Raw genomic sequence first — 230686 nt, forward strand, 5'->3', positions numbered from 1 at the left:
GCTATTCGCAATTATTATCGCTTTATTTGCTATTTATAACGTAGATACTGTTCCAGTCAACTATGTTTTTGGAACAGCTAAATGGCCCCTTATTCTTGTTATCTTGGGCTCTGCACTATTAGGTGCGCTTCTAAGTGGTTCAGTTGCTATTTATCGCTCGTTTGTATTATCTCGAAAAGTGAGGCATTTGGAGAAAGAAATGGAAAAGAAAGATGCTACCATTGGTGTTTTACAAAACGAGGTAGTAGCCTACAAAGAAAAACCAGTAGAATTCTTTGAAGAGCCAGTAACCGTAAAAGATGAAAATTCAACTATTTAAGTGAAAAACCTTTTGACATCCGTCAGAAGGTTTTTTAGTGAGGAGAATTAGTGAACAATACTATAGATTTCCGTTTCAGGTGGACGCTTTTCGCGGGCAAGGACGAGCCTCCTCGTTCGCTACGCTTCTGCGGGGTTTCGACTTTCTCGCTGTGATTTGCACCTCCCATGTTGAGTGAGAAAACTTCAACATTTTGGGTGCACATCACAGAGCGAGCTGAAGATCCAGGACTGAGCCTAGCGAAAATCTTTTTTTCGATGAGCTTGCGCAGGAGCAAGGAAAGCGCCTCGAGCCGTGCCCATGGAAAGCGTCCGCTCGGTGTGGAGATCAACGTTGATCTAATTCTTCTTTGTAATATGCTTTTATGGAATTGATTGTTTACCACTAATTATCAGTTCAGGAATCTTATAATGCTCTTGCAAACTGCTTTTCCGCAACGCTTCTAATGCAAATAAGGTATAATAGATTACAAGGAAGTGAATAAAATGATTCAATCTCAAAAAAAATGGCAAGTTTCAAAGCCTAATATAGAAGTAGTAGAAATGTTAGAAAAAGAACTTTCCATCCCGAGTGTATGTGCGAAAGTATTGGCATCTAGAGGATTTGTGCATGTAGAGGATGCAAAATCTTTTTTACATGTAACAGAAGAACAACTACATAGTCCGTTTTTACTTCCAGGTATGGAAGCACTGGTAGCTCGTGTGAATCAAGCAGTGGATACGGAAGAACGAATAATGGTGTATGGAGATTATGATGCGGATGGTATTACAAGCACAACTATCTTAGTTAAAACACTAGAATCACTTGGTGCTGATGTCATTTATAAGATTCCAAATAGATTTATAGACGGCTACGGTCCAAGTGAACGTCTGTTTCAAGAAGCCTTCGATGAAGGCGTAAAACTAATCGTTACAGTTGATAACGGTATTTCTGGTTTAAAACAAATTGAATTTGCAAAAGGATTAGGTATGGACGTCATTGTGACTGACCACCATGAACCTGGTGAGAGTTTGCCGATGGCTGATATTATTATTCACCCTGGATTAAAAGATACAACCTATCCATTTCCACATTTAGCAGGAGTAGGAGTAGCTTTTAAAGTGGCGCATGCTTTATTAGGCGAAATTCCAAAGGAGTACTTTTATCTAGTTGCAATTGGTACAATAGCAGACCTTGTTTCATTGACAGGAGAAAATCGCTATTTAGTGCAGCAAGGCTTAAAACAAATGCAGCAATCAGACTCAATAGCTATTGAAGCACTAGCAAATGTTAGCGGTGTAGAGCTTCGTTCGATCGATGAAGAAACCGTTGGATTTATGTTCGGTCCTCGTATTAATGCAGTAGGTCGTTTAGGAGAAGCAGCTCCTGGTGTAGATTTGTTTTTAACAGAAAATCCAAACCACGCACTTGCATTAGCTAGTATGCTTAATGAAAAAAATAAAGAACGACAAGCCATCGTCAAGCAAATTACGGATGAGGCAATGGAGCAATTAGAGCAATTTCCACCTCAGGAAGGACCAAGTGTTATTGTAGTAGGGAAAGCCGGCTGGAATCCCGGGGTTTTAGGTATTGTTGCTTCGAAGCTTGTGGAAAAGTTCTATAGACCGGCTATCGTACTAGGATTTGATGAAGAAAAAAATATTGCAAAGGGATCTGCCCGTAGTATTGAAGGATTCCGTATGTATAATGAACTTGCTAAAAACCAAGATATTGTTCCACATTTCGGTGGACATCCTATGGCTGCTGGTATGACGTTACCTTTAGAAAATGTGAATGAGTTTCGTGCGAGGTTAAATGCACAAGCTAAAACAAGCTTGACCGAGGAACAACTTATGCCGATTATAGCAATTGACGTGCCACTTGAAATGGATGAAATATCTACGGAATCCATTGAATCCTTAAAAAAACTAGCTCCATTTGGCATGGACTTTGCAAAACCAGTTTATTGCCTGGAACATGTAGAAGTTTCATCCATCCGCAAAATTGGCTCCGCTCAAAATCATTTGAAAATGGAATTGAAACAGGGAGCAGTTCTATTAGATGCGATAGGATTTGGCAAAGGGCAGCTTGCTGATGAAATTGCTCCAACTACTAAATTATCGTTTATTGGCGATTTACAAATCAATGAATGGAATGGACGTAAAAAACCACAGCTGATGATACAAGATATAAAAACCGATGAATGGCAGCTATTTGATATTAGAGGAATACGCCAAGTGAATCGCTGGAAAGATCTTATTCCAATGGAGGATACTGTATACATCGCATTTAACGAAAATACTATTAGACATTTTAGTTCTACCATAGACAGCAAACTCTATTTGGCGAGCGAATTGTTGGATCAATCTATCCATGCGCAATTTATTGTTTTGTTAGACTTACCAGAAGATGAGCAATCGCTTATTAAGCTCATGCAATATCGTTCGTGGAAACGGATTTATGCACATTTCTATACGAATGAATCCTCTTATTTTGAGGGCTTGCCGACTAGAGATCAATTCAAATGGTATTTTTCTTTCCTTGCTAAAAGAAAGACATTTGCATTGAAACAGAATATTCACCAATTAGCTAAACATACTGGTTGGAGTCAGAATACATTTAATTTCATGTCGAAGGTGTTTTTTGAACTAAATTTTGTTAGAATAGACAATGGGATGTTGGTGCTCAATGATAACCTTGCAAAAAAGGATTTATCTGAGGCGCCTTCATACAAACATCGAGAAAAACAGATGGAACTTGAACAAAAATTATTATACGCGCCGTATGTGGAGCTGAAACAATGGTTTGAAGAGCGAAAAGCAGTACAAACCGTTCCTGAGGAGGAGCAGATATGGATTTAAAGCAATATGTAACAACAGTTGAGGATTGGCCAAAACCTGGCATTAGTTTTAAGGATATTACATCCATTATGGATAATGGAGAGGCATATAAATACGCAACTGACCAAATTGTAGAGTATGCAAAAAAAGTGAATGCTGAAGTAATTGTAGGACCTGAAGCTCGTGGATTTATCACAGGATGTCCAGTTGCTTATGCGCTTGGTGTTGGTTTTGCACCGGTTCGTAAAGAAGGTAAACTTCCTCGTGAGGTAATTCGCGCTGAGTATGGTTTAGAATATGGTAAAGATGTATTAACAATGCATAAAGACGCAGTTAAACCAGGACAACGTGTATTAATCGTTGATGATTTATTAGCGACAGGTGGTACAATAGATGCTACAATTCGATTAGTAGAAGAATTGGGTGGAGTAGTTGTGGGTTGCGCATTCTTAATAGAACTTACGTATTTAGAAGGACGTAACAAATTAGAAAATTACGATATTTGTACTTTGATGCAATATTAATCTCAATACGGCTGAATGTTTGCTGTTAGCAAGCTTATTTAGGGTGGACTTTACAAGTCCCTCTTTTTTTTTATACAATATAGTTTATATACTATTTTAGAAATAAAAAACGAAATCAGGTGAGTTGGCATGGCTAAAGATCAAGTGAAGACGGCAGAAGATGTGTTTGAAACACTCTTTACTTATATGAATGAAGAGCATGTGAACTTTGTTAAGAAAGCTTACGCGCTAGCGGAGCATGCACATAGAGAACAATTCCGAAACTCGGGTGAACCTTATATTCTACATCCTATTCAAGTAGCCGGTATTCTTGCTGATTTACAAATGGATCCAGAAACCGTTGCTGCTGGTTTTTTACATGATGTGGTAGAAGATACAGAATACACTCGTGAAGATATAGTAAAGCAATTTAACGAAGAAGTGGCCCTGTTAGTAGAGGGCGTTACAAAATTAGGCAAGATTAAGTACATGTCTAAAGAAGAACAGCAGGCCGAAAATCATAGGAAAATGTTTATAGCAATGGCGCAAGATATCCGTATAATCCTTATAAAGCTTGCCGATCGATTACATAATATGCGTACTTTGAAGCATTTACCAGAAGAAAAGCAACGTAGAATCTCTAATGAGACATTAGAAATATTTGCACCACTTGCTCATCGACTTGGTATTTCTGCAATCAAATGGGAGCTAGAAGATACTGCGTTACGCTACTTAAATCCTCAGCAATATTATCGAATAGTTAATTTTATGAAGAAAAAACGTACAGAACGCGAATCCTACTTAAATAATGTGATGGAAGATATACGAAAACAATTAAGTGAAATGGAAGTAGAAGCTGATATATCTGGTCGTCCAAAACATATTTATAGTATTTATCGTAAAATGATCGTCCAAAACAAACAATTCAATGAAATCTATGATTTATTGGCAATGAGAATCATCGTAGATAGCATTAAGGATTGTTATGCAGTTTTAGGAGTTATTCATACGCTTTGGAAACCAATGCCAGGACGTTTTAAAGATTATATAGCGATGCCTAAACAAAATTTATATCAATCGTTACATACAACTGTTATAGGTCCAAATGGAGATCCTTTAGAGGTTCAAATCCGTACGGAGGAAATGCATAATATTGCGGAATTTGGTGTAGCTGCTCACTGGGCTTATAAAGAAGGTAAAAAAGTAGAAGCCGATAAAAAAACAATTGATTCGCAGCTAACTTGGTTTAGAGAAATTTTAGAATATCAGCATGAATCTTCGAACGCAGAAGAATTTATGGAATCCTTAAAGTTTGATCTATTCTCAGATATGGTTTATGTTTTCACACCAAAAGGAGACGTCGTAGAACTACCTGCAAGCTCTGTTCCAATAGATTTTGCTTACCGAGTGCATTCAGAAGTTGGAAATAAAACAATCGGTGCAAAAGTTAACGGTAAAATGGTTCCTCTTGATACAAAGCTTAAAACGGGCGACATCATAGAAGTGTTAACATCTAAACAATCATTTGGTCCGAGTAGAGACTGGATTAAAATAGCGCAATCTTCTCAAGCAAAAAATAAGATAAAACAGTTCTTTAAGAAGCAAGTACGTGATGAAAACGTTATTAAAGGAAAAGAACAAATAGAAAAAGAAATTAAATTCCAAGACTTTGATATTAAAGAAGTATTGACAAACGAAAATATAAAAAGAGTTTGTGATAAATACGCATTTACCGGAGAAGAAGACTTATATGCAGCTGTAGGTTTTAATGGTATTACTGCTCAACAAGTTGTGAATCGCTTAGCGGAAAAAATGAGAAAGATTCGAGATCAGGAAGAAGCATTAGAGAAGATAACAACTGAAATGCAAGCTCCTACGGTTAATAAGACAACAGAGTCAGGTGTGATTGTTAAGGGCATTGAGAATATGCTCATTCGCTTATCGCGCTGCTGTAGCCCCGTCCCAGGGGATGAAATAGTCGGATTTATAACAAAAGGGCGTGGAGTTTCAGTCCATCGTGCCGATTGTCCAAATGTTCACAACGATAATACTAATTCTCGGATTATTGAAGTTGAATGGGTAAAATCGGATACAACAATGAAAAAAGAGTATCAAGTGGATATTGAAGTATCAGCATATGATCGTTCTGGCTTGTTAAATGAAGTGTTACAAGTAGTAAATGAATCTAAAACGAATATTGCTGCAGTAACTGGTAAATCAGAAAATGATATAGCGATAATTCATTTAACTATTCTTATTTCAAATACTGCTCATTTAAACAGAATAGCAGATCGTATTAAACAATTACCTGATATATATTCAGTCCAACGTATTATCAATTAATTGCTAGTCAAAGGAGTTTAGCTTTTCATGAAAGTGTTACTGCAACGTTGTAAAAATGCAAGTGTAATAGTGGATGGACAAGTCACTGGTAAAATTGACAGAGGCTATTTATTACTAGTAGGTATTACGTCAACAGATACTGAAAAAGAAATAGATTTTCTTGTAGAGAAAGTGGTTGGTCTACGTTTGTTTGAGGATGATCAAGGCAAAATGAACCATTCAATCGATCACGTGAGTGGCGGTATTTTGTCTGTTTCTCAATTTACTTTATACGCCGATACGAGAAAAGGCAGAAGACCGAGCTTTATCGAGGCAGCTAGACCAGAAATTGCTAAGCCTTTATGGGAGCTTTTCAATGAAAAACTACAGGCGAAAGGCTTGCAAGTAGAAACTGGCGTATTCGGAGCAATGATGGACGTGACTTTTACGAATGACGGTCCAGTTACCATCATGTTAGAAGCATAATTAGAAAAAAGTTGTATAAATTACTCTTATACGGAGTAATTTGTACAACTTTTTTTCAAAAATAAGGACTAATCTAATTGAGCATCAAAATAATTAATAATTCCATTATAAATACCATGTGTAGCTTGTTCACGGTAGTTCTGGGTAGTTACGTTACGTTCTTCAGAAGGATTACTTAAATACCCTAACTCTATTAAAATAGCTTTCTGTCTATTTTCTCGTAAAACTAAATAATCACCTGGTTGTGTCCCTCGATCTTTTAAGGAAACCATTTTACTAAGCCCATTATGGACATACTTAGCGAGCTCTTTTTGATAGCTATGCATATAGTATGTTGTAAAGCCTCTAACCGAACTATTATCGATTGCGTCATAGTGAAGGCTAATGAATGCATCCGCATCGACTTGGTGTCCAATAGATACACGTTTACGAAGGTCTACATATTCATCTGATTCCCTTGTTAAAATCACATTAGCACCAGCTGCTTGTAATTTGGATGAAAGCAATTCCGAAGTGATTAACGTAATATCTTTTTCATCTGTTCCGAGGGCACCGGTTGTCCCACGGTCATTCCCGCCATGTCCTGCATCGATTACAATAGTTAGCCCTTTTAAAGTGCCTTTTTTACGAGGGATATCCTTTTTGTTTTCTGTTTCTACTTTGTTTTTATCTTTCATTGTTTCAATAATATTGGATGTAGTGGATGATGCAGAAACTAGCCAACTTGCAACATATGCAGTTTGATTATTTATTATTACTTTATACCAATCATTTACTTTTTCAGCAACCTGAAAAGTAGTGCCAGCATCAGCCCTAGTGATTACTTCACTATTGGTTGTGCTTTCGGAACGCAGGTTTGTCCCATTATAGAGAATAGTAATAGTGCCGTTTTTTTCTACCGATTTAGTTGTTGCAGGACTCGATAATGTTCCATAAAAACTATACAACCATCCTTTGTCTCCGTTTTCTAGTTCAACTTTCACCCAGTTATGAACGGAGTCTAAAACAGTAAATTGATCACCCTTATAGGCCATTCCTATTTTCTTGGAGGTTAAATCGGCTTTAGATCGAACATTTAGTGCATTGACCGAAACTTCAAATATATTTTCATTTGAAGGCAAGGAGGTATCTTTGTTTTTAGTTTGCTCTGTTACAGTAATATAGGATTGATTGATCCAACCTTTTCGACCTTGAAAGTCAATTTCAATCCAATCAGCTTGAGATCTGTATGCATTCGCAGAATCACCCTCTTGTAATTGACCAATAACTGCGGATGAGGTTGTAGGTTCTGTTCGTACATTTAAACGATTTACTTTTGAAATAATTTGTTTGTTCGTAAACTCAAGAGATTCTTTTGTTGTATACCAACTAGCAACCCATCCAGTGGTATTTCCAAAATTAATTTGAAGCCAATCATTTTCTTTGCCGATTACGTTTAATTTGTCATTTTTTGTAACAGAACCGATCGTATCATATGTAAGACCGGGACCTGATCTTACTTTTAATGAAGTTACATATACGGTAACTTCATTTTCTTTGGCATCTGCTTGTATGTAGGGCATAAGTAAAAATGCAGATAAAAAAATAATGGTCATTTTATGTATTATTTTAGCATTCATTGAATCACCTCTATTCTCATTGTAAATAGTCTAGCGAAAAAATTCTACCTTTTCTTCAAAAGGGTTGACTTATTTGTCTTACGTCATTAAGATAAAGTATAATCAAAAACTAAAACAAACCGATGACCGAAAAAGTAGCTGTCTAAAACGAATGATAAGAGAGGGAAAGACGTGGCTGAAATCTTTCCTACATACGCATTCAGTGAACAACATTCGAGAGGATTTTTGTCGAAAGAGATTTTTCTTTAGTAGGCAGAAACGGAACTGGTCGTTATCCAGAACTGAGAGGGTCTTTATTTAAGACCAACTAGGGTGGAACCGCGGAAGCTTACATAAGCTCTCGTCCCTTGCTATTTTTAGCAAGGGACGAGAGCTTTTTTATATGTCTAGCTTCAGCGCCAAGGCCCTCGAGATCGCTTTTATTTCCTCGGTCGAAAGCTGGAAAGATGCATTCGATTCGGGCTTACAAGCAGTTGTCGGGGCAAAGCTAGCGCATAAGCTTTTCTATTATGCATTCAAGAAAGGGGCAATTGCCATGGATATTAAAGTACCTAGAGGAACACAAGACATTTTGCCAGCAGAAACTGGTAAATGGCAAGCAGTTGAAGAACTAATTAGAGAACAATGTCGTATGTATCAGTACAAAGAAATTAGAACCCCTGTTTTTGAGCATACTGATTTATTTACTAGAAGCGTTGGAGATACGACGGATATTGTTCAAAAAGAAATGTACACATTCCAAGACAGAGGAAATCGTTCACTCACATTGCGACCAGAAGGTACTGCGTCAACTGTAAGAGCGTTTGTTGAACATAAAATGTTCGGTTATCCAGATCAGCCTGTGAAGCTTTACTATATGGGACCAATGTTCCGCTACGAACGTCAACAGGCAGGCAGATACCGTCAATTCGTACAGTTTGGAATTGAAGCAATAGGAAGTGCAGACCCAGCAATTGATGCGGAAGTAATTTCTTTAGCAATGTCAGTCTATCAAAACGCTGGATTGAAAAAGCTGAAACTAGTGATTAATTCCCTTGGGGACTCAGAAAGTAGAGTGGCACATAAAGCTGCTCTAGTTAGTCACTTCGACCCCCATATTGAAGAGTTTTGCTCCGATTGTCAAAATAGATTACAAAAAAATCCACTACGAATATTGGATTGTAAAGTAGATCGTAATAATCCTTTAATGGAAACTGCGCCTTCATTAACTGACTTTTTAAACGAAGAATCGGCAATTTATTTTGAAAAAGTTAAAGAATACTTAACGATTTTAAATATTCCATTTGAGGTAGATCCAAACTTGGTACGTGGCTTGGATTATTACAACCATACTGCATTTGAAATTATGAGTGCAGCTGAAGGCTTTGGAGCAATCACAACGCTAGCTGGTGGTGGAAGATACAACGGTCTAGTAGAAGAACTAGGTGGACCAAATTCTCCTGGGATTGGATTTGCCATGAGTATTGAAAGACTATTGATGGCTATTGAAGCTGAAAACAAAGAATGGTCAGAGAAGTCGACATTAGATGTCTATGTCATAGGGCTAGGTGAAGCTGCTAAGAAAAAAGCGGTCGAACTGACGTATCAACTTAGACAGCAAAAAGTTACAGCAGAGATGGATTATTTAGACCGTAAAATGAAAACACAAATGAAATCAGCCGATCGCTTAAAAGCAAAATATGTAATAGTGATTGGTGATGATGAATTAGAAAAAGAAAGTGCTATGTTGAAGGACTTGGCAACTGGTACTCAAAATTTAGTTCCATTTAGTTCATTAGTAGAACAAATAAAGAATAGTTCAACACAGTTGGAGGCAGAGGAATAATGAGTAGAACGCATACAGGTGGACAATTAAATGAGCAACAAATCGGTGAATCGATCCAGATAATCGGGTGGGTACAAAAACGTAGAGATTTAGGTGGATTAATCTTTGTTGATGTGCGTGATCGTACTGGGCTAGTACAAGTAGTTTTCAATCCTGAAATTTCTGAGTCAGCTATCCAAATTGCAGACAAATTACGCAATGAATACATCATAGAAGTAAAAGGTACTGTTGTTGCCCGTGCAGCAAACCAAGTAAACAAAAATCTTTCATCTGGAGCAATTGAAGTACATGCAAGTGAAGTACGTATTATTAACGAAGCTAAAAACCCTCCTTTTGCGATTGAGAACCAAACGGATGCAGGTGAAGATATTCGTTTAAAATATCGTTATTTAGATTTAAGAAGACCGGTAATGTATGACACATTTAAAATGCGTTCAGATATTACTAAAACGGTAAGACGCTTCTTAGATGATGAAGGATTCTTAGAAGTAGAAACTCCGATTTTGACTAAATCTACTCCAGAAGGAGCACGCGACTATTTAGTACCAAGCCGTGTTCATGATGGAGAATTCTATGCACTTCCTCAATCACCACAATTGTTCAAACAGCTTCTAATGGTTGGTGGATTTGAAAAATACTATCAAATTGCTCGCTGCTTCCGTGATGAGGATTTACGTGCAGATCGCCAACCAGAATTCACTCAAATTGATATGGAGATGAGTTTCCTATCAATGGACGAAATTTTGGAAATGAATGAACGTATGATGAAAAAGATTATGAAGGATGTTAAAGGTGTAGACGTTACCATTCCTTTCAATCGTATGAATTATGATGAAGCGATGAATCGTTTTGGATCAGATAAACCAGATGTTCGTTTTGGACTTGAACTAGTAGATCTTACAGAATTAGTAAAAGATAGTTCATTTAAAGTATTCTCTTCCGCTGTGGAAACAGGTGGGCAAGTAAAAGCTATTAATGTCAAAGGTGCAGCAGCTAATTATTCACGTAAGGATATTGATGCACTTGGAGAATTTGCTGGAGTATACGGGGCAAAAGGACTTGCTTGGTTGAAACTGGACGAAGAAGGTTTGAAGGGTCCAATTGCTAAGTTCTTTGAGGGTGAAGCAGCAACAACCCTTATTCAAGCATTGGAGGCAACAGCGGGAGATTTATTATTATTTGTTGCGGATAAGACTTCTGTTGTGGCAGACGCACTTGGAGCACTACGTTTGAAACTTGGAAAAGAACTTGATTTAATCGATGAATCACGTTTTGAATTCTTATGGGTAGTCAACTGGCCGTTATTTGAATATGATGAAAAAGAAGGACGTTACTACGCAGCTCATCATCCGTTCACAAGACCTTTTGATGAAGATCTTGCATTAATGGATTCTGATCCAAGTAAAGTGCGAGCACAAGCTTATGATTTAGTATTGAATGGTTATGAATTGGGTGGAGGTTCTTTACGTATTTATTCTAGAGACGTTCAAGAAAAAATGTTTGAAGTTCTAGGTTTCTCTGAAGAAGAAGCGAAGGCTCAATTTGGTTTCTTAATGGAAGCTTTTGAATATGGGACACCTCCACACGGGGGAGTTGCATTTGGATTGGATAGATTAGTGATGCTTCTTTCAGGAAGAACTAATCTACGTGATACAATTGCATTCCCGAAAACAGCTAGTGCGAGTGATTTATTAACTTCTGCACCTAGCCCAGTGGCAGAGGCTCAGTTAGATGAGTTAAGCTTGAGTTTGAAATTGAAGACAACAAAATAATTTTAAGAAGGATTCATCGTGTTATTACTGCGATGAATCCTTCTTTTTTAAAATTAAGTTTATAAAATACCCTGTAAGCACTGGGTTCAATATACTTTTTAAAATAAAAAATACTACTGATTTCCGTTACAGGTGGATGCGTCTCGCTGTGATAGCTCATTTAGGGATGCTAGTTGGTTATCATATAGCAAGACGTCTGTCCAAAGCCCTTCGAAAACGATAGAAAAAGGTTTTGACCTTAAAGGACGCTTGCGCATTTCTTATAAACTTATTTAAGAGGATACAAATATAAAATTTATGAAATACATATATTTTCAATAGTACATATTCTTTTATTAAAGAGAGGTAGAAGATACTGATTATTGAGAAGGCGTTATTATTTATTATCATACTTAGATTACTTTCAGGGAGTATAGAGTTATCTGCAGCAATGCTTATGATAAAATTTAACGATTTAGAAAAAGCTTTTTATATCAACTCATTATTAGCGTTAGTTGGCCCAGTCGTGTTAATAATTACAACCGGTATAGGCTTAACTGGCTTGTCTGAAAAAATATCCTTAACAAGAATGGTCTGTTTGTTCGCAGGTATAATCCTTATCATTTATAGTTTAAGATCAAATTGAAAAATATGGACTGGTTAGCGTATAGCTTTCCAGTCCATTCTATTTATACTTTATGATTTTGACCCTCGATTTCATCTACCTTTATAAGTTTCATCGCAAGGAAAAAGAGGGCAATTCCGATTACGCCAGCAAATATATAACTAATATTAAGATAATTTTTCATTACAAGTGACATGATTGGTGGACCAGCTGCCACACCGATAAACCTTGCAGAACTATAAAAAGAAGAAATTGTGCCTCGCTCTTCTTTTTTAATATTTTCAGTAATTAGTGCATCTAATACAGGTAGCAAGGCACCTATGGCAATACCCATCAAACTTGTGACGATTAATAAGAGGATTAATTTTTCTTTTGTAAAACCTATAAATACCACACTAACAGACATGATTATTAAACAAATCATCGTCATTTTTTTCATAGTGGATACATTTCCTTTAATATTTCGACCAGTTATATAAGAAGCGATACAAAGCATAAGAAGTGGAATGGCTAACACAAATCCTTTTTTTATCGCTTTTATATTATGTGTTTTTTCAAGCATTTCGGACAAGAAAAATAACACGGCAAATAATAAAAGCATGACAAAAGCACCATTTATAAATACGGTTAATAGCCATTTGCCTTCTTTTTTAAAGGTTTTTTTAGTGTTACTCATAAAGTCTTTGAATTTTATTGGTTCGTCTTTCTCTTTAGGAACTTTTACAAAGAAAAATATCAATAGGATGGAAATTAAGCTGAAAATTGATATTGAAAAGAAAGGTAAAAACCATAGTACTGCAGCCAAAACCGATCCTAGAATAGGACTTAAAACCTTTCCAAAGGTGTTAGAGGTTTCTATAATTCCCAGACAGGAGCTGGTTTTCTCATCGTCATCCTTATATAAATCCCCGACCAATGGCAATACTATTGGCATTGCACCAGCAGCACCTATTCCTTGAAGGATTCTTCCGATGATAATCCAAATAAAGGGGTCGTCCATTTTCCATGAAGCAAAACCCGCAACAATACCGCCAATTAGTGCCAAAATAAGACTAGGTAAAATGACGACCTTTCTCCCGAAACGATCAGATAGGTATCCTGCCACAGGTATTAGAAAAATAGCTGCAATGGAATAACTAGTAATAATCATACTGGATTGGAAGGAACTAATACCTACCTTTTTTTCTAAAACAGGTAGGATAGGAATCAGCATGGAATTGCCAAGTGTCATGACGAGTGGTATTGAAGCCAAACTTATTACGCACCATATACTTACATTGTCATTTTGATTACTATTTTTTATCATTTGCACACCTCAACTAATGATCTTTAAGGTATGTTTTCCTCTAAGGATTACAATATACGTTCAACTAGTTTTTAAAACAATGCTTTGAATGCTTGCATGCCAAAATAGATCCCGAAACCAATCATACATAAAGATGAAATAAATGAAACGACTTTTAAAACAGGAGTGGATAACAAATTTCGTGAACTACTAGATAAGAAAGCCATAATAAAATCTACAAGTCCAATACCAAGTAATATGGCTAAGCTAATTATAATGGTTTCAATTCCAGATATTTGACCTCCGCCACTTACTAAAATAGAGCCGTAAATGCCTAGCCAAAATAGAATTGTTAACGGATTCAAAAAAGCCATTAGCAAACCGGCAAGCATAGAGTGACGTAATCGAACAATTTTTCGAAATTTAGGATCCATAGAAATATTGTTTAACGTCAGTAAGTTTTCGATTCCAGTATACATAAGCACAAAAAAGCCAAAACACCATAAAAATATTCGCATATATGGAGAATCAATGAATTGACCAACTCCAAAATAAACCAAGAGCATATAAATAATATCTGTAACTATAGCCCCCATCCCAAAAAACCAAGCATGGAAAAAACCATTTTTTATTCCGGTATTTAGAAGTGTCGCTTTAACAGGTCCAATTGGTGCTGCCAAGGAGATTCCTAACAAGAAATATGTACTTAAAGAATTCATTCATGTCCTCCATTTTTCGTTATGATGAATCATATTCATGATGGACTAACCTTACAACTGATGGAGCTAAATATTATTACAGATGACTTAAACCAAATTAATTCTATTTACCTATTATTCAGAATAGTTAGTAAAATGAACGACAAAATGATTGATGTTTCGAGATTGATGTGCTATTATACAAATAACACGAATCCTGATGTGTTCGCAATTTGCCAATCAGTTTTGACCGAACAATTATATCGTTGGGAGTCTAACTTTTATTATGAATGACATGCCCTTAATAGGGACGCCAGGATTAATAAAGAGGACACCCACCTGCAACTTGCGGGTTCAAAACGATACGCTTTATTTGTCGGCACGATTGGGATTCGTATCATTTTTTCAATATCCCTCTAGCAATTTTGCTGGAGGGTTTTTCATGGGATTATATCCTACTAATCTGATTTAAATGGAGTGTTTTTATGTTACATCAATTTTCAAGAAATGAACTTGCAGTAGGTAAAGAGGGTATAGAATTACTAAAAAATACAACAGTGGCTATCTTAGGCGTTGGTGGAGTTGGTTCTTTTGCAGCAGAAGCTTGTGCAAGAAGTGGTGTGGGCAGAATTATATTAGTAGATAAGGATAATGTCGACATTACGAATATAAACCGCCAGTTAGTAGCATACATATCAACGATCGGACGTTCTAAATCAGAAGTAATGAAGGAACGAATTGCCGACATTAATCCTGAATGTGAAGTTATCGATATGCATATGTTTTATACAGAAGAAACGTATGAACAATTTTTTGCGATGAATATTGATTATGTAATTGATGCATCTGACACGATCATTTATAAAATTCACTTGATGAAAGAATGTTTAAAACGTAATATTAAAATTATTTCAAGCATGGGTGCTGCCAATAAAACAGATCCAACTCGCTTTAAGATTGCCGATATTTCAAAAACTCATACAGATCCGATTGCAAGAGTTATACGTGCGAAGCTTCGTAAGGAAGATCATATAACAAAGGGTATTCCGGTTGTATTTTCTGATGAAAGTCCAATTATTGTACGAGAAGATGTAGTTGAAACAGTTGGGAAACCAGAAGCGGCTATTAGAAAAGCAAAAATGCCACCCTCGTCTAATGCATTTGTTCCATCTACAGTCGGTTTAATATGTGCTAGCTGGGTTATAAATGACATTTCAAAAAATATTCATATAAATCGAGTAAAGTAATTGCTTGAAGTTTTTTCCTGATGATTTATACTAATTGTATGTATACAAGGAGGGGAAATACAATGACTGAAACAAATAACCAAGAAGCTCCAAAAAAGAAAATGACGCTTCAAGAAGCAGTTAAGCAAAAGCTTGAAGAAAAAAAGAATCAATCTACAGGTAATAAAAATTCCCTTAACGGTTCTACTGGTAATCAGAAAATGAAAAGCCAACAGACTAAAAAAGTTAGTAATACAAGACGTAAGATGGGTGTTTAATACATCAAAATCCAGTCCCTACAAGGACTGGATTTTTGTTTTTTAAAAGAAAATATAATTGTGTCCCTGGAGCACTGTGATCAAGTTGTTTATTAGAATAAATAATACTACTGATTTCTGTTACAGGTTAGGTACAAAGGCTAAGAGCGCCACATCGTGTGGCAACGCCTTCGTGACCAACATCCTGTTGGCCTTTGCGGGGGGAGCAATGAGCTAGGTGGACGACGGAAAGACAAACGCCATAAGATTGCCGAAAAAACGAAATGCTATTGGTTGTGATGGACGTCACAATCAATAGCATTCCTAAAATCACTCGGGAACCATAAAGCAAAACGTCTGTCCGAAGTCCCTCGAAAACGATAGAAACAGGTTTTGACCTTAAAGAACCGGGCATCTTTTTGCCTGGTTTTTCTCATTGTTTTTCTATTTTAAATTTCTCTAATCGCTTATATATAGCGGCTAATCTTTTTTCTTCACCGGCTTCAATAGGCTGGTAGAAAGTACTTCCTACTAGATTGTCTGGCAAATAGGTTTGATTGACCCAGCCTCCAAAAGTACCGATTTTATGGTCATGCGGATAAATATAACCACCATGCCCTAAATCAGCAGCTCCTGCATAATGTGTATCCTTTAAATGACTTGGAATATCTCCGGTTTTTCCTTGATGAATACTATTAATGGCAGCGTCCAATGCTTGATAAGCTGAATTAGATTTTTCTGATAAACACATAAGTACAATTGCATTTGCTAATGGAATTCTTGCTTCTGGTAATCCTAACCGCTCCGCAGATTGAATAGCTGCTAACACTTGTGGTCCAACAGATGGATTAGCAAGTCCAATATCTTCATAGCTCATCACCAGTAATCGTCTGGATACGGCTACTAAATCTCCATTTTCCAATAAGTGTGCTAAATAATAGAGAGCCGCATCGGTATCACTACCACGGACCGATTTTTGTAACGCTGACAGCAAATTATAAAAGTGAGAGCCTTTTTTATCCCCGAACACACCAACCCGATCTACAAGGCTTTTTAAGGTGGAATCCTCAACAATCGTTACTCCATTTTCTTCAAAACTTGCAAAAATAGTAGATTCTAATAAAGTCAAAGCCTTTCTAGCATCACCGTTTGCAGCATCAGCTATTAGCTTTCGTTGAACATCGGTAATTTGAATATTCATTTGACCAAGACCTTTAATCTTATCTTCTAACGCTCTTTTTAAAAGTAAATCTATGTCATCTGTTGTCAGTCTTTTTAGTTGTTTGATCTCTCCGCAACGTGATCTTATTGCTGGGTTTACATCATGATAGGGATTTTCAGTTGTTGCACCGATTAAAATAATCGAACCATTTTCTACATGGGGAAGCAATGTATCCTGTTGTAGCTTATTGAATCGATGAATTTCGTCTAGGAACAGTATAACTTTTCCGCTAATTCGTGCATCAGCTACTACATCTTCTACATCTTTTTTTCCAGCTTTCGTAGCATTTAATGCAACGAAGGGAAGTTTTGTCGTACCTGCTATGGCAAATGCTAGAGAAGTTTTGCCAACTCCGGGGTCGCCGTATAGAAGCATAGACGGTACATGTCCGTTTTTTATCATTTTATATAATGCGGTATTTTCTCCTATAACATGCTGTTGACCAGCGAGTTCGTCTATAGTTTGAGGTCTCATTCGATATGCTAAAGGTTCGTTTTGCAACATGATCTCTCCTTTTTTTCGTACGTTTGTTCTTTTATTATATAGAAGATTGTCTCAAAAGTCATTTTGAAGTCGATATACCGTGTAATTATGCTATACTAGGGAAAGAATTTTTTTAATCTTATGAGGTGAATTATATTGAAATTTTCAACAAAGGGAAGATACGGTTTAACGATAATGGTGGCTCTAGGCAAGCAGTACGGAGAAGGTCCTATTGCCCTACGACAAATTGCTGGAGAATATAATTTGTCTGAAGCCTATTTAGAACAGATTGTATCACCTCTTAGAAATGCAGGACTAGTGAAGAGTGTAAGGGGAGCATACGGTGGTTATATGCTTTCAAAAATACCCAGTGAAATCACAGCAGGTGATGTAATTCGAGTTTTGGAGGGTCCTATTCAAATCGTCGAGGGAATTGAAGAGGAAGCACCACCACAGCGAGAATTATGGATGCGAATACGAGACGCGGTAAAAAATGTACTGGATACAACTACAATTGAAGACCTTGCAAAATATACTGAAGACGATCCAGGGAACGCTGGATATATGTTTTATATATAAGGAGTTTAAAATGACTAGAATATATTTGGATCATGCAGCCACAACACCGATGGCCGAAGAAGTAATTCAAGTCTATACAGCTGAAATGAAGGAAGAGTTCGGAAATCCATCTAGCATCCATCAAACTGGTAGAAAAGCAAGAAAAAAAGTGGATGATGCTAGAATGATTTTAGCTAAAAGTATTGGAGCCCATGAGACGGAAGTTACCATTACTAGCGGTGGTACGGAGGCAGATAATTATGCTATTTTTGGCACAGCTTATGCTAGACAGAGCGAAGGCAGGCATATAATTACAACGCAAATCGAACATCATGCGGTGCTTCACGCTTGTGAACAGCTTGAAAAAGATGGTTTTGAAGTAACGTACCTACCTGTAGATCAAAAGGGATTAATCAGTGTCGATGACTTGAAAAGTTCGCTAAGAAAAGATACTATTTTAGTTTCTATTATGTTTGCAAATAATGAGGTAGGCGTTGTTCAACCAATCGAGGAAATTGGAGAGCTGTTGAAGGATCATATAGCCTATTTCCATACAGATGCTGTACAAGCATTTGGAAGTTTGACAATAGATGTTCATAAAGCACAAATTGATTTACTAAGTGTTTCCAGTCATAAAATCAATGGACCTAAAGGGATAGGTTTTTTATATCAGCGAAAAGGTATTATGCTTAAGCCCATTTTTTATGGTGGTCAGCAGGAACGAAAAAAACGGGCAGGAACGGAAAATGTACCAGCTATTGTTGCATTTGCAAAGGCAGTCCAATTGAAACAAGCAGCTCTTACGGAAAGTTCTGTAGCTTATAAACAATTAAAACAAACTTTCATATCAGAATTAAAGAGACTTGGGGTCCCTTTTAAAGTGAATGGCTCATATGAAACAGTGCTTCCGCATGTATTGAATATTAGTATTCCGAATACAGACGTGGAGACTTTTCTAGTGCAATTAGATCTAGCTGGTATTGATGCATCTAGTGGTTCTGCTTGTACTGCCGGTTCTATTGATCCTTCTCATGTATTAGTAGCGATGTTTGGAGAGAATACACCAGAGCTGCGAAATTCGGTCCGTTTTAGTTTCGGATTAAATAACACACAGGAGCAAGTGATAGAAGCAGCATATAAAATAAGCAAAATAGTTTTATAGATCAAACTCGCTAAATTTTAACTTCATTTAGTTTGAGTTTGTATGCCCTACAATGAAGTTAAACATTGAAGTGAAATGAGTGAATAGGATGAAAAAGAACGAAGATACAAGAGTAGTAGTAGGAATGTCCGGAGGGGTAGATTCTTCCGTTGCCGCTTATCTACTAAAAGAACAAGGTTATGATGTAATAGGCATTTTCATGAAAAACTGGGATGACACAGATGAATTTGGTATGTGCACTGCCACAGAAGATTATGAAGACGTGATAAAAGTTTGCAACCAAATAGGTATTCCTTATTATGCAGTAAACTTTGAAAAACAGTATTGGGATAAGGTTTTCACTTACTTTTTAGAAGAGTATAAAGCAGGTCGAACTCCTAACCCAGATGTAATGTGTAATAAAGAAATTAAATTTAAAGCCTTTTTAGAGCATGCATTAGCATTAGGTGCAGATTACTTGGCAACTGGTCATTATGCACAAGTTGAAGTTCGCGATGGTCAAACTCGTATGCTCCGTGGCAGAGATAATAATAAAGATCAAACGTATTTCTTGAATCAATTAAATCAAGAACAATTGGAAAAAGTAATGTTCCCAATTGGACATCTGGAAAAGAAAAAAGTGCGTGAAATTGCATTAGAGCAAGGTCTTGCTACAGCGACTAAGAAGGATTCCACTGGAATTTGTTTCATTGGCGAAAGAAATTTTAAGGAATTTTTGAGCCAATACCTACCTGCGCAACAAGGTGCCATGGAAACAATGGATGGAAAAGTGATGGGACAGCATGATGGATTGATGTATTATACAATTGGTCAACGTCATGGTCTAGGAATTGGTGGTTCAGGTGATCCTTGGTTCGTAATAGGGAAAGACTTGGAAAGAAATGTATTACTTGTTGGGCAAAACATTAACAATGATGCATTGTTTTCAACAAGTTTAACGGCTACTGATTTATCTTTTACAACAACATTAGAAAAACCACAATCTTTCAAAGCTACAGCTAAATTCCGTTATCGCCAAGAAGATGTAGGTGTACTCGTGGAATTGATAGATGCTAACCGAGTTCGAGTTATATTTGATGAGCCTGTGCGTGCTATTACACCAGGACAAGCCGTAGTGTTTTACCAAGGTGATGAATGTTTAGGTGGAGCAACCATTGATGAAGTTTTCAAAGATGGCCATAAACTAGATTATGTTGGATAACTGGAGGTAATATTCATGAACTACAATGAATTAGGAATTCAAGCTATACAAGAAGAGAATTACGAAAAAGCAGTAGAATATTTTACAAAAGCAATTGAAGAAAATCCAGAAGAAGCAATCGGTTATATTAATTTTGGGAATCTTTTATCATCGATGAATGAGGATGAACGAGCAGAGAAGTTTTTCCAAAAAGCTATCACATTAGATGAGGATGCAGCAACGGCCTATTACAGTCTTGCAAACTTATACTATAATTCGGAGCGATTTGAGGAAGCAGCTAAGTTATATGAAAAAGCAATCGTAAGTGGTATTGAAGGACCTGACGCTTATTATATGCTTGGGAAGAGTCTTGAAAAAGAAGGGCTAACAAAGCTCTCACTTCCCTATTTACAAAGAGCGTATGAGCTGGCACCTGAAGATATTCAGGTGAAACTATCCTATGGTATCGCTCTTGCTAGTTTAGAGATGTTTGAACAAGCAGAACCTGTTTTTAAAGAAATAGTAGAGATGGATGCAGAAAATGCTGATGCTCACTACAATCTTGGTGTTTTATATGCTGTTACTACCTCTGATACGGAAACTGCATTATCCCATTTAAAAGAAGCTTTTACGCTTCAACCAAATTATGATCAAGCACGCTACGTGTATGACATGATTTCTCTACGCAATTAATGAAACTCTGGAGGCGGTAGTATGACCAACGAAATAAATAATGAAAAACAATTTATTGCAGGTCGTCCTATCGTTTCGATTTTTCATAACCCTCAAAATTTATTTTCTATCTTAAAAGTGAAAATCAAATCCACAAACACTACTTATACAGACAAGGAAATAATAGTTTCAGGCTATTTTCCTCCTCTAGTTTTAGAAGAAGCTTATAAATTCATTGGTTATATCAAAAATCATCCGAAATATGGCATGCAGTTCCAAGTGGAAACGTTCCAAAAAGAGGTGCCCGATACGGAGCAGGGAATCATTCACTATTTGTCGAGTGATATGTTCACGGGGATAGGACGGAAAACAGCAGAGCAAATAGTAAAAAAACTTGGACCCAATGCTATAAATAAAATTCTAGATGACCCGGAAGCACTAGATGTAGTTCCACGTCTTTCGGAAGAAAAAAAACAAACTTTACGTGCGGTGCTAGAGCAAAATCTAGGCTTAGAAAAAGTAATGATTCAATTAAATGAGTGGGGATTTGGTCCTCAAATCGCCATGAAAATCTATCAAGCTTATAGAGAAGAAACGCTCACGGTACTTACTAAAAATCCATACCGCCTTATTGAAGAGGTAGAGGGGGTTGGTTTTGTTCGAGCGGATGAACTTGGCTATAAATTAGGTATTCAAGGAAATCATCCTGATCGGATAAAAGCTGCAATATTTCATCTGCTTCAAACTGCTTCGTTAGGCGAAGGTCATGTATTTTTATATGCAGAGCAATTATTAGAATCTGTTAAACAGTTATTAGAAAATGCACAGCGAGAAGAGATCCCATATGAGGCCATCAGTAAATGCTGCATTGAACTAGCGGAAGAAAATCGGATAGTCGGAGAAGTGAATCGTTTTTATATTCCCTCTTTATACTTTTCAGAAGTAGGAATTGGCTCTAAAATAGAAACGCTACTAGCGGAAAATGATTCCCATCACCAATTTCCTTTAGCTGAGATGAAAAAGCATCTTGGAGGTATTGAAGAACGTCTAGGGGTGCAGTATGCCCCGACACAGATTAATGCGATAGAAACAGCGTTAAACTCAAGTATGACTTTATTAACTGGAGGTCCTGGTACAGGAAAAACAACCGTTGTGCGAGGAATCGTGGAGCTTTACGCAGAACTACATGGACTTTCGTTAGATCCAAAGGAATGGATAAAGGACAACAAACCCTTTCCAGTAGTTTTAGCTGCTCCGACTGGTAGAGCAGCCAAACGCCTTAGTGAATCTACAGATTTGCCTGCAATGACTATTCATAGACTTTTAGGCTTTACAGGTCAAGAGGATGCAGATGTCGAAGGCAAAGAAATAGAAGGTAAACTAATTATCATTGATGAAACCTCTATGTTAGATACATGGTTAGGACATCAACTTTTAAAGGCAATTCCAAAGGATGCCCAAGTTATTTTTGTAGGAGATCAAGATCAACTTCCACCAGTAGGACCAGGACAAGTATTAAAAGATTTGCTTGCCTCCAAACGAATTCCTACAGTGGAACTAAAGGATATTTATCGCCAAGCAGAAGGGTCTTCCATTATTGAACTTGCACATGAAATGAAGCAAGGGATGGTCCCGGTAACTCTATTGGACAAAACAAAGGATCGTTCCTTTATAAAGGCTTCTACTGAGCAAATTCCAAAAGTAGTGGAACAAGTGTTAAAAAGTGCATTATCTAAAGGACATTCCATTCGAGATATGCAAGTACTAGCACCAATGTATCGAGGTCCCGCTGGTATAGATGCCCTTAACAAAATGATTCAAGAAATGGTCAACCCAAATACGGACGGAAAGCGAAAAGAAATGGTTTTCGGTGAAACTATCTATCGTATTGGAGATAAAGTGCTGCAGCTGGTCAATCAACCCGAGAGTCATGTATTTAATGGCGATATGGGGGAAGTCATTAGTATTTTTAGAGCTGCTGAAACAGTTGAGAAAAAAGAAATGTTAATCGTTTCGTTTGATGGCAACGAAGTAACCTACGAAAAAAATGATTTAAATCAACTTACCCTAGCTTACTGTTGTTCCGTTCATAAATCTCAGGGAAGTGAGTTTCAAACGGTTATTATGCCTATAACAAGAAGTTATATGAAGATGTTAAGACGAAATTTACTTTATACAGGAATTACTCGTGCCAAAAACTTTCTTATATTATGTGGAGATCCAGAAGTATTTAAATTCGGAGTGCAAAGAACCGATGACCTTCAACGATTAACTACCTTAAAGGATCGTTTATCGAAGGAAGAAGAATCAGAGCAACTTGAAGACAAAGAAATAATACAAGAATCAGCTGAGGCTCAAACTGATTTGACATGCTTAACTACTGAAAATTTTCATATAATAGACCCTCTAATTGGGATGAATGGAATCACACCGTATCAATTTATGGAGTCAGACAATTGACACTTGCCAATTTGTTTTTTATAATCAATTGCATATAGTAAAATGTTGACGGAGAAAGTACTAATTGTTAGCTGACAAGAGATGAATTCCTTGGCTGAAAGAATTCACTGACCTAACAAATAGGAAAGCTACTCCTGAGTGCAGTTAAAACCTGTCGTTCGGCCGCGTTAAGGCTTCTTGAGAGACACAGTAGATTAATTCTGTGTAACTAGGGTGGTACCGCGAAACAACAGCTTTCGTCCCTTTTATAGGGATGAGGGCTTTTTTTATTTGTTTCGGCTTTGAGTGAAGTAATTCTGTTGATTTCCGTTACAGCCGGACGCTTTCCGCGGGGTGAGCGATGAGCTATCACCGTCGCTAACGCGTCGTTGTGATATCACATCTGTCTCACTCATCCCGCTGGAGTCGCCGTCTTTCACTTCAATCAATAATTAGTGTAGTTATTATTTGTTTAAAAGAGATAACATAATAGGTGAGTGATCAATTAAGTGTTATTTATCAATAGCCATTATCGGGGTGTGAGCCTAAAAGTCGCAAGAGCGTTAAGAATGGTCCCCTAAAGGATTTTGGAGTAACACTAGGAGCGACTCATCCTAGGGAGGCTTTTGCTTAGAGTACAGCAGCTCACATCCATAAAGGAAATTCTATCTTGGATCTCATTTACACAACTAATAATCTATACTCTAAGGAAGACAATCCAAATTATTAAATCATCGACGTCTACACATCACAAATACTAATTATTAGGAGGAACTAAACATGAAACAATTAACAGGTGCTCAAATTAGACAAATGTATTTAGACTTTTTTATGGAAAAAGGGCATGCACAGGAACCATCGGCTCCACTCGTACCTATTAACGATCCATCTTTACTTTGGATTAATAGTGGGGTAGCAACATTAAAAAAATATTTTGACGGACGTGTTGTTCCTGAAAATCCACGTATTACGAATGCACAAAAATCTATTCGTACAAACGATATTGAAAACGTTGGGAAGACTGCGAGACATCATACTTTCTTTGAAATGCTAGGTAACTTTTCTATTGGTGATTATTTTAAAAAAGAAGCTATCCATTATGCATGGGAGTTTCTAACGGATGCTAAGTGGATGTCATTAGAACCAGAGAAATTATCAATTACCATTCATCCTGAGGATATTGAAGCATATAATATTTGGAAAGATGAAATTGGGATTCCTGAAGAAAGACTTATTCGTTTAGAAGGTAACTTCTGGGATATTGGGGAAGGTCCAAGTGGTCCGAACTCGGAAATTTTCTATGATCGTGGAGAAAGCTATGGCAATGACTTAAGTGATTCTGAACTTTATCCAGGTGGAGAAAATGAACGTTATTTAGAAATTTGGAATTTAGTTTTCTCTGAATTCAATCATAATCCAGACAACACATACACACCTTTGCCAAAGCAAAATATTGATACAGGTATGGGATTAGAGCGTATGACAAGTGTTATGCAAGATGTTCCAACGAATTTCGATACAGATTTGTTCATGCCAATCATACGTCAAACAGAACAGATTTCTGGTAAGCCATATCGTGCAAATGATGTGGACGATACAGCTTTTAAAGTAATTGCAGACCATGTTCGTACCGTTGCATTTGCGATTGGAGATGGAGCTTTACCATCCAACGAGGGTAGAGGATATGTTCTTAGAAGATTACTTCGTAGAGCAGTACGCTTTGCAAAACAGTTAGGAATTGAAAAACCATTTTTATATGAGCTTGTACCTGTAGTCGGAGAAATCATGAAAGATTTCTATCCTGAGGTAACAGAAAAACAAGATTTCATCATGCGTGTTATGAAAAATGAAGAAGAAAGATTCCATGAAACACTTCATGATGGTTTAACTATTTTAGAAAAAGTTATCAAAGAGCAGCAAGCAAAAGGTGAGACTTACATCCCAGGAACTACAACATTCACTCTATATGATACGTACGGTTTCCCAATCGAATTAACAGAGGAATATGCAGAGGAAGCAAATATGACCGTGGACCATGAAGGATTCCAATCAGAAATGGAAGCTCAGCGTTCTCGTGCTCGTGCGGCTCGTCAAAACGTAGATTCTATGCAGGTTCAATCTGAGGTATTTAGTAATTTACATGATGAAAGTGAATTTATCGGCTATGAAACAACTGCTGTTTCTACCAAAGTTACGTCCATAGTACGTGATCAAGTTTTAGTTAAAAAAGCTCATGAAGGTGACGAAGTGAAAGTAGTTTTAACTCAAACACCTTTCTACGCTGAAAGTGGAGGGCAAATTGCTGATCACGGTGTAATCGAAAATGATACATTTAGAGGATTTGTAAAAGATGTTCAAAAGGCTCCTAATGGACAAAACCTTCATACAGTTGTCATCGAGTCAGGGGAAATGATTACGGATGCTGAGGTAGTTGCAACTGTCGACAATTCATTACGTGGGCATACGATTAAAAATCACTCAGCTACGCATATTTTACATCAGGCACTAAAGGATGTATTAGGTACACATGTAAACCAAGCTGGATCATATGTTGGTCCCGATCGTTTACGTTTTGACTTCTCTCATTTTGGACAAGTAACAAAAGAAGAGCTAGAACAAATTGAACGTATAGTTAATGAGAAAGTGTGGGATAATATCCCGGTTGTTACTGGCTACCATAATATTGACGAAGCAAAACAAATGGGTGCAATGGCATTATTCGGTGAAAAGTATGGGGATATTGTAAGAGTTGTACAAATGGGAGATTTCTCTTTAGAGCTATGCGGTGGTATTCATGTTCAAAACACTTCTCAAATTGGAATTTTTAAAATCCTTTCAGAAAGTGGAATCGGAGCAGGTACTAGACGTATTGAAGCAGTAACTGGTAAAGGCGCATTCGAAATTATAAAAGAAGAAGAACAAATGTTAAACGAAGCTGCAAATTTACTAAAGGCACAGCCAAAAGATTTAGTGAATAAGGTTACTCAAACACTTCAAGAGCTAAAGAATGTGCAGAGAGACAATGAGTCACTATCTGCTAAAATTGCAAATAGCCAAGCATCTTCTGTTTTGTCATCTGCACAAAAAGTAAATGATGTAACGGTTTTAGCAGTAAAAGTAGATGCGAAGGATAATAACCAATTACGCCAAATGATGGACGATTTAAAGCAAAAGCTTGAAAAAGCTGTCATTGTACTAGGCGCAGTAGATGGGGACAAAGTAATGATTTCAGCAGGAGTGACAAAGGATATTGTTGGCGGGAACTATCATGCTGGTAATATCGTTAAACTAGTAGCAGAGCAGTGTGGAGGCAAAGGTGGAGGTCGTCCAGACTTCGCAATGGCTGGTGCAAAAGATGCAAGCAAACTGGAATCAGCTCTTAGTTCTGTAGTAGAATATATTAAATCTGTTTAAATTATTTCAAAAATAGGATATACTAAGACAATAGATACATTAGTTTTTTCATTAAAAATGGAAAGCGAGGTGCTGATCATGAGCTCATTTGATAAAACGATGAAATTTAATTTCCCTGAAGAATCGATGGAACAAGAAGTAAAGCATGTGATGACACAAGTTCACTCTGCACTAGAAGAGAAGGGGTATAATTCTATCAATCAAATTGTAGGCTACTTATTGTCAGGTGATCCAGCTTATATTCCTCGCCATCAAGATGCACGAAATATGATTCGAAAACTTGAACGAGATGAAATATTAGAGGAACTAGTGAAGTTTTATATTAAAAAAAATAATGAGGCTTAAAGATGCGTATTATGGGGTTAGATGTTGGTTCACGTACCGTAGGAGTGGCAATCAGTGATGCACTTGGTTGGACTGCGCAAGGTATTGAAACGATAAAGATAAATGAAGAAAATTTAGAATTTGGTCTAGAACGAATTGATGAACTTGTGAAAGAGCATGTTGTCACAGAATTTGTTGTAGGATTTCCCAAAAACATGAATAATTCTATTGGTCCACGTGCAGAGGCATCCGAACAATATGCCAAGCTATTAACCGATAAATACCATTTCCCTGTCACATTATGGGATGAACGATTGACAACGATGGCCGCAGAACGTATGTTAATAGATGCGGATGTAAGCCGTAAGAAACGCAAGCAAGTGATTGACAAGATGGCCGCTGTAATGATTTTACAAGGCTATCTGGATAGAAAAAATAGATGAGGTGACTGCAAATGGACCACGGACAAGAAAATATTACAATTGTAGATGAAAATGGAAACGAGCAGCTTTGCAACGTGCTTTTCACATTTGAATCAGATGAATTTGGAAAATCTTATGTACTTTATTATCCAATAGGAGCAGAAGAAGATGAAAATGAAGAAATCGAAATTCATGCATCTTCATTTGTTCCAAATGAAGATGGAGAAGACGGAGAATTACTTCCAGTTGAGTCTGACGCTGAATGGGATATGATCGAAGAAATGTTAAGCACATTTTTAGACGAGCAAGAGGAAGAAGACGAAGAATAAGACTATCTATTTTTAAGGTGGATGAGGGAAGCCTCATTCACCTTTTTCTTTTTATATGTTTTCTTGTATAATGAGATGGAGATAAAGTGTAACTTCATTCAGTGCGGGTTTTTCTTCCCGCACTGAATGTGAGTCGAACCAATCGGACCTTTGCGGGCAGTTTATCCAAAATTTCCTTTCATTGGTTTCCTCGAAATCTTGATGTGGGGATATTACTGTCCGTTAAGGCGGGACAAAAGGGGGAGAACCCGTGGAAAATGAGACAAAAAAAGAGATTATGTTTAATAAAATGAAAAAAAAGAAAAAAGAAGTGAAACTTGTTCGAAAAATTGTCTTAATTATTACCTTTCTTGTCATTGTTATAGGTGGAATAGGTGGTTTAATTGTTTACAATTATGTAGAATCAGCACTGCTTCCATTAGATCCTAACTCGGAAGAGAAGATTACAGTGGATATTCCAATCGGATCAGGACTTGATAATATTTCAAGTAAGCTTGAAGAAAGTGGAATAATAAAAAACGCTAAAATCTTCAAATATTATGCGAAGTTCAACAATGAATCTCAATTTCAGGCCGGAGAATATACGTTAACGAAAGCAATGACGCTTGATGAAATTATTACAAGCTTAAAGACTGGTAAAGTATACAGAGAACCTATTTTCTCTTTAACAATTCCTGAAGGATTAACCCTCGAGCAAATTGGACAAGTTGTGGAAAAGAAAACAAGTCATTCTGCTGATGATTTCTTTACTCTCGTAACTAACCCAGAATTTGTGGATAGAATGATGGTTAAATACCCAAACGTTTTAGGACCGGAAATTAAAGGAGAAAATGTACGTTATTCGTTAGAAGGCTATCTGTTCCCAGCGACTTATCCATTTTTTGAGGATAATCCTTCCATTGAGACAATAGTGGATACTATGCTTTCAAATACAGATAAAGTCGTAACTTCATATGTAGACTTATTACAAGCAGAAGAAAAATCAGTGCATTGGCTATTAACTTTTGCATCCTTGTTAGAGGAAGAGGCAACAGCGCAAACAGATCGTGCGACTATTGCAAGTGTTTTTTATAACCGTATTGAAGAAGGGATGCCCCTTCAAACGGACCCAACTGTTTTATATGCAAAAGGAACTCATAAAGACCGTGTCTTGTTTGAAGACTTAGAGTTTGACAGTCCATATAATACGTATCAAAATACAGGATTACCACCTGGACCAATTGCTAACGCTGGTAAATCCTCCATTGAAGCTGCACTGGATCCAAGTGATACAAAATACTTTTACTTCTTGGCAGATAAGGAAGGTACGAATCACTTTGCAGTGACCTATGATGAACATCTTCGAAATATTGACAAATATTTAAAGTAATTATTGTGCAGGAGACGGAATGGTTGTCGCATTCGGTCTCCTGCTATGTTATTATAAGAGTTGTTTTTTTACATAATTGGGATTACTATTTTATTGACCTAAAGGGGTTTGTTTAGATGAATATTAGTGATGATTTTTTGAAGGATCTAATTAAGCCTAGATCCGCTATTTTTTTGGAAATGGAACAATATGCAAAAGAGAATCATGTGCCAATTATGCAGCTGATGGGTATGGAATCGTTATTGCAGCTTCTTTCTTTGCAAAAACCCCAGGCTATTTTAGAGCTAGGAACTGCAATTGGATACTCTTCTATGCGTATGGCAACTAAACTTCCGCATTCGACCATTGTGACGATCGAAAGAGATGAAACAAAAGCTGAGCTAGCCCAAAATTATATAGAGCGTGCGGACTTAGAACATCGTATTCGAGTAATTGTTGGCGATGCTTTAGAAGTTTCGGCTAACGAGCTTGGAGATAACAAATTTGATGCTATTTTTATTGATGCAGCTAAAGGACAATACAAAAACTTCTTCGAAAAATATGCCCCATTTTTAAATGATGGTGGCGTTATTTATTGTGATAATTTATTGTTAAATGGATTGTCTGAATTACCGATGAGTGAGGTACCTAGAAGAAAAAGAACAATGGTCCGAAACCAGCATCAATTTATGGAGTGGCTGATGAATCATCCAGATTATGACACGGCATTCCTACCTGTTGGAGATGGAATGTTAGTAAGTATTAAGAGGTGAACAACAATATGAACAAAACAGAATTATTAGTAACCCCAGCAAGTATTAGTCATTTAGAAGAACTCATAGCAGTAGGAGCTGATGCCTTTTTAGTAGGGGAACAATTTTTTGGGTTGAGACTCCCAGCAGAATTTACATTGGAACATATCACAGCGGCTAGAAACATTACCTTGAAACATAACAAAAAACTATACGTTGCGGTAAATGCTCTTTTTCATAATGATAAGGTAGACTCATTAGCACCTTATTTAAAGAAACTTCAGGAAATTGGTGTAGATGGAATTGTTTTTGGCGATCCAGCTGTCATTATAGCTAGACGTGAAGCAGAAGTAACTATTCCGTTACACTGGAATACGGAACAAACAGCTACCAATTATTTTACTGCAAATTATTGGGGAAAACGTGGTTCGACCAGAGCTGTTCTTGCTAGAGAACTAAGCTTAGATGAAGTTGTGGAAGTAAAAGAAAATGCAGAAGTTCAAATTGAAGTTCAAGTTCATGGAATGACCTGTATTTTTCAATCAAAGCGTTCTCTACTAGGTAATTATTTCTTGTTCCAAGAGAAAGCAATGGAAGTGGAAAATCGTTCTAAAAATATGAATATGTTTTTACACGATAAAGAGCGCTCCAACAAATATCCAATTTATGAGGATAGCAATGGAACACATATTTTCAGTCCAAACGATATGTGTATGATCGATGAACTAGATGAGCTTTTAGACGCAGGAATTGATAGCTTGAAAATCGATGGAATACTACAGGACCCTTCCTATGTAACGGCTGTTACTGGCTACTATCGTCAAGCTATTGATGCTTATTATGAATCGAGAGCTGCTTACAAAGCTTGCAAAAAAGAATTATTGAACAAGATTGAAGAAATTCAACCACCATTGAGACCATTAGATACTGGGTTTTTCTTTAAAGAAACCGTGTATTAATGGAAGTTTTATAAGAAAGGGTAGGTTTTATTTGCTTAATACGAAATTAGATAAAATAAGTGAGATAATCGATGGAAAACGTGTTATAACGAAAAAACCTGAATTATTAGCGCCTGCTGGAAGTTTAGAAAAGTTGAAAATTGCTGTGCATTACGGTGCTGATGCTGTATTTATAGGAGGACAAGAATTTGGACTCCGTTCCAATGCGGGAAACTTCTCCATCGATGAAATGCGTGATGGAGTAGAATTTGCTAACAAGTATGGCGCTAAAGTATACGTGACAACTAATATATTTGCGCACAATGAAAATATGGATGGATTGGAAGATTATTTGCAAGCAGTCGAATCTACCGGGGTAACTGGAATTATTGTGGCCGATCCATTAATAATTGAGACGTGTAGAACTGTTGCGCCAAAATTAGAGCTTCACTTAAGCACGCAACAATCTTTATCCAATTGGAAAGCTGTTCAATATTGGAAAGAGGAAGGACTTCATCGAGTTGTACTAGCTCGTGAAACTAGTGGAGATGAAATTCAATTGATGAAAGAGAAAGTCGACATCGAAATTGAAACGTTTGTCCACGGCGCAATGTGTATTGCCTACAGTGGTAGATGCACACTTTCTAATCATATGACTGCGCGTGATTCCAATAGGGGCGGTTGCTGCCAATCCTGTCGGTGGGATTATGATTTATATGAACAAAACGATGGCCAAGAACAAGCCTTATTTACAGAAGGTGATGTTCCGTTTGCTATGAGTCCAAAGGATTTAAAATTATTGGAATCGATACCACGTTTAATCGAGTTAGGAATTGATTCATTAAAAGTAGAAGGTCGTATGAAGTCAATTCACTATATCGCTACTGTGGTGAGTGTTTATCGTAAAGTAATTGATACATACTGTGCAGATCCTGAAAACTTTATAATGCAGAAAAGCTGGGTAGAAGAGCTAGAAAAATGTGCAAATCGTGAAACTGATACAGCATTTTTTGAGCATGAGCCTACTTTTGAACAGCAGATGTATGGGGTACATGATAAAAAATTAGGGTTCGATTTTGTCGGACTTGTGTTAGAGTATAACGAAGAGACACAAATAGTGAAACTGCAGCAACGAAACTATTTTAAGCCTGGAGACAAAGTAGAATTCTTTGGTCCAGAAATAGAGAACATCGAGATGGTTATAAATGAGCTTACGGATGAAAAAGGACAGGTCTTAGAAGCAGCAAGACATCCTTTACAAATTGTACAATTTAAATGTCCGACTAAATTATATCCAAATAATATGATGAGAAAAGGGATGAAATAATGGCTAAGAAAACTCCTCTTATCATTGGGATCGCAGGTGGATCGGGATCAGGTAAAACGAGTGTAACAAACGCAATCAGTGAAGTATTTAAGGACCATTCCGTAGTGGTAATTCAACAAGATTTCTATTACAAAGATCAGAGTCATTTGAAATTTGAAGAAAGACTCAATACTAATTATGATCATCCATTAGCATTTGATAATGACCTATTACTTGAACATATTCATAATTTGTTAGACAATAAGTCAATTGAAAAGCCGGTATATGATTATGCACAACATACCCGCTCTTCAGAAACGATCAAAATTGAGCCAAAAGATGTTATTATTTTAGAAGGTATTTTAGTTTTGGAAGATGAGCGACTTCGTAATATGATGAATATCAAATTATTTGTTGATACAGATGCAGATTTACGTATTATTCGTCGTATATTACGTGATATTAACGATAGAGGACGTACAGTTGATTCTGTTGTGGACCAATATCTTCACGTAGTTCGTCCGATGCACAATCAATTCATCGAACCGACTAAAAAGTATGCAGACGTAATCATTCCAGAAGGCGGCCAAAATGAAGTGGCAATAGATTTAATGGTAACAAAAATAAAAACTATTCTTGAAACGGATGTTAATGTATAATATGATGATTGAGATTGACAATAATTTCATGAAATTCATAACATTGTGATTAGATGCATATGAATAATACATGATAAAGTTTTAAGTGTGTATTTAAAGGAGTGTATGGGAGTGTCAATAGAGAAACAATATCCAATGACCGTTGCTGGTAAACAAAAATTACAGGATGAATTAAATCATTTAATAACGGTTAAACGTAAAGAGGTAGTAGAACGTATTAAAATTGCTAGAAGTTTTGGGGATCTTTCCGAGAACTCAGAATATGATTCAGCTAAAGAGGATCAAGCGTTTGTAGAAGGTAGAATTTCAACTCTAGAGTCAATGATTCGCAATGCTGTTATCATCGAAGGAGAAGGAAATAACGACATCGTTTCGCTTGGTAAAACCGTAACGTTTGTGGAAATTCCAGATGGCGATGAAGAAACTTATACAATCGTAGGTTCTGCAGAAGCTGATCCATTAGAAGGCCTTATTTCAAATGATTCTCCAATTGCTAAAGGATTAATAGGCAAGACTACAGGAGATCGCGTGAAAATCCTTACTCCTGGTGGAGAAATGGATGTAGAAATAAAAACGATTTCATAATAAAAGAGGTAAACGAATCCGTTTACCTCTTTTTTTGAGGGATAAAATATTTAAAAAGGTCCAGTGAACCAGGAATTATAGTTCATGAAAGAAAAATAAATAATCCTACTCATTTCCGTTTCAGGTGGGGGACAAAGGCGGTTGGCCCTCGCGGGGGAAGCGAGGAGCTATCATCGTCGCTGTGATAACTCATCTGTCTCACTAATCCCGTAGAAGACGCCACCTTTCAATACAATCATCTGCTCCTAAAAAGGATGTTTGCACTTATTAGGAATAGAATCTTATACCTAGGTCATATCTTAAATAGTTGTGAGAAATTGGTCTACTTAAATGACATCATGACTATCAATCGTACTATTTTTGAGCTTTTTGAAACAAATTCCTATGATTCTCGTCTATTTGTAGTATATTCTCTTATATTAAGGAGGAATTTGCATGCCTGAAAAAAATACGAAATTTGACTCACGCTTAGATCAACGAAATCATAAGAGAAAAAAGAATACTATTCTAAATATACTTATTGGAATAGTAATTCTCCTGATCATCATAGTAACAGTAAATATAGTTACAGATGACAACGAGAAAGAAAGTGCTAATACTTCTAACACAAACAATGAACAAACAGAAGAAAATAGTGAGAATACCTCTAAAGAAGATAAAGAAAAGGAATCCGAAGCTTTAGTTGGTGATAGTACAGATTCCACAGATTCAACTTCCTCAAATGAAGAACCAACTTCTGAAACAGAAACGAATGAAACTACTGATGATAGTGAGACTGACACTGACACTGAATCAGGCACTGTAACAACTGAAACTTCCGACGATCCAAATGTCGAATCAGTTGTAATAGATTCTGGGTGGCAGCCAATAGGAACAGTCCAAACAGGTGATCACGTTTCAAGCTATACGAAAAAAACTGTAGACTGGGATGAAAAAGTGGATGCATTAGCGTATGCTGCCAATTTAGATCCGTCCGATATGTATGTAGTATTTCTCGGTAACGGGGGAAGCCCTCAAAAATCCATAGGAACTGTAACTTCTAAGGATAGAAGCGAAATTTATCGTATATCTCTTGAATGGATTGATGGAGAAGGCTGGAAACCTACAAAAAAAGAGAAACTTAAAGCATTAAAATAAGTTTCTGCACTATTTCATTTATAATTTCAAAAAGAAAAGCTTCTTGACTTAAGAAGCTTTTTTCCTTATTTTAAAAGAAGTGCAATTAGAGAGGGGTTTATTAATTTGAAAATAGCAGTTATAGGTGCAATGGAAGAAGAAGTAGAGCTTCTGAGAAAAGAAATCGAAAACCCAGAAACAAAGAACATAGCAAACAGTGAATTTACAAGTGGATCTTACAAAAATCATGAAGTTATTTTACTGAAAAGTGGAATTGGAAAAGTGAACGCGGCAATGACAACTTCTATATTATTAAGCGAGTTTCAACCTGATTATGTTATAAACACTGGTTCAGCAGGGGGTTATGACCCTAATTTAGAGGTAGGGGCGATTGTAATCTCCGACGAAGTGAGACATCATGATGTCGATGTAACTGCTTTTGGTTATGAAATTGGTCAAGTACCTCAGCTTCCTGCAGCATTTAGATCTGACGAACGTTTGATGAAATTAGCAGAGGAAGCAGTATCGGAAATAGGACAACATCAAGCCGCAACCGGTTTAATTGCAACAGGGGATATCTTTATGCATGAGCCTGCAAAAGTAGAGCAGGTTCGTAGCCATTTCCCACATATGAAGGCTTGTGAAATGGAGGCTGCTGCAGTTGCACAAGTTTGCCATCAATTTGACGTTCCTTTTGTCGTAATTCGTTCACTTTCTGACATCGCAGGTAAAGAATCCTCTGTCAGCTTTGATGAGTTTTTACCTGTTGCCGCTAAGCATTCAACGCAAGTTGTATTGCGTGTTATTGAAAAACTATAAGTTGTCATTAATTTGCCATACTGCGCTGTTTAACGTATATTAATAATTCTCTTACTATATGCTATGATAAAATTATCAAGCGGTTTCAATGTAAGAGGAGGAGAATGAATGTTATTCCTAATGGCTATGTCAGTTTTAGTAACAGCGGTATTATCATTTATCATGATCGCAGAGACAAGTGAAGATTAAATCTAACTAAGCTCTTTTGGTGTTTGATACATCGAAAGAGTTTTTTTCATGTATATAGGATTGATACAGTTTTACTAATGCGCGTTTCTCAATCCGCGATACGTAGCTTCTCGATATTTTTAGTTGCTTCGATATATCTTTTTGCGTCATAGGCTCATGACCAAGCAATCCATATCTTCGGACGATAATTTCGAGCTCTCTTTTTTCTAGCTGGGACAAATGTCGATATAAGCTATTCGTTTCTTCTTCATCTACCAATTGTTCGTCCGTACTTTTATCAATACCTGGAAGCAGGTCTGTAATTTCTAATGAGTGACCATCTTTATCCATCCCGATTGGTTCATGCAGGGAAACGTCTTTTTGTACTTTCTTTAATGATCGTAAATACATTAAAATTTCATTTTCTATACATCTGGCAGCGTATGTCGCTAGTTTCGTTTTCTTCGTGGGAGTATAACTATTGACAGCTTTCATCAGACCAATTGTGCCTATCGAGATATAATCATCCAACAGTTCATGCTTTGGATGAAACTTTTTGACTACATGGGCAACCAATCGCATATTTCGTTCGATAAGTTCATCACGAGCTGATAAATCGCCACCTAAAAATCGATCTATCATGATTTTTTCTTCTTCCGGTGTGAAGGGCTGATGAAATGCCTGGCCTTTCAAATAACCAAGAACGAGCGGAAATTCTACAAAGATGCTTATAAAGGCAGCCATTAGACCGGTAATGAGGTTCACCTCCATCTAGTTGTTAAACCAGTGTATGTCGAAAGCTGCCAAAATATGAAAAAGCGACCGCAAATTCGCAGTCGCTTCACTCGGAAATTAAAGTATTTAGTTATATGTCATTCTCTGACCAGCTCCAACGCTTATCGGGTCTAACATAGGCGTTTATACTTTCCTTAATGTAAATGTGCTGATCATTAATAGTGCTAGAATGATGAATAAAAACATGTAAGAGACAGATGGTACATATTCTATCGCAAAATAGGATAACGTTAAAATCACACCAGCTACAGTAATGGGTAGACCGGTAAAAAAACCATTCGGTTCAGAAATATTAAATCGTGCGAGCCTGAAAGCACCACATGCTATATAAATGACAGTTATGATCATTCCGGTAACAACGAACTCTTGTAATACTAACGAATACATCAGTAATGCAGGAGCTACCCCGAATGAAATAATATCGCTCATGGAATCTAGTTGTTTACCTAATTCGGATTCGAGATGAAATTTTCGAGCTACAATTCCATCAAATCTATCTAATAGGCCAGCTATAAATATAAATAAAACACTGAACGTGTAATTTTCATTCATTGTTGCCATGATGGCTGCACCACCACATGCTAGATTGCCAATGGTGATCATATTTGCTGCATGTGATTTCAATTTTTTTACTGTTTGATACATTGCGTTTTGTAAAAACATTGTAAATCACTCCTTTACAAATAACGTATTTGTTCATTATACTTCGATTAAGTAAAAATTGTAAGTTTAAATTTTTCTAGGGAGCTAAAAAATGAGAGAAAGATTATATCAAACCATGATTGAATTAACCAATGGAAAATGGTCCTCATCACTAATCCGAAGTTTTACCCAATCCAAGGTTAGCAAACGTATTATTCCCTCTTATATTAAGTATTTTAATATATCAACTCACGACATGATACAAAAAATTAACGATTTCCCTACTTTACATGAATTTTTTATTCGTAAGGTTACTGAGGCTAGTCGACCGATTGATGAGAAAGCGGCTAGCATAATTAGCCCTGTCGATGCCACAATAGAAACTTTCGGGGATATTACAGCAGAAGGGCTTTTCTATGTAAAACAAAAAACCTACTCTTTACAGGATATGCTAGGCTCTGATAAAATAGCTTCATTTTATCAAAATGGAAAATATATTGTTTTATATTTAAGTCCAGCCGAATATCACCGAATACATTCTCCTGTAGATGGCAAAGTTTTGAATCAATTTATTCTCGGTGCGAAATCGTATCCAGTGAATAAATGGGGTCTTCAGTTTGGCAAGCAAACGATAAGTGGTAACTACCGAATGCTTACGGAACTAGAAATGCCCAATGAAAAAAGGTGTATACATATAAAAGTAGGAGCAATGTTTGTAAATTCAATCGAACTTACGAATACATCTGCTACATGGAATAAAGGAGAAGAGGTTGGATATTTCTCCTTTGGATCTACCGTCGTTATGCTATTCGAGTCTAATAGCGTGGAGTTCTCTAGTAATGTACAACCTGGCAAATTTGTCCGAATGGGTGAGAATGTAGCAAATATGCTATAATCATAAATAGAAATAGCCTCGAATTGGAGTGTTCGTCTTTGTATTCAAATTTTATACCTAGTGAATTTGTAAGAAGTGTCTATCATATAACACCTGAAATGTTAAAAGACAAAGGGATAAAGGCAATTATTACAGATTTAGATAACACATTAGTTGAATGGGATCGACCAGATGCTACCCCTAAATTAATTGAGTGGTTTGCGAGTATTAAAGCTGCTGGCATTCAAGTAACGATTGTTTCTAATAACAATGAGCTGCGAGTTAAATCATTTGCAGATCCACTTGGAATTCCATTCATATTTAAGGCTCGTAAACCGCTTGGAAAAGCATTTCTTCAGGCATTGAGTATAATGTCGGTGAAACGAGAAGAAGTAGTAGTCATTGGTGACCAGTTACTAACCGATGTGTTTGGCGGAAACAGATTAAAACTTCATACGATTTTAGTTATTCCAGTTGCGAAATCAGATGGATTTGTGACCAAATTTAACCGTATGGTAGAACGAAGAATTTTTAGTTACTTGGACAAAAAAGGACAGGTTACATGGGAGGAAGAAGCGTGACAGAAGCACCAAAATGTATCGGTTGCGGTACAGTAATTCAAACAGAAAAAGTAGGAGAGCCTGGTTATGCACCAGTTTCTTCTTTGGAAAAAGAAGATATAATATGTCAGCGTTGTTTCCGATTGAAGAATTACAATGAATTACAACCAGTTTCATTGACAGATGATGATTTTCTTCGAATTTTAAATAGCTTAGGTACACAAAAAGGGCTAATCGTGAAAATAGTTGATATCTTTGATTTTAATGGTAGTTGGTTACCTGGTTTGCATCGTTTTGTTGGCAACAACCCAATATTGTTAATAGCCAATAAGGCAGATTTATTACCAAAATCAGTGAAAAAAAATAAAGTCATCAATTGGATGAAGCAGGAAGCCAAAAAACTAGGCTTGTCTCCGATAGACGTATTGTTTGTGAGTGCCCATAAAGGAACAGGCATGCCAGAAGCAATGGAAGCCATCGAGCATTATCGAAAAGGCGAAAACGTTTATGTAGTGGGCTGTACAAATGTTGGGAAGTCTACATTTATTAACCGAATTATTAAACAGGCTACTGGAGAGGATGCGATTATTACTACTTCGCATTTCCCTGGCACTACATTAGATATGATTGAAATTCCGTTAGATGACACTAAGTCATTATTTGATACACCTGGTATTATAAATCACCATCAAATGGCCCATTACTTAGATCCATCAGAATTGAAATTTATAACACCTAAAAAAGAGATTAAACCGAAAGTATTCCAACTAAATAGTGAACAAACATTATATTTGGGCGGTTTATCTCGTTTTGACTTTATCAAAGGTGAACGTGCGGCTTTTACATGTCATATAGCTAATGATATTCCAATACACCGCACAAAATTAGAGAATGCGGATAATTTATATAAAGAACATAAAGGAAAATTATTATCTCCACCGAGTGAAGAGTTTGCAGATCTACTACCACCTTTAGTTCGTCATGAATTTAAGATAAAAGATGATAAAACAGATATCGTATTTTCTGGATTAGGGTGGATTACTGTACAACGTGGTGGTGTAATTGTAGCCGCGCATGCCCCTGCGGGTGTAGAAATTTCTATTCGTCCATCATTAATTTAGGAGTGATAGGCTTGAAAAAATGGTTTGCTGTGATTGGAAATCCAATTTCCCATTCCTTATCACCTACTATGCACGAAACATGGTTAAAACAGCTGGATATTAATGCAAGTTATATTCCAATACATGTAGAGCAAAATCAGTTAGAGCAAGCTGTGGAATCTTTAAAGCTCTTAGGATGTAGTGGTTGGAATGTGACTATTCCTTTCAAAGAGGCGATTATTCCATTTCTTGATGATGTGGATGAATCTGCAAAAGGAATTGGGGCAGTAAATACAGTAGTGAAAACAAGGAACAATAAATATGTTGGGTATAATACAGATGGGTTAGGTTTTATTGAATCTCTTGGTCCCATTTTACCTGAGTACAACATATTGCTGATTGGAGCTGGAGGAGCTGCGCGCGGTATAGCTCATGCGTTCAAAAGAAAAGGTTATACACAACTGGCAATAGCAAATAGAACGTTAGAAAAAGCTATGGGATTAGTGGATGAACTTAAGACTGGACAGGCATTGACTTTGGAAGAAGCAGAAAATATGTTGAACAAGTTTGATATCATTGTACAAACGACATCACTTGGCATGAAAAATAACGACGCATCGTTGCCAATTCAATTGAACCGTTTAAAAGAGAATGCAATTGTAGCGGATATCGTATATAATCCTTTAGTTACCCCTTTTTTAGAGGAAGCAAAGAAATACAATGTTCGAACGGTTAATGGTCTGGGAATGCTTGTACATCAAGGAGCATTGGCCTTTTCATATTGGAATGGAGTTAAACCCGATTCTGAGGAGATAATCCAACAATTGATAGAGCAATTAGGAGGAAATTATGTTAACAGGTAAACAAAAAAGATTTTTACGTAGTCAAGCACACAATCTTTCACCGATTTTTCAAGTCGGTAAAGGTGGCGTTAACGATGCTATGATTAAACAAATCGGAGAAGCACTGGAAGTTCGTGAACTAATCAAAATTAGCATTTTACAAAACTGTGAGGACGACAAGCACGAAGTAGCGGAGGCACTTGCAAAAGGAACAAAGTCAGAGCTAGTGCAATTGATTGGTTTAACAGTAGTATTGTACAAACCATCCAAAAATAATAAACGAATTGAGCTCCCAAAAGCGAGTCGCGCATGAGAAAAAAAGTAGGGATTTTAGGCGGTACCTTTAACCCGCCGCATATTGGACATTTGATCATTGCAAATGAAGTACTACACGCATTGAAATTAGATGAAGTACGTTTAATGCCAAATGCTAACCCTCCTCATAAAGAAATTCAAAATAGAGTTACAGCTAGACAACGTCTTACGATGGTGGAATTGTCTATTAAGGACGTTGCCTTGTTGAAACTTGAAACGATTGAAATCGATCAAGGTGGGACATCCTATACTTTTGATACGATGGAGCTTCTAAGATATCGTGAACCGGACAGTGATTTTTATTTTATTATCGGTGGCGATCAGGTAGAGGATTTACCCGAATGGTACCGGATTGATGAACTTATGCAAAATGTGCATTTAGTAGGAGTTCCAAGACCAAATAAATCACTTGAAACTGCATATCCTATAATAACTTTACCTATACCACAGATCGATTTGTCTTCTACTACCATTCGAAATCGAATAGCGAATGGCGAAACTACTCAGTTTCTTATAACCGATGCTGTTCGAGATTTCATTCGAAAGGAGCGTTTGTATGAAACATGAACATTTACTGGAGCAGATGAAAAGTCGAATGCCAGAAAAGCGCTTTGTCCATACAAAAGGTGTAGCAGTGACTGCTATTCAGTTGGCCAAAAAGTATGGAGAAGATGTTGAAAAGGCAGAAATCGCAGCGATTTTACATGATAGTGTGAAGTATGCCGACACGGAATGGTTAAGATCTATTATCCTTTCCGAAAAAATGAATCCATTATTATTGAAATTTAATCAAGAGTTATGGCACGCTCCTGTTGGTAGTTATGTAGCGAAAACAGAGTTTCAAATTACAGATCAGGATATTTTACATGCTATAGAATTTCATACAACTGGTCGAGCTGGCATGTCCAAGTTGGAAAAAATAATTTATGTCTCAGATATGATAGAGCCTGGTCGGAAATTTTCAGGAGTCGATCTTTTACGCGAAAAAGCAAAGGTTGATTTAGAAGATGCAATGACTAGTTGTATAAAACATAGTGTTTCATTTTTAATAGAAAAAAAACAACCGGTATTTCCGGATTCATTTCATTGTTACAATGATATGATACAACAGAGAGGAACAGTGAACGAATGACATCTTCATTAGTAGAAATCGCTTATAAAGCAGCGGACGATAAAAGAGCAGAGGATATCGTAGTATTAAATATGCAAGGAGTATCTTTACTTGCTGACTACTTTTTAATATGCCATGCTAACTCGGATCGCCAGGTTCAAGCAATTGCAAAAGAACTAGAAGAACAAGCCTTTAAGGCAGGATTTAATGTAAAACGTTTAGAAGGTTTTGATGAAGCTAGATGGATTTTAGTTGATATGGGCGACGTTGTAGCTCATGTATTCCATAAGGATGAACGTGCTTATTATAATTTAGAAAGACTTTGGGGAGATGCTCCAATGATTCAAGTTGGGCAAGATGCTTAATGTCTTCTTATGAACAATTTGCTTATATTTATGATTCATTAATGTCCGATATTCCATATAAAAAATATGCGGATTGGGTACAACAGAACGCCCCATTGGATAGACCCAAAAAATTAGTCGATATTGGCTGTGGGACAGGAGTTTTGAGTACCCAATTTGCTAAAGCAGGGTATGAGGTAATTGGTGTAGATTTATCTGATTCTATGCTTACAGTAGCTCAAAATCGAAGCTTTGAAAATGGAACGGATATCACTTTTATATGTCAATCAATGGCTAATCTTGAAGGTGTAGATGAGATAGACATAGCAGTTATTGCTATAGATTCTCTAAATTATTTAGAAACTTTAGAAGAAGTAGAGCAGACATTTAAACGTTTATTTGCAGCCTTAAATCCAAAAGGACAATTGTTTTTTGATGTCCATTCTCTTTATAAAATGAATGTAATTTATCCAAATGGACCTTTTACGTATGAGGATGAGCAAGTTGCTTATCTTTGGCATACGGAGCAAGGGGAAGAAGAGCATTCTATTTATCATGATATAACTTTCTTTGTTCGGGATGAATCTGGTCTTTATGAAAGATTTGAGGAATCCCACTATCAACGTACGTATCCAATAGAAACTTTTTTAAGTCTTCTTGAAAAGGTAGGATTTTCTACGGTGACCGTCCACGATGATATATTTGGAACGCCTACAGAAGAAGTGGATAGATGGTTTATCCACGCTGTAAAATAAGAATAATTCCCCAATAGAGTATTAAATGGGGAATCCTAACAAAATTGATTTCCGCTCTAGGCGGACGCTTTCCGCGGGCACGGCTTCAATCTCCTCGTCACTGCGAAAACATATGCTCCTGCGGTTACTCGTCGCAAAGACATTGGCCAAACAAAGTTTGGTCAATGTCTTTCCTGCGGGGCTTTCAGCTCGCGCTATTCCCGCTGGAGTCGCCGCCTGCCGCTCCAATCAATCAAATCCACTTCGTTTCTGCGAGGTACCGAATATAAATGTTCTTAGTAATTATTAAATTGATTCTAATAGTAAAAATAATAAAGAGAGCCCCTTTGGCTCTTTTTATTTATAAAATAATGTTTACTTAATTACCTATTATATTTTAGAAATTGATAATTCTTTAATTATAGTCTATTTATACATACATGTTGTTAGCTATAGATAGTAGCTCTGTTCAAGTATATTAATTCTGTTTAAAAATAGTTGTTTATTCTAATAATGGTTAATTCTACACCACTTGTTGATTGAAGTGAAAGGCGGCGACTCCAGTGGGATGAGTGAGACAGATGAGATATCACAGCGACGCGTAAGCGACGGTGATAGCTCATCGCTCACCCCACGGAAAGCGTCCGCCTGAAACGGAAATTAGTGGTTGATTATTTATGGACAACTAGATTACCAACTAGATATTAATTTATGTTTATTATTTTTTTACTTTTAAAATACCCCTGTTCAATTAGAGATAAATTTAGTATAGTCTTCATAACTCCATATAATTTACCTCTTATGAAAGAGGCTGATAATTCTGATTCAACTGTTCATCCAGAAATATAAGAAAAAGCTGCTATTCCCAATAGTAGTAATAGGAATAATACTATTTGTCAGTATTCAATCCTTTTTAAAATCGGCACCCCTCAAAGCTGATTCTATTCAACCTATCCCATTAAACGAAAATTTTACAGTAGAAGAAACAATTGAATATGAAGAGGACCTCGTTGTATTTGTAGAAGTCAAAGGCGCTGTCACGAAGCCCGGAGTTTATGAACTTTCCGAAGGGGATCGTGTGTTAAATGCGATTGAAATGGCTGGAGGTTATTTGGTGTCTAGTAATTCTAAGCATATTAATCATGCTGAGCGAGTGAAAGATGAAATGGTTATTTATGTGCCCGAGGAAGGAGAAGTAGTGGAAGAAACACCTTTAGACTCAAATAGCACACAGTCATCTTTAGTAAATATTAACAGTGCTGATGCAACAGCTTTAACTACGTTACCAGGTATTGGCGCAGCTAAAGCAGAGGCAATTATCACACATCGCGAGCAGTCTGGTGCTTTTAAAGAAAAGCAGGATTTGATGAAAGTCAGTGGTATCGGACAAAAAACATTTGAAAAGCTAGAACCATTAATTTCTGTTAAGTAACAAATGGATTATTGAAGTTTCGTGCACAAACTACTACACTTAAAGAAATGTTTATTTTGGGGGTAGTTATATGGAGAGAATAACTTGGGATCAATTTTTCATGGCTCAAAGCCATTTACTTGCACTTAGAAGCACATGTACACGTCTTGCAGTTGGAGCAACGATTGTTCGTGACCGTCGAATTATGGCTGGAGGATATAATGGATCTATCTCAGGTGGTGACCATTGTATTGATCATGGATGCTATGTCGTAGAAAATCATTGTGTGAGAACGATACACGCAGAGATGAATGCACTTTTACAATGTGCAAAATACGGGATTACAGTGAGCGGTGCAGATTTGTATGTAACTCATTTTCCATGTCTCCCATGTACAAAATCCATTATTCAATCCGGGATCAGTCGCCTCTACTATGCTCAAGATTATAAGAATAACGCCTATGCAATTGAATTATTAAATAAGGCAGGGGTCAAAGTTATCCATGTGCAGTTCGATGAAAGAAAGATAGATTTCTTAAGTGATGAAAAAGTTGCATTATATACAGAACTGATTTCAAAGCTAAGAGAAAAAGGAGCGAGTAGCGAAGAATTGGCAACATACGAAACGAAGGTGGCAGAACTATTTGGATTAACAACTTCCATGGAAATCTAATATATATCGCTTTAAGTGCTATAGTAGGGGTCATAGCAGCATATGAATCTAGTCTTATCCTTTTCTTATTGTCCGGAATACTTTTTCTACTTTTATATAAACAACTTCCAATATCGTTTATAGCGATTACTTTATGCCTAGGGATTGTATGTTATTTTTATACGGAGCAGAGAATACCTTCAGCTTCACTAGAGCAAAATTTCACCAAAATTACATGGACAGACACATACCGCATCAATGGAAGTACCCTTCGTGGTTTTGCGATAGCGGAAAATAAGGATAAATGGTATGTCCAGCTAAAATTAGAAAGTGAACAACAGAAGAGAACATTCACCGAACAATCGCTTGCGGGATTGACCATGAATATTCTCTCTGAAGAAATCCCTAATAGACCTAGTTCACATATGTATGCATTCGATATAAATAATTATTTGAAGAGTAATGGTGCTGTCGGTCAACTTCAGATTACTCAATTTGAGTTTGTAGGATTTAAGAAAGGTCTTACAACCTTTATGGCAGGACAGCGCTTTAAAATGATGCAACATATCCAAAATCACTTTCCATTATCCCTGCAAGCAGAAGCAGAGGCGCTTTTAATAGGGAGTAGGGAGCAAATGCCCTCCGAGATGCAAAACGCTTATCAGACGCTCGGAATAACACATTTATTTGCTATTTCTGGGCTTCACGTAGCTTTAATCGTTTGGTTAATCTACGAAACGATGATTCGTTTAGGTGTAAGGAGAGAGACCGCAAACTGGCTGTTGCTTTTAGCGCTACCGTTATATGCCTTGCTCGCTGGAGGGGCACCTTCTGTATGGAGGTCCGTTTCTGTAACAGAGATTGTATTAATCTCCATGTTTTTTCAAAGGAAAATAGCAATGGAAGATGCTTTTTCTCTAAGTATTATTGGATTTATTTTTATAACTCCTTGGATAATATTCCAAATTGGTTTCCAACTCTCTTATTTAGCCGCATTCTCCCTCATTTATTCTTCGATTTTATTGAAATCTAGTACGTCCTATTTGCTCCAATCGTTTATAATTACCGCTGTTTGTCAGCTTATCGTTTTTTCTATTCTTCTCTATCATTTTTATGAGATTTCTATTTCTTCGTTTCTTGCAAATTTAGTTTTTGTCCCGTTATTTTCGTTCGTCATCTTACCTATCAATCTATTATTGTTGCTGCTAACGTTTCTGTTACCTTCGTTGGCAGGAAGTTTGTTAATGTTGTATCAACCAGTTCGAAGCCTACTTGATGTACTCATTTTGACATTAGGGCAATTACCATATCAAATGTGGAATCCGATGAAACCTGAAAGCTGGATTGTCTTACTTGCATATATAAGCGTAGTAATCTTGTTTATTTCAGTAGAAAGAAGAAAGAACTTATTTTCAAGTACTGTTCTTTTCTTATTTGTCATTGGATGCATCCAGATAGCTCCATATACGGATTCCTCTACAAAAATTACGTTTGTAAATGTTGGACAGGGTGATTGTATACTCATCGAAATGCCTTTTAGAAAACAAGTTATTATGATAGATACAGGTGGCTTACTAAGGTTCGATCAGGAAAGTTGGAAACAAGCAAATGAACCTTTTGAAATTGGCAGGCAAGTTGTTTTGCCCTTTTTAAAAGGAAAGGGCATTAACACGATTGATACGCTTGTAATAACGCATGCAGATGCTGACCATATGGAAGGTGCAGAAGAGGTATTAAGAGGCGTAAGAGTAAAGGAAATTCATATTACTCCTGGTTCTGCGGAGAAGGAAGTAATGGAAGATTTGTGGGCAGAAATTGAAAAGCAACATATTCCCGTTTATGAAAAGAAGGCTGGGGATACGATCTTATCGGATTACTTCCATTTTCAATATTTATATCCTATGGATGAAATATATGAAGGAAACAATGATTCACTCGTACTATCAATGACGAATAATGATTTTCATGGTTTATTCATTGGAGACCTAGAAGAACCAGGGGAGTTAGATTTAATAAATCATTATTCACAGGCAATACAACATATCGATTTATTGAAGATAGGTCATCATGGTAGTAAAACTTCTAGTAACGAACAGTTTTTGAGATTAGTTCAGCCAAGAGTAGCAATCATCCAAGCGGGATTTGAAAATCGTTATGGTCATCCTCATCCAGATGTGGTTGAACGTTTAGAAAATTTGGGTATACCGTATCTACAGACTGGGACAGATGGGACAGTAGAAGTGAAGATTAACATAAATGGGGATATGTCTGTTTCCATTCCATAGCTATAAATGAGAAAAGGGTTTTACCTTCACAAGGCAAAACCCTTTTCTAGTTTCATTTTATCGAGATACGAACTCAATAACAGTTGCAATGACAAACATGATTGCAAAAAAACCAAAGGAGACTACAAAACCTACACCAGAGTCGATTGCGTCGTTACGTTTCGACTGGACATTTTGTTCAAACTCATTCATTGTTACCCCTCCTATTTCCACCTAATTATAAAGGATTGCCTATAAAAAATCTATATACAAACTTTTCTTTTTAAAGTTAGGTCTATAATGTCACAATTTGTCCAAGTTTAACAGGCTGTAAAAAATAGGTTAGATAAATAGCCTGTAAATCCCCGATTCGTTCAACAACCATCAGTGGGGAAGAAGAGAATGCCCACTGATGGAAGTTTCACTTTATCCAAGTATTTACGTTATAATGAAATAACTATAATTAGCAAGGAGCACTTAGCATGATTTCAGAAAAGTGGATGCAAATTTCTAAAAATAACATTTCATCTGTGTATTTATTATATGGAAGTGAAGCATATTTTATCGAAGAAACATTAAAAAGAATCAAAAGACAATTAAGTGAGCAAGGGGAATTAGAAGTTATCACGTTTGATCTGGAGGAAAGTAAAGTAGACGAGGTAATCTATGAGGCTGATACTATACCTTTTTTTTCAGATAGGAAACTAGTAATAGCAAAAAATGCTTTCTTTTTAAGGGCAACGGAAAAAGGTAAAGAAAAAATAACTCATGATACGGTGAGTCTAGAAGAGTGGCTTAAATCTCCTTCACCATCTGCAGTTACCGTTTTTATAGCACCTTATGAGAAACTGGATGAACGGAAGAAAATTACAAAGGCCATGAAGCAGGCAGCTAATGTAATTGAATCAGCAAGTTTACAGGTTCACGACCTAAAAGGTTGGGTGTTACATGAGCTTTCTACCCATGGAAAAACGATGTCGGATGAATCTATAGATTGCTTAATCGAACTTGGTGGTACTGATCTTGTCCATCTACAAACAGAGTTAGCTAAAATAGCAACTTTTATTGGTGAAGAGCAAGAAATTGAGATAGAAACGATAAAGAAATTGCTTGTCCGTACACTTGAGCAGGACGTTTTTACATTAGGAAATGCTTATCTTTCTGGGAATAAGAGTGAAGCAATTGAAATTTATCATGATTTATTGAAACGAAAAGAAGACCCTTTGAAATTAAATGCATTAATAGCCACGCAGGTGAGATTAATGGTGCAGGTTAGCCATTTAAAGAAAAAAGGCTACCATGCACAGCAAATTGCCAATCAGCTTAAGGTTCATCCCTATCGAGTAAAGTTATTAATAGATCATCCAATGCTTCACAATGAACAAAAACTGTTGCAAACCTTAAATGATTTAGCGACTGTAGACTTACAGTTAAAAACTCTCAATATTAACCGAGATCGAATTTTAGAGATGTTTTTGTTAAAATAACGAGATTTTGTAGCTGTTTCAATATGCTTGATCATAAGATTTTGAAACAAAAAATAAAGACTGACCGATTAATCGGTCAGTCTTTTATTTATTACGCTTTTTTCATTAATTGAGACTTCTTACGAGAAGCTGCGTTTTTATGAATTAATCCTTTTGAAGCTGCTTTTTCAAGTTGTTGAATAGCAGTTTTAATAAGATCTTTTGCGTTTTCGTCGTTATTAAGAGCAGCAGCATCAGCTTTTCTCACAGCAGTACGCATTGCTGATTTTGCTTGTGCGTTTTGAGTGTTTAATCTCTCATTCGTCTTAACACGTTTAATTGCAGATTTAATGTTTGGCATACCTTTCACCTCCTAATAAGGTCTGAGATGATACATTTCTTTCTAATACAACAAGCATTATTTTAACAAACACAAAAACAAATTGCAATATATAAATGCAAAGAATATTTACTTGACACATCGACCACACTAATTTTGAGGTGATTATATGTGGGGAAGAACTGATTTGTTAGACGAATCGGATGAAATGGTAAAGCATCGTACAGCCGAGGAAAAAAACAAGCTTAATAATTCCGAGGGGATTACATTTGAGGAAAAACGTGCTGGCGCAGTACTGATCACATCCATTGAAGTAAATGAAGAGGGAGAAAAGAAAATAGGAAAGAAAAAAGGTAAGTATATTACATTAACAGATTTGACAGTAAGTCCAGATGATGAGGATAGTTTTAAGGCTTTACAAAAAACGTTTATCGAAAAGCTAAGAGAGATGCATCATGATTTAAATCTATCGAATGAATCAAAAATTTTAATCATTGGGTTAGGTAATGCGACGATAACACCTGACGCCATCGGTCCAAAGGCTATCGAATATTTACAAGGTTCTTCATTGACCGAAAATGCAGAGCGAGTAAAGGTTGTTATGTATGCGCCAGGTGTAACAGGACAAACCGGTTTTGAAACAAGTGATTTTGTTCAAGCGATTAGCAATGCGTATAAACCGGATTTAATCATCGTTTTAGATGCTTTGGCAGCTAGAAATAGTGAACGGCTATGCAAAACAATTCAATTGACTAATACAGGGATACATCCCGGCTCAGGAGTAGGAAACCAGCGAAAAGAAATCTCGGAAGAGGTATATGGAGTGCCCGTAACAGCAATCGGGATTCCAATGGTTGTAGACGGACCAGTACTTTACGCGGACGCAATGGAGCAGGTCATTCATTATATTGCTTCTAAGATTGAAGAAAAAGGTAGCCCTTCTTCCGCATTAGCTGTCACACCAATGGTTTCTAGTAAAAAATCAAACATTGACAAATCTGTACTCCAACCAGTTTTTGGAGAATGGGTTACATGGCCAACAGATGAAAAAAGAAAGTTATTTGAAGAAGTTTTTGTTGGTAAAAACCCATCCTTATTTGTTACTCCAAAAGAAACGGATGCATGGGTTGAGCAATATGCATATATTCTTTCCAACGGGATAGAAAGTTGGATTACAACTAGATAAAGCGTTCTAAAATTGCTGCTCTCTTCATACGATTGTGTGAGGAGAGTGGAAATTATGGCTAAGTCCTTAAAGAATGTTGTTAGCATTTTATTACTTTTATTTTTAGCTCCAATTATTATTGCAACCGTCCAAACGCCTCTTTTCCCGCAACAAATGCAACAAACAGAAACAAAGGAAGTAACTCCAAAGGAAGAAAGCTCGGCTGTAGTTTATGCCGCCCAGTTAGAAACAAAAACAGCGGTCTCTGAAATATTGGAACCCAAAAAAGCATTTGTCTATTTTACCCATTCACAAGAAGCTTATAAACCTATTTTAGCGGCTAAAGGTGAAAAAATTGCTACGTACCATCCAGAAAACAATATTACGTCCTTTCAAGAGCAGATAACTGCTCAGTTTGCATTACATCAATTAGAGGCCGATATTTTGGGACCTGAAAGTACGGGGGATGCGAAGCAGTATCATTCCATACGACCTTTCGTTCAAGAAGCAATTGGTCAAAAAAAATATGATATTATTTTAGATATTCACAGAGATTCCGCAAAAGCAAATGTAACAACGCTTAGAAGTGGTGAAGAAAGTTACGCTAAATTTATTTTTGTTATTGGCCGAGAGCACCCCAACTATAAATGGAATGAACAACTCGCACAAAATCTATCTGACCAATTAAATAAATTAGTACCTGGGATTTCAAGAGGGATATTGCCGAGAGAAGGAAAAGGAGTAGACGGTGTATACAATCAAGACCTTTCCCAAAATTTACTCAATGTAGAACTAGGTGGGATTGAGAATAACGAACAAGAATTGAATCGCTCCATTGCTGTTTTAGCAAAAGCGTTATCCAATATGTTAAATGAAAAAGAACTGCCACTATAAGTAAAGAAAAAAGAGATGAAGCAAATGAGAGATACTTCATCTCTTTTAGTATGAAAATATACTCGTAGATTGTGTTATGTACGGGTCTTTGATAAGATTAAAATCTGGCGAAAAATTATTTATTTTTATTTTTATCAAATAAAATGATTTAGAATGTACATAAAATGTTACAGTAATATTTTTTAAACAATCCTTTATCTGTTATAATGCAAGTAGTTTAATTAGGAGTGAACAAGTATGAATAATGATGAGAGACTGGCACGACAGAAAAAAATACGTAACTTTTCGATTATTGCCCATATTGACCATGGGAAATCGACACTTGCAGACCGTATATTAGAAAAAACACAAACTTTAACTTCACGTGAAATGAAAAATCAACTTCTTGACTCAATGGATCTTGAACGTGAACGCGGTATTACAATTAAATTGAATGCTATTCAATTGACTTATAATGCAAAAGACGGGGAAGAGTACATTTTCCATCTTATTGATACTCCTGGGCATGTCGATTTCACCTATGAGGTGTCTCGAAGCTTAGCAGCATGTGAAGGAGCTATTTTGGTTGTAGATGCAGCACAAGGTATTGAAGCTCAAACACTTGCAAATGTGTATTTAGCTTTGGATAATGACCTAGAAATACTTCCAGTTATCAATAAGATCGATCTTCCAGCAGCTGACCCAGAACGAGTAAGAGGAGAAGTAGAGGAAGTCATCGGTTTGGATGCCTCCGAGGCAGTTTTAGCTTCTGCGAAAGCAGGAATTGGTATCGAAGAAATTCTTGAACAAATAGTAGAAAAAGTACCCGCTCCAACAGGAGATCCAAATGCCCCATTAAAGGCATTAATATTTGACTCCCTATTCGACCCATACCGTGGAGTAATCGTTTATATTCGTATTATGGAAGGTTCAGTTAAACCGGGCGATACGATTAAAATGATGTCTTCGGGTAAAGAATTTGAAGTAGTAGAAACAGGAGTATTTACTCCTAAAACAACACAACGCTCTGAACTAACTGTTGGGGATGTTGGTTTCTTGACAGCGTCTATGAAAAATGTAGGGGATTCAAGTGTCGGTGATACAATTACATTAGCTGAAAACCCTGCAGCAGAACCTTTAGCTGGCTATAGAAAAATGAATCCAATGGTATTTTGTGGATTGTATCCAATCGATAATACAAAATATGTAGATTTACGTGATGCTTTAGAGAAACTACAATTGAATGACTCAGCACTTGAATTTGAACCTGAGACTTCTCAAGCTTTAGGTTTTGGATATCGCTGTGGTTTCTTAGGTCTACTACATATGGAGATTATTCAAGAGCGTATTGAACGTGAATTTAAGATTGACTTAATTACTACCGCGCCTAGTGTTATTTATGATGTGAAGCTTACAAATGGCGAAACGTTAAAAGTGGACAATCCATCTATGATGCCAGATGCACAAAAAGTAGAAACAATTGAAGAGCCATATGTGAAAGCATCTATTATGGTTCCTGAGGATTACGTTGGTTCCGTTATGGAGCTTTGTCAGCGTAAACGTGGGAATTTTATTACAATGGACTTTTTATCAAAAGCTCGAGTAAATATTATTTATGAAATTCCATTATCAGAAATCGTATATGACTTCTTTGATGCATTAAAATCAAGTACAAAAGGTTACGCTTCTTTCGATTATGACTTAATCGGATATAAAGAATCTAAACTAGTAAAAATGGACATTCTACTTAACAGTGAAAAAGTCGATGCACTTAGCTTTATCGTTCACCGCGACTTCTCTTACGAACGTGGTAAGCTAATAGTGGAAAAACTAAAAGCGTTAATACCGAGACAACAATTTGAAGTTCCCGTGCAAGCTGCGATCGGTCAAAAAATTGTTGCAAGGTCCACGATTAAGTCAATCGGTAAAAACGTATTGGCAAAATGTTACGGTGGAGATATTTCTCGTAAGCGTAAACTTCTTGATAAACAAAAAGAAGGTAAAAAACGTATGAAACAAGTAGGTTCTGTGGAAGTCCCACAGGAAGCATTTATGGCTGTTCTTAAGATGGACGAGCCGAATAAATAACAAAACGAAGGGGGAGGCACTAGCAGCCTCCTTTTTCTTTTATAAAGGAAAGTAGGGATAGAAATGGTACGAGGCGTATATATACATATTCCTTTCTGTCATCAAATTTGTAATTACTGTGATTTCAATAAGTTTTTCTTTCACAATCAACCAGTAGATGAATATATCGAGTCACTTGGAAAAGAAATGGCTTTGTGGCAAAGTAATTTAGAAAAAGCAGAGATCGAAACAATATTTATTGGTGGAGGTACACCAACCTCCTTAACTGTAGAACAATTGGATCGATTGTTATGGTTAATTCATCAACATATACCAATGGAACATGTTAGAGAGTTTACATCGGAAGCTAATCCAGACGAACTGACACTCGAAAAAATGCAGAAGATGCGACAGTTTGGTGTAAACCGTTTAAGCATGGGTGTGCAAACCTTCGATCAGGAGCTTTTAAAAGTATTAGGTAGAACGCATTCTAATGATCATGTTTATGAAGTTATTGAATATGCCAAACAAACTAATTTCCCATCAATAAGCATTGATTTGATGTATGGTCTTCCTAACCAAACAATGGCCCAATGGAAAGCATCATTGCAAGAAGCATTCCGCTTAAAAATCCCTCATATATCGGCCTATTCTTTATTAGTAGAACCGAAAACAATTTTTTATAATCTTCTTTCCAAGGGAAAACTATCTCTTCCTGGTGAAGATTTAGAGGCAGAGATGTATAGCTACCTTTTAGAAGAAATGAAAAGTCATGGATATTCTCAATACGAGATCAGTAATTTTGCGTATGAAGGAAAAGAATCGAAGCATAATTTACTGTATTGGAACAATGATGAATATATTGGATTAGGTGCTGGCGCACATGGATATGTGGGTGGTGTAAGATATTCCAATCACGGACCATTGAAAAAATATATGCAAACCATTGATTTAGAGGACAAGCCTCTAATGATGAAAAAAGAAGTTACAGAAGTGGAGAAAATGGAAGAAGAAATGTTTTTAGGGCTAAGAAAGAATGAAGGCGTATCTCTTGAAAAGTTTGAGGAAAGATATAATCTTACGTTTAGAGAAGTGTACGGAAAAGAACTAGATAATTTACTTCAAAAGGAATTATTAGTCCTAGAAAATAATTTTGTGAGGCTGACTACACGTGGAAGGTTTATGGGGAATGAAGTGTTTCAACATTTCCTGAAATAATTAAAGCGAAATCGTTGACAGTTTTCTGTAGATTTGATAAGTTTTATATGAGTATTAGCACTCTCTTTGAACGAGTGCTAACAGAGGTGATAATCATGCTAACAAACAGGCAATTATTAATATTGCAAGTAACGGTAGATGATTTTATCGATACCGCTCTACCAGTTGGATCTCGTCAGCTTTCGAAGAAGGAGGAAGTACCATTTAGTCCTGCTACTATTCGAAACGAAATGGCAGATTTAGAAGAAATGGGCTTTTTAGAAAAAACGCATACTTCGTCTGGTCGCGTGCCTTCGCAAAAAGGCTACCGTTATTATGTCGACAATATGTTAACTCCACAACGAATTTCGCAGAATGAGATTAAACAAATTCGTTCCATTTTTGAGGAAAGAAAGCTGGAGACGGAGCAAATAATTCGTAAATCCGCTGAAATAATATCGGAGCTAACGAATTATACCTCTATTATGTTAGGCTTAGATGTGAGAAAACATCGTGTAAAGCGGTTTTCAATTGTACCTCTCTCCAATGATTCTGCCGTAGCTATAATCGTTACAGACAGTGGTCATGTTGAGAATCGTGTATTTTCTATCCCTGAGAACTTTCAGGCATCTGATATCGAACGTATGGTCAATTTGATCAACGAACGTCTAGTAGGAGTATATTTGCATGAGCTACCTGCAATGCTAGAAGCGGTTACTATGACCGTTTTGCAGCAAAATAACGGTCGTCTAAATAATCTCTTTGGATCGCTTAACAAAGCGTTGAATATAGAGCATGAAGACAAAGTGTATTATGGTGGGAAGCTGCAAATATTAAACCAACCAGAATTTAATGATGTAGAAAAAGCACGAAGTATTATGAATTGGATGGATCATGTAAACCAAATTCCTGGTATATTCCATATGGATAAAAAGGGCATTCAAATTCGGATTGGCTCAGAAAACAATGATCTTGCCATGGAAGGATGTAGTGTTATTACTGCATCTTATGGCATCAGTGAAGAGCAAATGGGTTCCATCGCAATTATTGGTCCAACACGGATGGATTACCGAAGAGTTGTGTCATTATTGGATGTTATGAGTAGTGACTTGTCTAAGGAATTATCAAGAATATTACATGGGCATTATGGATAAGGAGAGTTGCAAACAATGGAAGAGATTAAAGATGAAAACTTAGAAGAGCAAGAAGTAAAAGATAATACCCAAGAAGAGCCTGAACAGATAGAGGAAGCTGTAGAAGAAGTGGATGAACTAACTCTAACTAAACAGCAACTGGACGAAGAGCAAGATAAGCTAATCCGACTTAGAGCTGATTTTGAAAATTATAAACGTCGAGTTCAACTTGATAAAGCTTCGGATTTTAAATACCGTGCTCAATCCGTATTAACGGACATTCTTCCTGTGCTTGATAATTTTGAACGTGCACTTGCAGTGGAAACAACTTCAGAGGAAGCAGCTTCTATTGTTAAGGGAGTAGATATGGTTTATCGCACTTTGCTAGAAGCGGTTAAAAAAGAAGGGTTGGAACAAATCGAAGCTGAAGGTGTTGCATTTGATCCTAACTTCCACCAAGCTGTAATGCAAGAGCAAGATGACTCGAAAGAATCTGGTATAGTGCTTCAAGAGCTTCAAAAAGGGTATAAGTTAAAAGACCGTGTATTAAGACCTTCAATGGTCAAAGTAAATGAATAAATAATAGAATATCTAGTTATATATTAGGAGGAAAACTAAATGTCTAAAATTATTGGTATTGACTTAGGAACAACAAACTCATGTGTATCTGTATTAGAAGGTGGAGAACCAAAAGTAATTCCAAATCCAGAGGGTAACCGTACAACACCATCTGTTGTTGCGTTTAAAAACGGAGAAAAACAAGTAGGGGAAGTTGCAAAACGTCAATCGATTACAAATCCAAATACAATCGCATCAGTTAAACGTTTAATGGGTACTAACGAAAAAGTAACGGCTGAAGGAAAAGAATATACGCCACAAGAAGTGTCTGCAATGATTCTTCAATATTTAAAAGGATTTGCGGAAGAATACTTAGGTGAAAAAGTAACGAAAGCAGTAATCACAGTTCCTGCTTACTTTAATGATGCAGAACGTCAAGCTACGAAAGATGCTGGTCGTATTGCTGGGCTTGAAGTAGAACGTATTATTAACGAACCAACTGCAGCTGCTCTTGCATACGGTTTAGATAAAATGGATCACGATGAAAAAATTCTTGTATACGATCTAGGTGGAGGTACATTTGACGTATCAATTCTTGAGCTTGGAGATGGCGTATTCGAAGTACTTGCAACAGCTGGAGATAACCGTCTTGGTGGGGATGACTTTGACCAAGTATTAATCGATTACTTAGTACAAGAATTCAAAAAAGAAAATGGTATTGACTTATCTAAAGATAAAATGGCTGTTCAACGCCTAAAAGATGCTGCTGAAAAAGCGAAAAAAGATTTGTCTGGTGTAACTTCAACTCAAATCTCACTTCCGTTCATCACTGCAGGAGAAGCAGGACCGCTTCACTTAGAAGTTACAATGACACGTGCGAAATTTGACGATTTAACTGCTCATTTAGTAGAGCGTACTATGGTACCTACTCGTCAAGCGATGAAGGATGCTGGATTATCTGCTTCTCAAATCGATAAAGTAATTCTTGTTGGTGGATCTACTCGTATTCCAGCAGTACAAGATGCGATTAAGAAAGAAACAGGAAAAGAACCACATAAAGGTGTAAACCCTGATGAAGTAGTAGCTATGGGTGCAGCAGTACAAGGTGGAGTTTTAACTGGAGATGTAAAAGACGTTGTACTTCTTGACGTTACACCACTTTCTTTAGGTATTGAAACTATGGGTGGCGTATTTACAAAGCTAATTGAGCGTAATACGACAATCCCTACATCAAAATCACAAACATTCTCCACTGCAGCAGACAACCAACCTGCAGTAGATATTCATGTACTTCAAGGTGAACGCCCAATGTCTGCAGACAACAAAACACTTGGACGTTTCCAACTAGCGGATATTCCGCCAGCACCACGTGGTGTTCCACAAATTGAAGTAACATTTGATATCGATAAAAATGGTATCGTAAATGTTAAAGCGAAAGATCTAGGCACACAAAAAGAACAAAATATTACGATCCAATCGAACTCTTCGCTTTCTGACGAAGAAATCGAACGTATGGTAAAAGAAGCAGAAGCTAATGCAGAAGCGGATAAAGTGCGTAAAGAAGAAGCTGAAGTGAAAAACGAAGCGGATCAATTAGTATTTATGACTGAAAAAACATTAAAAGATTTAGAAGATAAAGTGTCTGAAGAAGAGAAAAAATCTGCTGAAGATGCAAAAGAAGAGTTAAAAGCTGCTTTAGAAGCTGGAAACTTAGAAGACATCAAAACGAAAAAAGATAAATTAAATGAAATTGTACAACAGCTAACAATGAAGTTGTATGAACAAGCACAAGCGGATGCTGCAGCTAATGCAGACCAAGCTGGAGCATCGGATGACGGTGTAGTAGATGCAGAATTTGAAGAAGTAAACGACGATAAAGACAAGTAAGATTGTTGAAGTCTCGGTAAGCAAAAAGTCAAAGACCGGTTCCGGCTTTGGCTTTTCTTACTGAATTGGATGTTTTAATTTTCAAAGTTTTGCTATTAGGATTTTTTACATGGTACAATTATTCCTATGTGCAAGTTAACAGAGCAGGAGAGTGAAAGATGAATAAACGTGATTATTATGAGGTTCTTGGTGTTTCTAAGAGCGCAACTCAAGATGAGATAAAAAAAGCATATCGTAAGCTTTCGAAACAATATCACCCTGACATTAACAAAGAAGCAGGAGCAGAAGATAAATTTAAAGAAATTTCCGAGGCATATGAAGTATTAAGTGATGAGCAAAAACGTTCATCCTATGACCAATTTGGTCATGCAGGTCCTAACCAAGGATTTGGTGGTTTCGGCGGTAGTGCAGATGGATTTGGCTTTGAAGACATCTTTAGCTCATTCTTTGGTGGTGGCGGTTCTAGACGACGTGATCCGAACGCTCCACGAAAAGGAAATGATCTTCAATATTCGATGACTATCGAGTTTGAAGAAGCTGTGTTTGGTAAGGAAAAAGAAATAGAAATATCTAAAGAAGAAAACTGTGAAACTTGTTCGGGTTCAGGTGCAAAACCAGGTACACAACCAGAAAAATGTTCGCACTGTAATGGACATGGTCAAGTAAATGTGACGCAGGATACGCCATTCGGTCGTGTACAAACAAAACGTGCATGTAATCATTGTCAAGGTACAGGAAAAATTATTAAAGATAAATGTGCAACTTGTCATGGTAAAGGAACAGTTAACAAACGCAAAAAAATCAAGGTCACAATACCAGCGGGTGTTGATGATGGTCAACAACTACGGGTTAGTGGTCAAGGAGAACCGGGTGTAAACGGTGGTCCAGCTGGAGATTTATATATTGTGTTCCGTGTCAAAGCAGATCCACGTTTTGAGCGAGATGGCGATGATATCTATTATGAGTTACCTCTAACATATGCTCAAGCAGCTCTTGGAGACGAAATTGAAGTCCCAACAGTACAAGGTAAAGTAAAACTTAAAATTCCAGCAGGAACTCAATCTCAAGCGAATTTCCGCTTAAAAGGAAAAGGGATTAAAAACGTACATGGATATGGAATTGGAGATCAACATGTCATTGTTAAAGTAATTACTCCGAAAAAGTTAACAGAAAAACAAAAACAATTGCTACGTGAATTTGCCGAAATCAGTGGAGATATTCCTGAAGAGCAAGGTAGTTCATTATTTGATAAGATCAAAAAGACATTAAAAGGCGAATAAAGGAGTTGGCGCAAGTGAAATGGTCTGAACTATCCATCCATACTACAAATGAAGCGGTTGAAGCTGTAAGCAATATTTTGCATGAAGCTGGTGCAAGTGGTGTAGTTATCGAAGACTCAGATGAATTAGAAAGAGAACGAGAAGATGTGTTTGGTGAAATTTATAGCTTAAACCCAGATGATTTTCCAGTAGATGGCGTACGCGTAAAAGCTTATTTAGCAGAAACCAGTTTTTTATTAGAAACAGTGGAAGAGATCAAACTTGCTATCAACAATTTAACAAAATTCAATATAGATCTAGGACATAATGTTGTCACAGTCCAACAGGTTGATGAAGAAGATTGGGCAACTGCTTGGAAAAAGTATTATCATCCGGTAAAAATCTCCAATCGCTTTACTATCGTGCCAACTTGGGAAGACTATGAAAGAGTGAATACAGATGAATTGATCATCGAGCTTGATCCTGGAATGGCGTTTGGAACTGGAACACATCCGACAACCGTCATGTGTCTACAAGCTCTTGAAAAAACAGTACAACCCGCTTCGAGTGTTATCGATGTCGGTACTGGTTCTGGAGTGCTCTCTATTGGTGCTGCGAAACTAGGTGCATCTAAAATTCATGCTCTAGATTTAGATGAAGTAGCAGTGAAATCTGCTTTAGAAAATATTGCTTTAAACAAAGTAGACGATATTGTGCAAGTAACACATGGCAATCTACTAGATAATGTGAATGAACAGGCTGACATTGTTATAGCCAATATATTGGCAGAAATAATCATGACTTTTACAAACGATGCATTCTCGATTGTAAAAGACGGTGGATTATTCATCACTTCTGGAATCATTGCAACGAAAAAAGAAGATGTAAGAGAATCATTGCTGCAAGCAGGATTTGAAATCGAAGAAGTTATGATGATGGAAGATTGGGTAACAATCATTTCTAGAAAACCTGTTAAATAAAGGAGATTGTCATGCAACGTTATTTTACAAATGAACCTATAAGTGAAAATAATACTTTGACAATTACCGGAGACGATGCGCATCATATGATTCAAGTGATGCGCATGTCACCAGGTGATCAAGTTTTTGTTGTGGTAAATAATCAAACATATACGATGGAAATTATAGAAGGTAATTCAAAAGCTGTACTTTTATCTAAAAAAGCAACCCATGCCAAAACAAATGAAATGCCTTTTAATATTTCACTTGTTTGCGGACTTCCAAAAGGTGACAAGCTTGAACTGATCACGCAAAAGGCAACAGAACTTGGTATGTACGAATTATTTCCTTTTGCAGCAAAAAGATCTATTGTCAAATGGGATAAATCTAAAAACGATAAAAAAGTTGCTAGGTTACAAAAAATTGCTAAAGAAGCAGCTGAGCAATCTCATCGTTCTCATATTCCAGAAATACATAATCCTATCTCTTTAAAAGAACTTATAGACATATCTAAATCATTCGACGTAAAATATGTTGCGGATGAAGAGGATGCTAAGATTCAGGAAAGACAAAAATTTGCTGATCAATTAAAAAAAGTGTATGATAAACAATCGATATTAATCGTATTTGGTCCTGAAGGTGGACTAGATCGAGCCGAGATAAAGCTATTATTAGAAAATGATTTTCAGACAATTGCGCTAGGACCTAGGATTCTTCGAACTGAAACTGCACCGTTATATGCGCTGTCAGCAATTTCTTATGAATATGAATGAAAGAGGTGTGAGAACTTGTCATCCGTTGCATTCCATACGTTAGGTTGTAAAGTAAATCACTATGAAACAGAAGCTATATGGCAATTATTCAAAGAAAATGGATATAGTCGTACAGAATTTGAAAAACAATCAGATGTATATGTTATAAATACATGTACAGTAACGAATACAGGAGACAAAAAGAGTCGTCAAGTTATTCGTCGTGCTATTCGTCAAAATCCAGATGCTGTTATTTGTGTAACTGGTTGTTACGCACAAACCTCACCTGCAGAAATTATGGCAATACCAGGAGTAGATATCGTAGTTGGTACGCAAGAACGTACTAAAATGTTGGATTATATTCAACAATATAAAACTGAACGTAAACCAATTAATGCCGTGGGCAATATTATGAAAAATCGGGTGTATGAAGAATTAGACGTGCCTTCATTCACTGACAGAACTCGTGCATCCTTGAAAATCCAAGAAGGTTGTAATAATTTTTGTACTTTCTGTATCATTCCGTGGGCACGTGGCCTTATGCGCTCAAGAGATCCAGAAGAGGTTGTTAGGCAGGCTCAGCAATTAGTAGATGCTGGTTATATGGAAATAGTTCTTACGGGTATCCACACAGGTGGGTACGGAGAAGATCTAAAGGATTATAATCTAGCACAATTATTAAGAGATATTGAAAACAACGTTAAGGGACTAAAAAGACTTCGTATAAGCTCGATTGAAGCAAGCCAATTATCAGACGAAGTAATCGATGTTCTAAGGGACTCTAAAATTGTTGTGAGACATCTCCATATTCCGATTCAATCTGGTTCAGATACTGTTTTGAAAAGGATGCGTAGAAAATACACAATGGAGTTTTTTGCGAATCGATTAGACCGTTTAAGAATTGCTTTGCCTGATTTGGCTATTACATCGGATGTTATTGTTGGCTTCCCAGGGGAAACAGAGGAAGAATTTATGGAAACGTACAACTTTATACGTGATCAAAAATTCTCCGAGCTACATGTATTCCCATACTCAAAACGTACGGGAACACCTGCAGCAAGAATGGAAAACCAAGTAGACGAGGATGTAAAGAATGAACGGGTTCATCGATTAATCACATTAAATGATCAGCTAGCAGTTGAGTATGCTTCAAGATTTGAGGGAGAAGTACTTGAGATTATCCCCGAGGAAACTTCTAAACTAGATTCAGCAGCTAAAATGGTGGAAGGCTATACTGATAATTACTTAAAGGTTGTTATCCCTGGATCTGAAGAATTAATAGGAAAGTTAGTCCGCGTGAAAATTACAAAAGCAGGCTATCCATACAACGAAGGACAATTCGTACGGGTGTTAGACGAAATTGAAGAATTAGTATAAAGATTAAAACCGGTGATTAATATCTCACCGGTTTTTTTGTATAAAATAGACATGATTAGAGAAAATAAATGGGAGGTTTTATATTGGAAACATTAACAGCCTTATTACCAGGTTTACTCTTCTTATTTTATTTCGTTCCGGTCATTTTTATTATTTGGTTTATGGTTACACTAGTGAAACAGATGAAGGTTCAAACTAAGTTACTTGAACAAATTCATGAGAAATTAAATAGTTCAGAATGAAATCTTTTTAACTTTAAAGTAAATGAAACTTAATTATTAATTAAAACAAGCAATGCACTTGCGCTTTACCTATCATTATGGGTATTATTAAGAGGTACGTACATCTCGGAAGGAGCATGAAAATGACTGAAAATATTGCAGCATTAATAGATCATACATTACTAAAACAAGACGCTACTAAAAACCAAATCGAAAAACTATGTGAGGAAGCAAAAACGTATACTTTTGCATCTGTGTGTGTAAATCCTACATGGGTTAACCTAAGCGCATCGCTACTAAAAGAAAGTCCAGTGAAGGTTTGTACTGTGATTGGATTCCCTTTAGGAGCAAGTACATCAGCTGTTAAAGCATTTGAAACTACAAATGCGATTGAAAACGGTGCAGATGAAATTGATATGGTATTAAATGTTGGAGCTTTGAAAGACCAAGATTATAACTTAGTACAAAAAGATATCGAAGCGGTAGTAACTGCTGCAAAAGATAAAGCGATTGTAAAAGTTATTTTAGAAACTTGTTTGTTAACAAATGAAGAAATTACTAAGGCTAGTGAATTATCAAAAGCTGCTGGTGCAGACTTTGTAAAAACTTCAACTGGTTTCTCAACAGGTGGAGCGACAGTGGAAGCAGTGAAATTAATGCGTGAAGCGGTTGGACCAAACTTAGGAGTGAAAGCATCTGGAGGAGTTCGAAATCTTGCTGATGTTGAAGCAATGGTAGAAGCTGGAGCTACAAGAATTGGTGCAAGTTCTGGAGTCGAAATTGTAAAAGGGTTGGAAAGTAATTCTAGTTATTAATTTAAGTTAAAATTTATCTTAAAGTATTGACCAAGTCTTTACAATACGGTATAATTTTTTAGTACATAGCACTAGGTTATGTGCTTGACGTGTGTTCGGAGGGAGGGAAAAAGAGATGTCAAAAACTGTCGTTCGTAAAAACGAATCGCTTGAAGATGCTCTTCGCCGCTTCAAACGTACTGTATCTAAAAGTGGTACAATTCAAGAGGTAAGAAAGCGCGAGTTTTATGAAAAACCAAGCGTAAAGCGTAAAAAGAAATCTGAGGCTGCCCGTAAACGTAAATTCTAATAAATTTAAATTTACAATGCTTCGATGCTATGGTTTCTAAAACCTGAGCGGAAACGTAAAAAGAAATCAGAAGCTGCACGTTAACGTAAGTGGTACTTTATCCCAATTATCCCTGCGTTCAAAACACGTACTTTATGATTAACATTTACAATTATGTAAACCGAGAAAATTTATTTTCTCGGTTTATTTTTATTTTATTGAAACTTTTTCATAGCTCCTTCGTAAATAGGAGTATACATATGGTGGAAAGGAGGTTAAGTGGTGAAATTGTCCCGTTATGTGATTTCTCTTTGTTTATTGCTCTTATCATTTGGAATAATGATTCCAGTTTTTACAGCACAATCTTCCGTAGTTTATAAAGTACCTGTTTATAAAGAGGTTGAAAAAGGATTGTATGCTTTTCTAAAACGTTCAATCGATGAAGCAGAAGAGGCTGGAGCAGATGCAATCATTTTTGATATCAATACACCTGGTGGCTTTGTAGATTCTGCAGAAAAAATTGCTAATTTATTGGACTCTACTTCGATTCGTAAAATTTCTTATATAAACTCAGAAGCTTTATCAGCTGGTGCATATCTAGCGCTTCATACAGACGAGATTTATATGTCACCAAGTGGAACAATTGGTGCGGCTGCTGTCATTGAGAGCAGTGGTAATACTGCAGGCGAGAAAGCAAATAGTGCGTGGAAAGCAAAAATGATAAATGCTGCCGAGCTAACCGGGAAAAATCCTATCTACGCGCAAGCGATGGCAGATGATTCTGTAGATTTACCTCAATATAGAGCACCTGTTGGAAAATTATTGACGCTTTCTTCAGCTGAAGCTCTAAAAGTTGGCTACTCGGAAGGAACGGTAACTTCATTTAATAAGTTACTAGAAGTAACTGACTTAGCGGGAGCGAAAGTAGTTGAAACAGAAGAGACCTTTATGGAATCTCTTGCTCGGTTTATTACGAACCCAATCGTCGTACCAATCCTGTTATCGATCGCAAGTTTAGGATTGATCGTTGAGCTTTACTCACCAGGATTTGGTGTTGCTGGTACAATGGGTCTTATCTCGTTAGTTCTATTCTTTTTTGGTCATTTAGTTGCAGGACTTGCTGGTTATGAAACGATAATCATTTTTATAATAGGTATATTACTTATTATTGCAGAGTTCTTCCTGCCCGGAGGAATTAGTGGTATATTAGGGGCGGCGGCTATTATTGTTAGTATAGTATTAGCTGGTGGCGATATTGAGCAAATGATTATCGCTGTTATTATTGCTTTATCAGTAGCTATAGTGGGAATGGTGATTATTATGAAGTTCTTTGGTAAGGGACTAAGAGTATTGAACAAAGTTATTTTGTCGGATGCGACAACTACGGAAAAAGGGTATGTTTCCAATAAAAATCGTGTAGAATTAGTTGGAAAGCTAGCGGTGACAATGACACCACTTAGACCTTCTGGAACTATACGTATTGATAATGAAAGAATTGATGCAGTTTCTGATGGAAGTTTTATCGGGAAAGACAAACAGGTTAAAATTATTAAAGTAGAAGGCTCTCGTATAGTTGTACGAGAAGCAGTAGAAGGGGAGGCAACAGAATGATTACAGGATCAACCATTACTTTAATCGTTGTTATTGTATTGGCATTTATAGTACTATCGGTATTTTTTACATTTTTCCCGATCACGCTATGGATTTCAGCATTAGCAGCAGGAGTAAAAATTAGTATTTTCACATTAGTAGGGATGAGGTTACGTCGAGTTATTCCTTCGCGTATTGTTAATCCATTGATCAAAGCGCATAAAGCTGGACTTGATGTTGCGATCAATCAACTGGAAAGTCATTACTTAGCTGGAGGTAATGTTGACCGAGTTGTAAATGCTTTAATCGCTGCACATCGTGCCAACATTGAGCTAACATTTGAAAGAGCAGCAGCAATCGATCTTGCAGGTCGTGACGTATTAGAAGCTGTTCAAATGTCAGTAAATCCAAAAGTTATTGAAACACCATTTATCGCTGGTGTTGCGATGAACGGTATTGAAGTTAAAGCAAAAGCACGTATTACAGTTCGTGCGAATATTGACCGTTTAGTCGGTGGTGCTGGTGAAGAAACAATCGTTGCCCGTGTTGGTGAAGGAATCATTTCTACGATTGGTTCTAGTGTAAGTCATGAAAGAGTATTAGAAAATCCAGATCTAATCTCTCAAACAGTATTAGCAAAAGGACTAGATTCTGGGACTGCATTCGAAATTCTATCGATTGATATTGCGGATGTTGATATAGGTAAAAACATCGGTGCTGAATTACAAACAGAGCAAGCTGAGGCAGATAAAAAAATTGCACAGGCAAAAGCGGAAGAACGTCGTGCAATGGCTGTAGCATCTGAACAAGAGATGAAAGCAAAAGTAGTAGAGATGCGCTCGAAAGTTGTAGAGGCCGAAGCTGCTGTACCATTAGCAATGGCTGAAGCACTACGTGAAGGTAATATCGGTGTGATGGATTACATGAATTACAATAATATCAAAGCAGATACTGGTATGAGAGATTCTATTAGTAAAGTCGGCGGAGATAAACCTTCTACTGACGAGCTAAAATAATAGCGGAAAGGAGGCGATCTCCTTGGAAGCTTTCATTCCTATAATAATCGCAGCACTTTTTAGTCTTTTCTTTAAAAATAAGAAAGAACCTGACAATAAACGGGTTGAAAAACCTGTAAACAGCACTCCAATGCGCAAAACTGTTTCTGAAAATCCCTTTAAAGAGTTAGGTGATTTTGCCAAGCAGTTTACGAGTGAAAGACAGCAGGAGATGAAAGCTAAGCCTCCTGTCGTGAAGGAAATTGAAGTGCCTGTAAAAGCAAAAAAAATTGAGCGAGAAGTTAAACGTGATCAAGGAGTGGCTAGAGCTCCAGGTAGATTGAGTACTCATCAGGAAAACGCTGCAGAGAGGTTAAAATCTTCTCCAGTAGTTAACAATTTGCTACCTCGTAATGAGGACGAATTAATCAAAGCAATTATTTTCTCTGAAATACTCGCTCCACCAAAATCTAAAAGATAACTCATGAACACCCCTTTACATGCATAAATTCATGTAAAGGGGTGTTTTTTGTGAAGCAATTATTTCCACTCCATGCGAGTATTATGGTAGATAGCTTTGATGATATCATATTGGATTATGAATTCTCGTTAGTGCGTTTAAAAGAAAATAGTATTGTTTGTACGTATGACCAATTTGTTTTAGAAATCCAGGCGGAAAGCTTGCACATAAAATCCATGTCTAGTGATAGGCTTCATCTACATGTGCAAAATCTTCAATTCTTTAATTTAACGAGGAAGGAAAAAACGGTATGAGGCGTCTTATCAAAATACAAGCTCCAATTTCCACAGATCAATTTACACTTTATCAAAATTTAAAGCAGCATAATATCGAAGTATTTCAGCTTCATACAAACGATGACCATATTGTTTTCTCCATTAAAGCGAAGGATTTGAAGGCTTTTCGCAAAGTGAGAAAAAAACTGAAATTGCCTATTAAGTTAGAGGATGAATTAAAAGAAAGTACTATTTCTTTGTACTCTGGATCAGTTTTAGGTGTATTCTATTTTGTTATCATTCCCGTGTTATTTGCACAATTTATATGGACAATCCAAATTGATTCGGATTCACCAGAAAGTAACATCATGCTAACGGAACAATTAAAAGAAATGGGTATTAAAGAAAGAATGATTGTCTCTAGGCTTCCAGCGGAGCAAGAGATACGCCAAAATATATTATTAAAACATAAAGAGTATTCTTGGGTACATTTTTCAAAATCGGGATCTACTTTTACAGTTTCTCCTATGCTTGCGCCTCCTCAAACAGAAAAAGAGCTTGTGGTTGCACCTGCAGTGAATTTAGTAGCAAAGAGAAGTGGAGTAATAACAGATTTTTCTCTAACAAAAGGTGAGAGAGCGGTTGAAAAGAATATTGCTGTAAAAAAAGGAGATACGTTAGTAAAAGGCTTTGTAACACAGGGAAACAAAAGGATTATTACTAGCGCAGAAGGAAAAGTATATGCCAGTTATTGGATTGAACTATCATTTGAGCTTCCAACGCAAGTTGCCGTCACTAATCCGAACTCAAGTGAATTGGTGATACAAAAAAAAGCGGATAACAAACTGTTGTTTTGGAAAGAAATACAATTACCTGCTGTAATTAATAAATATGTTCAGGCTGGTTATGTTCAAAAGAATCATCAAGTTACCTATTCGTTAACAGAAGAATCTATTGAACGTCTCGTACGTCCGCTACTTTTTCAAAAAATTTTGAAAGAATTACCCGCTGGAACACAATTATTAGAAGATAAAGTTTTACAGGTATCAATACAAGATGATAAAGTAAAAGGGAAGATTCTTTTACTAATAAATGAAAATATTGCAATACCACATGTTATACCCCAAGGAGACGAAGCATGAGCGAACATAAACAACTAGACATTAATTTGCAAGATCCAGCCGAAGCTGTTATGCTGCTTGGCATCTCGGATAAAAACATTAAATTAATTGAAGCAGAGCTAAAAGTTCAACTCATTACTAGAGGAGAACAAATACAAATTATTGGTGAAGAAAAAAATGTGGATGAAGCCAGACAGTTGATGACTCAACTATTGGCAGTTATTCGTAAAGGCATTAATATTAATTTGCGCGACGTAACTTCTGCAATTGAAATGAGCTTGAATGGAACCATTGAATATTTCTCTAGTTTATACGATGAAGAGATTGCCCGAAATACAAAGGGGAAAGCGATTCGAGCAAAAACAATTGGACAACGAGAGTATATCCAAGGGATCCGACATTCAGATCTTACTTTTGGTATTGGACCTGCGGGTACTGGAAAAACATATTTAGCAGTAGTGATGGCAACTCAGGCGCTAAAAAATGCACATGTGAAAAAAATCATTTTAACACGTCCTGCAGTCGAAGCAGGCGAGAGTCTAGGTTTCCTACCAGGAGACCTAAAAGAAAAGGTAGACCCTTATTTAAGACCATTATATGATGCACTGCATGATGTATTAGGAACAGAACAGACAGATCGACTTATGGAGAGAGGGACAATCGAAATTGCACCTCTAGCCTATATGCGTGGTCGTACGCTGGACGATGCTTTTGTTATTTTAGATGAAGCTCAGAATACGACAAAAGCACAGATGAAAATGTTTTTAACACGTCTTGGATTCGGTTCTAAAATGGTAATTACAGGAGACAAAACTCAAATAGATTTACCAAAAGGGGCAGAATCCGGTTTAATCGTTACAGAAAAAATATTAAGAAATGTTGCAGGAATACATTTTCAGTATTTAGAGCAAGGTGATGTAGTTCGTCACCCACTTGTAGCTAAAATTATTCAAGCATATGAAGAACAATAATATGGGAAACCAAAAAGAAGCAACGGTCTATATTTAGACGGTTGCTTCTTTGTTAAAGATAAGAAAGTATATAAAAATGTCTCGTACGCGGGGTAAGGAGACTAGAATAAAAAATGCTATGATTTCCGTTTCAGGTGGGGGACAAAGGCTAAGAGCGCCACCTCATGTGGCAACGCCTTCGTGACCAACATCCTGTTGGCCTCCGTGGGTTGAGCGATGAGCTATCACCACAGCACACGCGTCGATGTGATAGCTCATCTGTCTCACTCATCCCACAGGAGTCGCCACCTTTCACTACAATCAATGAATGTGTGGTACTACACAAATAGATTTGGCATAGTTTATCCTTACCATATAAAAATTGGACAAATTTTTATTAAATAATCATCTAATTACCGGTAATATTACGAATTAGGAATGTAGTCCAATGATAAATGGAAAGGACAGACTTTCATTTTAACTGATATTGTTTGAAACTTTACTTATATAACAGAGGTTATGATGGATTGTAGCGCAGGTCGGCGACTCCTGTGGGAACAGCACGAGGGAGAGACTTTAGGCTCGAGCCGTGCCCACGGAAAGCGTCCGGCCTGTGCTACAATCACTGGCATATCTGGGTTTTGTTCTTAAAGGACCGGGCATTTTTATGCTCGGTTTTTGTTATTTGGGAAACATTAGTGAATTGTGAAAAAAATAAGGTATAATGGAATAACTAGTTGGTGGAGGGATGAGAATAAATGAAAAAATTCCTTATAAAGTGGAGAGAATGGAAAAATAATAAGTATCTCCCTTTCATCGTTACTTTTATTACAGCCATATGCTTGTTCTTTTTACTCATCGGAAATGTGAAGGAAAGTAAATATGATTTTGAATTGTTCCAGCTTTCACCTGATACGATAAGAGCAGTTAAAACAATGGAAGACACGGTAAAAACGGAGCAAGAACGTAAAAGAGCGGAGCAGGAAGTTCAAGCCGTCTATCAATTTCAAGACGAAACGGCTGCTAACCAGGCTGCAATAGTAAAATCTATTTTTGATAGTATTTTGCATGTGAAAGAAAATGCAAATCCAGAAGAAGATACTACCGCTACTTTAGTAGAGAAATTGAAAAAAGATATGGAAGAGTTGGCAGAGAACGCTAGTTATGTACCATTAAGCGACGATATGTTAGCTATTTTAATCAACCAAAATAACGTCATTTTAGAAGAAACTAAAACAAAATTATCGAAACTAGTGGCGACAAGCCTGAATGAAGCTATACGAGCGGAAAATATATCAGTTTTCAAAGAAAAAATTGGACAGCAAGTTAATAACAGTTTTGTTTATTCACAGGAGTATAAAAATGTACTCGTTAATATCGCAAAAACTTCTATTATTGCAACAGAGGTAGTAAATGAGAGTTTAACAGAGGAACGTATAGAACAGGCTATAGCAAGTGTGGAGCCGACTCGTATACTTCAAGGACAAATACTCGTTCAAAAGGGTGAAATTATTGATAGAGAAGTCTATCGACAGCTTGAGTTGCTGGGGATGCTTACAAATAAGGCATCCTATAAGCCATACCTTGGATTAGCTGTATTTGTGGGACTTACGATGTGGGTATTATTTGGACAAACAATTAGTAGAAGAGCGGATACTATAAACAATTCCAAGAATTTAATTGTTGTTGCATTTAGTATCATTTTATCGGTATTAATGATGAAGGTAATTCAGTCCGTAGCATATAATTTTGATGTAATTATAGCGTTTTTATTTCCTACAGCGATGGTTGCAATGCTTGTTTATATATTGGTCAATGAACGTGCAGCTTATATTTCTAATTTTGTATCGGCTGCATATGCCGGGATTATTTTTCAAGAAGGTTATACAATAGTATTTCAGATGGAAGCTTCGTTATACATATTATTTGGAGGCGTTGCCGGGATTTTTGCGATGCGACGAATGCAAACAAATTCTCAAATATTACGCTCTAGTTTAATCGTATCTTCTATTAATATTGTGTTTATTATATTTTATTTATTAATGACGAAGGCTTCTTATGAAATTATGGATATATTATTTTATGTTGGAGCAGCTGCTTTCTCAGGGGTGTTGTCAGGAGCGATGACTATTGGGATACTACCTTTTTTCGAATCTTTCTTTGGTATTTTATCTACAATGAGACTCATAGAATTATCGAATCCCAACCACCCTTTGTTGAAAAAAATATTAACTGAGACTCCTGGCACGTATCATCACAGTTTAATGGTGGCCAATTTAGCAGAAGCTGCTTGTGAAGTAATCGGGGCAAATGGGTTATTAGCACGAGTTGGATGTTATTATCATGATGTTGGAAAAACAAACCGTCCTGGATTTTTCATTGAAAACCAAGTAAATGGGTATAATCCACATGATAGCTTGTCTCCAGAAGCGAGCAGAGATATTATTATTGCACATGCAGTGGATGGAGCAAAGATTTTACGGAAACATAAATTACCGAAGGAAATCGTAGATGTAGCGGCACAACATCATGGTACAAGTTTGTTAAAATTCTTTTATGTTAAAGAGAAAGAGACTAATGATAAAGTGAAAGAAGATGACTACCGCTATCCTGGTCCGAAACCACAATCTAAAGAAATTGCAATTATTTCTGTAGCGGATAGTGTTGAAGCAGCTGTTCGTTCGATGAAAGAGCCGACTGCTGATAAAATAAAAAAATTAATACAATCAATCATTAAAGAAAAGTTATTAGATGGACAATTCGATGAATGTGACCTATCTCTAAAGGAAATAAAAAAAATGGAAGATAGTTTTTGTACAACGATGAACGGAACATTCCACTCGCGGATTGAATATCCCAAATAACGGTGTGAGGAGCCAATAATATGCTAGAACTAGATCTAATGGATGAAACAGGTACTCTAACAGAAGAGACTATAGCTCTTGTAAATAAAGTATTGCACTCAGCTGCTGAACAACTATCTGTTAAAGAAGGCAGCGAAGTTAGTGTAACATTTGTGACGAATGATGCTATCCAAGAAATTAACAAAACTTATCGCAACAAAGATGTTCCAACTGATGTCATCTCCTTTGCTATGGAAGAAATGGGAGAAGGGGAAATTGAAATAATGAACGCAGATATACCGACGTTGTTAGGTGATATTATCATTTCTGTACAACGTGCAACGGAACAAGCTGAATCCTATCAACATTCATTTGAACGAGAGTTATGCTTCTTGGCAGTTCATGGTTTTTTACATTTGTTAGGGTATGACCATGGAACGGAAGAGCAAGAAAAAGAGATGTTTGGTTTACAAGAATCGATTCTGCAAGCTTATGGGTTAAAACGAGAAGGCCATGAACATTCTTAAATTTTTTCGGTCGTTTATATACGCAGCTAATGGAATTTATCATGTAGTCAAAAGTGAACAAAATTTTCGTTTTCATATACTTGCAGCAGTAGTTGTTGTTCTAACGGCATGGTTAACAGGATTATCTCAAATAGAGTGGATAATCATTGTTCTATCGATTTTCGGTATGTTCATGGTAGAATTAATAAATGCGTCCATAGAACGCGTCGTCGATTTGGTGACGCCAGAATTACACCCTTTAGCTAAACAAGCAAAAGACTTAGCTGCTGGAGCGTGCTTAATATATGCTATTTGTACGGTAATTGTTGGTTTAATCATATTTATCCCGAAATGGTCGGGTATCATATTATAGAGGTGAATTATTATGAATAAAGAAATGTTATTAAAAGCATCAATCACTGCAAGAGAAACTGCGTATGTTCCATATTCGAAATTCCCAGTAGGAGCAGCACTTTTAACAAAAGATGGAGAAGTAATTCTTGGCTGCAATATTGAAAATGCATCATTCGGGTTAACAAATTGCGCAGAGCGTACGGCAATTTTTAAAGCGGTATCTGAAGGCAAAAAAGAGTTTGCTGCGATTGCTATTTCAGGCGATACAGAAGGTCCCATTTCTCCTTGTGGAGCATGTAGACAAGTAATAGCTGAATTTTGTGATCAAGATATGCCTGTTTATTTAACGAACTTAAAAGGAAATGTATCGGAAACAACCGTTGCAGAATTATTACCTGGAGCCTTTAAAACGGAGGACATGGATTATGCTGCAAAATAATGAGAATTATAAATCAGGATTTATATCGATAATAGGTAGACCGAATGTAGGGAAATCTACATTTTTAAATCGAGTAATTGGGCAAAAAATTGCTATTATGAGCGATAAGCCTCAAACAACGCGGAACAAAGTACAAGGCGTTCTAACTTTAGAAAATAGTCAGATGATCTTCATCGATACGCCAGGGATTCATACTCCAAAGCATAAACTTGGTGACTTTATGCTAAAGGTTGCTAAAAATACTCTTCGAGAAGTAGATGTAATAATGTTCATGGTAAACGCAGTAGAACCACGCGGAAAAATTGATGAGTATATTATGGAAATGCTCGAAAACAACGAAACACCAGTGTTTCTTGTAATTAATAAAATCGACCAGGTTCACCCAGAGAAATTAGTCGATATTATTGAATCATATACAAAAAAATATAACTTCGCGGAAATTCTTCCGATATCTGCTCTGCAGGGCAACAATATTGAGAAGCTTTTGGAAACAATCCAATCGTATTTACCACAGGGACCCCAATATTATCCTGCCGATCAAGTTACAGATCACCCGGAAAGATTTATAATTTCGGAGTTGATTCGGGAAAAGGTACTGCATTTAACAAGGGAAGAAATTCCACATTCGATTGCTGTAGTTATTGATAAAATTAAAAAAGAAGAAGATACAGAAAAAGATATGATTCGTGTTTCTGCAACGATTGTAGTCGAAAGAGATTCCCAAAAAGGAATTGTCATTGGTAAAAAGGGTGCTTTACTGAAAGAAGTGGGAACAAGAGCACGTAAAGATATCGAAATGCTATTAGGCACAAATGTGTATTTAGAGCTTTGGGTAAAGGTCCAAAAGGATTGGCGCAATAAATCTGCACACTTGAAAGATTATGGTTTTAGAGACGACGAGTACTAAGAAAGAAGGGGAGACAATTGCTACAAAAAGTAGAGGGTATTGTCTTACGGGCTTCTTCTTATGGCGAATCCAATAAAATCGTTACCATTTTTTCACGTGAATTAGGAAAAAGAGCAGCGATGGCTCGAGGGGCAAAAAAACCAACGAGCCGATTAGCATCTATCTCTCAGCCTTTTACGTACGGCTATTTTTTGATTCAGCAAGGAAGAGGCATGGGTACTTTGCAGCAAGGTGAAATTATTGACTCGATGAGGTCTATTAGAGAAGATATATTTGCTACTGCTTATGCAAGTTTTATTATGGAATTAGTAGATAAGTTAATCGATGATGAATTGCCGAAGCCACATTTATTTGAAATTTTGCAGCAGGCGTTACATGCGATTTCAGAAGAATATGATCCAGAGGCTATAAGTTTGTTTGTGGAATGGAAGCTCCTGCCCACAGCAGGTATTTATCCTACGCTCCATCAATGTACCAATTGTGGAGCAACTGATGGAGAATTTGCCTTTTCTTTTTCTCAAATAGGTTTTTTATGTCATCGATGTTTTTCAATTGACCCATATATCATAAGACTTTCTCCATCTCAAGTGAAGCTTATTCGAACCTTTTATACAGTTCCTATTGACCAAGTTGGAAAGCTGACACTAAAAAAAGAAACGAAGGGCTTTATCAAAAAAATTGTTCGAACAATTTATAGTGAACAAGTTGGAATACGATTAAAGTCACAAAGCTTTTTAGACCAAATGGAGAAAACCCCCGAGTTTTTTACTCCTAAAACAGAAAATCCAAGTCTCGAAGAAGAATAACTCTTTGGGCTTGGATTTTTTTATTTTTTATATAGAAATGTATCAAAGAATAGTTAGTAATACTATGATTTCCGTTTCACGCGGACGCTTTCCGCGGGCACGGCTTCAATCTCCTCGTCACTTCGTTCCTGCGGGGCTTTCAGCTCGTGCTGTTCCCGCTGGAGTCGCCGCGTTACACTCCAATCAATAAGTGAGTGGATCATACCTTTAAGGTTAAGCAAAATGTCTGTTATAAAAGCTATGATTCCGAAAAGGTGTTTAAAATAATCTATAGAAAATAATACTGTGATTTTCTTATCACGAAGACGCTTTTTGTGGGCACGGCTCGAGCCAGTAGCCTCTGCACTCCCATTGATAGTGTGTAGTCCTTCATTTTAAAGTTAAGCAAAATGTGTGTTAAAAATACAATGATTATCAAAAGTTATTAAAAATGATTATAGCAAAAATAAAACGGTCATTTTTGTCTCAGGCTTTAACGCTATCAATTCAACATTGCGTCTTTTTTGAGACCGATTTCTAAATTGATAGTGGTAAATGAGGTGTGCGCCTTCCAAGCCGCAAGAGCGCGAAGAATGAGACTTCAAACAGGATGAAGGAGCGACAAGCGACCATCCTTGAAGGCTCATGCGTAGCGTGCGGCAAGCGCACATCTGTGTAGATAGCAAACTCAATGAATCCATTTACTTAATTACCCCTAACGTAAAACGCCAGGATGTTGTTCAACGTAATGAACATCATCCTGGCGTTTATAATTGAATGTTTTCTCACTTAAATATGAGTTATGAAACAGCTTCTTTTATTAAAATTGTAATTGCTCTTCTAAAAATGCTTTTACATCAGCAATTGGCATTCTTGTTTGTTCCATGGAATCACGATGACGTACTGTTACTTGGCCATCTGTTTCTGAATCGAAATCATATGTGATACAGAATGGTGTACCGATCTCATCTTGTCGACGGTAGCGTTTACCGATAGATTGAGATTCATCATAATCGACCATGAAGTGCTTGCTTAAATCTGAGAATAAAGCTGTTGCACCTTCAGACAATTTTTTAGAAAGTGGTAAAATTGCTGCTTTTACTGGTGCTAAAGCAGGGTGGAAGCGTAATACGTTACGGATATCGCCGCCTTCTAATTCTTCCTCATCAAATGCTTCACAAAGGAATGCTAATGTTACACGGTCAGCTCCTAAAGATGGTTCGATACAGTATGGTACATAACGTTCGTTTGTAACTGGGTCAATATAATTGAAATCTTCCCCGGAATGCTCCATATGCTGTTTTAAATCAAAATCGGTTCTATCTGCAATACCCCAAAGCTCTCCCCAACCAAATGGGAATTTATATTCGATATCTGTAGTTGCATTGGAGTAATGAGAAAGTTCGTCTTCTGAATGGTCACGTAAACGAATAGAATCCTCCGATACACCTAAGTTTAAAAGCCATTCTTTACAATAATTACGCCAGAATTCAAACCATTCCATATCCTCGCCAGGTTTACAGAAAAATTCAAGTTCCATTTGTTCGAACTCTCTAGTTCGGAATGTGAAGTTACCAGGTGTTATTTCGTTACGGAAACTTTTACCTACCTGTGCAATTCCGAAAGGCATTTTTTTGCGCATAGAACGTTGAACATTTTTGTAGTTTACAAAAATACCTTGGGCAGTTTCAGGGCGTAGGAAAATTTCGTTTGTAGAAGCTTCTGTAACACCTTGGAAGGTTTTGAACATTAAATTGAATTGACGAATTTCAGTGTAATCGAAAGCACCGCATGATGGACAAACAACATTGTGTTCTTTCATGATCTCTTCCATTTTCTCGAATGAAAGACCGTCAATAACCATCTCGATACCTTTTTTATCTAGTGCATCTTCAATAATTTTATCGACACGGTGACGTGACTTACACTTTTTACAATCAATCATAGGATCATTAAAGTTGCCAATATGACCCGACGCTACCCAAGTTTTTGGATTCATCAAAATAGCTGCATCTAAACCTACGTTATATGGTGATTCTTGAACAAACTTTTTCCACCAAGCTTTTTTGATGTTGTTTTTCAATTCCACACCAAGAGGACCATAATCCCATGTATTCGCTAAACCTCCATAAATTTCAGAGCCAGGAAATACAAAACCTCTTTGTTTTGCTAAACTAACTACGTTTTCCATTGTAATTGTCATATAAATCCCTCCAATTAATATAATTCACCCGGAATACAAAAAACTCGTCTCCGGGCAATATCTGCCCGGGGACGAGTTTTTAACCCGCGGTTCCACCCCGATTGATTGTTAAAAAACAATCCTCTTTAAAAGCAAAAGCTCTGAGCTGCCGTTTTCCTACAGTGTGGGCTTTCACTATCCCCACTCGCTTACGGTGTAGTACTTATAATGCTCTTCAACGCTTTATCATATGTTGCTATTGTATCATGAGCCACTTTACTTCGCAATCATCTATAAATTAGTATATAATAATTTAGTACTAAGTATAACACTTTGAGGCGGTGAGTCCAATCGAACTCAACAAACGGCAAAATGAAATTTTGGACATTGTAAAAGGGAATGGTCCTATCACTGGCGAACAAATTGCAGAGCGACTTAATTTAACTAGATCCACTTTACGTCCAGATCTAGCTATTTTAACGATGGCAGGTTTTTTAGATGCTCGTCCACGTGTTGGTTACTTTTATTCTGGCAAAAAAACAAGCCAAGCAATTTCAGATAATATAGCGCAAATGATGGTGAAGGATTTTCAATCAATACCTGCAGTTGTTGATGAAAGTATGACGGTGTATGATGCTATATGCCATATGTTTTTAGAGGATGTAGGGTCATTATTTGTATTAGATAAAAATTCGATGCTTTCAGGAGTTCTTTCAAGAAAAGACTTTTTACGAACAAGTATTGGTAACCAAGACTTGAACAAAATTCCAGTACATATGATTATGACAAGAATGCCTAACATCACGTATTGTTTGAAAGAAGATACACTTTTTGAAGTGGCCAAAAAGTTAATGAATCGTCAAATTGATTCTTTACCAGTTGTAAAAGAAGGAAAAGATGGGTTAGAAGTGATTGGTAGAATTACAAAAACGAATATTACTCGGGCCTTTTTATCATTAGCCGATGACCATGATCTATAGGGAGTGAAACGAGATGAAAATGCTAAACCTGTTTATAGTCTCGGATTCAATAGGAGAAACGGGCGAACTAGTAGCAAAAGCGGCAATAAGTCAGTTTAGACCTGGTCTACAGCATACCAAAATTAAGAGATTTACTCATATTGATTCGTTAGACCATATTAAAGAAATTACTGAGCTCGCTAAAGAGCAAGGGGCAATAATCCTGTATACACTTGTGCAAACTCAAATGCGTCAAGCATTAATAGAGTATTGTAATTTATACAATTTAGAATCTGTTGATTTAATAGGACCGGTTATTAATCTATTTGAAAAAGAGTTAGATGAAAAACCTTTCGAAGAACCTGGTTTAGTAAGGAAGTTAGATGAAGACTACTTTAAAAAAATAGAAGCAATTGAATTTGCGGTAAAATATGACGATGGGCGAGATCCTAGAGGTTTGCTCCAAGCTGATATAGTTCTTATTGGAGTATCTAGAACTTCTAAAACACCTTTGTCACAGTATTTGGCAAATAAAAGATTCAAAGTAGCGAACGTTCCACTTGTTCCAGAAGTAGAACCACCTGAGCAACTATTTCAAGTAGACCCAGCCAAATGTGTTGGGTTAGTCATTACTCCGGATAAACTAAATTCTATTAGAAAAGAAAGACTGAAAGCAATTGGTTTAAACGATGATGCAAGTTATGCTAAAATAGAAAGAATCAATGAGGAAATTCTCCATTTCGAGAAAATTGCTAAGAAAATCGGTTGTATTGTAATTGATGTAACAAACAGAGCTGTTGAAGAGACTGCTAATGTAGTAATTAATCATATTCAACAAAAATAATGTAGAAAAATTTTTTAAGCCGATTCACGATTGTGAAAAGGTTTTTTCTATTGTGTATCGAATAAATAAAGTATAGATTAATAGTTTAAAATGTTTTATAATAGTTATTTGTGGAAAATAAATATTATGAAATTATTTATATGATTTTTTTGTCGATTCTTGCAGGATTTTTCTTTCCTTTCACGAATTATTAAAGTAGAAGTAAAGATGGTGAAAAAGTGTCAGGTCGTATAGAAGAAGAGTTAATCGAACAAGTTAGGAATAACAATGATATTGTCGATGTCATAAGCGAATATGTTCAACTCACTAAAAGAGGCCGAAACTATTTTGGCTTATGTCCTTTTCATGGTGAACAGACACCATCTTTTTCAGTTACACATGAAAAGCAAATTTTTCATTGCTTCGGATGTGGAGCGGGTGGAAATGTAATTACATTTTTAATGGATATTGAAAATCTTTCCTTTCAAGATGCTGTAAGTAGACTTGGTAGTCGAATTGGATTGACTATTGAAGAAAGTTCCTCGGACGATACAGTGACGAGAGAGCCTGTCTCTAAAGAGATCTCTCTGATGAAAAAAGCACATGAATTTGCAAGTGATTACTTTCATCATTTACTGCTTCATACCGAGGAAGGAGAAAATGCCTTACATTACCTGGAGGAAAGAGGGTTTTCGAAAGAGATTATCGAAAAGTACAAAATAGGATGGTCCTTACCGAAATGGGATGCTTTAACTACGTTACTTGAACGTAAAGGTATGAATTTACAAGAAATTGAGAAAACTGGGCTTATTATCCGAAAAGAAAATGAATTAAAGTATTTTGATCGGTTTCGTGGGAGAATAATGTTTCCGGTTTTTGATGAAACAGGACATGTTATTGCTTTTTCCGGTAGAATACTCGAAAAGAATGAGAACGAAGCGAAGTATCTTAATAGCCCAGAATCTCCAATATTCCAAAAAAGCCAGGTGCTCTATAACTTAGACAAAGCAAGATTAGCTATTCGAAAACAACGGAATGTAGTTGTTTTTGAAGGTTTTCTTGATGTAATTGCAGCATCTAAAGCTGGTATTGAGAATGGAATTGCAACAATGGGTACCGCTTTGACGTCTTCTCATATAACGAAACTAAATAGACTTACTTCTCAAGTTACGCTTTGTTTTGATGGTGATCGCGCTGGAATGGAAGCAGCGAAAAAAGCTTCTACGGCTTTACAGGCCAAGCAAATACAAACGGAAATTGCCATTATACCAGATGCAATGGATCCAGATGACTACATTAATAACTACGGCGAAGAAGCATTTAGAACGAAGATTATTGAGAAGCCCCATTCGTATTTATCATTTATGATGATTGTTTCGAAAAGAGACAAAAATTTTAATAATGAAAATGATACTTTACAGTATATCCAAGAGATATTGGAAATACTGAGTGATAGAAGTTCTTCCGTGGAGCGTGATTTATATATTCGTCAGCTCTCACAAGAAACTAATGTATCAGAAGAAGCTATTTACCAGCATTTACGTAAAATTCACGGAAAAAAAGCAAAGCAATCTAAACAGGAATCATCTATACCTCTTCCTAATAAATCGGAAATTCCAAAGATAAAGAAAGCAATATCTGCAGACGAAAGAGCGGAGCGAATTTTACTGTCCCATATGCTTCATAATCCTAGTGTAATTGATATAGCAAGAAGAAACTTGGAAGATCAATGTTTTATCAGAGATGCTTATGAAGTGGTATTTGTTCGTTTAACTGGATTTTACGAAGAGTATCCAGACGGAGATTATCAGCGTTTTTTAGAAGTTTTAAATGATGCAGAGTTAAGAAAAATAGTTATGGAAGCAGCGCTCGCAGAACGTGATCCAGAGCATGAGACAGAGGAAGTCATGGACTGTTTGCGCCATATACGAAAATACCGGATTGAACTACGTATTAAACGTAAGTTACATGAAGCAAAAGAAGCAGAGAAAATGAGTGATATTTCCAAGGCATTGGAGCTGGCTAAAGAAGCGATTCAGTTAAAAAAGTCGTTGGAAACTTTAGAGTAACTATCCGGTAGTAGAAGGAGGAATTCTTATGGCGGACAAGTCTGAACGCACAAAAGAAACAGATATTGAATTATCATTAGAAGAAGCAAAAAAACAATTAATCGAATTAGGTAAAAAAAATGGTGAACTAACGTATCACGATATAGCAGAAAAGCTCGCTATTTTTGAATTAGAATCAGATCAAATTGAAGAATTTATCGATAATCTCGAAGGTAGAAATATTGAACTAAGCCGTAAAGATGGAGACGAAGAGGACTTAGATCGTTTAATGAAAGGGAAAGAAGAGACTTTTGATTTAAACGATTTAAGTGTTCCTCCTGGCGTTAAGATTAATGATCCTGTTCGAATGTACTTAAAAGAAATTGGTCGAGTAGACTTACTTAAGGCTTCAGAAGAGGTTGCTCTTGCTGAGCGTATTGAGCAAGGGGATGAAGAAGCTAGAAAACGTCTAGCAGAAGCAAACCTTCGTTTAGTTGTAAGTATTGCAAAACGTTATGTTGGGCGTGGCATGTTATTTCTAGACCTTATTCAAGAAGGTAACATGGGGCTTATCAAAGCGGTAGAAAAATTTGATCATCGTAAAGGGTTCAAATTTAGTACTTATGCAACTTGGTGGATTCGTCAGGCAATCACTCGTGCAATTGCTGACCAAGCTAGAACGATCCGTATTCCAGTGCATATGGTAGAAACCATAAATAAACTAATTCGTGTTCAACGTCAATTATTGCAAGATTTAGGTCGTGAGCCTTCTCCAGAAGAAATTGGAGAAGAAATGGACTTGCCTGCAGAAAAAGTTCGCGAAATTTTAAAAATTGCGCAAGAACCAGTTTCTTTAGAAACTCCTATTGGGGAAGAGGATGATTCCCATTTAGGTGATTTCATCGAAGATGCAGATGCACAATCTCCTTCTGATCACGCTGCTTATGAGCTTCTTAAAGAACAATTAGAAGATGTCTTAGATACGCTTACAGACAGAGAAGAAAATGTATTACGTTTACGTTTTGGTCTGGATGATGGTCGTACAAGAACGCTTGAAGAGGTAGGGAAAGTATTTGGAGTAACGCGTGAGCGTATTCGTCAAATTGAGGCAAAAGCTTTGCGCAAACTGCGTCACCCTTCTAGAAGTAAACGTCTGAAAGACTTTTTAGAATAGAATGGAAGGCATCCGCTATGGATGTCTTTTTCTATATTCTATGATTCTTACAATACTGGATTTACCAGATGAAAAGAGGACTAGATATGTCGCTGCAGCGTAAGCAAATTATAATGAATGAAATTACATTCTGGAAAAAGAATAAGCTATTACCAGAGCATTATTGCGATTTTCTGCTAGCTTTATATGCACAGGGAGAAAATCAAGCTGATGAGCAAACAGAGAATGCTTCTCATGCACTCTTAGCCAAAAAAAGAAAATATGATTTAATCTTGTATACTATTGTTGGTTTAATAACTGCTGTATTATTAGCGTCGTTGTTTGTAGTGACAACTGCCGTTATTATACCCATTCTTGCTGTTGCCATCGTTATTTTCTCTTTTTTATTCATGGCTGTGAAACTAGTAAAAAATAAATCTATTATGGCACCACTATTGTTTGTATTTTCTGCCTTGTTATTATTAGGATTGTCTTTTAAAGTTTGGGATGTTTATTTTGTCGATTATCCGCTAGTGTTAATCGGGCTGATCTTGGGGAATTGTTTATTATGGCTAATTTCTGGACTACTTATGAAGCTTGTATATTTTAGTATTTCAGGGATATTAGGGCTAATTTTAATTATCGGTTATTTTGTTTTCAATTAAGTTCGTACGATATTACATAACTTTAAAAGCCAACAATTATTTACTTCTGTGACTATTTGTTGGTTTTTGTCTTTAATTGAGTCATCTTTAATGATGAAGAATCTTCTAAATATAAATGTTCTTTGAATTTCAATTATTTTTAGTATAATAGAAATGTAAGCGTTTTTATTTACAAAGGGGATGGAAGAAATGAATTTTGATTTGACACAGGAACATCAAATGATCCGAAAGACAATTCGTGAGTTTTCGGATGAGGTTGTAGCGCCAGGAGCAATAGAGCGTGACAAAACGAAAGCATTTCCAAAAGAAATCTTTAAACAGTTAGCCGACATGGGGATGATGGGCTTACCGTTTGCAGAAGAATATGGCGGAGCAGGGGCAGATACAGTTAGTTTTGCTATAGTGACAGAGGAATTGAGTAGAGCATGCGCTTCTACGGGTATTACCTATTCGGCACATATATCACTAGGTGGTGCTCCACTTAATCTATTTGGTACAGAAGAGCAAAAACAAAAATACTTGGTTCCAGTTTGTACAGGAGAATCACTCGGAGCTTTTGGCTTAACAGAGCCTAACGCAGGATCTGATGCAGGTGGAACACAAACAACTGCAAAAGAAGACGGCGATGATTTTGTGATTAATGGAAACAAAGCCTTTATAACAAACGCAAGCTATGCACAACACCTAGCATTAACAGCTATTACTGATGTCAAAGATGGAAAAAAAGAAATTTCTGCAATAATTGTGCCAACGGATTCAGAAGGCTTCTCTGTTATCGATAATTATGAGAAAATGGGACTGAATGCATCTAACACAACGGAATTAGTATTAGAAAATGTAAGAGTGCCTAAAGAAAACTTGTTAGGTGAGAGAGGGAATGGATTTAAACAATTCCTTGTTACTCTTGATGGTGGTCGAATTGGCATTGGTGCCATGGCAGTAGGAATTGCACAAGCTGCTTTTGAAAGAGCACTTCGTTATTCTAAGGAACGCAAGCAATTTGGTAAATCTCTTTCTGAATTTCAGGTAACTCAATTTAAATTGGCCGATATGGCGATGAAAATTGAGCTTGCTCGCACAATGGTACACAAAGCAGCATGGTTAAAAGATCAAGGTCGTGCATTTGGTAAGGAAGCTTCAATGTGTAAACTATATGCATCCGAAATCGCAATGGAAGTAGCCGATCAGGCAATTCAAATACATGGTGGATACGGCTATATGAAAGAGTATGAGGTAGAACGATATATGCGTGATGCTAAATTACTCGAAATTGGTGAAGGTACTTCTGAAGTACAAAGAATGGTAATTGCTCGACATATAGGTTGTTAATTTGTAGAAATTAATCGAATAATTATGTCTAAATTGTCACAAAGTAAGAAAACTTCTCCCCTAGGACTTTTAGTTTTCTCTAGAATGCAGTACAATATTAATGTTGACTAATTCTATATTAGAAAAGATTGTATTAAAAGGGAGGGTTAACTATGCAAAGAAATCCAATAATTCCATTTATCTTAATTATGGCTTTTGGTATTGGTCTAATTTTCTTCTTGTCTTTAGACGGTGTAGGTAACAAAGAAGAAATCGCTGCAACTGAAGAGCATGCTGAAGGTGGCGGTGAAGAAGCATCAGCTGGAGAATTTGATCCAGAAGCTTTTGCACAAGGAAAATGTATCGGTTGTCATGGTAACAGTTATGAAGGAACTGGAGCTGCTCCTGCATTAGTAGGAACTGCATTATCTGAAGATGAAGTGAAAGACGTTTTAGCAAATGGTAGAGGTGCAATGCCAGCCGGTTTAGTACCAGCTGAAAACATTGACGCTATGGCGGCATGGATTAAATCTTTAGAATAGTATTAAAACAAAAGACCTTAGATTCGGTAAAAGAATCGAGGTCTTTTTTCTTTTTTGCTATAATAGCTATTAGAAGAGGTGTTGAAATAATGAATGCAAAAAAATTATCGGAAAGACTGAGAACAGTCGCTTCCTTTGTAGAAGAAAATACTATTTTAGCGGATATCGGAAGTGATCATGCTTATTTGCCATGTTTTTTAGTGCATGAAGGTGTCATTACAAAAGCAATTGCTGGCGAGGTCGTAAAGGGTCCGTTCGAATCTGCCCAAAAACAAGTGATGAGTGAAGGTCTACAAGAAAATATTGATGTTCGCTTTGGCAACGGATTAGCAGTAATCTCGGAAGAAGACAATGTTCAAACTATTACCATAGCTGGAATGGGTGGTCCACTCATTGCTTCTATATTAGAGACTGGTAAAGAAAAACTCACTAAAGTAGAAACGCTCATTTTACAACCAAATATACATGCAAAAGCTATACGTGAATGGGCAATTCAAGAACACTGGAAGATAGAAAACGAAGTAATTCTAGAGGAACACGATAAAATTTATGAAATTCTTGTGTTAAAAAAAGGCATGATGAGTTTATCGGAAAAAGAGTTATTAGTCGGTCCCGTTTTAGGTGAAGAAAAATCTCCCGTGTTCCAAAAAAAATGGAATACGGAATTGAATGAATGGCAGCGAATTGTAAACGAATTGAACAAATTAGAAGGCACAGAGGTTCAACAAAAGAAAGAGGAGCTTGAAAACAAAATTGCCTTAGTAAAGGAGATTTTATAAAAGATGAAGGAAACAAATGCACAACATATTATTTCCCTTTTCGAACAATGGGCACCTAAATCGTTAGCGGTCGATGGAGATCCAGTAGGTTTACAAGTTGGCACACTAAATAAAAAAGTAACAAAAATTTTAGTAACGTTAGATGTGAATCTGGATACAGTAGAAGAAGCAATTACAAATGGTTGTGAGCTTATCATTGCGCATCATCCACCTATTTTTAGAGGATTAAAAAATATGCGAACAGATTTGCCACAAGGAATACTAATCGAGAAATTGATTAAGCATGATATTGCCGTATATGCTGCACATACGAATTTAGACATTGCAAATGGGGGAGTTAATGATTTGCTTGCTACTGCTCTACATTTAGAAAATATAGAGATTCTAGAGCAAACTTCCTCGGAACAGCTGATGAAGTTAGCAGTATTTACTCCTAAAGAATCCACAATCGCAGTAAGAACTGCTTTAAGCACCGCTGGAGCAGGCAAAATCGGTGATTATGATAGCTGTAGCTTTACTACTAGCGGAGAGGGAAGATTTAAGCCTTTAGAGGACGCAACCCCTTATATTGGACAAGCGAACGAATTATCAATTGTAGAAGAGGATAAAGTGGAAGTAGTTTTTCCTGTTTCTATGAAAAATAAAATATTAAAAGCTTTATTGACAACTCATCCCTATGAAGAGCCTGCTTATGATTTAGTGTCGCTAGAAGCAGAAGTAAATATTAAAGGACTAGGTAGAATTGGTATATTGCCTGAAAAACAATTATTAGGGGATTATGCACAACTAGTAAAGCAACAGTTAAACGTTCCTTTTGTTCGAGTTGTGGGTGATTTGACGAAGGAAGTTCGAAAGGTTGCTGTGCTTGGTGGAGATGGCAATAAATATATACAGATAGCTAAAAGAGCAGGTGCAGATGTGTTTATAACAGGTGATCTCTATTTCCATGTTGCACAGGACGCAGAGGCTATTGGGTTATCGGTTATTGACCCAGGACATCATGTGGAACAGATAATGAAAACCGGTGTTGCGGAGTATATGACAAAGGTTTGTGTGGATAACAAGCTCGAAGTTGAATTCATCCCTTCAAAAATCTCAACCGAACCCTTTCAATTAATTTGATAGTGTAGAGTCAGCCATTAAGGTAGTTGAAACTTTAGTTTAAATATCACTACCATTACTTTTAAGCTATCCCGCCATCTAAAGGATATGCTACGCATTTTTTTGGGCAGTGTCTTTGATGCTAGTAACCGCAGTAGCATATTTTCATAGTGAAAAGGAGATTGAAGCCGTGCACAGGGAAAGTGTGCTCTGGAACGAAAGTCAGAGGTATTATCCTGTACTATTAATATAACAGTATAAAAAAGCTGCTCGAATAGCGAGCAGCTTTTTGTGTTAGTTAACTGTATAAGGTTCAATACGATTTACAGGTTTTGGTATTTTAATTTTAGGCAAAATCTTTTCCGGTGCCGTTTTTTTAGTTGTATCATGCGTTTCAGGATCATTTGGATCATATTTTTCTAAGAATTGAATAACCTCTTTGACAATAGGAGTAGGAGTAGAAGCTCCTGCAGTTACAGCTACATGCGAAATATTGTCCAGCCATTCCAATTTTAAATCAGAGATGTCGCCAATTCGATAAGAAGGAGTTCCAGCTATTTCCTCTGAAACTTGAGTCAGTCTATTAGAATTATTACTCATTGGATCACCAACTACTATTAATAGTTCAGCTTCTCCGGCCTGCTCAGCAACAGCTTCTTGTCGAACCTGAGTAGCTAGACAGATTTCTTTATGAACTTCAACATGTGGGAATTTCTCTTCTAATTTTTTCATGAGATCCACAACGTCCCATTGAGACATTGTTGTTTGATTAGTAACTAGTAATTTATCAGCTGAAATTATTAAATTTTCAACATCTTCTAAGGTTTGAACTAAATGGACCTTGTCAGGAGCTACACCAATCGCACCTTCAGGCTCTGGATGTCCTTTTTTGCCGATATAAATAATCTCATAGCCTTCTGCCGTTTTTTCTCGGATTAGGTCATGTGTAACGGTCACATCTGGACATGTTGCATCTATAGAAACTAATCCCTTCCGTCGAGCTAGTTCTTTCACTTCAGGGGAAACACCGTGTGCAGTGAAGATAACCGTACCTGTATCTACCTTCGATAAAATATCTAAGCGATTTTCTCCGTCTAAAGTAATTATTCCATCCATTTCAAATGCATCAGTTACATGTTTATTGTGAACAATCATTCCTAAAATATATATAGGCCTTGGAAGAGAAGTGTCTAATGCAGCATTTCGAGCAATAACCATTGCATCTACAACACCATAACAATATCCTCTAGGCGAAATTTTTTGTACAATCATTTTTGTAACTCCCTTCAATACGAGCATACTCATATTATAACGGAGCAAATAGATGAATACAAAATATTAAATTGGCGGCTGGAATATTCGTGGGATGGAAGCTCCATTTGTTACAGATGCTGCGGTATTAGCTGCTCTCGCAGCTGTGGATGCAGCACTTACGTTAGCAGCAGTAGCGGCTGTTGTAGCAGCTGGAACAGACTGAAAACCACGATATAATTTCAACAGAGCTGGAACATTTTGTATCATCGGAGCAAATTGTCTAACCATAGGTGTAAGCTGCTGGGCTGTATTTAAGAATTTGTCCGCTGTTTGTAAGTAACTCATTGTTTTACTCGCGGGTGGACCCTGTTGGAAGCCTCCGCCTCCTGTGGGAGCTGATTGAAACTGACTAAAAAAATTTGTCGCTGGTCCTGAAGGTGAAGGAGGCGGAGGACCTTGATTCCCTCCAAAGAATTGGAAGGGATTACTCGGAACATTTTGAGGACTAGGATTGGACATGCCAAAAAAATCATTTCCTCGATTTTGAGCAAATGGATAAAAAGATTGATAGCGCATTTTTTCATCTCCTTTCGAACAGTAAAGACTATTCTATTCTATGCAAATTATACGTTTTATGTACAATCGTGGTACAATAAAGAAATGTGAGGGAGTGACGTAGAATGTCAAAATATACAGATTATAGTTTTCAGCCTTTTTTGCTAGATGCAATTGAAAAATTAGGCTTCCAAGAACCAACGCCAATTCAAAGAGAAATGATTCCACTTGTTTTAAAGGGGAAAAGTGCGATTGGTCAAGCACATACTGGAACAGGAAAAACACATAGTTTTTTGATCCCAATTGTTGAAAAAATAGATGCTAGTAAAAAAGAAGTACAAGCAGTTATTACATCACCAACAAGAGAGCTTGCAACACAAATTTATAATGAGTTGAACAAGCTAGTAGAAGGCACAGAAATTCAGACAAAATTGTTTATTGGTGGAACGGACAAAGCCCGTGCAATTGAAAAACTAAAAACACAACCACAGATTGTTGTTGGAACACCAGGTAGACTTCGTGATCTTGCAGTAGAGCAAGCATTACTTGTTCATACTGCAAATGTTTTAGTCGTCGATGAAGCTGACCTAGCTTTCGATCTTGGTTTTATCAATGAAATTGATCAATTTGCATCTCGTATGCCTGAGAAATTAGAAATGTACGTATTTTCTGCTACCATTCCAGAAAAATTACAGCCTTTCTTAAAAAAATATATGGATTCACCAGTTCATATAAAAATAGGTGAAAAACGTCGAGTTGCAGAAGGTATTGAATTTATCGTAACTCCAGTTCGAAGTAAATCTAGAAAGAAACGTTTACTTGATGTAATGGAAGGTATAAATCCATACTTAGCTATTATATTTGCAAATACGAAGCAGCATGCAGATGAGGTTGCGAACTATTTACAAGGAAACGGTATTAAAGCTGGCGTAGTCCATGGAGATATATCTCCACGTGATCGTAAACGTGTGATGAAGCAAATCCATGATCTTGAGTTTCAATATATTGTTGCAACGGACCTTGCTGCACGTGGGATTGATATTCCAGGTGTCAGCCATGTTATTAACTACGAGATACCAGATGACTTAGAGTTTTTTGTTCATCGTGTCGGAAGAACCGCTCGTGCAGGAATGACCGGTATTGCCATTACTCTTTACGAACCATCAGACGAAGATGCTTTAGTGCGCCTTGAGAAAATGGGGATTCCTCTTGAACATAAAGATGTGATTAATGGAGAATGGTCAGAGCTTAAGGAACGCCACGCAAGAAAAAACCGCACTAAAAATGAAAATGAAATAGATGCAATAGCTAAAGCCCAAGTACGTAAGCCTAAAAAGGTAAAACCAGGCTACAAGCGTAATATGAAATGGGAAATGGATAAAGTTAAGAAAAGAGAGAGACGCATTAAAAACCGTAAGAAATAAGGAGTTGCTATTATGTTATTAGGATCACATGTTTCTATGAGTGGTAAAGAAATGCTACTGAATTCGAGTAAAGAAGCTGCATCATATGGTGCAAATACTTTTATGATTTATACAGGAGCACCACAAAATACTAGAAGAAAACCAATTGAAGAATTGAATATTGAAGCTGGTATTGCACATATGAAAGAAAATGGGATGTCCAATATCGTCGTACATGCTCCTTATATCATCAATCTAGGAAATACGACAAAACCCGAAACTTTTGCTCTTGGTGTTGAGTTTTTACAAAAAGAAATTGAAAGAACCGCACATATTGGTGCCACTCAAATTGTTTTGCATCCAGGAGCCCATGTGGGAGCTGGAGCAGATGCTGGTATTGCAAGAATTGTTGAAGGTTTAAATGAAGTGCTATCAACTGAATTCCCCGTTCAAATTGCTTTAGAAACAATGGCTGGAAAAGGATCGGAATGTGGGCGCACTTTTGATGAACTTGCCAAAATTATTGATGGTGTTGTAAACAATCATCGTTTATCTATTTGCATGGACACTTGTCATATTCACGATGCTGGTTATAATATCGTCGAAGATTTTGATGGGGTCTTAAATGAGTTTGATAAGATAATTGGTATTGATCGTTTAAAAGTACTTCACATCAATGATAGTAAAAATGTTTGTGGAGCAGCAAAAGACCGACATGAAAATATCGGCTTTGGTGAAATTGGATTTGAGGCATTACAATATATCGTGCATCATCCACAATTGATGGAGCTACCGAAAATTTTAGAAACGCCGTTTGTAGGTGTAGATGCTAAATCGAAGGAAGCCCCATACAAATATGAGATAGAAATGCTTCGAACTAAAAAGTTTAACCCGGAAGCAATCGACGCTTTGCGTTAATAAGCAGGGTACTTCATTTGAAAACCTGTTTCAAACGTTTTCAAAGGGCATTGAACTGACGATTTACTATATAATTACCGATTGATTTTTAGGGATATTGGTTATGACACATGTCACAACCAATATCCCTTTTTTCGTTAACCTTTTGGTTTTTGTCCCGCATCAACGGGCAGTAGATAACTGCCCGTAAAAGCCCGAATGGTTCAACTAACAATCAGTGGGGGATGAAGCCCCGCTGATTAAAGTTTCACTTTTTCTATCCGTCGCCCCCCTACAACTCTTAGAAATAGGCTTTCTGGATAACTAGAGTAAAGATACTTTCTTATTCAAAAAAGAGGCTCACAAAGATTATCTTCTTTTATTTAAAAGAAGATGGTGCCTTTTCTTTTATTTCTTTATAAAGGTCCATTGCACGCTGTTCCCCAAGAATTTGGATCAATTTTTGTTGGATGGCTAAGGGTACTCCAAAAACAATCCAGGATAGTGAAATTTCTTTTAATAGAGGATGAACCCCTTTCAATTCTTTGTCTGACAACTGAATATCGAACCCTTTTACAATCGTTTTAAACTCCTTTAATGTACACGTTTGTAGCTGTTGAACAAATTTTTGAATATCCAGAAAAACATCCTTTCAAGCATTTTTTATTTACACAGGTTGGATTTAGGATTATACTATATCTTTGTAAATCGTAATCATTCTTAATTAGAATCGAGGAATTGTAATGGGAACCCCATTGATCAACTTACATAATATTTCATATCAATACGAACAAACTAAAGCGTTAACCGATATCAATTTAACAATTGCAGAAGGGGACTTTCTAGCGATTATTGGACCTAATGGCTCGGGAAAATCAACCTTGTTGAAAATAATCCTTGGATTATTAAAACCGACAAAAGGCGAAGTACTTCTTTTTGGAAAGCCGGTTAATCAGTTTAAAGATAAAGAGCGTATTGGATACGTTTCACAAAAATCCAATTCGTTCAATACTGGTTTTCCTGCTACTGTAAAAGAGGTAGTAAGAAGCGGCTTAGTTAAGAAAACAGGATTATTTCACCGATTTCCTTCAAATGTTGATAAGCAAGTAAAATCAGCTTTAAAGTCTGTAGGGATGGAAGACTACGCTATGAAAAATATCGGTGACCTTTCTGGGGGACAGCAACAGCGCGTCTTTATCGCAAGAGCGTTAATCAGTAATCCGAATGTATTAATCCTAGACGAGCCAACTGTAGGAGTAGATAGTAAAAATGTAAAATCTTTTTATAATATGTTAAGTCACTTAAATCGGGAACATAAAATTACAATCGTCTTAGTAACACATGATGTGGATGCTGTATCCAAGAGTATTAGCCACGTGGCATGTTTAAATCAGCGAATTCATTTTCATGGCTTTAAAAATGATATGGATCAAATGAGTGATGAACAATTAGAGGCTTGGTATGGACATGCTGTTCGTAAAGTCGAACATCAAAGTGAGGTAATATCATGATTGAGTCTATTTTTCACTATGAGTTTTTACAAAATGCCTTTGCTTCTGGCTTAATCATTGGTTTTATCGCTCCACTATTAGGTGTTTTTATCGTTGTGCGTAGGCTTTCTTTAATAGCAGACGCTCTCAGTCATGTTACGTTAGCAGGTATAGCAGGTAGCTTGTACCTAAGCCAGTCCGTAGGAGCATTAGCTTTACTTAACCCTCTATATTTAGGGATTGTAGCATCTGTAACAGGCTCATTGTTTATAGAGAGATTGAGAAGATTATATAAACATTATGAGGAGCTTGCAATACCAATCATCATGTCTGCAGGTCTTGGTTTTGGAGCGATTTTCATCTCGTTGGCAGAAGGGTTTAGCTCTGACTTATTTAGTTATTTATTTGGTTCTGTATCTGCAGTAAGTCGTCAAGATTTATGGATTATTATTGGTATTGCTTTGATTGTAATTATCTTTTTAAGTTTGTTTTTTAAGGAGTTATTTGTTCTTTCATTTGATGAGGAATATGCGAAGGCATCTGGACTTCCAGCCAAATGGATTCATGTATTGTTTATGATTGTGACTGCATTAGTCATTGCGGGATCGATGCGAATTGTTGGAATCTTACTCGTTTCTTCACTCATGACATTGCCAGTTGCCGCTGCTATGCGCATTTCCAAAAGCTTTAAACAAGCAATTATTCTATCTTTATTATTTGGTGAGTTATCGGTAATTGTTGGTTTAGTTAGTGCATTCTATTTAGATTTAGCACCAGGTGGAACAATTGTTGTTACATCGATTATCATTCTACTTCTAACTATTCTGTCTAAAAAGATAGGAAGCAAGGGAGCTGTTTCTCAATGAATATAGAAAAAGCCTGGGATATTCTCAAAAATGAGGGGTTCAAAAAAACAGATAAGCGCGAACAAATACTGAATATTTTTTCAGAAACGGAAAAATATATTACTGCTAAAGATATATTAAATGTGATGAAAAAAGAACATCCAGGGATGAGCTATGATACAATTTATCGAAATTTAAGCACATTCGTGGATTTGGGTATTTTGGAAGAAACGGAGCTAACGGGGGAGAAGCATTTTAGAATGCAATGTGAAGCGGATCATCATCACCATCATTTTATCTGCATGTCCTGTGGTAATATTAAAGAAATTCCTTTCTGTCCAATGGAAGTGTTGCAAAATGCAATACCTGGCTACGAAATAGAAAATCATAAATTTGAAATATACGGCAATTGCCCTTCCTGTCATTAATAAAAAGTAGTGTAGCCCAGTATTCGGGCTACACTACTTTTTTTTGGGGGTATATTGGACTGACGTATATAAAGTATTCTTTCCAGCCAAAATGGATGTTGCTAGGTATCTTATAGAGTTATTTAACTCAATCACTTAATCCTACTGATGTATTTTTATATTCGCTATTCATTAGAGCCTTATACATAAAATCAGCTACATTAGCCCTAGTAATAGTTCTTCCTGTACTTGGTACACCTGTCATAGCCTCTTTATAAATACCAGTAAATACTTTATTGTTCAAGCCCATTGGTCGTACTATTGAATAGGTTAAATTATTATCTTTTATATAATTTACTGCATTGGAATGATCGGTTAAAACATTTCTAAGCATTCTTATCATTATTTTGCCCATCACTCCAGGAATTTCATTTTCAATTCCTGCCGAAGCAACATAGATAATTCGTTGTATATTATTTGCAACCATTTCGTCAACGATATTCTTTGTCATATTTTCTAGCTGATTAGATTTTTTCATGCCAGTTGTAGAGCCTAGACACGAGATTACAGCGTCTTTACCAACGATAGCTGATTTCACAGCTTCTTTATCAAAAGCATCACCTTGAATAATAGCTAAGCGTTCATGTTTCAAATCTAATTTGGAAGGGGACCGCACAAAAGCAGTAACGTTATGTCCATTATCTAATGCTAGTTTAGTAAAATGCTTTCCGACACCACCACTTGCTCCAAATACAATAATATTCATTCTCTAATCCCCTTTTAGTTATTCAGTTGTTTTGCATGTTCTGGATGAATTAACACTTTTTAAATATTAAAACACACAAAAAATAGAATTTAAAAGAAAAATCGAGTATAAAACCTCGGCGATTTTATACTCGATTATCTATTTTAAATATTCTTGTCGAGGAATCAAAATAATTTATTTAATAGACATCGAAAATTCCTTTTCAATCCATTTATTTGCTTCGATCCAATTATTAACTCGTATAACACGATTAGGAGCAGGCATTTGATTATACGGAGTATTAAATAATAATACTGGAATATCAAGTTCCTCACTAATTTCTACTGCATTATCGTGTTTGTCTTCAAAAAATGCATGAACTCCATGTCGGCGTGCAGTTTCAATTTTGTTATGGGTTCCTATCAATTCGATGTGATCGTATAACAGTTCTTGTCGCTTGAACCAATCTAACGTAACATCCATTACATTATCTCCACGAGCAGAAATGAAATACAGCTCGTATTTTTCTTTCCAAGCAGACAAAACAGCATGTGCATCTGGTTGAATAGGAGATGTTGCATAAATGGTCGGTTCTGCTTTCTTAAACCATTCATAGAAATCCTTCTCACTTACTGGAAAAGCCTTTGTTAAATCGTATTCTTTAATATCTTCTAGCTGTAAATTACATTTAAAGGCTTCGTTTATATGTGGAAGCAATGAAGTAGGGGATGTTACTGTCCCGTCTATATCGATACCAAATCGTATATTCGTCAATTGCATCATTCCTTACGCTTGTTGTTTTTCTTGTTCTTGCTTTTCTTCTAGTTCTTTGTTTGCAAAATATTCTGCAGCAAGTTTATCGATTTCCACTTTTAGTTCTTCAACCATTGTTTCTTCCGGTACTTTACGAACGGTTTTGCCTTTCATGAATAACAGACCTTCTCCACGTGCACCGGCGATCCCTATATCAGCTTCCCGAGCTTCTCCGGGACCATTAACTGCACAGCCAAGTACAGCTACTTTAAGAGGTGCTTTAATGTTAGAGATATATTCTTCCACTTCATTTGCGATTTTTATCAAGTCAATTTCTATGCGCCCACAGGTTGGACAAGAGATTAACGTAGCTGCATTAGAAGATAGTCCGAACACTTTTAGTAATTCGCGAGCAACTTTAATTTCTTCAACTGGATCAGCACTTAACGAAACACGCATTGTGTTACCGATTCCCATACTCAACAGAGTTCCTAGTCCAGCTGCACTTTTAATGGAACCAGAGAATAGTGTTCCAGACTCAGTAATTCCTAGGTGAAGAGGGTAGTCGAATGCTTCTGCTGCTTTGCGGTATGCTTCCACAGCCAGAGTTACATCTGAAGCTTTCATAGAAACGATGATGTCATGAAAATCTAAATCTTCAAGAATTTTAATATGATGTAATGCACTTTCTACCATTCCATCAGCAGTTGGGTAGCCGTATTTTTCTAAAATTTTTCTTTCTAACGAACCAGCATTTACCCCAATACGAATTGGAATACCTTTTGCTTTAGCTGCATTGACAACAGCTTCGACTTTTTCTTTCCGTCCAATATTACCTGGATTTATCCGTATTTTATCAGCACCTTGCTCAATTGCAATAAGTGCTAACTTATAGTCAAAGTGAATATCTACTACTAATGGGATGTTAATACGTTTTTTTATTTCACCAATAGAATTGGCCGCTCGTTCATCTGGGCACGCCACACGTACGATTTGACAGCCTGCTTCTTCAAGTCGTAGGATTTCAGCAACTGTTGCTTCTACGTCATGTGTTTTTGTAGTTGTCATACTTTGTATGAAAAGCTCATTACTGCCACCTATTGTTAAGTTTCCAACCCGTACTGGACGAGTTTTGGAACGATGAATTATTCCGCTCATGAAATTCTCTCCTTCTTGAGGCTAAATGCCATCACTATTCATCATTTTATCAGTCTTTCGAATGAAATGACAAGAAAGAACGCTCTACTTTACATTATTTGCATTCTTTTGAAGTTGTATAGGTAGGCAATAAAACCTTTTCTCCTATTTTAAAAGACTGATTAATAAAATGAGGATTAAGGTTATAAAAGTCTGCTAATCTCTCTGTGAATGAAATAGATTCGACGGAAGGATAGAGAGAGAATAAGGATTGTAGGGAATCTCCAGCCACAATTTCTACTGTAATATAATCTAATTTCCTGTCACATTCAACAGGTTGTATAGAGTAAGCAAGTGGGATCGTTCCTTCGATTAAATCTACTTTTACAATATAAAAAGAAATGAGTAATAGAATAGTTGCGACAAATATTTTCATATAAAAACCCCCTTACCGTACTTTATGCAAGTTGAGGGGGAACTATGTATTATCTTTTAACTGGATAGTATTTGGTTGCCAAAGTAATTATTACTAAACTCAATAGATAGATTAGAAGTTGAATATAGTTATTCGAAAACTGCAAAATCGCAAAAATGATGGATAACAGCATTGGAATTGTACTCGCAAAAAGAGCTGTCCTCCAAATATGTCGGAATTCTCCTTTTCTATTTCTAATGCGTAGGATGATACTGCCTATGTATGCAAATATACTTATGCGAACAAAGATAAATAATGTATTCAACACAAATAAGAACAAAAAGGAAAATGGATATAAAAGCCATTGAATTTGAGCAAAGTATTCTAGTAGCCCTTCCATTGTTTGTTGTTGGTCAGAAATTCCATTAAGAAAATAAACAAAAGAAATAATGGACATGATAAATATATAACTAAATATATATTGCATCACTTTACCGATCGGAATAAGTCGAAATGCAGCGATTTTTTTAGGACTAGTAAAGCTAGATTTAAATAGTTGAAATAAACTCAAGTGATGTCACCCTTTCCTCTATATTCTATCATCAAAGATTAATCTAAGACAAAAAGTAGACATTGCTTTGTTAAGAAATTGTAAATAAAGTTTTAACCTCTTTACAATGCCTTCATAATTCATAATAATAGGTGAGTATGTGAAAATTGTCGAAAACGGGAGTTGAGTATAGAGTGGAATTAAATTGGCAGGAAATGCTCTTTCAATTTTTTGGTGGACTGGGTATTTTCTTATTCGCCATTAAATTTATGGGAGACGGTCTTCAAAAAGCTGCGGGAGATAGACTTCGTGACATTTTAGATAAGTACACCACCAACCCTTTTATGGGTGTTTTAGTTGGAATTATCGTAACAGTTCTTATTCAGTCTAGTTCAGGTACAACTGTAATAACGGTTGGTTTAGTTAGTGCGGGATTCATGAAGCTTAGACAGGCTATTGGTGTAATCATGGGGGCTAATATCGGAACAACTATTACTGCCTTTATCATAGGTTTTGATGTGGGAGCATATGCACTGCCGATCATGGCAGCTGGATCATTTCTTTTATTCTTCTTTAAGAAAAATAAAGTTCAAAATTTAGGAGAAGTAATTTTTGGTTTCGGTGGATTATTCCTAGGACTCGAATTAATGAGTGGAGGAATGAAGCCACTTAGAGAATTGACTGCTTTCACTGATATTACTCTTAGTATGAGTGATAGCCCTATTCTTGGCGTCATTGCTGGAACAATTTTCACTCTAATCGTTCAAAGTTCAAGTGCAACTGTTGCAATTCTGCAAGGACTTTATGCGGAAAACTTGCTTTCATTATCAGGCTCTCTTCCGGTTCTATTCGGAGATAATATTGGTACAACTATTACAGCGATACTCGCTTCTTTGGGAGCTTCAGTTGCTGCTAAACGTGCGGCGGCTACACATGTATTATTTAACGTAGTCGGTAGCATAATATTTTTAATTTTGTTGGCACCTTTTACCATGTATATCGAGTGGATATCTGGAGTACTTGATTTGGAAAATAAAATGCAAATTGCATTTGCACATGGATCATTTAATGTAGCGAATACAATCATTCAATTTCCACTTATCGGAGCATGGGCTTTCCTAGTTACTAAACTTATACCAGGAGAAGATGTTTCGATTGAATATAAACCAAAACATTTAGACGTTCACTTTATTGAACAATCGCCTTCAATTGCGATCGGACAAGCGAAAGAGGAAATATTACGCATGGGTGCATTAAGTGTTCAAGGACTAGAAAAGACGTATTTATATTTAAAAACGAATAACAAAAAAGATGCAGAATTAGGTTATCAAATAGAAGATGCTTTAAATAATTTAGATCAAAAAATTACAGATTACCTAGTACAAATCTCTTCACAGTCGCTATCCATGCAAGACTCCAATAGACATAATATGTTAATGGATACAGTTCGAGATGTAGAAAGAATAGGGGACCATTTTGAAAATATCATCGAATTAATCGAGTATAGAGAAACAAATCGTTTAATTTTGACGGAAGATGCCCTAAAAGATGTATCGGAAATGTTTGAGTTGACAATAAAAACTGTTTCGAAAGCGTTGGAAGCATTAGATACGAACAATGTCGAATTAGCGGAAACTGTGTCGGAACAAGAAAATGTGATTGATAAAATGGAACGTCAGTTTAGAAAAAATCATATACTTCGAGTGAATGAAGGCAGATGCTCTGGACAAGCGGGAATTATGTTTGTGGATATTTTAAGCAACTTAGAGCGTATAGGAGATCACGCTTCTAATATTGCGGAAGCGATATTAGGTAAAAGAATATGATAGAAATTATCGGTTGGATATTAGTCGTTTTATGTTTCGTCGTTGCCTTTGTCGGAACGTTCTATCCAATAATCCCATCTGTTGTGTTTATGCTTTTGGGATATGTGGTTTATGGATTATTCTTCTCTTTTAACGAGCTAACATGGCTGTTTTGGATAATTCAAATTTTATTTGTTGTTTTATTGTTTAGTGCAGATATGGCGGCAAATGCTTTTGGGGTCAAAAAATTTGGTGGAACCAAAGCAGGGGTCTGGGGAAGTACTATTGGACTGCTGTTTGGTCCATTTGTAATTCCAGTCGCTGGTATTTTAATTGGTCCGTTTTTAGGGGCAGTAATTGCGGAATTAATCGTTACAAGAAAAGGTGTAAAACAAGCCATTAAATCAGGGGTTGGTTCTTTAATAGGATTCTTAACTTCATCTGTAGTCAAAATTATTGTTTTAATTATTATGCTCATTGTGTTTATATTCTTTGTGTAAGTTCAGTCAAAAGTATGATTAAAATTATTTTAGTTTATTTTAATTGAACGATGCCTCATATTTTGATACGCTAATACATGGAAAAAGAATTTTCTAAAATATTCTTTAGGAGGAAATAATAATGGCATACGAATTACCAGAATTACCTTACGCATACGATGCACTTGAACCACATATCGACAAAGAAACGATGAATATTCATCACACTAAACACCATAACACATACGTGACAAACGTAAATAATGCACTTGCAGATCATTCAGACCTACAAGACAAATCAGTAGAAGAGTTAATCGCTAATTTAGATGCTGTTCCTGAAGCGATTCGCACTGCTGTTCGCAATAATGGTGGCGGACATGCTAACCACTCACTATTTTGGCAAATCCTATCACCAAACGGTGGAGGAAATCCAACAGGTGATTTAGCTGCAGCAATTGATGCAAAATTTGGAAGCTTTGATGCATTCAAAGAAGAGTTCGCTAAAGCAGCTACTACTCGCTTTGGATCTGGTTGGGCTTGGTTATCAGTAGCTAACGGAGAATTAGAAGTTTCTTCTACAGCAAATCAAGATTCACCAATTATGGAAGGTAAAACTCCATTATTAGGGTTAGATGTATGGGAGCATGCATACTACTTAAATTACCAAAACCGTCGTCCTGACTACATCGGTTCTTTCTGGAATGTAGTAAACTGGGATGAAGTATCAAAACGTTACGCTGCTGCAAAATAATTATGTCTTCCCGTTTTTAAGTCCTTCCTTCTGTAACAAAGTTCGTACCTGCTGATATTAAGTTGGTACGTAGAGTAGGAAGAAAAGCAGGAGCAGAATAACAAAATAGCTCGAAATGGAATCAGAGAAGCGTACCGCTGGTACGCCAATCTGGTTCTTTTTTTATGGCCGAAGAAGCTGATGTCACAAGTGTTTGTCGTCTTTCAAGCCTGAGAAAAAAGAGAGAAGAAAAGCCTGGAAAAACGCCTGAGAACCATCACTGTCCCCTTAAACCTTCTTCCTACTACGTTCCAACTTAATTACATTTTAAGCTCGATGAAAAGCCTGGAAAAGAGCCTGAAAGGGGCAAAACTGGGAAGAACTTAATATCGAAATAGAGGTAAGGAAAAAGGGTGAAAAGAGGGGGAAAGGCAGGTGGAGAAGGTATGGTGAGGAAATGGGGTGAGGGAAGAACTTAAAAACAGAAATACATAGTAGAGGTTAAGGTAGTAGGTTTTAGGTGTCCTTATCCATTAAAATCATCAAAATGGAAAAGCGGGAGCTAATATATTACATCATAAACAGAAGAATCGGGATACGTTATTAAAAGAGTACACTTAATTAGTGAAGAGCATGATCAATTGTTTTAGAGAACTACAACAATTATTCATGGTCATTTTTTTATGAATTATTAGGCGGAATTGATTGATTACAAAAAATCAAGAAAGACACTAAATTCAATTAATATGGTAATATTATATTAGAAAATTTAGAAAAAATGAGTTCTTTTACATAAGAATAATTAAAGAAAATAGGATATTTATTCTATTATTATTGAAGATATTTAATGAATGGAGAAAAGATATATGAATTATGAGTTAGAGGGAGGTAATAAAGTAGCAGATAAATTGTATGCTTCGGCGTTTGTATTATGCTTTGCTTCTGCATTAGTAACCAATTACTTATTTTTTACTCCTGTAGATGAAACTGTAGTAAGAAAACTTTTGCATACTTTTGGTGCAGGGTTTATTAAATTTGTTTGGGCAGGTGGCATATTTTATGCAATGATTGGCTATGGAGTTTTTGAGTTAATTAGTAGAATTTTTCAAAGAAGAAAAAGTTTGTCTACTCTGTTGTTATTAAATGCTTTTATGATTTTTGTAGGAGTGTCTTTCAATTATGTTTGGGATTATATTATGACTTTAATTACTGGAGCATAATGGTGAAGATATTATATTACAGTGTCTCTTTTATATTTCGAGAATGCTATAGAATGCATGTAGATATATTCTTCTTTAAATAAAGATTGGAGGTACTTCTGGAGTAGAAAAATATCAGAAATATATTTTGGAGATTGGCGAGACTATAGAGTCTAATAAAATTTACTATGGGTTTTCATTGAAATGTTTCTATTCAAACAAAAGAAGATTTATCGGATGGAGAATCTATTAAATGTCCTGAATATGGAATATCAAATACAGTAGATTTTTGGGATAGTCACAATATGGAGGAGATGGGGGTTAAGTCTAAATGCTTTGGTGAAAAGCATTAATTCATGTGTTTTCTATGTCAGCTTTCTATACAAAGGTAAGGAGAATGTTTAGTGGAACTAACTGAAGAACAGAAAATTGTTATTGAAAAGATTAAAGATAGGAAGATAACCGATATATATTCTTATATTACAGAGATTTATCAACCAGAAGCCTTCAAATATGATGAAGATAAAATTGAAGCGAAAAAGAAAGAAGACTATGAAAAAAACATCGATAAAATTGATCCTTATTTAAGCAAACAGCAAAAAGTCAACATGCAACATGACTTATTACGTGGTAACAGTTTTGCTTATTCGGATTACACTGAAGATGAAATTGAGGAAATGAAGAGAAAAATGAGTAATTATAAAGTTAATTACTCAGATTTTGATAAAAAAATAGTTGTAAAAGGTGAAAATATTAAAATCAACACTCTTAGAGAAGAAGTCTTTTTGATTGAAAATTTATACACCAAAGTTTTAGAGTTCTTAAGCCTTTGGAATTTATTAGAGAAACATCAACTGATTCTATCAATACCAAAAAAGATAACGAAAAATGATGCAAAGATTTTCTTTTCAAAAATTAGTAAAAGTGACTCTTTGTTAGGTAATCAAATTAAAGTAGATGAAGAAATTATTCCATCAAATGTTATAAAATTATCACCGATAGAATTTAATCTGCCTGGGAGTTTTAATGAAAAACATTTTTATAAGAAAAGTGATATTGAGTATGAAAACGTGCAACTTGGAATAGATAAAGAATCTTTAATGGTTGTAGAAAGTCATATTGATAAAAAAATTCTTGTATTACCTAACCTGCTGACTTTTGTTCAAGATAAATATAAAACTTCAGATGAGAAAAAGTATTTTTCTGAAAAAAAGCGAGCTAATTTTGCAATAGGAACATCAATATTAATTGCAATCATATCTTTTGGATTAAGTTACTATTTGGCGGTCGATAGTACAAGGTTTTGGAAAGAAAACGAGCAGAATCGAAAAGAGCAATCTACTATTATGAACAGTAATCTTGAAAATATAAATGATATTTTATTAGAGGCAAATCAAGAACTTGAAGAGATTAGAGATTCTATTCAAAATGGAAATGAAGACTTATATGAAAAAATTAATCAAGTGAACACCAGTATGAATACTATTAAAGAGGATATCGAGGCTATTAGCGAGAGATAAGTTCGAGTTTGATAAAGAGTATTTAATTTTGACTCCCTTACCTTTTACCCTTACTATGTCCCCATAAAAAATAGCGTTCCAGGGAGGGATGATACACGATGAAAAAACAATATTTTAATCTTATGCAGTTCTTCGAGGGTTATGTACGGAATTACCGAAGAATGAATTTATCCCAATTACATAATCGCTCCATGTTCACTAAACGGGAAATAGATTACTTTGCCAATCTTGGAGAGATATTGGGCTTTGATACATTCGTAGAAGATTCTAAGTTTGACAAGACCAAAGGGCGTTCGAGACCAATGGATATGTCTTGGTGGAAGTGGGATGCTCGAATTGATGATGAACATTTCTTATACTTGGCTTTGCATTTAGAAAGAGAAAATGTTTGGAGTAAAGATGTCGATACGATTGAAAAGCTATTTTCTCAAACAGAAGAAGGTTATATTCCTCATAATGTGATAGGGATACAATTCATAGAAACGGCAGATAAAATTGAATTTCTTAACAGCTTAATCATTCAAAAAAATTCTATTCAAAGTTCTAATGTTTTAATGGTTTATCGCTATTATGATACTGAATTTGAATTAGATCGAGTTTGTGCATATTGCTTTACTCCAAAAGGATTAAGCGAGATAAGAACTGCAATCTGTAAGCAAGATGATTCAGGATACTGGTACATGAGCTTTGATGAAGAGTATGCTCCATTTCAAGATAAGGAACTCACTAATTCAGAATTAAAAAGATAAATAGCGTAGATGAAGGGAAACTGAATGCAGGCGATTACGCAACATTATAATTTGATTCTTATGATGGTTTAGAAGCATCTAAGAAGTATAGGAGAGATGATTTCAATTAATAAAAAGACTCCATTTGATCGTACCAGAAGTGACGAACCTTTATTAAAAATCCTGATTCATACAGATTCTATTGCTAAGGATTTAATTAATAAAGACAGAATAATTGTTTCGTTATTACAAATGTCCTATTTCCCTTTTCTCGAAATTCATTTTACCCCAACGCTTAATGCAAAGATTTTAACGGTTATGTCTGATTTTGGTGTTGAGCCATGTAAATATTGTTTTTATGAAGATGCAAGATCACATGTCACACTAAAACATGTAAACTATGAAAGTATTATTAGCTTTCATAATAGTAAAGACAAGCTAATGAGAGAAATAAGTGATAATAGTAAGGTTAAAGTGATAGATTTATTTGCAAGGAATGACGAATTTTATGATTACTTTATCATCGCAAAAGATGATGGATTATATCAATCGAATTCAAAACAGTTAACAGATGTTCCTCCAGAGGAAGCTATTGAATTAATAAGGATACTTTTAGTAAACCTTGGTTATTTCTATGTTGTTCCAAGATTTAAAATTAATGAAGGGTATTATTACTTATATAGGTTTAAGAAAATATTTAGCGAATTTCAACCCGCATGGTCAATTGTAGTGTCTGGACAGGGTTGTGGCATTAGTGATGAAATAATGAATCAATTTGATAGCCTATCACAACGGTTAGAATTCATTTGTAGGGCAACAGATAAGGTAAGTTACTATTCTTTAAAATATGCAAATAATGACACACAAGATAATACTCTTTATCATTTAGGATATTTAATTATGTTAATTACTGGAGCTTTTGATGATTTAGCATGGATATTGACTCAAATTTATGAACTCAAGCTCAGTAAAATGGAAGTAGTTTTAAAAGAACCTGTAAAAAAGACAAGGTTCTATGAACAGCTTCTGGAAAAAAACATAAAGTTACACGACTTTCTTACTTCAGATTACACACAAAACGTAATTAAAATGTTTTATCCTATCAGAGATACTCTACAACACAGACAATTTGTAAAAGGCATGAAATTTAGTAGTAACAGTGGCTATGAAAATAATGTCTTTGCTTTGCCGAAGCATACGGTAGACATATTGAAAAATATAACAGAAGATACAAAGGAATATGGTTTGGTTTTTTCACATCAAGATACGTTTTTGTTTGACTCTCACGTCTTTGTTTCGAAGGTAACAGAAAACTTTGCGTATATTGTTAATAATATACTTGCTTTAATAGATTGGGAACGAATTATTGCTTCATTACCATTGGAAATAGTTGAACAAATAAAAGATTCACACAAAAAATACGAGGAAGGAGTATCAAACTTTTTAGGATTTGGGGAAACACCAATTTACTTTTAGTAAATCGTGCATAAAGGATAGTTGTTATACGAGACTTGGATTATTTGAAAATGGAATTCTGGAACTTGAGTCTGTATATTAAGGATAAATATTAAATAAATTTAGTATTGAAAGGTGATTCATTTGTTTGATGTATTAGAAGTTTTATATGATAAGGGTAAGGAAAATGAGGAACTTGAAAATTCATTAGTAAATTTTTTAGTTCCTCATTTTCAATCTGAACAAAGTGTCAGAGAGTTTATTGCTGATTGTTATCAGTTTCCTACTCATGAAACAAAACGGGCATTACACCAATTATATAGATTTATGGCATTATCTAACGAGTTTGAAACTTTAAAAACTGGTTCTGTTAAGGATGGATTTCAAGTGTTTTTTTGGATTATTGCAATTGAGGCAATGAATAAAGCTACAACACCTCTATTGAAGAAGCAAAAAATCCAAATCGTTAGGGACTTTTTTAAAGATAGCATTAGCAGTGACGATCAGAAGATACTTATAAAAAATGTAATAAAACATACGTCTCCAATTGGAACAACAACAATTGAGATTGTTGCTGATATGTTTAACACAGTTAGAAATATGGTAGCTCATGAAGGGATATACTGGATGTTTACATTTCCTTCTAATTCAGGAGACTCTAACTTGTGTATTATTCCAAAAGAGAAAACATCACAACTTTCTACTTATACTATGGGAGAGGGAAATTTAGAAACGTTTACAATCTCTTTAGCTAAAGAAGAAGTGAGAGATATTATTATAAGAGGTGCTTTGAATTACTTGAAAAAATGGATAGATGACAGAAAGTGATAATTCTTAAAGTAGAAGAGAATCTATTTCACTTATTTGTGTTTCTAATAAAAGGGGTTATTCATATGGCAAGAAAAGTTATTCTGAGCAGAAAGGGATTTGACAAATCATCTGGAGGTAAACCAAGTCCAATACTAAACGGAAACCTAATTTCTCTCCCTATCCCACGTGCAGGAGCAGATGATTTCTATAGTGATTTAGCGATTTCACCAACAGAAAGTTATTTGAATGTTATGCAAGAATTGGGGATAAAGCATCATTATGAAGGACATTTAGATCCTGATATTCGAAAGTCTATTTTACAAAATAGACCTATTGAATGGAGAGGACTTTTTGGACAGAGCGGGCCATCTCAAGGAGTGTTAAATAAAATGAAAGTCGGAGAGGAGATATTTTTTTATTTTTTGGTTGGTTTAAAGAAGCTAAAAAAGTAGATGGTAAATGGAAGTACATACATAATGCTCAAAATATACATGCGATTTATGGCTACTTGGAAGTTGATGGAGTATTTGATATTAAGAAAGGTGAAGTTCTGCCGTCATGGGCAAAGTACCATCAACATTATAGAAATAAGGAAGAATATGAAACAAAGAGAAACGTAATTTATATGGCTACTGAATCCTTTACGACCTCCGCAGACAAATTAGGTTATGGTGTGTTCAATTATAATGAAGACCTTGTACTTACCAAGAAGGGTTCAAATAAGAGATCTTTATGGGAACTTCCTTCTTGTTTTCAGACAGAGAAACAAAATTTTAAATGTGGACTAAGCGAATGGAATGTTAATAAAGATGGATCTGTTGAGGTACAACCATTAGGACAAGTCCAAGAAATATTTGTTAGCGAGAATCCAGAGGTCGTAGCTTGGGCTGAGAGTCTAATCACTAATAGTTCAATTTATCAATAAAAAAATCTGCATTATCACCTAATATTTATAATAAGACGGGCTTGCGTTATGCTTGCCCGCTAAATCAAAATTAGGATACTTTCTTTATAAAATTATACAATAAATTTCCAGGACTTGTTTTTGAATGGTATTCATCATTTTCTGCTTGCCCATCGCTAAAAGAAGGTGTTTCTACGTCTATATCTAAATTAAGATCTATTTCGTAAGAACGGCGTAATACTTGATGAAAAACCGCTTTTTCTAATGTTAATTCTAAACTATTTTTATCAATCCCACGTTCTTTACAAGCATCTTTAAATTTTCTACCTTCATTGTAAAACTCGACATCGCTGGAAACGCAAAAAATACAATATCCTTGTTCGATGACTAATTTTCCCTTCTATGATTACTTCTTTTACTGTCTTAGGAGGAGCTGACTTATTTAAGTACATTACAGATGAAGAGTCTCCCTTTAATAAAGAATGGTATAATTGGCAACTTGGGATGGGAATGGGGAAAATTACAATGGTCTTGATATAAACTAAGGAACGATACATATAAAAAGTGTCTTTAGTAAAAATATCACTTTATCCGACGGTTTGCTTAAATTAGTCCAGCCTACCTTCGGAACTTCAGTTAATTTAACATAAAAAAGTTATACACAGTCTAATCACAACACTTTAATTACTTACGCATTTATTTTATTTCTGCTACGATAAACCCATTATGAGAGGAGGACACGGAATGCCTAAAATATCAGTTTATCTTCCATTAAGCCATTACCTTGAGCAACAAGTTTCTGCAGGGAAAAGTTTAGTGAAGCTATCTTTTAATGAAATTGAAAACCTAATTAAAGGTGAATTACCCCCAACTGCGAGAAATAATAGGAATTGGTGGGCAAATTCTTATAACGAAAAGTCAAGACAGTGCAGTGCTTGGTTAGATTATAATTGGATAAAGGAAGATGTAAAACTTAAAGAGGAATATGTGGTTTTTCGATATAAGACATAGACTTATATCTAATCATAAGAATGAAATTTCAGTTGAATAGTTAGCATTATTGGTGAAAAGGAAAGTTTTCTACATTATCCTTTACGGAATAGAGAGACCCCCTTCTTATTAATGAACGCTTGAAGCATCGTGTAAAGAAGGGTATCTATCATATACAACACGCTAATAACTTCAATAATCGCTTAAAAGGATGGTTGGAACGTTTCCAAGGTTGTGGGAACACATTATACGGTAAAAGAAATTTAAAATTTTGAAACAGCTGTTTAAGGACGGATTTTGATTAAATACCTGTTTTAGATGAACAATAAGCTGAAATAAATTATTTAATTTTGAAGGAGATTTAATATGTGTTATGAAGAAGTCAAGTCTATGAAGTTTTTAATGGACAAGCCACACTATTTTAACGAGCGTGATAAAATTATCAAAAATACAATTTTTAGCTATTTGGAAATAGGGTATGTCCCTCTCGATACTGGAGATGAATTTGAAGGAGAATCATTGATATTAGTTGATGATTGTGTTTATATTGTTTGCCCATGGATTGATGATGAATTCGTGGTTGAGAGTTTTTTTAATAGCATTGCAACGGATTTTAAAATAGATTTAGAAAAAAAGCAATTAGTTAGTAATGCATTATCAGGTCTCAAAGATTATAGACCTATTAACAATAGGACGATTAATGACATACAAGAATATAAAAAAACATACCGTAGAGCAATTTTGGAAAGTGAAATTTTTAAAGAGACTATTATCCATTTACAAAGCAAAAGTAAAGTATCAACTTCAATTGGCTTTATAAATCATAGTGAGGATGATAGTTCTGTACTGCCGTATCAATGCTATGTTTTGTTAATTGATAATGAAGCAATTGTAATAAATATCTTTGTAGATGTTTACATAAATAAACCACATGAACTACAAATTGATAAATATAAGTATTATATTTCAGAGTTAGAAATTAAAAATAATAATATTAAAATTAATTCTTACTCTCTACATAGTAATAAAAACTTTAACATTTCTAATGAACAGATTAGTTTTATAGAATTGCATAATGAAAAACTATTTGAAATTAATAATGAAAATGAAATTCGGAAGGAGAAAAAAATTTTGAAATTAATTCAAAGAAAAGCATTAGAGCTTACGAGTGAAGTTAACGCAAAAGAGTTATTATTAAATTTTATTCGAAAATATACAAACGATTATTATAAAGACTTAAAAAATCATGTTTTTATATCCTTAGAAGAGAATATACATAATCTTCCAAAAGAATTTATTGAAAAATTAAATTTATTAATAAGTCTTTTCAGAAATAAAGAATATATTAAGAATGAAATTGAAGACAAGTACGACGTATATATATTAACTTTTGCATTGCAATACGCATCTATAATTTTTTATTCGGATCGTTTTAAATCAAATTTCAAAGATTATATAAAAGATACAACTAATATGACTTTGACAGAAAGCTTATTATATTTTTTTGAAATTACGGGTGTTCAGATGTTTGAAATAAATAATGAGCTTATACACTATTTAATATCTAAAAAAATGATCATTTATAATGAGGATTTATCAAAACAATTAACTGCAATTAATGAAATTTTAAAGGAGCATGTAGAAATTACTAAATTAGCTTTATTTGAAAGATCATTAATGAATGAGTTTGAATCATCAATAACGATTAATATGATTGATGAGATGAATGGTTATGAGTTTGAATTATTTATAGTAGAATTATTTACAAAAATGGGCTTTAAAGCAGAGGTTACTAAGGGGTCTAATGATCAAGGAATAGATATAATTGCACGTAATTCTATTGAAATGATCGGCATTCAAGCAAAGTGTTATAACATTGAAAATAGAGTAACAAATAAAGCTGTGCAAGAAGTATATACAGGTCTAAATTATTATAATTTAAGGAAGGGTATAGTAATATCTAATTCCTGTTATACGGAAAGTGCAAAAGAGTTAGCCCAAAAAAATGATGTTATTTTATGGGATAGAAACCATTTAGAAAAATACTTACAGTTATATTTTTAATGGCTATGTAAAAGGAAAAGGTTGATAAACTGAAGCAACATTTTAGTTCAATAATCATGAAATGTTAATCTTTAATAAAACATAGAACGACCACCTATAGTCTATAGGTGGTCGTTTTTATTTACAGAGAGTTTAATAGTCCTCTGTGATTATTTTTCGGTGAATTCACCTCACTGGAAACAGCATAAGCCTCCATGAAGGATGCATCGTAAGGGATTAACAACCTTTTCAATGTTTCTTTTTCTTGTAGTTTAGTTAACCATATCTTTTCATCTTCAGGTCTTAAAATCACAGGCATACGGTCATGTATATCGGATACTAACGAGTTTGCTTCCGTTGTCAAAATCGTACAAGAATGAATGGTTTTCCCCTCTGGAGACTTCCATGATTCCCATAAACCCGCAACGCAAAACTTCATCGGATTTCATTTTGATTCGCACGGGTGTCTCACCACAATCTTGCTTTTTCCACTCGTAGAAAGAATCCATTGGTATTATGCAACGTCTTTTAATAAAAGCATTACGATAACTGGGCTTTTCATCTACTGTTTCAGAACAGGAAAGGCAATAAAAAATCTGCTTGAAGAGTATAGAAATAGAACGGAAAGTTAAAATGACATTCGAGCAATCGAATCCTAAAAGAAAAGAACTTTAGAGAAACATAGATATCAAAAAGGAAAAAGAAACGAAGATGTTAAAATAAAAAGGAGATTTGTTAGCAAGGTAAAGAGGTAGGGATACCTAAATCTGAGGGAATTGGGGTGAAAGGAGACTGTGGTAAAAGTATGAATAATTGGATATGATCTTTTTTCTCCTTACTCCTATTCTTTACTAACTAAAAATCTTTACCGAAAACAAAGTTTCGTAAAGAAAGCGGTAAATTTCGACTTTTAGAATTGTGTTATTTTTAATATTAGAAAATGAATCATATGATTTTTTTATCTATAATCATATGATCCATGCACTTACTTATACTAATCTATGTTGTGAACATCTATGTCCCACCAGAAATCCTGTTCCTCATTTTTAGAGAAATCGGATTTTACTCTCCAAAATTCATAATCATGTCTTTCGGTAATACAATCATGGCAAGTAAATTCTTCATTTATATTAGTTAGTGAAAGGATGTTACTATTCTTATCCTCTTCATAGTCATTAATTTCACCAATATAATGAATGTTTGGCATAGTTGCATCATCGTGGGATTTAGGACTTGAATTCGCAACAAATTCTTCACCATTTTCAAAATATATATTTATATTTGGAGTATAAATTTGATAAAGTGATCTAAGCATCTGTATTGAATCGTTTCCGCCAGATCCATAGTATATAAGGAAGTTTTCAATAAAGAAAATTATTTTATCGATCTCTTTTATATAACTGATTCTTTTATCTCCTTTAAGTTTTTTTAATTGTAAGAGTAATTTTTTTCTTTGCTTATCATTTTTATCTACTTCAAAATTTATCCATTCAAGTGGTATGTCCTCATAAGTTTTATTTTGGTAACAGAATGTAACAAAAACTTGAGTAAGTAATAATTTTTTATTATGTTGTTCTAATTGATCATTTGCAATAAACTGATTTAATTTTTTGTGATTATAAAATCTTGGTGATGCTGAATTTGTCTTGCCATAATAATGAACAGTTACTTCATCCTCATATTCAAGGTTCATTAAATATATAGGACAGAAAAATCCAAAATAACTTGAATTTTGCTTTTGTATTTTGCAATTTACAAACTCTTCGTGAGTAATTCTATGAGATTGAGCTTTAACTTTAGATTTTACATCTTCAATTTCTAAAACTGATCTAATGATTAATTTATAGGATTTAACTATAAAAGAATTATTTAGATCAATAATTTCAGAGTCAATCAGATTTTGAATGGCTTCTATTTCCTCCTTATCATTTTCATCTTTTGGATTAAGTTTTTTTAAATCATTAAGGTGATCATCGATGTGTATTCCTTCAATATCTAATGGCTGGAAATCACTTGATTTTATTTGCAATTGATCTCCAAATGACAATGTAGTCAAATTAATCTCTCCCTTTGACATATTCTTGCTATTATATTTCCGTTTTTTAATTATACATTTTAATTTTTGAAATTTGTGCAAATTGTCATTATTCATAGAAAAAAGATGGTGTACTAACAATTGAGCAGTTAAGGTCAGTGTTAAAAAAGGATATAAGATCTTGAATAGGGATAAATAATAAGCTTACGCATTATAATTATAAAGAATAAAGAGATATATATAGCTATTATTTTTTGTAATCCTTACCCCTTAATTCTATTATGTCTCCACGTTTTTAAGTTCTTCCTTCTGTAACAAAGTTCGTACCTGCTGATATTAAGTTGGTACGCAGAGTAGGAAGAAAAGCAGGAGCAGAATAACAAAATAGCTCGAAATGGAATCAGAGAAGCGTACCGTTGGTACGCCACTCTGGTTCTTTTTTTATGCCCGAAAAAGTTGATGAAAAAAGGGTTTGTCGCCTTGCAAGCCTGAGAAAGAAGAGGGGAGAAAAGCCTGAAAAAACGCCTGAGAACCATCCCTTACCCCTTTATCCCTATGCCTACTACGTTCCAACTTCATTACATTTTAAGCTCGTTTAAAAGCCTGAAAGAGAGCCTGAAAGGGGCAAAAAAGGGAAGAACTTAATATCAGTAGAGAGATAAGGAAAAAGGGGTGAAAAGAGGGGGGATAAGAATTGGAGGGGAAATGGGGTGAGGGAAGAACTTAAAAACAGGAATACAATTATTTTGCTTTAGCGAAATAATCTTCAAAACAAATGAAACCAAGCACACACTTTTTCGTCTAAAAGTGTATGCTTTTTATGTTACACTGTACATAGGAAATTTTTTAAACAAAGAAGGTGAACTCATGCGAAAAAATCCAAAAAAACGCGCACAAAATATGAAAGCAAAACAACGAGCTAATATTACTTTTCGTATGAACATACTGTTTTTCTCGATATTTGTACTTTTTACAATGCTTATACTTCGTTTAGGCTATTTACAAATCGTTCAAGGAGAAGATTACACGCGAGCTTTAGCCCGTACCGAAGAGGTCCCTGTGAATACTAGTGTGCCTCGTGGCCGAATTTTCGATAGTGAAGGGAGAATAATGGTCGACAATCTTCCACAAAGAGCGATTACTTATACAAAAATGCAAACAACAAAATCGAAAGATATGTATGAAATTGCAGAGATATTAAGTAATTTAATAGAAAAAAATGCAAAAGGAATTACGAAGAGTGACTTGCAAGACTACTGGTTGCGAAAGTATCCTGAAGAAGCACTAGAGTTAGTGACAGACGAGGAACGTAAAAAAATAGCAGCAGATGAAACAATTGAAAAGAAAGATCGTAATAGAGAAATTGATCGTTTAACTAGAAGTAGAATTCCGGAGGACCAGTTGAATTCCTTTAGTCCGGAAGAATTAGAAATCATTGCTATCTATCGAGAAATGGCTTCTGGGTATGCATTATCTCCTCAGATTATTAAAGGAGATGACGTGAAAGAAGAGGTCACTGTGGAAGAATTTGCACGGGTTTCTGAAAGATTAAGTGAATTAGAAGGTGTAAATACGACAACGGATTGGAGAAGAGTAAAAACTTCTTCTCTAGCAATACTGGGATCCACGACATTACCAAAAGTAGGTATTCCAAAAGATAAACTAGATTATTTTCTATCACGAGACTATTCACGTAATGATCGTGTAGGGACAAGTTATATTGAACAACAATATGAGGAAGTTCTTCAAGGGCAAAAAAGTGTTGTCAAAAATATCACCGATGGCAAAGGAAGAGTTATTGATATTCAAACGGTGTTCGAAGGAGAACCAGGAAAAGATCTAGTGTTAACAATGGATAGTGAAATTCAATTAGCACATGAAGAGATTCTTGCGGAAGAATTGCTAAACTTAAGTAAAAACTATGGTGCCCAATATTTAAAAAATGCTTATTTTATCATGTTAGACCCGTATACTGGTGAAGTACTTTCACTAGTAGGTAAACGAATTGATAAAAATGAGAAAACAGGTGTGAAGGAAATTAATGACTATGCATTTGGTGCGTTTACTAATGCATATGAAGTTGGTTCCACTGTAAAGCCAGGGACTATTCTTACAGGTTACCGTGAGGGAGTATATCAAATCGGATCCTATTTAATAGATGAACCAATTAGGATTAAAGGTTCGGAACCTAAAAGCTCTGTATTTAATCGATATGGTAGTGTTCGATTGAATGATATACAAGCGTTAGAGCGTTCCTCCAACGTATATATGTTCAAAACAGCATTTGGAGTTGCTGGTAGTACTTATCGACCGAATCAGTCGATTAACTTTGGAACAGATGCCTTCCTTAAAATGAGAAGTGGTTATGCTCAACTTGGACTCGGTGCATTAACAGGCATTGACCTGCCCGGAGAGGTAACCGGAAGCACTGGTGGATTCGAGGATGGTAAGCTGCTAGATTTAAGTATTGGACAGTTTGATACGTACACTACATTGCAGCTTGCTCAATTTATTTCTACTCTAGCTAACGGTGGTAATAGAATTCAACCTCACGTAGTCAAGGAAATTAGACAGCCTTCAGAGGATGGTGTCCGATTAGGCAAAGTAGTAAAAGAGATAACTCCTACTATATTAAATACAGTAGATAACACGCGTGAGGAAATTGAACGGGTTCGTCAAGGTATGAAGCAAGTGTATTTTGGCTCTAGGGGAACTGCAAGAGGCGCCTTTGCAGACGCTCCATTTACCGGAGCAGGTAAAACGGGGACTGCCCAAGCTAGCTATTTTGATGCTGACTTATGGCGAACATTTGGGACTGTAAACTTAACCCATGTTGGTTTTGCTCCATATGATAATCCAGAAATAGCTTATGCACTTGTTATTCCTCACGCTTCGTTGGAATCTGTTTATAAAACAAATTATTCCACACCAATCGCACGGAGACTTGTCGATAAATATTTTGAAATCAAGCAAAAAAATAATGCAACAGCAACGGACGATTCAACTTCAAGTAGTTCACTGATTAAACCAGCATTTACAAATGCTAAAATTGATGAAGAAGAAACTGAATAATTGATTGCCTAATGGGGAGTATAAGGGAAGTGAGTGATCACTTCCTTTTTTGTTTTGTAAAAACAAACTCATCCCAAGAAATTCAATATTAACTTTTAAGTAATTAGTGTTGATCGAAGTAAAAGATTCAGCTGATTTCTTTTCCTGGCTCAATTAGTAGTCCGCAATTGTATAGAACCTTCTTTCAAAAGATATATCTCTCCTAAAAATCCATTACTTGCTTTGACATGTCACCCTTAAGTGCGATTTACTTTCGAAACTGTAAATCTATCCCTTACCTTTATGAGCTATACTCTAACTAATCTAAAATCTGTGCCTTCCTAGTCGCAAAAGCTCGGAATGCGATTTCAAAGTATTTCTAAACCGATAGCGACTATCTTAGAGGTTAATGCTTAGGTGTGTTACTGCGCATTTCATTGTAAAGAGGTCACTGTTCGATGAATTCTTTTCTTCTTTCCTAGGTACTTTATTGTTTACAAATAATTATCACTCCAAACACAACAAAATATTACAACCTTCCACACGATTCTATTTACAAAAGCTTTACATGACATTCATACCGACTAAACATACAACCTTTAAAGTAAAGCTTGTAAGAAAAAGAAAACAAAACATATAGGGGGATTTACCTGATGAAAAGCTGGAAGTATTTTATGTTGACAACAATGGTTGGTTCTGCACTTGCACTAGCAGCATGTGGAGATAATACAACTAAAGATGAAGTTGAAAATGAAACAAAATCAGAAGAGGCTTCTACAGGTGATACTAAAGACGAAGCAGTAGTTGAAGGGAAAGTTTCTGGAGATGGTTCAAGTACTGTAGCTCCAATTATGGAAGCACTAGTTGAAGAATATGCAGGAGTACAAGAGAAAGTTCAAGTAACAGTTGGTGTATCAGGAACTGGTGGTGGATTTGAAAAATTTATCGCTGGTACAACAGATTTTTCAAATGCCTCTCGTCCAATTAAAGACGAAGAAAAAGAAAAATTAGCTGCTGCTGGAATTGATTATACAGAATTTAAACTTGCTAACGACGGGTTAACTGTAGTAGTAAGTAAAGATAACGATTGGATTGAAGATGTAACAATTGAAGATTTAAAGAAAATGTGGATCGAAGATGGAACGACTAAAAAATGGTCTGACATCAATCCAGATTGGCCAGCAGAAGAAATTATTTTCTACTCTCCTGGTACAGATTCAGGGACGTATGACTATTTTGATGAGGTAGTTCTTGATGAAGCTGATTTAGTAAAAGCTGCAACACTTTCTGAAGATGATAACGTATTAGTACAAGGTGTACAAGCTGATAAAAATGCAATTGGATTCTTCGGTTACGCGTACTACTTAGCGAACCAAGATACTCTTAAAGCTGTTAAAATTAATGGTGTAGAGCCTACTAACGAAACAATTGAATCTGGGGAATATTCTCCACTTTCACGTCCACTATTCACATACGTGAGTAACAAGGCTCTTGCAGAAAATGCTGCATTGTATGATTTCATGAAATATTCTCTTGAAAATGCTGGAGATATGGCTGAAGCAGTTGGATATGTACGACTTCCGGATGCTGATTATGAAGAGGGTCTGTCTACTCTAGAAGGTCTAAAATAAGCTGCAAAATAGGTAAACGTTAAAAGGTGAGGAATGGGTAGCTCCTGCTACTCATTTCTTGCGTTTTGGTAAAAGGGGGATTCACCGTGGGTCAAAAGCAGAGTGCTGAAAAGTTTTCGGTACAAGAGCTTATCCAGAAATCGAGTGGCAAAAAACAAAAGAAATTAATAGAAAAGATGATTCCAATTATTCTTTTATTAATTGCTTCTGTTTCTGTGCTAACGACATTTGGTATTGTTGGAACATTAATTGTTGAAACAGTTATATTTTTTAAACAAGTAAAAGTTACAGACTTTTTGTTTGGAACAGAATGGTTTCCTTTTGCAAACACAGAACAATTATTTGGAATTCTACCTTTAATAGCTGGAACATTAAAGGTAACTGGTATAGCTGTAATTGTAGCAGTACCATTTGGTATTGCTTCAGCGATATTCTTAAGTGAATATGCTTCTGATAAAACAAGAAGAATTATCAAACCTATTTTAGAAGTGTTAGCAGGAGTTCCTACCATTGTATATGGTTTCTTTGCATTAACATTTGTTACACCTTTACTTCAACAGTTTATACCGGATTTAAAGATTTTTAATGCGCTAAGTCCAGGTATTGTTGTAGGCGTAATGATTTTACCAATGATTGCATCGTTATCAGAAGATGCAATGTCCTCCGTACCTAATTCGATCCGTGAGGGTGCTTTAGCTATGGGTTCAACAAAATTAGAAGTAGCTTTGAAGGTTGTATTGCCAGCTGCACTTTCAGGAATCACTGCTTCCGTTGTTCTAGCAGTATCAAGGGCAATTGGTGAAACAATGATTGTTTCACTTGCAGGTGGATCTACGCCTAAATTCGACTGGAATGTTACAGAGTCCATTCAAACAATGACCGCGTATATTGTTCAAGTATCTTCAGGTGATGCGGGTTATGGAACAACAATTTATTACTCCATTTATGCAGTTGGATTTACTCTATTCCTCTTTACACTGCTAATGAACTATCTTGCTCACGTTATTTCCAAAAAGTATCGGGAGGAGTATTAATATGAGATATGTGAATCATGAAGCAGTTGTAAAGAAAATGAACAAACGATTAATAGTAAATGGTATTTTTAAAACTATCTTTTTTGCAGCGACATTATTTGCGCTACTAGTGTTGGCTGTTCTGTTTTACAGAATTATCTCTCAGGGTGTAGGTTATTTAACACCTGAATTTTTCCAAAATTTTGGATCGCGTGTCCCGGAAAAAGCAGGTATTAAAGCTGCATTGATCGGTTCTATTTGGTTGATGTGTGTAGTTGCACCTGTATCCATTATCCTTGGTGTGGGGACAGCAATTTATCTAGAAGAGTATGCAACAAAAAATAAATTAAATGATTTTATTCGAATGAACATTTCTAACCTAGCAGGAGTTCCATCTGTTGTTTTCGGTTTACTAGGTTTAACGATTTTTGTTCGGGCTCTGGCACTAGGGAATAGTGTATTGGCTGCTGGTTTTACGATGAGCCTGCTCATACTTCCAGTCATTATTGTTGGGGCGCAAGAAGCAATAAGAGCTGTACCACAAGATGTGCGTGAGGCATCATACGGTATGGGTGCGACAAAATGGCAAACGATTTTAAATGTGGTGTTGCCCTCAGCTATACCTGGTATTTTAACTGGAGCAATTTTAGCACTTTCTCGAGCAGTTGGAGAAACAGCACCTTTAGTAGTAATTGGTATTCCAGTAATCGTTCATTTTTTACCGGAAAATTTACTTAGCCAATTTACAGCACTGCCTATGCAAATTTATGATTGGGCAAAAAGACCGCAAGAGGCATTCCAATACGTTGCATCTGCTGGGATTCTGGTGCTCATGATCTTCTTGCTCATTATGAACTCCATTGCTATCTTTATCCGAAATAAATTCTCAAAACGATATTAAACGCGATGAATATTAGGAGGAACTAAAATGGTACAATCGTTTAAAAAAGGGTCAGCAAGTCAAATAGATGCGTCTAGTATTGTATACGATACACAAAAGTTGAACTTATGGTACGGTAATCATCACGCACTAAAAAATATTGATTTACAAATTAAAGAAAATGAAGTTACTGCTATAATAGGGCCATCTGGTTGTGGGAAATCCACATATATCAAAACCTTAAATCGTATGGTAGAATTAGTACCAACAGTTAAAACGTCTGGAGAAATCCTCTACCGTGAACGTAACATCTTTGATGCGAATTACGGTGTAGAAGAACTTCGTACGAAAGTAGGAATGGTTTTCCAAAAGCCGAATCCATTTCCAAAATCTATTTACGATAATATTGCATATGGTCCGAGAATCCATGGGATAAAAAGCAAAAAGATCTTAGACCAGATCGTGGAGAAAAGTTTACGTGGCGCTGCTATTTGGGATGAAGTGAAGGATCGACTAAATACGAATGCGTATAGTTTGTCTGGTGGACAACAGCAACGTATTTGTATAGCTAGATGTCTTGCTATCGAACCAGATGTAATATTAATGGATGAACCGACTTCAGCACTAGATCCGATCTCTACACTAAAAGTAGAAGAATTAATACAAGAGTTGAAGGAAGACTATTCAATCATTATCGTAACACATAATATGCAACAAGCAGCACGTATATCGGATAAGACGGCATTTTTCTTAAACGGAGAAGTGGTGGAGTTTGATTCGACAGATGTTATTTTTTCAACACCTGAAGATAAGCGTACAGAGGATTATATATCAGGTCGTTTTGGATGATGAAAGGGGTTATTTGATATGGTAGGCAGAGAGAAGTTCGATGCAGATTTAAACCAAGTTCAGTCTTTGTTACTAGATTTAAGTAATACAGCTATTGACACATTAGACAATTCAATGAGTTTCCTTTTTGAGAAAGACATAGAAGGGGCACTTTCCGTGCTCGAAAATGATGAACATATTAACCATATGGAAGAAGAAATAAATGACCGTGTTATTTTGCTAATAGCAAAGCAACAACCAGTCGCAACTGATTTAAGAAGATTAATGGTGCTCGTTAAAATTGCTGCAGATATGGAACGAATTGGTGATTATGCTTGTAATATTGCCAAGGAAACTATTCGTATCGGAAAAGATGAGCATATTGAGCCGATTGTTATGCTTGAAGAAATGCGCGTTAAAACAATTAAAATGCTTAAACAGGTTCTTGATGCGTTTACGAACGAGAATATGGAAGAAGCTAAAAGCATAGCAAAATTGGATGATGAAGTTGATGAAATGTATGGACATATTATTCGTACACTTCTGACTGCAGGTATAAATAATCCTGCCCAGCTTAGTCAAGTTACTCAATTATCGTTTGTGTGTCGTTATTTGGAGCGATCAGCAGACCACGCAACTAATATTGCAGAACGTCTTTTATATTTATTAAAAGGAAAGCATTACGAATTAAATAATTAATACTTCATTGTATGATAAAAACACGCCATTTTTCTGTTTGGGAAAAATGGCGTGTTTATTTTTTAAAAGTATATAAAATTTTTTCTTTCTGTTTCAAGTGGACGAGTTTCGCGGGGGGAGCGATGAGCTTTCACCGTCGGATGCGCGTCGCGTGTGATATCTCATCTGTCTCACACATTCCGCAGAAGTCGTCGTCAGATTCCACTCCAATCACATAGTGATAATTACTCCTTAATTTTATTGGGCACTGCATATCACCTGCCATAATATGATTAGCTAAAGTATATAAGGATAGAATCTTTAAAATTAGGTGCGTTATTATTTTTAGCGTGTGATTGTTTCGGCGATTTGTTTCAAAGACATGGAAGGAGTGAGCTCGTAGTTTCCTACTTGAATTCGCCCTGCTAAACCTTGGTCGGACAAATAATTATCCAAATCGACACTATTTTGAATAATACCTTCTTCCTGTAATTTTGCACTTATCTCTGAGGAAGTCATTCCTACTTGTATAGATAAAGTCATCGCTAATTCTGATGTTGTTGGCTCGGCGGGTGATTCCGTTGTAGTAGTATCTTCAGGTTCATTTGTTTGGGCTTGCTGTGCCGAATTTAAATCGAGCTGAAGCTGTGCTAGTTGTTTTTTAACATCTGTAAGCTCTTGCTGTGCCTGATCATAGGATTCCTGTGAAATAGCATTTGTTGAAGTAATATCCTCATCGGTTAGGATTCCTTCTATTTGAAAGGCAGCACCAGCGAGAAATAATCCAATGCCTATATTTCGAATGGTTTTGTTCATTACTTCCCACCACCGATCACATATTTAATGTCATCAATGTTTAAAGAGGAACGGGCACTAATTTCGTTTAACGAATAACCTTGCTTATGAAGCTCTAACACTTGGTTCTTTATAATATCATGTATGACGGGTTTTGCTTGTTTTTTTACTGGTAAAGTGACTTTGGAAGGTTCGATGAGTAATTCTTCCTCCACCACTTTAAGTCTACGCTTGAGTGCGCTCGTTTCTTGATAAACGGTTAATGAAAGATCTTCTAGTTCCGTTTCGACCTTTTTGGAGGAATCCTTGAAGAAAAAAGAAATTGCTATTAATACAATGCCAATAATCATTATGATGACGGAAAAGTCCATAGTTTTCACCTCTATTGTTATAATTATATTCTCATACTACCATATCCAAAAAAACTTTGAATAATTTCCTGTGTTAATAGTAGATTTTATTTGGATATATGCTATAATTGGTTAGTCGTATAAATCATGCTCAAGTTTTATATTTAATCCTGACAAAGAGTGGGAGGGACAACCATGCGCGTTAATATTACATTAGCTTGTACAGATTGCGGAGAGCGCAACTATATTTCTAAGAAAAACAAGCGTAACAATCCAGAACGTCTTGAACTTAAAAAATATTGCTCACGTGATAAGAAAATGACTCTTCATAGAGAAACTAAATAATAACCTAAACCAAAACCTCGTATGGTTTTGGTTTTTTTCTATTGTATGGAGGGATGAAGATGACAAAGAAACTAACAAGGAACGCGATGAGAGAGAAGTTAACAGCTTTAGACGAGATGACATATACTAATTATTCGAGACAAATTGAAGAGCAGTTTTTGAGATATATTGCCTCTTCTGATGCTTCTACGATCGCACTGACGATATCAAGCTTCCCAGAAGTCAATACATGGGGTATTATTAAACAGTTATGGGTTATAGGGAAAAATGTTGTAGTGCCTAAATGCAAACCGTCGGATAAATCAATGATTTTTTATCAAATACAAAATTTCGACCAGTTAGAGCGGGTATATATGCACTTACTCGAGCCAAATCCACTACTAACAAAAGCATTCACTCCACAGGAGATTGATCTAATAGTAGTTCCTGGTATTGTTTATAACGAAAAAGGATATCGTATCGGGTTTGGAGGAGGCTATTATGACCGTTTCCTTATGAACTATCATGGAGATACACTGTCATTGGCTTTTCAAATGCAGGTGGTGGAAGATGTCGAAACAAATGTATTTGATTTGCCTGTCGATAAAATAATTACACAGAACGAAATTTTATTGTGTAAACAGAATCGTGAGAAGGATGAGTAGTATGAATTCAGTATACGATGTAATGCAACTTTTAAAACGATTTGGAATATATGTATATACGAAGGATCGTATAGCTGATTTAGAAATGATGGAAGATGAAATTAGGGAACTGTATAACATGCAAATGATTGAGGCAAAAGACTTTCAGGTAGCAATGTTATTGTTGAGAAAAGAACTAAATAATAGTAAAATATAATACACGTCAGAGTTGATTTTGCTCTGACGTTTTATGATTTTAGAAGAACAGCAAATAGACATATGAGTGTAGTGCCTTTAATCCACTGTTAAAGTAAAATTTGGATAATAATTCATTTACATAATTCCTTGTTTAATCTTAGCGTACGCCTAGAGCGAAAATCAGCCTTGTTGAGGTTTCGCTATGCTATTTGCTTATTTTTATAAAAAAAGTGAAACTTTTTATGGATTGAATCCGTCTTATATAGGGTATGGTATAAAAGACTTGTACAATTGTATCATAATCCTACTTCTTTTTTATTGATTTATTGTAAAGAAAGGATTAAGATAAATTCTGTTGTTTTAACTATTTTAACGAAGTAAAAAAGGGAGATGTAGGCATGAGGAAGAACAATTGGCCAACACATTCTATTCTAATTCTTGCTATTGTGGCTACATGGATAAAAACATATATTGTTTACCACACCAGCTTTGACATGGATATTGAAAACATGATGCAACAACTGATACTTTTTATAAACCCGCTGAGTTTTTTACTGTTTATATATGGACTTTCTTTATTCTTTAAGAGTCCTAAAGGCAGAAATAGATATATAGTAATCGCAAGTATAGTACTTTCAGCTATTATTTATGCGAACGCTGTATTTTACCGTTTCTTTACTGATTTCATCACTATTCCGGTGCTATTCCAAACGAGTAATTTTGGTGATTTAGGTTCATCCGCGGCAGAAAGCATCTTTTTAACAGATATTTTCTTTTTCACAGATGTTGCTATTATCATTATTGCATTAAAGTGGTTGAAAATTGGAGAAAAAGTTACGGCTATTAAGCCAGCAGTAAAAAAGGCTTATTTTGTTATGGCCGCTGCGATTCTATTTTTAAACTTAGGGTTATCTGAAATCGAACGACCACAATTATTAACACGAAGCTTTGATCGTGAAATGCTTGTAAAAAATATCGGACCATATAACTATCATTTATATGATATTTATATCCAATCTAAATCACATGCTCAAAGAGCGCTTGCTGATGGAAGTGAACTAGTAGAAGTTAATAACTATGTAAGATCAAACCAAGTAGATGCTAACGAAGATATGTTTGGAGTTGCCAAAGATCGAAATTTAATCGTTGTTTCAATGGAGTCGTTACAGTCTTTCGTTATAAATAATGATATGAATGGTCATGAAGTTACGCCGTTTTTAAATTCATTAACACAAGATAAAGATACTTATTATTTCTCTAATTTTTATCATCAAACAGGGTTAGGAAAAACGTCTGACTCCGAGTTTATTTTAGAAAATTCTCTACATCCATTGGGTGGAGGTGCAGTATTCTTTACACATAGTGGGAATACATTCCATTCGATGGCAGAAAGCTTAGGTGAAGAAGGATATTTTACAAACGTATTGCATCCTAATAACAAAAGTTTCTGGAATCGAGACATTATGTATAGAGCTCTAGATATTCAAAAGTATTATGATGAACAAAGTTTTGTAGTGAATGAAGAGGATGCAGTTAACTGGGGAATGAAGGATATTCCTTTCCTCGAGCAATCAGTTGATTTGATGGCAGATATGCCTCAACCATTTTATTCGCGCTTAATAACACTAACAAATCATCATCCTTTTACTTTAGATGAAGAAGACAAGTTGATTCCTGAGTACAATTCCAATTCTAATACACTCAATAGATACTTCCAATCTGTCCGATATATGGACGAAGCATTGAAATTATTTTTTGAGGATTTAAAGGAACAAGGTTTGTATGATAACTCGATTATCGTTATGTACGGAGATCACTATGGTATCTCTGAAAATCATAATAAAGCGATGGAGCAATATTTAGAAAAAGAAATTACTCCATATGAATCTACAAAGCTTCAACGTGTTCCTCTATTCGTCCACATTCCAAATAGTGGTAAAGGAAAAGAGGTGACGGAAACTTCCGGTCAAATTGATTTACGACCAACTATTTTACATGCTTTAGGTGTTGATACATCGAAAGATATGCAGCTCGGAGCAGATTTGTTCTCAGAAGAGCATGAAGAATTTGTTGTCTTCCGTGACGGGGGTTTTGTAACGGACAAAGTTGTTTATGCAAATAATGCTTGTTATGATAATGCAACAGGTGTAGAGATTGAGATCGAAAGCTGTCAGCCTTATATAGAAAGAGCCACTCAGGAATTAGGGTATTCAGATCAAATTATTAGCGGCGATTTATTACGTTTCTATGATTTGAAGACTGGTAACTTGAAAATAGATGAGGCTTTAAAAGAGGATAATTAACAAAGGCACAGACATTTTTATTGTCTGTGCTTTTTTATGAAACAAAATGAATTTTCATTCGTCTAACTAAGTAAGAAGGGGGGAGTATGTTGAAAAAAATTGTTCTTTTATTATTTTTTACCGTTTTCCTTCATGCGTGTTCTGAAATGAAAGCTAGTATTCCTGAAAAAGAACAGGTAGTAGAGGACAAAATAACATTCGAAAACGAAGTAGTTGAAAAAACTAACCAAGATATTCCTTCTATGCTGTTAAACAACAATGATTTTCATAGTGTGATTGGGTGGATGTCTAACGAAGAAATAGCTTTTATATTTGTGGAAAAAGGGCAGTGGTTGGTTAAAACCTATACTGTTCCGACAAACACCTGGAAAACGATCTATACTACGACTACTCCTATTATTCAGGGAACTATTCATCCTTTGAAAGAAATGATTTTATTACATACATCTAAGGACTCTTCATCCGCAGAAATTCAATTTCTACATAAAAACGGTTTTGTTACGCAAAGTCTATCATTTGAATCCTCAGAAATATACATGGATTGGCATCCAACAAACCCAAACTTAGTAGTTTTCTCTACCTTTTATGAAGATTGGACTTATAGTACATTTGTATATGATGGTGAGACACAAGCATTATCATCTATTGATATAGAAAATCCATTTGTGAAATGGTATGATGAGGATCATTTATCTGTTTATAGATGGGCCGAGTCAGGCTTAGATGGGAGTGAGCTTTTCCTTTACTCCATCAAAGATAAGACCTTAAAGGCTACTGGCGAAGACAAAGTATTAGACGTAACCAATATCGGAGAAGCAATCGTTTACGTTCAAATTAACGAAGAGGAAAAACAATTAGAGTATCGTTTGGAGTCTCTGAATGGATCTAATAAGTTGGAGTGGACAGCACCTGCAGTTTCCAATTACTCCGAATGGGTGATTCCGACCATGTCGATCGTATCGTCTGATGAATTTATGTTACTGAATGCAACAGAGTCGAGAAATCAGGATGATACTAGCCAAAAGAGTATTCTATCGAAAATCTCTTTAGATGGTCAGGTGATTTTGGGAGAAGTTGGAGAACAGCCTATTTCTTGTTCACCGAATGGAGAAACTTGTTTAGGAGGATACTCAAAAGAAAATTGGATTAATACTAATCCATTGAAAGTAGAAAAATGGATATATTTTAATAAATAGAAAAAAGCTGCTATACATAATAAATGTATAACAGCTTTTTTGTTACATTTTAGTGTAAACTTGGTGGGAAGCCTTGGTTCACGACTGTCATGACAGTAAAGAAGCCAAAAACAGCGAACGTACCAAAGTTAAACAATACTCCCAATACATTCTTTTCTTTAAAAGCTTGATATGTGCCAACTACAGCTAAAAGTGTAACTAGGGCAAAGATTACGATTAATAAGTTCATGAATAGACACTCCTTTCGACATCAGAAAATGAATGTCGCATTTGCATATTCCTCTTCTATTGTAATTCTAATAATACGTTTTGTCGAGTAAAAAAGTGGTGAAATATTGAACAATTGAGGATATATCGTTTAAGATAAGAAAGAGGTGATTATCATGTTAAACATTCGGACTTATCCATTAGGCTATATCCAAACTAATTGTTATGTTGTTTCTAATTCGGAGAAGCAATGCTTAATTTTTGATCCAGGAGGAGAAGGGGACAAAATAATAAGCGAGCTTCATCGTTTAAAACTTAACCCATTAGCAATACTATTGACCCATGCTCATTTTGACCATATCGGAGCAGTTGAAGAGGTGAGAGAGAGCTTTAACATTCCGGTATATATCCATGCAGCAGAGAAAAAGTGGTTGGTGGATCCAACTAAAAATGGTTCTGCCAAGTATGCGGAAATCCCTTCCATTATTTGCAGTGAAGCAGATTTCTTATTAAATAGTGAGCCAGAATTAAAAATTGGGGAATTTCAAATGGAATTATTATATACACCAGGTCATTCGCCTGGTAGTATAACCTATTATTTTAAACAGGAAGACTTTGCGATTGTTGGAGACACACTGTTTCAAAATAGTATCGGACGTACGGATCTTCCTGGCGGGAACCAGGCTGAGCTTATGAAGGCCATTCATTCGAAACTTTTAACGTTGCCTGAAACAACCCTAATCTATCCAGGTCATGGTGCTTCCACAACGATAGAAGATGAAATGGAGACCAATCCGTTCTTGAATGGATTCTAGAAATCTCACTATGTATAGCTTTAGCTTTTTGAAGGATAATATACGATGTGGATGTACTCAAAATAATAACAATTCAAAAAAGCAGCCCAGTAAAGGAGCTGCTTTTTTAGTATAAATTATTAATGTCCTGCACCTGGTACGTGCATGAAAGTTGTGTAATATGTAAAACCTGCGAAGAAGAACATTAAGTAAGCTCCGAAGATGTACATATACATACGTTCTGAAAGGTTTAAAAACCCTAAAAGAAGGAATAATCCCGTATTTGCTAAAAATAGTAAAGAAGCTTCTGTCATATCACCTAAATAAAACATAACTGCAAAAATCCCTGTCCAGAAAGCCATTACTTTATACATATTGCCCATTTGTAGTCCCTCCTTTTACAACTATATACAAATAATTCTCATATTTATTATAAATGAAAGTGTTCGTAGATGTAAACTGATTATTAGTTTTCTTTTACTCATTATACACTGCATTGTCACAAATATGTATTATCTATGCATTCATTATAGAACTTCTATTTGATATACGCAATTGCTACAGTCATTTAGTTTACTTTCTAATTGAACGAATTCATTATTTGGGAACAATGCATCAAACTGTCCTTTTAAATAAGATTCATGAATACTACAAATAATATGTGGATGCGTGGATAAATGTCCTTTATAAGGGCAATTAAAAATAGAGAATGTAATAATTTGTTTGTCTTCTATAGTTTCGATTTTTGGAATATAACCTATAGATAGGGCAGCAGCCGATAATAACTCCATTTTTTGATCAAAGCTTTGTGGCTCTAACGATAAATTTTGTATAGAATTGCGCCCAGAAGTATAACTAATGTTTTTGGCTTTATCAAGCGCCTCTGTACCCATCATATTAACTAATTCCAATAACCACTCTAGTAATAAATGATTTTCTTGCTTAGGAAAACTTAAGTAAATTGGTTTTTCTGGAAGCTTGTATATTCGAGCTGGGCGACCACCTTTTTTGTTGTTAAGCAGCTCAGAAGTGATCAGCTTTGATTCATTTAATTTTGTAAGATGAAGCCTTGCGACATTAGGGTGGATGCTGAATTGTTCCGCAATTTGTTGCACATTTACGGGTTCAATTTGTTCAACGATATATAGATAAATAGAATACCGAGTTTCGTCTGCTAAAGCATTTGTAAGCTTTAAAGTATTAGGCATGCAATTACCTTCTTTCTGCTATTAGTTCCTATTATAATCACGAAAGGGAGAATAATAAAACAATTTATAGAAAAAGTCTTCTTAATTCTTTGACTTTTATTATTTCATTCTTAATGTTTGGGCAGAAGAGCATTTATTCTTCTAAAATGTCTAACTGTTTGTAATAGTTATCCACAATTGGATGAATATCTGGGCTTGAATCGTAATAGATATTGTCAATTTCATTTAGAGTAAAATTGAATTCTTTCTCGCCATCAAAAAGGGAAATACAATATCGCCAACCTTCACGTTTTTCTTGGTTTTCTTGTGGCGTAAAGACGACACCTTTAATCAGTGTTACAAATTCATCAATTTGTTCTTGCTCAACTATTGTCTTTGAATAGCCGGTTGAGCCATCTTGAATAATAACTTTCTCTACACTTTCAATTTTTGCATCCTTATAAAATTCTTCTAATGATTGCGTTTTTCCATTATTACAAGCAGAAAGTAAAAATAGACTTACCAATAAAATCAGGAACAAATACTTTTTCATTGAATCACCTCTAAGTTTATTCTGTTATCTATATGACGAATTAAATTACAAATAGTCACATAATTGTTTCTTAGGTATCGATGCTATTTATTAATCTGATTATTTTTTGAGAAAAAATAGGTATCAGTCAAAGTAAACTATATCAATGACAACGATCTTTAGAAAACAGCTTATTGAATTGATTGATATGACAGAAAATTTAAAAAACTACTTTCTTTTTAAAGGACAAGCAAGTATAATAGATTGTACAAGTTGTATGCGGTCGCAACCTGTATCTGGGGAAAGGAAACTTATGCAACAAGTAGAAAATATAATCGAACAAAAGTGTTTGAGTATACTTAAAAAAGCCCATAAATTTGGTGCATCTGATTTACACATGATTCCAAATGAAGAAGAGTATATTTATTTCTTTAAAAAGAACTCTCAGATGTTTGAAGCAGGCAAGCTCCCCCTGAATATAGGTGAGCGTATCATTTCATTCTTCAAGTTTTTATCCTCTCTTGATATCAGCGAAAAAAGAAAGCCACAAAGCGGTTCCTTTCAACAAATTTTTAACTCTCATAAGTTCTCATTTCGCGTTTCTACCCTTCCTTCAATTTTCGGTAAGGAAAGTATGGTTATTCGCCTCCAACAGCATGACAACGCAAAAATTATTCATTCCCTTTCACTTTTTAGAGATGCTACAGAAAAAATAGTAGAACTAGCGCACAATCGACAAGGCTTGATTTTATTTGTTGGTCCTACTGGCTCTGGAAAATCCACCACTATGTATTCACTTACCAAATATTGTGCAGAAAATTTAAATCGACATGTCATTTCGTTAGAGGATCCAGTCGAGAATAGTCAATCTCACTTACTTCAAATACAAGTAAATGAGCGTTCAGGCGTTACCTATTCTACTGGTTTAAAGGCAATATTGCGTCATTCGCCAGATGTAATCATGATTGGGGAAATTAGAGACGAGGCTACAGCGAAAGCAGCTATCCAAGCCGCACTAACTGGACATTTAGTTGTATCCACGATTCATGCAAAAGATGGAGTAGGGTCGCTTTATCGGCTTTTAGATCTAGGTGTGACTACAGAAGAGTTAAAGCAAACGATTACTGGCATAGTTACGCAGAGACTAGTAGTTGCATCTGAAGGGATGGAATCTGAATTATCTGCTGTATTTGAAATTCTTTCAGATGAATTGTTAGAAGAAGCATTTCACTCGATGCTATCTGGAAAAACTTTTCTTATTCCGTATCCCTTTTCTTTATCCTATCAAATTGAGAGAGGGGTAAGAGAAGGTGTTATTGAAAAAGGCTAAAATCTTTTTGGATAGGAAGCATCAAACTATTCCACCAAATATGCATGCATCTTTTTTGAATAGATTAAGCGATCTTTTAAAGGAAGGCTATACATTTCATGAGTCGGTGGCTATGTTGTTACCCTTTCATGTAAAAGACTCAGAAACTGTAAGTAAAAGAATAATTGACGTTCAACGTAATGGCTTAAACGTAGTGGATGTATTCAAGTTATTAGGTTTTCCAAGTAGGTTACTGCTGCCGTTGAATCTCGCTTCTGTTCATGGTCAATTACAACAAACAATCGCTGTATTAAGTGTGAATACTGCATTTTTTGAATCTGCGAAAAAACGCTTGAATAGTCTATTAATGTATCCGATATTTTTGTTTATGATTCTATTCTTGCTCTTTACGATGTTTAGAACATATTTTCTGCCGAATATGGAGGCTTTAATAGGTTCTAGAGGAAATGAGGCGTCCGAGCAATCTTTAACATGGACAAGCTATCTTTTGCAAATGCCCAATCTCTTTTTCATGACCACGATTATTTTTGGATGTCTATTTATCTTGTCGTATATATTGCTGAGAAGACTTCCAATAGATAGGCAACTAGCTATTTATTTGAGATTGCCTATAGTTAGAGGCTGGTATCGGCTACTATTAACAAGAGTTTTTGCAAGAGAGATGGGTGGACTCCTGGAAAGTGGGATGTCATTACAGCAATCATTGAAGGCCCTAATATCTCAAGAGGAACATGAGGTGCTCCAATTTGTCGGCGAACAGATGACAGAACAGGTTGTACGTGGTGAATCATTTTCTCAGGCAGTGTTCCTGTTAAACACTTTTACGACAGAACTATTTCATTTTGTTTTGCATGGTGAAAATAGTGGTTATTTAGGAAGAGAGCTTTCTCTTTATAGTGAGTTTCTCAGTCAAGAAATTGAAAAGAAGCTATCTCTTTATATAAGTATAGTTCAACCAACTTTATTTTTGATTTTAGCTGTTTTTATCATTGGTGCTTATTTGGCAATATTATTGCCTATTTATAACATGATTAATATTGTGTAAAGGGAGATATTATGAAAAAAATACTGAACAATAACCGGGGTTTTACATTAATTGAAATGATGATTGTGCTACTGATTATATCTGTGCTAATCCTAATATCTATTCCAAACGTGACAAAGCATTCAGCCAGTATTGATGATAAAAGCTGTAAGGCATTTGTGAAAATGGTGGAGGGACAGGTTGCGGCATATAAAATTGAGCATAAAACAATACCTACGTTAGAAGAACTTGAAACAGATGGCTTTTTACCTGAAAACGACACATCGTGTCCAAATGGAGCAACTATAACTATTGATTCTGTAACTGGAAAAGTGACTAGTGGATAAGCAAAAGATGAATAAATTTAGTTGGAACGAGAAAGGATTTACGATGATTGAGATGCTGCTAGTTTTGTCGATTGTTGTGGTAGTATCCTCGTCTGTTCTATTTGTTAACTCTACAAGAATGAAGGATTTAGAGGAGGAAAGATTCTTTCAGCAATTACAATTGGACATTCATAGACTTCAGGCAGTCTCTATTGGAGAATATAAATCTACTTATTTAGAATTTACGAACAGGCGTAGAAGCTATGAAGGAAAAGTAGGTAATGTTATTTTGTTCGAAAAGGATATGCCAAATAATATTTATTTATCAGATGAAAGTAGGTTAAAGCAATTGAAATTCCATCCAAAAGGCACTATTGAAAACTTTGGAAACTTATTATTTATAACGGAGAAAGGAGAAAAGCGTATAACTCTTTATATTGGCAGAGGTGTAGTAAATTATGAGAAATAGTCGTGGCTTTTCTTGGCCAGAAACCATTCTCTCACTAAGTATCACATTTATAATTGCTACTACTATCCTACCGTTTTTAAATAGTATGACTGTTCAACTAGAGGATAAAAAAAGAGATTATCATTCATCCTTAGTTATGTATGAAATTGCTAAGATGTATACAGTGGAAAATAATGCGACTGGAGTTATGCAAGTTGAAAAAGTTAACTATATCTACAAAATTAGTAGTGAAAATGTTTGTATAGAATATGAAGGGTTGCGAGGGGAGCAGCGTAAATGTGTACCTATTATAAAATGAAAATCCGTGATCAATCAGGTTACACATTACTAGAGGGTATTCTTCATTTAGCAATATTTATGCTTTTTGCACAAGTATTAGCAGGTACTATGTGGTGGTTGACGAAGACCGAGACAGCGGTTACAGATACTACCGAAATAGAGTGGGCATTGTTCATCCAGTATGTAGACTCATTTATAACCGATTTAGAATCAATCAGAGTTAATGATACAAATTCAGGAATTATTATTAAGAAAAATCACATAAATTATAAAGTGGAGCATTATAAAGATTTAATACGTAAACAAAAGAATTGGGAGGGTCACGAGCAGATGTTATTAAATGTTAACTCTCTATTTGTTGAACTGGAAGGAAACGTACTGCGTCTGAAAGTGAATTTTGTAAATGATATAGAGAAGGAACAAGTTTTTTATGTCACCTATCATACAGAATGAAAGAGGGGTGTTCTTGCTGGCAGCGGTAATTCTATTGCTCATTATTACTGTCTTCCTACTTTCCATGACTGCTGCGTATGAATCCAAATACCAAACGTACGATTCGTTAGAGATTTTCTATAGCGGCGCAGCAATCGAAAAAATAAAGGTATTTCATCCGCAAAATATGCGATAGTTTGCGCGTATACTTTTTTTAAAGTTGTAATAAAAAGAGCCACTCACTATAATAAAGAATAACTTGATGGAATTTTGGCGCCGAGAAAATTGGAATTTAGTGAGTTGGTGAATCATGTATAAAGTATATTTAGTTGGGTTTATGGGCAGTGGTAAAAGTGCAATTGGAAGAAGACTGAGCTTTTATTTGAAAATGCCCTACTATGATATGGACAAAGAAATTGTCAGATTGCAAAAAAGAACGATTCCTGAGATTTTCGAGCAAGAAGGAGAAGCTTACTTTCGACAAGTGGAGACCGATTTTCTAGAAAATTTTCGAAACGAATCATGCATCATTTCCACTGGTGGTGGAGTTGCTGTGAACGAAAAAAATATTGAAATAATGCGCAGAACTGGACTTGTGCTTTATTTGGATGCAACTTTTGAAGATATTTGGATGAGAATCAAAAATGACAAAAATAGACCTATTGTGCAGAACAGCTCAAGGGAAGAATTAGAGCAATTATATAGAACAAGAAAAAGGTTCTATAAAAAAGCTGCGCATATTACGGTCCGGACAGAACATAGACCACTTAGACAAATTACCGAGTACGCTGGATTTCAAGTAAATCGACTAAAAGGCGAACGATAAAATTTATTTAATTAAAAATGTTCGTGTTTAACTAAAATTATTAAAAAGTATTGCTTATGAATTACTTGAATGTTAGGATATAGACAAAGAGTGAGTTATAGAGATATCGCGGATGAATATACGGGGAGAGAACGCACTGGTTGCGTCGCCGAAGGAGCAAGTAATGAAAATTATGAATCTCTCAGGCAAAAGAACTCGTATAGGACGCAACTCTGGAGAGCGCTTTCGTTTATACTACGTATAGCCACCAAAGAGGAAAGCCATTTTTGGTAAACTTTCAGGTCCCAGGACAGAGTACCCCTATTTTATCAAAGGGGTTATTCTGTCCTTTTTGTATGGAAATAGTGAAGGAGGAGAGTATTTTGGCAGAACAGTTGAAACGAACACCTTTATTTGATGTATATGCAAATTACGGAGGAAAAACCATTGATTTTGGTGGTTGGGAGCTTCCCGTCCAATTTTCAAGTATCAAAGCCGAGCATGAAGCGGTTAGAACGAAAGCAGGATTATTTGATGTTTCTCATATGGGAGAAATAATTCTTACTGGTACAGATAGTGAAGAATATCTTCAAAAGCTTATGACGAATGATGTTTCGAAATTAGTTAATGGTCAAGCGCAATATACTGCTATGTGTTATAAAGATGGTGGAATTGTCGATGATTTATTGATCTACAAAATAGAAGACAATCATTATCTTCTTGTTGTAAATGCCGGGAATATCGAAAAAGATTTTAACTGGATGCAGGAACATGTATCTGGAGATGTAACACTAGTAAATAAATCAGAAGATTATGGCTTACTTGCATTACAAGGACCATTGGCACAATCTATTTTACAAAAGCTGACTACCAAAAATTTAGAAGAAATAGGTTTCTTCCGTTTCGCAAATAATGTCGAAGTTGCGGGTAAAAATGTAATTGTTTCTCGTACTGGTTATACGGGAGAAGATGGGTTTGAGGTATACGCATCTGCAAATGATGTAACAGCTCTATGGAGCAGCATTTTAGAAGCAGGTGAAGAGGAAGGTCTTTTACCGTGTGGTCTAGGTGCTCGTGATACTTTACGTTTTGAAGCTTGTTTACCACTTTACGGGCAAGAACTTACAAAAGATATCTCACCACTAGAAGCTAATATTGGTTTTGTAGTAAAACTAAAAAAAGAACAAGATTTTAATGGTAAATCTGTTTTAATAGAACAAAAAGAAAATGGTGTACCAAGAAAAAGTATTGGTATTGAAATGATTGATAAAGGAATTCCTCGTACGGGTTACCCAGTATTTGTAGAAGATAAGCAAATTGGACAAATTACATCTGGAACGCAATCTCCTACGCTTAAGAAAAATATTGGTCTAGCTTTAATTGACGTAACATTTGCAGAACTTGGTCAAGAGGTTGAAATTGAAATAAGAAATAAACGATTAAAAGCAGTTACAGTAGCAACTCCGTTTTATAAAAGAGAAAAATAAGACAAAGAAAGAGGTTGTCCTTTGATGAAGCATCGTTATTTACCAATGACTGAGCAGGATCAGAAAGAAATGCTAGATGTGGTTGGTATTTCTTCTATTGATGAGTTGTTTGCAGATATTCCCGAGAAAGTTCGTTTTAAAGGTGAGTACAACATAAAACCTGCGAAAGCAGAATCGGCTTTATTAAAAGAGTTAAGCCAGCTTGCAGCAAAAAATGCAGATAGTAAACAATTTGCATCGTTTTTAGGTGCTGGTGTATATGATCACTTCAAACCTATTATTGTCGATCATGTTATTTCAAGATCTGAGTTCTATACTGCTTATACTCCGTATCAACCGGAAATTTCTCAAGGGGAACTTCAAGCTATTTTTGAATTCCAAACAATGATTTGCGAACTTACAGGAATGGACCTAGCCAACTCGTCTATGTATGACGGTGGTACGTCACTAGCAGAAGCAGGAAATCTAGCGGCTGGACATACGCGTCGTAAAAAGCTACTCGTTTCGGAAGCAATTCATCCTGAATACATTGATGTTGTGAAGGTATATGCAAAAGGCCAAAATATCGAGGTAGTTACTGTACCGACGAAAGATGGAGTAACTGATTTAGCAAAACTAGAAGAATCTGTTGACGATGATACTGCGGCAGTTATGGTGCAATATCCTAATTTCTTTGGGCAAATAGAGGACTTAGCTAAGGTGGAGCAATTGACGCATGCGCAAAACGCATTATTTATCGTTTCTGCAAACCCACTTGCTCTTGGTGTTTTAACACCTCCGGGTAAATTTGGAGCAGATATTACAGTAGGGGATGCACAAGTTTTCGGAATTTCCGAAGCGTTCGGTGGGCCGCACTGTGGATACTTTGCAGTAAATTCTAAGCTTATGCGTAAAGTTCCAGGTCGTTTAGTTGGTGAAACTACGGATGAAGAGGGTCGTCGTGGCTATGTATTGACCTTACAGGCTCGTGAGCAGCACATTCGCCGTGATAAAGCCACTTCTAACATTTGTTCAAATCAGGCATTGAATGCACTTGCGGCTTCTGTTGCAATGACTGCACTTGGTAAAAAAGGTATGAAAGAAATAGCAACTCAAAATATCCTGAAAACACATTATGCAAAACAAGCGTTTGAAAAAGCAGGCTTTGAAGTAGTGTATCAAGGAGCTCATTTTAATGAAATCGTAGTAAAAGTAAATGGTTCAGTTGCAGAAGGAAATAAAGGACTTCTTGAAAAAGGAATTATCGGTGGTTTTGATCTAGGTCGCATTAACTCGGATCTTCAAAATCATGTTTTAATCGCTGTAACAGAACAGCGGACAAAAGAAGAAATAGATGCACTCGTGCAAGAAATGGGGGCTCTTCATGCATAAAGATAATCAACCACTAATTTTTGAAATAACAAAAGAAGGTCGCGTAGGATATAATCTACCTGAATTAGATGTGCCAGAAGTAGATTTATCAACTCTATTACCTCAAGCTATTCTAAGAGCTGAAGAAGCTGAACTACCAGAAGTATCTGAACTAGATATTATGCGTCATTATACCGCTTTATCTAACCGCAACCATGGGGTAGATACAGGATTCTATCCACTTGGATCTTGTACAATGAAGTATAATCCTAAAATTAATGAATCTGTTGCGCGTTTCCCAGGATTTGCAAATATTCATCCTTTACAGGAAGAAGCTTCTGTTCAAGGTGCGATGGAGTTAATGTACGATCTGCAAGAGCATTTAATCGAAATCACAGGTATGGATGAAGTTACGCTTCAACCAGCGGCTGGAGCACATGGCGAATGGACAGCTCTAATGATGATTCGTGCATTCCATGAAGCAAATGGCGATACACAGCGTACAAAAGTAATCGTTCCTGACTCTGCTCATGGAACAAATCCAGCATCCGCTACGGTTGCAGGCTTTGAAACGATTACAGTTAAATCCAATGAAGACGGCTTAGTTGACCTAGAGGATTTACGTCGAGTTGTTGGTCCAGATACTGCTGCATTGATGCTAACAAATCCAAATACACTCGGTCTATTCGAAGAATCGATTTTAGAATTAGCTGAAATTATCCACGGTGTGGGTGGTAAATTGTATTATGATGGTGCGAATTTAAATGCTGTTATGTCTAAAGCACGTCCTGGAGATATGGGCTTTGACTGTGTTCACCTGAACTTGCATAAAACGTTCACGGGTCCTCATGGTGGTGGTGGTCCAGGATCAGGTCCAGTAGGGGTAAAAGCTGACCTCATTCCATTCCTACCAAGTCCAGTGCTTGTAAAAGAAGAAGACAAATATACATTTGATTACAATCGCCCGCAATCAATCGGTCGCGTAAAACCTTTCTACGGAAACTTTGGTATTAATGTTCGTGCTTACACGTATATTCGTTCAATGGGTCCAGACGGACTTAAAGCTGTTACGGAGTACGCAGTGTTAAATGCAAACTATATGATGAGACGCTTAGAGGAGCATTTCGATCTTCCTTATAACCGTCATTGTAAGCATGAGTTCGTATTAAGTGGCCGTCGTCAAAAGAAACTTGGTGTTCGTACACTAGATATGGCAAAACGTCTGCTTGACTTTGGTTATCATCCGCCTACAATTTATTTCCCATTGAATGTGGAAGAGGGAATGATGATCGAACCGACAGAAACAGAGTCAAAAGAAACATTAGATGCTTTCTGTGATGCAATGATTCAAATTGCGAAAGAAGTAGAAGAAAATCCAGAAATCGTTCAAAACGCTCCGCACACGACAGTTATTAACCGTTTAGATGAAACGAAAGCTGCGCGTAAGCCAGTATTAAGATATATAAAAGCATAAGAGAAAAAAGGTGTGATTCTTTTTGAATCACACTTTTTTTGTTGGGATAAATTTCGTTATTTACTCGGAGTATTAATGACCAAATTGAATGGAGTATTTCAGTTTAAATTTGTATTGAAACTTAATTTCTATAAACGTATACTAAATAAGTAAACAACAAACTTTACAGGTGTAAAGACAGGAGGCGGTTTCCTAAATAAATAGGAGTGTTTTCAAGAAATGTTTCCAATAGCTTAAGAATCGTACTAAAAATTTATTTATTAAATATTTTGGAGGATAGGATGAAAAACTGGACTAAATTTGAGATAGCTTGGCTTGGGGTATTTACCTTAGTAAATTTATATTTGTTTTTTGCTTGGGGAGATTCTTGGCTTGGTTTAATCAGCTCTATTACAGGCATGCTTTGCGTGGTTCTAGTAGCAAAAGGAAAGATTAGTAATTACTACTTTGGAATTGTACAAACTGGAACATATGCATACATATCATATACATATGGATTATACGGTGAAGCGATGTTAAATGGACTTTTCTACTTTCCTCTACAGTTTGTCGGAATTTATTTGTGGAATAAAAACAAAGTAAATGAGTCAACAACTGGAGAGGATGTAAAAGTAAAAACTCTAACCACAAAAGCATGGATACAGTTAATTATCATTGCTGTTTTAACTTCGGCTATTTATGCATACTTTTTGCACAGAATTGGTGGTCAGCAAGTAAGAATCGATTCTGTTGCTGTTGTATTATCCATTATTGCACAGATTTTAATGATCAAACGTTATGCAGAACAATGGGTATTGTGGATTGTAGTAAACGGATTATCTATCGTACTTTGGGCAATTACTTTGTTAAAATCAGGTGGAAACGATTGGTCGATGTTAGTGATGTGGTCTGCGTTTCTAGTTAACTCTATATACGGTTACGTAAATTGGGTTAAAATGAGCAAAAAACAGGAGAACTAAAATTAAAATTTAGCAGCGAGGGATAACGCTATATTAATAATATAAAATTATTAGTAAGCGGCTTGTCGATAGTCCAATTGACAAGCCGTTTTTTGTTGATTAACAAACCAAATATCTCTTTGTGAGGGATTGAATACAGACTTAACGTATCCATGAAAAGTATTCGACAGAATCGGATATCAAATGCATATTCAGATTTCTCTTATAAGAATATAAGTATCATCTAAGGGTAATTAATTTGCTAGAGCGGAATTGATATGTTTTTTGCTTTATAGAGATTTTATAAGTTATTCCTGATAATTCGTGTCCGAGGATAATTCAATTTATCTACCACATATACTAAAACAATACCAAATGAATATCGAACTAAGTCTATGAAAAGATAGCCTTTACCAAGAATTAGACCACCGAATAATGTGCCACGCAGAGTATTTATCCAGTCGGCTTGATAGAGCTGACTAAATTCAATAAGGAAACAAAAAACTATGCTGAGAATAAACGCCGTATGCAGACTTTTGTGCAGGAATACCAATCGAAAAAGAAAATAGATCATCATTGCCCAAAGTATATCACCGGCATGTATCACTATAAAATGAGGTAAAGCATCAAAAGATCTACTAGCCAAACCAAAAGCTATAGAGATGAGTATGGCAATTAGGTAGTAGATTCTTTTACGTTTAATAATTAAATCCGATTGAATTTTCATCATCTTCCCACTTGTTTTTGTTCGTCCGGCTATTTTGCTTCGTTAATTCTTCGATTCGCTTCTCATAATCTAACTTCCCATCATAGTGCCAGTTTAGTGCAACGGACATATATAACTCATTTAATTGAGACATAGAAAGTCCTTTAGAAAGCTTGGCCATTTCTTTTACTTGATCATCCGAGAAAATTCCTTTGATATCTAGTTTACGTAAATAGTCCTGTCGCACAGTTACGGTTGGAGAAGGAATTTCATAAGCACGATCAAATCGACCAGCTCGATTTATAAGCGCAGGATCGATTTTTTGAGGGTAGTTTGTAGTTCCTATGATAAATAGTCCCTCTCTCGATTGAGCACCGTCCAGGGTGTTTAAAAACACCGAGCGAGTATATTCTGGCATAGAGTCTATATCTTCTATAACTAATATAGCAGGTGCTAGCCTCGTAACTATACCAAATACCTCTTGAATGGAATGACTACCAGTAAACTCTGTAATTTGCCAATAGACAACCGGCGCTTTAGTTGAGCCCGTTATGGATTTTACTAATGTAGTCTTCCCGTTGCCTGGGGCACCATATAGCAGGATTCCACGTTTATACGGAAGTCCATAATCTCTGAAAAAATGTCCATCCTTTTAAAAAAACTCATCAATGGAGCGGAAAATATCCTGTTTAATACTTTCTGCTAACAGGACATCCTCTCTGCTAACAACTGCTTGTTCTCCGTAGTTTCGACGCTGGACTCCACTTTCCGTATCTACAAGATAAGTAACTGACTGCATTAACAATTGGCGAAGCTTTTCGTTAATTTCTTGCAAGAAATTTAATGCGTTTTCTACAGAAGTTGAAAAGAAATGATATTCTGGCCATGTATTACCGGCGGAATAGTTGAATGCTAGTGTTAAGGCCACATTGTATTGTGGGAAAAAAATAAGGTTATTTTCAAAGGTTTCCACAACCTCTAATTTGTTTTCGAATGACAATTGGGACTTGCTGGCAACCTTGCCCTGGGATTTCGTTTCGAAAATGGAACATAATACTTCATAGTCTAGTAAGTCTTTTTCCATCATTTCCAGCAGATTGGCGTCAAGTTGAAGTGTGGACTCACCAATATCGATCGATTGCCAATTTTCGTTTGTAAGATCGTTCAAAAAAGAAATGATTCGCCTAGAAAGAATAGCGAAATCTTCATAATGCGGGTGAGACTTTCTAAAGTCTTCTTGATGGGAAAATAATATTTGTTTTTGCATCTTATCCCTCCAAAATGTATGAATGAAAGAAAAAAGGTTCCTCTAATTAGAAGAACCTTATGTATTACTTAGATTTAACTTTACCAGTCCAAGTTTTAAAGCCACCTTGAAGCTGATGCAGTTGTGTATATCCTTTTTTCTTTAAAAACATCGCAGCACGGGAACTTCTTGCGCCACTTTGGCAATACAAATAGACAGGTTTGTCTGGACGAATTTCTTTGAAGCGTTGGCGCAGTTGTGAGGAAGGTATATTTCTTGCTCCCAAAATATGTCCGCCTTCAAATTCTTTCGGTTCACGAACATCGATCAGCTGTGCTTTACGATAGCCTTCGATAAATTGTTCTTGTGAGAGATTAGTAACAGTCTTCTTTAAACGGTATGCCGATATTCCAGCATAGACTAAAAGTACAACGAGTAGAGCGATAACAAAATACAATAATTCTAACACGGTCTTTCCCCTTTCTATGTTTCCATATTCATTATAAAAGAATTGCTAGATACAATTCAATCTATTTGATAAAATGAAACTCGTTGTGAAGGGAGAGATTCGATGGAAAAAGCAAAATGGTACTTCATAAATTCTGGACCCTGTACCCCATCCTTTAATATGGCGATGGATGAGGCACTACTAGACTGGCATAGTGAGGGTCATATTCCACCTGTGATTAGATTTTACGAATGGAATCCAGCTACATTATCTATTGGTTATTTTCAATCCGTGGAAAAAGAAATTGATATGGAAGCTGTAAAAAGTTTAGGTCTTGGCTTTGTGCGACGTCCTACAGGAGGAAGAGGGGTACTTCACGAACACGAACTCACATACAGTGTGATCGTTACAGAAAGCTATCCGAGCATGCCAGCAACCGTAACAGAGGCTTATCGTGTGATTAGTGAGGGATTACTGTTAGGTTTTCAAAACCTTGGTTTAGATGCTTATTTTTCTGTGCCGAATACGGACGAACAAAAAGAAAATTTAAAAAAACCAAAGTCAGCAGTTTGTTTCGATACACCGAGCTGGTATGAACTAGTAGTAGAAGGAAAAAAAGTTGCTGGCAGTGCCCAAACAAGACAAAAAGGTGTTATTCTCCAACATGGTGCAATTTTACTCGACTTAGATGAAGATAAATTAATCCAGACGTTTAAATTTTCTTCTGAAGAGGTAAGGGAAAGAGTGAAAAGAAGCCTATCTCAAAAAGCTGTTGCGATTAACAAAATAATATCAAAACCAATTTCGATAGAAGAATGTAAAACTGCGTTTAAAAAAGGTTTTGCAGATGCATTGGAGATCGAATTAGTAGAATATAAACTCACAAAACAACAACTAGATTACATAAAAGAACTAGAATCGACACGATATGCCAATGATGAATGGAATTTTAAAAAATAAAAGTAATTAGGTCTGATAGTAAAAATGAAAACTAGGAATTAGTACTTATCTTAATTAATCTTAACTAGTTTCTCTTTACTCTCCTACATGTTGTGTCGTATTATTAATAAAACCACTATATATTGTGTCAATCACAATGTATAGAAAGGAGGAAGAGTTAATGGTAATTACTAAAAACGAAAGCAAACTTACTTTAAATGTAGAAGCATTAAACGAAGATATCCAATTATACCCTCAGGTTCACCCTATCACAGAAGATATGACACTCACACATAAAGGTGTGTCGAGACTTGTCATGATTGATCGCTATTCCTTTAAGGATACAGAAAAGAAAACGTTAAAAGCAGGAGATTTTGTCGTTTTAACAGTGAAAGAAGATCCTAAGTTTCCAGCACGAGGTCTAGGCTATATCGTTTCTATAGACGAAAAAGCAAAAACGGCTGAGGTGCAGATTGAGGAAGATTACCGAACTGCGATTGAGGATGCTACTAAAATTGAGTCTGGTATTATTACTCGTCCCTTGAGCGTTATTGAAAAACCGTTGGAAGTTTTTTACGAGCAAATTGCTAAAAGAAATGCAACTGGTCTTGCATCTGTAGAAAAAACAGAGGAAAAGCGTCAGGAATGGTTCGAGAAATTCTATCAACAGTTAGTTTCTTTGAAATTCATCCCTGCTGGACGAGTTCTATACGGAGCTGGCACTGGCACAGATGTAACATATTTTAACTGTTATGTTATGCCCTTCGTGGCGGATTCTCGTGAGGGGATCAGTGATCACCGCAAGCAAGTAATGGAAATTATGAGTCGCGGTGGTGGAGTAGGTACAAACGGCTCTACACTGAGACCAAGAAATACGTTGGCTCGTGGAGTGAACGGAAAATCATCAGGTTCAGTTTCATGGTTAGATGACATAGCTAAACTGACTCATCTTGTCGAACAAGGTGGATCACGTCGTGGAGCACAAATGATTATGCTAGCAGATTGGCATCCGGATATTGCGGAATTTATCATTTCGAAAATGCAAAATCCACGTATTTTACGTTTCTTAATCGAAAATACGAATGATGAAACGATAAAACAACTTGCCAAGGACAAGCTTAAATTTAAACCTCTTACTGTCCAGGAAGAAGCTATGTATCAAGGAATTATTAACTACAAAATGATTCCGGGTCTAGGTGGCTTTAGTAATGAGATAATCCGTGACGCAGAAACTAAATTACGCGATGGCGGAACATATTCAGTGCATAACTCGGAGTTTTTAACAGGTGCAAATATTTCTGTAACACTTACTGATGACTTTATGAAAGCAGTAGAGGAAGACGGCGACTTTGAATTGCGTTTCCCTGCAACTGAAGACTATTCCCCGGAAGAAATGAACTTCTACAATGAAAATTGGCATAAAATTGGCGACGTTCGCGAGTGGGAAAGAATGGGCTATGCAGTTCGTACCTATCGCACAGTAAAAGCGAAAGAGCTTTGGAACTTGATTAATATTTGTGCAACTTATTCAGCAGAGCCAGGAGTTTTCTTCATCGATAATGCAAATGAAAAAACGAATGCAACAGCATACGGTCAAAAAGTGGTTGCAACGAATCCTTGTGGTGAACAACCGCTTGCTCCTTACTCTGTATGTAACCTAGCTGCTGTCAATTTAGCACAATTTGCAAATAAAGAAACAAAAACAGTAGATTATGAAGCGCTGAAAGAAACAGTTCGTGTTGGTGTGCGTATGCAGGATAACGTAATCGACGCAACTCCTTATTTCTTAGAAGAAAATAAAGTACAAGCACTTGGGGAAAGACGTGTAGGCTTAGGTGTAATGGGTCTTGCGGATTTGCTAATCTATTGTGAAAAAGAATATGGTTCAGAAGAAGGCAATCTTCTAGTGGACGAAATCTTTAAAACAATTGCTATCGCTGCATACGAAACTTCAGCAAATCTTGCTGTAGAGCGTGGAAGCTTCCCGTTCTTAATTGGTGGCACAGAAGAAGAAACGAAACAGTTGCGCAAAGCATTTACGGAAACCGGCTTTATGGAATCTATGCCAGAAGAAATTAGAAACACTATTTTGGAAAATGGTATTCGAAATTCTCATTTATTAACTGTTGCACCTACAGGATCTACTGGAACAATGGTGGGCGTTTCAACCGGACTAGAACCGTATTATTCATTCACTTATTACAGAAGTGGTCGTTTAGGTAAATTCATTGAAGTAAAGGCAGATATAGTTCAAGAATATTTGGGTCGTAATGAAACAGCTGAAGAAGAAAACCTTCCAAATTGGTTCGTTACTGCGATGGAGCTTGCTCCAGAAGCGCATGCAGATGTGCAATGTATCATTCAACGTTGGATTGACAGTTCTATTTCTAAAACGGTTAACGCACCACGTGGTTATACGGTAGAGCAGGTCGAAGGTGTTTACGAACGTTTATATCGTGGTGGAGCTAAGGGTGGTACTGTGTATGTCGATGGAAGTCGTGACTCGCAAGTCTTAACGCTAAAAGCAGAGGAAAATACATTAGAGGATCATCCAAAAGAAGAAAGAGTAGAAAAAAGGCATGTCGTTTTAATAGACACCATTCAAGATTTACGTTCAACTAATGTAACAATTGGTTCAGAGGTTGGAAACACATGTCCCGTTTGTCGTAAAGGTACTGTAGAAGAAATGGGTGGATGTAACACATGCACCAACTGTAATGCCCAACTAAAATGTGGGTTGTAATCTTTTAATATTAAAAACTTATGTGGCTGTGAAATAAAGTTCAACTGTTTTCCCCTTTGGATATTTTTATCTAAAGGGGTTTTTTAGGTCCAAAAGAACATCTAGAACGAAAAAGTGGAAAGTGTATTAAAATATGAACGCATAATTTTTTCGTTTATTCGTCAATACTGTTAATACTCGTTCACTTCTTCCTGTTATTAAAATAGTCCACAAAAATAATTATTGTCATTTAAAATGAACGATAATAATCATAATGTTATATTTTAATTAATTTTGATTAAAATTCTCGTTTAAAATTATATTTTCTCAATTAGATGGGCGCCAACGTTGTTTAAGCTTATGATTAACTCAGAAATGGAGGCATATATGAAAAGCTATGATTATCACCACCTAAAACACGCTAAAGAACAGCATAAATCCAAAAAAACATTATGGATAACTTTAATACTCACTTTGTTTTTTACGATTGTCGAAATTGTTGGTGGGTTATTATCAAATTCGTTGGCTCTATTATCGGATTCTGCCCACATGATGTCTGATGTTCTTGCCTTAGGATTAAGTATGTTAGCTATTTACTTAGCTACAAAGAATTCGAATAATAAATATACGTTCGGCTACCTTCGTTTTGAAATTTTAGCTTCATTTTTAAACGGACTTGCATTGGCAGTTATTGCAATAGGGATATTTATTGAAGGGATTAAACGAATCATCAATCCTCAAGAAGTAAATCTACCATTAATGTTGACAATCGCCTCCGTTGGCTTAATGGTCAATATTATTTTGACCATTGTCTTAAGTCGAAGTATGAAGGAAGAGAATAATCTAAATATTAAAAGTGCACTATGGCACTTTATAGGGGACTTATTGAACTCTGTCGGAGTTATTGTTTCAGCCATCTTGATCTATTTTACAAGTTTCACAATAATTGACCCTTTAATCAGTATGGTCATTGGAGCTGTTATTTTTATTGGTGGTGCGAAAATTATTCGTGAATCCTATCTTATCTTGATGGAATCTGTTCCAGAAAAGTTTGACCTCGATTTGATTCGTCGGGATATTCAATCAATCGAAGGCGTGGAGGATGTACATGAACTACATCTATGGACAGTTACAACAGACCATTTCTCTATAACAGCACATGTATTCATAAGTAAAGTCAGTCAGCCTTTTGAAACCGTTTCGGCTATCACCAAAATGTTAATTGAAAAATATGGTCTGGAACACTCAACAATTCAAATTGAAAATCCAACTATTAATGAACATGGACAATATGGACGAGACTTTCTTGAGGGGCAGACTTAAAAAAGCAACGGTAGAAAGCAATAAACTTTATTTCAAACCAAAAGTACAAGCTGATAAGTCTTTATCACTTGTGCTTTAATTTTGTTCTTCCAGGTTTAATAACTCGTTTTTTCGCTAAAACTATGGGAAAACAAAAGGAGATTAACATGAAAGGATTATCGATTAGTACAAGTCTCGTTGCAGCACTGGGAACGACCATACTATTTAAATTTCTGGATTTTTTCCATTTTATAAGATGGAATCCAATAGGATATACGAAAAACTTTACGGTATTAAAAGGGAGCAGCGTTTATATAAAATGGATAATTTTGTTTTTAATCATTTGGGGGATTTGCTTTCTCCTTTATTATGTCTGTCTATTGTTTGCGAAAATTCCAGTGTCCATCACGAGTATTGCTTTAGGGCTCTTAATCGCGTTCACACTTGAATGGATTATTTTAGATGCGAATTCGATTGAGAAAACGATCAAGAAATTATCGATACCTTTTATATGTATTGTCATTATTGCCGTTCGCTTTGTCATGGAATCCGCTATTTTTCACTCAAAAGAGAACCCTTTAGAAAAATGAAAAATTTACCGACCTCGTTTACTATGATAAAATAGTCAAAGATGTTATTTTGAAAATGAGATGAGGGGTAAAATTGAAACTAGGTAAATTACGTGCAGCACTTGAAGAAAACGGAGTTGATGCTCTGTTAATAACGAATGGTCATAACCGCCGATACATGACGGGCTTTACCGGAACAGCTGGTGTTGCAATCATTACTAAAACGGATGCTGTATTTATCACGGATTTCCGTTATACGGAGCAAGCAGCAAGTGAAATTAAAGACTTCCGCATTGTGCAGCATACGAAAACGATGATGGAAGAAATAGCTACTCAAATTACAGATATGGGAATTAACTCATTAGGATTTGAAAAAAACGATGTGACATACAGCGATTTTGAACTATACAAACAAGCTATACAAGCAGATTTAGTGCCACTTTCAGGTCTTGTTGAAAAAATACGCTTGATAAAGACCGATGAAGAGATTAGTATAATAAAGGCAGCTTGTCGTATTGCAGATGAAGCATTTGAGCATATCGTTAACTACATAAAACCAGGTATGACAGAGCTTGAAGTATCCAATGAACTAGAATTTTTTATGCGCAAAAAAGGGGCGACTTCCTCGTCGTTTGATACAATTGTAGCATCTGGAACTCGTTCAGCACTTCCACATGGTGTTGCTACAGACAAGGTTATTGAAGAGGGAGATTTTGTTACATTAGATTTCGGTGCATTATATAACGGATATATTTCTGATACAACTCGCACGTTGGCAGTTGGTGAACCAAGTGATCAATTAAAGGAAATTTATCAAGTAGTTCTAGACTCACAACTATTAGCTTTAGAAAAAGTTAAACCTGGCATGACCGGGAAAGAAGCAGACGCTATTGCAAGGGACTATATTGCTTCCAAAGGTTATGGAGAAGCATTTGGTCATTCTTTGGGTCATGGAATTGGACTAGAAGTACATGAAGGTCCTGGACTATCCTTCCGTTCAGATATCGTTTTAGAGCCTGGTATGGTTATTACGATAGAACCTGGAATATACTTGCCGAATATTGGTGGAGTACGGATCGAAGATGACGCACTAGTTACAGAAAATGGTTTAGAAAAGTTAACACATTCAACAAAAGAATTACTAATTTTATCTTAATTTGGAGGAAAAATAATGATTTCAGTAAATGATTTTAAGACTGGCTTAACAATTTTAGTAGATGGTGTTTTGTACAGAGTATTAGATTTTCAACATGTTAAACCTGGTAAAGGTGCAGCATTCGTACGCTCTAAATTGAGAAATTTACGTAACGGTTCGGTGAACGAAAAAACTTTCCGTGCTGGGGAAAAAGTTGAAAAAGCACAAATTGATAACCGTAAAATGCAATATTTATACGCTAGTGGGGATCAGCATGTGTTCATGGATACAGATTCTTACGAACAAATTGAACTAAGTGAAAACCAAATCGAGTATGAACTAAAGTTTTTACGCGAAAATATGGAAGTACATGTAATTCAATTCCAAGGAGAGACTTTAGGTGTAGAGCTACCAAAGTCAGTTGTTCTAGAAGTAACGGAAACAGAACCAGGTATTAAAGGGGATACTTCAGGCGGAGGATCAAAAACTGCTAGTCTTGAAACTGGTTTAATAGTGACAGTTCCTTTGTTCATCAATGTTGGAGATAAACTAATCATTAATACAGACGAAGGCTCTTACGTATCAAGAGCTCAATAATATACCTAAAAGAGTCTCACAATTGTGAGGCTCTTTTACTTAGAAGTTCTATAAAAATATCCTTTGAAAACTGGGTTTAAGGGGCTTGTAAGAATGAATAATCCTATGATTTTCGTTTCAGGTGGACGCTTTCCGCGGGCGTTGCCTCAGCCTCCTCGCTACGCTCCGGGGTCTTCGCCTAACGCTTTTCCCGCTGGAGTCGCCACCTTTCACTTCAATCAATAAAATGTGTAGTACTACACGAAAAGATTTGCCATAGCTTATCACTAGGATAAAAAATTGGATTAATTTTTAGTGATTAACTTAAATTACTTGTAACCTTTTTGAAATTATTAATGCTATCCAATTATAGATGAAGAAAGCAGAATTTAATTAATAATTTTTACTATTAGTTTAGAGAAAGAAGACAGCTTATTTTTACAATATTGTATGTAACTTTTCTATATAAAGGGTTTGTTGTTGATTGTAGCGCAGGTCGGCGACTCCAGTGGGACAGCACGAGGGAGAGACTACAGGCTCGAGCCGTGCCCACGGAAAGCGTCCGACCTTCGCTACAATCAACGGCATATCCAAGCTTTTATTCTTAAAGGATCGGGTATCTTTTTGCCCGGTTTTTCTTATCTACTTAAGCTTACTTAGTTTTCTTTCATATTCCCCCTTCTCCCATCATATGTTGTTTGTATGGAAGGGGGAGGCATTGTGGAACTTCACGATGTACTTCGAGTTGCAGGTATAGGTATATTAATAGCTATTCTTCACTTGTTTTTTGAATCTACTGGTAAAAAGGAATACGCATTTTTTTTGTTTTTTGTAGGTTATATATATATGACAATTGAATTATTGCGACTGTTGAAACTCTTTTTTTATGAAATATCTACATTCTTAGAATGGCTTATGATGACGAGTTAGCAGATGATCATTTACCTAACTATCATTTTAGCATTTTGTTTGCTGCAATTAATAAAAGAAACATATCCTCGCATTCATTCAATTGTCTATACAATTTATATTTTTCTTTTTTTAACTTATATATTCACCGTATTTATCATTCCTGCTGTCTCCCAATACACCTCATACATACCAACGAATCTACTACCGGTCTTTAAACTACTCATATTTTCTGTCTTACTATTATTTCTTTCACAAATAATAGAAGAACTTCTTTTGGACTATGAATATACAAGCCTAGCATCATTATTCACCTTTACGACAAAAGTCATTTTGTTGCTTGTCTGGCTGAATCATTTGAAGCAATTCTATGACAAGTTTTTATCACTTTTGGGACTACTCTCTTGAAGGAATGAACTGCAATGGAAGAAATATTACAATCTTTAGTGCAGCCCCTTAAAGAGGTAGCACAAACTTTTTCGTACATGCTTTTATTTGGATTTGCTTTTATTTGCCTTGAGTGGTTTATACCTTCGAGTAAAAGACTCTTTAAATTATTATTTATGTTAATCATCTGTATTTATTGCTTAGAACCAGCCATTCGAGCATTACAGATGATTCAGGCGATGACGAGTGAACTAGTCAATCTTTTCTTAGGTATATATCCAATTCTAACATTAGGAATTGCCGCCTCAGGGGGGGCATTTCTAATCACCGCATGGAATCCAGCTGTCATGCTATTTGCATCCTTCACTACAATATTAGCTGGGAAAATTTTAATACCCGCTATTATGGCTGCATTTATATTTGACTTAATCAGCAGAATACATCCCCCAACTTCATTTTCAAAAATGTCTGATCTGATCCGATTAACTTTAATAGGCTCTACTTCTATTATTCTACTGTTATACAGTATTTTCATGTCAGTGAACGGCATGATTACATGGTCCGTAAGTGGGACTGTCAATGAAACCGTAAAACGGCTTATACAAAATAATATTCCGTTTGTTGGATCTTTGCTGACGGAAAGCATTAGCACGATGAAAAATTTTTCTTCCTCCGCATCTGTAATAACAGGTAATGCGGTAATTATAACGGTGTTAATGTTGGTAGCTATTCCAACTATCCAAACAATATTCATTGCTTTCTTATATCGTTTGCTTGGGGCTATTTTAGAGCCTTTTGTAGATGGCAATATTAGTGGATTAATAGACGATATCGGAAAAACATTGTTTGTTCTTTCTATCATTTCTGTTTTAATCGCGTTTACTTTTTTCTTTACCATTATTTTAACGATGCTGTTTGCAAAACTATTAATAAGTGGGAAAGGATAGTAACCATCGTTACGAATCTTCTTTTTGGTATATTTTTAATTGTTCTAGCTGGGGAGTTATTGTCTATTTTACTAGAGCATACCGATAAGGAAACTACAGGATTTCTAGTGAAAATAGCGATTATCTTCTGGATTATGTCCTTTCTCTTCATATAAACAGGTTGTCTTGCATAAAGTATTGTATCCATCATGAAAAGAAGGGTGATTCTCTATCTCATCTAAACAAAAACCCACTTTTCGTTTTGTTGTCATTTGTATAGCTGTTCTTTTCATTAGTCTCCTTTTTTCAGGATTACTCGTTCGTGATGAAGGAAGCGTTGTTGAAACCGATGTTCCAGTCAACGAAACTACAGAGAACCTAACTTCGATACTACAGAAGATCAATGGGGTTGGGAAAGTTGCAGTATACTTCCACTACGAGGATAGTTCCGAACAGGCTGCGGAAAGTGATGTTTCATTTTTCCAGTGGACAAGTGACAGTAAAAAGGACAAGAAGGAATTGATTGGAATTCTAGTAGTTGCGGAAGGGGCGAACGATAAAAGCATACAAAATAGCTTAATCAAAACATTGTCATCTGTATTGCAAATATCTCCACATCGAATTGTGATAGAAGAAATGGAATTGGAGGATAAATAATATGAACAAAAAGAGATCTGTATGGTTTTTAACATTATTTAGTTTAGTAGCAGTAGTGACTGTTTTTTATGTATCGGATCGACCATCGCCATTCGATGGAATTGCACTATTTTCCGATGACACGATTGATGATGTAGGATTAGTAGAAACGTCCTCAACCAATGAAGAATCATTTGCTTCTAAAAGTAACGCATTTGAAGAAATGAGAATGGAAGTAACTGACAAACGTAGTCAACTTCGTGCACAATTAACGCAAAAGGTAGGTTCCAATGAATTTACTGCAGAAGAAAAAGACGAGGCTTATAACAAAATCGAACAACTAGTTAAAATTGATTCTACAGAAGCGATGTTGGAACTGATCATTAAGTCTCTTGGCTATGATGATGCACTGGTGCGCATCGAAGAAAGTGATGTTATGATTGATGTTGTTTCCAACGAACAATCGTCTAAAAAAGCATCTGAAATTATCTATGCGGTTAAGCGTGAGTGGCCACAAGCTTTTAATGTAGAAGTAAATTTTAGTGGTCAGTAATCTATAGGAAAATTCAAAAATACTTAATATATAGCGGTAAAAAAGTGCCTGTAAAGGCGCTTTTTTTTATAAAGTAATTAAAAATGTCCAGTGAAAACTAAGCGCAACATACTTTTAAAGATGAGAAATACTACAATTCTATTTAAAGCTGTTCCATTCAGATTTTATGGATCTTATATATGTATATAATTCTCTAAAATAGACAAAATACATAAGTAAAAGCAAAAATTCAATCTGAGAAATTACGAAAAAATTGATAAAAACTAATAAAATGAAATTTGTAGAAATTAATGCTTTTTTCTTTTTAAATAAAAATGAAGATATTAGCGACAATATTAAAAAACGGCGAAGGTTTGCAAAAAAGTTAAAGTAAAATTTGCGAACTCCATTTTAAAATACCTCCTCAATTTTCTTGAAAAGATTATATCATTTTATGTATTGAAATTTCTCAAATTAAGAAATAAATGGTTATTATATTTTTTTTAGCACTAGTTTTTTCTTTAGAATCTTTATATTCTGGTTGTTTGAAGTGAAGTTTCTCGACTCGCTGGGGAACAACGCGTGCATGAGACCACAGGCTCGAGCCGTGCCCCTGGAAAGCATCCGCCGTAAGGGAAACACCTGTTGAGGAAACCTAATAGAAACCCCTGAAAAATTTTATGGTTGGTTAAATTTTCAGGGCTTGTTATTTTAAACTTTTGGTCTTCCTTTTTTTATTATTTCAGAATAATTAAGGCTAACTATTTCAAATTAGCTCGAAAACGTCTAAAATAGAAGATGGAGTAATAAATTTTGTAAATAAAAGGGGATTAAACTACATGAAGATTCAAGAAATAAGAGAAATTATTAAACTAGTCGATCAGTCGTCTTTAGATGAATTTTTATATGAATCAGAAGGCACAAAGATTAAGTTGAAAAAAAATGAAAAAGGTTCTTTCAATTCATCAAGTGAAACGTTTGAAAGTTCATCTGTTGCAGAACAACCAAAACAAGTCGAAGTGCAAGCACCGATCGTTCAAGAAACACCAAAAGAACCTGTTGTAGAAAAAGCTGCTCCTACTGCTGAAGATAGCTCATTACACAAAATTGTTTCTCCAATGGTTGGTACATTCTATCAATCCTCGTCTCCTGAGGCAGCTGCATACGTTGAAGTTGGTTCAAAAGTGTCGGCAGATTCAATCGTTTGTATCGTAGAAGCGATGAAGCTGTTCAATGAGATTGAAGCAGAAGTAGATGGAGAAATCATAGAAATACTTGTGAAAGATGGACAACTAGTTGAGTATGGTCAACCTCTGTTCCTCGTTAAAGGAAACTAAGAAAGGAGCAAGGATGATGAAAAAAGTATTGATCGCCAATCGCGGAGAAATAGCAGTCCGCATAATACGTGCTTGTAAAGAATTAGATATCGAAACTGTTGCTGTATATTCTGAAGCAGACCGAGAAGCACTTCATGTGCAAATTGCCGATGAAGCATACTGTATTGGTCCGAGACTATCAAAGGATTCCTATTTGAATTTCTCTAATATCATAACTGTAGCTAAACTAACAGGCTGTGAAGGAATTCATCCTGGTTATGGATTCCTAGCAGAAAATGCTGAGTTTGCCGAGCTATGTGAAGAATGCGATATTAAATTTATCGGACCGTCTTCCTCTGCTATCAAAAGTATGGGAATTAAGGATGTAGCAAAAGAAACAATGGAAAAAGCAGGAGTTCCAATAGTTCCAGGCTCTAAAGGGATTGTAGAAACCGATGAAGCTGCTTTAAAAGTAGCTAAAGAAATAGGTTTTCCAGTTATCATCAAAGCTACTGCTGGTGGCGGTGGTAAAGGAATCCGTGTTGCTAAAGATGAGGAAGATCTTCTAAAAGGAATTAAAATAACGCAAAAAGAAGCGGCAGCAGCATTTGGCAACCCTGGCGTTTATTTAGAAAAATATATTGAAGTGTTCCGTCATGTGGAAATTCAAGTCTTAGCGGATGGTCACGGAAATGCGGTTCACTTTGGGGAACGCGATTGTACTGTTCAACGTCGTATGCAAAAGCTAGTGGAGGAGGCACCTTCTCCTGCATTGTCTGAAGAACTTCGCGCTGAAATGGGAGCAGCTGCTGTAAAGGCGGCGCTGGCTGTTGGTTATGAAAGTGCAGGTACAGTAGAATTTATCTTTGATCATATAGAACAAAAATTCTACTTTATGGAGATGAATACACGTATTCAAGTGGAACATCCTGTCACAGAAATGATTACAGGTGTAGATTTGATTAAACAGATGCTGTTAGTAGCTGCAGGTGAAAAATTGCCATTCGAACAAAAAGATATTAAACTTAATGGATGGGCAATTGAGTGTCGTATCAATGCGGAGAATCCTACGAAAAACTTTATGCCTTCTCCAGGTCTAGTTGAGTTTTATTTACCACCAGGTGGGTTAGGAGTTCGCGTAGATTCAGCTGTATATCCAGGTTACACGATTCCGCCATTCTATGATTCAATGGTTGCAAAACTTATCGTCCATGCTGAGACGCGTGAAGAAGCAATCGCTAAGATGAAACGTGCACTAAGTGAATTTGCTATCGAAGGAGTCGAAACAACGATTGGATTCCACTCGAAGCTCATGAATCATGAAGTTTTTGTATCTGGTGATTTTGATACGAAATTCTTAGAGAAATATGATGTGATGAATTCATAACAAGGAGTGAAGGATTATGACAGAAACTACTGAACAGAAGTTTGTTCAAATGACTCCTGAAGGAAAAGAATATTTAGGAACAATAGAAATTGCTCCCGAAGTTATTACCGTAATTGCTGGTATTGCCACAAACGAAGTAGAAGGTATTGCTGGTACTAGAGGGAACTTTGCAGCTGGAGTGGTAGAACGCTTAGGGAAAAAAGTTCACGGCAAAGGTATTAAAACAGAGATTAATAATGAAGGATTGTTTATCGACGTTTATTGCTTAGTGAAATACGGATCCTCCGTCCCTACAGTTGCTAGAGAAGTACAGTCTCAAATTCGTCAAGCTATTGAAAATATGACGAGCTTAACGCCAAAAGAAGTTAATGTACATATTACAGGTGTACAATTTGATACAGCAGAATAAAAGAGAAAGAGCTATCTAGGTAGCTCTTTCTCTTTTTTCTCTTTCTTAATACACATACAACAACAAAATATGCTATGATTGTCTAGATAGTTACATTTAAAGGAGAACTAAATAATGAAACGAAGACAAGCGAGAGAATTAGCATTACAAGCATTATTTCAATTAGATAATCATGAACTTTCCATAGAAGAAGCTATTGGACATGTTACGGAAGAACAAGATTCTTTTTTAACCCAAGTAGTGAATGGGGTCGTGAGTCACAAGGACGAAATAGATGCTTCTTTAACAGATAAGTTAGAAAATTGGTCGCTGTCCAGACTGCCGAAAATTGAACGTACAGTGTTAAGAATAGCTGTATTTGAATTACTTTTCACAGAAGAAACACCAGCAAAAGTTGTAATTAATGAAGCACTAGAGATTTGTAAAGTATTTGGTGACGAAAAGTCAAGCCGATTCGTAAATGGCGTTTTATCAAAATATACAGAGCAATAATCTACATTGACTTAAGGAGCGTTCATAGTGTCTATTAATAAAATTGATGGAAAACAAATTGCGGGATTAGTTACAGAAAAAGTAAAAGAACGAGTAGAAAATCTAAAATCTAAAGGTGTCGTTCCAGGATTAGCGGTTGTTTTAGTAGGAAACAATCCTGCTTCCCAAACTTATGTAAACAATAAAGCAAAAACGTGTGAGCGTTTAGGTATGTATTCTGTGCTTATAGAGTTAGACGAAACTATTTCGGAGGACGAGCTTCTTAAAAATATAGAGGCACTTAACGAAGATGCTAAAATTCATGGCATTTTAGTTCAACTGCCATTGCCTTCTCAAATTGATGAGGACAGAGTAATATCGGCAATTTCACCAAAGAAGGATGTAGATGGTTTTCATCCAGAAAGTGTTGGAAAAATGATGATTGGTCAACAATCATTCCTACCATGTACACCTTTTGGAGTGATGAAATTACTCGAATATAGCGATGTAGAAATTGCCGGAAAACATGCGGTTATTATTGGTCGTAGTAATATTGTAGGAAAACCAATGGGTCAACTATTGTTGCAAAAAGATGCAACTGTTACTTACTGTCATTCTAAAACGAAGGATATTCGTTCTTTTACTAAGCAAGCAGATATTTTAGTGGTAGCAACTGGACGAGCTAAAATGATTGATGCTAGTTATATAAAAGAAGGGGCAGTTGTTATTGATGTAGGTATCAACCGGGATGAGAATAACAAGCTTTGCGGAGATGTGGATTTTGAATCGGCGCAGGAAGTTGCTTCTAAAATTACTCCAGTTCCTGGCGGGGTAGGTCCAATGACGATTGCGATGCTTATGGAAAATACTTGTTTAGCTGCTGAAAATACATTATCGAACTAATAATAGTCCAGCTCAAACGCTTAATAAGTAAGATAGAATATAAAATGTCGCATTAACATTTGGTTTAAGGGACTTGTAAGAACGAATAATCCAATGATTTCCGTTTCAGGTGGGGTACAAACTCTAACAGCGCCGCCTCGTGTGGCAACGCCAACTAACATCCTACTTATACTAAGGTCTTATTGTTGATTGTAGCGCAGGTCGGCGACTCCTGTAGGACAGCACGAGGGAGAGACTACAGGCTCGAGCCGTGCCCACGGAAAGCGTCCGAGAAATAAATGGCATATCCATTTTTTGTTCGCAAAAGACCGAGCGTTTTTAACCGATTTTTCTTATTAAATTTATGGGGTTGTTTTTTTGACTACTGAACCGAATAAGTACTTAACTGTTAAATCCTTAACCAAATACATAAAGCGGAAATTTGATGCGGACACGCATTTGCGAGATGTGTACGTTAAAGGTGAGCTCTCCAATGTGAAGGTTCATTCCAGCGGACATATTTATTTTACGCTGAAAGATGATGCTGCACGGATAACTTCTGTAATGTTTGCGATGAATGCCAAGTCTCTAAAATTTGTTCCGGAAAGCGGCATGAATGTACTCGTACGAGGAGATGTAAACGTCTTTGAAGTAGCTGGACAATATCAGTTATACGCTTCTACTATACAACCAGATGGTATTGGAGAGCTTTTTTTAGCATTCGAACAATTAAAAAAGAAATTACAACAAGAAGGACTCTTCCATCCAAGTCGTAAAAAACCAATACCAACCTTCCCTAAAAAGATTGGTGTTGTTACCTCTAAAACCGGTGCTGCAATACGAGATATATTGACGACACTCGAACGGCGCTATCCTATTTCCGAAGTAGTTGTTTTTCCTAGTATTGTTCAGGGACCTCAAGCTGCACCTTCCATTGTGAAATCCATTGAAAAAGCCAACCAGGTTGTTAATATGGATGTCTTAATCGTTGGAAGAGGTGGTGGGTCCATCGAGGATTTATGGGCTTTCAACGAGGAGGTTGTAGCAAGAGCCATTGCAAACAGTCGCGTTCCTATCATCAGTGCGGTTGGCCATGAAACAGATACAACGATTGCTGACTTTGTTTCGGATTTAAGAGCGCCAACTCCAACAGCTGCTGCTGAAATGGCAGTACCTAGCAAAGAAAATCTGATGAAAAATATTTTATCTTACCAATCGGCAAGCTTTCATTTTATAACGAAACGGCTTACAGATGAAAAAAACAGATTTAAGCGAGCAATGGAATCCCCTGTAATGGCAACCCCTGAGAAATTATACCGTCCTTTTATTGAAAGGTTTGTTCGTACAGAGCAGCAGCTACAAAGAGAAACCAACCTTCTTTTTAAAAATAAGCAACGTGATTTTTCACAGGTTCAAAATAGATTTATACAATTATCTCCACAAAGAGTAATTGATCAGCATCATAAAACTGTTCAGTTAGTAACTAATCAATTGAACCAAGCGTCACTAGCGACATTTGAAAAAAATCGTCAGCAATTTGTTAGTTCTATACGGACATTAGAAGCTTTGAATCCATTAAAGATAATGGATCGTGGGTACAGTATTGTATACAAAGAGGGTAAACTAGTTAAATCCATTGAAAATGTAAAAAAAGATGATTCGATATTTGTTACATTACAAGATGGTCAATTAGAAGCTATCGTAAGGCGAGTTGATGTGAAAGAAAGTGGGGACTAATATTAATGACTAAGAAGGAAATTCTATTCGATGAAGCAATGCTGCAATTAGAAAATATTGTTCGACAGCTGGAACAGGGGGATGTACCTTTAGAAAGTGCTATCGAGCTCTATCAAAAAGGTATGGAGCTTTCCAAAGTTTGCAGTGACAAGCTTCAAAGTGCTGAAAAACAATTAGTGACTTTTATGGATGAAAACAAAGAGGATGCTGGTGAGCCTAATGACTAATCTACTGAATTCATTTATACAAACCAATCAGCCACGTATTGAAAAGACATTACATGATCTTATAAAAGATATAAACGCACCTCAGCAATTAAAAGAAGCAATGCTTTATTCACTTCAAGCTGGCGGAAAAAGAATTAGACCCCTTTATACACTTGCCGTTTTAGAAGAGCTTGATGTAAGAAATGAAGATGCCATTATTGTCGCAAGTACAATAGAAATGATTCACACTTATTCGCTCATCCATGATGATTTACCGGCAATGGATAACGATGATTTACGTCGTGGAAAGCCAACTAACCATAAAGTATTTGGCGAAGCTCTTGCGATATTAGCGGGAGATGCCCTCATTACGCTTGCTTTTGGTATAATTGCTAGACTTTCGAATATTTCTCCAGAACTAAAAATAGCATTAATTGATCAGTTAAGTTTTTCTGCTGGTGCAGAAGGAATGGTTGGCGGGCAAGTTTTAGATATGCTCGGAGAAGGTCAAACCTTAACCCTTGCGCAACTAGAACAGGTACATGTAAACAAAACAGGTGCACTTTTGTCGTACAGTATTTTAGCTGGAGCAATTATTGCAAATGCCTCGGAAGAAAAAAAGACTGCATTAGAAAAATATGCTTTTCACATTGGTCTTGCTTTCCAAATTCAAGATGACATTCTAGACGTAGAAGGCACATCGGAACAATTGGGGAAAACAGCTGGTAAAGACTTAATAAGTGAAAAAAATACATATCCATCTATATTAACGATGGAAGGTGCAAAAACTGAACTTCAAAATCAATATAACCAAGCGTTTCAAGCATTAGAAACTGTTCAAATGCATAAAGGCTTACTAGTAGAGTTTGCCGATTATATTACAAAAAGGTCAAAATAGGACCGAATTGTTTGTTTTTTATACAATTATTGCTATGATATTAACTAGTTGTAAAGAAGGAAATCTAATAGAAGGTGTGTGATGGCAATGGATTTAACTTCAATTTCTAGCCCATCCTTTTTAAAAAGTTTAGATAATGAACAATTAAAGGAACTTAGTGAAGATATTCGATCGTTTTTAATAGAAAATTTAGCTGTAACAGGTGGGCATATTGGACCTAACTTAGGTGTAGTGGAACTAACAATTGCTTTGCATAAATCATTCAATAGCCCAGACGATAAGTTTCTATGGGATGTTGGGCATCAAGCATATGTTCATAAAATTTTAACGGGACGTGCGAGTCAATTTAACACGCTTCGTCAATTTAAAGGATTATGTGGCTTTCCAAAGCGTATTGAGAGTGAACATGATGTATGGGAAGCTGGCCATAGCTCAACTTCTCTATCAGCTGCAATGGGTATGGCAAAGGCTCGTGATCTGCAAAACAAAAAAAATTATGTGGTGCCAATAATTGGAGACGGTGCACTTACAGGTGGTATGGCATTAGAAGCTCTGAATCATATTGGGCATGAAAAAACGGATATGACGGTTATTTTAAATGACAACGAAATGTCTATCGCGCCGAATGTTGGAGCTCTCCACAATGTACTAGGTAGATTGCGTACGCATGGAACTTATAATAAAGCAAAAGATGAACTAGAATCTTTGCTTAAGAAAATTCCGGCAGTCGGTGGAAAGCTTGCAGGTACGGCCGAGCGAGTAAAGGATAGTCTAAAGTATTTACTCGTCTCAGGTGCGTTTTTTGAAGAATTAGGATTTACTTATCTTGGTCCAATCGACGGTCACGACTTTGAAGCATTAGAGGAAAACCTCCAATATGCGAAGAAGATGAAGGGTCCAGTACTTTTACATGTTATAACGAAAAAAGGGAAGGGTTTTAAACCTGCAGAACTTGACAAGATAGGCACTTGGCATGGAACTGGGCCATATAAAATGGAAACTGGTGATTTAGTGAAATCATCTTCCAAAGGTCCGTCTTGGAGTGCACTGGTTGCGGAAACTGCGAGAAAACTTGCACGAACAGATAAACGCATTGTTGCAATTACTCCGGCAATGCCAGTCGGCTCCAAACTAGAGGGGTTCGCTTCCGAATTTCCGAATCGCATGTTCGATGTAGGTATCGCTGAACAGCATGCTACAACAATGGCTGCTGGCATGGCTGCAGACGGTATGAAACCAATGCTTGTAATTTATTCAACATTCCTTCAGCGTGCTTACGATCAAGTGCTTCATGATATTTGTCGACAAAATCTAAATGTTGTTATTGCTATTGACCGAGCTGGTTTAGTTGGAGCAGATGGAGAAACACATCAAGGTGTATTTGATATTTCATTCTTACGTCATATGCCGAATATGGTTATTATGATGCCAAAAGATGAAAATGAAGGGCAGCATATGGTAAACACAGCATTCGAATATTCCGATGGTCCAATAGCACTTCGTTATCCAAGAGGAAATGGTCTTGGTGTTCCAATGGATGAGGAATTGAAAACTATTCCAATTGGTTCGTGGGAAGTACTAAAAGAAGGCACACAGGCAGCCATTCTGACATTTGGAACGACAATTCCAATGGCTATGCAAGCTGCAGAATTACTTGCACAACAGAATATTTCAGCTGAAGTGATCAATGCACGTTTTATCAAGCCATTGGATGCAGAAATGCTGAAAGATTTACAGGCACGTAATATTCCAATCATTACTTTGGAAGAGAGTGCGCTTCAAGGTGGCTTCGGTAGTGCAGTAATAGAGTTCTACAATGAGAATGACCTACCAGCAAATGTTCATCGTATAGGTATTCCAGATATCTTTATCGAACATGGTGAGGTAAATCAATTACTAGAAGAAATTCATATTACTTCAGATGAAGTTGTAGAAGTAGTAAATAGAAAAATAAAAGAATCATCTAGGTATATTCCATCATGACAAAAATACCGAAAGAACGTGTTGATGTATTATTAGTCGAACAAGGATTATTCGACACGAGAGAAAAAGCTAAGCGTGCTATTATGGCAGGGCTTATTTACAAAAATGAAGAACGTATTGATAAACCTGGAGAAAAGGTGGAAGTAACTTCTGTTTTAGTTGTAAAAGGTCAGGTCTTAAAATATGTAAGCCGAGGCGGACTAAAGCTTGAAAAAGCATTAGAACAATTCGACTTGCAGATCGAAGACAGAATTATGCTTGATATCGGTTCTTCTACTGGCGGATTTACGGACTGTGGTTTACAAAACGGAGTCAAGCATGCCTATGCTTTAGATGTAGGAAGCAATCAGTTGGCTTGGAAAATTAGGCAGGATGCTCGTGTAACTGTTATGGAAAAAACGAATTTTAGATACTCAACACCTGCAGACTTTTTAGAGGGCTTACCTTCTTTTGTATCGATTGATGTATCGTTTATTTCGTTAAAGCTTATTTTTCCGACTTTAAAAACAATTTTAGTGCCTAATGGTGATGTCATTGCACTTGTGAAACCTCAGTTTGAGGCAGGCAAAGATCGCGTAGGAAAAAAAGGCGTTGTAAGAGATAAAGCAGTACATATAGATGTGCTGAAGGAAATTGCTCAATTTGCAGAAAATCAGCATTTTCAGCTAAAAAATGCTTCTTTCTCTCCTATAACAGGAGGAGAGGGAAATATCGAGTTTTTATTTCATCTTAAGAATATTGTGGGGGAAGAGTTTCCACCGCATCAGATCGATTTTACAAAACTAGTGAACGAAGCACATGAATTACTAAAATAACTTGCGGCTCTTCTAAAGAGTCGCTTTTTTCTTGTTACTTTTTCAATCCAATGCTATTGTATAAAGTAAACAGTATAAATATACAAAGAGGTGGACCCGAGATGAATAAGGGACAGAGACATATTCGCATAAGAGATATTATTGCTAAGCATGAAATTGAAACACAGGACGATTTAGTCGATTTTCTAAAAAATGCAGGATATAATGTCACACAAGCTACGGTTTCGAGAGATATTAAGGAACTACATCTAGTGAAAGTACCGTTGCCAAATGGTAATTATAAATATAGTTTACCTGCTGATCAACGCTTTAATCCGATTCAAAAATTACGAAGAGCTCTATCCGACGCATTCGTTAGTATTGATGGAGCCAGCCATTTCTTAGTGATGAAAACGTTACCTGGTAATGCTCATGCAATCGGTTCTTTGATCGATTACTTAGATTGGACCGAAATATTAGGTACTATTTGTGGAGACGACACTTGTTTAATCCTTTGCAGGGAGGAAAAAGATAGTCTGGTTATTAAAAATCGTTTACTTGAAATGCTTTAAAGTGAGGTGAAAGCTATTGTTAAAGGAACTAACGATAAAAAACTTTGCCATTATCGATGAATTGACCGTAAGCTTTGAGGAAGGACTAACGGTTCTAACAGGAGAAACAGGAGCAGGAAAGTCTATTATTATTGATGCTGTGCATTTGTTATGTGGCGGTAGAGGATCACATGAATTCATCCGACATGGCGCAAAAAAGGCTGAATTAGAGGGTCTGTTCCTCATTCCGAGTCCACAACACGGTGTTGTAAAAAAGCTGGAAGACGTCGGTATCGATATGGAAGACGAATCTGTTATTTTAAGAAGAGATATTAACCAATCTGGTAAAAGTGTTTGTAGAGTAAATGGGAAGCTTGTAACTATTGGTATTTTAAGAGAAATTGGTGCTTCTTTAATAGATATTCACGGGCAGCATGAAAGCCAAGAACTGATGGACGACAAAGCCCATATTCATTTATTGGATCAATTCGCAGGAAATAGTTTAAAAGAAGTGAAAGATTCTTATCAAGATCTTTATAAGCAGTATAAAAAGTGGAAAAGAGAACTGGATAAATTATCTGAGAACGAACAACAGATTGCCCATAAGATTGATCTGTACACTTTTCAAGTAGAGGAAATTGCGGAATCGAACCTAGTTATTGGGGAAGAGGAGCAACTACAGGAACAGAAAAAGAAATTACAAAATTTCCATAAAGTTTTCGACAAAATGAGTACGGCTTATGATGCGATATTATCTGAATCTAAAGGTTTAGATTATATAGGTGCTGCAATGGCTGATCTCCAAGATATAGCTGAAGTGGATAAAGATATGAAAGAACTTAGTGAAAATGTCTCATCCGCATTTTACATACTACAAGATGCTGCTTATCAGCTCAAAAATGATTTAGATGAAATGGAATTCGATAATAACCAGCTACAAATAGTCGAAGATCGTTTAGCAACTATCCAAACGTTAAAACGAAAATATGGTTCATCCATTGAGGAAATTTTAAGCTACAAGGATGAGATTCAATACAGCTTAGATCAACTAGTAAACCGAGATGAGCAAATTCAAAAAATGTCAGAAAAAATACGTCAAATTGAAATTGATTTAGAACTAGAGGCTACAGATTTAACCGATAAGCGTAAAAAAGCCGCTAAACTTTTAAGTGTGGCAATTATGGAGCAGCTTCAGGAATTATATATGGAAAAGGCAACTTTCTCTGTTATGTTTTATGATGCAGTTACCCCGGTTTACAATGAAAATGGTTTAGACGATTTATCTTTTTATATTTCAACGAATGTTGGGGAACCGATGAAGCCATTAACGAAAATTGCTTCCGGTGGAGAACTCTCCCGGATGATGCTTGCACTTAAAAGTATCTTCTCTAAGCATCAAGGCATAACATCCATTATTTTTGATGAGGTTGATACTGGAGTAAGTGGACGAGTTGCCCAATCAATAGCAGAAAAAATTGCTGGCATTGCTTCTAATTCTCAAGTGCTTTGTATATCGCATTTACCTCAGGTTGCTGCAATGGCCGATCAACACTTAATGATTAAAAAAGAGGTAAGTGGAAATCGAACATTTACCGTTTTAGAAGAGGTACAAAATGATAAACGAGCAGAAGAACTTAGTCGGATGATGTCTGGTGAAGAAATTACCAGCACGACACTACAGCATTCGAAAGAGCTTTTGAAAATAGCGAAAAATCGAAAAAAAATTATAAGAAATTTGTGAAGACCTTTTTTTAAAAGGTCTTTTTTATTATCAATTATTTACCTCTCATAGCCGACATTTTGTAGGACATAGTATCAATATAGGGAGGTGAAATATGAAGAAAAACTATCGTAAATGGTCGCTAATGCCACTACTCTTCTTTACCTTATTCTTCGCGAACAATTCAGTTTTGGCAGAGCAGACTTCAGTCATACCACTTGGGCAGTCCATTCAAATTGATTTACAATACGGTTCGGTTTTTGTAAGCAGTGATGTTTTACTTTCAAATGATGAATGGTTGCGAACAGGTGATTCGATTCACTTGATTAATAAACGACCAGTGACAAATTTAAATGACGTAAAAAGTCATATGAAAGACAGTGCACAAATTACTATCCAGTATGAGCATAAAAAAGAAATGTATACGAAAAATATTAGTCCCAATCAAATGATAAAATTACTTCCTTTTTTGAGAGATGCTACAGAAGGTATTGGCACGTTGACTTATTTTGATCCGATTACGAAAGAATTTGGTGCTTTAGGACATCAAATTGTAGACCAGCAATCAGGTATTACTCCAAAATTCTCGGAGGGCTCCATTTATTTGTCCTCCATTGAGCAAATAAAGAAAAGTATGCCAGGAAAACCAGGCTACAAAATAACCTCCCATAAATCGAACACGTTACCAATTGGAGGAGTAAACGAAAATAATGTATACGGTGTTTTTGGAAAATTAGACAATAGTGCATTAGAAAATATATCGAAGCAGAAGCTAGAAATTGTAGATCAAGAAGAAATAATGACAGGTAAAGCAATTATGCGGACCTCCATCGATGGTGAAAAAGTACAGGATTTCACAATAGAAATTTCTTCAGTTGAAGATCATATATTTCAATTTACCGTAACTGACAAAAAGCTCATCGAGAAGACGGGCGGTATTTTACAAGGTATGAGTGGCAGTCCGATTATTCAAAAAGATAAACTTGTCGGTGTTGTAACTCATATGTATGTGGATAAACCAGAAAACGGTGCAGCTTTAGCAATTACGGAAATGATGAAAAAGAGTCCATAATTAACAATTAGGATAGACCCGATTTTGGGTCTATCTTTTTTTGCTTTTTAGGTATAATATGGTATAAAGATTATTCGACAAAGATGTTGTAATTTTCGAAAATTTGTCGCAACCTAACGAAACCGTATTCTAAAAGCCTTATTTTTAAAAAGAATGAAGGATATAGGAAGATTAAAGAGAATAGTATCTAAGTGAAAAATTACAAAAGGTGGATGATAAAATGGAAAAGATAAAAATTGCAATTGTGGATGATAACAAAGACTTGATTCGTACGATGGGGTCATATTTCGATCAGCATCCCGAAATTGAAATAATTGGTACAGCAGCAAACGGTAAGCTTTGTTTAGACCTACTGGAGAATATTCAACCGGATGTATTACTACTCGACATTATAATGCCGCATTTAGACGGAATCGCGGTTTTAGATAATCTACAAAAAGACGACAAACTAAAGGATATTCAGGTAATTATGCTCACTGCTTTTGGACAAGAAGATGTTATGAAACAAGCTGTAGACTTAGGGGCATCCTACTTTATGCTAAAACCTTTTGAATTTGAACGCTTAGTAACACAGATTAAACAGGTTGCTGGTAAAAAAGGCTTTGTTCAAGAAGAGCCTGTTAAAGCGAATCCAGAAAAAGAAGCATTGCAAAGTAAGCGCTTCATCGACAATACTATTACGAATGTTATTAAAGAAATTGGTGTACCTGCGCATATTAAAGGATACTCCTACCTACGAGAAGCTATCCAAATGGTTTATAGCGATATTGAATTACTTGGTTCCATTACGAAAGTTTTATATCCAGAAATAGCTAAAAAGTTTCAAACGACACCATCTCGTGTAGAACGAGCAATACGTCATGCAATCGAAGTAGCTTGGAACCGCGGAAACTACGAAACTATTTCTAAATTGTTTGGATACACTGTGCACCACTTAAAATCAAAACCTACTAATAGTGAGTTCATCGCAATGATCGCAGACAAGATTCGTATGGAGAATATGGCTAGCTAATTGTTACTAGGAACAATAGCTCAAGCGCTGGTCGTAAAATATAGTTAAGGCCTATTCTATCAAAGAGTAGGTCTATTTATTTTTATCTTTAAGGTTACTTTATACCCTCTAAATTAGATTTGATGCAAGACTATATATCTGTTTTACTTTACACATCATTGTTTAATGATAGTACAGATTAGGTATTAATATCGAAAATCTCTTTGAAATCAAAATTTATTTCACACTATTTTTAATAGTGAGTATAATAATTGATGAGAGGAAGTGTTTAAAGTGATGACAATCATTGAGAATGATGAAATAATACTTTCTGAAGAAAATGGACGAGTATTCCTGACTATAAAAAGCGATCGTTATAATCTAAAGAAAGTGGATTTACTGGCTAGCAATCATCCAAGACTTAAAATATCCAATTTTATGACTGTGAAAAAAGCGGTGGAAAGTGGTTCTAAGGATCCGATTGAGCTGGGTACTTGGCTTGATAGTATGGAATTAGAAATTAGCAATGATAAAATGCAGGCATTACTTACTATTTATGAATCACAAAACTTTGTTAAAGAAAATTTAGAAAGTCTCCAACAAAATATACACAAAATACTTTCAGATAATGGAATTATATTTGGTCAGCAACCATTAGATTTAACCTCCATTAAAACAGGTAAATCATACATAATTGCAAAAGGACTACCACCCGAAAAAGGTCCTGATGCTAAAATTACATACTTACAACAAGCGGAAAAGACACCAGTGATCAATGAAGATGGTAAAGCAGATTATTTTGACATGAACTTTCTAGTAGAGATAAATGAAGGCTCTTGGTTAGGCGAAAAAATACCTCCTCAGCAAGGGACACCAGGAAAGAATATCTTAGGTGAATTGGTACCTGCACCTATAGGCGATGACTTCCCGTTAAAATATGACACAAAATCAGCCTATGAAGTGGAAGAGGAAGGCAAAACTGTCCTTCGCTCAAAAACCAAAGGGGTAATAGGAGAAGTGAATGGAATACTTACTGTGCAAAAGCATCTTATCATCGATGGGGATGTTGGGCTTGAGACTGGTAATTTGAAATTCGACGGTTCTATCCAAGTAAGAGGTACTGTCATGGCTGGTTATTCGATAGTAGCTTCTGGTGATATATCGATTGAATCCAACGAAGGTGTGCATGCAGCTGAACTTATAAAATCAACCGAGGGTGATGTGTTCATTAAGGGTGGAATCTTTGGCAAAGGCATCACAAACGTTGAGGCACATCATAATATATTTGTAAAACATGCAAACGAATGTACACTAGAAGCAAAAGATAATATTCATATTGGATTCTATTCGTTAGGGGCGACAATTTTCTGTGATCAATTATTTTTAGATGAACGCAAAGGCAAAATAATTGGAGGAAAAGCGATTGCTATTAATTCCATCACATCTGCTTATTCGGGGAATAATTCAGAACGTAAAACAGAATTGATCGTGCAAGGAATTGACCGTAAAATTTTAACGGAAAACGCAAAAACTAAAGCACAAGAAATGATGAAATTACAGGAAGAATCAACGAAGCTGAATTTTACCTTAAGCCAGTTAAATCAATTCAAAAGTTCTATGAATGTTCAACAAGTAGCTGTTTATGAGCAAACGAAACAAAAATATAATGCCATTCAACGTGATGCTAAAGAGCTAGATCAGGAGATTCAGCGTATATTGAAAATGCTTAGGCAAACAACAGATTATTTTATCAATATTACGAGAGAAGCAAACCCAGGAACAGTTATCCAAATTGGTAACAAGTCTTCCTACCTTACGAAACCAACAAAAGGGAAATTTAAATTGGAAAATGGGGAGTTAAATGTCTAATCTACCTGTGTATGCTCATCGAGGAGCTGCACTCAAAACTGTGGAAAATTCTATGAAGGCGTTTAAAAGGGCTGTGAAGCTAGGTGTAGACGGGATTGAACTAGACCTACAGCTTTCGGCTGATGGCGTACCATTTGTTACACATGACATTGACTTTTTCCGATTGGCGGGAAATAAACGGAGAATTACAGATATGCTTGCGGAGGAAGTATTGCAGTTGAAGCTAGGGCGAGTGTTCTACCGCAAATTTTTCTATTCAAGAGTAGTCACCTTTGATGAATTCATCCAATTTGTTGCGCCATTAGGGATCAAGCTAAATGTCGAACTGAAGGAATCTTTCCTTGGTAAAAATGAAAAAATTCAAGAAGTGGTAGAAAAAGCTTCTATTATTTCCGACGTTCACTTTTCCTCTTTCGAGTTTAGTGTGCTCCAAACGATTCATACTATGAAAATAGGAGCCCAAACCGCTTTTATCGGCAAAAAAAATTCCGATTGGGATTATGTATTGTCCATTAAAGAAATTGACGCTATTCATTTCAATAAAAAATTTTACGATACCGATTTGATGAAAAAAGTATGGGATGCTGGTTTTCCAATGCGCTTTTATAACATAAAGGGCAATGAAAAATATATTCAAAATCCACATGAATCAGTGATTGGCTGGATCACGGATTACCCCGAAAAAGTTTTACAACAACAAATGCGTAAGCGCTTATGATAGCCCTGACAAAGCTCGTCGCAAAATAAAAAACATTTCGCAACGACTGACTGACACGCCTCGTGCGGCCCCCAATTCTAAAGTGACTCGAAGGGCTAGGTGCTGGAGTCTGGACGGATACAAAAAAGACGCTGACTGTTATAAGTCTACGTCTTTTTTCTTTTGAAATCGTGGAGCTACTTTTCCATTTTTACGATCACGATTCAATAAGAATCCTGCAAAGAAGCCTAAGCCTAAAACCGTAAATAGTAATCCGCTTATAAATTGGATGGCCAAACCACCAATTGGGAGGATTTGCAATCCGAAAAAAGTATCTCTCATTAATTTAATTCCAAATGCTGCTAAAATTCCAGGAATTAATAACACGATTAAAGCCGCTAAACGAGCCATTTTTTTCACTCCTGTTCTGACTAATTTAATTTTACTATCAACAATATGATTGTCAACGAATGAAACTTGCGTTATGATAAATGAGAAGTGCAATAAGTTGCAGATGATTAATGGGGGTGTGCATATTCTTGCAAAATATAATTATAGTAGGCGCAGGTAATGGTGGATATGCACTTTTGAAATTGATACAACAGGCTAATTACCTTAAAGTAAAAGCCATTTGTGACATTGATGAAAAAGCCCCCGGGTTAAAACTTGCAAAAGAATTAAATATTCCTACGTATAAAGAGTGGAAGCCTCTCCTACATGATGATATTCAGATCATCATTGATGTTACGGGAGACAAAGAGGTTTTTCATGAGCTTCTTGCAAATAGACCTGCCACTGCGGTATTAATACCGGGCGAGATTGCTAACTTACTTGTTTCACTTTTAGAAGAGAAAAATAAGTATATAAACATTATTGATCACAAAACGATGATGCAGGAGTTAATCTTTGATTCGATTGAAGAAGGTATGATTGGTATTGATGATCAAGGTATCGTGAATCTTTTTAATAATAGTGCAGAAAAAATGACGCAAATAGCAAGACAAGATGCCATTGGAAAGCATGTGCATGAAGTGATTGCTACAAGTGAATTACCAAGAGTATTCGATACCGGGTGTGTCGAACTAAACAAAGAACTTATTCTTGAAAGCGGTACCAAAATTGTCACCTCGCGCTATCCGATGATTAATGAAGAAGGAAAATCCGTTGGGGCATTTGCAGTTTTCATGGATATTTCCGAAGTAGTTCGACTAGCTGAAGAAATTACAAATCTAACTGAAATCCAAAAAATGTTAGAGGCTATTATCCATTCAAGCGATGATGCTATTTCCGTTGTTGATGAAGAAGGGAAAGGTATTCTTATTAATCCAGCCTACACGAGAATAACTGGATTTAGTGAAGCAGAAGTAATAGGTCAACCTGCGACAGCGGATATTTCGGAAGGGGAAAGTATCCACTTAAAAGTGTTGCAAACACGCAAACCGATTCGTGGTGTTAATCTGCGAGTAGGAAAACAAAAAAAAGATGTGATTGTCAATGTCGCGCCTATCATCGTAAACCAACAGCTAAAAGGTAGTGTGGGTGTGATTCACGATATGACCGAAATGCGAGGTTTGATGCGAGAATTAGATCATGCACGCACGCTTATCAGAACGCTAGGCGCAACTTACAGCTTTGAAGATATTGTCGGCACATCAAACGAAATAAATTTCACTATTGAGCAAGCGAGACTAGCAGCAAGCGTTCCAGTAACGGTTCTTTTAAGGGGAGAGGTCGGAGCTGGGAAAGACTTATTTGCCCTTGCTATTCACTGTGAAAGCAATCGATCAGGTCATCCGTTTCTTCGTGTAAATTGTAGCTCAATGGAAGAGCAATTGTTAGAAGCACAGCTGTTTGGAACGGAAAAGGACGGATTTATCCAGTCTGGGATTTTCGAACAGGCAACGCATGGAACTATTTTCTTGGACGAAGTTGGGGAGCTTTCGAAAAAAACACAGGCAAAGCTATTACGTGTTCTGAGAGAAAATACCATTATTCGTGTGGACGGGTCGACAGCTATTCCTGTAGATGTGCGTATTATCGCATCCAGTAGCTTGAACCTCGAAAAAGCAATGCGAGAAGGTACGTTTAGAGAAGATTTTTATTATCAATTGAATCGAATGCCGATACATATACCTTCCTTACGAACTCGTAAGCAGGATATTCCGGCAATTGCTGAGCACTTACTTGTGCGATTGAACCAAGAATTTGGTCGAAATATTGAAGGCTTTTCAGAAGAAGCGATGAATAGCTTACTACTATATGATTGGCCAGGGAACGTAAGAGAACTAGAGAATATCATCAGTCGTTCCATGATTTTTTTACAGCCACATGATCGAATAGTAGAAGAGCATCATCTACCGAAGTCGATGCTCGTTTTGCCAAGTGAAGACACGGGAGAAATTTCACTTGGCACGCTAGCAGAACAAATGGATGAAATGGAAAAGAAAGTGCTGGCACAGGCATTAAAGGTTTCTGGGGGAAACAAATCACGAACTGCCAAACAGCTTAACATTTCACTTCGCACATTATATTACAAATTAGAAAAATATCATTTAGCATAAATGGGAGCACTTCAAACAATAGGGGTATTGAATAGATAAGTCTGGCCCATTTAACTACTAGGAGGAACTACACATGGAAATCTTTAAATATATGGAAACTTACGATTACGAGCAATTAGTTTTTTGCCAAGACAAAACTTCAGGTTTAAAAGCAATAATAGCAATTCACGATACAACTTTAGGTCCAGCACTTGGTGGGACTCGTATGTGGAACTATGCAACTGAAGAAGAAGCGATTGAAGATGCATTGCGTCTTGCAAAAGGTATGACTTATAAAAATGCTGCAGCTGGTCTAAACCTTGGTGGCGGTAAAACTGTAATAATTGGAGATCCATTAAAGGATAAAAATGAAGAGATGTTCCGTGCTTTTGGTCGTTTCATCCAAGGGTTAAATGGTCGTTATATTACAGCAGAGGATGTTGGAACCACTGTTGCGGATATGGATTTAATCCATGAAGAAACTAACTATGTAACTGGTATTTCAGAAGCATTTGGTTCTTCAGGAAATCCATCACCGGTAACAGCTTACGGAGTATACGTAGGGATGAAAGCAGCCGCTAAAGAAGCATTTGGCTCTGATTCTTTAGAAGGCAAAACAGTAGCAGTACAAGGTGTAGGAAATGTTGCATACACACTTTGCGAATACTTACACAAAGAAGGCGCTAAGCTATTCGTTGCTGATATTAACCAAGCTTCGGTTGACCGTGCAATAAATGCTTTTGGAGCAGTTCAAGTGGATGTAAACGATATTTACTCTGTAGAAGCTGATATTTTTGCTCCATGTGCTTTAGGTGCAATTATCAATGACAACACAATTCCACAACTAAAAGCAAAAGTAATTGCTGGTTCAGCAAACAACCAATTACGCGATACAGCACACGGAGATTTAATCCATGAAATGGGTCTTGTCTATGCACCAGATTATGTTATTAACTCAGGTGGAGTTATTAATGTAGCAGATGAATTATATGGCTACAATGCAGAACGTGCGATGAAACGCGTTGCGACTATTTACGATAAAATTGAACGTATCTTTGAAATTTCCAAACGTGATGGCATTCCATCATATGTTGCTGCTGACCGTTTGGCAGAGGAACGTATTGCACGAGTTAGTAAATCTCGTAGTCAATTCCTACAAAATGGTAAACATATCTTAAACGGACGTTAAGAGTACAACTAATTTCATCTATTAAACTAAAGTGGCCGTCTTTCTTTTATAGTAAAGCGGCCTTCTTAGATGAAAATTGAAGGAGATGTGGAAGTTGTCAAAAAATTATGATGTAGTTATTATAGGCGGCGGTACCGGTGGATATGTTGCTGCTATACGTTCCGCTCAACTCGGATTAAAAACAGCAATCATTGAAAAAGGAAATTTAGGCGGGACTTGCTTACATAAAGGGTGTATTCCGAGCAAAGCATTACTTCGCAGTGCAGAAGTGTATGCCACTACTAAAAATCATGCGGCAGACTTCGGTGTAAACACGGGAGAGGTAACACTCGATTTTAGTCGTGTACAGTCACGCAAGGAATCGATCGTTAACCAATTACATCAAGGTGTGCAAGGCTTGATGAAAAAAGGAAAAATAGATGTATACGAAGGCACTGGAAGAATGTTGGGTCCATCCATCTTTTCACCTTCTCCAGGTGGAACTATATCAGTAGAGATGAACAATGGTGAAGAAAATGAAATGCTTATACCTAAAAATGTAGTAATCGCTACTGGCTCTAGACCACGCACATTACCTGGATTAACGTTTGATGGACAATTTGTCATGAGTTCAGATGAAGCTTTAGCGATTACCGAGCTACCAAGATCTATTTTAATAGTAGGTGGAGGAGTTATTGGTATCGAATGGGCATCGATGCTAAACGATTTTGGAGTTGAGGTAACAGTTGTCGAGTATGCAGATCGTATTATACCGACAGAAGATCAGGATATCTCGAAAGAAATGCAAAAGCTGTTAACTAAAAAAGGAATAACATTTGTCACAAGTGCAAAAGTATTGCCAGAAACTCTGGAAACAAAAGAAAATGAAGTGAAAATTTCTGCTGAAATAAATGGTGAAACGAAAATCTTTGCAGCCGAAAAAATGTTAGTATCTGTCGGCAGACAAGCAAATGTTGAAGGTATTGGCATTGAAAATACTGATATCGTTGTAGAAAAAGGATTTATCCAAGTCTCCGAAACATTCCAAACCAAAGAATCTCATATTTATGCAATTGGAGATGTTATTGGCGGACTTCAGCTAGCTCATGTGGCAAGTCATGAAGGAATTACCGCACTCGAACATATTGCAGGTAACGATATTTCCCCAATTGACTACACATTAGTTTCCCGTTGTATCTATTCTAATCCTGAAGCCTCAAGCGTTGGGATAACGGAACTGCAAGCAAAGGAACAAGGTTATGATGTGAAGGTTGGTAAATTCTCATTTAAAGCGATTGGTAAAGCACTTGTTTACGGTGAAACAGATGGGTTTGTGAAAATTGTTGCAGACAAAAAGACAAACGATATTTTAGGTGTTCATATGATTGGACCACATGTAACTGATATGATTTCAGAAGCTGGATTAGCAATGGTTCTAGATGCGACTCCTTGGGAAATTGCCCATACGATCCACCCACACCCAACACTTAGTGAAGTAATGGGAGAAGCAGCACTCGCTGTAGATGGAAAGGCTATACACATGTAGAAATGCGCAGACGCCCACTCAAGCCCTGAAAAGCGCTGGAAGAATTGTAATAAAGGCGGTCCTTGCCTTTATTCACAATTCTGAAGCGACTCGAAGGGCTGGGCGTCGGAGCTAGACAATAAGAAATGCGCAGACGCCAACTCAAGCCCTGAAAAGCGCTGGAAGAATTGTAATAAAGGCGGTCTTTGCCTTTATTCAAAATTTTGAAGCGACTCGAAGGGCGGGGCGTGAGCTAGACAATTAGAAATGCGCAACAAGTGCCCGCTCAAACCTCGACGAGCGTTGGAAGAATGAATGTCGGTAAAGGCGTACTTTTCCTTTATCTGGTATTCTGAAACGACTCGTGAGGCTTGGTCCTGGAGCTAGACAAATGCTGTGTAAGAAGCAATTTGATTGTTTATTAACAGAGGGGGAGTACTAATGACAACAAATCGTCATGCTGAATTAGGTTTAACAAATGAAGATGTGCTAACAATGTTTGAAACAATGCTAATGGCACGCCGTATTGATGAGCGTATGTGGTTATTAAACCGTGCTGGAAAGATTCCTTTTGTAATTTCTTGTCAAGGTCAAGAGGCAGCGCAAGTAGGAGCTGCTTTTGCGCTAGATAACACAAAGGATTATATTGCACCTTACTACCGTGATATGGGAGTTGTTTTACACTTTGGAATGACTGCCCAAGATCTAATGCTTTCCGCTTTTGCAAAAGCGGAAGATCCAAATTCGGGTGGTCGTCAAATGCCAGGACATTTTGGTCAAAAGAAAAATAGAATTCTAACTGGTTCTTCACCTGTTACGACTCAATTGCCACATGCTGTGGGAGTCGCATTAGCTGCGAAAATTGAGAAAAAAGACTTCATTACATTTGTAACACTAGGAGAAGGTTCCTCTAACCAAGGGGATTTCCATGAAGGACTAAATTTTGCAGGAGTTCATCAATTACCATGTATTACAATGGTTGAAAACAATAACTATGCTATTTCTGTACCATTTGAGCGTCAAGTTGCGAGTAAAACGGTTGCAGAGCGAGCATCTAGTTATGGAATGCCAGGTGTGACGGTCGACGGCAAAGATCCAATCGAAGTTTACCGAGTGGTGAAGGAAGCTGCAGATCGTGCGCGTAATGGCGGTGGCCCGAGCTTAATCGAAGCAGTAACATATCGCTTAACGGCCCACTCTTCAGATGACGATGACAGACAATATCGTACTGCAGAAGATATTGCAGAAGGTAAAGCGTTGGATCCACTTATTACATTCGCAAAATATTTGCGTGATTTAGAAATACTACCTACAGAATTAGAAAAAGAGATTAATGATCGCATTATGAAAGAAGTAAATGAAGCAACGGATTACGCAGAAAATGCTCCATATGCTTCGCCAGAAAGTGCGCTATTACATGTGTACGCTGAAAAAGACGGGGGGAACGCATAATGGCAATCATGTCTTATATTGATGCAATAACACTTGCAATGAAAGAAGAGATGACTCGTGATGAACGCGTTTTCGTTCTAGGGGAAGACGTTGGCCGTAAAGGCGGAGTATTCAAAGCGACAAACGGTCTCTATGATGAGTTTGGAGAATACCGTGTATTAGACACCCCTCTTGCAGAATCCGCGATAGCTGGAGTTGGTATAGGAGCTGCTATGTACGGATTACGTCCAATTGCAGAAATGCAGTTTGCTGACTTTATCATGCCTGCAGTTAACCAAATTATTTCCGAAGCGTCACGTATTCGTTACCGTTCTAACAATGACTGGACTTGTCCAATCGTTTTCCGTGCACCATTTGGTGGGGGAATTCACGGAGCACTTTATCATTCTCAATCGGTAGAAGCAATTTTCGCTAACCAACCAGGCTTGAAAATTGTCATTCCATCTACTCCATACGATGCTAAAGGTTTGTTAAAAGCTGCTATTCGCGATGAAGATCCAGTAATGTTCTTTGAGCATAAACGTGCGTATCGTCTTATCAAAGGGGAAGTACCTGAAGAAGATTACACCATTGAAATTGGCAAAGCAGATGTGAAGCGTGAAGGGGAAGATATTACGGTTATAACATACGGTCTTGCTGTTCATTTTGCGCTACAAGCTGCCGAACGTTTAGAAAAAGACGGTATTTCTGCACATGTTTTAGATTTACGTACTATTTATCCTTTAGACAAAGAAGGAATTATAGAAGCTGCTTCTAAAACAGGGAAAGTTCTGCTAGTAACAGAAGATAACAAAGAAGGTAGTATTATCGGGGAAGTTGCGGCTATAATTGCAGAAAACTGCTTATTCGACTTAGATGCACCGATTATGCGTCTTGCTGGTCCTGATATTCCAGCTATGCCTTATGCACCAACAATGGAAAAATTCTTCATGATCAATCCAGATAAAGTCGAAAAAGCGATGCGTGAGCTAGCGGAATACTAACTTCATTAAGCAAAAAAAGACTTTGCCGAATGAAGTTACTGCCTCCGGCGGATGTCACAGATTTTTTTAAGGAATCTATCGAGTAAGCTCGATAAAAATCTGTACACAAATACGCCAAGGCGAATTTGATAAGGAGGAACTCGAATGGCAATCGAACAAATCAAAATGCCCCAACTAGGCGAAAGTGTAACAGAAGGAACAATCGAGAAATGGTTAGTTAAACCAGGCGATCACGTAAATAAATACGATGCACTAGCTGAGGTAAATACAGATAAAGTAACAGCTGAAGTACCATCCTCTTTTACAGGAATTATTAAAGAGTTGATCGCAAACGAAGGAGACACATTAGCTGTCGGAGAAATCGTTTGTACGATAGAAACAGAAGGTGGAGCTTCTGAAGAAACGGTAGAGGTAAAAGAGGCTGCACCTGAAGAGCCAACTGCTGAAACTGTTAAACCTGCAGAAGTACTAAAGCATACTGCGCCTGTAGAACGTGAAAAAGGTGCCAAAGCACGCTATTCACCTGCAGTTTTGAAAATTTCACAAGAACATGGAATCGATCTTTCTTTAGTTACTGGTACAGGTAACGAAGGGCGAATCACTCGTAAGGATCTACTGAAAATTGTAGAAAGTGGAGAAATTCCAGTTGCAAAAGTAGAGGAAGAAGCAGTTTCCACGCCATCACCAGCAGCTGCACCTACTTCAGCTCCATCACCGAAAACAGCAGCAGCTCCTAATGTTCCAGTGGCAGTTGGAGATATTGAAATTCCTGTAACTGGTGTTCGTAAAGCAATCGCGGCAAATATGCTACGTAGCAAACACGAAGCACCTCATGCATGGACAATGATTGAAGTAGACGTTACGAACATGGTTCAATACCGAGACTCCATCAAGCATGAATTTAAACAAAAAGAAGGATTTAATGTTACATACTTTGCTTTCTTCGTGAAAGCTGTATCGCAAGCATTAAAAGAATTCCCAATGATGAATTCTATGTGGGCTGGAGACAAAATCGTTCAGAAAAAAGACATCAATATTTCTATCGCAGTAGCGACAGAAGATGCACTTTACGTTCCAGTTATTAAAAATGCGGACGAAAAGACGATTAAAGGTATCGGTCGTGAAGTAAACGAGCTTGCTGCAAAAGTTCGTTCTGGTAAATTAAAGTCAGACGAAATGCAAGGTGGTACATTCACTGTAAACAATACAGGATCCTTTGGTTCTGTTCAATCTATGGGAATTATCAATTATCCACAAGCAGCTATTTTACAAGTAGAATCCATCGTAAAACGTCCAGTTATCATGGATGGTGGAATGATCGCTGCACGTGATATGGTAAATCTATGTCTATCATTAGACCACCGTGTACTAGATGGCTTAGTTGCCGGTCGTTTCTTGGCACGTGTGAAAGAAATACTGGAGAATATTACAAAAGAAAATACATCTGTTTATTAATAACACATGAAAAAGGTAGAGCATTCTGCTCTACCTTTTTTTATTTCTTACTGATACTTAAATGATTATTGGATGTATGTTTACTTGATAGATGCTAATTATGATATAATTATATTATCAGAATTTTTGAATTAATTTAGGTTGAAGTGCTACATTGGTTTCTTTTTGCTTCTAAAAGCAAAAACAATCTTAATAATTTTAAAGAAAATCTATAGGAAAAATTCAAAAAGGGTAGTCGTTATCAAGTTTGCTGATCGTTGTATTATTAGATACAAAAATTTGAATGATTTAGGAGAGATGATAATGATATTTTTATGTATGGGTTACTTCAACTCTGAAAAAATGCATGCACTCCCAAGGGCAGAGTTTGAGGCTGTGATGGATGAATGTCAGCCGCACACTGATAAATTTTATGAAAGCGGTAAGGTGCTGGTTGATGCAGGTCTGGAGTCTGAGATAAAAAACTTGCGCCGTGTCGACGGTAAGGTAATCGTGACAGATGGTCCATATACAGAAACGAAAGAATTGATTGGCAGCATCTTCATTTTTGAAGCAGAAAACATGGAGGAGGCGATCCAGCTAGCTTCTGTTCATCCGACAACACAAGTAAACAAAGGAGAAGAGTTTGGGTGGCGCATCGAAATTCGTCCTGTTCATTACTTTAAGAATGATAAATAAGTTCCCATAAAAGGTGCCCCTAGTAATCAAAGATGGAGTACCTCTTGAGGTGCTCCATAGTGTACTAGCTATTAAAAATAGAGAAACAACTTAAATATATGTTCAATTTAGTAGAAAACAAAAGCGCTACTAATAGGTATACTCTTTATCTAGGATCTGGTTTTATGTCGAATGGAATGAAGAACAATTGTTATAATATTGATTAATTTTTTTCTCGAAATTTTAAATCTATTATTTCTATTTTTTTGAAATTACAGTAAACATACCTGTCATGTTGGGGGAGAAGTCTTTAAAATTATATTTTTCATAGAACTGTTCTTTTCCTTGTGAGGCAAACAAACCAACAAACGCTTTGTCTGGCGCATTTGTATGTAAGTATTTAACCAATAAATTCATTATTTCATTTCCAATACCATGTTTCTGATAATCCGGATGAACCACTATATCTTGGATATAGAAATAAATAGCCCCATCGCCTACAATTCTCCCCATTCCAACAATTTGTTCATTATCCTTGACTGTAATACAGTGAAGAGAATTCCTAAGTGAAGTTTCTGCCACTTCAAAATTCATATAATTATTCCATCCCACAGACGCGCACAAATATGTAAATTCTTCCAATGTGGGAATATTAGTTTCAATCTTATAGCTTTTCAAAAGATTACCTCCAATGCTTCAATCATCACTTGATATTTTCTAATTAGAAAGAATCCATTCAGAAATATCTTTAATAACTTGTTTATCTATTTGTTGTGCAACTTTATACTCTTTTCTCGCTTTTAGTATCTTGCCATAAATGGAAGGCATAAACAAATGGTTTAAGTTCGGATAAAGTTTAAAAGCTGCATTTGAATTGTCCTCCAGTAACTTTTTATAGCCATTAAAATCTTTTTCTATGGATACTTGGAAATCCTGCTCGCCTTGCAAAATTAAAACTGGTTTATCCAAAACTTCGAGATAATTAGTGGATGGAAGTTCACCCATTTCTTTGAAGTAGTAAGCCCTTACATATTTCCCTAAAACTTTGGTTGATTTTGCTTCGTCGTCACTTAGATTATAGATGTTGTTAAATTTAGTTGTTAATGATGCTATTTGTTTTCGAGCAATCACTTTCAAAACCTTATTCAATGAATTTAAAACATCATTATTTTGGTCTATCATAATTTCTTCTAATTTGCGTGGTGAACCAGCCATAATGATGATGCCATTGAAGTTTCCACCTTCTGCATCGATTCTTGGAGCCAACATACCTCCCATGCTATGTCCTATAATAAATATTTTGTTTACATCCACACGCGAATCCGTTCGTAAAAAGCGAGCTGCTAGTATAGCATCTTCAATTGTTTCTTCTTTAACCGATAACCCAGTATCTTTTTTTAGTTCTTTACCGTATACGAATGTTCTCTTGTCATAACGAATCACTGCAATTCCTTTTTTCGCCAAACCTTCAGCCAGGTCTTTAAAGAAATGATTATTTCCGATTTTTGCATCCATGTTACTTGGACCAGAACCGTGAACTAAAACAACCGCAGGAAGTAAGCCGTTAACTTTATCAGGAATGGTCAACATTCCGTTAAGTGGGTACTTTGTTCCAGCACCTATTACAATTTTTTCATCTGTCATGAGGTTACCTCCACTGAATAATAATTATTTCTGTTACACATATTACTTTTTTAAAATAGGATACTATAATTTTGTTTATCCTATTAAGTAATTAAAATGACCTATTCACTATTGCGAATAGGTTTGTGATTTTATATATTATTTTACTGTTTTTTCCTCCGAAAGAGAACACATTAAATCCCTTGTATTTTATTTTTATATTTTACCTCAAACAGAAGAAGCCCTTATCTGGTGCTCCTATTAACACAGACAAATTTTATAACACTTCGGTAACGATAGAATTTATTTTTGTAGTAAAAGTGACTAGGATTATTTCTATTATCAAGTCCCTTTCGTTTACTTTTTCTTTTTATTTCGATAGCATTTGTAAAGAGAAGTATTTAAGGTGGATTTGCAGAAGGGAAGATAAATAGATGAAACTAAGTGTACTCGACCAAGCGCCAATCACAACCGGCAATACAGCTGCAGGAGCATTAAAAAAAGCTGAAGAGCTGGCTATTTTAACAGATGAACTAGGCTATCACCGCATGTGGATGGCTGAGCATCATGGAACCGATGCGTTCGCAAGCTCGGCACCCGAAGTAATTGCGGCTCACTTAGCTGCTAAAACAAAAAATTTACGTATCGGCACAGGTGGTGTAATGATGATGCACTACTCTCCACTAAAGCTTGCCGAAGTATTTAAAACGTTAAGTGCGCTTTCTCCAGGCCGTATCGATTTTGGTGTAGGACGCGCTCCAGGTGGCGATAATCACGCAATGTATGCTCTTTCGGAAGGTCGTCCTCCACTGGTTAATAATATGTATGAAAAATTAGCCATTGCCCTGCAACTAATCAATGATGAAGTTCCAGAAGATAGTCTATATAACAGAACGATTGCCACACCTTCTAAAATTGTTTTGCCAGAAGCTTGGTTACTTGGTTCTACTGGTAACAGTGCTGTACAAGCTGGAAGAATGGGGCTTGGATATTCCTTCGCTCAATTTTTCCAAGGTGGTATGACTCCTGCAATTTTAGAGACGTATCGCAAAAATTTCACGCCTTCCCCTTTAATGGAGAAGCCGGAGATTAATGTTACGTACCTAGTAACAGTGGCTGAAACAAAAGAAGAAGCTGAGTTTGAAGCATTACCTCAGGACATCGCACGTTTGTCCCTAATGAAAGGGCAAATTCGTCCATTGATGACACCAGAGCAGGCACAGGAATATCCACTGACGGAAATGGACCGCATGATGATTCAAGAAAATCGTAAAATTCATCTAGTCGGTTCCGCTAAAGAAGTGGCAGAAACACTGCAGGAAGAACAAGAGATTTATGGTTTCGATGAAGTAATGATCTGTAGCATCACACATTCTCAAGAAAAGCGGTTAAACGTCTATCGTTTACTTGCAAAAGAATTGATGTAAATAGAAGTTGGATTGGACACGCACATTATGGCGTGTCTTTTATTTTGGAGACTATATGAGAATCGATCGATGGCATCTAATAATCGCTCGATGATGTCTATCCATCGATCAATAAAGTCAAATAATCGCTTAATAGCTCTTCACAATCATCAATAACACCAAAAACTGTGGTTTTTGAAGGTCATTTTTTTATTAGCCATTTATTTCTACTTGAAAAAAGAACAAATGTTCGATATGATAATTGAAAAAGAAAGAATGTGATCGCATGGCTAAATTTGAAGAGGATTGGAATCAATTAGATTTGTCTCATATACGTGATCGTGGGTCGAAAAAGTGGGTAGCGATGATGTTACCAGAACATGTGAAAATGCTGCGAGAGTATGGCGAAGAAATTAGAAAAGAACCTCGCCCAGACTTAAATGAGTTTGACTATGAAGTGATTCAGGATGAAATCGCACTCGCAATGAAACGAAATGTCGAGATTAAAATAAAACGGTGGAAAGAGGGAGAGTTTATCTATAACCGCGGCACAATACAATGGATTGATTTGAGAAAGCGAACAATCGAACTGGAGGATCCCTTCCGCTCATTTGAAGTAGCGATTGATGAAATCGTAGACGTCACACTATTAGAATAACAACTTCCAACGGCATTATCCCTTCGACATGGATGATGCCGTTGTTGTATGGATGAAGAAAAGAAGGATTTTAATAGGAAGATGTGGAAGAATATACTAGAAGAAATTAAAACATGGAAGTACATGGATAAAAAATAAAGGGAGAATAAAATGATTAAAGCGATTTTGTTTGATCTTGATGGAACACTGCTCAACAGAGACGAGTCGTTAAAGATATTTGTAGATAAGCAATACGATAGATTGAGTCACCTTATCGGTCATATTACAAAAGATGCGTATATAACAAGGTTTATACAATTGGATAGCCGAGGATACGTTTGGAAGGATAAAGTTTATCGCCAACTCGTGGAGGAGTTTGCAGTTACCAAAATTACTTGGGAAGAACTGCTCCAAGACTATTTAGAGGAATTTAAGTATAGTTGTGTCGCCTTCGACCATCTATTGCTCATGCTAGAGGAATTAAAGAAAAGAGAAGTATTAATCGGTATGATTACAAATGGATATGGTCAATTTCAAATGGATAATATAAAAGCTTTAGGAATTGAAAGCTTTTTTCAGGTCATTTTAATTTCTGAATGGGAAGGTATGAAAAAGCCTGATTCCCAAATATTTTTACGAGCTGCAGACAAACTTGGTGTGCTACCAAGCGAATGCGTTTTTATAGGCGATCATCCAGAAAATGACGTGCAAGGTGCCATGAAAACAGGAATGATGGGTATTTGGAAGAAAGATATAGAATGGACGGATGTTCAGGCCGAGTATGTAATAGATGATTTAATGGAAATACCAGCTTTGATGGATGAGTGGTAGGATGAGAAAAATGAAACGCCAGTATATTGTAAATCTTGTGGGATGGATTTTGGTTATTTTATCTAACGATAAGCAAATTTTACTTTTCGGAACAATTAGCTATCATTACTACTGGTTTCGGTGGTTTAATCTGTATAATAATTGGCGCTTCTTTAGTCTTTTATAAGCCAAAAGTAAAAGAAGATCAAGAAAATAGTTAAATCTATTGAGCCCTAAGAGGTGTAAAGTATTGGAAAAAATTGGATATACTCTCGCAATTTCAATAATCTCTATTCTATTATTCCAAACTTATTTTTATTTTGTAAATGTAGATAGTGAAATGCTCTACACTATTGGCACATTTAGTATTATAATTTTATATTTTTTGATAGGGTATCCTACATTACTAATCGTATCTACCAAATCTACGATTAAATCAAGGTGTATTCGATATTTAATTGCCACATTAATAGGAGTAATTTTCTTTATATTATTTTATATAAAAATCGGTGAGTTAGAAAATACAGATATTTTCTACCACCTTGTACCTTATAGCTTCTTGTTTGGAATCATTGGGGCATTACTGTTTTTCTCACCAATTGAAATTACACGTAGATTAAATAAAATGGATACTATTTGAATGGTCTTGCTAATAGGGGATTATTAATATCTAATAATTCTTTTGCTTGTGTGAACCGACAGAAGTAAGAAAATACAAGAATGTTAAGGGGTGTGAAATGATGAAAGCGGTTATTTTTGATTTCGATGGAACCATTGCTGATACTTTGCCAGTTTGCTTTTATGCCTTTCAAGCAGTATTTAAGGAATTTGACAACAAGGAAGTAAATTCTGATGAAATTAAGGCTATGTTCGGTCCATCAGAGACTGGAATTATCAGAGAAAATCTTGTGGATTCAAATCACGATAAAGCAATCGAGCTATATTATGAAAAATATTTAGAAAAGCACCATGATCTTGTTATAGATAATGAAGAAATTAATAATTTACTTCAGCACTTAAAAAGAGAAGGCTACAAGTTAGGGATTGTAACAGGAAAAGCAGAAAGAAGTCTGCTTATTTCATTAGAATGTCTTAATATGAAAGACTTATTTGATGTAATCATTACTGGTGATGACGTTGATATACCAAAACCTCACCCAGAGGGAGTAAATAAGGCATTGGAACTGCTTAATGTAAAAAACACGGAGGCTGTTTTTCTAGGAGACAGTGATGCAGACATTCTTGCTGGTAAACAAGCGAACGTACATACAATCGGAGTACATTGGTTGCCAAATTATCAGACTCTGGAATTTAGTGTACAACCGGATCAAATGTTTGTTAGTGTAAATGAATTCATAGAATCACTTACAAACTTATAAATTTACAAGGTTACGTACCCTGTACTAAGGGATAAGAGGGCGAAGTGACAATTGCAATCTTCGACTTAAACTTAGGAATGGATGTGAGTTATGCTCGTAAAAGGTAATATGATTGGTAGTATGCCTAAGTTTGATTGGGTATTATTAATTCCTGTTTTTTTAGGTGTAAGTTACTATAATATTTTCTTGGGTTGGCAGCTTCAATTATATAGTGTGACGGAAGCCGAGGATTTTGGGCGATATGTATTTGTCTTATGTCTAAGTTTTTGCCAGTCCTTTGCTTATGTTTTATTCATTCGTTTAGCAGTATCTTTATTAAAATATATATATCAAAATAAGCGACAGAATACTTCATCTTAATTGGAGATGGAGTATTTGAGCGTACCAGAAGGAATTGCTGGATATATAGTCATGACAGGTATAAAAGAAGAAGTAGTTATAAATAGGAGATTATGATGAACATAAACATTAGGAAACTTGCAAAAGATGAAAAATCCCCAATAGAGTTGCTGTTAACAGCTGACCCTTCAAAATCAATTGTAGAGGAATACGTTAATCGGGGTGACTGTTTTATAGCTGAAAAGGAGCAGCAAATTATTGGGGTTTATGTATTGCTTCCAACAAGACCGGAAACGGTGGAATTGGTTAATGTGGCAGTAGTGGCTAATCAACAGAGTCAAGGGATTGGAAAGCAGTTAGTGGAAGATGCTATACAAAAAGCAAGGTTAAAAGGCTTCAAAACAATTGAAATTGGAACTGGAAACTCAAGTATAGGACAGCTTGCACTCTATCAAAAGTGTGGTTTTAGAATTATAGGGGTGGATCTGGACTTTTTTACAAGGCATTATTTAGAAAAAATTTTTGAAAACGGAATACATTGTAGGGATATGATTCGACTATCTAGAGATGTATAAGGTTGGCCGGTGTATGAGGAGTTTTGTTAAATGTTACAATTATGGTTTCAAAGCAACAGTTAAAAATACCTGAAGAAGGAGATGTCGTCAGAATAAAAAAGCATTGGTAGGGGAGTATTTGGAAAACGATAAGCAGATAAGTCTAAAATATATAAGACAATCAAAAAAATTGGGAGTAAACAAATATGCAAACAAATTTATACTTCGTGAGACATGCACATTCTACATATACACCAGATGAATTAGGAAGAGCTTTATCAGAGCGGGGCGTTTTCGACGCAGAAAGAATTACTCAAATGCTTGAACAAGAAAATATAGATATAGTAATCTCGAGTTCATATAAAAGAGCTATTCAGACAGTCGAAGGAATAGCAAAGTTTATAGGAAGAGAAATTATTATAGAAGATGATTTCAAGGAACGTAAATTGTCGGAGGAACCTGTAAAAGATTTTAATTTGGCTATCACCAAAGTATGGGAAGAGCCATCCTTTTCATGGGAGGGGGGGGAATCTAATATTATTGCCCAAAAACGTGGAGTTGAAGCAACTTTGAATATATTGGAACAGTATATAGGCAAAAATATTGCAGTAGGAACACATGGTAACTTAATGGTTTTAATTATGAATTACTTTGATCATGGGTATGATTTTACTTTCTGGAAAGAGCTTGATATGCCAGATATTTATAAATTGACATTTGAAAATAAAAAGCTGATAGAAGTTAATAGAATATGGGAAAGGTTTTAAGTGTTGATTGGACATTTTAGAAAAATCTTAGCTCCCTAAATGTGCCCTGAAGATTTCACCCCAGATGAAAGAAACTATTAGAGTTGGACGGTCGTAGAAAATAGGTATAATTTTCTTTTAAAAAGGAATCGGGGTGATGAAATCATGAGAACATTGTCTTCATATATTATGTTTGTTGGAATTTTGTGGGTTGCAGTAATCGGCAATTGGATTATTCAAAATTACGATCATGTGTCCGTTTATCCTAAAGCTGCGCATATTGCATTTGGGAGTGGATTAGGTGGAGTGTTTTTAGCCTACCTCATGAAAAAATTCTCAACCTATAAAGAGAATCATAATGTAGAAAAAAAGGATAACAGAGATGTAATAAATAAATGGGATGATAAAGGTTCACCCTATAGTAAATGGTTGTTTGGAATTGTTGTTGTTTCACTGGTTATCGCTGCATTCTACAGTTGGTCTCTTTCTATTAAGATGTTAAATTTGTATCTATTTGTGGGATTCGTGTTAATAGGTTTTCATTTTGTGATGAAAGGTGAAAGAGTGGAAGAGCCAGATGACCTGAATTTTAAAGGGAAAACGAAAAATTTTCTTGATTTAATTGATTATCGTTGGCAACCGTTCAATATTTCATTGATTGTATTTAGTCTTGTAGTATGGAGTTTTTTATGGAGCAAGCATTTTGATATCCCGATGTATTTAGAAATAGGAGGCAACCCTCGATACGTTACTTCCCTTCCAGCCAGTGCTTTTGTCATGTCAGGTTTAATGATTGTCAGTACTTTTATTTTTATTATTAACAATGGCGATATATTTGGAATACGTAAAGCCAGACAAAATGGACTAAAAGTGCTGCAAATCCATTTCGTTGAGATTATTAGTTGTGGAGTTACATTTTTCATTTTGGTTGTGACCTTAATTGAAGCATTTGTTCTACGATTCTAGATAAGTGAGCTATCATGGTACGCAGCTAAAGAAAATCGTGAGATATGTAATTTTTATACAGTTATTCGCATCTGCCAATGGTACTTATTATAAGAAAGAATATTTAGTTTAAGGAAGTGTTTTTAATTGCTTTACACAATAGCATTATTTTTATTTGCAGGACTAGCTGAAATTGGTGGGGGTTATCTAATTTGGCTATGGCTAAGAGAAGGTAAACCGTATTATTGGGGAATATTTGGTGGGGTGGCTTTAGCTTTATATGGTGTAATTGCTACTTTTCAATCCTTTCCGTCATTTGGAAGAGTTTATGCTGCTTATGGTGGGGTGTTTATCGTTCTATCTGTACTATGGGGTTGGGGAATAGATAAAAAAACACCCGATTTATATGATTGGATTGGAGCAGCAATTTGTATAGTTGGGGTGTCCGTAATATTATTTGCTCCGCGTTCATAAAATAATTCTTCTTGTAAGGGAAGTGTTAATAATATGGAAAATTGTCCGTTTTGTCATCCTCATAGGGATGTAAAACAGAATATTGTATACGAAAATGATACATGTTATTTTTTACAACATGACAACGAGCAGGAAATAATAGAGGGAAGTGGTGTGATCGTTCCAAAAACACACCGTAGGAATGTATTTGATTTGACAAAAGAACAATGGAACGATACATATGAGCTGCTACAAAAAGTAAAAAGGTACCTAGATGATATACATAAGCCTGATGGATACACAATTGGTTGGAATGTAGGAGAAGCATCTAATCAAACAGTGTCTCATTGTCACCTACATATAATTCCAAGATATAATGATGAACCATTGGCAGGTAAAGGGCTCCGTCATTGGTTGAAACAGCCTGAAAATAAGAGGAAGAGAATATACTCCTCTCATTAAGAAGCAAGTAGAACATCGATTTTCTATCTGGAAAGGCGGTAAAATAAATGAAAGTTCAAATCATTGGAGGATCTGGAACGGGAAAGAGTACCTTAGCGAAATTTATAAGTGAAAAAGAAAATATTAAGTGGATCGATACAGATAGATATCTATGGAAAGATGAATCATTTACTGAAAACCATCCGATTGAAAAGCGAAAGGAAATGTATGAAATAGATATGGAATTCGATCGCGATTATGTAGTATCAGGTTCTATCTTTTCATGGTATCCAAATGGATTCACTAATCGTGATTTGTTTGTTTTCCTCTTTCTCGATGAAGAGATTAGAATGGAACGTTTAAGAAAGAGAGAGATTAAGCGAAATAATCCGAAAGAAGCATGGCTTGATGAAGATGGCAACATTACGAATGAATTCTTAGAATGGTGTAAAACGTATTTGAAGGAAAAAGATAAAACGATGATAGGAACCTATGCAGCACAGTCCTATGAAATGGAATTATCTAAAAGTCCTATATTAAAACTTGATAGTTCTCAATCGTTGGAAGAACTTTACTTAGCAATAAAAGAAGCATTTCAAGGGGAAAGAGAGGGGGGAGCATGAGAAAGCTTGTAATATTTCTACTCATAGTAGCTAGTATTTATCTCAATCCCACCTCCACTTTTGCAAATGGTACGAGTTACTTTGAAGAACCAGTTAGCCCAATAGGACATGTCCTACCGATGGAAGAAAGCGTTATCAGCATCGAGAGTGAGAAACTATATATTGATATCGAACAGCAAAGGGATATATCGTTTCCAATAATGCTTGCGAATGTTCGAGTTATATATGAGATGGAAAACAAAACAGCAGAGGATCTTCTAGTACCTATAGCTTTTCCTCAGCCAGGGGAGTCAAGTGAATGGATGGTGGATTTAGATGGAACGGAAATACCCATAATTGGTAATATTCCATTTGCCCCAGAAGAATTAATAGGCGACGACCCTCACATTGAATGGATTAATCCAAGAACAGGGAAAACATATTCTTTTGGAGGATACGATGTAATAGGTGACTCGAATAAATTAGGAGCAAAAACTTTTGAAGTCACCTTAAATGCAAAGAGTACCCAAACGCTGACCATTGAATACAAGGCAACTTTAGGAATAGATGAGAGAGCCAGTCTCCATCCTATTTATCGCTTAGACTACTTATTGCATCCAGCATCCTACTGGAGCAATTTTAAAGATTTAGAGATAGAAGTTAAGGTCCCAAAAAGAGCAAGTGTGTATGTGAATTTACCACTCCAAAAGGATGGTAATACGTATATCGGAACATTTGATACTCTTCCTGAGGAAAATCTTGTAGTATTCATTTCGCCAAGTTCTGGTATACTGATTGACCTATTTAATTCGCGAGGCATAGCCCTACTTGCGCTTGTTATCATGCTACCAATTTATTATATATTTATAAGATTATTGAAGCGAACTTCGATAAAACATAAAAAGAGTATATCACTAATTATTTTAGGTCTATTCGCTTTGGCAGGTCTCGATATCGTCAGCCATAAGATATTGGGATATCCGGTAACGATGGTTCAGTATGTCCTCTATGTACTGTGCTTGTTAATATTAGGCTGGATGTGGAGTAGAGCATTTAGTAAAAGTGCAGAGCAGGAGAAGAATAGTGATGATTGATGATGTATGTATCGAGAGTAGGTGAACTATGGAATTTTCAAAGTTAACAATAGAAACTGAAAGATTCATCATACGTCCCTTTAAAAAGACGGATTATAATAACTGGTACGATCAGTTTGATCATAGAATGCCCTCACAATATAAATATGATGACGGTCGACCTAGAGATATGTCTACTTCTACAGAAGAATGGTTTGTTGATTGGATTGAGGGTTTTAATGAATTAGCTAAAAACGATGAAATGTACATCCTTGGAATATTTCGAAAAGAAGACGGTGTAAATGTTGGGAAAGTAGAACTAATAACAATCTTGCGGATGGATTATCAGTGGGCGATGATGGGCTACTCCATTCACAATCAATATTGGAAACAGGGTTATGGTTTAGAAAGTGTATTAGCAGCTACTGAAGCTTTCTTTTCCTATTTAAATTTCCATCGTATTGAATTACATATTAATACGGATAATTATCCCTCGATACGACTCGCTAAAAAAGCTGGTTTTATTTTTGAATGTAAAAGAAAAGAGTTTTCCCTTGAAAATGATACTTGGACGGATTATCTGATCTACTATAGAAATCATCATAAATAATAGTAATGATAAATCTATGAAAAACACGAGCGATTATTTCGCTCGTGTTTTTCAAATTGAAACTCAACCAAAATAATACTTTGATATTTGGTCAATGAATAACTTTTCTAAATCTCCTTTCTTTTTTACGAGAATGAAAGTAAAAACAGTAGGTAACTCAAATAAATCAAAATGAGGCTGCATCACTTTGCCTTCTAATAGTTCACGCCGAACTATTGAGTGAGGTAAAAAGGATACGCCTAAATCATCCTGTACAAAGCGTTTGGCAATATGTGCCTGTGTCACTTTCATCGTTCTTACTCCGTTTACATGCTTATGCAATTTTACAAGAAGATCATCCCAGAAAATGGGGTGATGATGTGTAAATAAATAGTTTTTCTGTAAAACATCCTTAACATCAATCGGAGGCCCACTTTCCTCATCAAATGTATCTACCGGCATGACGAACAAAATAGGATCCTCATAAAAGGAAATGGATTCTACTCCTTTTCTTTGTGCATCTAGTGCAGAAATGCCAATGTGTACTTCTCCTGAATCTACAAGATCTTCTATAAGGTAGGATTCCTCCACACGAATTTGTATTTCCAAGTCGGGTTGTAGTTTCATAAATGAACGTAAAAAATAGGGAAGAATAGTTTCGGCCATGAGAGGTGAAATCGCAATCGTCCAAGTTCGGCGATACCCTTGTTTAAAAGCATGCATTTTGTGAATCGTGCTTTCAGTATTGTTCACTAGCTTTTGTGCTTCAGGTAGAAAATATTTTCCTGCTTCCGAGAGGGTTACTCGATTATTTTGTCTATCAAAAAGAGGCGATCCCAAATGTTCTTCCAATAATCTGATATGAACGGTCACACTTGGCTGGGACATCAATAATTTTTCAGATGCTTTTCGAAAGTTAAGTGTTTCCGCAGCAGTACAGAATGTTTTTAGCCATTGATATTCCATATAAACACCTTCTTTGATTAATAATAGTAATTAATATGATTATATATATTTAATTTTTATTATCAAGTTTTCCTCATATACTAAAGAAAAGGAGGAGTTATATATGTTTCAAAAAGGGTTAAAAGATGTTGTAGCGGTGCATACAAAAATTGCATCAGTTGAGGGTGACATTGGGGAACTAAGATACAGAGGGGTACTAGTGGATGAACTAGTTGCTACAAATACATTTGAACAATTGGCGGCCTTTATATGGTCTGGACAAAGAGGCTCAAATGACTTGGGGTTGAATTATCGAAGAGAATTACCTGCACACGTAATATCTATTATTGATGCGCTTCCTACAGAAATCTCCTTAATGGATGCTATGAGGACGGCTATTTCTGCATTTGCTCATACGTCATTTAAAGCAAAGTCTATAAAGGAGCAAGCAGTTCTATTAACAGCTGCACTTCCAATAATAGTTGCTAGACATTATCGAAACCAATCAGGACTTCCTATTATAGAAGCGAATAAGAATCTTTCACACACAGCAAATTATTTATGGATGTTAACTGGAGAATTGCCAAGTGATGTCCAGGTGGAAGCATTAGAAACATACCTGAAACTTACGATGGAGCATGGGTTAAATGCATCGACCTTTGCGGCACGAGTAACGATCTCAACAGAGTCAGATCTGACAGCAGCCATTACTTCAGCTCTTGGGACAATGAAAGGACCGCTACATGGAGGAGCTCCATCAGGAGTCATTTCTATGTTGAATGAATTCGAAGATCCTACTCTGATTCGGACCATTGTAAAAAATAAAATAGAAAAAGGCGAAAAGATCATGGGCTTCGGACATCGAATTTATAAAACGGAAGATCCCCGATCGATTATATTGCGGGAGAAGTGTCTGGAACTTCAAGGTAAAGATGCTTGGCTAGATATTGCAACAATCGCAGAAAAAGAAATTACCCAGTTATTGGAGGAGTATAAACCGGGTAGGAAGTTATACACGAATGTAGAATATTATGCTGCAGCTATAATGCGCTCTATTAATATGCCTCCTGAATTATTCACACCGACATTCAGTATTGCAAGAATGGTTGGTTGGACAGCTCATGCGATTGAACAGCTTGAAGACAATACAATTTTCCGACCGCAATCTATATACGTAGGGGAAATAAAATAATTTTTAAAAGATGCCGTTTTACTAACAGAAAAGTGGCATCTTTTTTGTGGAGAAGGAAATCTCTTCATCAAGACGAATATACATATAGGTATAAATACTAAAATATATATTAATCAGAGCAAACCTAACACTTTCAGGAAATATGTTATTTGGGATGACCTGGATTGCAGCAGCTATATATACAACTAGAGAAGGGGGATATGGGAGATTTGCAGATGCTTCATTTGCGATAGGATATTTCCCTATATTTATAAGTATTTTATTAGTAACAGCTTTAATAAACATTAACTAGACGAGTAAGTTGTGGTGAAATTATTAAACATCGGTCAAACGCATCAATTAAATTATCTGAATAGTGAAACCTTTTTCTTGTTTTACAAGTATAATAATAAAGGCGGAAAAAGGGGAGAAATTAAAGAGTGAGAAACAATATTTTATTATTAACCAATGCGAATGTGATTGATGTTGAAAGTGGTCATATAACGATGAAAAATATTACGATAGACAATGGAAATATAACAAGGGTAGAAAATATACGAGAAAATGAAAATCAGTTAAGCTCCAATGTAACGGTATTGGACCTTCAAGGGAAATGGATAATTCCAGGACTTATTGACATGCATGTACATATAAAAGAAGGCTTTGCTCCATTGTTCACTGCTTCTGGTGTGACGACTGTTCGAAATACCGGAGGAAATGTCCATGAATTAAAGGATTTAATCCACGCCTTAATAGAAGCACCTACGCCACGAGTTATATCAGCTGATCGAATCATTGATGGACCTCCTGGTTTATGGGGAGAGACAAGCCCTTGGAGTATGAATGCGGATAGCCCGGAAGCTGCAAAAAAGGAAGTCATAAGACAAGTAGAAGCAGGTGCAGATTTAATAAAAGTGTATGGTTGGTTGTCGAAAGAAACTATGAAGGCAGTTGTTGAGGAAGCCAATTTACACAATAAAGAAGTGAGCTGTGACTTAGTATATTCAAAGGATGTTACAGCAATAGATGCTGCACAAATGGGTATTAAGTGGAATGAACATGCTTCAGGAATTGTACAGGATATGTATCCTGAGTGGACGATGCAAGCTGAGGAAACGGTGTGGGATTCTATCAATTGGGAACAACCTGATCAAAAGAAAATAGAAGCAGTTTGTAAAGTGCTTATTGAAAACAAGGTGATTGTTTGTCCAACAATGGTTTTATTGGATCAAGCAAATCTACTAAATAACTATTGGTATACAGTAAATGATGTAACAAAAAAACTTGAAGAAAACGAAGGATTAGTTAACCAATGGAAATACTTTTTAAGTCAACCAGCTTCTTTAGAAAAGCTTGGCAAACAAGCTACGATGAATAAGGCAATAGCAAAAGCCTACTTCGACTTAGGTGGACAGGTTGTTGCAGGAACCGATACACCAGCGGGGATATTCACCATACCTGGAATGGCACTACATCGTGAAATAGAATTGTTTGTACAAGCTGGTATTACTGAAATAGATGCCATCCGTGCTGCAACAATAAATGCAGCTAAAGCTTTAAAACGTCCAGATTTAGGAGTTATTAAAGAGGGTGCAATTGCGGATATCGTCATATTAGATGAAAACCCATTAGAAAATATACAACATACGAAAGAGATTAGTTTAGTAATCAAAGGAGGAACTGTTTATTCACAAAAGGACATTTTGGATAAAGTTCCAGATACAGAAACAGTTATGAAAAACATTAAAGCTTTTATGGATGAATACGAGCTAGCTATGAGCAAATAAAAACAGAGGAGAAACTAGGGTGCAAATAATAGATACTGTTCCATATTTCTTTACTAACTTTGAGTCAACAACACAATCTTTGCGTAAATATTATGCGGAATTTCCTGAGATTTTCAAGGAGTATTTTAATCGACATTGTAAGGACACTGAGGAAAGACATTTGAAATCCATTGAAAAATATCCTCAGTATTTTAATACAATTAAAGAAGTACACGAAAATATTCATTTAATTATTCATGAAATAGCAGAAGCATATAAAAACAAATATAATATATCATTTCCAGTCGATATTAATTTAATTGTCGGTGGGTTTGGATCTAATGCATATACTTATCGACAAATCATTCCAAATATTACTTTTGCGTTAGAAAAGCTATCACCTCTTTCTGATCATTTACATGTAATCGTTGCTCATGAATTTGGACACCTAGCACAAAATATCCTATCTGATAATGCAGGAATGAATTGGTCAAAGACTCAATGGACGCATCCTCTTATATGGCTATACAGAGAAGGGATTGCAACGGACTTATCTCGACAAATAACTGCAAATATTAATCCCTCCGTCTATTTTTCATATAATGATGAAGGTGATGATTGGCTTGATTTTGCTCAAGCAAATACTTCAAAGATTAGGCAGGCATTTAAAGAGGATTATGAAACTTTAACTTCCGATGAATTATTTTATGAATGGTTTTCTATTAATGGTGGAAGAAAATTTGGATACAGTAGATTAGCCTATTTTTTAGGTGATCTTTTCGTTCAGGAATATAAGGAAGGCCATGGAGAGTTAGCCACTATTATTGCGTGGAAGGACCATAATTTCGAAGCGAAAATAGCTAATTGGTTAGCTCATGAAGGAGCAGAAATTAATGATTAATAATCAAGAAGAATATAGTGATCCAGTTTCCTATGATATAGAAAATGATGCTTATACTGGAGAACTCGATTTACTTACAGAATGGGCTATCAAACAAGGAGGACCCATTATAGACTTGGCATGCGGAACTGGAAGAATGACAATTCCTTTAGCGCAAAAGGGATTCAACTTGATTGGTGTAGACATTCATGCTGGAATGCTTGAACTTGCGAAGAAAAAAGCAGATGAAGCAAATATTCAAATTGTATGGTTGGAGCAAGATTGCACGGAACTTCAAATAGAACTTAAGAGTCCATTTATTTATATGGTTGGGAACTCATTTCAACATTTCCATTCAAATGAACAACAGAATCTTGTTTTAAGGTCAATACACAATCATTTAGAGAAAGATGGAATTTTTATATTTGGGACGAGATTTCCGAATGCTGATGAATTACTGCAACCAAGTACAGAAGAATATTGGAAAACATACACAGATACGGTGGAAAATAAAAAAGTGGATGTGTATACAATTAGTAACTATAATCCTATAGAACAAATCCAGCATTATACAACGATCAGAAAATACTTGGATGAAGGTAATGTAGTGGATCAAAGAAAAACGAACATTAGCTTAAGGTATACATATCCTAAGGAAATGGAAAGATTACTGTCCGAAAACGGACTAGATATTTTGCATGTCTATGAAGACTGGAAAAAAACACCACTTAGTAAGAATAGTTATGAAATGATCTATGTATGTAGAAAAGAATAAAAAGAACTAAATCTTTTGAGAAATCCAACCAAATAAAATCGCTATCAAATAGAGTGGTACACCCACAATAATTAGCCCGGCAATAAAATAAGAGACGTAATATAAAATATCATGTATAGCACCAGCAAAATCATCTATGAAGTTTTTCAAAAAAATCACCACCTTCACTTATTACCATTTTATCATGGAATTAACAAAAATTCTTGCATAGTTCAGAATTTTATGTATAATCATATAAAAAACAATAAATTAATAGCGATGAAGAGGAAAAGTAAAATGGTGATGTTATAAAGAGAGCTTCTGCTGGTGGAAATGAGGCAAACTAGTCATTTGAACATGATCTCTGAGCTTCGTACTGAACGTTATGTAACTAGTAGGATACGACAAGGTTTGGCACTTGTTATCCATGTCAAAGTATAAAGGCTTTTTGCCATGTACTTTTAGAGTCAGGCGATGTGAGTCGTTTGAAAATTAAGGTGGTACCACGAGTCTATAAACCTCGTCCTTATCGGGATATTCCGATAAGGACGAGGTTTTTTTATTTATAAAAAGGAGGAAAGCAGATGAGTATTTTTATTGGAGGAGCATGGCCATACGCAAACGGCTCGTTGCACTTAGGTCATATAGCCGCATTATTACCAGGGGATATACTTGCAAGGTATTTTAGATTAAAGGGGGAGGATGTACTATATGTTTCGGGAAGTGATTGTAACGGCACTCCTATTTCTATACGGGCGAATAAGGAAGGAATTGCGGTAAAAGAGGTAGCCGATAGATACCATGCTGAATTTGAAAGTTCTTTCCAGCGGTTGGGGTTTTCGTATGACCTCTATACGCGAACAGACAGTGGGAATCATCACCAAGTAGTAAAGGAACTATTTTTAAAACTTTTTGATAATGGATTTATTTATAAGAAAGAAATAGAACAGACCTATTGTGAGGTAGACAAACAATTTTTACCAGATAGATATGTAGAAGGGAAATGCCCAAATTGTGGAAGTAAGGCTCGTGGTGATCAATGTGATAATTGTTCGAAAATATTAGATCCATTAGATTTAATCGACCGAACGTGTAAGCTTTGTGGTAGTGAACCGACAATCCGTAAAACGGAGCACTTTTATTTTGCTTTGAGTGCTTTTCAAGAGCAGCTAGAAAATTATGTCCATGAGGCGAAAGTTAATGGATTATGGCGAGAAAATGCAATTCAATTATCGGAGCGTTACTTAAAGGAAGGGCTGTTAGATCGAGCGGCTTCTAGAGATCTTCCGAATGGAGTAAGTATTCCAGTGAAGGGATATGAAGAAAAGAAAGTATATGTGTGGATAGAAGCAGTAGCCGGATATTATTCAGCAAGTAAAGAGTGGGAAAAGAAAAATAAGAAAGAAGATAAGTCATTTTGGACAGCAGAAACAATCTCTTATTATGTCCATGGAAAAGATAATATTCCATTCCATTCACTCATTTGGTCAGCAATATTATTAGGGATTAACAATCCTGCCTTACCAACACATATTATTTCCAATGAATACTTAACACTTGAAAAAAGAAAACTTTCTACTAGTCAGAACTGGGCAGTTTGGATTCCAGATATTTTAGATAAGTATCATCCAGATTCACTTCGCTACTTTTTAACGATAAATGCTCCAGAAAACCGTGATACTGACTTCTCTTGGCGAGAATTCATATTTAGTCACAACTCAGAGTTGCTTGGAGCTTATGGAAATCTTGTGAATCGAACATTTAAATTCATCGAGAAATTCTTTGAAGGAAATATACCAGCAAGTAATTTATCTAAAGAAATAATACAACAAACAGAAAAATTATATGAAGAGGTAGGAAAGCTATTAGAAGATGGCCAGGTTAAGCTAGCATTAGAAACAATATTTCTTTATATCCGAAAGGGAAATAAATATTTTGATGCTCAAAAGCCGTGGGTTCAAATAAAAGAACAGGAACTATATTGTAAAGACACTATTGCTACTTGTGTATACATTATTGGAAATGCAGCACAAATATTATCACCATTTCTGCCCTTTTCAAGCGAAGAAGTAAAAACCTATCTCCATATAGATGAATTTTCATGGCAGGCTATTCATCCTAAACCAATCCAGTTACAAATGATCAAGCCTTTGTTTGAAAGAATTGATACTAGTGTAATACAAGAGGAGCTAAATCTTCTTCGAGAAAATGCTGAAGCTTAAATGAGAAACCGTAAGTGTATTTGTCTACAAATGTCGTCTTTAAGGAAGAGCAAAGCGTATATTTCTATTTTAACTAAGTCGGTAGTATAGTTGAAGAAGAAATACGAAGCGGAAGAAGCGTTTTGAAAGTGTAAAGAGAAGGAGGTTTATACTTGCGAATTTTTTTAGTAACGGCTCTTTTGGTAATCACTTTGTCTATTATCTTTTTGGTTGCATTGAATACTGATGGTATGAACGAACAACAAACTTATAGAGAGTGCAATAAGAAAAATGAGACCATTTCTAAAAGTCATCAACATTATTTATTACAATTCGGTTGGCATATTAAATCAAAATGTAACACAAGCAAGGAGGTAGTAGATTATTACCCAGAGCTTATTTCGACTTTACAAAGTGGTGGATTAAATTTAGAACCGTATAATAAAAAAGGAAAAGAGGCTACAATAACTACTTATACACTTAAGGAAGAACAACAAAACGGAGATAAACTGTCCGCAACTATTTATGAAATAGATGGAAAATTAATAGGTGGTTATGGAACATTAGAAAACTGGGATCCAGGGATTTTTTCTTTAAGCGAAAAAGAGCGACTAATTGAACAAGGGAACATAATGGGTAAGAATCCATAATTTTTGAGTAACTGAATATTAAAGATTGATTAAATGTGAAGGAGTCAGCAGTTTACTTAAACAAGAAAATAATGAAATTGGTCGTAAGATAGTCAAATTGGAGATTAATGATGAAAACAATTAGATATATTTTAGGAATTATAGTGTTTTCTTTATCGGGTTATATGTTATTAACTAATGAATATGGAATATTGCCTTATACACTATTTCTCTTAGGGTTAATGGTTTTAATTCAAGGAATTAGTGAAATTCAAGAAAAACGAAAAGTAATTGGTATTATTTCTATGCTATCGGCTGGATTTGGTTTATTTATCGGTTTGTACATTTTATTAAGCTAATGGTTGATTTATTTTAAGAATTGTTAGATTCATTATTATAAAAGGAAGAGAGGGTAAAATGGAATTTACATACTTTTTAGCAGCGTTATTATTTTCGATACTATGGTTTCTTAATTTAGTCCAACTATTAGAAAAATTAAAGCAAGGAAAAGACATACATAATCAAAAATTACTAGGTTGTGTATGGAGCGTTGGATTAGCTTTTTCTTTTATTTGTTCTATAGCAATTTTTAACTAACAGGTTTAGACTATCTCGCCAGTGCTGTTTTGTATACTGAAATCAGAATCAAGCAGTGTTAATGAGTGTTTAATACCTGAAAAAGAAACCATGCGAAGTGAAAAAATCACTTCGTATGGTTTTTTTATTTATACTACGATTCTGAAGAAATAGTATTGAAGGTTATTATTATTTGGTGTAAAATTACACTAACAGGTATAATTTGTTACTTTTTAGAAAGATTAGAATAACAATAAAAAAGTTATTTATCTAATTATGTCTCCCAATCGGGCAGGTGTAATTAGGAGGATTACTAGTTGTTAAGTTATTTGTTTGTCACTGGCATTTAAAAGGTGAAAAACTCAATTAACGAAAGGTATGTTGCATAAGTATTAATGTGATAATTTGTAAAAAAGGAAGTGTTGGATCATGCGAAAGAAAAAGACAATAACCATATTGACCATACTTGTATTTATTTTAATTGGAAGTGTGTCAAATTGGTATGTGAATTTTCCAGCTTATGAAAAATTAGCGGAAGAACGGATCGATACGTACATGGCAGCTCAAGGTATCGATAAAAATAAAGTGTCGAAAAAGTATTCTCATAAAAATTATGAACAAGGTAGATGGTCAATTTATTATGAATTTGATGAAGAAGGTATTTCATATCATTATGAATATGACAAATCGAGTGATAGTATCCTCTTATTAATTCGTTATAGAGGTGTTCCAATTGAAATTATTAAAAAAGATGTGAAATATCCAGCATTTGACAAAGGTTGGACTGCATTTGATGAAAGCGGAAATATTGTTCTAAAATAACGATATTTCAAAAAGAGTTTTAAAAATTATCTACTATTATTGAACGAACGGGTGCTTTAGTAAAAAAATGTACATTAAAACATAATGAGCTTGGAGATACATTGAGGAAAAAACACCGCCTAAGCAGCGGTGTCCAATAATTTAAATTCTAAGCTATTTATTTTTGGGAATAGTACTTTTTGTAATGACCTTGCTAAATATGGAGGCCAAAACCTGTTGAAATAACATACCGAATACTACAGGCATTGCTACTTTACTTGGAAAATAGGTCGTGGCAATAATTACCCCTATTGCAATGTTTCGCATTCCTCCTGTAAATACAAAAGTAATCATTTGTGGATAGTCCTTTAAAATATAACGACCAATGAGTAAGGAGAAACCATAGCCTGAAACAGCAAATAAAAGCACTAAGAATAAGACAGAAATTAACTGTGTGTTGAAATCTTTTAAATATGGAGAGATCACACTACTATTTATCATAATAACTGCAAACAAACACAGCTTTGAAAAAGGAGCAAGTTTCTTTCCAAATTTCTTTGGTATTTCCCCTTTTGAAAGTTCATTCACCGTTATACCTAAAATAGTGGGCAACACAATCATTAAAAATAAATTAAGGATTAGTGATGCAACATCTAAATGAATTTTTTCTCCTGAAACTATATGGAGCATTAAAGGCATGACAAACGGAGAGAGTAGAGTGTCTATTAATATAATAGATAAGCCTAACGGCAAGTTTCCTTTGCAAATATTTATCCAAATAACACTTGTTACACCGGTGGGAACAGCAACCGATAATACAAAACCAACAGTCAATAAATGGTCATCGAATATGACAGTGGATAAGAAATAAACCCATAAAGGCATTAATAGGTGAAGAAAAACAATGGTGAATAAAATGAGTACTGGATGTTTAACGAAAATTTTAACGTCTTTAAATTTCATGCTTAAGCTTCCTGCAAATGTCATGAAAGCAAAAAGCCATGATACAAGAAATAATAAATTTTGCCCAATACTTTCTAATAATACCCCTAAAACCAAACTGAGAGGGGTCAAGATAGCAATGTATTTTTGGAGGAATACGTTTAGTTTATCTAACACAAAAAGACCTTCTTTTAAAAAAATGTATTAAAAAATATAGAGCAAATAATAGACAAGCTTTCTTGAAGTTAATAATTCCCTGTATATTACACAGTATAGTGAAGCACTAGTTTTGCGTTACATGGATCGCAAATGTTCAAAATACAATGTGCTTATTTCTTAACAATCGTATAGTTGATACTCAAAAAAGGAATGGCAAAGATTTTCATCCGATGTTTAGCATTAAGTAGTCCGTCAGGTAATTCTTCGATTAAAAACTGCTCTTGAAGTGGCAGCTTAAAAACAAACTTACGAATCGATAAGTAAATTCCTGTATCAAAAGAATAACCACCTCGACTTGTTAATAGCAGATTTCCATTGTTTAGCTCTTGCAGTTCAAGTATGCCAATCATTGATGAGAATGGGAGCGGCAATGCAATATTCATATATGTTTTCTCGCCTTTTTCATGTAAGGAATATAAGGCGACAAAAATAACGTTAGATTCTATTTTACGAAGCCATGCCCTAGTCTTATAACGACTATCTTCAACAGCTATAATATCGCCAATCATCTCCATTTTTCTAGAAGAATAGGGTAGATTCAACTGTTGGATTTTTTGACTAATAACTCCATAGACAGTGGCAAAAGGCTTAAACCATGTATGCCAATGTACTTCAGAAAACAATTGGTATTGTTTAGTATTTTCATAGAAGTCGATAATTCCAGGCTTCACATTTTTCTTATTAACATATATATCCATATTATCTACAAGTCCATTGTAGGTCTCGGTCCCTTTGTTACGTTCTAGTATTTGTTCGCCAATAACAAATTTCCCTCTAATATGGCTTATCGGAAAATTCCACTTTTCGTAGGAAGGAGCAGGTGTCCAAATTGACCAACCAATTACACCCCCTAATCCGAATAACAAACAATTTAAAAAACCGTGAAACTTCAACATAAACGCAATGCTTACTTGAAATACACCAAAAGCATTTCCAACCGCATAGAGTAAAGAGAAAATAATTGTAATACATAATGCACTAAACGAAATTAAAACTAGACTTTTTTGAAGCAGTCCTTTAAAAGGAATTTTAAACGCAATAACGATAAAACCATAAATACCAATAATGTATAAAAGGACAGCCATTAATTCAAGCCAAGGTGAAAATGTAATACCTGCTGCAACTATTAATGGTGAGACCAAAATAATCGAAGTAAAAACACGATAACTCTTATGTTTATAAACTCTCCCGACAAATCCTACAAAAATAGGTAATAGAAAAGAAGAATAATGAAAATGAATTGCTGTCAGCCAAGTTAACATAGGGGAGAAGCTAGTATCAATCCCTACTTCGAAAGCAAAAAACCAAATCCCTCCCAGGAATAAATACATGAGCCCAACATCTATTGAAAACTCCTCTAAATATGCAAAGCCTCTTTGAAGAAAACGACCAAATCCATATATCGCAATAGCAAGTGTAAACAGTAAATATAAGAAAGCTAGTGCAATGTCAAAGCTAGTTTCATTTGTTACTTGCAGTACAACAACTGAAAAAATAGCGGGAAGGACAAAATAATATATTCTGAGTTTTACTTTAATAATAAGTTGTAAAGTTAATGGGACAAACAAAATCTGCGCTATTGACAGCATCAAAAAATACCAAGGGTTTACAGTAAAAAATGCAGTCACAGCGAACAAAATAATATGTATCCCAACAAGCCACTTAAAAATCATCAGATTGGAATTCTCCCTTATATTCAAATAAAGTACCGATCAATGGGTTCGTAATTAATACTTGTATATAAAAAGCTTCATTTTCTTCCATATAGCATTCTTTGACTAAAACATTTCCTTGGAACATTTTTGGAATGGGGAGTTCCCATTTTCCCAACACAATTCGTTGTTTTTGAGATTCGATCCTTAGATGACCTTGATCTGTAACTTTAAAAGTCAACTCAGAGTAAAAGAGACTAGGCTCACCTAGGTAGTCCTTCACTATCTGCTTATTTTTATCTAAAGTCATAAGAGCATTAAAATCTCTGTTACAATTTTGGAAATAAAACCTTCTTTCCCAGTGAACCTGTTTCTCCCCATTAGGACCAATTTGTTGTTCATTGATAATATGAAAAGGTATATTATTGCCATGTTCAGGAAACAAAAACTTTCTGCGTGCAGCAAACATTTGGAAAGGATATAACCATTTGGGACCACTAGTTATTTTATACATCACTCCAGTTGCCTTAAAGGATTTAACTTCTTCAAATCCATATCTATTTTGAAGCATTGGTTGCAACTTATAAAATTGTTCTCCAAGAATTTCTTTATAAATGGACATATACAAGCACCTTACCTTACGCGATTACAGCTTCTCGCTGTGGGGATATCTTTGCTAGATAACAAGCCAATGATCGTTAGAACAATTAAAGATAAATTAAATGTTGCCGGATTGAACGGATGTGAAAGTACCGAAGAGTCGGCAGTTATTGCAAAAATGGTTAGCAGTGGAAGTAATACTAATTGCAATCTTAGTAATCTCCTTTTATTTCGGTAAAGAATCCATATTAAGCCGAAGATAATCTCTATAATACCTATGACTGCGACAACATTATGGGCATCGTTTAGCTTGAGAGGAAGCAAAGCACTAGTCAAGGCGACTTCTTCTGGATGCATCATGATTAATTTGGGTACTAATCCTTGATAAATCCAAACGAAAAAGAATTGAAAGGTAATAATCCAATGTGTAAAAAATCGAGTAAATTGCGTTGACGGAGTATCTCCTTTTTCAAGCCATCTTTTTAACACATCAAAGCTTAATGCCGTTGCCCAGCCTATTACTGGTCTGAAAGTAATACTGTCCAGAAGTTTACCAAAAGCACCATATGCCGCATCGTAGTCGTATTGAGTGATAAACTTAGTGGTATTATTTTCGGGCACATACTTCCAATAACCTTTTCCTTCTTTAATAGGAGAAAGAAGATGATCCGTTCCGAAATGTAGGGACGATGTCCTTGAATCATCTTTTGCATGAAAAGTACCGACGCTTTTTCCCCAACCCTCTATAGCAAAACCAAATCCTATATTTGTTTTATATTCAAAAAGTTGAGCTTCATTTTCTTCTTTTGGTAAATACGTAATAGAAGAAAAACGTAAATCCCATTGCTCGTGCAAGTTGGGATTCTGGGTAGCCTCCCATACACGTTCTATATTTTCATTGATGCTAATTTCTACATATATTGGTTTGTTTTTCATTATGCACCCCTCTGTTGAGAATACCATAATAGAATAGAATTTTTACTTATAAATCTGCTAATCTCCAAATTTATATAGAATTCTTAGCAAAAAAAACACTCTTCACTATTAAAAGTGAAAAGTGCTTTCGTTTAGTCATTCGCATCATCCGTTGAATCGTTTATTGAACCCTCATCCTGTGTTTCTGCATCCTCTTCTTCCTGTACATCATCTTCCTCTATTTTTTCTTCTTCATTATTTGCTTCGTTTTCTACACCCGTATCATTTTCTCCATCATCCTCTATCATTGGATCATTTACTTCGATATCTTCCACATCTGTATCGTCATCGCCACATGCTCCTAGTATTAGTAAAGAAGATAAAGCTAAAGGTAATGCAATCATTTTTGTTTTCAAAATAATTTCCTCCTATAAATATTATTTTATTGGTCTTAATATATATGTACCTCAATTTGGAGCACTTAAACTGTTAAAGTTATTTTATCTACTTAAAAAGCAAATGGGCTTACGTTTTAACATCAGTGCTATCATCAACAAACGTATGCTATAGAAATGAGATGATGATTTATTTAAGAATGTGTATTTATTTTTTTTATTGGTAGTTTTGAGGGAACTAATATGAAGTGGGCTTCATATACTTTAAAGACAAAATCTACTTTCCAAACATAATTAGCAGTTAATTAGCTTTTTTTTAACCTAAAAGTTTCCTTAAGGAAAGAATAATGCGTGTAAGAAAGTATTGGTGCTTTTATCATTTTGAATAATGATGAATATCTCGGAAAAAAATTGCCCTTGTGCAAATTTCGGGCATTTAATATTAGCGGAGGAGGGGTTATTTGTGAAGACAGCCATTGCAGTAAATGGATTATATGTGTCCTACTACGGTAGTGAGGCTTTGAAAAATGTTAGTTTCACAGTTGAAGAAGGGAATTTAGTGGGTATTATTGGGCCGAATGGTGCAGGGAAGTCAACATTATTAAAAGCATTATTGAACCTTATTCAAAAGGAAAAAGGGGAGATTGCGATTCTAGGTAAGACGATTAAGGAAATGAGGACAAAAGTAGCTTATGTTCCACAACGAAGCAGCATTGATTGGGATTTTCCTATTACTGTTATTGATACTGTGCTACTCGGCACGTATCCAAAATTAGGTATATTTAAACGTCCGAAGAAAATAGACAAAGCATTTGCGCATGAATGTTTGGAAAAGGTAGGGATGACAGAACTTCGTAATCGGCAAATTGGAGAACTTTCAGGCGGGCAGCAACAAAGAGTCTTTCTCGCAAGAGCATTGGCACAAAAGCCAGAAGTCTATTTACTTGATGAACCATTTGTTGGTGTTGATGTTACGAGTGAAGAAACGATCATATCTATCTTGAAGCAACTTCGTGACATTGGAAAAACCGTAGTTGTTGTTCATCATGATTTGAGTAAGGCAACTGCTTATTTCAATGAACTAATCCTTTTGAACAAAGAACTCATTGACTTTGGAGAGGTGGAGAAAGTGATTCGACCAGAAGTATTAGATAAGGCTTATAACAATCAATTCTCCTCTTTGACAAATCTGGAGGTGAAAGCATGATAAATTTCATGGATGCCCTTATGTTTTATGGATTTTTACAAAAAGCATTGATTACCTCCATTATGGTTGGAATTATTTGCGGGGTGATCGGTTGTTTTATTATTTTGAGAGGAATGGCTTTGATGGGAGATGCTATTTCACATGCCGTGCTACCAGGTGTTGCTTTGTCCTATATGCTCGGTATTAACTTCTTTTTTGGGGCAGTATTTTTCGGTGTACTGACCTCACTAGGTATTGGTTTTATAAGTCAGAACAGCCGTATTAAAAATGATGTTTCGATTGGAATTATGTTCACTGCTGCATTTGCCACTGGGATTATAATGATCACACTTATGAAAAGTAGTACTGATTTGTATCATATTTTATTCGGAAACGTGCTTGCAGTTCGACCATCGGAGATGTGGTCAACATTGATTATCGGAGTTTTTGTTCTGGTATGCGTTTATGCCTTTTACAAAGAACTTCTCGTCAGTTCGTTCGATTCAACAATGGCTGCAGCATACGGGCTACCAACAAGAGTTATCCATTACTTCTTAATGACACTTTTAACGTTGGTGACAGTAGCTTCCCTTCAAACAGTTGGGATTGTGCTTGTTGTAGCGATGCTCATCACTCCAGCTGCTACCGCATACTTGTTGACAAATCGTCTTTGGGTCATGATTTTCCTATCAGCAGGAATCGGCGTGTTAGCTTCCATATTTGGCTTGTATTTTAGTTATACCTACAATTTAGCATCAGGTGCGGCTATAGTACTTGCTGCTACGGTACTTTTTGTTCTTGCATTTGTATTTTCGCCCAAACAAGGCTTGGTGTTTCGTGCGATAAAGAACGTTAGAAAAAGAGAACTATTATCTCGTTAGTAATATAAAAACGGAGGGTTTAGATGAAAATTCATAAATTATTACTATTTATTACCAGTATTTCTTTGGTCTTTGTTATTGCAGCTTGTGGAAAAGAAGATGTGAAAGCAGCGAACGATAATAATGATAAAATTCAAGCAATTGCCACATACTCCATTATTTACGATATCGTCAAAAATGTTGGTGGTAATCGTGTAGAGGTTCATACTTTGGCTCCAGTCGGTTCGAATCCACACGAATATGATCCACTGCCAAAAGATGTACAACTAACAACGGATGCAGATGTCGTTTTTTACAATGGGCTGAATTTAGAAGGGGGGAACTCCTGGTTTGAAAAGTTGTTGCTTACTGCAGGTAAAGCGGGAATAGAGGCACCAGTATTCCGGTTAAGTGAAGGAGTAAAGCCAAAATACTTAACATCCAAAGGAAAAGAATCAGAAGAAGATCCACATGCATGGTTAGACGTTCGTAATGGAATTAAGTATGCGGAGAATGTGAAAAAAGGGTTGATAAAAGTTGACCCAGAACATACCGATGTTTATGAAAAAAATGCAAAGGAATATATCTTGAAACTGGAAAAGCTACATCAGGAGGCTGTTAATCGTTTTAGCGAAATTCCTAAAGAACAGCGACTGTTGATTACAAGCGAAGGGGCATTTAAATATTTCTGTGAAGCATATGGTTTTGAAGCGGCCTATATCTGGGAAATTAACGCAGAAAACCAGGGGTCGCCTGATCAAGTAAAGGCCGTTGTTGATTTTATTCGTTCGAAAAAAAGCCCTGTCTTATTTGTTGAAACAAGTTTAGACCCACGTAGTATGGAAATGGTTTCTAATGAAACCGGTGTTCCAATTTTCGGGAAAATTTTTACTGACTCCATTGGTAAGCCAGGAGAGGACGGCGATACTTATATCAAAATGATGGAATGGAATATTAATATTATTTTAAGTGGATTAACAGAAAAATAAGCGTATGTTACATTGAAATTTTGAAGGTACTATTGTAAAGGAGGGCTTCAAATGCCTACACCGAGCATGGAGGACTATCTGGAGGAAATTTATTTACTCAACGAAAGTAAAGGCTACGCACGAGTGTCAGATATTGCAGAAGCTATGTCGGTTAATCCTTCATCTGTTACAAAAATGGTTCGAAGACTTGATAAAGAGGGATATCTAGTGTACGAAAAGTATAAACCCTTAATACTGACTACAAAAGGAAGCAATATGGGGAAGAGACTAGTAGACCTACATGAATTGTTAGAAAGTTTTTTAAGAATCATTGGGGTTAATGAAGAAAATATTTATAAGGATGTAGAAGGAATCGAGCATCATATGAGTATGAGTTCTATTATAAAAATTGAAAACCTTGTTCAATATTTCAAAGAAGATTCCGCTCGACTTGAAAAGTTGAATGAAATTCGCAAGAAATCGGATTTTCCTCAATAAGATTTGTAGCTTTAATATTTGTATAGTTAAACTGCACACTTACTTGAATAACCATCAAAAGCGTAGGATACGAAATTTAACTCTGGTCATTAACCATCTTGCATAATATCTAAATAAAAATGGATACTATTTAGAAAAGCAAAAGGAGAGATATTAATGGCCATGTGTCCTTTATGTAACTCGTTAAAAGTATTAAATATAAATTGCCCCAAATGTAATAATCTATTAGAGGATTCTGGAAAAGTATCTGATTTTTTAGATCCGTATGGTCATTATAATGATGAAGAAACTGTAAAAATGGGGGATGGTTATCCAAATACAGCTAAAGATCAGATTTGTCCACACTTATTGGTTTGTAATAATTGTCGATATGATGTAGTGAAGTTTGTCCAAGAAGAGTAACTGTATTTGGAATTTTTAGATATGAATATTGTGAAAGAAACAGAAGATTAATAAAATGAAAGAAAGGGAATAGACATAAGGTGGATGAAAGGAGCGTGTTATATGTGATTTATGTGAAAATATTAGTTCAAATTTTAATTATTTCAGGATTCATCTTTTTTGTGAGTGGTCGTTTAATGGGATCACAGATTAACTTTTTTAAACGGATAATGGCAGTCGCGATTAGTGTGTTTTTTACGTCCTTTGTATACTGGTACGCCTATTTACGTGGAACAGATTTCTTATCGGAAAGTTTTGTTTATACGTATATGGATGTCAGTACTATTATTTGGATTGGGAGTATGTTATTAATATCCATGTTGCTTTACCTTTTCTTTGAATTATTTGATCCGATGGCAATAGGGGAAAAGGGTGAAAGAGTATCTGGGAATAAATCATTGTGGATTCGCTTACGAAATCAATGGCGTGGACAGAGAAGAATGCGACAAGTTGTCCAAATTGCAATGAAAAACGGTATTTCTCGTACAATCAAATATTCAAAATTCAAGGAAAGTGAACGCGAATTAGCTAAAGCATTAAAAGATACGTTGGAGCAATCCGGTGGTATTTTTGTGAAGTTTGGTCAAGTTCTTTCTACAAGAGGAGATATATTACCAACTGCATTTATTAAAGAATTAGAATCGCTGCAGCAACATGTAAAGCCTCTAACTAACGAACAAGTAAATTCTATTTTAGAATCCTACCTGCCTTATAAAATGGAGGATATGTTCGTCGAATTTGACTTAACTCCTATTGCCTCGGCGTCTATAGGTCAAGTACATAAAGCAATTCTTAGAGAAAACAATAAAGAGGTAGTAGTGAAAATTTTACGACCTGATATAAAAGATATGATGCGTGATGATTTGAATATATTAGTAGACTTTGCGTCATGGTTCTCGGAAAAATCTACATGGGCTGAAAAACTTGGGTTTCGCGAACTTGCACTTGGCTTTGCAGAAAATCTAAGAGAAGAAGTTGATTTTGAGATTGAAAAGCGAAATGCTATTCAAGTAACTACTGCCTTGAAAGATAGTACGTATAAAGTGAAAATACCTCATATATATACAGAGCTTAGCAATAGCCATTTGATCGTTTTTGAATATGTTCATGGACAGAGTGTTGCAAATGGGGATACATTATTTCGATCACTTGGAGTAGACAGAGAGCAATTTGCAAGGACTGTCTTGTATTCGTTTTTTGATCAATTACTTTATTCTGGAATATTTCATGCAGACCCACATCCAGGCAATATCTTTATAGATGATGTGGACGGAACTCCTATTTTCTTAGACTTTGGAGCTGTTGGTCGCTTAGCACAACCTCAGCAAGAGGGTATGAAGTTATTCTTATTGGGTATTCAACATAATGACGCAGACGTTCTATATGATGCACTCTCTCTATTAGTAGAGGATGTAGATCATATTGAACGAGAGAAATTGGAACATGCGATGGCGCAATTATTATTGAGAATCTCTTATATTTCTCATATTCCAACCGAAGAACTGATTTCAGCATTTTTTGAAGTGGTCAACAAATTCGGTTTATCTTTCTATCCATCTGTAGGAATCGCTCTAAGAGCTATAGTCACACTCGATGGAACATTACACATGATTAAGAGTGACTTTGATATTTTTAATGAAGCAAAAGACTATTCTACAGATTATATGTCAGCGTTATGGAAAAAACCATTTAAGGAACCAAAGCAGACCTTTGAACGTTTGGAGGAAGAAGTAGCATTACTGTTACCAACTATCCGTAAAATACCAAGGCGAGTAGATCATCTCATTCAGCGAGTAGAAAGTGGTAAAATAACATTACACCATGATATCTTTTCGGATAAAAATAATTCAGTGTTTGTCACACAATTATTTTCTCGTTTCATTTTACTTATGGTCGGCATTACATTTGGTATTATCTCGGTTGCATTATTAGCAATTGGGCAATTTATAGAAGCAGAATATGCAGTCTATATGAATACGGCTGCATATGTAGGACTATTTTTATGTGCAGTTTTATTAGTACGACTATCTATACAGGCTATAAGATTGATGAAAAGTGATCGGTAAATAAAAAGAAAGGCATAACCCCCATTTCCTTTTGAAGTGGGGGTTATGTTAATCTGATATAAAATTATTCAGCTGATAAGGCGGGATGCTCCCAGTAGCTATCTGCGACAGCCGGTAGATTTTTGGCATTAAAGTTATTAAAATTTATTTTATTTAGTGTTTCTCTACTAATTAGAACTACTATAACATCATCGTTCTTAACATTTCCGTACCGATCTGTCAGTGGGGCTTGTACGATCAAGGTAGCCTGATTAACTTCGTCTAGTGATTTCATCGCCTTCATAAATTTTACTGTACTATTTAAGATAGAAAGTTTTAAGGAATCTGCAGACTCAAAGTTTACTTCCAGTGCAATAGTTTCGACAACACCACTTTCAAATCTAGACGATAGAACAGCATTTTCCTTTTCTATATTCGTTGTCCCGAAATTCTTCATAATTATTTCCGCTGCAATTACTTCCGGAGACTTATCGCTTTGTGCCATTTTTTCATTTAACTCTTGTTTTTCCATTTTTTTATAAAAAGGTGAGTCGGTTACTTCTACTTTAACTGGTTCCTCTTTTTCTGTTTGATTGACTACATTTGCAATAACTGCTATTCCTAAAAATAGAACGAACAAAATAAAGCTCCATCGTTGATAAAAAGGTTGCTGCGTATTATCTGCCAATATGAATCTCCTTTCGTAATAGGAACGTATCTATTATTTTATGCATAATTGAAAGTAAATTATGTCAAAAAAATGCCCCAGGTAACTTAAGTTGAATATTTCACGAACTATAATTACAATGAAATTGATGTTACTTATGAATGGAGTCGGTATAAATGTATAGAACGGTAAATGATTTTATAACAGATTGGTCTGTTGCGGCGGAAGGAACACTTCGAGTCCTCCAGTCATTATCTGATGAAAAATTAGATCAAGCAATCGTGGAAGGGCATAGTACTCTAGGATGGCTAGGATGGCATCTTGCTACGAGCCCAGCATTTTTTGCAGGATTAGTAGGGTTGGATGTAAATTCTGCAATCGGAGCCAAAAAAGATCAGGTTAATGCTACGGATATTGTGGAGACGTATAAAAGAGTAGTGGAGAAAGTAAAGCACGAGACAGAAGCTAATTTAACGGACGAAAAATTAGTGGAGAAAATCGAAAGCTTTGCTGGAGATACGACTAGAGGGGCATTACTTCGTGGTCTTCTAGACCACCAAACGCACCACCGTGGTCAAATGACCGTTCTTCTACGCCAAGCAGGACTTCCTGTTCCTGGTGTAATGGGACCAACAAAAGAAGAACAACAAGGTTAATCGAGTAAAATTTAAAGTGCCGATATAGGGAAGCTCCCTTATCGACACTTTTTTTTAGATATACCGATCTAAGAACTCCAACATTTTCCCATAAACAAGTATTTCATTTTGCTTTTTCGAAAAACCATGCCCTTCATCTGGTAATACCATATATTCCACATCTCTACCTTTTTCCTTTAAAGCTGCGACAATTTGGTCAGATTCTTTTTGTACGACCCGTGGGTCATTAGCCCCTTGAATGACAAGCATAGGTTTTGTCATCCCATCTAAATAAGTGATTGGGGAATCTTCTATAAATTTTTCTTTATCTTTTACTGGATCTCCTACCCACTGAATCATGTACGATTTCCAAAACTCGGGTACGGAATCTACAAAGGAAAATAGATTACTCGGACCAAATATATCTACAACTGCCTTGAAGTACTCGGCATGGCGTCCGTGTAGTAAAAGGGACATATAGCCTCCATAACTGCCACCTAAGAGTAGGATTTTATCTCTGTCGACAAATCCTTCTTTAATCAACCATTCCAAGCCTTCTAAATTATCTAGACGTGGTCCATGTCCCCAGTCGCCTTCTACTAATTTCATAAATTTTAGACCATAGTTAGAGGAACCACGTAAGTTTGGAGCGAAAATGGAATACCCTCTGTTGAGTAGGAATTGGAACATCGAGCGAAACCATTTTCTCTCTAAGGACTGAGGCCCACCATGCGGCCATAAAATGACATGACCGTTGGAATATTCTTCTTTTGCTTTGAAAAGCAAGGCTTCAATTTCTAGACCATCAAAAGAAGGATAAGTGATGATTGTTGGTTCTACCAGCATTTCATCTGAAACTCCTGGAATTCGGAATTGAGTTAACTCTTCCCATGATTCACCATTGTTTCTTGAAATAAAGACATTATTTGGTCTAGTGGAAGTCCGTCCTTTGATATAAAGATTACCCGTAGGCATTACGATAAATTTTTCTACGACACTTGTTGGTGTTTTAACTTTTTTTAGTTCTCCACTTTTTAAATGGTATTCATATAGACGATCTTCTACTCCATATGAACCTAACAAATAAATACTTTGTTTTTCTTTAGAGAATTTTATCCCTGAGAAATCCTCTTTATCCATATCTATAACCTTTTTAAATGCCTTAGCTTCTAAATCGAACTTAGCTAAATAGGTTAAATCAGAATTATAGTTTGTTAAGAAATATATCTCGGATTCGGAAGTATACAGCATATCCGTAACGGTGTGTTGTTCCTCCGTCTCAGGGGTTAATAATATAGTTTCCTCTTCAACATGGACATAGGCTAATGAGTAAGTATTTCCAAACTGTTTACTTGAAACAAAAGACTTTTCATCTGGAGAGACAGCACCTATTGAGGTAGGAGCAGTATTGCCTTCGAGTAAAAGCTTCTCCTCGCCAGTTTCAATATCATATAGATAACTATTCAGGAAGCTTGCATTTCCTGCTGTTGTTGAATAGTAAAGACGTTTTCCATCTTTCGTCAAATAGCTTAAGAAATGACGTTCGCCTTCATTGCTTCGGAGCGGAATCAGTTTGCCGCCTTGAGGAGAAAGAGCATAAATTTGTGTGTTTTCATCTCCGTCTTTATCAAAACCGGCAACGATAAATTCACCAGTTTCTGCGTAAGTTAAAAAGTCTACACTCTGATTATTAAACGTCAGTGGGTATGGAAATTGATTAGGCAAATCCATTCCCCAAAGATTAAAATGACCATTTAGGTTTGTACTGATTACAAGCTGTTTTTCGTCAGGACTAACAGTGAAATTTTCCACTGTTAATGTTTGAAAAAATTGTTCTACATCAGGCTTATCAAATTTAACCATTCTCATTCCTCAATTCTATTAAGATATGATTTATTTTATCATAGTAATGAGTTAGTTATGAGGATTTTAACGAAATATTAATTATAATCTAAATATTTTAAAAGATAATAATTAACGATTCTGTTGAAGTACCCTATTGAGTATATTTCAAAATATCGCGCATTAAATTAGATTTTATTGTAAGATTATAGGTATTAGGGTAAAATTTTAATTATTTCAAAATAGCTCTTTAGAATTAGGAAGAAAGGAGTATATTCTATGACAAAGCATATAGATAAAGATACTTTTTATCGTTCCTTGTTTATGCATAACCCAGAAATAGCTCTTTATTTAGATAGCGATGGTGTTATTGCTAAAGCAAATCAAAATTTGTTTAAAAGGACAGGTTATAAGGAGGAAGAAGTTTCAGTTTCCCCACTTTTCAAGTATCTACCAAAGCATGAACAGGGTAATTATCAGAAAAACTTCTTGGAAGTCTTGAACGGAGTACCAAAGAGTATGGACACTTTCTTCATACATAATAATGGGGAGAGTATACCGATTCATATTGTTCTGATTCCTGCGATTGTAGAGGGTAAAGTAACTGGTGCTTTCGGAATTATAATAGATAAATCTGAAGCTCTAAAACTTGAAAATAGTTTACTGGAATCGGAGATGAAATTTAGAGCTATTGTGGAGGAAGCTTTGGTAGGTGTCTATATCTTAAAAGATAACTGCCTTTTATACGGCAATCCATACTATCATCAACTACTCGGAACAAAGTACGGAGATGTCAACATCGACATTATTAATTTCGTTCATCCAGAAGATATAAATGAACTCCAATCCACCTTTGATTCGTTAAAAGAAGGTGAGGAAGGAATAACACATTATTGTCGTGTAATTCGTAAAAACGGTTCTGAGATAGAAATCGAAGCACATTCCAAATTAATATTTATAGACCAAGACCCAATAATTTTGGGTACGATTATAGATATAACAGAGAGAAAGGAATCTTGGGATAAAATCAATTTCCTTGCCTATTTTGACCAATTGACAGAGTTGCCAAATCGAAAGTCCTTTGAAGAGACCTTGGAAAAGGAATTAGTAATCGCTAAAACGTTAAATCAGAAATTGGCAATTATGTACCTAGATTTAGATAGATTTAAATATACAAATGATACACTCGGTCATCATGTTGGGGATGAATTATTAAAAGCTATTTCTAAACGTCTTCTGATAGTACTCGGAGATGAACACCAACTATTTAGGATAAGCGGTGATGAGTTTGCTATAATCTCTCCTGACTGTAAAACTATCAATACGATAATAGACAAAGCAAATCAAATCATTAGTGCTATGGAAGAACAATTTGTTATCGAATCATATACCCTATCTATGACAACAAGCATTGGAATCAGTCTTTTCCCGACTGATGGTGAGGATACAATTTCCCTGATGAAAAATGCAGATGCAGCCCTACATCATGCGGAACAGGATGGAAAAAATACTTTTAAAGTATATTCTTCTACAATGGATATTCGAACATATAGGGCTTTTAAGTTAGGATCTGACATCCGTTTAGCACTTGAAAATGATCAATTAGAGTATTACTTTCAGCCAAAGGTAAGCACTGAGAATAATGAAATGGTAGGAGCAGAAGCATTAATTAGATGGAATCATCCAGAATGGGGGATACTATCTCCAAATGAGTTCATACCAATTATTGAAGAGCATGGATTAATAGCTGAAGTTGGCATTAAAATGAATTGGAAGGTAGCCAAACAAATTAAAGCGTGGCAAGAAATGGGCTTACCACAAATACCTATATCGGTGAACTTATCAGCAAAACGATTTTTGGATAAAAATCTTGTCAATAACTTTCAAGAGATTTTGGAAGATACCAAGCTTGATCCTGAATTTATCGAAATAGAAATTGTTGAAACTTCTATGTTAGAAAATGAGAAAATTGTGTTGAACACTTTAAATGACCTCATTAGAACAGGAATAACAATTTCCTTAGATGACTTTGGTACAGGCTACTCATCATTATCTTATTTAACCAAGTTTAATAAGTATATTGGTACATTGAAGATAGATCGTTCCTTTATAACCCATCTAAGTCAAGATGAAGAGAATGAATCGAACTTAATCACTAAAACCATGATTACACTTGCCGACAGCTTAAGGATGAGCGTAATAGCTGAAGGTGTAGAAACTTATGAACAATACCAAATTTTAAAGCAAATGGGTTGTAAGGTTGTGCAGGGATATTTATTTTCAAAGCCTCTACCAGCATCTGAATTTGAAGAATTATTAAAGATTGGGACAATTGATATTCCTAATGCCCCCCAATTAGAAAATCCAGCAATAGAGGAACAAAGAAAATTTTTCAGAGTCCCTCTTCATTTCCCACTCAGTGGTTCAATGACTATTACACGAATCAATGGACGTATGGTGGACATAGGAAAAACAGTAGTATTAATCGAGGATATTGGTTTAGGTGGACTTCGCTTTTTAACAGATTTAAAGCTTACCGTAAATCTGAATATAATACTTGAATTTGAGACTTACTTATTTGGTGAACCTATTAAGCTACTTGGCTCCATTGTCTGGATGAATGAAATAAAAACGGATATTTATCAATATGGTTTAGAATATGCTTTTGAAGAGAGTGAACGTGCTGAGTTTACGCCAATTTTAAATAAGCTTGCTATAAAGCTTCGTCAGGCTCCTATTGTCCCAGACTGTAGTTTTGTAACTGAGGACCGTTACAATTTTATAAAAAAATTACGCAAATAATATTTGCCATAGTGTTTAATTAAGAGTTCTATGTATAGGAGTTATACAGCCAGACATACTCTAAGATTAGCAAACAATTAGGCAACACTTTTTTTCGAATTAAACTTAACGTGTGCTTTACTTCCAAAAGGAGTAAAGCTTTTTTCATATTGTAGACAGTTTAGCATATAAGTGTACCTTAATATGGTTATTCTTCGTCTAACACTAAAAGGGGGGACTTACTACTTGTTGCTGGTTGTCATAATTCAGAAGATTATACAAATCAAAAGATGCCAGATGACTTTAATTTTACTATAATCTATGGAACATACGGAAAACAAAAAATAGATACTTTTAATAATGTTGTAGTTAAAGACCTTGTTGAAGACGGAACAATCGAAGCTAGCATTTCACTTACCAAAAAAGAAAAACAAGCAATTTATGATGAGATGATGAAAATAGATATAATGGGTGAATTAACTTTGAACGATTTGGATGAAGAAAATGAGTGTCAACACGGAGCATCCACGATTTCGAAATGGAATAATCAAATGAACTGTAGAACAAAAAGTTTTTACTATAAAACTTATTGTGAATATCCAGAGGACGTTCTGAACTTAATTAAACTTAAAGAATACATTCATAAAGTTGTTTCTTCTAAAAACGAATACATGGCTCTTCTAGAGGCAACAGGAAATTATGAGTAATATTTTTTTCACCCACGAGCTTTAGTAAAAGGTCAGCGGTTGCTGGGCAAAGCACGTTAGTTGAACAAATTTCCACAAAATTTATGGAAACGAAAACTACCTTATTCTGTTTCCTAAAGGAGTGATGAGATAGTGAAAAAACTTAGCTTAATCTTGTCTTTAATATTTGTAACAACGGGGTTATTAGGCTGTCAACAAAGTGGTAAAGAGGAGGAACTCACCAACGAGATATCTAAAAATGGAACTAATTCTACTACTCAAAATATGCCAAAAAATATGCCTGAAGATTTTGACTTTTATATTCAGTTCGGTGTACAAAAAAAGAATGAAGTCAATACTTTCAAAGACACTGTGACAAAGGATTTAATAGCGGATGGTATTGCAACCACTGAGTTAATCTTAACAGAAGAAGAAATGAAAAATATATATGAGAAAATGCAAGAAATTAATATAGTTGAAACGAAAGAATTTACACCTGAGCCTATAAACGGAACGGTTTGTATGCAAGAACCGTATGAAGAAGATGTGTGGAAAATTATGATCAATGGTGAATCGTTTACACATGTAATTTCAGGGAAGTACTGCGAACCAACGAACGAGGCAAAACAACTAGTTGAGTTGAGAAATTACGTCCTTAATATCATTAAAAGCAAGGACGAATATAAATCACTTCCCGTGTCCAATGGTGGGTACGAATAAGTATTTAACAAACGGCGCTTTACTTTAAGAAGGAGTAAATCTTTTTTATTAAACTAAAACAACAGGTACTGCAATAAGAGGGCATTTATGGGAGAATGTCGAAGTAATTAAATAAATAACTCATTAATTAGGGGTGTTTTAGTGAAGAAACTATTTTTATGGATTATGGCAGTATTGGTTATTTTAGTTTTAGGAGTCGTTGTTTATATATCCCAAAATTATCATTCTACTACTTTAGGTGCTTTAAATGAGCTGAAAAAAAAGACAGTTGGGCAAGTACTCTCACTATCTGATGATACGTTAGCTTTAGTTATTCATGAAGACGGGAATATATCAATAGGCTATTCCGAAGCACTTTACACGGCTGGTCTGTATAAAGATTTTGACGTTTATCAAAGTCAATTAAACGTATATGATCTAAAGCAAGAAAATGATATTCCCTACACAAACTCACCGAAAGAAGCTGGTTTATCCTTTGGACTGGTTAAAAATAGGGATATTGAATATTCGATCAGAGAAATGAAATTGTTAAACGAAAACGCAAATAAAGTTTTCCATTTGTATGAGTATATAGATGATCCAGTGCTAAAAGATATTAAGTTTTGGTATATATATTCTGACTTTGCCCCAGGAAGCTCCGTGAATGAAATCTATTTTCTTGATAAGGAAAAAGAAGAAGTACAATTAAATAAAAAATTTATTCAAAAATGATGGATACAAGTGAATAGAATATGTTTATTGAACTTACGTAACAGATTAGTTGAAGAATGTTGTTTAACTTAGAGGAGATTGCAAATGGATAATCTGGTCCTTATTGTATTTTTTGATGAAACTAGTATTATCATTTTATAAAATTTAGGTAAAATTTAATATATACAGACGGTATTACTAAAGGGGGAAATTTGTTTGTCAAAAATAGCAATTATTTCGGATATTCATGGTAATTTAACTGCATTAGAATCGGTTCTAAAAGATATAGAAAAACGTGGTGTAGATCAGATATATTGTCTGGGAGATTTGGTTGGGAAGGGTCCGCGTGGTTCGGAATGTATCGAACTTGTTAGAAAGCATTGTGATAAAGTCATTCATGGGAATTGGGATGTGTTTATCCAAGTTGAAACAGATAATGAAATTATTAAGTGGTCCCAAAGCCAGCTAACAAAGGAGGATTTTAACTACTTGGCCTCCCTACCTTTTCATATTGAATTTGAGTTAAATGGAAAACTGATTCGTTGTTTCCACGCATCACCGAGAAGTGTTTTTGAGCGAATTGCACCTGAGTATCATCCCTTAGAAAAGTGTATGTCTCTTTTTCAGAATAGTGAAGAAACCAAATCACTTCACTCGAAACGTACTCCAGATATTGTGTTTTATGGAGATATTCATATAACTCTATTAAGAAGTTATGAAATCGGTACCCTTTGCAATGTAGGGAGTGTGGGTTTAGATTTAATTGATGCTACATATGTTATTGTTGATGGTTCATATGGAACAAATTCGATTAACTTTGTACGTGTTCCTTATGATAGAGAAGCAGAACTGGCGGCGGCAAGAGAACTTGGAATGGTAGGTTATGAGCAATATTATAAAGAAATTATGTATGATCAATTTACGGAAACGAAAAAGTAATGAAGGGGAGCGGGTGCTTTACTTCCTTACTATAAGTGTTTTAATAGTTGTTGTATCAGTAATCTCCTCAACACTAGAATAAGGACAGAACTAAAGACTGTGGAGAAAAACTTTCTCCACAGTCTTTTATTGAGTTTAAAGCAAAACATAATAAAAGATGTTTAATGATATTTTAAAAAAATAGAGGTTATGGAAGTAATTATACATGCATATATTAAAACATGCTTAATCGTACTACAAATTATAACAGACATATTACATTATTAAATATTTATGAGTATTCTTAAAGCAATCCGAATACTAGTAGAAGTGAGATTCGCAATATTTTTGTGCTTGATTTTAAAACCATAACTATTGAATTAACTCATGAAGAGAATGAGTATTGTGCTTGCTTTTTTGTGGGTTTTTTTACTTTTGGGAGAGGGGTCGAACAATATGCACATGGCTGATGCTTTGCTTTCACCAGTAGTAGGTGGTTCAATGCTGGCAGCCTCAGTAGTAGTTGCTGCTTATTCTATTAAAAAGACTCAAAATGAATTGGATGAGAAGAAAATTCCTCTTATGGGGGTAATCGGTGCGTTTGTTTTTGCTGCACAGATGATTAATTTTGCTATTCCTGGTACAGGCTCTAGTGGTCATATTGGTGGCGGAATGCTATTAGCCATATTACTTGGTCCATATGCAGGTTTCTTGACGATGGCATCCATTCTGATGATTCAAGCATTATTTTTTGGTGATGGCGGATTGCTTGCATACGGCAGTAATGTATTTAATTTAGGTTTTTTTACATGTTTCGTAGCCTATCCGTTAATTTATAAATGGTTTACCCGAAAAGGTATTTCACCGAAAAGAATCTTTTGGGGTACATTGATTTCAGTTGTCATTGGTCTTCAGTTAGGAGCATTTAGTCTTGTACTTGAGACCCTTTTATCAGGTAAGACGGAGTTGCCTTTTGTAACGTTTCTCCTCTTGATGCAGCCCATTCATCTTGTCATAGGGATTGTTGAAGGATTAATAACAGCTGGAGTAGTAGCCTTCGTATGGAGAGAAAGACCAGAAATCTTGGAAAAAACAAGCGCTGGACTACCATTAGGAAAGGTATCAATGAAAAAGGTTTTAACCGGCCTTTCTATTGCAGTTGTTGTAATAGGAGGGGGTCTTTCCTGGTTTGCTTCTACTGATCCTGATGGTTTGGAGTGGTCGGTGGAAAAAACAGGAGGCACCACTGAGCTTGAAGCTTCTAGCAGTATTCATAACGTTTTAGCAGATATTCAAAGTAAAATCACTTTTTTACCTGATTATGGATTTAAAACTAGTGAAAGTGATAACGAGGTAAAAGCAACTGCCCAAATTGAAGAAGTATGGCCTGCAGTCAATACTGGTACAAGTGTTTCAGGAATAGTTGGAGGGGCGCTGACTCTAGTTTTAGCAGGATTGACAGGTCTCATTATCAGTCTCTCTAAAAAAAGAAAAGAAAAAGCAACCTTATAAATGATTTGAATTCCTGCAAATATGGGATGTAATTAAATGAATCAGCCTGTTCAGCTGTTAAACTTTCGATAGGAATTGATTTTACATGTCAAACATAAAAAGTTCTTTGTATAATTTGAGGGTTCTAGATGACTTGGCTCGGAAGGAAACCTCTATTCATCTGGTTCACCCACTGACTAAGCTATTAACCACAGTTGTGTTTTTGACTGTGGTTCTATCTTTTGGAAGATATGAAATAGTCGGTCTGCTCCCATTCTTTTTTTATCCGATAGTCATAATTACTGTTGCAGAAATACCCCTCGGACCCATTTTAAAAAGAGTTCTACTTGCGATGCCTTTTATCATTGGAATCGGAATCTTTAATCCAGTATTTGATCAGCAAACAATGTCAGCCTTTGGATTGATATTTTCGAAGGGCTGGGTGACGTTTCTATCTATATTGATCAAAAGTTGTGTATGCGTTGGGGCGAGCCTTTTACTCATTGCAACCACAGGAATGGACAGTCTTGCTGCAGCATTAAGAATGCTTAAGGTTCCAAAGATTTTTGTTTTACAGCTATTATTAACGTACCGATATATTTATGTATTGATTGAAGAGATTTCTCATATGATGCTGGCATATTCTCTACGTGCTCCGAGACAGAGGGGAATCCATCCTCGTGTTTGGGGTTCTTTCGTAGGACAACTCATCTTAAGGACCTTTGACAGAGCGCAAAGGATATATGATTCAATGGCATTGCGAAACTTTAACGGAGAGTATCATACAGGAAAAATAGATAAGAATTGCTGGAAAGATATGGTCTATTTGTTTGGGTGGTGTTTGTTTTTTATCATCGCGAGAACAAACAATTTGCCAATGTTAATAGGTTCATTTATTACAAAGGTGGTGAACTAATTGAGTTATCATATGTTGGAGGTAAGGGAATTGAATTTTGATTATCCAGACGGATATGAGGCCATAAAAAACATATCATTTACTATCCGTCGAGGGGAATCAGTTGGAATTATTGGCGCGAATGGTGCTGGAAAATCTACTCTACTTATGCTATTGATGGGGGTTCTTTTTCCTAAGAATGGGCAAGTTTTAGTCGATGAAGTGGCAGTGAGCAAAAAAACATTGCCGATGATTCGGCAACAGATGGGTATGGTTTTCCAAGACCCGGATGATCAGTTGTTTATGACGACAGTCTATGATGACGTAGCGTTTGGGCCACGAAACTATCTTCTTAGTGAACAGGAAGTGAACCAACGAGTGACAAAGGCTTTGGAATTGGTTGGAATTTCGCATCTGAAAGACCGAGCGCCGTTTAGATTATCAGGAGGAGAAAAACGAGCAGCAGCTATTGCATCTGTATTATCAATGGAACCGGATATACTTATTATGGATGAACCGACATCCGCTTTGGATCCTAAATCACGCCGAAGATTAATCTCTTTACTAAATAGCTTTGAACATACGAAAATTATTACAAGCCATGATTTAGACACGATAGTTGAGACCTGCAGTAGGACCATCGTTATCAAAGCAGGAGAAATAGTGGCAGAGGGCAAGACGGTGGAGATTTTAACCAATGAGGAATTGCTTGATCACTGCGGTCTTGAAATGCCACTTTCACTGCAAAATTGCTCTATATGTGGTTCTGAGAAGGATTTTTTTACAGAAAAGACCAAGTACTCAACAACAAACACCTATGGCATTCAAACAATAGAACGCGATTGTAGGGTATCTCTTGTAGAAAATTGAGTGATATTATTGAATGCATGTTTTATTAAGGATACTATTGGCTAGCATATGCTACTTATAGTATCCTTTTTTGACTTACTAATTTATTTCCAATTTCATTTTTTTATATACTACTTGATTTGATATTATCTTATTCTACTAACAAGAATATTGAATTTAACTGAATGCTCTAAGAAATAGAGGATTCAGTTATTGCTTTATGGAAGTACAAGTAGAAAGAATAGAAACACCTAGGAGGGATTACAATTTTTAATAAGGTAATAGAAGCACAGCAAGTTCAAGTAGATATTAGGATAAATTACAGAGAAGCAATAAGAGCTATTATATTTCAAAAAAATAATATTCTTTTAGTTCGTTCGAACAAGGGGGATTATAAATTTCCTGGCGGAGGGGTCGAAGGGAACGAAAGTCATTCGGAGTGTCTCATTCGTGAATTGGCAGAAGAAACTGGGTATATTAACTGTAGTATTAAAGATAAGCTAGGATCAGTTATTGAAAAGAAATTAGACGAATTTGACAATAACGCTCTATTCCAAATGACTTCACACTACTATCTTTGTGAATTAATAAATGATGAAAGAATCGCCCAACAATTAGATAATTACGAGTTGGCACAGGAATTTACACCAGAATGGGTTTCCATTAATGATGCAATTGGTCAAAATGAAAAAGTTATGAATAGTTTAGGTAGTGAAAAGAACAGTTGGATAAAACGCGAAATCTTTGTATTAAAGGAACTCAAAAATAAATTAAGATTATAGCTAAAAAAATAAAATTAAAATGGAACTTCCGGAAAATGGAAGTTCTTTATTTTTGTCTTTAAACAATCAACAAATAACTTTAAAGTAACAAAGATTAATTATTTATAATAATCTTTGTATAACGTTATTAAATTAAGTTTGACAATAGTTGTTATTACATGTTTAATAGAAACTAGATAATAATCTGGTTCTTAATTAATAAATGATAGGTAAAGAAATAATCTACATGGATTAATAGAAATTGATAAATGGGGAATAGACAAATATGATAACAGCAAATAATCATGTAACGGACGAGCTTGTAATCAATGCCATTAAAAATAATTTAGCCATAATAAGGTTTGATGTGAATCGGAAAGTCGCATATGTGAATGATTTATTTGCGCAAACTTTACATTATTCTTTAGAAGATATGTATGGAAAGAACCATGAAGAGTTTTGCTTTCCTGCTTTTGTGAAGAGTCCAGCATACGAAAGATTTTGGCGGAATTTACTTTCTGGAAAAAGTTTTCAAGATAAAGTGGAGAGAATGGATGCTTCAGGAAATATCGTTTGGTTGGAAGCTACTTATATGCCTATTTTTGCAGAAGGAACAAGTAAAGTCATTGGGGTTTTGAAAATAGCGACTGATATCACTAATCGTCAAAATTCCATTGTACAAGTAGCAGATGATTTGAAACAAATGTCAGCAGAGTTATTCAATCGCTCAGAAACTGGAATTACAAGAAGTGAAGAATTGGGAGATACTATTAAGCGAATTGCTAAAGATTCGCAGGAAAATGTAGAAAACTTGGTCAGATTACATAATCAGACTGATTCCATTAAAGGAATTGTCAAGACGATTCGACAAATTGCCTCTCAAACCAATTTGTTAGCCTTAAATGCTGCTATTGAAGCTGCAAGAGCAGGTGAATATGGTCGTGGGTTTGAAGTAGTAGCAAAGGAAGTAAGAAAACTTTCTGTTCAAGTAGAGCTTTCTATTTCTGAAGTTAAAGATAATATTGAAGGCATTGTACAAGAAATTGAGCAAGTGACCGAGAATATTACTCGTGTATCTCAAAACGTAGAGGAAACACATCAACAAACTCTTGTAGCCATACAAGATTTCGCGGAAATTTCTTCGTCAGCTGAAGCACTGGATGAACGAGCTCATAATTTTAAAGAGATCATTTAAAAGAGCAACTTCGTTTAAATATTCTAAACAAATAGAGTCAAAACAGCCCTCTAGACCTGATTCCAGTATGTAAACTGGACTTAGGTCTTTTCATTTTCCTCTTTTTTATGTGAGTGAGTTGTATAGTTCACTCTGAGTTTGGTTAGATAATTCTGAACGGTTGGAAATATGCTAGAAAATGTATTGCATTCGGTGGTTGTCTGACTGAGGCTCAAGCTTCATATTACTTCATAGAATAATAGATGACATAGGATGTATTTTATTAGAAGGAGAAAGGTATGTAAAAAGAGAATTGTTTATTATATCAGAATTTGGAAGGAGTTTTAAAAATGAGCGAAAAATTATTGAGGGTTGGAACTTCTTATATTCCAGTGTCAAATGTAGAACTCTCATCTGAATGGTATGTAAAAAAATTAGGTGCAGATTTATCTTATAAAGATGAAGACAAAGCGATTTTGAACCTTGCAAACCAAAGTATTTTTCTTGTGAAGTCAATTGAAAGACAAACCTCAAATTTCATTGATATTTATGGTGTAGAACGTTTTTCTCTAACTTTTGAAGTAAATGGGTTAAATGCTTTAGAAACTCTACATAAAGATTTTGTAGAAAATGAGATAAGAGTTGAAGAAATTGAAAACAGAGGACATACTGGAATGAATTTTGTTTTTTATGATATAGATGGTAACAAATTCGATGTATGGAGTGAACTTAGTCCAGTTTTTAAAGAAAAATATTTAATGTCCAAATAACCAAGAATAATCTTTTTGCTAATGAAATAAATACTTCATGAAGAAATAGATCATTTTTTTTGAACTAAAGCTGAGTTAAGTCAAAGAAGGAATAATTAGGGGAATACGGAATATATAAGTGGCTATCATTCCTCAACATTGAGGGGAGTCATGGAAGGAGAAGTCCAATTGAAAAGTAATATTCCTCTATTTGTATTTCTATCTTCATTATTATTAATAACTAGCTGTACGTCTAGTAATTCGGCAGAAACAGATGTAACAAAAAAGGAGAATGTAACGAGTATAGTAGATGAGAAAGTGCCAAATATTGCTGACACAGAAGTAGAGTTTTCTTATTTAACCGACTTCTCGGAAGAAGAATTGAAGTCATATAACAATTTACTGAGGAATATGATACAAAATACTTGAATGGCTTTTCACCAGAAAAGATTATACTAATATACATTCATTCAGCAGTTATCGATGATATAGAAGCAATCTATTCGTTGGCTTATATTGATGGTGGGTTACCTGATTTCAATACTTTTAAAGAAAAATATTATAAAAATCTTAACATATCCAACTACGAAATCTACGAAATAGCCTTAGATTTCAGATATTATGATTCAATCAAAGTAAAACAAGAAGATAGTAATGGCTTATTAGTCGAATTAATGGTTAGCTACGGAAAGTTTACAGCTTCCACCTTAATGGAATTAAAAAAAGAAAATGATATTTGGAAAATTGTTTTACCAAACTCCTTCAAAAAGTGAGTTTTTTGAAGGGACTAAGTCTTTTTTTTATTGAACTAGCGCAGCAGGTTAGTTCAATAAAAGATTGCCATAGGAAGGAATTCCATTTGTTAAAAGAGAATTGTAATACAAGGGGTTATTAAAGTCGTTGGGGGGGACATTGGTGGAATGTAAAAAGGTTAAAAAAATCTTTAGAGTTGTGGGTATAAAAGGTGGTGGAGCTTTTGATAATTTTGGTGCCGAAGTTCCAACACTTGCTCAACATTTTATCACTCGTATAGACGAAGTTAAAAATCATTCGGGTACTGAAATAGCCCTTTTCGAACCTAAAAAGGATGGTAACCATCTGAAAGGTCACTATTACGTTGGAATTATTGTAAATGAGACTCTAAAACAAGTTCCAGATGGGATGGACTATATCGAAACTGATCAATCCTATGTCACGACTAGAAGTAATATACTTAATATCGATCATCTACATGACCAATTATTAAAATGGGCAGATGATCAGGGTTATATAAGGGATTTAGATTCTTACATTATTGAGACCTATCATCCAGTAGAAGATGGTGAAGAAGTAGAGATTTATTTACCAATCCATCTTTAAAATTCCACTTGAAAGTTTTCATAAGGATAGTATACAAAAGAGTAGAATTGTTAAAATCAGTTAAATTATATATTGTGTGTTGAAAAGAAGAGTAGTTACGAACAGATTGTTTCAGAGAGCTCTTTAGAAGCCTTTCTGAAATTAGTAAAGGGGATGTAGTTAATGACGGAGGTTTTTTTAAAAGTCGAAAACGTACTTGAAAATTACAAAACAGCAGTTTACGAAAAGGATGTTGAAAAATTCTTATCTATGTATGCTCCTGATATTCATATTTATGATTGCTGGGGAAATTGGGAGTGCAAGGGTATTTCTTCATGGAAGGAAAATGTGATCGAATGGTTTAATGGATTGAATGAGGATGGTGTTTTAGTTAAAGTTGATATTAATGATCTGGTAGTGGAAGAAAATTCATATCTCGCATTTGTTCATTGTGCTGTAACATTTGCTGGCCACAAAGAAGAATCCGGTGAAAAACTTCGTCAAATGACAAATCGGTTCACATTTGGAATAAAAAAAGTGAATGAATCTTGGCTCATAGCTCATGAACATTCATCCCTACCTATAGATATGGAAACTGGTAAGGGAATTTTTAACTTGAAGTAAAAAATATACTATTTTAATTCGAGATCAAGGGGTTGCTGCTGCAATTCCTTTTTTCAAATTGAAATTAAGCAGTAGTTTAGTTTAAGAAAAAGAGACAAAAAGTAGTGAGGGGAGATTATTATGTTAGTAGTAAGACCATTAGAAGACATAGATTATGAATTGATAAAGGAAGCAGAAAAAGTTATTGAAAAGAACTATAGATACGAACGACATCACATTGGTTCGGCGGTAAGGACGAAAACGGGAAAGATATACTCAGCAGTACATGTTGAAGCGAATGTAGGAAGAATTACAGTATGTGGCGAAGCAATTGCTATTGGTAAGTCTATATCTGAGGGAGACCATGAATTTGAAACGATTGTTGCAGTTGCTCACCCTCATCCGCACGAGGATATAGAAAAATGTTGGGTAGTTGCACCATGTGGTATGTGTCGGGAGTTAATAAGTGATTATGGGAAGGATACTGATGTAATCATTTCTTATAAAGGTAAGCTAGTAAAGTGTAATGTAATGCAATTATTACCAGAAAAATATACAAGTGACCCTGAATGACCTTACCTTCTTAAGCTGGTGAGTTATTTGAAGAAGGCGTACAGAGGGGACACGGCAGATTACTTAAATAAGGGGGTGTTGTTTTGAATTTGGTGTTTATCATTATTTTGGTTTAATGGGAGATGCCGAGTAAAAAGGAATTTTCCCTTTCTAATGCTATAGGAGTCAGTTAATATATAATTAGAATAATTTTATAATATAGGGGGAAGCGAAAGCGCGTTTATATGACATTAGATAAAATGAGACAAACGACTTTTAACAAAGCAACATTGGATCAATGGGAACAAGTAGCCCTCAAATCCTTAAAAGGGAAAACTTTGGAGTCACTAAACACGAAAACCTTAGAAGAGATTATTTTGAAACCGCTTTATTCTATAGAAGATATGGCAAATATTCCTGCATCGCAAACCACGATTATTCGAAAATCGAAAAAATCATCTGAATGGTTAATCGCTCAAATGGCTGAAGGATCTACTAGTGAAGCAATACTTAAAGAAATAAAAGATTCACTTTCAAAAGGAAATGATGTTGTTCATTATAAGGTAGAAAAAGAACATACTTGGAGTGCTGAACAAATAGAAGAGTTATCAACGCTATTAAGTGACCACACTGCTATATTAGATGTTACGAATAACCCAACTTTTTTAACTTACTTCACAGACCTTCAAGGTTTAGTAAAAGGGGCAGAGGGTTTAGAGCTACCTAATGCTAGAACGTATTTCTTGAATGGTACTTGCATCCATCAAGCTGGAGGGGACGCTATTAGTGAACTAGCAAGTGTACTGGTACAAGCGGATGCGTTTGCACAAAAAACTAGCGCAGAGAATCTTGTTAAAAAAGCTTTTGTTCAATTTTCGATTGAAAGCAATTTCTTTATGGAAATAGCGAAAATTCGTGCCTTTCGTATTCTATGGCAAGCTTTCGGTCAAGCATATGGAAATCCTGACATACCTGCAATCCCTATACATACAGAAACTTCGTTGCGATCATACTCCGTATTAGATGCAAATGTTAATATTTTGCGTGCGGGTAATAGTGCATTAGCAGCCGTTCTTGGTGGAGCGGATAGCTTGACGACGTACCCATATGATTATTTAACCGGGGCTACACCAACATCCAAAAGAATTGCTAGAAATATGCAGCTCGTCCTAAAAGAAGAAACACATACTCAGCGTGTTGTCGATGCAGCAGGAGGTTCTTACTATATAGACACCTTGACGAATCAGCTAGTCGAAAAAACGTGGAAATACTTTTTAACACTTATGAAAGAAGAAAGTCCAGTGGATAGACAAGCATTACTTTTAGAACGAGCAGCAGCAAAGTGGAACGAACAGATCCATGCATTCTCTATTCGAAAAAAATCTTTAATCGGAACTAACAATTATGCAAATCCAGATGACGTGAATAGTGTCTCTATTAAACAAACTGAATATAAACGACTTGCAGAACCTTTTGAACAATTAAGAAAATCTTTTGAGGATAGTCCATTAAACACTGCTATAATTCCTTACGGGATTTTAAAGGAATATAAAGCTCGTATGGATTTTGTTAAAGGCTATTTAATCGCATTAGGGATTTCACCAATAGTAGCACCGGAAAACTTAAAACCATTCGAACTACAAAAATGGATAAATGAACAGAATATCGATTATATAGTATTCGTTGGTAACGATGAACAAACAGCTGGTTTAGTTCCAGCGTTATTAAATGAAAATTTGTCGGTACCAATGGATGTTGCAGGAAAATTTGAGGAGTATGAAGACTGGTTAGATTCAGGATTATCTGGAAGTATCTATGCTGGACAATCACTTCTTGAAAAAGGGCAGCAACTACTATCCCTTGCTAAAAAGGAGGATTTAAATGACAACGCCTAATTACGAAAAAGTATCCATTAAAGAAGTTTTATCAAAAGAGCCACATACAAAAATACCTGCAGGAGATTCTTTTCTAACGAATGAAGGAATTGCATTAAAACCTGTATATAACGAAGAAGACACGAAGGAATTTTCTCATTTAAACGATCTACCAGGTATCGCACCGAATACAAGGGGCCCATATCCTACGATGTATGTTGCAAAACCTTGGACAGTACGTCAGTATGCAGGATTTTCAACTGCAGAAGAAAGTAATGCTTTTTATAGAAGAAATTTAGCGATGGGACAAAAAGGATTATCCGTTGCATTTGATCTTGCAACACATCGTGGCTACGACTCAGATCACGAGCGTGTTACAGGTGATGTAGGAAAAGCAGGAGTGGCTATAGATTCGGTGGAGGATATGAAGATTTTATTTGACGGGATTCCGTTAGATCAAATGTCTGTTTCGATGACGATGAACGGTGCAGTGTTACCGATCTTGGCGTTTTATATTGTGACAGCTGAAGAGCAAGGAGTAGCTCCGGAGCAGTTAGCTGGAACGATACAAAATGATATTTTAAAGGAATATATGGTTCGTAATACGTATATTTACACGCCAGAAATGTCGATGAAAATTATTGCAGATATATTTGCTTATACAGCTCAAAAAATGCCGAAATTTAACTCCATCTCGATATCTGGTTACCATATGCAAGAAGCAGGAGCAACTGCTGATATAGAGTTAGCCTATACGTTAGCTGATGGACTAGAATATGTCCGAACAGGGCTAGCAGCAGGGATAGATATTGATGCTTTTGCGCCAAGACTCTCATTTTTCTGGGCAATCGGAATGAATTATTTTATGGAAATAGCAAAAATGCGTGCTGCTCGGAGAATATGGGCTCAAATGATGCAAAGCTTTGATCCAAAAAATCCTAAATCTCTCGCACTCCGCACACATTCACAAACGTCTGGGTGGAGTTTAACGGAGCAGGATCCATTTAATAACGTTACAAGAACGTTAGTAGAGGCAAATGCTGCTGCAATGGGTCATACCCAATCCCTTCACACGAATGCATTAGATGAAGCAATCGCCTTGCCGACAGATTTCTCTGCTAGAATCGCTAGAAATACTCAACTATTCTTGCAAGAAGAAACTAATATGACGAAAGTAATCGATCCTTGGGGCGGGTCATACTATGTCGAAACACTAACACATGAATTAATGGAAAAAGCATGGACCTTAATAGAAGAAATTGAAGCACTTGGTGGTATGGCGAAAGCGATTGAAACAGGACTACCTAAAATGAAGATTGAAGAAGCTGCTGCTAAAAAACAAGCACAAATTGATTCCTCTAAAGAAGTAATCATCGGGGTGAACAAATATCGTTTAGAGCAAGAAGATGCTATTGATATTTTAAATATTGATAATTCAGTCGTTCGTCAAAAACAGATGGAACGTTTAGAAAAGGTAAAAGCTAACCGTGATGAGAAAGCTGTACAAAAAGCGTTAAATGATTTAACGGATGCAGCAAGAAATGGTGAAACCA

The 230686-nt window shown here is 35.9% G+C and carries 231 protein-coding genes, 1 other RNA gene, 4 pseudogenes, 1 riboswitch and 3 other annotated features (2 of these 240 cut by a window edge); of the genes and pseudogenes, 196 read left to right on the forward strand and 40 right to left on the reverse strand.

The genetic code is table 11. The annotated features are described in order from the left end of the window. From BLR36_RS04610 to dtd, 5 genes are all read left to right on the forward strand, one after another. Positions 1-319, forward strand: the 3' portion of a protein-coding gene (locus BLR36_RS04610; protein WP_093060552.1) for a LapA family protein. It extends 32 nt beyond the left edge of the window; only the last 319 of its 351 coding nucleotides appear in the window; its start codon lies off the left edge, out of view; the stop codon is at positions 317-319. Between the two features lie 485 nt (positions 320-804). After that, the gene (gene recJ / locus BLR36_RS04615; RefSeq protein ID WP_093060553.1) at positions 805-3159 is read left to right on the forward strand and encodes a single-stranded-DNA-specific exonuclease RecJ; all 2355 of its coding nucleotides are present in this window, start codon (positions 805-807) and stop codon (positions 3157-3159) included. Beyond that, entirely contained in the window at positions 3150-3662 is a 513-nt protein-coding gene (locus BLR36_RS04620) for an adenine phosphoribosyltransferase (protein WP_093060554.1), read from the forward strand. Before recJ ends, BLR36_RS04620 begins: the two co-directional genes overlap by 10 nt. A gap of 129 nt (positions 3663-3791) precedes the next feature. Beyond that, entirely contained in the window at positions 3792-5984 is a 2193-nt protein-coding gene (locus BLR36_RS04625; protein WP_093060555.1) for a RelA/SpoT family protein, read from the forward strand. Between the two features lie 27 nt (positions 5985-6011). Beyond that, the gene (dtd, locus tag BLR36_RS04630) at positions 6012-6449 is read left to right on the forward strand and encodes a D-aminoacyl-tRNA deacylase (RefSeq protein WP_093060556.1); all 438 of its coding nucleotides are present in this window, start codon (positions 6012-6014) and stop codon (positions 6447-6449) included. A 68-nt stretch (positions 6450-6517) separates the two neighbouring features. Here dtd and BLR36_RS04635 read toward each other — a convergent pair whose 3' ends face one another. Then, positions 6518-8068 carry an SH3 domain-containing protein gene (locus BLR36_RS04635; protein ID WP_093060557.1) on the reverse strand — a complete coding sequence of 517 codons (1551 nt, stop codon included), beginning with the start codon at positions 8066-8068 and terminating at the stop codon, positions 6518-6520. A 113-nt stretch (positions 8069-8181) separates the two neighbouring features. Then, positions 8182-8419, forward strand: a binding site (T-box leader). Between the two features lie 184 nt (positions 8420-8603). Between BLR36_RS04635 and hisS the strand changes: the two genes are divergently transcribed. The 3 genes from hisS to BLR36_RS04650 all read left to right on the forward strand — a co-directional run bounded on the left by hisS (position 8604) and on the right by BLR36_RS04650 (position 12290). Further along, the gene (gene hisS / locus BLR36_RS04640; protein WP_093060789.1) at positions 8604-9893 is read left to right on the forward strand and encodes a histidine--tRNA ligase; all 1290 of its coding nucleotides are present in this window, start codon (positions 8604-8606) and stop codon (positions 9891-9893) included. Beyond that, entirely contained in the window at positions 9890-11665 is a 1776-nt protein-coding gene (gene aspS, locus BLR36_RS04645; RefSeq protein WP_175453979.1) for an aspartate--tRNA ligase, read from the forward strand. Before hisS ends, aspS begins: the two co-directional genes overlap by 4 nt. Before the next feature lie 358 nt (positions 11666-12023). After that, positions 12024-12290 (forward strand): YqhV family protein, encoded by a 267-nt coding sequence (locus BLR36_RS04650; RefSeq protein ID WP_371326699.1) that lies wholly within the window; start codon positions 12024-12026, stop codon positions 12288-12290. 43 nt (positions 12291-12333) lie between these two features. On the opposite strand, the gene BLR36_RS04655 is transcribed toward BLR36_RS04650, so the two are convergent. Together BLR36_RS04655 and BLR36_RS04660 are read right to left on the reverse strand one after the other, a co-directional pair. Then, entirely contained in the window at positions 12334-13575 is a 1242-nt protein-coding gene (locus BLR36_RS04655; RefSeq protein WP_093060560.1) for an MFS transporter, read from the reverse strand. 71 nt (positions 13576-13646) lie between these two features. After that, positions 13647-14273: a LysE family transporter gene (locus BLR36_RS04660; protein ID WP_093060561.1), complete on the reverse strand. Its 627-nt coding sequence runs from the start codon at positions 14271-14273 to the stop codon at positions 13647-13649. A 190-nt stretch (positions 14274-14463) separates the two neighbouring features. Here BLR36_RS04660 and ssrS point away from each other — a divergent pair. From ssrS to BLR36_RS04675, 3 genes are all read left to right on the forward strand, one after another. Beyond that, positions 14464-14648: non-coding RNA, 6S RNA (ssrS, locus tag BLR36_RS04665), on the forward strand. An 89-nt stretch (positions 14649-14737) separates the two neighbouring features. Next, on the forward strand, positions 14738-15499 hold the full coding sequence (locus tag BLR36_RS04670) for a tRNA threonylcarbamoyladenosine dehydratase (RefSeq protein WP_093060562.1): 762 nt from the start codon (positions 14738-14740) through the stop codon (positions 15497-15499). 62 nt (positions 15500-15561) lie between these two features. Further along, positions 15562-15756, forward strand: a complete 195-nt coding sequence (locus tag BLR36_RS04675) for a hypothetical protein (protein ID WP_093060563.1) — start codon at positions 15562-15564, stop codon at positions 15754-15756. Between the two features lie 412 nt (positions 15757-16168). Here the strand turns inward: BLR36_RS04675 and BLR36_RS04680 are convergent, their stop codons facing one another. Further along, entirely contained in the window at positions 16169-17458 is a 1290-nt protein-coding gene (locus BLR36_RS04680) for a replication-associated recombination protein A (RefSeq protein WP_093060564.1), read from the reverse strand. Between the two features lie 138 nt (positions 17459-17596). Between BLR36_RS04680 and cymR the strand changes: the two genes are divergently transcribed. From cymR to mtnN, 17 genes are all read left to right on the forward strand, one after another. Continuing rightward, the gene (gene cymR, locus BLR36_RS04685) at positions 17597-18019 is read left to right on the forward strand and encodes a cysteine metabolism transcriptional regulator CymR (protein ID WP_093060565.1); all 423 of its coding nucleotides are present in this window, start codon (positions 17597-17599) and stop codon (positions 18017-18019) included. A gap of 10 nt (positions 18020-18029) precedes the next feature. Next, positions 18030-19160, forward strand: coding sequence for a cysteine desulfurase family protein (locus BLR36_RS04690; RefSeq protein WP_093060566.1), 1131 nt, complete (start codon positions 18030-18032; stop codon positions 19158-19160). Positions 19161-19248: 88 nt separating this feature from the next. Further along, positions 19249-20361, forward strand: coding sequence for a tRNA 2-thiouridine(34) synthase MnmA (gene mnmA, locus BLR36_RS04695; protein ID WP_093060567.1), 1113 nt, complete (start codon positions 19249-19251; stop codon positions 20359-20361). A gap of 15 nt (positions 20362-20376) precedes the next feature. Continuing rightward, complete coding sequence (locus BLR36_RS04700; protein ID WP_093060568.1) at positions 20377-21033, forward strand: tetratricopeptide repeat protein; 657 nt, start codon at positions 20377-20379, stop codon at positions 21031-21033. Positions 21034-21054: 21 nt separating this feature from the next. After that, positions 21055-23472, forward strand: a complete 2418-nt coding sequence (locus BLR36_RS04705; RefSeq protein ID WP_093060569.1) for an SF1B family DNA helicase RecD2 — start codon at positions 21055-21057, stop codon at positions 23470-23472. A 36-nt stretch (positions 23473-23508) separates the two neighbouring features. Beyond that, positions 23509-23719 (forward strand) — a binding site (T-box leader). A gap of 512 nt (positions 23720-24231) precedes the next feature. Further along, the gene (alaS, locus tag BLR36_RS04710; protein ID WP_093060570.1) at positions 24232-26865 is read left to right on the forward strand and encodes an alanine--tRNA ligase; all 2634 of its coding nucleotides are present in this window, start codon (positions 24232-24234) and stop codon (positions 26863-26865) included. Between the two features lie 78 nt (positions 26866-26943). Beyond that, positions 26944-27210 (forward strand): IreB family regulatory phosphoprotein, encoded by a 267-nt coding sequence (locus BLR36_RS04715; RefSeq protein WP_093060571.1) that lies wholly within the window; start codon positions 26944-26946, stop codon positions 27208-27210. Positions 27211-27212: 2 nt separating this feature from the next. Further along, positions 27213-27632, forward strand: a complete 420-nt coding sequence (ruvX, locus tag BLR36_RS04720) for a Holliday junction resolvase RuvX (RefSeq protein WP_093060572.1) — start codon at positions 27213-27215, stop codon at positions 27630-27632. A gap of 11 nt (positions 27633-27643) precedes the next feature. Continuing rightward, positions 27644-27940 (forward strand): DUF1292 domain-containing protein, encoded by a 297-nt coding sequence (locus tag BLR36_RS04725; protein WP_093060573.1) that lies wholly within the window; start codon positions 27644-27646, stop codon positions 27938-27940. Positions 27941-28190: 250 nt separating this feature from the next. Next, complete coding sequence (mltG, locus tag BLR36_RS04730; RefSeq protein WP_093060574.1) at positions 28191-29309, forward strand: endolytic transglycosylase MltG; 1119 nt, start codon at positions 28191-28193, stop codon at positions 29307-29309. 116 nt (positions 29310-29425) lie between these two features. Next, positions 29426-30061 (forward strand): O-methyltransferase, encoded by a 636-nt coding sequence (locus BLR36_RS04735; RefSeq protein WP_093060575.1) that lies wholly within the window; start codon positions 29426-29428, stop codon positions 30059-30061. An 8-nt stretch (positions 30062-30069) separates the two neighbouring features. After that, positions 30070-30999, forward strand: coding sequence for a peptidase U32 family protein (locus tag BLR36_RS04740; RefSeq protein WP_093060576.1), 930 nt, complete (start codon positions 30070-30072; stop codon positions 30997-30999). Positions 31000-31030: 31 nt separating this feature from the next. Continuing rightward, positions 31031-32305, forward strand: coding sequence for a peptidase U32 family protein (locus tag BLR36_RS04745; RefSeq protein WP_093060577.1), 1275 nt, complete (start codon positions 31031-31033; stop codon positions 32303-32305). Next, positions 32305-32943: a uridine kinase gene (gene udk, locus BLR36_RS04750; protein ID WP_093060578.1), complete on the forward strand. Its 639-nt coding sequence runs from the start codon at positions 32305-32307 to the stop codon at positions 32941-32943. Before BLR36_RS04745 ends, udk begins: the two co-directional genes overlap by 1 nt. Positions 32944-33048: 105 nt before the next feature. Then, positions 33049-33528 carry a transcription elongation factor GreA gene (gene greA, locus BLR36_RS04755; RefSeq protein ID WP_371326696.1) on the forward strand — a complete coding sequence of 160 codons (480 nt, stop codon included), beginning with the start codon at positions 33049-33051 and terminating at the stop codon, positions 33526-33528. A gap of 435 nt (positions 33529-33963) precedes the next feature. Continuing rightward, positions 33964-34665: a YrrS family protein gene (locus tag BLR36_RS04760; protein ID WP_093060580.1), complete on the forward strand. Its 702-nt coding sequence runs from the start codon at positions 33964-33966 to the stop codon at positions 34663-34665. A 105-nt stretch (positions 34666-34770) separates the two neighbouring features. After that, positions 34771-35463: a 5'-methylthioadenosine/S-adenosylhomocysteine nucleosidase gene (mtnN, locus tag BLR36_RS04765; RefSeq protein WP_093060581.1), complete on the forward strand. Its 693-nt coding sequence runs from the start codon at positions 34771-34773 to the stop codon at positions 35461-35463. 195 nt (positions 35464-35658) lie between these two features. Here mtnN and sigK read toward each other — a convergent pair whose 3' ends face one another. Both sigK and pssA read right to left on the reverse strand, forming a co-directional pair. Continuing rightward, positions 35659-36387 (reverse strand): RNA polymerase sporulation sigma factor SigK, encoded by a 729-nt coding sequence (sigK, locus tag BLR36_RS04770; protein WP_093060790.1) that lies wholly within the window; start codon positions 36385-36387, stop codon positions 35659-35661. Between the two features lie 162 nt (positions 36388-36549). Continuing rightward, positions 36550-37089 carry a CDP-diacylglycerol--serine O-phosphatidyltransferase gene (pssA, locus tag BLR36_RS04775; protein ID WP_093060582.1) on the reverse strand — a complete coding sequence of 180 codons (540 nt, stop codon included), beginning with the start codon at positions 37087-37089 and terminating at the stop codon, positions 36550-36552. 91 nt (positions 37090-37180) lie between these two features. Here pssA and BLR36_RS04780 point away from each other — a divergent pair, with 91 nt between their 5' ends. The 12 genes from BLR36_RS04780 to BLR36_RS04835 all read left to right on the forward strand — a co-directional run bounded on the left by BLR36_RS04780 (position 37181) and on the right by BLR36_RS04835 (position 47296). Beyond that, entirely contained in the window at positions 37181-37963 is a 783-nt protein-coding gene (locus tag BLR36_RS04780; protein WP_093060583.1) for a phosphatidylserine decarboxylase, read from the forward strand. Between the two features lie 38 nt (positions 37964-38001). After that, positions 38002-38523, forward strand: coding sequence for a YqeG family HAD IIIA-type phosphatase (locus BLR36_RS04785; RefSeq protein WP_093060584.1), 522 nt, complete (start codon positions 38002-38004; stop codon positions 38521-38523). Further along, the gene (yqeH, locus tag BLR36_RS04790; RefSeq protein WP_093060585.1) at positions 38520-39623 is read left to right on the forward strand and encodes a ribosome biogenesis GTPase YqeH; all 1104 of its coding nucleotides are present in this window, start codon (positions 38520-38522) and stop codon (positions 39621-39623) included. The genes BLR36_RS04785 and yqeH overlap by 4 nt, the downstream gene beginning before the upstream one ends. Positions 39624-39634: 11 nt before the next feature. Further along, a complete protein-coding gene (aroE, locus tag BLR36_RS04795) occupies positions 39635-40465 on the forward strand; it encodes a shikimate dehydrogenase (protein ID WP_093060586.1) in 831 nt (276 codons plus the stop codon). Beyond that, positions 40452-40757: a ribosome assembly RNA-binding protein YhbY gene (yhbY, locus tag BLR36_RS04800; RefSeq protein ID WP_093060587.1), complete on the forward strand. Its 306-nt coding sequence runs from the start codon at positions 40452-40454 to the stop codon at positions 40755-40757. Before aroE ends, yhbY begins: the two co-directional genes overlap by 14 nt. Next, positions 40754-41326, forward strand: coding sequence for a nicotinate-nucleotide adenylyltransferase (locus BLR36_RS04805; RefSeq protein ID WP_093060588.1), 573 nt, complete (start codon positions 40754-40756; stop codon positions 41324-41326). Before yhbY ends, BLR36_RS04805 begins: the two co-directional genes overlap by 4 nt. Beyond that, the gene (yqeK, locus tag BLR36_RS04810) at positions 41316-41891 is read left to right on the forward strand and encodes a bis(5'-nucleosyl)-tetraphosphatase (symmetrical) YqeK (protein ID WP_093060589.1); all 576 of its coding nucleotides are present in this window, start codon (positions 41316-41318) and stop codon (positions 41889-41891) included. Before BLR36_RS04805 ends, yqeK begins: the two co-directional genes overlap by 11 nt. Beyond that, positions 41888-42235 carry a ribosome silencing factor gene (gene rsfS, locus BLR36_RS04815; protein ID WP_093060590.1) on the forward strand — a complete coding sequence of 116 codons (348 nt, stop codon included), beginning with the start codon at positions 41888-41890 and terminating at the stop codon, positions 42233-42235. The genes yqeK and rsfS overlap by 4 nt, the downstream gene beginning before the upstream one ends. Next, positions 42235-42969: a class I SAM-dependent DNA methyltransferase gene (locus BLR36_RS04820; RefSeq protein WP_093060591.1), complete on the forward strand. Its 735-nt coding sequence runs from the start codon at positions 42235-42237 to the stop codon at positions 42967-42969. Before rsfS ends, BLR36_RS04820 begins: the two co-directional genes overlap by 1 nt. 967 nt (positions 42970-43936) lie before the next feature. Continuing rightward, on the forward strand, positions 43937-44380 hold the full coding sequence (locus BLR36_RS18975) for a helix-hairpin-helix domain-containing protein (protein ID WP_256371009.1): 444 nt from the start codon (positions 43937-43939) through the stop codon (positions 44378-44380). A gap of 70 nt (positions 44381-44450) precedes the next feature. Beyond that, a complete protein-coding gene (locus tag BLR36_RS04830; protein WP_093060593.1) occupies positions 44451-45032 on the forward strand; it encodes a ComE operon protein 2 in 582 nt (193 codons plus the stop codon). A gap of 68 nt (positions 45033-45100) precedes the next feature. Further along, complete coding sequence (locus BLR36_RS04835; RefSeq protein WP_371326697.1) at positions 45101-47296, forward strand: DNA internalization-related competence protein ComEC/Rec2; 2196 nt, start codon at positions 45101-45103, stop codon at positions 47294-47296. A 57-nt stretch (positions 47297-47353) separates the two neighbouring features. On the opposite strand, the gene BLR36_RS04840 is transcribed toward BLR36_RS04835, so the two are convergent. Next, a complete protein-coding gene (locus BLR36_RS04840; RefSeq protein WP_093060594.1) occupies positions 47354-47488 on the reverse strand; it encodes a YqzM family protein in 135 nt (44 codons plus the stop codon). A gap of 269 nt (positions 47489-47757) precedes the next feature. Between BLR36_RS04840 and holA the strand changes: the two genes are divergently transcribed. Then, positions 47758-48762, forward strand: coding sequence for a DNA polymerase III subunit delta (gene holA, locus BLR36_RS04845; RefSeq protein WP_093060595.1), 1005 nt, complete (start codon positions 47758-47760; stop codon positions 48760-48762). A 91-nt stretch (positions 48763-48853) separates the two neighbouring features. Here the strand turns inward: holA and rpsT are convergent, their stop codons facing one another. Beyond that, positions 48854-49102: a 30S ribosomal protein S20 gene (rpsT, locus tag BLR36_RS04850; protein ID WP_093060596.1), complete on the reverse strand. Its 249-nt coding sequence runs from the start codon at positions 49100-49102 to the stop codon at positions 48854-48856. Between the two features lie 148 nt (positions 49103-49250). Between rpsT and gpr the strand changes: the two genes are divergently transcribed. From gpr to recO, 26 genes are all read left to right on the forward strand, one after another. Beyond that, complete coding sequence (gpr, locus tag BLR36_RS04855) at positions 49251-50267, forward strand: GPR endopeptidase (protein ID WP_093060597.1); 1017 nt, start codon at positions 49251-49253, stop codon at positions 50265-50267. A gap of 54 nt (positions 50268-50321) precedes the next feature. Continuing rightward, on the forward strand, positions 50322-51140 hold the full coding sequence (spoIIP, locus tag BLR36_RS04860) for a stage II sporulation protein P (protein ID WP_093060598.1): 819 nt from the start codon (positions 50322-50324) through the stop codon (positions 51138-51140). A gap of 237 nt (positions 51141-51377) precedes the next feature. Continuing rightward, positions 51378-53207 (forward strand): translation elongation factor 4, encoded by a 1830-nt coding sequence (lepA, locus tag BLR36_RS04865; RefSeq protein ID WP_093060599.1) that lies wholly within the window; start codon positions 51378-51380, stop codon positions 53205-53207. A 63-nt stretch (positions 53208-53270) separates the two neighbouring features. After that, positions 53271-54404, forward strand: coding sequence for a radical SAM family heme chaperone HemW (gene hemW / locus BLR36_RS04870; RefSeq protein WP_093060600.1), 1134 nt, complete (start codon positions 53271-53273; stop codon positions 54402-54404). 95 nt (positions 54405-54499) lie between these two features. Next, positions 54500-55537, forward strand: a complete 1038-nt coding sequence (gene hrcA, locus BLR36_RS04875; RefSeq protein ID WP_093060601.1) for a heat-inducible transcriptional repressor HrcA — start codon at positions 54500-54502, stop codon at positions 55535-55537. Positions 55538-55552: 15 nt separating this feature from the next. Beyond that, entirely contained in the window at positions 55553-56095 is a 543-nt protein-coding gene (gene grpE, locus BLR36_RS04880) for a nucleotide exchange factor GrpE (RefSeq protein ID WP_093060602.1), read from the forward strand. 39 nt (positions 56096-56134) lie between these two features. Beyond that, positions 56135-57961 (forward strand): molecular chaperone DnaK, encoded by a 1827-nt coding sequence (gene dnaK / locus BLR36_RS04885; RefSeq protein ID WP_093060603.1) that lies wholly within the window; start codon positions 56135-56137, stop codon positions 57959-57961. Positions 57962-58119: 158 nt separating this feature from the next. Then, on the forward strand, positions 58120-59241 hold the full coding sequence (gene dnaJ / locus BLR36_RS04890) for a molecular chaperone DnaJ (protein WP_093060604.1): 1122 nt from the start codon (positions 58120-58122) through the stop codon (positions 59239-59241). Positions 59242-59255: 14 nt separating this feature from the next. Then, positions 59256-60200 (forward strand): 50S ribosomal protein L11 methyltransferase, encoded by a 945-nt coding sequence (gene prmA / locus BLR36_RS04895; RefSeq protein WP_093060605.1) that lies wholly within the window; start codon positions 59256-59258, stop codon positions 60198-60200. A gap of 11 nt (positions 60201-60211) precedes the next feature. Continuing rightward, positions 60212-60952: a 16S rRNA (uracil(1498)-N(3))-methyltransferase gene (locus tag BLR36_RS04900; RefSeq protein ID WP_093060606.1), complete on the forward strand. Its 741-nt coding sequence runs from the start codon at positions 60212-60214 to the stop codon at positions 60950-60952. Between the two features lie 15 nt (positions 60953-60967). Then, complete coding sequence (mtaB, locus tag BLR36_RS04905; RefSeq protein WP_093060607.1) at positions 60968-62308, forward strand: tRNA (N(6)-L-threonylcarbamoyladenosine(37)-C(2))-methylthiotransferase MtaB; 1341 nt, start codon at positions 60968-60970, stop codon at positions 62306-62308. 83 nt (positions 62309-62391) lie between these two features. Next, positions 62392-62550, forward strand: coding sequence for a hypothetical protein (locus BLR36_RS18720; protein WP_175453958.1), 159 nt, complete (start codon positions 62392-62394; stop codon positions 62548-62550). Between the two features lie 122 nt (positions 62551-62672). Then, the gene (gene deoC / locus BLR36_RS04910; protein ID WP_093060608.1) at positions 62673-63344 is read left to right on the forward strand and encodes a deoxyribose-phosphate aldolase; all 672 of its coding nucleotides are present in this window, start codon (positions 62673-62675) and stop codon (positions 63342-63344) included. Positions 63345-63459: 115 nt separating this feature from the next. Then, on the forward strand, positions 63460-63633 hold the full coding sequence (gene rpsU / locus BLR36_RS04915; protein WP_016426884.1) for a 30S ribosomal protein S21: 174 nt from the start codon (positions 63460-63462) through the stop codon (positions 63631-63633). A 318-nt stretch (positions 63634-63951) separates the two neighbouring features. Next, complete coding sequence (locus tag BLR36_RS04920) at positions 63952-65223, forward strand: NfeD family protein (protein WP_093060792.1); 1272 nt, start codon at positions 63952-63954, stop codon at positions 65221-65223. Beyond that, positions 65220-66218, forward strand: coding sequence for a flotillin-like protein FloA (gene floA / locus BLR36_RS04925; protein ID WP_093060609.1), 999 nt, complete (start codon positions 65220-65222; stop codon positions 66216-66218). The genes BLR36_RS04920 and floA overlap by 4 nt, the downstream gene beginning before the upstream one ends. A gap of 22 nt (positions 66219-66240) precedes the next feature. Next, positions 66241-66678 carry a hypothetical protein gene (locus BLR36_RS04930; RefSeq protein ID WP_093060610.1) on the forward strand — a complete coding sequence of 146 codons (438 nt, stop codon included), beginning with the start codon at positions 66241-66243 and terminating at the stop codon, positions 66676-66678. 50 nt (positions 66679-66728) lie between these two features. Next, positions 66729-66971, forward strand: a complete 243-nt coding sequence (locus BLR36_RS04935; protein ID WP_093060611.1) for a hypothetical protein — start codon at positions 66729-66731, stop codon at positions 66969-66971. Next, positions 66968-68074, forward strand: coding sequence for a sporulation protein YqfD (locus BLR36_RS04940; RefSeq protein WP_093060612.1), 1107 nt, complete (start codon positions 66968-66970; stop codon positions 68072-68074). Before BLR36_RS04935 ends, BLR36_RS04940 begins: the two co-directional genes overlap by 4 nt. Further along, entirely contained in the window at positions 68071-69024 is a 954-nt protein-coding gene (locus tag BLR36_RS04945) for a PhoH family protein (protein ID WP_093060613.1), read from the forward strand. Before BLR36_RS04940 ends, BLR36_RS04945 begins: the two co-directional genes overlap by 4 nt. Positions 69025-69761: 737 nt before the next feature. Then, positions 69762-71867 carry an HD family phosphohydrolase gene (locus BLR36_RS04950; RefSeq protein ID WP_093060614.1) on the forward strand — a complete coding sequence of 702 codons (2106 nt, stop codon included), beginning with the start codon at positions 69762-69764 and terminating at the stop codon, positions 71865-71867. 20 nt (positions 71868-71887) lie between these two features. Then, the gene (gene ybeY, locus BLR36_RS04955; protein WP_093060615.1) at positions 71888-72373 is read left to right on the forward strand and encodes an rRNA maturation RNase YbeY; all 486 of its coding nucleotides are present in this window, start codon (positions 71888-71890) and stop codon (positions 72371-72373) included. Next, positions 72360-72725 (forward strand): diacylglycerol kinase family protein, encoded by a 366-nt coding sequence (locus BLR36_RS04960; RefSeq protein WP_093060616.1) that lies wholly within the window; start codon positions 72360-72362, stop codon positions 72723-72725. Before ybeY ends, BLR36_RS04960 begins: the two co-directional genes overlap by 14 nt. Positions 72726-72737: 12 nt before the next feature. Continuing rightward, positions 72738-73145 carry a cytidine deaminase gene (locus BLR36_RS04965; protein ID WP_093060617.1) on the forward strand — a complete coding sequence of 136 codons (408 nt, stop codon included), beginning with the start codon at positions 72738-72740 and terminating at the stop codon, positions 73143-73145. Then, positions 73132-74052, forward strand: coding sequence for a GTPase Era (gene era / locus BLR36_RS04970; protein ID WP_093060618.1), 921 nt, complete (start codon positions 73132-73134; stop codon positions 74050-74052). Before BLR36_RS04965 ends, era begins: the two co-directional genes overlap by 14 nt. Before the next feature lie 17 nt (positions 74053-74069). Further along, on the forward strand, positions 74070-74858 hold the full coding sequence (gene recO / locus BLR36_RS04975) for a DNA repair protein RecO (RefSeq protein WP_093060619.1): 789 nt from the start codon (positions 74070-74072) through the stop codon (positions 74856-74858). Between the two features lie 799 nt (positions 74859-75657). Here the strand turns inward: recO and BLR36_RS04980 are convergent. Then, entirely contained in the window at positions 75658-77040 is a 1383-nt protein-coding gene (locus BLR36_RS04980; protein ID WP_093060620.1) for a glycine--tRNA ligase, read from the reverse strand. A 320-nt stretch (positions 77041-77360) separates the two neighbouring features. On the opposite strand from BLR36_RS04980, the gene BLR36_RS04985 reads away from it, so the two are divergent. From BLR36_RS04985 to BLR36_RS05025, 9 genes are all read left to right on the forward strand, one after another. Next, the gene (locus tag BLR36_RS04985; RefSeq protein WP_175453968.1) at positions 77361-77999 is read left to right on the forward strand and encodes a helix-turn-helix transcriptional regulator; all 639 of its coding nucleotides are present in this window, start codon (positions 77361-77363) and stop codon (positions 77997-77999) included. A gap of 13 nt (positions 78000-78012) precedes the next feature. Further along, the gene (locus BLR36_RS04990; RefSeq protein WP_093060621.1) at positions 78013-78822 is read left to right on the forward strand and encodes a pyruvate, water dikinase regulatory protein; all 810 of its coding nucleotides are present in this window, start codon (positions 78013-78015) and stop codon (positions 78820-78822) included. 218 nt (positions 78823-79040) lie between these two features. After that, entirely contained in the window at positions 79041-80870 is a 1830-nt protein-coding gene (gene dnaG / locus BLR36_RS04995) for a DNA primase (protein ID WP_093060622.1), read from the forward strand. A gap of 28 nt (positions 80871-80898) precedes the next feature. Beyond that, entirely contained in the window at positions 80899-82023 is a 1125-nt protein-coding gene (rpoD, locus tag BLR36_RS05000; protein WP_093060623.1) for an RNA polymerase sigma factor RpoD, read from the forward strand. A gap of 68 nt (positions 82024-82091) precedes the next feature. After that, a complete protein-coding gene (locus BLR36_RS05005) occupies positions 82092-82667 on the forward strand; it encodes a hypothetical protein (protein ID WP_139185062.1) in 576 nt (191 codons plus the stop codon). Positions 82668-82856: 189 nt separating this feature from the next. After that, the gene (locus tag BLR36_RS05010) at positions 82857-83996 is read left to right on the forward strand and encodes an acyl-CoA dehydrogenase (RefSeq protein ID WP_093060625.1); all 1140 of its coding nucleotides are present in this window, start codon (positions 82857-82859) and stop codon (positions 83994-83996) included. A gap of 152 nt (positions 83997-84148) precedes the next feature. After that, positions 84149-84517 carry a cytochrome c550 gene (gene cccA, locus BLR36_RS05015; RefSeq protein WP_093060626.1) on the forward strand — a complete coding sequence of 123 codons (369 nt, stop codon included), beginning with the start codon at positions 84149-84151 and terminating at the stop codon, positions 84515-84517. Positions 84518-84606: 89 nt separating this feature from the next. Then, positions 84607-85296: a tRNA (adenine(22)-N(1))-methyltransferase gene (locus BLR36_RS05020; protein ID WP_093060627.1), complete on the forward strand. Its 690-nt coding sequence runs from the start codon at positions 84607-84609 to the stop codon at positions 85294-85296. Between the two features lie 3 nt (positions 85297-85299). After that, on the forward strand, positions 85300-86418 hold the full coding sequence (locus BLR36_RS05025) for a Nif3-like dinuclear metal center hexameric protein (RefSeq protein WP_093060628.1): 1119 nt from the start codon (positions 85300-85302) through the stop codon (positions 86416-86418). Between the two features lie 273 nt (positions 86419-86691). Here the strand turns inward: BLR36_RS05025 and BLR36_RS05030 are convergent, their stop codons facing one another. Then, positions 86692-87669, reverse strand: coding sequence for a 4-hydroxy-3-methylbut-2-enyl diphosphate reductase (locus tag BLR36_RS05030; protein ID WP_093060629.1), 978 nt, complete (start codon positions 87667-87669; stop codon positions 86692-86694). 66 nt (positions 87670-87735) lie between these two features. Further along, entirely contained in the window at positions 87736-88227 is a 492-nt protein-coding gene (gene vrrA, locus BLR36_RS05035; protein ID WP_093060630.1) for a VrrA/YqfQ family protein, read from the reverse strand. 104 nt (positions 88228-88331) lie between these two features. On the opposite strand from vrrA, the gene BLR36_RS05040 reads away from it, so the two are divergent. Together BLR36_RS05040 and BLR36_RS05045 are read left to right on the forward strand one after the other, a co-directional pair. Beyond that, complete coding sequence (locus BLR36_RS05040) at positions 88332-89630, forward strand: DEAD/DEAH box helicase (protein WP_093060631.1); 1299 nt, start codon at positions 88332-88334, stop codon at positions 89628-89630. Positions 89631-89642: 12 nt separating this feature from the next. After that, positions 89643-90527, forward strand: coding sequence for a deoxyribonuclease IV (locus BLR36_RS05045; RefSeq protein WP_093060632.1), 885 nt, complete (start codon positions 89643-89645; stop codon positions 90525-90527). Positions 90528-90885: 358 nt separating this feature from the next. Here the strand turns inward: BLR36_RS05045 and BLR36_RS18725 are convergent, their stop codons facing one another. Continuing rightward, positions 90886-91062 carry a hypothetical protein gene (locus tag BLR36_RS18725; protein WP_175453969.1) on the reverse strand — a complete coding sequence of 59 codons (177 nt, stop codon included), beginning with the start codon at positions 91060-91062 and terminating at the stop codon, positions 90886-90888. Between the two features lie 187 nt (positions 91063-91249). On the opposite strand from BLR36_RS18725, the gene BLR36_RS05050 reads away from it, so the two are divergent. From BLR36_RS05050 to BLR36_RS05060, 3 genes are read left to right on the forward strand one after another with little or no spacing between them, the layout of a single operon-like run. Next, a complete protein-coding gene (locus BLR36_RS05050; RefSeq protein WP_093060633.1) occupies positions 91250-92017 on the forward strand; it encodes a metal ABC transporter ATP-binding protein in 768 nt (255 codons plus the stop codon). Further along, positions 92014-92862 carry a metal ABC transporter permease gene (locus BLR36_RS05055; RefSeq protein WP_093060634.1) on the forward strand — a complete coding sequence of 283 codons (849 nt, stop codon included), beginning with the start codon at positions 92014-92016 and terminating at the stop codon, positions 92860-92862. Before BLR36_RS05050 ends, BLR36_RS05055 begins: the two co-directional genes overlap by 4 nt. Next, on the forward strand, positions 92859-93269 hold the full coding sequence (locus BLR36_RS05060; protein ID WP_093060635.1) for a Fur family transcriptional regulator: 411 nt from the start codon (positions 92859-92861) through the stop codon (positions 93267-93269). Before BLR36_RS05055 ends, BLR36_RS05060 begins: the two co-directional genes overlap by 4 nt. Positions 93270-93396: 127 nt before the next feature. On the opposite strand, the gene BLR36_RS05065 is transcribed toward BLR36_RS05060, so the two are convergent. The 5 genes from BLR36_RS05065 to BLR36_RS05085 all read right to left on the reverse strand — a co-directional run bounded on the left by BLR36_RS05065 (position 93397) and on the right by BLR36_RS05085 (position 96869). Then, entirely contained in the window at positions 93397-94014 is a 618-nt protein-coding gene (locus BLR36_RS05065) for an NAD(P)-dependent oxidoreductase (RefSeq protein ID WP_093060636.1), read from the reverse strand. Between the two features lie 174 nt (positions 94015-94188). Then, positions 94189-94767: a hypothetical protein gene (locus BLR36_RS05070; RefSeq protein WP_093060637.1), complete on the reverse strand. Its 579-nt coding sequence runs from the start codon at positions 94765-94767 to the stop codon at positions 94189-94191. Between the two features lie 12 nt (positions 94768-94779). Further along, the gene (ispG, locus tag BLR36_RS05075) at positions 94780-95904 is read right to left on the reverse strand and encodes a flavodoxin-dependent (E)-4-hydroxy-3-methylbut-2-enyl-diphosphate synthase (protein WP_093060638.1); all 1125 of its coding nucleotides are present in this window, start codon (positions 95902-95904) and stop codon (positions 94780-94782) included. Positions 95905-95998: 94 nt separating this feature from the next. Continuing rightward, a complete protein-coding gene (locus BLR36_RS05080) occupies positions 95999-96319 on the reverse strand; it encodes a hypothetical protein (RefSeq protein WP_093060639.1) in 321 nt (106 codons plus the stop codon). 49 nt (positions 96320-96368) lie between these two features. Further along, positions 96369-96869 carry a DUF1189 family protein gene (locus BLR36_RS05085; protein WP_093060640.1) on the reverse strand — a complete coding sequence of 167 codons (501 nt, stop codon included), beginning with the start codon at positions 96867-96869 and terminating at the stop codon, positions 96369-96371. 173 nt (positions 96870-97042) lie between these two features. On the opposite strand from BLR36_RS05085, the gene BLR36_RS05090 reads away from it, so the two are divergent. The 12 genes and pseudogenes from BLR36_RS05090 to BLR36_RS05145 all read left to right on the forward strand — a co-directional run bounded on the left by BLR36_RS05090 (position 97043) and on the right by BLR36_RS05145 (position 109532). Further along, positions 97043-98674: a Na/Pi cotransporter family protein gene (locus tag BLR36_RS05090; protein WP_093060794.1), complete on the forward strand. Its 1632-nt coding sequence runs from the start codon at positions 97043-97045 to the stop codon at positions 98672-98674. Further along, entirely contained in the window at positions 98674-99153 is a 480-nt protein-coding gene (locus BLR36_RS05095) for a DUF456 domain-containing protein (RefSeq protein ID WP_093060795.1), read from the forward strand. Before BLR36_RS05090 ends, BLR36_RS05095 begins: the two co-directional genes overlap by 1 nt. Before the next feature lie 121 nt (positions 99154-99274). Then, on the forward strand, positions 99275-99883 hold the full coding sequence (locus tag BLR36_RS05100; protein WP_093060641.1) for a superoxide dismutase: 609 nt from the start codon (positions 99275-99277) through the stop codon (positions 99881-99883). Positions 99884-100728: 845 nt separating this feature from the next. Beyond that, a complete protein-coding gene (locus BLR36_RS05105; RefSeq protein WP_093060642.1) occupies positions 100729-101082 on the forward strand; it encodes a hypothetical protein in 354 nt (117 codons plus the stop codon). A 383-nt stretch (positions 101083-101465) separates the two neighbouring features. Beyond that, a complete protein-coding gene (locus BLR36_RS05110) occupies positions 101466-102581 on the forward strand; it encodes a hypothetical protein (RefSeq protein ID WP_093060643.1) in 1116 nt (371 codons plus the stop codon). Between the two features lie 98 nt (positions 102582-102679). Continuing rightward, positions 102680-103330, forward strand: a complete 651-nt coding sequence (locus BLR36_RS05115; protein ID WP_093060644.1) for a hypothetical protein — start codon at positions 102680-102682, stop codon at positions 103328-103330. Between the two features lie 96 nt (positions 103331-103426). Continuing rightward, positions 103427-104785 carry a hypothetical protein gene (locus tag BLR36_RS05120; RefSeq protein WP_093060645.1) on the forward strand — a complete coding sequence of 453 codons (1359 nt, stop codon included), beginning with the start codon at positions 103427-103429 and terminating at the stop codon, positions 104783-104785. Positions 104786-104908: 123 nt separating this feature from the next. After that, positions 104909-105592 (forward strand): hypothetical protein, encoded by a 684-nt coding sequence (locus BLR36_RS05125; RefSeq protein WP_093060646.1) that lies wholly within the window; start codon positions 104909-104911, stop codon positions 105590-105592. A 65-nt stretch (positions 105593-105657) separates the two neighbouring features. Continuing rightward, a pseudogene (locus BLR36_RS18980) lies at positions 105658-106499 on the forward strand (hypothetical protein). 723 nt (positions 106500-107222) lie between these two features. Further along, positions 107223-107489 (forward strand): DUF7662 domain-containing protein, encoded by a 267-nt coding sequence (locus BLR36_RS05140; protein ID WP_093060649.1) that lies wholly within the window; start codon positions 107223-107225, stop codon positions 107487-107489. A gap of 107 nt (positions 107490-107596) precedes the next feature. Continuing rightward, positions 107597-107701 (forward strand): annotated as a pseudogene (locus BLR36_RS18535) (IS1595 family transposase); the annotation flags it as partial. Between the two features lie 133 nt (positions 107702-107834). Next, positions 107835-109532: a restriction endonuclease gene (locus BLR36_RS05145; protein ID WP_093060650.1), complete on the forward strand. Its 1698-nt coding sequence runs from the start codon at positions 107835-107837 to the stop codon at positions 109530-109532. Between the two features lie 121 nt (positions 109533-109653). Here the strand turns inward: BLR36_RS05145 and BLR36_RS19215 are convergent. Next, positions 109654-110146, reverse strand: a pseudogene (locus BLR36_RS19215) (SOS response-associated peptidase). 359 nt (positions 110147-110505) lie between these two features. Continuing rightward, positions 110506-111567 carry a hypothetical protein gene (locus BLR36_RS05155; protein ID WP_093060651.1) on the reverse strand — a complete coding sequence of 354 codons (1062 nt, stop codon included), beginning with the start codon at positions 111565-111567 and terminating at the stop codon, positions 110506-110508. 846 nt (positions 111568-112413) lie between these two features. On the opposite strand from BLR36_RS05155, the gene BLR36_RS05160 reads away from it, so the two are divergent. The 6 genes from BLR36_RS05160 (at position 112414) to phoU (ending at position 119648) form a co-directional block, all read left to right on the forward strand. Next, positions 112414-114618, forward strand: a complete 2205-nt coding sequence (locus BLR36_RS05160; protein ID WP_093060652.1) for a peptidoglycan D,D-transpeptidase FtsI family protein — start codon at positions 112414-112416, stop codon at positions 114616-114618. A gap of 632 nt (positions 114619-115250) precedes the next feature. Further along, positions 115251-116228: a PstS family phosphate ABC transporter substrate-binding protein gene (locus BLR36_RS05165; RefSeq protein ID WP_093060653.1), complete on the forward strand. Its 978-nt coding sequence runs from the start codon at positions 115251-115253 to the stop codon at positions 116226-116228. A gap of 176 nt (positions 116229-116404) precedes the next feature. Then, entirely contained in the window at positions 116405-117262 is an 858-nt protein-coding gene (gene pstC / locus BLR36_RS05170; protein ID WP_371326700.1) for a phosphate ABC transporter permease subunit PstC, read from the forward strand. 1 nt (position 117263) lies between these two features. After that, positions 117264-118142: a phosphate ABC transporter permease PstA gene (gene pstA / locus BLR36_RS05175; RefSeq protein ID WP_093060655.1), complete on the forward strand. Its 879-nt coding sequence runs from the start codon at positions 117264-117266 to the stop codon at positions 118140-118142. Between the two features lie 27 nt (positions 118143-118169). Continuing rightward, positions 118170-118970, forward strand: a complete 801-nt coding sequence (gene pstB, locus BLR36_RS05180; RefSeq protein WP_093060656.1) for a phosphate ABC transporter ATP-binding protein PstB — start codon at positions 118170-118172, stop codon at positions 118968-118970. Between the two features lie 18 nt (positions 118971-118988). Further along, a complete protein-coding gene (phoU, locus tag BLR36_RS05185; protein ID WP_093060657.1) occupies positions 118989-119648 on the forward strand; it encodes a phosphate signaling complex protein PhoU in 660 nt (219 codons plus the stop codon). A gap of 324 nt (positions 119649-119972) precedes the next feature. Here phoU and BLR36_RS05190 read toward each other — a convergent pair whose 3' ends face one another. Together BLR36_RS05190 and BLR36_RS05195 are read right to left on the reverse strand one after the other, a co-directional pair. Then, entirely contained in the window at positions 119973-120443 is a 471-nt protein-coding gene (locus tag BLR36_RS05190) for an endolytic transglycosylase MltG (protein WP_093060658.1), read from the reverse strand. Next, the gene (locus tag BLR36_RS05195) at positions 120443-120793 is read right to left on the reverse strand and encodes a hypothetical protein (RefSeq protein ID WP_093060659.1); all 351 of its coding nucleotides are present in this window, start codon (positions 120791-120793) and stop codon (positions 120443-120445) included. The genes BLR36_RS05190 and BLR36_RS05195 overlap by 1 nt, the downstream gene beginning before the upstream one ends. 174 nt (positions 120794-120967) lie before the next feature. On the opposite strand from BLR36_RS05195, the gene rpmG reads away from it, so the two are divergent. The 5 genes from rpmG (at position 120968) to BLR36_RS05220 (ending at position 125437) form a co-directional block, all read left to right on the forward strand. Further along, positions 120968-121117, forward strand: a complete 150-nt coding sequence (gene rpmG / locus BLR36_RS05200; RefSeq protein ID WP_090563747.1) for a 50S ribosomal protein L33 — start codon at positions 120968-120970, stop codon at positions 121115-121117. Positions 121118-121176: 59 nt separating this feature from the next. Beyond that, a complete protein-coding gene (locus BLR36_RS05205) occupies positions 121177-121761 on the forward strand; it encodes a 5-formyltetrahydrofolate cyclo-ligase (RefSeq protein ID WP_175453970.1) in 585 nt (194 codons plus the stop codon). A 1-nt stretch (position 121762) separates the two neighbouring features. After that, positions 121763-121957 (forward strand): YqgQ family protein, encoded by a 195-nt coding sequence (locus BLR36_RS05210; RefSeq protein WP_093060661.1) that lies wholly within the window; start codon positions 121763-121765, stop codon positions 121955-121957. Between the two features lie 379 nt (positions 121958-122336). Continuing rightward, positions 122337-124241: an LTA synthase family protein gene (locus BLR36_RS05215; RefSeq protein WP_093060662.1), complete on the forward strand. Its 1905-nt coding sequence runs from the start codon at positions 122337-122339 to the stop codon at positions 124239-124241. 89 nt (positions 124242-124330) lie between these two features. Then, on the forward strand, positions 124331-125437 hold the full coding sequence (locus BLR36_RS05220) for a YqgU-like beta propeller domain-containing protein (RefSeq protein WP_093060663.1): 1107 nt from the start codon (positions 124331-124333) through the stop codon (positions 125435-125437). A gap of 49 nt (positions 125438-125486) precedes the next feature. On the opposite strand, the gene BLR36_RS05225 is transcribed toward BLR36_RS05220, so the two are convergent. Continuing rightward, complete coding sequence (locus tag BLR36_RS05225) at positions 125487-125666, reverse strand: DUF2759 domain-containing protein (RefSeq protein ID WP_093060664.1); 180 nt, start codon at positions 125664-125666, stop codon at positions 125487-125489. Positions 125667-125820: 154 nt separating this feature from the next. Here BLR36_RS05225 and BLR36_RS05230 point away from each other — a divergent pair, with 154 nt between their 5' ends. Next, complete coding sequence (locus BLR36_RS05230; protein WP_093060665.1) at positions 125821-126459, forward strand: MBL fold metallo-hydrolase; 639 nt, start codon at positions 125821-125823, stop codon at positions 126457-126459. A 119-nt stretch (positions 126460-126578) separates the two neighbouring features. On the opposite strand, the gene BLR36_RS05235 is transcribed toward BLR36_RS05230, so the two are convergent. The 3 genes from BLR36_RS05235 to BLR36_RS05245 all read right to left on the reverse strand — a co-directional run bounded on the left by BLR36_RS05235 (position 126579) and on the right by BLR36_RS05245 (position 128178). Then, complete coding sequence (locus BLR36_RS05235) at positions 126579-126821, reverse strand: DUF2626 family protein (protein WP_090563733.1); 243 nt, start codon at positions 126819-126821, stop codon at positions 126579-126581. A 144-nt stretch (positions 126822-126965) separates the two neighbouring features. Beyond that, positions 126966-127646: a helix-turn-helix transcriptional regulator gene (locus BLR36_RS05240; protein WP_093060666.1), complete on the reverse strand. Its 681-nt coding sequence runs from the start codon at positions 127644-127646 to the stop codon at positions 126966-126968. A gap of 133 nt (positions 127647-127779) precedes the next feature. Continuing rightward, positions 127780-128178, reverse strand: coding sequence for a hypothetical protein (locus BLR36_RS05245; RefSeq protein ID WP_093060667.1), 399 nt, complete (start codon positions 128176-128178; stop codon positions 127780-127782). Positions 128179-128470: 292 nt separating this feature from the next. On the opposite strand from BLR36_RS05245, the gene comGA reads away from it, so the two are divergent. The 12 genes from comGA to pnuC all read left to right on the forward strand — a co-directional run bounded on the left by comGA (position 128471) and on the right by pnuC (position 138092). Continuing rightward, a complete protein-coding gene (gene comGA, locus BLR36_RS05250; protein ID WP_093060796.1) occupies positions 128471-129487 on the forward strand; it encodes a competence type IV pilus ATPase ComGA in 1017 nt (338 codons plus the stop codon). Further along, positions 129474-130532 carry a competence type IV pilus assembly protein ComGB gene (gene comGB, locus BLR36_RS05255; protein WP_139185063.1) on the forward strand — a complete coding sequence of 353 codons (1059 nt, stop codon included), beginning with the start codon at positions 129474-129476 and terminating at the stop codon, positions 130530-130532. The genes comGA and comGB overlap by 14 nt, the downstream gene beginning before the upstream one ends. 11 nt (positions 130533-130543) lie before the next feature. Next, positions 130544-130858: a competence type IV pilus major pilin ComGC gene (comGC, locus tag BLR36_RS05260; RefSeq protein ID WP_093060669.1), complete on the forward strand. Its 315-nt coding sequence runs from the start codon at positions 130544-130546 to the stop codon at positions 130856-130858. A gap of 7 nt (positions 130859-130865) precedes the next feature. Beyond that, on the forward strand, positions 130866-131306 hold the full coding sequence (gene comGD, locus BLR36_RS05265; protein ID WP_139185064.1) for a competence type IV pilus minor pilin ComGD: 441 nt from the start codon (positions 130866-130868) through the stop codon (positions 131304-131306). After that, positions 131296-131604, forward strand: coding sequence for a hypothetical protein (locus BLR36_RS05270; RefSeq protein ID WP_093060671.1), 309 nt, complete (start codon positions 131296-131298; stop codon positions 131602-131604). The genes comGD and BLR36_RS05270 overlap by 11 nt, the downstream gene beginning before the upstream one ends. Beyond that, positions 131583-132038 (forward strand): competence type IV pilus minor pilin ComGF, encoded by a 456-nt coding sequence (gene comGF, locus BLR36_RS05275; RefSeq protein ID WP_093060672.1) that lies wholly within the window; start codon positions 131583-131585, stop codon positions 132036-132038. Before BLR36_RS05270 ends, comGF begins: the two co-directional genes overlap by 22 nt. A 13-nt stretch (positions 132039-132051) precedes the next feature. After that, a complete protein-coding gene (locus tag BLR36_RS18730; RefSeq protein WP_175453971.1) occupies positions 132052-132213 on the forward strand; it encodes a hypothetical protein in 162 nt (53 codons plus the stop codon). A 114-nt stretch (positions 132214-132327) separates the two neighbouring features. Then, positions 132328-132843, forward strand: coding sequence for a shikimate kinase (locus BLR36_RS05280; protein ID WP_093060673.1), 516 nt, complete (start codon positions 132328-132330; stop codon positions 132841-132843). 112 nt (positions 132844-132955) lie between these two features. Further along, positions 132956-133050, forward strand: a riboswitch (glycine riboswitch). A 128-nt stretch (positions 133051-133178) separates the two neighbouring features. After that, positions 133179-134309 (forward strand): glycine cleavage system aminomethyltransferase GcvT, encoded by a 1131-nt coding sequence (gene gcvT, locus BLR36_RS05285; protein ID WP_093060797.1) that lies wholly within the window; start codon positions 133179-133181, stop codon positions 134307-134309. A 24-nt stretch (positions 134310-134333) separates the two neighbouring features. Continuing rightward, positions 134334-135680 (forward strand): aminomethyl-transferring glycine dehydrogenase subunit GcvPA, encoded by a 1347-nt coding sequence (gcvPA, locus tag BLR36_RS05290; protein ID WP_093060674.1) that lies wholly within the window; start codon positions 134334-134336, stop codon positions 135678-135680. Next, positions 135673-137133, forward strand: a complete 1461-nt coding sequence (gene gcvPB, locus BLR36_RS05295; RefSeq protein ID WP_093060675.1) for an aminomethyl-transferring glycine dehydrogenase subunit GcvPB — start codon at positions 135673-135675, stop codon at positions 137131-137133. The genes gcvPA and gcvPB overlap by 8 nt, the downstream gene beginning before the upstream one ends. Before the next feature lie 281 nt (positions 137134-137414). Further along, positions 137415-138092 (forward strand): nicotinamide riboside transporter PnuC, encoded by a 678-nt coding sequence (gene pnuC, locus BLR36_RS05300; RefSeq protein WP_093060676.1) that lies wholly within the window; start codon positions 137415-137417, stop codon positions 138090-138092. A 280-nt stretch (positions 138093-138372) separates the two neighbouring features. Here pnuC and BLR36_RS05305 read toward each other — a convergent pair whose 3' ends face one another. From BLR36_RS05305 to BLR36_RS05315, 3 genes and pseudogenes are all read right to left on the reverse strand, one after another. Further along, positions 138373-138801, reverse strand: coding sequence for a ribosomal maturation YjgA family protein (locus BLR36_RS05305; protein WP_093060677.1), 429 nt, complete (start codon positions 138799-138801; stop codon positions 138373-138375). Continuing rightward, positions 138770-140044, reverse strand: a pseudogene (locus tag BLR36_RS19220) (ATP-binding protein). The gene BLR36_RS05305 and the pseudogene BLR36_RS19220 overlap by 32 nt, the downstream one beginning before the upstream one ends. A 64-nt stretch (positions 140045-140108) precedes the next feature. Continuing rightward, positions 140109-140480, reverse strand: a complete 372-nt coding sequence (locus tag BLR36_RS05315) for a rhodanese-like domain-containing protein (protein ID WP_371326701.1) — start codon at positions 140478-140480, stop codon at positions 140109-140111. A 114-nt stretch (positions 140481-140594) separates the two neighbouring features. Between BLR36_RS05315 and BLR36_RS05320 the strand changes: the two genes are divergently transcribed. From BLR36_RS05320 to BLR36_RS05440, 26 genes are all read left to right on the forward strand, one after another. Beyond that, the gene (locus tag BLR36_RS05320; protein WP_093060679.1) at positions 140595-141431 is read left to right on the forward strand and encodes a lipoate--protein ligase family protein; all 837 of its coding nucleotides are present in this window, start codon (positions 140595-140597) and stop codon (positions 141429-141431) included. A gap of 160 nt (positions 141432-141591) precedes the next feature. Next, on the forward strand, positions 141592-144153 hold the full coding sequence (locus tag BLR36_RS05325; protein ID WP_093060680.1) for a vitamin B12-dependent ribonucleotide reductase: 2562 nt from the start codon (positions 141592-141594) through the stop codon (positions 144151-144153). A gap of 366 nt (positions 144154-144519) precedes the next feature. Beyond that, positions 144520-145455, forward strand: a complete 936-nt coding sequence (locus tag BLR36_RS05330; protein WP_093060681.1) for a cation diffusion facilitator family transporter — start codon at positions 144520-144522, stop codon at positions 145453-145455. A gap of 146 nt (positions 145456-145601) precedes the next feature. After that, positions 145602-146024 (forward strand): hypothetical protein, encoded by a 423-nt coding sequence (locus BLR36_RS05335; RefSeq protein ID WP_093060682.1) that lies wholly within the window; start codon positions 145602-145604, stop codon positions 146022-146024. Positions 146025-146097: 73 nt separating this feature from the next. Continuing rightward, complete coding sequence (locus tag BLR36_RS05340; RefSeq protein ID WP_093060683.1) at positions 146098-147159, forward strand: M24 family metallopeptidase; 1062 nt, start codon at positions 146098-146100, stop codon at positions 147157-147159. 15 nt (positions 147160-147174) lie between these two features. Beyond that, positions 147175-147735: an elongation factor P gene (gene efp, locus BLR36_RS05345; protein ID WP_093060684.1), complete on the forward strand. Its 561-nt coding sequence runs from the start codon at positions 147175-147177 to the stop codon at positions 147733-147735. 699 nt (positions 147736-148434) lie between these two features. Then, positions 148435-148644, forward strand: coding sequence for a SpoIIIAC/SpoIIIAD family protein (locus tag BLR36_RS05350; RefSeq protein ID WP_093060685.1), 210 nt, complete (start codon positions 148435-148437; stop codon positions 148642-148644). Between the two features lie 401 nt (positions 148645-149045). Further along, complete coding sequence (locus BLR36_RS05355; RefSeq protein ID WP_093060686.1) at positions 149046-149957, forward strand: stage III sporulation protein AE; 912 nt, start codon at positions 149046-149048, stop codon at positions 149955-149957. 498 nt (positions 149958-150455) lie between these two features. Continuing rightward, a complete protein-coding gene (locus BLR36_RS18735; RefSeq protein WP_175453972.1) occupies positions 150456-150593 on the forward strand; it encodes a hypothetical protein in 138 nt (45 codons plus the stop codon). Position 150594: 1 nt separating this feature from the next. Next, complete coding sequence (locus BLR36_RS05360) at positions 150595-151125, forward strand: SpoIIIAH-like family protein (protein WP_093060687.1); 531 nt, start codon at positions 150595-150597, stop codon at positions 151123-151125. An 818-nt stretch (positions 151126-151943) separates the two neighbouring features. After that, the gene (gene accB / locus BLR36_RS05365) at positions 151944-152441 is read left to right on the forward strand and encodes an acetyl-CoA carboxylase biotin carboxyl carrier protein (RefSeq protein WP_093060688.1); all 498 of its coding nucleotides are present in this window, start codon (positions 151944-151946) and stop codon (positions 152439-152441) included. Between the two features lie 13 nt (positions 152442-152454). Continuing rightward, positions 152455-153807: an acetyl-CoA carboxylase biotin carboxylase subunit gene (accC, locus tag BLR36_RS05370; protein ID WP_093060689.1), complete on the forward strand. Its 1353-nt coding sequence runs from the start codon at positions 152455-152457 to the stop codon at positions 153805-153807. A gap of 16 nt (positions 153808-153823) precedes the next feature. Beyond that, the gene (locus BLR36_RS05375; RefSeq protein ID WP_093060690.1) at positions 153824-154216 is read left to right on the forward strand and encodes an Asp23/Gls24 family envelope stress response protein; all 393 of its coding nucleotides are present in this window, start codon (positions 153824-153826) and stop codon (positions 154214-154216) included. A 114-nt stretch (positions 154217-154330) separates the two neighbouring features. Then, positions 154331-154708 (forward strand): transcription antitermination factor NusB, encoded by a 378-nt coding sequence (nusB, locus tag BLR36_RS05380; protein ID WP_093060691.1) that lies wholly within the window; start codon positions 154331-154333, stop codon positions 154706-154708. Between the two features lie 27 nt (positions 154709-154735). Continuing rightward, positions 154736-155590 carry a bifunctional methylenetetrahydrofolate dehydrogenase/methenyltetrahydrofolate cyclohydrolase FolD gene (folD, locus tag BLR36_RS05385; RefSeq protein ID WP_093060692.1) on the forward strand — a complete coding sequence of 285 codons (855 nt, stop codon included), beginning with the start codon at positions 154736-154738 and terminating at the stop codon, positions 155588-155590. A 357-nt stretch (positions 155591-155947) separates the two neighbouring features. Then, positions 155948-157306 carry an exodeoxyribonuclease VII large subunit gene (xseA, locus tag BLR36_RS05390; RefSeq protein WP_093060693.1) on the forward strand — a complete coding sequence of 453 codons (1359 nt, stop codon included), beginning with the start codon at positions 155948-155950 and terminating at the stop codon, positions 157304-157306. Positions 157307-157311: 5 nt separating this feature from the next. After that, the gene (gene xseB, locus BLR36_RS05395) at positions 157312-157533 is read left to right on the forward strand and encodes an exodeoxyribonuclease VII small subunit (RefSeq protein ID WP_093060694.1); all 222 of its coding nucleotides are present in this window, start codon (positions 157312-157314) and stop codon (positions 157531-157533) included. Continuing rightward, the gene (locus tag BLR36_RS05400) at positions 157526-158410 is read left to right on the forward strand and encodes a polyprenyl synthetase family protein (RefSeq protein WP_093060695.1); all 885 of its coding nucleotides are present in this window, start codon (positions 157526-157528) and stop codon (positions 158408-158410) included. The genes xseB and BLR36_RS05400 overlap by 8 nt, the downstream gene beginning before the upstream one ends. 87 nt (positions 158411-158497) lie before the next feature. Further along, positions 158498-160393 (forward strand): 1-deoxy-D-xylulose-5-phosphate synthase, encoded by a 1896-nt coding sequence (dxs, locus tag BLR36_RS05405; RefSeq protein WP_093060798.1) that lies wholly within the window; start codon positions 158498-158500, stop codon positions 160391-160393. Beyond that, positions 160390-161208 carry a TlyA family RNA methyltransferase gene (locus BLR36_RS05410; RefSeq protein WP_093060696.1) on the forward strand — a complete coding sequence of 273 codons (819 nt, stop codon included), beginning with the start codon at positions 160390-160392 and terminating at the stop codon, positions 161206-161208. Before dxs ends, BLR36_RS05410 begins: the two co-directional genes overlap by 4 nt. Before the next feature lie 101 nt (positions 161209-161309). Beyond that, positions 161310-161759: a transcriptional regulator AhrC/ArgR gene (gene ahrC, locus BLR36_RS05415; RefSeq protein ID WP_093060697.1), complete on the forward strand. Its 450-nt coding sequence runs from the start codon at positions 161310-161312 to the stop codon at positions 161757-161759. A gap of 16 nt (positions 161760-161775) precedes the next feature. After that, positions 161776-163479, forward strand: a complete 1704-nt coding sequence (gene recN / locus BLR36_RS05420; RefSeq protein ID WP_093060698.1) for a DNA repair protein RecN — start codon at positions 161776-161778, stop codon at positions 163477-163479. 94 nt (positions 163480-163573) lie between these two features. Beyond that, positions 163574-164530 carry a SpoIVB peptidase S55 domain-containing protein gene (locus BLR36_RS05425; protein ID WP_093060699.1) on the forward strand — a complete coding sequence of 319 codons (957 nt, stop codon included), beginning with the start codon at positions 163574-163576 and terminating at the stop codon, positions 164528-164530. Between the two features lie 220 nt (positions 164531-164750). Then, positions 164751-165542, forward strand: coding sequence for a sporulation transcription factor Spo0A (spo0A, locus tag BLR36_RS05430; protein WP_093060700.1), 792 nt, complete (start codon positions 164751-164753; stop codon positions 165540-165542). Positions 165543-165818: 276 nt separating this feature from the next. Continuing rightward, on the forward strand, positions 165819-167390 hold the full coding sequence (locus BLR36_RS05435; protein ID WP_093060799.1) for a DUF342 domain-containing protein: 1572 nt from the start codon (positions 165819-165821) through the stop codon (positions 167388-167390). Further along, positions 167383-168108, forward strand: a complete 726-nt coding sequence (locus BLR36_RS05440; protein WP_093060701.1) for a glycerophosphodiester phosphodiesterase — start codon at positions 167383-167385, stop codon at positions 168106-168108. Before BLR36_RS05435 ends, BLR36_RS05440 begins: the two co-directional genes overlap by 8 nt. A gap of 138 nt (positions 168109-168246) precedes the next feature. On the opposite strand, the gene BLR36_RS05445 is transcribed toward BLR36_RS05440, so the two are convergent. Then, positions 168247-168498, reverse strand: coding sequence for a DUF2627 domain-containing protein (locus BLR36_RS05445; protein WP_093060702.1), 252 nt, complete (start codon positions 168496-168498; stop codon positions 168247-168249). A gap of 128 nt (positions 168499-168626) precedes the next feature. Here BLR36_RS05445 and BLR36_RS05450 point away from each other — a divergent pair, with 128 nt between their 5' ends. The 7 genes from BLR36_RS05450 (at position 168627) to BLR36_RS05480 (ending at position 177888) form a co-directional block, all read left to right on the forward strand. Beyond that, entirely contained in the window at positions 168627-170648 is a 2022-nt protein-coding gene (locus BLR36_RS05450) for a sigma 54-interacting transcriptional regulator (protein WP_093060703.1), read from the forward strand. Positions 170649-170721: 73 nt separating this feature from the next. Continuing rightward, on the forward strand, positions 170722-171816 hold the full coding sequence (bcd, locus tag BLR36_RS05455; RefSeq protein ID WP_093060704.1) for a branched-chain amino acid dehydrogenase: 1095 nt from the start codon (positions 170722-170724) through the stop codon (positions 171814-171816). Between the two features lie 94 nt (positions 171817-171910). Then, the gene (gene lpdA / locus BLR36_RS05460) at positions 171911-173341 is read left to right on the forward strand and encodes a dihydrolipoyl dehydrogenase (protein WP_093060705.1); all 1431 of its coding nucleotides are present in this window, start codon (positions 171911-171913) and stop codon (positions 173339-173341) included. A 420-nt stretch (positions 173342-173761) separates the two neighbouring features. Then, complete coding sequence (locus tag BLR36_RS05465; protein ID WP_093060706.1) at positions 173762-174772, forward strand: thiamine pyrophosphate-dependent dehydrogenase E1 component subunit alpha; 1011 nt, start codon at positions 173762-173764, stop codon at positions 174770-174772. Then, positions 174772-175755, forward strand: a complete 984-nt coding sequence (locus BLR36_RS05470) for an alpha-ketoacid dehydrogenase subunit beta (protein ID WP_093060707.1) — start codon at positions 174772-174774, stop codon at positions 175753-175755. Before BLR36_RS05465 ends, BLR36_RS05470 begins: the two co-directional genes overlap by 1 nt. Positions 175756-175899: 144 nt before the next feature. Beyond that, positions 175900-177210, forward strand: coding sequence for a dihydrolipoamide acetyltransferase family protein (locus BLR36_RS05475; protein ID WP_093060708.1), 1311 nt, complete (start codon positions 175900-175902; stop codon positions 177208-177210). Between the two features lie 303 nt (positions 177211-177513). Then, entirely contained in the window at positions 177514-177888 is a 375-nt protein-coding gene (locus BLR36_RS05480; protein WP_093060709.1) for a YciI family protein, read from the forward strand. 237 nt (positions 177889-178125) lie between these two features. Here the strand turns inward: BLR36_RS05480 and BLR36_RS05485 are convergent, their stop codons facing one another. Together BLR36_RS05485 and BLR36_RS05490 are read right to left on the reverse strand one after the other, a co-directional pair. Further along, positions 178126-178545 carry a GNAT family N-acetyltransferase gene (locus BLR36_RS05485; RefSeq protein ID WP_093060710.1) on the reverse strand — a complete coding sequence of 140 codons (420 nt, stop codon included), beginning with the start codon at positions 178543-178545 and terminating at the stop codon, positions 178126-178128. 39 nt (positions 178546-178584) lie between these two features. After that, positions 178585-179511, reverse strand: coding sequence for an alpha/beta hydrolase family protein (locus BLR36_RS05490; RefSeq protein ID WP_093060711.1), 927 nt, complete (start codon positions 179509-179511; stop codon positions 178585-178587). A 413-nt stretch (positions 179512-179924) separates the two neighbouring features. Here BLR36_RS05490 and BLR36_RS05495 point away from each other — a divergent pair, with 413 nt between their 5' ends. The 13 genes from BLR36_RS05495 to BLR36_RS05560 all read left to right on the forward strand — a co-directional run bounded on the left by BLR36_RS05495 (position 179925) and on the right by BLR36_RS05560 (position 189485). After that, positions 179925-180917 (forward strand): LLM class flavin-dependent oxidoreductase, encoded by a 993-nt coding sequence (locus tag BLR36_RS05495; RefSeq protein ID WP_093060712.1) that lies wholly within the window; start codon positions 179925-179927, stop codon positions 180915-180917. Positions 180918-181182: 265 nt separating this feature from the next. Beyond that, a complete protein-coding gene (locus BLR36_RS05500; RefSeq protein ID WP_093060713.1) occupies positions 181183-181554 on the forward strand; it encodes a YolD-like family protein in 372 nt (123 codons plus the stop codon). 150 nt (positions 181555-181704) lie between these two features. Then, positions 181705-182364, forward strand: a complete 660-nt coding sequence (locus BLR36_RS05505) for an HAD family hydrolase (protein WP_093060714.1) — start codon at positions 181705-181707, stop codon at positions 182362-182364. A 229-nt stretch (positions 182365-182593) separates the two neighbouring features. Then, positions 182594-182983 carry a hypothetical protein gene (locus BLR36_RS05510; protein ID WP_093060715.1) on the forward strand — a complete coding sequence of 130 codons (390 nt, stop codon included), beginning with the start codon at positions 182594-182596 and terminating at the stop codon, positions 182981-182983. 97 nt (positions 182984-183080) lie between these two features. After that, positions 183081-183722, forward strand: a complete 642-nt coding sequence (locus BLR36_RS05515) for an HAD family hydrolase (RefSeq protein WP_093060716.1) — start codon at positions 183081-183083, stop codon at positions 183720-183722. 461 nt (positions 183723-184183) lie between these two features. Beyond that, positions 184184-184636 carry a GNAT family N-acetyltransferase gene (locus BLR36_RS05525; protein WP_093060800.1) on the forward strand — a complete coding sequence of 151 codons (453 nt, stop codon included), beginning with the start codon at positions 184184-184186 and terminating at the stop codon, positions 184634-184636. Positions 184637-184821: 185 nt separating this feature from the next. Further along, positions 184822-185382, forward strand: coding sequence for a histidine phosphatase family protein (locus BLR36_RS05530; RefSeq protein ID WP_093060718.1), 561 nt, complete (start codon positions 184822-184824; stop codon positions 185380-185382). Between the two features lie 144 nt (positions 185383-185526). Continuing rightward, positions 185527-186327, forward strand: a complete 801-nt coding sequence (locus tag BLR36_RS05535) for a nucleotidyltransferase (protein WP_093060719.1) — start codon at positions 185527-185529, stop codon at positions 186325-186327. Positions 186328-186453: 126 nt separating this feature from the next. Continuing rightward, on the forward strand, positions 186454-186780 hold the full coding sequence (locus BLR36_RS05540; protein ID WP_093060720.1) for a YnfA family protein: 327 nt from the start codon (positions 186454-186456) through the stop codon (positions 186778-186780). 33 nt (positions 186781-186813) lie between these two features. Then, the gene (locus BLR36_RS05545) at positions 186814-187221 is read left to right on the forward strand and encodes an HIT family protein (protein ID WP_093060721.1); all 408 of its coding nucleotides are present in this window, start codon (positions 186814-186816) and stop codon (positions 187219-187221) included. 47 nt (positions 187222-187268) lie between these two features. Then, positions 187269-187823: an AAA family ATPase gene (locus tag BLR36_RS05550; protein ID WP_093060722.1), complete on the forward strand. Its 555-nt coding sequence runs from the start codon at positions 187269-187271 to the stop codon at positions 187821-187823. Beyond that, the gene (locus BLR36_RS05555) at positions 187820-188896 is read left to right on the forward strand and encodes a hypothetical protein (protein ID WP_093060723.1); all 1077 of its coding nucleotides are present in this window, start codon (positions 187820-187822) and stop codon (positions 188894-188896) included. Before BLR36_RS05550 ends, BLR36_RS05555 begins: the two co-directional genes overlap by 4 nt. A gap of 28 nt (positions 188897-188924) precedes the next feature. Then, on the forward strand, positions 188925-189485 hold the full coding sequence (locus tag BLR36_RS05560) for a GNAT family N-acetyltransferase (RefSeq protein WP_093060724.1): 561 nt from the start codon (positions 188925-188927) through the stop codon (positions 189483-189485). 63 nt (positions 189486-189548) lie between these two features. Here BLR36_RS05560 and BLR36_RS05565 read toward each other — a convergent pair whose 3' ends face one another. After that, complete coding sequence (locus tag BLR36_RS05565; protein WP_093060725.1) at positions 189549-190430, reverse strand: LysR family transcriptional regulator; 882 nt, start codon at positions 190428-190430, stop codon at positions 189549-189551. Between the two features lie 103 nt (positions 190431-190533). Here BLR36_RS05565 and BLR36_RS05570 point away from each other — a divergent pair, with 103 nt between their 5' ends. The 4 genes from BLR36_RS05570 (at position 190534) to BLR36_RS05585 (ending at position 195001) form a co-directional block, all read left to right on the forward strand. Beyond that, positions 190534-191601: a citrate/2-methylcitrate synthase gene (locus BLR36_RS05570; protein ID WP_093060726.1), complete on the forward strand. Its 1068-nt coding sequence runs from the start codon at positions 190534-190536 to the stop codon at positions 191599-191601. A gap of 419 nt (positions 191602-192020) precedes the next feature. Continuing rightward, on the forward strand, positions 192021-193367 hold the full coding sequence (locus tag BLR36_RS05575; RefSeq protein WP_093060727.1) for an amidohydrolase family protein: 1347 nt from the start codon (positions 192021-192023) through the stop codon (positions 193365-193367). A gap of 19 nt (positions 193368-193386) precedes the next feature. Further along, positions 193387-194247 (forward strand): hypothetical protein, encoded by an 861-nt coding sequence (locus BLR36_RS05580; RefSeq protein ID WP_093060728.1) that lies wholly within the window; start codon positions 193387-193389, stop codon positions 194245-194247. Continuing rightward, entirely contained in the window at positions 194240-195001 is a 762-nt protein-coding gene (locus tag BLR36_RS05585; RefSeq protein WP_254771331.1) for a class I SAM-dependent methyltransferase, read from the forward strand. The genes BLR36_RS05580 and BLR36_RS05585 overlap by 8 nt, the downstream gene beginning before the upstream one ends. 6 nt (positions 195002-195007) lie before the next feature. On the opposite strand, the gene BLR36_RS18740 is transcribed toward BLR36_RS05585, so the two are convergent. After that, complete coding sequence (locus BLR36_RS18740) at positions 195008-195151, reverse strand: hypothetical protein (RefSeq protein ID WP_175453974.1); 144 nt, start codon at positions 195149-195151, stop codon at positions 195008-195010. Between the two features lie 99 nt (positions 195152-195250). Continuing rightward, positions 195251-195511: a binding site (T-box leader), on the forward strand. A gap of 53 nt (positions 195512-195564) precedes the next feature. Between BLR36_RS18740 and metG the strand changes: the two genes are divergently transcribed. The 4 genes from metG (at position 195565) to BLR36_RS05610 (ending at position 199208) form a co-directional block, all read left to right on the forward strand. Further along, the gene (gene metG / locus BLR36_RS05590; RefSeq protein ID WP_093060729.1) at positions 195565-197202 is read left to right on the forward strand and encodes a methionine--tRNA ligase; all 1638 of its coding nucleotides are present in this window, start codon (positions 195565-195567) and stop codon (positions 197200-197202) included. A 152-nt stretch (positions 197203-197354) separates the two neighbouring features. Further along, the gene (locus BLR36_RS05595) at positions 197355-197831 is read left to right on the forward strand and encodes a DUF4830 domain-containing protein (protein WP_093060730.1); all 477 of its coding nucleotides are present in this window, start codon (positions 197355-197357) and stop codon (positions 197829-197831) included. Positions 197832-197941: 110 nt separating this feature from the next. Continuing rightward, entirely contained in the window at positions 197942-198169 is a 228-nt protein-coding gene (locus BLR36_RS05600; protein WP_175453975.1) for a YczI family protein, read from the forward strand. 646 nt (positions 198170-198815) lie between these two features. After that, complete coding sequence (locus tag BLR36_RS05610) at positions 198816-199208, forward strand: DUF3139 domain-containing protein (protein ID WP_093060733.1); 393 nt, start codon at positions 198816-198818, stop codon at positions 199206-199208. Between the two features lie 153 nt (positions 199209-199361). Here the strand turns inward: BLR36_RS05610 and BLR36_RS05615 are convergent, their stop codons facing one another. The 5 genes from BLR36_RS05615 to BLR36_RS05635 form a co-directional block, all read right to left on the reverse strand. After that, positions 199362-200306, reverse strand: coding sequence for a bile acid:sodium symporter family protein (locus BLR36_RS05615; RefSeq protein WP_093060734.1), 945 nt, complete (start codon positions 200304-200306; stop codon positions 199362-199364). Between the two features lie 152 nt (positions 200307-200458). Then, a complete protein-coding gene (locus tag BLR36_RS05620) occupies positions 200459-202021 on the reverse strand; it encodes a YndJ family protein (protein ID WP_093060735.1) in 1563 nt (520 codons plus the stop codon). Further along, on the reverse strand, positions 202011-202622 hold the full coding sequence (locus tag BLR36_RS05625) for a DUF4166 domain-containing protein (protein WP_093060736.1): 612 nt from the start codon (positions 202620-202622) through the stop codon (positions 202011-202013). The genes BLR36_RS05620 and BLR36_RS05625 overlap by 11 nt, the downstream gene beginning before the upstream one ends. Positions 202623-202633: 11 nt before the next feature. Continuing rightward, positions 202634-203536, reverse strand: coding sequence for a DoxX-like family protein (locus tag BLR36_RS05630; RefSeq protein ID WP_093060737.1), 903 nt, complete (start codon positions 203534-203536; stop codon positions 202634-202636). A gap of 131 nt (positions 203537-203667) precedes the next feature. After that, on the reverse strand, positions 203668-203931 hold the full coding sequence (locus BLR36_RS05635) for a hypothetical protein (protein ID WP_093060738.1): 264 nt from the start codon (positions 203929-203931) through the stop codon (positions 203668-203670). Positions 203932-204373: 442 nt separating this feature from the next. On the opposite strand from BLR36_RS05635, the gene BLR36_RS05640 reads away from it, so the two are divergent. The 6 genes from BLR36_RS05640 (at position 204374) to BLR36_RS05665 (ending at position 209929) form a co-directional block, all read left to right on the forward strand. Then, positions 204374-205117 (forward strand): metal ABC transporter ATP-binding protein, encoded by a 744-nt coding sequence (locus tag BLR36_RS05640; protein WP_093060739.1) that lies wholly within the window; start codon positions 204374-204376, stop codon positions 205115-205117. Beyond that, positions 205114-205977: a metal ABC transporter permease gene (locus BLR36_RS05645; RefSeq protein ID WP_371326698.1), complete on the forward strand. Its 864-nt coding sequence runs from the start codon at positions 205114-205116 to the stop codon at positions 205975-205977. Before BLR36_RS05640 ends, BLR36_RS05645 begins: the two co-directional genes overlap by 4 nt. A gap of 23 nt (positions 205978-206000) precedes the next feature. Then, positions 206001-206945, forward strand: coding sequence for a metal ABC transporter solute-binding protein, Zn/Mn family (locus tag BLR36_RS05650; RefSeq protein ID WP_093060740.1), 945 nt, complete (start codon positions 206001-206003; stop codon positions 206943-206945). Between the two features lie 51 nt (positions 206946-206996). After that, positions 206997-207422 (forward strand): transcriptional regulator MntR, encoded by a 426-nt coding sequence (mntR, locus tag BLR36_RS05655; protein ID WP_093060741.1) that lies wholly within the window; start codon positions 206997-206999, stop codon positions 207420-207422. Positions 207423-207578: 156 nt separating this feature from the next. Further along, entirely contained in the window at positions 207579-207824 is a 246-nt protein-coding gene (locus BLR36_RS05660; RefSeq protein ID WP_093060742.1) for a hypothetical protein, read from the forward strand. 104 nt (positions 207825-207928) lie between these two features. Continuing rightward, the gene (locus tag BLR36_RS05665) at positions 207929-209929 is read left to right on the forward strand and encodes an ABC1 kinase family protein (protein ID WP_093060803.1); all 2001 of its coding nucleotides are present in this window, start codon (positions 207929-207931) and stop codon (positions 209927-209929) included. A gap of 64 nt (positions 209930-209993) precedes the next feature. On the opposite strand, the gene BLR36_RS05670 is transcribed toward BLR36_RS05665, so the two are convergent. Continuing rightward, a complete protein-coding gene (locus BLR36_RS05670) occupies positions 209994-210596 on the reverse strand; it encodes a hypothetical protein (RefSeq protein WP_093060743.1) in 603 nt (200 codons plus the stop codon). A gap of 155 nt (positions 210597-210751) precedes the next feature. Here BLR36_RS05670 and BLR36_RS05675 point away from each other — a divergent pair, with 155 nt between their 5' ends. Then, positions 210752-211231 carry a DinB family protein gene (locus tag BLR36_RS05675; RefSeq protein WP_093060744.1) on the forward strand — a complete coding sequence of 160 codons (480 nt, stop codon included), beginning with the start codon at positions 210752-210754 and terminating at the stop codon, positions 211229-211231. Between the two features lie 54 nt (positions 211232-211285). Here BLR36_RS05675 and BLR36_RS05680 read toward each other — a convergent pair whose 3' ends face one another. After that, positions 211286-213073, reverse strand: a complete 1788-nt coding sequence (locus BLR36_RS05680; protein WP_093060745.1) for a S9 family peptidase — start codon at positions 213071-213073, stop codon at positions 211286-211288. Positions 213074-213331: 258 nt separating this feature from the next. On the opposite strand from BLR36_RS05680, the gene BLR36_RS05685 reads away from it, so the two are divergent. The 18 genes from BLR36_RS05685 to scpA all read left to right on the forward strand — a co-directional run. Further along, positions 213332-215854, forward strand: a complete 2523-nt coding sequence (locus BLR36_RS05685; protein ID WP_093060746.1) for an EAL domain-containing protein — start codon at positions 213332-213334, stop codon at positions 215852-215854. Positions 215855-216123: 269 nt separating this feature from the next. Then, positions 216124-216540, forward strand: a complete 417-nt coding sequence (locus BLR36_RS05690) for a hypothetical protein (protein WP_175453976.1) — start codon at positions 216124-216126, stop codon at positions 216538-216540. Positions 216541-216672: 132 nt separating this feature from the next. Continuing rightward, positions 216673-217239 (forward strand): type 1 periplasmic-binding domain-containing protein, encoded by a 567-nt coding sequence (locus BLR36_RS05695; RefSeq protein WP_093060747.1) that lies wholly within the window; start codon positions 216673-216675, stop codon positions 217237-217239. A 141-nt stretch (positions 217240-217380) separates the two neighbouring features. Beyond that, positions 217381-217950: a hypothetical protein gene (locus tag BLR36_RS05700; protein ID WP_093060748.1), complete on the forward strand. Its 570-nt coding sequence runs from the start codon at positions 217381-217383 to the stop codon at positions 217948-217950. A gap of 195 nt (positions 217951-218145) precedes the next feature. Then, entirely contained in the window at positions 218146-218868 is a 723-nt protein-coding gene (locus tag BLR36_RS05705) for a metallophosphoesterase family protein (protein ID WP_093060749.1), read from the forward strand. 435 nt (positions 218869-219303) lie between these two features. After that, positions 219304-220359: an energy-coupling factor ABC transporter permease gene (locus BLR36_RS05710; protein ID WP_093060750.1), complete on the forward strand. Its 1056-nt coding sequence runs from the start codon at positions 219304-219306 to the stop codon at positions 220357-220359. 85 nt (positions 220360-220444) lie between these two features. Continuing rightward, a complete protein-coding gene (cbiQ, locus tag BLR36_RS05715; protein ID WP_093060751.1) occupies positions 220445-221254 on the forward strand; it encodes a cobalt ECF transporter T component CbiQ in 810 nt (269 codons plus the stop codon). A 30-nt stretch (positions 221255-221284) separates the two neighbouring features. Further along, on the forward strand, positions 221285-222103 hold the full coding sequence (locus BLR36_RS05720) for an energy-coupling factor ABC transporter ATP-binding protein (protein WP_254771333.1): 819 nt from the start codon (positions 221285-221287) through the stop codon (positions 222101-222103). Positions 222104-222414: 311 nt separating this feature from the next. Further along, the gene (locus BLR36_RS05725) at positions 222415-222864 is read left to right on the forward strand and encodes an NUDIX hydrolase (protein WP_256371013.1); all 450 of its coding nucleotides are present in this window, start codon (positions 222415-222417) and stop codon (positions 222862-222864) included. A gap of 265 nt (positions 222865-223129) precedes the next feature. After that, positions 223130-224038 carry a methyl-accepting chemotaxis protein gene (locus BLR36_RS19165; RefSeq protein WP_093060754.1) on the forward strand — a complete coding sequence of 303 codons (909 nt, stop codon included), beginning with the start codon at positions 223130-223132 and terminating at the stop codon, positions 224036-224038. Between the two features lie 329 nt (positions 224039-224367). Continuing rightward, positions 224368-224787, forward strand: coding sequence for a VOC family protein (locus BLR36_RS05735; protein ID WP_093060755.1), 420 nt, complete (start codon positions 224368-224370; stop codon positions 224785-224787). Between the two features lie 168 nt (positions 224788-224955). Beyond that, the gene (locus tag BLR36_RS05740) at positions 224956-225195 is read left to right on the forward strand and encodes a hypothetical protein (protein WP_139185065.1); all 240 of its coding nucleotides are present in this window, start codon (positions 224956-224958) and stop codon (positions 225193-225195) included. Next, the gene (locus BLR36_RS05745) at positions 225192-225539 is read left to right on the forward strand and encodes a hypothetical protein (RefSeq protein WP_093060757.1); all 348 of its coding nucleotides are present in this window, start codon (positions 225192-225194) and stop codon (positions 225537-225539) included. Before BLR36_RS05740 ends, BLR36_RS05745 begins: the two co-directional genes overlap by 4 nt. 142 nt (positions 225540-225681) lie before the next feature. After that, the gene (locus BLR36_RS05750; protein ID WP_093060758.1) at positions 225682-226125 is read left to right on the forward strand and encodes a GyrI-like domain-containing protein; all 444 of its coding nucleotides are present in this window, start codon (positions 225682-225684) and stop codon (positions 226123-226125) included. A 162-nt stretch (positions 226126-226287) separates the two neighbouring features. Further along, positions 226288-226728 carry a YybH family protein gene (locus BLR36_RS05755; RefSeq protein ID WP_093060759.1) on the forward strand — a complete coding sequence of 147 codons (441 nt, stop codon included), beginning with the start codon at positions 226288-226290 and terminating at the stop codon, positions 226726-226728. Between the two features lie 120 nt (positions 226729-226848). Further along, entirely contained in the window at positions 226849-227280 is a 432-nt protein-coding gene (locus tag BLR36_RS05760; protein WP_093060760.1) for a cytidine deaminase, read from the forward strand. Between the two features lie 224 nt (positions 227281-227504). Next, on the forward strand, positions 227505-229154 hold the full coding sequence (locus BLR36_RS05765; RefSeq protein WP_093060761.1) for a methylmalonyl-CoA mutase family protein: 1650 nt from the start codon (positions 227505-227507) through the stop codon (positions 229152-229154). Then, positions 229141-230686 carry the 5' portion of a methylmalonyl-CoA mutase gene (gene scpA, locus BLR36_RS05770; RefSeq protein ID WP_093060762.1) on the forward strand. Its footprint extends 614 nt past the window's final position, so the window shows 1546 of its 2160 coding nt (coding positions 1-1546); the start codon lies at positions 229141-229143; the stop codon falls past the right edge of the window. Before BLR36_RS05765 ends, scpA begins: the two co-directional genes overlap by 14 nt.

It is taken from the genome of Psychrobacillus sp. OK028, from assembly GCF_900103605.1.
Classification (GTDB): Bacteria; Bacillota; Bacilli; order Bacillales_A; family Planococcaceae; genus Psychrobacillus.

Coding starts and splice junctions, on each gene's coding strand:
- recJ (WP_093060553.1), top strand. CDS start 805: ATGATTCAATCTCAAAAAAAATGGCAAGTTTCAAAGCCTAATATAGAA.
- BLR36_RS04620 (WP_093060554.1), top strand. CDS start 3,150: ATGGATTTAAAGCAATATGTAACAACAGTTGAGGATTGGCCAAAACCT.
- BLR36_RS04625 (WP_093060555.1), top strand. CDS start 3,792: ATGGCTAAAGATCAAGTGAAGACGGCAGAAGATGTGTTTGAAACACTC.
- dtd (WP_093060556.1), top strand. CDS start 6,012: ATGAAAGTGTTACTGCAACGTTGTAAAAATGCAAGTGTAATAGTGGAT.
- BLR36_RS04635 (WP_093060557.1), bottom strand. CDS start 8,068: ATGAATGCTAAAATAATACATAAAATGACCATTATTTTTTTATCTGCA.
- hisS (WP_093060789.1), top strand. CDS start 8,604: ATGGATATTAAAGTACCTAGAGGAACACAAGACATTTTGCCAGCAGAA.
- BLR36_RS04655 (WP_093060560.1), bottom strand. CDS start 13,575: ATGATAAAAAATAGTAATCAAAATGACAATGTAAGTATATGGTGCGTA.
- BLR36_RS04660 (WP_093060561.1), bottom strand. CDS start 14,273: ATGAATTCTTTAAGTACATATTTCTTGTTAGGAATCTCCTTGGCAGCA.
- BLR36_RS04670 (WP_093060562.1), top strand. CDS start 14,738: ATGTTACATCAATTTTCAAGAAATGAACTTGCAGTAGGTAAAGAGGGT.
- BLR36_RS04675 (WP_093060563.1), top strand. CDS start 15,562: ATGACTGAAACAAATAACCAAGAAGCTCCAAAAAAGAAAATGACGCTT.
- BLR36_RS04690 (WP_093060566.1), top strand. CDS start 18,030: ATGACTAGAATATATTTGGATCATGCAGCCACAACACCGATGGCCGAA.
- mnmA (WP_093060567.1), top strand. CDS start 19,249: ATGAAAAAGAACGAAGATACAAGAGTAGTAGTAGGAATGTCCGGAGGG.
- BLR36_RS04700 (WP_093060568.1), top strand. CDS start 20,377: ATGAACTACAATGAATTAGGAATTCAAGCTATACAAGAAGAGAATTAC.
- BLR36_RS04705 (WP_093060569.1), top strand. CDS start 21,055: ATGACCAACGAAATAAATAATGAAAAACAATTTATTGCAGGTCGTCCT.
- alaS (WP_093060570.1), top strand. CDS start 24,232: ATGAAACAATTAACAGGTGCTCAAATTAGACAAATGTATTTAGACTTT.
- BLR36_RS04715 (WP_093060571.1), top strand. CDS start 26,944: ATGAGCTCATTTGATAAAACGATGAAATTTAATTTCCCTGAAGAATCG.
- ruvX (WP_093060572.1), top strand. CDS start 27,213: ATGCGTATTATGGGGTTAGATGTTGGTTCACGTACCGTAGGAGTGGCA.
- BLR36_RS04725 (WP_093060573.1), top strand. CDS start 27,644: ATGGACCACGGACAAGAAAATATTACAATTGTAGATGAAAATGGAAAC.
- BLR36_RS04735 (WP_093060575.1), top strand. CDS start 29,426: ATGAATATTAGTGATGATTTTTTGAAGGATCTAATTAAGCCTAGATCC.
- BLR36_RS04740 (WP_093060576.1), top strand. CDS start 30,070: ATGAACAAAACAGAATTATTAGTAACCCCAGCAAGTATTAGTCATTTA.
- udk (WP_093060578.1), top strand. CDS start 32,305: ATGGCTAAGAAAACTCCTCTTATCATTGGGATCGCAGGTGGATCGGGA.
- greA (WP_371326696.1), top strand. CDS start 33,049: ATGGGAGTGTCAATAGAGAAACAATATCCAATGACCGTTGCTGGTAAA.
- BLR36_RS04760 (WP_093060580.1), top strand. CDS start 33,964: ATGCCTGAAAAAAATACGAAATTTGACTCACGCTTAGATCAACGAAAT.
- pssA (WP_093060582.1), bottom strand. CDS start 37,089: ATGTTTTTACAAAACGCAATGTATCAAACAGTAAAAAAATTGAAATCA.
- BLR36_RS04780 (WP_093060583.1), top strand. CDS start 37,181: ATGAGAGAAAGATTATATCAAACCATGATTGAATTAACCAATGGAAAA.
- yhbY (WP_093060587.1), top strand. CDS start 40,452: ATGTTAACAGGTAAACAAAAAAGATTTTTACGTAGTCAAGCACACAAT.
- BLR36_RS04805 (WP_093060588.1), top strand. CDS start 40,754: ATGAGAAAAAAAGTAGGGATTTTAGGCGGTACCTTTAACCCGCCGCAT.
- yqeK (WP_093060589.1), top strand. CDS start 41,316: ATGAAACATGAACATTTACTGGAGCAGATGAAAAGTCGAATGCCAGAA.
- rsfS (WP_093060590.1), top strand. CDS start 41,888: ATGACATCTTCATTAGTAGAAATCGCTTATAAAGCAGCGGACGATAAA.
- BLR36_RS04820 (WP_093060591.1), top strand. CDS start 42,235: ATGTCTTCTTATGAACAATTTGCTTATATTTATGATTCATTAATGTCC.
- BLR36_RS04830 (WP_093060593.1), top strand. CDS start 44,451: ATGGAGAGAATAACTTGGGATCAATTTTTCATGGCTCAAAGCCATTTA.
- BLR36_RS04840 (WP_093060594.1), bottom strand. CDS start 47,488: ATGAATGAGTTTGAACAAAATGTCCAGTCGAAACGTAACGACGCAATC.
- holA (WP_093060595.1), top strand. CDS start 47,758: ATGATTTCAGAAAAGTGGATGCAAATTTCTAAAAATAACATTTCATCT.
- rpsT (WP_093060596.1), bottom strand. CDS start 49,102: ATGCCAAACATTAAATCTGCAATTAAACGTGTTAAGACGAATGAGAGA.
- gpr (WP_093060597.1), top strand. CDS start 49,251: ATGTGGGGAAGAACTGATTTGTTAGACGAATCGGATGAAATGGTAAAG.
- spoIIP (WP_093060598.1), top strand. CDS start 50,322: ATGGCTAAGTCCTTAAAGAATGTTGTTAGCATTTTATTACTTTTATTT.
- lepA (WP_093060599.1), top strand. CDS start 51,378: ATGAATAATGATGAGAGACTGGCACGACAGAAAAAAATACGTAACTTT.
- hemW (WP_093060600.1), top strand. CDS start 53,271: ATGGTACGAGGCGTATATATACATATTCCTTTCTGTCATCAAATTTGT.
- hrcA (WP_093060601.1), top strand. CDS start 54,500: ATGCTAACAAACAGGCAATTATTAATATTGCAAGTAACGGTAGATGAT.
- grpE (WP_093060602.1), top strand. CDS start 55,553: ATGGAAGAGATTAAAGATGAAAACTTAGAAGAGCAAGAAGTAAAAGAT.
- dnaK (WP_093060603.1), top strand. CDS start 56,135: ATGTCTAAAATTATTGGTATTGACTTAGGAACAACAAACTCATGTGTA.
- dnaJ (WP_093060604.1), top strand. CDS start 58,120: ATGAATAAACGTGATTATTATGAGGTTCTTGGTGTTTCTAAGAGCGCA.
- BLR36_RS04900 (WP_093060606.1), top strand. CDS start 60,212: ATGCAACGTTATTTTACAAATGAACCTATAAGTGAAAATAATACTTTG.
- deoC (WP_093060608.1), top strand. CDS start 62,673: ATGACTGAAAATATTGCAGCATTAATAGATCATACATTACTAAAACAA.
- rpsU (WP_016426884.1), top strand. CDS start 63,460: ATGTCAAAAACTGTCGTTCGTAAAAACGAATCGCTTGAAGATGCTCTT.
- BLR36_RS04920 (WP_093060792.1), top strand. CDS start 63,952: ATGATTCCAGTTTTTACAGCACAATCTTCCGTAGTTTATAAAGTACCT.
- floA (WP_093060609.1), top strand. CDS start 65,220: ATGATTACAGGATCAACCATTACTTTAATCGTTGTTATTGTATTGGCA.
- BLR36_RS04940 (WP_093060612.1), top strand. CDS start 66,968: ATGAGGCGTCTTATCAAAATACAAGCTCCAATTTCCACAGATCAATTT.
- BLR36_RS04945 (WP_093060613.1), top strand. CDS start 68,071: ATGAGCGAACATAAACAACTAGACATTAATTTGCAAGATCCAGCCGAA.
- BLR36_RS04950 (WP_093060614.1), top strand. CDS start 69,762: ATGAAAAAATTCCTTATAAAGTGGAGAGAATGGAAAAATAATAAGTAT.
- ybeY (WP_093060615.1), top strand. CDS start 71,888: ATGCTAGAACTAGATCTAATGGATGAAACAGGTACTCTAACAGAAGAG.
- BLR36_RS04960 (WP_093060616.1), top strand. CDS start 72,360: ATGAACATTCTTAAATTTTTTCGGTCGTTTATATACGCAGCTAATGGA.
- BLR36_RS04965 (WP_093060617.1), top strand. CDS start 72,738: ATGAATAAAGAAATGTTATTAAAAGCATCAATCACTGCAAGAGAAACT.
- era (WP_093060618.1), top strand. CDS start 73,132: ATGCTGCAAAATAATGAGAATTATAAATCAGGATTTATATCGATAATA.
- BLR36_RS04980 (WP_093060620.1), bottom strand. CDS start 77,040: ATGACAATTACAATGGAAAACGTAGTTAGTTTAGCAAAACAAAGAGGT.
- BLR36_RS04990 (WP_093060621.1), top strand. CDS start 78,013: ATGAAAATGCTAAACCTGTTTATAGTCTCGGATTCAATAGGAGAAACG.
- rpoD (WP_093060623.1), top strand. CDS start 80,899: ATGGCGGACAAGTCTGAACGCACAAAAGAAACAGATATTGAATTATCA.
- BLR36_RS05005 (WP_139185062.1), top strand. CDS start 82,092: ATGAAAAGAGGACTAGATATGTCGCTGCAGCGTAAGCAAATTATAATG.
- BLR36_RS05010 (WP_093060625.1), top strand. CDS start 82,857: ATGAATTTTGATTTGACACAGGAACATCAAATGATCCGAAAGACAATT.
- cccA (WP_093060626.1), top strand. CDS start 84,149: ATGCAAAGAAATCCAATAATTCCATTTATCTTAATTATGGCTTTTGGT.
- BLR36_RS05020 (WP_093060627.1), top strand. CDS start 84,607: ATGAATGCAAAAAAATTATCGGAAAGACTGAGAACAGTCGCTTCCTTT.
- BLR36_RS05025 (WP_093060628.1), top strand. CDS start 85,300: ATGAAGGAAACAAATGCACAACATATTATTTCCCTTTTCGAACAATGG.
- BLR36_RS05030 (WP_093060629.1), bottom strand. CDS start 87,669: ATGATTGTACAAAAAATTTCGCCTAGAGGATATTGTTATGGTGTTGTA.
- vrrA (WP_093060630.1), bottom strand. CDS start 88,227: ATGCGCTATCAATCTTTTTATCCATTTGCTCAAAATCGAGGAAATGAT.
- BLR36_RS05040 (WP_093060631.1), top strand. CDS start 88,332: ATGTCAAAATATACAGATTATAGTTTTCAGCCTTTTTTGCTAGATGCA.
- BLR36_RS05045 (WP_093060632.1), top strand. CDS start 89,643: ATGTTATTAGGATCACATGTTTCTATGAGTGGTAAAGAAATGCTACTG.
- BLR36_RS05050 (WP_093060633.1), top strand. CDS start 91,250: ATGGGAACCCCATTGATCAACTTACATAATATTTCATATCAATACGAA.
- BLR36_RS05055 (WP_093060634.1), top strand. CDS start 92,014: ATGATTGAGTCTATTTTTCACTATGAGTTTTTACAAAATGCCTTTGCT.
- BLR36_RS05060 (WP_093060635.1), top strand. CDS start 92,859: ATGAATATAGAAAAAGCCTGGGATATTCTCAAAAATGAGGGGTTCAAA.
- BLR36_RS05065 (WP_093060636.1), bottom strand. CDS start 94,014: ATGAATATTATTGTATTTGGAGCAAGTGGTGGTGTCGGAAAGCATTTT.
- ispG (WP_093060638.1), bottom strand. CDS start 95,904: ATGAGCGGAATAATTCATCGTTCCAAAACTCGTCCAGTACGGGTTGGA.
- BLR36_RS05080 (WP_093060639.1), bottom strand. CDS start 96,319: ATGAAAATATTTGTCGCAACTATTCTATTACTCATTTCTTTTTATATT.
- BLR36_RS05100 (WP_093060641.1), top strand. CDS start 99,275: ATGGCATACGAATTACCAGAATTACCTTACGCATACGATGCACTTGAA.
- BLR36_RS05105 (WP_093060642.1), top strand. CDS start 100,729: ATGAATTATGAGTTAGAGGGAGGTAATAAAGTAGCAGATAAATTGTAT.
- BLR36_RS05115 (WP_093060644.1), top strand. CDS start 102,680: ATGAAAAAACAATATTTTAATCTTATGCAGTTCTTCGAGGGTTATGTA.
- BLR36_RS05120 (WP_093060645.1), top strand. CDS start 103,427: ATGATTTCAATTAATAAAAAGACTCCATTTGATCGTACCAGAAGTGAC.
- BLR36_RS05140 (WP_093060649.1), top strand. CDS start 107,223: ATGCCTAAAATATCAGTTTATCTTCCATTAAGCCATTACCTTGAGCAA.
- BLR36_RS05145 (WP_093060650.1), top strand. CDS start 107,835: ATGTGTTATGAAGAAGTCAAGTCTATGAAGTTTTTAATGGACAAGCCA.
- BLR36_RS05160 (WP_093060652.1), top strand. CDS start 112,414: ATGCGAAAAAATCCAAAAAAACGCGCACAAAATATGAAAGCAAAACAA.
- BLR36_RS05165 (WP_093060653.1), top strand. CDS start 115,251: ATGAAAAGCTGGAAGTATTTTATGTTGACAACAATGGTTGGTTCTGCA.
- pstC (WP_371326700.1), top strand. CDS start 116,405: ATGATTCCAATTATTCTTTTATTAATTGCTTCTGTTTCTGTGCTAACG.
- pstA (WP_093060655.1), top strand. CDS start 117,264: ATGAGATATGTGAATCATGAAGCAGTTGTAAAGAAAATGAACAAACGA.
- pstB (WP_093060656.1), top strand. CDS start 118,170: ATGGTACAATCGTTTAAAAAAGGGTCAGCAAGTCAAATAGATGCGTCT.
- phoU (WP_093060657.1), top strand. CDS start 118,989: ATGGTAGGCAGAGAGAAGTTCGATGCAGATTTAAACCAAGTTCAGTCT.
- BLR36_RS05190 (WP_093060658.1), bottom strand. CDS start 120,443: ATGAACAAAACCATTCGAAATATAGGCATTGGATTATTTCTCGCTGGT.
- BLR36_RS05195 (WP_093060659.1), bottom strand. CDS start 120,793: ATGGACTTTTCCGTCATCATAATGATTATTGGCATTGTATTAATAGCA.
- rpmG (WP_090563747.1), top strand. CDS start 120,968: ATGCGCGTTAATATTACATTAGCTTGTACAGATTGCGGAGAGCGCAAC.
- BLR36_RS05205 (WP_175453970.1), top strand. CDS start 121,177: ATGACAAAGAAACTAACAAGGAACGCGATGAGAGAGAAGTTAACAGCT.
- BLR36_RS05210 (WP_093060661.1), top strand. CDS start 121,763: ATGAATTCAGTATACGATGTAATGCAACTTTTAAAACGATTTGGAATA.
- BLR36_RS05215 (WP_093060662.1), top strand. CDS start 122,337: ATGAGGAAGAACAATTGGCCAACACATTCTATTCTAATTCTTGCTATT.
- BLR36_RS05225 (WP_093060664.1), bottom strand. CDS start 125,666: ATGAACTTATTAATCGTAATCTTTGCCCTAGTTACACTTTTAGCTGTA.
- BLR36_RS05230 (WP_093060665.1), top strand. CDS start 125,821: ATGTTAAACATTCGGACTTATCCATTAGGCTATATCCAAACTAATTGT.
- BLR36_RS05235 (WP_090563733.1), bottom strand. CDS start 126,821: ATGGGCAATATGTATAAAGTAATGGCTTTCTGGACAGGGATTTTTGCA.
- BLR36_RS05240 (WP_093060666.1), bottom strand. CDS start 127,646: ATGCCTAATACTTTAAAGCTTACAAATGCTTTAGCAGACGAAACTCGG.
- BLR36_RS05245 (WP_093060667.1), bottom strand. CDS start 128,178: ATGAAAAAGTATTTGTTCCTGATTTTATTGGTAAGTCTATTTTTACTT.
- comGA (WP_093060796.1), top strand. CDS start 128,471: ATGCAACAAGTAGAAAATATAATCGAACAAAAGTGTTTGAGTATACTT.
- comGC (WP_093060669.1), top strand. CDS start 130,544: ATGAAAAAAATACTGAACAATAACCGGGGTTTTACATTAATTGAAATG.
- comGD (WP_139185064.1), top strand. CDS start 130,866: ATGAATAAATTTAGTTGGAACGAGAAAGGATTTACGATGATTGAGATG.
- BLR36_RS05270 (WP_093060671.1), top strand. CDS start 131,296: ATGAGAAATAGTCGTGGCTTTTCTTGGCCAGAAACCATTCTCTCACTA.
- comGF (WP_093060672.1), top strand. CDS start 131,583: ATGTGTACCTATTATAAAATGAAAATCCGTGATCAATCAGGTTACACA.
- BLR36_RS05280 (WP_093060673.1), top strand. CDS start 132,328: ATGTATAAAGTATATTTAGTTGGGTTTATGGGCAGTGGTAAAAGTGCA.
- gcvT (WP_093060797.1), top strand. CDS start 133,179: ATGGAAATAGTGAAGGAGGAGAGTATTTTGGCAGAACAGTTGAAACGA.
- gcvPA (WP_093060674.1), top strand. CDS start 134,334: ATGAAGCATCGTTATTTACCAATGACTGAGCAGGATCAGAAAGAAATG.
- gcvPB (WP_093060675.1), top strand. CDS start 135,673: ATGCATAAAGATAATCAACCACTAATTTTTGAAATAACAAAAGAAGGT.
- pnuC (WP_093060676.1), top strand. CDS start 137,415: ATGAAAAACTGGACTAAATTTGAGATAGCTTGGCTTGGGGTATTTACC.
- BLR36_RS05305 (WP_093060677.1), bottom strand. CDS start 138,801: ATGATGAAAATTCAATCGGATTTAATTATTAAACGTAAAAGAATCTAC.
- BLR36_RS05320 (WP_093060679.1), top strand. CDS start 140,595: ATGGAAAAAGCAAAATGGTACTTCATAAATTCTGGACCCTGTACCCCA.
- BLR36_RS05325 (WP_093060680.1), top strand. CDS start 141,592: ATGGTAATTACTAAAAACGAAAGCAAACTTACTTTAAATGTAGAAGCA.
- BLR36_RS05330 (WP_093060681.1), top strand. CDS start 144,520: ATGAAAAGCTATGATTATCACCACCTAAAACACGCTAAAGAACAGCAT.
- BLR36_RS05335 (WP_093060682.1), top strand. CDS start 145,602: ATGAAAGGATTATCGATTAGTACAAGTCTCGTTGCAGCACTGGGAACG.
- efp (WP_093060684.1), top strand. CDS start 147,175: ATGATTTCAGTAAATGATTTTAAGACTGGCTTAACAATTTTAGTAGAT.
- BLR36_RS05355 (WP_093060686.1), top strand. CDS start 149,046: ATGGAAGAAATATTACAATCTTTAGTGCAGCCCCTTAAAGAGGTAGCA.
- BLR36_RS05360 (WP_093060687.1), top strand. CDS start 150,595: ATGAACAAAAAGAGATCTGTATGGTTTTTAACATTATTTAGTTTAGTA.
- accB (WP_093060688.1), top strand. CDS start 151,944: ATGAAGATTCAAGAAATAAGAGAAATTATTAAACTAGTCGATCAGTCG.
- accC (WP_093060689.1), top strand. CDS start 152,455: ATGATGAAAAAAGTATTGATCGCCAATCGCGGAGAAATAGCAGTCCGC.
- BLR36_RS05375 (WP_093060690.1), top strand. CDS start 153,824: ATGACAGAAACTACTGAACAGAAGTTTGTTCAAATGACTCCTGAAGGA.
- nusB (WP_093060691.1), top strand. CDS start 154,331: ATGAAACGAAGACAAGCGAGAGAATTAGCATTACAAGCATTATTTCAA.
- xseB (WP_093060694.1), top strand. CDS start 157,312: ATGACTAAGAAGGAAATTCTATTCGATGAAGCAATGCTGCAATTAGAA.
- BLR36_RS05400 (WP_093060695.1), top strand. CDS start 157,526: ATGACTAATCTACTGAATTCATTTATACAAACCAATCAGCCACGTATT.
- dxs (WP_093060798.1), top strand. CDS start 158,498: ATGGATTTAACTTCAATTTCTAGCCCATCCTTTTTAAAAAGTTTAGAT.
- BLR36_RS05410 (WP_093060696.1), top strand. CDS start 160,390: ATGACAAAAATACCGAAAGAACGTGTTGATGTATTATTAGTCGAACAA.
- ahrC (WP_093060697.1), top strand. CDS start 161,310: ATGAATAAGGGACAGAGACATATTCGCATAAGAGATATTATTGCTAAG.
- BLR36_RS05425 (WP_093060699.1), top strand. CDS start 163,574: ATGAAGAAAAACTATCGTAAATGGTCGCTAATGCCACTACTCTTCTTT.
- spo0A (WP_093060700.1), top strand. CDS start 164,751: ATGGAAAAGATAAAAATTGCAATTGTGGATGATAACAAAGACTTGATT.
- BLR36_RS05435 (WP_093060799.1), top strand. CDS start 165,819: ATGACAATCATTGAGAATGATGAAATAATACTTTCTGAAGAAAATGGA.
- BLR36_RS05440 (WP_093060701.1), top strand. CDS start 167,383: ATGTCTAATCTACCTGTGTATGCTCATCGAGGAGCTGCACTCAAAACT.
- BLR36_RS05445 (WP_093060702.1), bottom strand. CDS start 168,498: ATGGCTCGTTTAGCGGCTTTAATCGTGTTATTAATTCCTGGAATTTTA.
- bcd (WP_093060704.1), top strand. CDS start 170,722: ATGGAAATCTTTAAATATATGGAAACTTACGATTACGAGCAATTAGTT.
- BLR36_RS05465 (WP_093060706.1), top strand. CDS start 173,762: ATGACAACAAATCGTCATGCTGAATTAGGTTTAACAAATGAAGATGTG.
- BLR36_RS05470 (WP_093060707.1), top strand. CDS start 174,772: ATGGCAATCATGTCTTATATTGATGCAATAACACTTGCAATGAAAGAA.
- BLR36_RS05475 (WP_093060708.1), top strand. CDS start 175,900: ATGGCAATCGAACAAATCAAAATGCCCCAACTAGGCGAAAGTGTAACA.
- BLR36_RS05480 (WP_093060709.1), top strand. CDS start 177,514: ATGATATTTTTATGTATGGGTTACTTCAACTCTGAAAAAATGCATGCA.
- BLR36_RS05490 (WP_093060711.1), bottom strand. CDS start 179,511: ATGACAGATGAAAAAATTGTAATAGGTGCTGGAACAAAGTACCCACTT.
- BLR36_RS05495 (WP_093060712.1), top strand. CDS start 179,925: ATGAAACTAAGTGTACTCGACCAAGCGCCAATCACAACCGGCAATACA.
- BLR36_RS05500 (WP_093060713.1), top strand. CDS start 181,183: ATGGCTAAATTTGAAGAGGATTGGAATCAATTAGATTTGTCTCATATA.
- BLR36_RS05505 (WP_093060714.1), top strand. CDS start 181,705: ATGATTAAAGCGATTTTGTTTGATCTTGATGGAACACTGCTCAACAGA.
- BLR36_RS05515 (WP_093060716.1), top strand. CDS start 183,081: ATGATGAAAGCGGTTATTTTTGATTTCGATGGAACCATTGCTGATACT.
- BLR36_RS05530 (WP_093060718.1), top strand. CDS start 184,822: ATGCAAACAAATTTATACTTCGTGAGACATGCACATTCTACATATACA.
- BLR36_RS05535 (WP_093060719.1), top strand. CDS start 185,527: ATGAGAACATTGTCTTCATATATTATGTTTGTTGGAATTTTGTGGGTT.
- BLR36_RS05545 (WP_093060721.1), top strand. CDS start 186,814: ATGGAAAATTGTCCGTTTTGTCATCCTCATAGGGATGTAAAACAGAAT.
- BLR36_RS05550 (WP_093060722.1), top strand. CDS start 187,269: ATGAAAGTTCAAATCATTGGAGGATCTGGAACGGGAAAGAGTACCTTA.
- BLR36_RS05555 (WP_093060723.1), top strand. CDS start 187,820: ATGAGAAAGCTTGTAATATTTCTACTCATAGTAGCTAGTATTTATCTC.
- BLR36_RS05560 (WP_093060724.1), top strand. CDS start 188,925: ATGGAATTTTCAAAGTTAACAATAGAAACTGAAAGATTCATCATACGT.
- BLR36_RS05565 (WP_093060725.1), bottom strand. CDS start 190,430: ATGGAATATCAATGGCTAAAAACATTCTGTACTGCTGCGGAAACACTT.
- BLR36_RS05570 (WP_093060726.1), top strand. CDS start 190,534: ATGTTTCAAAAAGGGTTAAAAGATGTTGTAGCGGTGCATACAAAAATT.
- BLR36_RS05585 (WP_254771331.1), top strand. CDS start 194,240: ATGATTAATAATCAAGAAGAATATAGTGATCCAGTTTCCTATGATATA.
- metG (WP_093060729.1), top strand. CDS start 195,565: ATGAGTATTTTTATTGGAGGAGCATGGCCATACGCAAACGGCTCGTTG.
- BLR36_RS05600 (WP_175453975.1), top strand. CDS start 197,942: ATGAAAACAATTAGATATATTTTAGGAATTATAGTGTTTTCTTTATCG.
- BLR36_RS05610 (WP_093060733.1), top strand. CDS start 198,816: ATGCGAAAGAAAAAGACAATAACCATATTGACCATACTTGTATTTATT.
- BLR36_RS05620 (WP_093060735.1), bottom strand. CDS start 202,021: ATGATTTTTAAGTGGCTTGTTGGGATACATATTATTTTGTTCGCTGTG.
- BLR36_RS05625 (WP_093060736.1), bottom strand. CDS start 202,622: ATGTCCATTTATAAAGAAATTCTTGGAGAACAATTTTATAAGTTGCAA.
- BLR36_RS05630 (WP_093060737.1), bottom strand. CDS start 203,536: ATGAAAAACAAACCAATATATGTAGAAATTAGCATCAATGAAAATATA.
- BLR36_RS05645 (WP_371326698.1), top strand. CDS start 205,114: ATGATAAATTTCATGGATGCCCTTATGTTTTATGGATTTTTACAAAAA.
- BLR36_RS05650 (WP_093060740.1), top strand. CDS start 206,001: ATGAAAATTCATAAATTATTACTATTTATTACCAGTATTTCTTTGGTC.
- mntR (WP_093060741.1), top strand. CDS start 206,997: ATGCCTACACCGAGCATGGAGGACTATCTGGAGGAAATTTATTTACTC.
- BLR36_RS05660 (WP_093060742.1), top strand. CDS start 207,579: ATGGCCATGTGTCCTTTATGTAACTCGTTAAAAGTATTAAATATAAAT.
- BLR36_RS05675 (WP_093060744.1), top strand. CDS start 210,752: ATGTATAGAACGGTAAATGATTTTATAACAGATTGGTCTGTTGCGGCG.
- BLR36_RS05680 (WP_093060745.1), bottom strand. CDS start 213,073: ATGGTTAAATTTGATAAGCCTGATGTAGAACAATTTTTTCAAACATTA.
- BLR36_RS05685 (WP_093060746.1), top strand. CDS start 213,332: ATGACAAAGCATATAGATAAAGATACTTTTTATCGTTCCTTGTTTATG.
- BLR36_RS05690 (WP_175453976.1), top strand. CDS start 216,124: ATGCCAGATGACTTTAATTTTACTATAATCTATGGAACATACGGAAAA.
- BLR36_RS05710 (WP_093060750.1), top strand. CDS start 219,304: ATGCACATGGCTGATGCTTTGCTTTCACCAGTAGTAGGTGGTTCAATG.
- cbiQ (WP_093060751.1), top strand. CDS start 220,445: ATGTCAAACATAAAAAGTTCTTTGTATAATTTGAGGGTTCTAGATGAC.
- BLR36_RS19165 (WP_093060754.1), top strand. CDS start 223,130: ATGATAACAGCAAATAATCATGTAACGGACGAGCTTGTAATCAATGCC.
- BLR36_RS05735 (WP_093060755.1), top strand. CDS start 224,368: ATGAGCGAAAAATTATTGAGGGTTGGAACTTCTTATATTCCAGTGTCA.
- BLR36_RS05755 (WP_093060759.1), top strand. CDS start 226,288: ATGACGGAGGTTTTTTTAAAAGTCGAAAACGTACTTGAAAATTACAAA.
- BLR36_RS05760 (WP_093060760.1), top strand. CDS start 226,849: ATGTTAGTAGTAAGACCATTAGAAGACATAGATTATGAATTGATAAAG.
- BLR36_RS05765 (WP_093060761.1), top strand. CDS start 227,505: ATGACATTAGATAAAATGAGACAAACGACTTTTAACAAAGCAACATTG.